This window comes from Pedobacter sp. AW31-3R (assembly GCF_052180285.1).
GTDB lineage: Bacteria > Bacteroidota > Bacteroidia > Sphingobacteriales > Sphingobacteriaceae > Pedobacter.
In genome coordinates, this window is record NZ_CP197475.1 from 346,029 (window position 1) to 576,714 (window position 230,686).

A 230,686-nucleotide genomic window follows, 5' to 3' on the forward strand; every position below is an offset into this window, starting at 1 on the left:
AATCAGGTAGAGCTTACCGAGAAAGGTATTGAGCTGATCACTAAATCGGGTGAAGACGAACATTTCTTCGTATTGCCTGATGTGGGAACTGAAATCGCAGAGATTGAGAAATCTACATTGAGCAGCGAAGAGAAAATTGCACGCAAAGATGAATTGATGCGTGATTATTCGATCAAGGCAGAACGTGTTCACTCTGTGAACCAGTTGCTGAAAGCCTATACCTTGTTTGAGATCGATGTGGAATATATCATCGATGAGGGCAAGATTAAAATTGTAGATGAGCAGACAGGCCGTATCATGGATGGCCGTCGTTATTCTGACGGTTTACACCAGGCGATTGAAGCAAAAGAGAATGTGAAAGTAGAAGATGCTTCACAGACTTATGCTACAGTAACTTTGCAGAATTTCTTCCGTATGTACCATAAACTTTGCGGGATGACAGGTACGGCGACAACTGAAGCAGGAGAGTTCTGGTCTATCTATAAACTGGATGTGGTAGAGATACCGACAAACAGGGTGATGTCGAGAAAAGACCACCAGGATTATGTTTACCGTACAGTTCGTGAAAAATATAATGCTGTTGCCGAGGAGATCGTTAAACTGACCCAGGCAGGCAGACCAGTATTGGTGGGTACTACTTCCGTGGAGATTTCGGAACTATTGAGCCGGATGTTGAAATTGCGCGGGATTAAACACAATGTCCTGAATGCGAAGATGCACCAGAGAGAGGCAGATATTGTTGCTGAAGCTGGTCAGGCAGGAACGGTTACGATTGCAACGAACATGGCTGGTCGTGGTACCGATATCAAGTTAGGCCCAGGCGTGAAAGACGCAGGTGGTCTGGCCATTGTGGGTACAGAGCGTCATGAGTCACGCCGTGTAGACAGGCAGCTTCGCGGTCGTGCAGGTCGTCAGGGTGATCCGGGATCTTCACAGTTTTTCGTTTCACTGGAAGATAACCTGATGCGTTTGTTCGGTTCAGAGCGTATTTCCAATATCATGGTAAAAATGGGTATCGAGGATGGTGAAGTGATCCAGCATTCGATGATTACCAAATCTATTGAGCGCGCACAAAAGAAAGTGGAAGAGAATAACTTCGGTGTTCGTAAACGTTTGCTGGAATATGATGATGTGATGAACTCACAGCGTTCAGTGATCTATGCGAAACGTAGAAACGCCTTGTTTGGTGAACGTCTGGATGTGGACATGAACAATATGGTGTTCGACGTAGCGGAAGATGTGGTTACAGAATATAAAGAAGAAGGAAATTACGAAGGGTTTAAACTGGAAGTGATCAAGAACTTCTCCCTGGATACCGAAATTTCAGAGACAGAGTTCAACTCAAGAAGCATCCATATCTTAACCGATAAGCTGTTTGAAGAGGCTACTTCTTTCTATACCAGAAAATCTGATGCCATTATTCACCAGGCGATGCCGGTATTGACACAGGTGTTTGAAGAACGCGGTGACCATATTGAGCAGATCGTTATTCCGTTTACTGATGGAATCAGAGCAATACAGGTTCCTGTAGATCTGAAAAAATCGATCGCTAACCATGGCAGGGAAGTCACAAAATCATTCGAGAAAACTATCGTTCTGGCTTTAATCGATGAGTCATGGAAAGAGCATTTACGTGAAATGGACGAGTTGAAGCAATCGGTACAGAATGCCGTTTATGAGCAGAAAGATCCATTGATCATCTATAAAATGGAAGCTTTCAACCTGTTCAAAAATATGCTGAATGCCGTAAATAAAGAGGTAGTGAGTTTCTTATATAAAGGTGGGATTCCGATTCAACAGGAAGCAGATGATTTACGTGCACCACAAGCACCGAAACCTGCGCCGAGCAGGCTGAAAATGTCTAAACCAGAGTTTGCGGAGCCGACAAGTACAGGTTCACCTGAGTTTGGTGATACCCGTGAGCCTGCTCCACAGCAGCCTATACGTAAGGAAGTGACGATCGGAAGAAATGATCCTTGTCCTTGCGGAAGTGGTAAGAAATACAAAAACTGCCATGGTGCAGGAATGTAATTTGTAATACACATAAAGAATGCCGATTTTTGTAAAAAGAAATCGGCATTCTTTTTTTTAAGCCTTTTCTATGAAACTATTCCTTACTTGTATCATCTGCTTTTTCACTGTTTCCCTGTTTGCCCAGAACAGGGGTGAGGTTACTGTGCTGAAAAGCGATATTATTGACAGCCTTATTGAGAAAAGGATTGCACTGAGTAAAAGATCAGCCCCCGCTGCAGCAGCAAAAGGGGGGGCAATTGTCTCAAAAATGGGCTACCGCGTCCAGATTTTCTACGGATCGGACAGAAGGGATACCTTTAATCAACAGGCACGCTTTAAAACGGCCTATCCAAAACTGAATACGTACATTACTTATAAAGAACCTAATTATTATTTACGGGTGGGTGATTTCAGGACACGTCTTGAAGCCCAGAACCTGATGAATGAGTTGCGCGCTACTTTTGCCACCTTATTTATCTTCAGGGAAAAAATCAACGCACCTGGTTTAGATACAGACAGATGATAACGAAAGAGCAGATTCAAAATTTAGCAGGTACCATTTTTGAGGATGTTGTAGGCTACCGCCGGCACCTTCATGCCCATCCTGAACTTTCTTTTAAGGAGTTCGAGACCGCCGCTTTTGTGAAGGACAAACTGACGCAATGGGGTATTCCCTTCGAAAGTATGGCCGGTACTGGGGTGGTTGGATTGATTACGGGCGACCTGCCATCAGACAAGGTGATCGCACTGCGCGGTGATATGGATGCACTTCCGATAGTGGAGGCGAATGATACGCCCTATGTGTCTAAGAACCCCGGTGTGATGCATGCCTGTGGACATGATGTGCATACTTCGTCGTTATTGGGTGCCGCTTATATTTTAAATAACCTGAAAGCCGAATTTGGTGGAGTGATTAAGCTTGTCTTCCAGCCCGGTGAAGAAATTCTGCCAGGTGGTGCAAGTATTATGATTGCTGAAGGGGTACTGGAAAATCCTAAACCGCAGCATATGGTTGGACAGCATGTAATGCCTATGATTGAAGCCGGGAAGGTAGGCTTCCGTTCAGGTATTTATATGGCATCCGCGGATGAGCTGTATGTTACCGTGCATGGAAAAGGTGGACATGGTGCACAGCCACAGCAGAATATCGATCCTGTGTTGATTACTTCCCATATCATTGTGGCCTTACAGCAGATTGTGAGCCGCAATGCGGATCCGCGTTTGCCTTCAGTACTGTCGTTTGGAAAGGTCATTGCCAATGGGGCGACCAATATTATTCCGAATGAGGTGAAACTGGAAGGTACCTTCAGGACACTGAATGAAGAATGGCGTGCAGAAGCGAAGCGGTTGATGAAAAAAATGGCTGAAGGAATCGCTGAAAGTATGGGTGGCAGCTGCGATTTTAATATTATGCACGGTTATCCATTTTTAGTGAATGAGGAAAAGATAACGGCCAATGCCAGGGCTTTTGCAGAAGATTATCTGGGTAAGGAGAATGTTGTTGACCTGGATATCTGGATGGCAGCAGAAGATTTTGCCTATTATTCACAGGTGACCGATGCTTGTTTTTACCGTTTGGGTACAGGGAATGCTGCCAAAGGGACGAACTATTCTGTGCATCATCCTAATTTTGATGTGGATGAGGATGCCTTGAAGATATCTACCGGACTGATGGCTTATATTGCCCTGAGACAGCTGGGGAATTAGTCAGTTCGTCATAAAACTGGTCTGAACAGTAATAAAATGAGTCTTAACAGTAACAGGTAGCTAAGGGTTAAAGAGATGAAAAGATTGGTGATGGTTCTTCTTCTGGGCTTTTGGGGCTTGAGCATTTCGGCACAGGAGATTCAACGTTTTAATCCCGATTCGGTAAAGACAATTGAGCTGGATGGCAACATTAATATTGTTGCACAAAAGCTGAGTGTAGAAACTTTTATCAGGGCGATTCTTGCAGATACCAGTTTTTACACGGCTTTTAAGAAGATTAAAAGGTACAATTTTATTGCGGAGAACAGGATCTATACCTATGATAAGAAGAATAAGGTAAATGGTAAAATTTACCAGAAGATCCGCCGCCATAATTCCGGTCCGCTGAAGATGGAATATCTGGTGAAAGAGGAAAGCGGGAAGTTGTTTAAGAAGAATGGCAAGTATCAGCTGTTCACGCTGCAGATGTTCGATTATATCTTTATGAATAATTATAAAGCAGAGGCTAGTGCTCCTGATGATGATACCAAGGGAGATGGAAGTACTATTGCGGCTTATAAAGAAAAACTGAAAACGCTGATTTTTAATCCGGGAAAACCTGTTAAAGGGATCCCTTTTATTGGCGGAAAGACGGAGATCTTTACGGCCAATATGCGTCAGTATTATGATTATTCCTTCCAGAGTGCAACCTATCTGGACTCTATTCCTGTTTACCGTTTTAAGGTGAGCATGAAGAAGGACCTGAGCAACTGGACCAAGAGCGGACTGATGATTAAGGAGCTGACGACTATTTTCGATAAACGTGATTTTGAGATTCTGGGACGCTATGTGGATATGAAGTATAGCAATATGCTGTTCGATTTTGATGAGCAGATGAATATTGAAATGGGGTATTTCGGGGAGGATAAATTACCTACGAAGATGACTTACCAGGGGAACTGGAATATTCCTCTGAAGAAGGAAGAAAGGGCAAGTTTCCTGATTTTGCATAAGGACTATCATCTCGAAAAAGGGAAGTAGTATCGCTTTGTAGGCGAAGATCTTTTTATAAGGTGTCAAATGCCAGTCTCTGTATTTTCACCATAAAATGCCAATTACTATTATATATCATCCTTGCAATTTCAACATTTAATGTTGAAATTGCAAGGATGATAGCTCGTGTAATCAAAGATGAACTTGTAGAATTATTGGAGGAATTTGCTGCTGTGGCAGTTTTGGGGCCTCGCCAGGTAGGCAAAACTACCTTGGCGCAGGAAATAGCTGTTTTAATAGATAAAGATTATATTTATCTGGATCTGGAAAGTCCGGCTGACCATGCTAAATTAAATAATCCTGAAGCTTATTTTGAACTTTACAAAGGAAATCTGATTGTTCTTGACGAAGTTCAGCGTGTTCCGGAGCTCTTCTCTGTTCTTCGTGGAGTCATTGACCGCCGAAGAAGGGAAGGATTTAAAACAGGGCAATTTCTCATTTTAGGTTCAGCGTCACTGGACCTTTTAAAGCAGTCGGCAGAAACTCTTGCGGGACGTATTGCTTACAAAGAATTATCAGGGTTTACGGCTATGGAAATTGGCGACGGGCAGTTAAAGGAGCAGGATCAGCTTTGGTTAAGAGGAGGGTTCCCGGATAGTTTCCTTGCAAGAAGTGATCTGTCGAGTTTAAGATGGAGAATGAACTTCATTACCACTTATCTCGAGAGAGATGTGCCACAACTGGGCCCCCGTATTCCTGCTGTAACCTTAAGACGCATGTGGACTATGCTCGCCTATCAGCAGGGTGCTCAGATTAATATTGTGCAATTGGGTGCGAATCTTGATATCACAGGAACAACAGCAAAGAGATATCTGGAATTGCTGGAAGATCTTTTGCTCATTCGTACACTAAGACCATGGTCTGGCAATATTGGAAAAAGGCTGGTAAAATCGCCAAAAGTATATATCCGGGATAGTGGTCTGGTACATGCCTTACTTAATCTGGAAACATTTGATGATATATTATCACACCCTATTATCGGGGCCAGCTGGGAGGGCTTTGTCATAGAGAATTTACTATCCTGTTTGCCGTTAGGGATAACGCCCTGGTTTTACCGTACTTCCGCTGGTGCAGAGATTGATCTGGTCCTTGAATTGAGTCCGGGTAATTTATATGCTATTGAAATAAAAAGATCTATGGCTCCAGTGTTATCAAAAGGATTTTATCTGGCATGTGACGATATCAAGGCTGTAAAACGATACATTGTCTATCCGGGAAAAGAGAGTTTTCCTGCTGCTAAAGACGTGATGGTTTCCTCTTTAGCAGGGATGATGAAAATCATCTGCGGAATTCAAAAATAGGCAGAGCGAAAGATGAGGGGGTGTCAGCATAGATTGCAGCTTTTAAGGCTTTTTATGGACTTAATCTCTTGATTCTGAACTGATATTTCTTTCACAAGGTCTTTTATAATAATCAAATAAAGGTATAATCGTCGTTATTGTAACGACAATTTTGTGATAATTGTCGTTACAATAACGACGATTTAATAATGGAGCCAGTGCATATCAACTGATAATCCCCCCTCATAAAAATCAGGCTATCTATTAGAACATAGAAATAGTTACCTTTGGATTCCCAAAAGATTTCTGAATGATTCAACAAGATACCATTAACAAAATCATGGACACCGCCCGTATTGAGGAGGTTGTCGGGGATTTTGTTTCTTTAAAAAAGCGTGGGACCAGTTTAATTGGTAACTGCCCTTTTCATAATGAGAAGACGCCCTCTTTTAATGTATCTGTAACCAAAGGGATTTACAAGTGCTTTGGCTGTGGTAAGGGGGGCGACTCGGTACGCTTTATCATGGACCATGAAAAGTATTCCTATCCGGAAGCGTTGAAATACCTGGCACAGAAATACAATATTGAAGTTGAGGAAGAAGAACAGAGTCCTGAGTTTATCCAGGCCAATAATGCAAGGGAGAGTCTCTATATTGTTTCACAATATGCAGCGAATTACTTCAGCAATGAACTGTGGACGGGAGAAGATGGCAGGGCGATAGGCTTAAGCTATTTCAAGGAGCGTGGTTTCCGCGAGGATATTATTAAGAAGTTTGAGCTGGGCTACTCACCGGATCAGTGGGATGCGTTGATACTGAGCGCCCAGGCGGCGGGCCATAAGGAGGAATACCTGGAGCGAACCGGACTTTCGGTGCACAATGATAAAGGGAAAATATACGATCGGTTCCGCGGCCGTGTGATGTTCCCTATCCATAACTTTACCGGCAGGGTCATAGGTTTTGGTGGCCGTACACTGAAAACCGATAAGAATGTACCCAAGTATGTCAACTCTCCGGAGAGTGAGATCTACCATAAATCGAATGTGCTTTACGGCCTCTTTCAGGCCAAAAAAGCCATCAGGGATGCCGATAATTGTTACCTGGTGGAAGGTTATGCCGATGTGCTTTCTGTACACCAGGCAGGGGTAGAAAATGTGGTGGCCTCTTCAGGTACTTCACTGACGATTGAGCAGATCCGTCTGATCGGGCGGTTTACCCAGAATGTGACGATCCTGTATGATGGGGATGCTGCAGGTATAAAGGCCTCATTGCGGGGCTTGGACATGATCCTGGAGGAAGGACTGAATGTCAAGGTGGTCAACTTTCCCGATGGCCATGATCCCGATTCTTATATGCACAAGGTAGGTGCCGGAGCATTTAAGATTTATATTGAGAATAACCGGAAAGACTTTATTCTGTATAAGGCAGATATCCTTTTAAAAGATGCAGGCAATGATCCGATCAAACGTGCGGGGATCATCAGGGATATTGTGGAGAGTATTGCCAAGATTCCGGACGACATCAAAGCTTCTGTATTTATAAGGGAAAGCAGTCGCATTTTACAGGTAGAGGAGCGTATGCTGCTGACAGAGCTGAATAAAATGCGGGTAGCTAAGTTTAAAAAAGCTGGCGACAAACAACAATCCTTTCAGCCCAGGCAGCCATTTTCTTCGGGATCCCCATACGAGCAGGACGGTCCGCCGGATAACCTTTTTGATGACAATCCTGCTGCAGAGCCGGTAACGACGGTAAAGGCTGATGATGATCTGTTGCAGGAGCATGAGATTATACGCTTGTTGCTGGCTTTTGGTCATGAGCTGGTGAGCTGGGATAACATTGATAATATGTATATCGGCTCATTTATCATACAGAATTTGTCGGATGTGACTTTTGAAGATGAGCTTTGCAAAAGTATTATTGAGAATTATAAGGAAGAGATTGAAAATGGACACCTGCCAACGGCAAACCAGTTTATCAAAAATAACGACCGTAAGATTGCTGATCTGGCGATCACTTTGTCTACTTCTCCTTATTCCTTAAGTGAGAACTGGTACAATAAACACAAGATTTACGTTAGAGATGAAACAGTGAACCTGAAAGCGACTATACTCGGGGGCCTTTTCCATTTGAAGAAGCGGAAGGTTGACCGGATGCTGATCGGTTTGCTGAATGAAATTAAAGAAGAAAATAATCCGGTGAACCAGGAGATTCTGATGAGCCGTTACGCACATATCAAGAATGTAGAACGCGAGATTTCGAAGTTTTTGGGTTCAGTGATTATCAAATAATGGCAACGCATCATGAGCTCGGGAAGTACGGAGAGCTGATGGCACAGACTTATCTGATAGAGAAAGGTTATACCATTTTGGAGAAGAACTGGAAGTATGGCAGGGCAGAGATCGATCTGATTGCTTTCCATGACCGTCAGCTGATTTTCGTGGAAGTGAAAACCCGGAGGTCGACCGCTCACGGCGAGCCTGAAGATTTTGTGAACTGGAAAAAAGAGAGCCAGATCGCACTTGCTTCCTCCGTCTATATTGAACGGAAGAACCACCAGGGTGAAGTTCGTTTTGATATTGTTGCAATTGTTTTCGAAAATAAACACCTTTATAAAATTAATCATATTGAAGATGCATTTTGGCCAACGTAATACCCGTTTAAATTTCCATAAAGTCACCGCACTGTTGTATGTCTCCTGTGTGATCTCCTTTCTTTCCGCCTGTACTGATGTGGAAGAGAAGTCGGATGCCATAGGTTTTAAATTTCCGGAACAGGGACAGTCATTCGGTGTCGGAGAAGAAGTGAAGGTGCAGCTTGATGTTCCGGCAGACCAGAAAGTAACAGCAGTGGACTATTTACTGGATGGGAAGGCTGTGGGGACCAAAAACAATGCGGAAGCATTTGCAATTCAGACAGGTGACCTGCCGCTCGGTTTTAAGCTCATTACGGCAGTGGTGGACAATGGCACGAAGAAAGACACCCTGACGATTAATATTGTCCTGAAATCTTCGGTTAAACCGGAAGAATTATCCTATAAAGTATTGAATACCTATCCCCATGATACGACTTCGTATACCCAGGGATTGGAATATCACCAGGGCAGGTTCCTGGAGAGTACAGGGGAGTATGGGGAATCTACTTTAAGGTGGGTAGATTTGCAGACCGGAAAAGCGATCCAGAAGATAGATATTGATAAGAAATACTTTGCGGAGGGTTCTGCAATGGTGGACAACAAGATTATCCTCCTTACCTGGAAGGAAAATGTAGGCTTTGTTTATGAACCTAAAGGCTTGACTTTACAGGATACTTTCCCTTACCAGAACAGCAGGGAGGGATGGGGACTGACGTATGACGGACAGCGCCTGATCAAGTCTGACGGTACAAACCGGATCTGGTTCCTGAACAAAGAGAATTATACGGAGGAAAGTTATGTGGACGTGTATGATAACAATGGCCAGGTAGATCAGCTGAATGAACTGGAGTATATCAACGGTAAGATTTATGCCAACATCTACCAGACCGATAAGATTGCAGTAATTGACCCTAAAAGCGGCGCTGTAGAGCAATATATTGACCTGACGGGAATATTACCTGCAAAGGACAGATTTGAAAACACAGACGTGCTGAATGGCATTGCCTGGGATGCTGCGGGAAAAAGGTTATTTGTTACCGGTAAGAAATTCGACAAGTTGTTCCATATCGCATTGGTACCGGCAACAAAATAAGTTTTATTCTGTTTTGGCCTTCTTCGGTGCTTTGGGTTCTGCCAGGTATCCGCTGAAATTGATGGGCTGCTGGTTATTGCTGGTTACGGTTAAGGAAGCATATCCGGCTGTCGTTACCGTCAGCGTCAGGATATAATTGGAATTGTATTTATCCTTTATGTCTTTGGGCTTCATGGTAATTACCCATCCGCCTTTTTTGCGTGTATCCAGCTTATAGCTGAAGTCTTTTGATTTGAATTTAATTCCACCCTCATTGTCCCCGATGCGGGCTACATAAGAACGGCCATAATAGGGCAGGAAAGTTTCCAGGCTGTCTTTGGTTACACGAAGATCATAATTTGAGCCGGTCAGGATGATGCTTCCCCCTGCGTTGTTTGCACCGGGCATCCTGCTGAGGATCGCATTCATATCGGTGACATTCATGGGATAAGCCGTGGTGGCTACAAACACGTACTGCTGTGCATTAATGATTCTTTCTGTGGTTGCTTTATCTGTCTGCGCCATTACCGGGGCTGCAGCAAATAGAAGGAGGGCAACAAGGCATAAGTTTTTAAGCGTTTTCATCTATTTTTCTTTTAAGGCCAGATGTAAACTCCGATGATTAAAATCAGTATCCACCCCAGGGGGCAATACTGATTTTAACACATCAAAGGTTCATGTGTATATCTTTTAACTATTCAGTGTCTTTAAACAGGCATTACTCACCTTCCAAAATTACTCTTTTCAGGAATGCAGGTTGACCTGCTGTCTATTGAATAGACAATAACTACACGTAAAAGTTTAATATACAAACAAAAACGTTAAAAATATGAGGGACTTATCTCCAGGCTTTATATTGGTTAATCAGGCCGTTTGTAGATCCGTCGTGTGTATGTACCGGAGCGTCATCTTTCAATTCAGGTAAAATACTTTTTGCCAGTTGTTTTCCCAATTCCACACCCCACTGGTCGAAACTGAAGATGTTCCAGATGATACCCTGAACAAAAATCTTGTGTTCATAGATCGCAATCAGGCTTCCCAGGCTGCGGGCGGTAATTTTTTTCAGCAGGATAGAGTTTGTAGGCCTGTTTCCTTCAAATACTTTGAAAGCAGCAATCTTCTGGATTTCTTCCTCAGATTTACCTTCTTTTTTAAGCTCTTCAATAACCTGTTCTTCTGTTTTACCGTTCATCAGGGCTTCCGTTTGTGCGAAGAAGTTGGATAAAAGGATAGGGTGGTGTTCACCGATAGGGTTCAGGCTCTGCGCAGGTGCAATAAAATCACATGGGATTAAACGTGTACCCTGGTGAATCAGCTGGTAGAAGGCATGCTGCCCATTCGTACCCGGCTCACCCCAGATGATCGGCCCTGTTTCGTAAGTTACTTCTTTACCGGTACGGTCTACATGTTTACCGTTACTTTCCATATCTCCCTGTTGGAAATAAGCAGCAAAACGGTGCATATACTGGTCATATGGCAGGATTGCCTGTGTTTCTGCGTCAAAGAAGTTGATGTACCAGATGCCCAGCAGACCCAGGATGACAGGGACATTACTTTCAAACGGTGTGTTTTCAAAATGTTTATCGGCCGCATGCGCACCTTCAAGCAGTTCTTTGAAATTGTCAAAGCCAACACTCAAGGCAATAGGCAAACCGATAGCACTCCATAAAGAGTATCTTCCACCTACCCAGTCCCAGAAACCAAACATGTTGGCCGTGTCAATACCGAAGGCTGCTACATCTTTTGCATTGGTGGACAATGCGGCGAAGTGTTTCGCTACATCTTCCTGTTTTGCCCCTTTACTCAGGAACCAGTCTTTTGCCGTATTGGCATTGGTCATCGTTTCCTGTGTAGTGAAGGTTTTTGAAGCAACAAGGAACAATGTCGTTTCAGGATCTACACTTTTCAGTGCTTCTGCCATATGTGTACCATCAATGTTGGATACAAAGTGCATGGTCAGGTGGTTTTTATAAGCTTTTAAAGCCTCAGTCACCATTACTGGTCCCAGGTCAGAACCACCAATACCAATATTGACTACATCGGTAATTGCTTTGCCTGTATATCCTTTCCAGGATCCAGAGATGATCTGATTGCTGAATACCTCCATCTTGGCCAATACCTCATTGACATCATCCATTATGTTTTTGCCATCGGCATAAACAGGGGTATTGCTCTGGTTGCGCAATGCAGTGTGCAACACAGCTCTGTCTTCTGTCTGGTTGATCTTATCGCCGCTGAACATGGCTTTTATGGCTTCATCCAGCTTGCACTCTTTTGCCAGTTGCTGCAGTAATGCAAATGTAGTATCGTCAATCCTGTTCTTTGAATAATCTACCAGGATGTCTTCAAAGATCACCGAAAACTTGCTGAAACGGTTCTCATCTTCTGCAAACAGTTGTTTTAAGTTCTTCTCATTGATCGAAATGAAGTGGTCAGCCAGGTATTTATAGGCCGCGGTCTCTGTAAAATTTATAGTTGGTAACATAATACTGATGTTTTTATAAATGTAATTTTTATTTGTCTTGGCAAGGGTGATATACAATTTCCACTGTGCAATAAATGTCGTCAGATTCGATGGTATTCCCTATAAAAACGATCCTTTCAGACAAAGATTTTATGCAGAACTGTTAATAAATTCCTCTCTCTTCAGTTGTGGCACAAAATAGGGGTTTAAGCGCATAAATAACAATGAAATTGAAAGGTTTACACAAAAAATGAGTTGGGCTACGGAAATCAGGAGCCAGGGATGAAGGAGCGTGTTGAGCGGAAGCAAGGGAAAGCAACCTGCCGCCTTTTTATTCAGCAGTTAAAATCGGGGTAAACTGATGGGAAAGGGTATGGGGATGAAGAAATAAAAATATATATTTGCGATATGACTAAAGAACATATTCAGGATTTAAGGGACAGATTAGCGTCCCTGAGGAGGCATCTTTGACGTCGAAACACGACTCGAAGCTATTTACGTAGAACAGGAGCTTACCTTACAACCAGGTTTTTGGGATGATCCCAAGAAAGCTGAAAAGCATTTGGCAGAAATGAATGCTAAAAAGGTGTGGACAGACGCCTGGCAGAAAGCATACGCCGAATTTGAAAATACAGAAGTTTTATTTGATTTCCTGCAATCGGGAGATGCGACTCCTGATGAAATGAAGGAGCAGTATGAGAAGTCACTGCAGCTGGTTGAAGACCTCGAGCTCAAGAATATGCTGGGCAGCAAGGAAGATCAGCTGGATGCGGTCATGCAGATCACTGCAGGTGCCGGGGGAACCGAAAGTTGCGACTGGGCAGCCATGCTGATGCGGATGTATATCATGTGGGGTGAAAAGAATGGTTATAAGGTTACGGAACAGGATTTCCAGCCTGGGGATGTGACAGGGGTGAAATCCGTTACCCTTCAGTTTGCCGGGGAATTTTCTTACGGTTACCTGAAAGGGGAAAATGGGGTACACCGTCTGGTACGGATCTCACCGTTTGATTCCAATGCCAGGAGACATACTTCTTTCGCATCGGTATATGTGTATCCCCTGGTGGATGATACCATAGAAATTGAAGTGAAGGATGCCGATATCGAGTTTGAAACTTTCCGCTCTGGTGGTGCCGGCGGACAGAATGTGAATAAAGTGGAAACTGCCGTACGATTGTACCACAAGCCTTCGGGTATTGTGATCAAGAACCAGGAATCACGCTCACAGCTGCAGAACAAGGAGAATGCCATACGTCTCCTGAAATCACAGTTGTATGAAGCGGAAATGCGAAAGCGTATGGAAGCGTCTGCTGCTGTTGAAGGTTCAAAGATGAAGATCGAATGGGGATCACAGATCAGGAACTATGTCTTACATCCCTATAAACTGGTGAAAGACCTGCGGACCAATTATGAAACTTCCAATGCACAGGGGGTACTTGATGGTGAATTGAATGATTTCCTGAAAGCTTACCTGATGGAATTTTAAACGGAGACCTTAGGGCAGCAATAGGATTGCTGCCCTAAGGTTGAATAGCGGTGTCCGTCAGGATATCCTGCAATTCTTTCAGTTCTTCGACTTTTTCTGTAGAACCCAGGTTCTCATAGGCAGAGATCAGGTTGCGCAGAATCCTGCGGATGATCTCCACATTGCTGCATGGAGCATAAAAGCCCGGCTGTGCCTGCAGGTTGAGCTGGCGCAGAAACTGGTCGACATCATGTTTGCCAAAAATGGCTCCTTTGTTAAATGCATTGATATAAAAGAGGACGCCAAACTCATGCTCTTCAATCTTGCTTTCATCGATATAACCCAGGATAAAATGTTGCGGCAGGTTAACGCCATAGACAGGAATATCCAGCTTTTGTGCCAGTGTGGAATAGATAATGGCCAATGAGATCTGGTTTCCTTTTTTACTTTCCAGTACCTGGCTGATATAGGAATTCTGAGGGTCGTGGTGGTTTTTGGTATTCCCGCTGAATCCGTAAACGGTATAGAAGATATGGTTGATGAGTTTTATCTTCTCTACAGAACTCATTTCATATTGAAGGCCCAGCCAGATCTCTCTTTTAATCTCTTCCATCTGGTTGATTACCTTTTGCTCGTCCAGGTCCGGATACTGATAACGGTTAATCACCAGGGCTCCCTGTAAAAGGTCAAATGCACCGCTGTGGTACCACAGCTTCAGGTCTTCCCTGATGGACTTAAACTGGATCTGGTGCACAATATTCTCAATCCTTTCCTGCAATAAAGTGTCGAGTGATTTCTCCCATTCTGTTTCCAGGAAATGGATCACCGACTGTCCATGTTCAAGCAGACGCTGCTCTACATGATGAAAAACTTCCGGATCAGGATCGTCCAGTAATTTCACTAAAGCGTTTATTTCTGTACTATTTTCCATTTAACTACCTTTACAATTTTGTGTTTGCCTATTTTTGTGGTTATGGTATTACAATTTGTCAGCGATTATCTGAAACATCGTTTAACCTCAAAAAGCAGGCACGGTACCCATTCGCCATTTGTGTATAAGCTGGTGGATGAGGTAATTTACGATTTTAGTGCTAAATCTGAATACAATCACATCGAGCAGCAGCGAAAAAAACTTTTGCATGACGATACCCTGGTTACGGTGACAGATCTCGGTGCAGGTTCTCACCTGAACAAGAACAGGAAAAAAAAAGTAAGGCAGATTGCTATAAATGCATTGAAGTCACCACGTTTGGCCCAGTTGATCTTCCGCTTGGCAAAAAATGCACAACCTGGTGTTTTACTGGAGCTGGGTACCTGTCTGGGGATCACCACAGCTTACCTGTCCAAAGCCTGTCCTGATGCTGACATCATTACCATAGAAGGCTGTCCGGAGACGGCGAAAAGGGCCTGGCAGAATTTCCAGGAGCTGGAACTGGAGAATGTGGAGCTGCAGGTGGGTAACTTTGATGAACTACTGCCAGAGCTGATTAACAATGCGCCACAGCTGGATTTCGTTTATATCGACGGCAACCACCGTAAAGATGCTACGCTGAACTACTTCAACTGGTGCCTGCCTAAAGTCCATGAACATTCCCTCTTGATCTTTGATGATATTTACTGGAGTGAGGGAATGAAAGAAGCCTGGGAGGAGATCAAGAACCACCCTGAGGTAACGGTAACGGTGGATCTTTTCTGGATAGGTTTAGTTTACTTTAAAAAGGGGCAGGTGAAGGAACATTTCAAGATCAGGTTTTAATAAAGGTTATAGGCCTTTCTGCTGAAGTTAGAACGCTTCCGCGAGACTCAGGTAAAAGCCCGATTGCCTGGCTTCACCCGGGCGTTTTTCCCCTGCACCATAATCGGCCCTGACGCTTAAACCTTTGGCAGGATCGTAGAAGTAGCGTAATCCTGCTCCATAAGAGGGCTTAAACTGTTTAAAGGAGAAACCGCCATTCTCGTATACACGCCCGCCTCCGGCAAAAGCAACCAGTCCGAAACGGTTACTGAAGCGGTAACGCAGTTCTGTTTGGGCGGCAAGCAGGTTTTCATCCCTGTACCTGCCGGAATAATAACCGCGCATGATTTCATCATTGCCCAGCTGCGGCAACAGGTAAAATGGGGTATGCTTACTTTGAACAGTATAATAAATTCCATTGACACCCAATACCAGCTTTTTAGCCAGGGGCCAGAAATTGCGGATAACTACCCGCACCTGACTTCCGGTGAAATCATTGCCACCAAATAGATCGGGTGCATACTGGTAAGATACCCTGCCGAAAAATCCTTTTGTAGGGTAGTTATTTGAATTTCTGGTATCGTAAGTCTGTGATACTCCCAAATAAACTACGGAACCTCCTGGCTTTCCTTCCACGGCAGGATTGGTGTCATAAATGCCACCGCTCTCCCTGTCTTTGAAGCGGAAGTTTTCGAAACCCAGCGATACGCCGGTATAAGCAAAAGGAAGGATGTTTTTTTCCAGGTCGAACATCGCCCTTACCTGGTTCTGTAAGATCCTGTCTTCATTAGCCTCCAGGGTCTGGTTGCCGATGCCGTAGAAGTCGAACGGCATACTTCTGAACCGGAGTTCAGTGATCAGGTGATAGGCATTGTGTTTGGTCCATATATCACCTTTAATACTGACATTGTATTGCTTTTTGGTAGAAAAGGAAAGGACGGTAGAGAAGTTAGAACTTCTGTTGCTGGTATCGGCCCTATCCATATACATGGAATACAATCCGCCGGCACCGAATTCCAGTCCGACTTCCTGTGCATACCTTAATAAAGGCAGGGGCATAAAACTTGCTTTCCTGGTGGTGTCCAGATCTTCTGATAACATCCGTCGGATCAGTTTCATTTGTGCAGCTGCCTGTGTGGCAGAAATCAGGAACAGGGCAAGGCAGATAAGGGATCTTTTCATGAGTTTAGTAACGCCTGGAGATGAATACCGGACGAAAGTAAACAATTTGCCTGAATTACCTTGTGCCGGGTGCTGTTCCCATCAGCTCATATACTTCTTTCATGTAGATGGCTTCATTGAGCAGTTCCTTAAAGGACTCCAGTTCCGGGTAGGTAAAGGCAAAGCTGATGTCCTCATTGGGCGTGCGCAGTAATATCCTTTCTTCTTTATCAGGAAAAGGGAGGCTTGTCTCGTCAAAGGCAGCATGATCGATGATATGCTTAAAGTTATTGAAATCGTGTTGGGTAAAGTTAAGTACCAGGTTATTATGCCATATGTAATAAACCTTACAGCAGGGGCAATGCGTAATTGCCGTGTGTTTTCCTGTACTTAAAACGAGTGTTTTACACATATCTGTTTTCTCTTCATAAGGAACCAGCATTTGTGCTGGTTCCAGTTGATATTTACTTATTCAGCTATTCGGTTTAAGCTACGTTTACGTCGTCAAATACTTCAGCAAAACGGGTGAAAGTTTCATTTGCAGCTTTTACTGCGATGTTTTCTTCTTCTTCATTTGTGGCCTGTGCATTCATTACACCCACAAAAATGCCCCATTTCTGGCCTGTTGCCTCTCCATAACCGGAGAAGAAGGATACACCTTCTGTGATGCCGCCTTTTTCAAGCATTTTCACGATGATGGAACCACCCATGATCGAACCTTCCATTACGTATAAGGCACCAAGTGCCTGTAACTGGTTGTTGATTTCCGGCAGGTTTACTGTTGGGATGTCATTGACGTTACCTCCCAATGCTTCAATATCATTTTTGAGGTAAGAGGAATTACGGCGGTCGTTGTAATCCGGTAATAACTCAGCAGTAATATACGGAGCTATGGCTTTTTCTACCTGACTGAAATAGGTATAGAAATATTTTAAGAAATCTGCGTAATCAGCATTGCTGCGGATGGCTTTCATCTTCTGAATCACTTGCCTCTCCAGGGAAAGGTGTGCTTCTTTTGTCGCTTCTTTAATGTTTGTACTCAGCATAATGTGTTTTTTGTGTTTGTGTTCGTCGTGTTTGTTTGTGATAAAACTCTGGTTATCCTGCCTTTCAGTAAATGCTGGGTGTGCCAAAGATAGTTAGTTGTTTATAAAGATTCTAAATAAATGTATAATTGTTAGGCTTTCTTCCATTTATACGTGTCTGGATTGGATATATTGTATTTTCCCGGCTTCTTCTGAAGTCGTGTCTTCCGGTAATTCTAATTTTTCAATCTGAACCTGGTTTCTATCATTCCAGGGAATGGCTGTTTGTTGGTTAAGTCCCCTGAGTGAGGTACCTCCTTTACAGATTGACCATTACTTAACAAGCTGCCTGCTGAATTTGTGGCGCGACTAAGTGTTGAAGATATTTTGGTTTCAGTGCCCATGTTGCTGCTGCCGACTGTTGCAGCTGTGTTCCTTCCATTCTGGATATAGCCAAGTACTTTACGCAGACATTCTTCCTGTGGATCACCAAAATCGTGTGTAATATCGTCTGCTGCTGCGATGTCGACCGCGATCCCATCAAAATAATCTGCCGATCCGGCTGCATTTTTAATGAGAAAGCTGGATAGATAGACGGTATACTGGTCAATTGTTATACCGAAGAAACCGACTGGTTTTCCATATGTTCTGGTGCCGGTAATGCTCAGGTTAAAATAAGGTTTTAAGCTATTCATCAGCAATTCACTTGCCGATCCTGTTTGTCCGGAAACAATAAAATGGATATTCTTCAGCGTTTCCAGTCCCCCTTTTTTACTGAAGGTATAGGTATTGCCTGTTACGGAATAATCGACATCGGCCATGGTGGCCATACGTCCCTGGTAGACTACCGGCTGATTGTTTTCATCCAGGTAGGGTTGTTTTTTTAAGATTGTTGCTTTACCGCCTTGCATCAGTTCATTGTAGTGTTCTGAATACATCACCTTTCCATTTAAAGCGGATGGTGCAATCAGGTTGGCAACATACTGGGCCGTTTGTACATATCCACCGGGATTATAACGCAGGTCGATGATCAGGTCGGTAATTGCAGCGCTGGTAAATTCAGCGAAACTTTTATTCAGTACTTCCTGTGAGTTGGAAAGTGCGGAAAATGAATTATAGGCGATATAGCCCGTGTTGATGGAATTAATGGAAATGACTTTGCTGGTCAATACGGGAACAGCAGTATAACCTGCCGGGCTTAATTGTAGTGTCAGGACTGTTCCATCCGGTTTTAGAGCGGTGAGGGAAAGAGTGGAGGTGTTCATTGCGGTGCTGATCAGGTCGGGACTGGCTGCTGCCCCGTTGATCGTCAGTACCTGGCAGCCGCGTCTCAGGCCTGCTTTCCAGGCCAATGCACCGGGGTCGGCATAACTTACCCAGACTTCATTATTGACACTGCTCATGGCAAAGCCATAATCGTTCCCTTGCCCTTCCAGTGTGACTACACTCTGAGTTCCCGAATTGGCTGTTTTATTGGTAATGCTGGAATACTTTGCTGTTCCATAATAAGCTGTGGCTTCGTAGGCTGTTCCGGTGAGCGGATTGCGCTTTAATTGTGTAATGTCAAAAAGCTCTTTTCTGAAATTGGCGAGATCAGCGCTTTCAGTGGTATACGATCTTGGATTAAACTGGTCATATCCTGGCAGGGCATCACTCCAGAGATAAATCTGTTTCGCATACAGGTATATGGAATCCAGTGTGAACTGTGTTCTGCTGCCTGTAGTTGGTGAGATGGGGACTTCCTCGGTGGAAATATTGTCTTTTTTGCAGGCTGAAATGGCCAGCAGGAAGAGGGATATGAGGAAGAATCCGGAGTTTTTGATCATGATGAGGATATGTTATTTAATATCTCTGCAGGAATTAACAGATCCCGGATCAGCTGATTTTATTTTTCAGCTACCGGGATAATTTCCTTTTATTTTGTTTTCACATCAGTGCTGCCAGTTGCGGCTACGAAATAACGGAAGCTTAAGAAACCTTTTTCGGAAGTCGCACTGTTTTCGGCTGCTGGATTTTTGTACATGTTGATATACTGGAACTTTACATACCGGCCATCATGAAGCTTAATAATGAAACAACGGTTAGGATCTGGCTTGATATGAGAAAGGTTTCCGGCTTCAGTGAAAACAGTTTCCCCCCAATATGCCCTTAATTCCGCAAAAGGTGTGGCAATTAGTGAATATGGAATGATAGCGACAGAGAAACCGTCTGTAAAATTTAATTCCGCAGGAACAACAGTATTGACCTCATCAAAGTTCTTGATGATCCCACAAGTTCTGACTGTGGAGCCATTGCCATAATAAGCTGATTCTTCATCGGCTGTGCCATCATTTGTATAGATAAAGGAGTTGGCTCCGGTGAAAACGATATCCCAGTCCAGACTGGCTGCCTTATCTGTGGTAACGAAAGCATTGTCGTCGAAACTGAAATAATCAAGTTTTCTTCCATTGCTCCGTGTCATGTCAATTGGGTAATTGTTCACTTCAATTACGCCATTGCTGTATTTGGTGATATAGTCAGAAAGTTTTTCAGAGGTGATCTCTGGCTCCGGTTCTACCGCCGGGTCATCTTTTTTACAGGCACTGAAGGAAATAATTGCCGTCAGGCAGAGGAGTGTGGTAAGTTTTAAATTCATGTGTTGTTTTTATTATGGTTGAATAAGATTGCATGTGATGAACAAACCCGGTGCAGTATTACTGCACCGGGACTTGCTTGAGCGCTAATATTTAGCTTAACTTTTTGTACTCAAATGTTAAGTAAGAGAAATTACTTGGAAATGGTGTACCAGTTGGTGTATCGTTATTATATACACTGATCATGTGGACGGCATAAATATTACCTGCTGTATCCTCAACCAAAATAGTGAGATCTGTTGTAGCAATTACCTGGTGGTTGCCAAAGTAATAGTTCCACCATCCTTTAATTGTAGTTCCTGATGCAGCAGCTAAATAATCCGGTGCTGCTAGAGGGGTAGTCATAATCGTTCTGTTGTGGCCGAATGTTGCGGTAGCTGCAACAGCGGTACCTGCAGACCATGCGCTAGTGGCAGTACGCGCTGAAGCAGTAGCGAAGTTTTCGTTTAGATACTTAATGGATACACCACCAGCTGAATTTACTTTGATGTCTGCATTTCCTGTACCTGAAAAGGATAAATCCCAGGCAGTGCTTGGTGGAGTTGTTGCTGTTTGTCCCAGTTTATTGTCATTAAGACTAAAGTCAAAATAATACAATCCATTTGCCTGGTGTGGGTTTGCAGGGTCATAAACGCTTTGTGTCACATAGTAATTCGTCACCTTATAAAGTCCTGCTGAAACCTGACTAACTGTTCCCGTAGTGACATTTGAAAGTGGTAGTGATGCGCCAACAGCTGGTGATAAGGCCAGGCCTGAACTTGCTTTCAGTGAAGGAGCGGCGATGTCGTCGCTATCTTTTTTACAAGAAGACAACATGGATACAGCTGTTATCGCTGCGGCTAAACCGAACATTGTGAATTTTTTGCTAAATTTGCCTGCGTTTAACAGAACTGCATTGTTGCGCATAGCGCTTGATTGGTAATTTTTCATTTTGAAAGGATGAATTTTAGGTTATTAATTAAGGTTAAAAGCAATATCAAATCTTTTCTGATATCACGGGCTGGTACCTGGGTTTTGTCAATTCCGCGAAAATTGACTGCCCTGGTGTCTTGGCTCTGCGGCTTATCCAAAGCCTCTAAACTGATCTTCCGTTGACGATCCATCGCTGAATATTCTCCCGGTTTTCCGGGCTTGTACAATGGCTGATTTCCTGTGCTTCATCTGACCGGTTTATTTTTTTTATCATTTTATTGAATTAAGCTGGTTATTTCTTTAATCTGATTATCTGGTTTTAAGGTTTCTGTCTTCCGGAGTCTGCTGAATGAAATACCTGAAATTGTAGAATGGAGCTTCAAATTCATATTTATCATTGACTACTGTCGGATTGGAGCGGTAAAGACTGGCCAGCTGGTATTTTACATAGCGGCCATCACGTAACTGGAAAATAATGGTACGGTCTTTATATGGGCGAAGGATATGATCTGACAGGCGGTAAGATCCCCAGCCATCCACTGTGGTAAATTCTTCCATTTCTATTTGTACATCCGTTCTCACCATCGGGGTACTCAGTGCTTCATCAAGTTCGTCGAATGGTGTACGGTGTACCCTTAATTTACCTTTTCCGGAGACATCCGATGCCGCTGGGCCATCAGTTAACATATAGGCATTATAGATATCGTAATGTTTTAAATGCCATGTGGCAGTTCCCGCTTCTGCGGCGGCTGTAACTACACTGTGACGGGTATCGAAATTGAAATACATCGGAACAAATCCGTATGCACCCCCGGAAGCATTGCCCTGTTGTCCCGGCCAGTCTACCACATAAACAACTTTAAATTTCTCATCGTAATATACATAGCCCTTACCTTCCCTGGTTTGGGAGTTTGCTTTGTCATATACCAGTTTCCCACTGGCATCTGTTACCGGGATGACTTTGCTATAGTTATAGGTGGTATCTCTTATTTTGACTGCTCTTGCAGGTACCCAGTTTGTTCCGGCCATTTTTGCTGTGTCCAGTACCTCTGGTTCTACAGGGCTGTCTGTATCTTTTGAGCAGGAGGTAATGGCCATGCTAATGCCCAGTATCCAGATCCATAGCGTAAAATTTTTCATCGTATTTATTTAATTGGTTTGTCTAATTGGCTGTCAGTTTGCTGAAGTCTTTGCTTCCGTCTTTCAGGATGCTATACTTGAAGGTTAAAAACGGAGCTTCGGAATCCAGGGTCGGACTTGCCGGGCTTCCTTTGTAAAAGCTGTAGATCACCAGTTTCGCATAGTTTCCTTTGGCAGTTTTAATGATCACCGTACGCGGCAGATTGTAAACGATATGTGCTTTTTTAGGATCTCCCGGGAACATCGCTCCGTAGAAGTCGTAGAAAGCATAACCTGAGCTGCTTCCAAGAAAGTAATCCAGGGTAAGGTAACCCCTTGATAACAGCTGTTCATCGGCAACAGGTACGGATTGCACATTGTTGAAGGCTTCGTCCAGCAGTGACTTTGCAATAGGTACCTGTACTGGCTGGTGTTTCACTTCGTCATAATATTTGGCATCTACTGTTTTATCTATTACCAGGTACAATCCCCCGCGGGCAGGACTGCCATATCCCGGAGCCTTGGTGCCATTGTCGAAAATGACGGCTCCGTTGTTAGCCCAGAGACTGCTGTTGTAGATCCCTGTAAAGGCAATATCCCATTTATCTGTATTGGCATATTCTGCCGGAATGGCACGGCCGTCTTCCAGACTGTAATATAAAGGCTTAAAGTCGCCGGTGCTGTTTAGGTCTTGTCCCGACATGGAGGCGGTAAGGTCGCCCGGCACATCCGTAACGGTATACTCACCGCTTGCTGTCACGGTAATGGCTGGCAGTGGGGGTAAGATGACCTCCGGTTCAGGATCTTCACTTTTAGAGCAGGCTGACAGTAAGAGGATGCAGGCCAGCAGCAGACTGGTTATTTTTGAGTAATAGTGTTTCATGGCATCAATAGGTTTAATTGGTGTTCAGGTTCCTGCTGCCGTCTTCCTGCACGAAAAAGCGGAAGTTAAAATAAGGGGCAGGCCAATGGAGGTCGGTTACTACGGCAGGGTTTCCTTTGTAAATATTCAGCATCTCCAGTTTGGCATATTTTCCGTCTGCGGTGAGCAGTACAAAAGTCCTCCCTTTCACTGGGACAGAGATATGTGTTTTCAGGTCATAGAAATACCATCCGCGGTTATCTGGTTGCGGATAGGCATCCCAACCTACGAATGACAGGTTATTGGCTTTCATATAGGCTAAATCAGGTGCTTCGGTCACCTGGCTGTAGGTTTTTTCCAGAGAGACAATCAGTCCCTGTCCCGGACCGCCAAAACCCGGACTCTTCGCGTCTGTTCCGCTGTTGATCACGATCATGGAGTTGTAGATTCCGGTGAAACCAATATCCCAGTTCAGGGTTTGTGCATTGGTTGTGGTGTCCGTAATTTTCTGTCCGGTTTTAAAGTTGTAATAAAAATCAAGGAAGGGTCTTTTCACCTTTCCATCGATACCGTCAGCCATAGAGGCACCGATATCTCCTTCCAGGTCTTTCACTACTGTACTTTTTCCATCCTCCAGCACGGGCTGTTCCACCTTTTTGGTACAGGCGGTAAGCAACAGTACAAAGGCCGACAGGCATAACATTTGCCTGAAGAGGTGTTGGTTCATAGGGATCATCTTTATCTTCATTTTAGTCTTTAAAAAATCTGTAAGTAAGTCCGCCGAGAATTGCCCGTCCCTGTTGTGCAGGCATCAGCTGGTCCCGGTAATCGAATAAGTTATCTGCCGTAAGCTGCAGGGCGAGGTGTTTATTGTAGAAGGTCTTTTGTACAGACAGGTTGAGCAGGAAATGTCCGCTTACAAAAGTGTCATAGTTGTCAAGGAAATTATTTGCCCTGTTTGCCTCCTGGAAGCCGTATTTGCTGCGGTAATTGACACGGAAAGTGCCGCTGAAGCCTGTTTGGTGTTCATAGGAAAATTTGATGTTTGCCATATGGCGGGAACGATTGGACATTCCGAAATAATCTGATCTTTCCGATTTGCGCTGGGCGTTCAGGTTGGTATCGTACACCAGACCATATAAGCCCTGTTCTGCTTTGATGGAATCGATCACCCCACGGTCTATTGCGTATAACAATTGATAGCCTGCATTGATATTCAGGCTTGGGGTAGCCGCCCAGTTTACGCCTATTTCGGCACCTGTGAGGTAAGCTTTCGCAATATTGATATAAGAAAATATTTGCTGACCGCTGGTTTTTGTTGCTACCTGTTCTGAGTTGATGAAATTCTTGATATCATTGTAGAACACATTCAGGTCGAGCTTCAGTGATTTGATGGCCGTTATGGTAAAACCTGTACTGTAGGATACCGAACGTTCCGGTTTGAGTCCCCCGATCCGGCTCGCAATGGGCCATATGCTCTGGATCTGGCCGGCATCCTGCAGGATGTTAATTTCCCGTGCAAATTCTTCCGAACCCAGCACGGTATACCCGGTCTGGATATTGGTAAACACCATATACAGTTGCTGGAAGTTTGGTGTTTTAAATCCGGTTCCTACAGCGGCCTTGAAGATGATATTTTTAAATGGGGTATAACGGAGTCCTGCACTCGGATTGATTTTGCTGCCATATTTATTGTGGTAATCATAGCGGGCACCTCCGGTTAGCTGCACCGTATTGCTCAGCGTCCAGTCGGCCTGACCATAACCGAAAGCATTGGTCATTGACTTGGCCCCGCGGTAGGAGACATCGTTCAGGTACTCATATGCAGCACCGGTTCCACCGGTTAATTTAAAGCGTCTGTTAAACTCATGTGAAGCCTGCAGCTCTCCCCGGTGCAGGTACTGGATGAAATTACTTCCTTCAAGCAGATTGCCCGTGTTGATATCGGTAAAATCCTGACGGTTCTTGAAGCGGGTAAGGTAATACTGGGTTTTCAGCTGGGTTCCATTGCGGAAGTTATTGTTCAGAGATACAGAGCCGTTAACCTCATCTTCAGTCAGGACATCAGTGTTTGGGCCGGTGCCGAAATCTTTGGTATTGACGGATTTCCGTGTAGAAAAGCGGCCGTTGAAGTTCAGTGTACTGATGGTATTCAGGTTATAGCGCCCGCGTCCCTGTAAAGAATAGCTGTCAAATGGAGGGGCCGTTTTGCCTTCCTGCAGGTAAGGATTCGAATTGAAACCATCTGTCCGGTAGTAGTTGGCCGATACAAAAGCAGATCCTTTTTTGCCGGCGAAAGGCGTTTCCCCTTCCAGTGTTGCATCAATCATGTTAAAGCTGCCATAACGCAAAGCCGCCAATCCCTGGGATTGTGTAATATTTTTTCTGGTCACAATATTAACGACTCCCGCCAGGGCTTCACTTCCGTAAAGGCAGGAAGACGCACCTTTTATAATTTCTATACGTTCAATATTGGAAACGGTAATTCGGGATAAATCCAGGTTGCCTGAATTTCTGCCTACCATGGGTTGTCCATCAATCATGATCATGGTATACCCACTGTCAAAACCCTGCATTTGTAATCCTATGGCTCTGCTGCCCGAACCAATATCACTCACCATGGCGAGACCGGTTTGTTCCTTCAGGACTTCATCGAGTCTCCTGCTGCCCATTTGTTCAATCATTTTGCGGGTGATTACACTGCTGGGCATGATGGTGTTGATCATATCGATCAGGTTATCCGGATTCTTGTGGGCACTGTTGATGTTCACCTCCTCCAGGTCCTGACCGTTTTCTGCTTTCTGCAGCCGGATCTGGGACAAAGTATTGCTGCCTTCCTTTACTTCTGTTTCTGAAGTATATGCTGTATACCCCAAAGCCGTTATTTTTAGCTGATAGGTACCGGGATACAATTGTTGGAGCTTAAATTCTCCTTTTTTATCTGCAATTGCGACTTTATGATCGGGCTCAAGTACGATGGTGGCACCTGGAATAGCTTTGTTCTGCTCATCTGTAACCATGCCTTTCAGGCTGCCCCTGGTTTGGGCGTACAGACTGGAGGATAGGAGAACAGAGAGGAATACCATAAGGCAGCATTTAATCATTGTGAAAACCTGTGTTTATCATTTACCCTTATCTTTAATGATTCTAAATAAGTTAATGATGCAAAACTGTGTAATTAATTCCATGTTTGATTTGTTCAAAGCGTATTAAGTTTTATTCAAAGCGTATTATATTTTATTCCATCCGTATTTTTATTTTCCTATTGTCACAGCTGTTGAACCCTGTTTTATGGGGTGTTGTATTTTATTTGGTTGTTAATCAGTGTTTTGTTATTTTTTTAAATTGGTTTTTAGGCAGAAATGACCAGAATACGGATTGCACTAATGGAAATCATAAGTTTGTATTTAGAATGATTAAACACGTTGTTTGTAGCGCTGAAAGCTCATTTATTCCATTTACAGTAGGATTACTGAATGTTTTGGAGGAATAGCACAAAAAACACAATTAATCATGAAGAAAATAGTATGTCTGGTTTTGCTTGTCGCCACCCATTTGTATGTGAATGCTGCGGTGCCAAAAAGGATCATCACATTAGGAGCTGCGCTGACAGAAACGGTTGATGCGATGGGATTCGGGAAAAACATTGTTGCGGTAGACGTGACAAGCATGTACCCTGCCTTTGTGACCAAGCTGCCAAGGGTAAGTAATAACCGCTCTGTATCGGCCGAAGGCCTGATTGCTTTTGCACCCGACCTGGTGCTGGCACCAGAGGGATCTGTTTCAAAAGAAGTCCAATACCAGCTGAAGTCGGCCGGAATCAGATTTGTCAATATCAGGCAGGAATATTCAGTAAACGGAGCATTGGTTTTTATCCGCTCTGTCGCTGAGGCATTGCAGGTTCCACAAAAAGGAGATGCACTGGCCCGGCAGGCAGAACAGAAAATTAAGCAGGCGCTGGCGGCGGTGAAGGCTGATGGTGGAAAACAACCAAAGGTACTTTTCATTTATGCGAGGGGAACGGGGACAATGCTCGTCGCTGGTAAAAAAACAAGCATGGACGCCATCATCACTTTATCTGGTGGCAGGAATGCGGTAACTGAGTTCACTGAATTTAAGCCCTACACGACTGAAGCGCTGATCAGGGCTAATCCGGATGTGATCCTCATGTTCGAATTCGGCTATAATAGTCTGGGGGGGATCAACAGCATCCTCAGGATGCCTGGCATGGGACAGACGACAGCGGGTAAAAACAAGCGAATTGTGCAGCTGGATGCCGACCTGCTGGTTAACTTTAGTGTACGTCTGGATCAGGCAATCACGGCCTTACACCAAAAGCTTTAACAGGCGTTCCGATTTTATGAAACCTACGTTCATTTACCTGGCCTTAGTTGCCGCATTATTTATTTCTGTATCTTTTTCTCTGGGCATGGGGGCCATGGAGATCCCGGTGAAGGAAGTGATGGTCATTTTGCTTAAAAAGGCTGGTTTATTCAGCGGACATGAAGTCTCGCCCCAATTTGAAGCGGTTATTCATATTGTACGCCTGCCAAGGGTAGTGCTGGGTATATTGGTTGGTGCGGGACTGGGGATATCCGGAGCTGCGGTACAGGGTATATTCAGGAATCCGCTGGCAGAACCGGGGCTAATTGGCATCTCTGCCGGTGCCTCCCTGATTGCAGTAGGGATTATTGCGCTGGAGGTTGGAATCATTACAGGGCTGAGTAATCTGTTGGGATACTACCTGCTCGCCTTCGGGGCATTTGCGGGCGCCGGACTCGCGGCTATGGTGGTATACCAGATTTCACGTACCGATGGCAGATCGAATGTGGCCACAATGCTGCTGGCAGGAATTGCGATCAATGCACTTGCCGGGGCACTTACGGGATTAATCACTTATCTGGCCAATGAGCAGCAGCTGCGGGACATTACTTTCTGGATGCTGGGTAGCCTGGGCGGGGCGACCTGGGAAACGGTCACTGCATTGGTTCCGTTTGTGCTGGTTCCGGTTATCCTGCTCCCTCTGATGGGCAAGGCCCTCAACGCTTTTGCACTGGGCGAAGCGCAGGCCGATCACTTGGGACTGAAGATCAACCTGGTCAAGCGTAATGTGGTGGTCTTATCTACTATGGCGGTAGGTGCATCAGTAGCGGTATCGGGGATTATCGGTTTTGTGGGCCTGCTTGTACCGCATACCGTCAGGTTATTTATTGGGGTTGACAACAAATATGTATTGCCGGCATCGGCATTACTGGGGGCGCTGATCCTCACGCTGGCCGATATGATTGCAAGGACGGTAGTCTCTCCGGTAGAGCTGCCCATTGGTGTCATCACTGCCTTGCTGGGGACACCATTGTTCCTCTATATATTAATTAAAGACAAAAAGAAACTTCTTCAATAAAAAAAGCATGTTAACAGTTGAAAATGTAAGCTACGAGATTAATAAGAGAACGCTGCTGAAGAATGTCTCTTTCAGTATACGCTGCGGGGAAGTGGTGGCTGTGCTGGGTGCAAATGGGGCGGGGAAATCCACGCTGCTCAGGATGCTCAGCGGGGAGAAGAAAACTTCGGAAGGCAATATCCTCTTAAACGGAAAATGCATCAGCCGTTATGCGGCCGGGGAACTGGCGCAGAAAAGGGCTGTCATGAGCCAGCATAATGTCGTTACTATAGATTTCCTGGCGCGTGAAATTGTCATGATGGGGCGTTATCCGCATTACAAAAGTAATCCGTCAGCGAAGGACCTGGAGATTGTAGGAAAGATGATGGACATCTGTGGGGTGAGCCATCTCGAAGACAGGTCTATCCTCACCTTATCGGGCGGGGAGCAGCAGCGCGTACAGCTGGCCCGGGTACTGGCGCAGATCTGGGATTGTCCGGGGGCATTGCTATTAATGGATGAGCCGGTATCAGCAATGGATCTCCAGTACCAGCAGCAGACGCTGGCTATCGTTTCGGCACTGGCAAGAAAAAATTTCATGGTGATTGCTGTACTGCATGATATCAACCTGGCCGCGCAGTATGCAGACCGGCTGGTGATGTTAAAGAACGGTCGTAAATGGAATGACGGTACGCCGGCAGAGGTGCTGAACACTAAAAATGTATACAATATATTTTCTATAGTGGCTGATGTAAGCATCAATGCACATACGCTGAAGCCTTATATCCTGCCAAGGGAAATCAGCATAGACAGCCTCCAGTTCCAGGCTATACTTTAACCCCGCTGGGCAGGATACCGAAATACTTTTTAAAGGCCTTGCTGAAGTTCGCCTGGTGTTTGAATCCCGACATACCGGAGACTTCATAAATACTCATTTTGTCATCCAGCAGGAGGCGCCTTGCCTGCTCCATGCGCAACCGTGTAATGTAATCGTACATGGTTACCCCGAAATACTCTTTAAAGCCTGTCCGGAGCTTAAACTCATTGAGCAGGATCTCTTTCGCGAGTTCCTTGTGTGTAGGCGGTGTAACGAAACGTTCGTTTAATATCGTCCTTGCTTTTTCCAGCCTTTCGAAGTCGCCCGACTTAAATATATCCTGTTTAGACATTCCGGTATCATTTCTCAGCTGTTCCAGCTGGTACATCAGCAGTTCCAGGATTTTTGACTCTGTATGCAGGCGTTTCAGTTCTCCCGAATGGCGGCAGTCCCTGATCTCATTGATCACCTTTCTCATTTCCGGGGTAACGGCCATATCCTCATTGGAGAAAGAGGTAAACTGTCCGTTCTCGATATCCTTTACAAAACGTTCGTGCAGGATGGAATGGCGGTCGATCAGTGAAAAATAATACGCTTTGGAAAGGACAACCATAAAGTAAGTATATTCCACCTTGGCACTCAGTTCATGGTTGGCTACCGTGGAGGGGATATACCGGATATTGTGGCGGCTGTTGCCATGGGAAGAAGCGCTGACCTTTTTTCCGGAAGCATTTTTATAAAACATGAAATGGCTGGTAATCGTCTCTCCATTGATGTCCGTATGGATACTCGTGGACTCATCGAACATCATCACCGCATGCATCAGGAACATTCCTCCTGTCGTCAGCTGGTAATTGGCCATCTGTACAGGGGAGCGTTGTATGGTAATCTGTTTTTCAGCGAGCGTGTTATTCGGAGAGTACACATCAGGAACATCTTCAATAAACAACCATTCGTCGAGATCGGAAATTTTAGCTTTTACAACCATCAGGGATATGTTTATTTTCTTGGGTAAGATTACAGTTCAGGCAGTTAATATTATTGATTTCAAATATACTATTATTTATACGGATTCTAAATTAATTAAAAAAACCTGAGGGTGTTCCGCTTTTGGATGATGTGGTGTCCGGAAAGGCTGATCAGGATCCGGCTACAGTACAAAGAGCGTGCTGCAGGGCAGGAGCGATTTAAATTCATTGAGCGAAGGTTAGCAGGAGGTTTCCCTGGCTCGGGCCGCGGGGAAGAGGTCTTTTGTAAGTCTGGGTTATCCGGTCTGATTACCGGTTGTTTGGCTGGCAATGTTTTTTGCCGGGGATATTTAATGATATTATTTACTTATTTTTGCGTTTTACCTCAGACTGAGGGGAATCATTTTTTCTTAAAAAGGGTTCAGGAAAGGATTCAGCCATTACGATAACATATAAACAAGCATAAATTTACAAAAATGAGTGTAACAAGAGGACCAATATCTAAATTCATGGAGGGGCATTACCTTCATTTCAATGCAGCAGCGATGATGGATGCGGCAAAAGGCTATGAGACTCACCTGGATGAAGGCGGTAAAATGATGATTACCCTTGCAGGTGCGATGAGTACAGCAGAGCTGGGGATATCATTGGCAGAGATGATCCGTCAGGATAAAGTTTCTATCATCTCGTGTACGGGTGCGAACCTTGAAGAAGACATCATGAACCTTGTTGCCCATTCACATTACAAGCGTGTACCGAACTACCGTGACCTGAGTCCTCAGGATGAATGGGATTTATTGGAAAACCATTACAACCGTGTAACGGATACCTGTATTCCGGAAGAGGAAGCTTTCAGGCGTTTGCAAAAGCACATCCACAAAATATGGAAAGATGCTGAAGAAGCTGGTGAACGTTTCTTTCCGCATGAATACATGTACAAGATGTTGCTGAGCGGTGACCTGGAGCAATACTATGAAATTGATCCTAAAAACTCGTGGATGCTGGCAGCAGCGGAGAAAAACCTTCCGATTGTAGTTCCGGGATGGGAAGATTCCACCATGGGTAATATTTTCGCTTCCTATGTCATGAAAAGTGAATTAAAGGCGAGCACGATGAAGTCTGGGATTGAATACATGGGTTACCTGGCCGACTGGTATATCCAGAACAGTGGGGGCAAAGGAATTGGTTTCTTCCAGATTGGCGGGGGGATTGCAGGCGATTTCCCAATTTGTGTAGTTCCGATGTTATACCAGGATATGGAAATGGAGAATATTCCTTTCTGGAGTTATTTCTGCCAGATTTCTGATTCCACCACTTCCTACGGATCTTACTCCGGAGCGGTGCCGAATGAGAAGATTACCTGGGGTAAACTGGACATCCACACGCCTAAATTTATTGTGGAATCGGATGCAACAATCGTCGCCCCGTTAATGTTTGCATGGATTTTAAAAATGTAATCATTCTCACAAATATTCTATAACCATTCTCATATTTCTTACCAAATATTGTTGTTATAACCGAAAATGAGCAAAATGTCAATTTTGCTCATTTTCTTTGTTTAAAGGCCAATAAACGCAATGTTTAGAATGATTATAAATTGTATTTACTGTCATTTCTTTGTCATTGGTAACCTAATAAATTTTACTTTTGTGGACGTTATGGTGAAGAACGTAAGTTTAAACATCTAATACGTTCATTAAAGTTTTTTAAAATAAAGTATAAAATACTCATTATGAGGAATATCTCATTGATCATTAGAAGAGTTTGGAAGTCGGCATTTATGGTATCGGCTCTATCTGTTTTAATTGTTTCTGGTACACAAGCACAAGACGCAAAAGAAGGAAGAACCATCTTTAAAGAAAAATGTACTTCATGTCATGCTCTCGACCGCGATCTGATCGGTCCTGCACTGCAGCCGATAGTATCCACCAAAAGCGAAGAGTTTTTGCTGAAATGGATCAACAATGCTCCTGCATTGATCGCTTCGGGTGATAAAGAGGCTGTTGAGGCTTCGAAGTTCAATCCAAGTGCAGAGATGACTGCCTTTCCGACTTTAAAACCTGAGCAGATTAAAAGCATCCTTGCTTACATCAAAGAAGGTGAGCCTAAAAAAGAAGGTGAAGTTGCTGGTGCAGGCGCCGGAGCATCGGATGAGATTTCGAGCTTCTCTATAGCGGGAGTCGTTGCGGTCATCCTGATCTCGATTGTGATCCTGGTGATCCTGGGCAGGGCTATCAAAATGCTAGAACGTTTAATCTTACAAAAACAAGGTGTGGAGATTATCGAGGAAGAATCGGGTTCTGTGCTTGCCGGTGTTAACCAGTTATTCAAGAACAAGAAATTTATCTTCTTCTTTATCCTGTGCTTGGTGGTAAGTTTAGGTTCATGGGGATGGATGGGCATGTGGAACACAGGTGTTCATACCGGTTACCAGCCAACGCAACCGATCAAGTTCTCGCACGAACTGCACGCTGGTACGAACCAGATTGACTGTCAGTATTGTCACGCAGGTGCATTTGAATCTAAAAATGCAACGATCCCTTCTCTGAATGTTTGTATGAACTGTCACAAACAGGTGCAGGCAAGAGAAAGCCATGACGGCAATATTTCTCCTGAGATCCAGAAAATCTATAATGCATTGGGTTATGATGCAGATAAAATGACTTACGACAAGTCGAAAGAAAAACCAGTAGAGTGGGTACGTGTACACAACCTTCCGGATTTCGCTTACTTCAACCACTCACAACACGTTGTTGTAGCTGAAGAAGCTATCCGTAAAGAAAAAGGCCTGAAACCAGAAGAACCTGTTTGTTTCGCCTGTCACGGTCCTGTTAATACCATGGAAGAGATCTATCAGTATTCTCCTCTGACCATGAAATGGTGTATTAACTGTCACAAAGACACCAAACTGGAAGTGAAGGACAATGCATTCTACACCAAAATCATTGAGGCTCATGAGAAAATCAAGAAAGGTGAGAAAATTACACCGGCAGCATTGGGTGGAATGGAATGCGGTAAATGTCACTACTAATAGAGTTTAATAACAAGAACGTTCGATAAACAGTAATATAGCTTAAATGGAAAGCAATAAAAAATACTGGAAAGGCTTAGAGGAATTTAACAAGACCTCCGATTTTGTTGAAAACAACAAAAACGAATTTGCTGAGCCCCTTCCAATAGAAGATGTTTTAAATGAAGCAGGATTAAGTACAGTAACTCCTCGCCGTGACTTTTTAAAAGCCCTGGGCTTTGGTCTTGGTGCGGTTACACTTGCCGCTTGTCAGCCTGCTCCTGTACACAAATCAATCCCTTACCTGATTAAACCAGAAGAAGTAATTCCGGGTATCCCTAATTACTACGTGTCCAGTTTTAATGGTCAGAGTGTTTTAGTGAAAACCAGAGAAGGCCGACCAATTAAGATAGAACCAAATCCTAATGCAGGACAGTTTAACTGCGGTACAGATTCTACAGCCCAGGCTTCAGTGCTTGACCTGTATGATGTGTCTAAGTTAAAAGCACCGGTTCTTAAGAATGATGAGACAACCTGGGCTAAAGTAGATGCTTTTGTAGCTGCAGAGCTGGCGAAAGTTAAAGCTTCAGGAAAGAAAATCGCTATTATTTCTTCTACAGTAAGCAGCCCTTCAGCGAAAGCAGTGGTGGCCGACTTCAGTGTTGCTTTCCCGACGACTAAACATGTTCAGTACGATGCCGTATCTTATACCGGTATCATTAAGGCCAATGAGAATAGTTTTGGTAAAGCAGTTATCCCTAAATATAATTTTGATAAAGCTGACCTGATCGTAAGTTTCGGTGCCGATTTCCTGGGTACCTGGATCAGCGGTGAAGAATTTACTTCACAGTATATCGAAAACAGAAATTATAAAACCCTGGCTAAAGGCAAAATGTCGCGTCACTTCCAGTTCGAAGCTGGCATGAGCTTAACAGGAACAAATGCAGACACCCGTCTTCCGATCAAATTATCTGAGCAGGGTCCTGCGCTGATCACTTTGTACAATGCCATTACCGGTGCTAATTTAGCTGGTGGGGTGTTGCCGAACAATACGACTGCTGAAAAAGCGATCAAATTGGTAGGTAAAGAGCTGGTACAGCAAAAAGGTAAAGCTTTGGTCGTTTGCGGATCCAATGATGTGTCTACACAGATCCTGGTGAATGCAATTAATGCGGCTATCGGAAGTTACGGTACAACGATTGACCTTGATACCCCATACAAACGTTACGCAGGTAATGATGCAGCATTTGCAGAGTTATTAAACGAGATGAACAGGGGAGAAGTTGGTGCGGTGTTCTTCCTGGACAGTAATCCTGCTTATGACGTCGCAAATGTGAAAGCATTTACTGATGCCCTGGCTAAAGTACCTTTCAAAGTTTCTTTCTCTGACAGAAATGATGAAACCGCTTCATTATGTGATGTGATTGCCACTAACCAGAATTACCTGGAATCATGGGGTGATGCTAATACGTATGAAGGAACGTATTCAATTGTACAACCTACAATTAACCCGGTATTTAACTCCCGTCAGGCCGAACAGAGTTTACTGATCTGGTCTAACGCAGCTGTTAAAGATTACTACCAGTATGTGCGTAACAACTGGGAGAAAAATATATTACCTGCATTGGGTAAAACATGGAATGATGTATTGCAGACAGGTGTATTCTCTGCGGCCCCTAAAGCTGCCGGAGCGTATACTTTCAGCTTGTCCCTTTCCGCTGTTGCCCCTTCAGTATTGAACAGCAGCAAAGCGCTGGCAAAAGACATCGAGCTTCAGGTATATGAAAGTGTAGCTTTACGCGATGGTAAATATGCAAACAATGCATTTTTACAGGAATTGCCTGACCCGGTTTCAAAAGTAACCTGGGATAATTATATCGCCCTTGCACCGAAGTTTGCAGAGAAATTAGAAATTAAAGAATTTGATGTTGTTGAGGTAAAAGCAAGCAACGGATATTCAATCACCTTACCTGTACTGGTTCAGCCAGGACAAGCTCAGGGTACTGCTGCAATCGCTTTAGGTTACGGTCGTACGAAAGTGGGTAAAGCAGGTGATAATGTAGGTAAAAATGCGTATCCGTTTGTGACGGTGAGCAATGGTACACTGCAGTATGCCAATACAGTAACGATCACCAAGACAGGTGATACGTACGAACTTGCACAAACACAGACACACCACTCTTTTGAAGGAAGAAATATTATCCGCGAAGCTACTTTCAAGGAATATGTAAAAGATCCTTCGGCAGGAACAGGTAAACATGGTGAAGGCCACAAATCTTACGATTTATGGGATAAATGGGAGAAACCAGGGAACAACTGGGTGATGGCAATCGATCTGAATGCCTGTACAGGTTGTGGTTCTTGTGTGGTTGCCTGTAATGTGGAGAACAATATCCCGGTAGTAGGCCGTGATGAGGTTCGTAAACGCAGGGACATGCACTGGATCCGTATTGACCGCTACTACAGCTTCGAAGAAGGAACAGAAAGCGTTACTGAAGAAAAAGAAATCGCGCACCTGGAAGATCTTGACCGCGTATCAGTGGTTCACCAGCCGATGTTATGTCAGCATTGTGACCATGCTCCTTGTGAAACAGTTTGTCCGGTACTGGCCACAGTACACTCTTCAGACGGTCTGAACCACATGGCTTATAACCGTTGCGTAGGAACCCGTTACTGTGCCAATAACTGTCCATATAAAGTACGTCGTTTCAACTGGTTTAACTACTGGAATGATTCACGTTTCGATAACTACCTGAACAATGAATTTACGCAGCTGGTGCTTAACCCTGATGTAACTACACGTTCAAGAGGGGTAATGGAAAAATGCTCTATGTGTATCCAACGTATCCAGGCTGGTAAATTAACAGCTAAAATGGAGAAACGTCCATTGAAAGACGGAGATATTAAAATGGCTTGCCAGGAAGCTTGTTCAGCCAATGCAATTATATTTGGTGATGGCAACGATCCTAATTCGGAAGTATCGAAAGCCCTGCGTAGTGAGCGTACTTACTATGTATTGGAAGAGATCAATACGCAACCGGGTATAGGTTACATGACTAAAATTAGAAACACAGATTCATTACCAACAGTACAAGCGTAAGCTGATATTAAAGAAAATAAATTATGTCAGGACATAACGAATCAATATTAAGAGAACCATTAATCACCGGCACGGATATCACGTATGGAAAAATTACGAATGATATTTTAATGCCAGTTGAGAATAAGCCGAACAGGGCATGGTGGATAGGTTTTATAGCAGCCCTTTGCGGGGCTAGCTTATGGCTGGTAGCCGTAAGTTATACTTTCTGGTTCGGTATCGGAGCATGGGGACTAAACAAAACAGTAGGATGGGCATGGGATATCACCGGTTTCGTATGGTGGGTTGGTATCGGTCACGCCGGAACGCTGATTTCAGCGGTACTCTTACTCTTCCGTCAGAACTGGAGGAACTCAATTAACAGATCTGCAGAGGCGATGACTATTTTCGCCGTTATCTGCGCCGCAACATATGTGGTTTCCCACATGGGAAGACCATGGTTAGCTTACTGGGTATTGCCATTACCGAATCAGTTCGGTTCCCTTTGGGTAAACTTTAACTCCCCGCTGGTTTGGGATATGTTTGCGATCTCTACTTACTTCTCTGTATCCCTTTTATTCTGGTATACAGGTCTTTTACCGGATATCGCTACCATCCGTGACCGTGCAACTGGTTTACGCCGCAGGATTTATTCTATCTTCTCTTTCGGATGGAATGGTAACGTGAAAACATGGCAGCGTTTTGAGACGGTGTCTCTGATCCTTGCAGGTATCTCTACTCCACTGGTACTTTCCGTACACACGATTGTATCGATGGACTTTGCAACCTCGGTTATCCCGGGATGGCACACTACCATCTTCCCTCCTTATTTCGTTGCCGGTGCGATTTTCTCTGGTTTCGCGATGGTGTTAACCTTATTGCTGGTGGCACGTAAGGTATTGGGACTTGAAAACTACATCACCATGTTCCACATCGAATCGATGAATAAGATCATCATTCTAACGGGATCAATTGTGGGTGTGGCTTATCTGACTGAGTTCTTCATTGCCTGGTATTCGGGTTCTGAATATGAGCAATACGCATTTATCAACAGATCTACCGGTCCATACTGGTGGGCATACTGGATGATGATGACGTGTAACGTAATTTCTCCGCAGTTGTTGTGGTTCAAAAAAATCCGTCTGAGTATTCCTGCAACATGGATCTTATCTATTGTGGTAAACATCGGTATGTGGTTTGAGCGTTTTGTAATTATCGTGACTTCACTGCACCGTGATTACCTTCCTTCAAGCTGGGCGATGTTCTATCCGACATGGGTAGATGTGAGTGTGTTCGTAGGTTCCATCGGCGTGTTCTTTACATTGTTCCTGTTGTTCTTAAGGGTGCTTCCATCTATTGCAATTGCAGAGGTGAAAATGATTCTTAAATCATCAAGTGAGCAGGAAAAACTTAAGCAGATTAAGGGAGGCCACCTGAATAAGGTTTATGTAGATGAATACGTAGAATCTTTAGAGAAATTTGATAGTGTTAAACAAGAAGAATACGCAAAAATATAACAATGAGTAATATCAAATATATTTTAGGCAGTTTTGGCGATCCGGATGATTTAATGCATGGCATTGAAAAGTTACAGGAGAACAACATTAAGATCCATGATGTTTATACGCCTATGCCTATACACGGCATCGAAGCCAAGTTAGGGATTAAAAGGTCTAGATTGGATGTTCTTGCGTTTTTCTGCGGGATTACAGGAACAATGTCAGCTTTTGCGCTGATCTATCTGACATCAGTGGTTGACTGGCAGAATAACATCGGTGGTAAACCTGCCTTTGCATTACCGGATTTTATTCCGATTATGTTTGAGCTGACCATTTTGTTCACTGCATTTGGTCTGGTAGGATCTTACTATGCATCTACTCACCTTTTCCCGGGAAGAGCACCGAGAGTGATGGACTTAAGGGCTACAGATGACAGATTTATTCTCGCTGTAGACGCACAGCAAAATGCGGAACACAGTAAAATTGACGGATTACTAAAAGAAGCTGGTGCTATAGAAGTTAAGCACAATGAAAGGAAGTATATTAGCTATGAATAAGAATAAAATAGTTGCAGCCTCATTTGTTGTTCTTGCCATGGTTGCATCGATATCAGCATGCAGCGATAATAAGAGCACAGGTTTAGAGTATGCAAGGAATATGTATGACCCTCTTGCTTACAATCCTGACCAGCCCAATAAAAACTTTGCAAACGGGCAGACTGCACAAACACCTCCGCCGAACACGACTCCGGTAGGTTTTGTTAAATATGAATACGCAAATACCAAAGAGGGTTATGAAGCAGCAGGACTGGAATTGAAAAATCCGCTGGCGAAGACACCTCAGAATATGTTATCAGGTAAACATTACTTCACTGTTTTCTGTGGCCCTTGCCACGGTGATAAAGGTGATGGTAAGGGACACCTTGTTCAGATTGAGAAGTTCACAGGAGTGCCTTCTTATCATGGAGATGCAGCATCTTCACGTGGTGGTATGATGAAAGATTTATCAGAAGGTAAAATCTATCACACCATTATGTACGGTTTAAATAACATGGGGTCTCATGCTTCACAACTTACTCCTGACCAAAGATGGAAAGTGGTGATGTATGTTCAACAATTACAACAAATACAATAGAAAAGCAGATATAAATGGGAACTCACAATTATAATTTAACTGAGCAGTTTGAGTTTACAGGAAAGGCGAAGACTTTAAGTATTGTAGCTATCGTTATCGGTGTGGCTAGTATTGCTTACGGTTTTACCAATCATGAAAATCATGAGCGGACTTTTGCCAACCTGTTACTAATGGCATACTACTTTGCATGTGTTTGTATGTCGGGCGCATTCTTTTTAGCTGTTCAATTTGTAGCACAGGCCGGATGGTCTGCCTCTATACTTCGCGTACCTCAGGCGATGGCGAAAACACTGCCAATCGCAGTCGTGATCCTGATCGCGGTCATCGGTTTGGGATTATATACGCATAATCTTTACCACCACTGGCATGCCGATGGTTTAACAGATCCGAATTCACCGCATTATGATAAACTGATTGATGGTAAATCAGCCTTCCTTAACGTTCCGTTTTTTATGGGCCGTCAGGTGATTTTCTTAGGTATATATTGCTTCTTTGCTACCTTACTGGCTAAATTATCCAATAATGAAGATTTAGAAGGTGGTTTGAATTCTTACACCAAGAGTTTTAAATATTCCTGTATTTTCCTTGTGATCTATGGTTTCACTACGCCAATCTTTGCGTTTGATACCGTGATGTCACTGGAAGCACACTGGTTCTCTACCATGTTCGGCTGGTACAACTTCGCAGCCATGTGGGTGAGCAGTTTAGCGACTATGGCGATCATCATCATCCTGTTGAGAAAAGCAGGTTACATGCAATGGGTGAACAATAGTCACCTGCATAACCTGGGACAATTCATCTTTGGTTTCTCTATTTTCTGGACTTACGTATGGTTTGCTCAATTTATGTTGATCTATTATGCCAACATGCCGGAAGAAACTGTGTATTTTTATAAAAGATTTGAATACTATAAGTTCTGGTTCTTCCTGAACCTGGTGTTGAACTTCTTGTCACCGGTATTATTGTTAATGGACCGTGATAATAAAAGACAGGAAAATATCCTGTTGGCTGTATCTATCGTTGTATTGTGCGGTCACTGGGTAGATTACTACCAGATGATTATGCCAGGAGCTGTAGAAGAAGGTACGAACGGATTTGGTATTATTGAAATAGGAACAGCTATTGGTTTTGTAGGCTTGTTTACCTTTACCGTATTAACTTCATTAAGTAAGAAACCATTAATTGCAAAGAATCACCCTCTTCTGGAAGAGAGCTTGAATCACCATTTGTAATTCTGGAATAGAGAGTATATAATTATTAGTATAGCAGAAGTACATCGTACTACTTTTTAAGAAAATGAGTTTAAGAAAATATATAAGCAATAAGACGATAGCGGCCCTCGCAGTAATTGTTACTGTGTTTGCAAATACCAGCGCATTTGCACAAGCTGCAGGTGCTGTCGCCGCCGCAAAACCTGTTGATATGTTTCCGATTTATAAGTCGGTTGCATTTTACGCCATGTTATTTTTACTGCTTTGCTTATTTATAGCAATAGTTGGTAAAGCACTTAAGGTGTATGAATTGACACGTGAAGCTCAGGAAAAATCTTCTGGAATTAACTGGAATACTGTAAATGGTGTTCTTTTTGTACTTTTCTTAATCGTTGGATTGTACGGTGTTTATTTCGAATATACAGTTCATGGAAAAATGATCCTGCCTGATGCCGCATCAGAGCATGGAGAGAAAATTGACCAGATGTTTAACATCACGTTGATTTTAACTACTATCGTATTTATCGGTACACACATTGTATTGTTCCTGTTCTCTTATTTTTACAAACATTCAGGAGAGAGAAAAGCATATTATTATCCACATAACAATGCATTGGAGCGTATCTGGACAATTGTTCCTGCTTTGGTGCTGACGATATTGGTTTTAATGGGATTCCTTACCTGGAGATCAATTTTTTACAAAATTGAAGATCCGAACAATAAACCGCTAAGCATTGAGATTACTTCACAGCAGTTTGCATGGACGATCCGTTATCCGGGTGCTGATGGTGTAGTTGGGGTGAAAAATTATAAACTGATTACTGGTATCAACTCATTGGGACAGGATTTCAATGACAAGAATAACCTTGATGACCAGATGGCTGATGAGATGGTTCTTCCTGTTGGAAAACCAGTAAGGCTGATCCTGACCAGTAAAGACGTATTGCACAGTTTTTATATGCCGCATTTCAGGGTACAGTTAAACACTGTTCCGGGTATGACTTCTTATTTTGAATTCACACCTACGATTACTACGGCCGACATGAAGACTAAAGTAAACGATCCGGCATTTAAATTCCTTTTCTATTGTTCAAAAATTTGTGGTTCAGGTCACTATAACATGCAGAAAGTTGTCAGAGTGGTTACTCAGGCTGAGTATGATGCATGGGTAGTTACACAACCTAAGATTATTAATAACGATTTGAGGAAAGCATTTAACTTACCAATCGTACCAGACGCAGCTACTGAAGCGCCTGCATCGGCTCCGGCTGACAGCACCGCTACAGCTGCTAAAGATTCGTCTGCTGTAGCAATGAACACACCGGCTTTAAAAAAATAATTATACTGGAATAGCGCATTATGTCAACTATAACATTACACGATACACATAACAACGATCACCATGACGGTCACGACCATGGTCATCACGAACAATCTTTTATAACGAAGTACATTTTTAGCCAGGATCACAAGATGATCGCTAAACAGTTTTTAATAACTGGTATCGTTATGGCGGTTATCGCCATGGGATTGTCTATCTTATTCCGTCTTCAGCTGGCATGGCCAGATAAAAGCTTTCCTATTCTGGAAACGTTTTTAGGTAAATGGGCAGAAGGAGGAAGGATTAAACCTGATTTTTACCTTGCACTCGTGACCATTCACGGAACGATCATGGTATTCTTTGTACTTACCGCAGGACTGAGTGGTACTTTCAGTAACTTACTGATCCCTCTTCAATTGGGGGTTAGGGATATGGCTTCGCCATTTATGAACATGCTTTCTTACTGGATGTTCTTTTTGGCCTGTATCATCATGATGGCTTCATTCTTTATTGAAACAGGACCTGCAAGTGCCGGATGGACAGTTTATCCTCCGTTATCTGTATTGCCAAAAACTATTCCTGGTTCCGGTCTGGGTATGACTTTGTGGTTGATCAGTATGTTCATCTTTGTAGCTTCACAGCTGATGGGTGGTATCAACTATGTAAGTACGGTATTAAACATGCGTACTAAAGGTATGGACCTTTGGAAAATGCCATTGACGATCTGGTCGTTCTTCCTGACTGCTATTTTGGGAGTTTTATCTTTCCCTGTACTTGTTGCGGGTGTGGTATTATTAATTTTTGACCGTAGTTTTGGTACAAGTTTCTACCTTTCAGATATCGTTATCGGTACTCAGGTATTACCTAATGAAGGTGGTTCTCCAATCTTATGGCAGCATTTATTCTGGTTCCTTGGTCACCCTGAGGTATATATCGTTATCATGCCTGCATTGGGTATTTCCTCAGAAGTTATTTCTGTGAATGCAAGAAAACCAATCTTTGGTTACCATGCGATGGTTTACTCATTGATGGGGATCACGATCTTATCTTTCATTGTATGGGGTCACCATATGTTCGTAACCGGTATGAATCCGTTGTTGGGTGGTGTGTTTATGATCACCACACTGATTATCGCTGTTCCTTCAGCTGTAAAAACTTTCAACTATCTGGCTACTTTATGGCGCGGTAACATCAGGTTTACTCCTGCAATGTTATGTGCTATTGGTATGGTTTCCTTCTTTATCTCTGGTGGTTTAACCGGTATATTCTTAGGTAACGCCTCACTGGATATCAACTTACACGATACTTACTTCGTTGTTGCCCACTTCCACCTGGTAATGGGGTCTGCTGCAATCTTTGGTATGCTTGCGGGTGTTTATCACTGGTATCCTAAGATGTTCGGAAGAATGATGAACAGTAAATTGGGTTACCTGCACTTCTGGACTACTTTTATCTGTGCTTACCTGGTGTTCTTCCCATTACACTTCTTAGGTCTTGATGGTGTACCACGTCGTTATTATGCATTCACTGAGTTTGAATTTATGCAGAAATGGGTGACTGTGAACGTTTTCGTTACCTGGGCTGCAATTGCTGCTGCTCTGGCACAGGTTGCTTTCCTGTATAACTTCTTCTCTTCTATTTTCTTCGGTAAAAAAGCAACCCAGAATCCATGGGAATCTAATACACTGGAGTGGACTACACCGGTTGAACATATCCATGGCAACTGGCCGGGAGAAATTCCAACAGTTCACCGTTGGCCATATGATTACAGTAAACCTGGTGCTGAAGAAGATTATATTCCTCAGACTGTGCCTTATTCTCAGACAATGAATTCAAATATGCCTCATGACTTTGAAGGTAATGCAGAATCTGAGCGTATACAAAGAGAATGGGATGCTAAAAACAATCCCGATAAAGTAAATGCACACTTTCACTAGTATCCTTTTATAACATATTTAAATGAGGTTATCTGCTTGAGTATAATGCTTATTCAGTAACCTCATTTTTTATTAATACACAGCCTAGATGGTTCCTAAATCTGAACGTAGATTTATCCGGTTAAACCTTATTACCATTATTGTTACTTTAGTACTTATCCTTGCGGGAGCAGTAGTGCGGAGTACAGGTTCTGGTATGGGCTGCCCGGACTGGCCTAAATGTTTTGATCAGTATGTACCGCCAACTTCGGCAGATCAGTTACCTGCAAACTATAAAGAGAAGTATGTGGCGGGCAGGCTTGCTAAAAACGAGCGCTTTGCGAAGCTACTGGATAAAATGGGAAAGAAAGACCTGGCAGATAGTATCCGCCATGATCAGACGATTACTGTTCCGGAAACCTTTAATGTATCTAAAACCTGGACGGAGTATATCAACAGGCTTGCCGGAGCTGTTACCGGATTCTTATTGCTGGCATTGACGGTATATTCCTTCACCTATAAAAAGAAAGCCAAAAGGATTATTGTCCTGAGTTTTGTCAATCTTATTGTCGTAGGCTTCCAGGCCTGGCTGGGTTCGATTGTTGTTTCTACTAACCTGCTGGCATGGATTGTTACTGTACATATGCTGCTTGCACTGGTGATCCTGGCGATATTGGTTTATACCTATTACTACAGCAGCGACCTGTACAAGGAACATGTGGCTGTAATTGCCAAGGTGTGGTGGTTGAAACTATTGATACTGCTGGCTTTACTCTGCAGTGTAATTCAGATTACACTTGGAACAGAAGTCAGGGAAGCGATAGATGCCATCTCGAAGAGCCTGCTTTACCAGCACCGTGATACCTGGGTTGGAAAGGTTGGCAGTACTTTTTCCTACCACCGTGATCTTGCCGTCTTTGTACTGGTGGTCAATCTGCTGGTTTACCAGTTCGTGGTGGATAAGTTCGGGGGAAAGGCTACGGAGCTGAGGTTGAGTAATTCTATTGCATTGGTTTTACTGATACAGATTGCAAGTGGATTAATATTGTCTAACTTTGCACTTCCTCCGTTTGCGCAGGTTATACATTTAGTGTTCTCAACAGTTTTATTCACCCTGCAATTCTATTTGTATTTGCTGGTGTACAGGACAAACACTTATACTAACATTAAAACAAATTAGAATTGAAAGTATTTTTCTCAGATTTTTCTAAACTCGTTAAATTCCGCCTTACTTTCCTGGTCGTGTTTTCTGCTTCAATTACCTTTTTAATTGGATCCAGAATGCAGGTTGCCCGTGGTGAAGTTCCCGGAATTGACTGGGGCAACTGGTTTATCCTGATAGCCGGAGGTTTTCTGGTTACTGCAGCCGCCAATTGCTTCAATGAGATTATTGAAGTCGACCTTGATAAACTGATGACGCGTACAAAAGACCGTCCCATGCCTGCCGGCAGAATGACTACCGGACAGGGATTGGTACTGGGACTGATCATGGGCATGCTGGGGACCTGGTTACTGGGCAAGCTCAACCTGGAGACTGGTCTGCTTTCAGTATTTTCGATCCTGTTGTATGCCTTTGCTTACACACCGCTGAAAAGAAAATCTCCGATAGCTGTATTTGTAGGAGCAATACCAGGAGCATTGCCACCATTGATTGGCTATTTGGCTGCGCTGGGACGCACGACTAACTTTCTTCCGGTAGATTATGAGATCGCCGGGATTTTGTTCCTGATACAGTTTGTATGGCAGTTTCCGCATTTCTGGGCTATTGCTTGGGTATTGGATGAAGATTACAGTAAAGCAGGTTTCAGGTTGCTTCCTACCAGGAAAAAGGATAAAGTGAGCGCGGTAATGGTATTTTTAAGCACACTGATTTTAATTCCGGTAAGTTTAATGCCAACGTTTTATGGTTTCGGCGGTTATTATATCGCAGGATTTTCATTGGTTGCCGGATTGCTTTTTGCCTGGTATGGTTATAAATTGCTGCTGAACCTGGATGTTCCTTCCGCGCGTAAGGTCATGTTCTGTTCCTTCTTTTATATCCCGTTGGTGCAATTGATATTATTGTTTGATTTTATAGGTAAATAGATTTTATATATGGTACATACATTAAATCAAGAAGAGATCAGGCCTGAAGCCAATCCTTCGAGTAAAGCTAAGAAATTCATTCTCTGGCTTTTTGTGGTGTCTTCAACAATCATGTTTGGAGGATTTACCAGTTTCTATATCGTGTTTGCTGCCTCTAAGGGCAAGGGACATGGTTTAGTGCTTCCGGATGTGTTCTTATACAGCACAATTATTCTGCTATTGAGCAGTGTTTTCCTGTTTCTGGCCGCGAAAGCGGTACGAAAGCAGCAGGTACAGTCGCAAAAATTATTCTTGTGGCTGACCGTGGCTTTTGGTGCCGGTTTCGGTTACCTGCAATTCGATGCCTGGTCTGCCTTATACCAGACAGGGGCAACGCTGGTCAATAACAATGCGGCCATTTCGCTGATCTACATCATCTCCGGAATGCACCTTTTGCATATTTTCGCAGGGCTTTTGATTATTCTGAACAGCCTTTGGGGCGCTTATCGTAACGTTCCCCAGGCAACTGCAGTATACCGTATAGAAATTGCCTCTATATTCTGGCATTTTATCGATATATTGTGGATATATCTTTATGTTTTTTTACTTTTGAACAGTTAGACTCTTTAACAAACTATTACAATTTTTAAAATGGATTCATTGACACAATTAGATCAGGTAAAATCTACTCCATGGAGTGGTGGTCGTTCACCATGGAATGTAGAATACGGAAAAATAATGATGTGGTTTTTCTTGCTCTCAGATGCATTTACATTCTCCTCATTACTGGTATACTATGGCGCACAGCGTTTCACAAAATTCACCTGGCCTGATCCGGATCTGGTATTCCAGTCTATTCCTGGCGTAGTTGAATCGGGCGCACCGCTTGTATTCGTAGGTATAATGACTTTTATCCTGATCATGAGTTCTGTAACGATGGTATTGGCTGTTGAAGCGGGTCACAGACGTTCCAAGAATGAAGTTGTAGGATGGATGATCGCTACTGTTATTGGTGGTTTTATGTTCCTGGGCTGTCAGGCTATTGAGTGGACACACTTACACCACGAAGGTTTCTGGTGGGGTACTATCCCTCATGCAGAACACTTACAGCAGTTCTTTGATGGCCAGGTTTCAGAAGTGGCAGCACAGCAATTTGCTAACCTGTTCTTCACAATTACTGGTTTCCACGGCTTCCACGTATTCACTGGTGTGATTCTGAATATAATTATCCTGATCATGACCATCAATGGTACTTTTGAAAAACGCGGTCATTACCTGATGGTAGAGAAAGTAGGATTATACTGGCACTTTGTAGATTTAGTTTGGGTATTCGTATTTACCTTCTTCTACCTGGTTTAATTCCCTATTTAACAAGATCCAAGAAATACATTATAAAAAAAAATATTATGTCTGAACATAACACACACAGCACTGAAGAGCATGGGCATGACGAGCATGCGGGCTTAAGCAAAGCAAAAATCTGGCAGGTATTCTTCATCCTATTGGGGATAACCGTGGTAGAATTTGTGATTGCATTGGTGATCTTACCAAAGGGAATGGCTTCACAAACTGCCGGTAACATTGCTTACATCTTATTGACTTTATTGAAAGCCTATTATATTGTAGCTTTCTTTATGCACCTGAAATATGAGAAGGTTGGTCTGCAGCTGACCCTGGGACTCTCTTTTATCTTTATCATTTACTTTATCACGCTGATGTTAATTGAAGGCGGATACCTGCATACACATATGAATATTTAATTCATGAAGTTAGCTTCAATAAAAAAAGTATTAATCCTGGTATCCATTTTAGCGGTGCCGGGATTTTTATATTATGAACTTGTGGAACAGGGTAAGAACAGGTACAAACCCCTTCCTGTTTTCGGCCCTAAAAAAGTGGCTGCTACTTTTCATTTTAAAAAGGGAGTAAAAATCCCTGATACGGTGTATCACCAGATTGGCGACTTTAAATTGGTGAACCAGAAAGGGGATACGGTGAACTGGACCTCCTATAAGGGGAAAATTCTGCTGATGAACCTGTTTTATACCCATGGTAATAATTATGCGGTAGATTTCTCCGGTAAGGCAATGAAAGTATATGCAACAACCTATGGCAGGAACAAGCTGATGCAGTTTGCAGGACTAAGTATTGACCCGGTGAGGGATACGCCTGCAGCACTTCTGCCCTATGCTGAAAAGTTAACTGCTGCTGCCGGAAAATGGGATTTATTGAGCGGTGACAGTACTGCACTGTATCACTGGGTAAACAAGGACCTGTTTATTGATGTACAACAGGAAATTGTTAAGGGGGAGCGTAAATTTACGTATAGTAACCTTTTTGTGCTTATAGACTCTCAGCACCGTATCAGAGGTTATTATGATGCCACCAATCAGGAGGCGCTTTCCAAGCTGGATGATGAGATTAAGGTATTGATTGCTGAAGAACTGAGAAATATGAGGGATGGCCGCTAGGTTATTCCATTGACAAACACAAAAAATGAAACTAAACGACAAATTCTTTTTACGGCTGATCTGGATAGTAAGCGCCGTTGTATTACTGGTAGTCATTATTTTGAAGGTTATTCCACCACCGGAATATAAACCTTCATTCATTTATCTTTTGCCGCATGTGATCGGAGGGATCAATGCCGTATGTTCGGTATTGCTTATCCTGTCCCTGATTTTTATCAAAAGAAAGAATATACAGGCGCATAAGGTAACCAATGTGATTACTTTTATTCTTTCCGCGTTGTTCCTTGTTTTCTATATTTTGTTTCATTTATGGGAGAAGGATACGAAGTATGGGGACATCAATCATGATGGTCTTGTTTCTGCTGCTGAACTGGCTGCTGTCGGGATCACAAGGATCATTTATTTCGTTATCCTGATTACCCATATTCTGCTGGCGATTATTGTGCTGCCATTGATCCTGATCAGCTTTTTACGTGGATTTAGCATGCAGGTTGAACGCCACCGGAAAATTGTCAGGTGGGCCTATCCTGTCTGGTTGTATGTTGCAGTCACCGGGGTAATTGTGTACCTGATGATCTCCCCCTATTATAATTTTTAAGGCTGTACCTTCGGGTGTACCAATTGCGAGTTTTTACCGTTTTATAATTATATTTATTTTATGAAGAAGGTTATTTATCTGATGTTGTTTGTCCTGATGTTATCGTCATCAAATGTCACTGTCGTTTCTGCGCAGTGTGCCATGTGTACGATCAGTGCAGAGCAGGGCGCTAAAAATGGCAACACCCAAACTAAGGGCCTGAATTCAGGGGTTCTTTACCTGCTGGCTATTCCTTATGTGATGATTGCGGCCTTAGGTATCCTGTGGTATAAAAAATACCGTAATCAATCGCGTACTACCCCAACTTCCTGAGTTCTGCAAATTGCTGCAGTGTCTGCAGACTGATCTTATGACATTTGCTTTTCCAGTGTCGAGTTGTAAAAAATTTTCATAGACATGATTAAACCTGAAACACTTGGTTTCTTAACCGAATTAGCTGAAAATAATAACCGGGAATGGTTTGCCCTGAATAAGGAACGTTATGAGACTGCAAAGGCTGATGTGCTTTCTTTCGTAGAAGAACTGATTCCCATTCTTGCTGATGCAGCACCTGAATACCCGATGGAAACCCAGGCGAAGAAATGCCTGATGAGGATTTACAGGGATGTGAGGTTCAGTAAAAATAAAGATCCCTATAAAAATAATTACGGGATTTCCTTTAAGCGTAAGGGAGACAGGGGAGCGGAGTATTACCTGCACCTCCAGCCGGGAAAATCCTTTTTTGCCGCTGGCTTCTGGATGCCGGAGGCGGCAGACCTGAAAAATATCAGGGAAGAGATTGATTACAATACTTCAGAATTTCTGGAGGTCATTGGGCATAAGGATTTCAGCGGTATGTTCGAACTGAGCAGGGAGGATACGTTAAAAAATGCGCCAAAGGGCTACGAGATCACCCATCCGCATATTGACCTGCTGAAGCTTAAAAGTTATATCGCCTCATTCCCGATTAAAGATGAAGAATTATTTAAGCCCTCTATTATAAATCATTTAAAAAAGGCTTTTTCGGGTGTTTATCCGTTCGTTCAGTTTTTGCGAAGAGCCGTAGTACAATAATTATGAAGAAAATTGCTTTATTTTTGGCCATTGGATTATTAGCCAGTGCATTCAGTTCCTGTGTAGTTCTTTCTCCTAAGAAATATAAAGCCTTGCTGGCCAGACAAGATTCCCTGAGTACCGGATGGGGAGAGTCACAGGTTTCCGGAGAGGAACTGAGGAAAACAATTTCCGGACTGCAAAAGGATACCGCTGACTTAAATGGCCGCCTGAACGAATTACAGGGTAAATATGACCAGATTGATGGGAAGTATACAAAATTGAGAAGCAACAGCTCTACCGAGATCAGCAAACTTTCCGCCGATCTTAAAAAACGTGAACAGCGTTTGCAGGAAGTGGAAGAAGTGTTGCGTAAACGTGATGAGGCTTCCAATAAGCTTAAAGAGAAACTACAACAGGCTTTATTGGGCTTCTCTCAGAATGGCTTGACCGTAGAAATGAAAAATGGCAAGGTGTATGTTTCCCTGACTGATAAATTGTTGTTCCCATCAGGGAGTATTGTGATAGATGAGAAAGGTAAACAGGCCCTTACTGAACTGGCGAAAGTATTGAAGCAGCAGTCTGAAATTATTATCGCTGTTGAAGGACATACGGATTCACAAAAAATCAATAACCTGGGTCAGATCAAAGACAACTGGGATTTAAGTGTATTGCGTTCAACATCTGTGGTGAGATACCTTACTGATACGGAAAAGGTTCCCGGAATCAGGTTAACAGCTACAGGTAAAGGAGAATTCCAGCCCCTGGAAGCCAATACTTCGGCTGAAGGACGGAGCCGGAACCGCAGAATAGAGATTGTTTTATCGCCGAAGCTGGATGAACTATACGATTTAATCAAGAAATAGCAATTGCTGAAATCTATAAAAAAGGCAGCCGGGATATTTTTCCCGGCTGCCTTTTTTATTCAGTTTCTTACAGCTTACCGGCCAGGCTAAAGCGTTTAATCTACATATTCCATTAAGGTTCTGAAAGCGACGAACCTGTCCTTAAAGCGTAGGTTTAATTCTTCCTGCAGGGCAGGAGCATGGTTCAGTTGATAAGCTTCATAATCTGCCAGACTTTCCACAACATATTGGGCACAATAGGTTACGCCTTCATTTGGGGAATCTACGACTTTAAGTAATCTGTTGGAAACAAAGAGGCCTGTAGCCAATACTTTAGGAATATGCTCTTCCTGCATCCACTGCAGCCATGCTGCTTCGGTGCTTTCTTCAATTATAAGGGTTACATTGTATAATAACATGGCACAAAGATAGGAACTAAGACCCAATATTGTCCCCGCGAAGTTTTCTGTAATGTTTGCGGGCTTCGGCAATGTACATGCTGCCTGGAAAATCTGTAATCAGCCGCTGATAAAGCTGTTTTGCCTGTTCCGGATCCTGCAGCTGTTCTTCATATATTCCTGCAAGTGTGAACAGGGCATCATCAGTAAGCCTGTTTTTCTGCGGTTTGGCTACAAGTGCGCCAAGTATTGTTGCGGCTTTGTTAAACTCTTTATTTTTAATGTATATGCGTGATTTGCTAAGCAGGATATCGTCGGCCAGTTGATGCCGAGGATATTTCAGGGAAATACTGTCGAGTTGTAATAAGGCTTGTGCGGTCTGGTTTTTAAACAGGAGCAATGCTGCATTGGCATACATTTTCAGTGCCAGGGTATCTGCGGGTGTTTCCAGGTTTTCGGAAAGGAGGAGACTGAGGTCCATGGCATCATTGGAGATCAGTTGTTCTGTAGCGGCCTTCAGCACATCGCACTGGGACTTTGCGTAGCTGAAGTTTCCCTGGTAAAAAGAAAGCCTTGCCGAGCGGTATTTGGCTTCATTTCCGATCGGCTGGTTCTCTAGTCCTTTAGACACCTGTTCATACATGAGAATTGCTTCCCAGGGTTCCTGGTTAAGGACATAAATATCCCCAAGGGCCAGTTTGATTTCTCCGCTTTCCATAGGCGGGATGCCGGGTAGGCTGATTGCTTTTTCTAATGATTCCTGGGCCTTAGCCGGATCAGACAGGTAATAAGCCTGGATATTTGCCATTTTCTGCAGGGCGAAGAGTGTGCCCCTGTTCAAGCCGTACTCATCGAGGATGTCCTGGTATTCATTTGCCAGGGCTTCAATTTCTGGTTTGCTGGTACTTCCCTGAATCAGTAACTGGTAACGTGCATCAATCATGGCCAGTTTTGAGGGAAGATAATATGGATTCTCTTTTCCTTTTGACAATAAATAGGTATAGGCTTTTACAGCAGTGTCGTATGCCTTATTGGCGATAAAGATCTGTGCATTGTAAAACAGGATATTGCCATCATCCTTCGTTCTTTTATCCTGTGCAATCAGTTGTCTTAATGCCATTTCATATTCTTCCTGCTGGATATATTGCCAGCTGAGCAGTTTCGCATAAGATTCGTTCTGCGGGTCTTTCTGAATTCTCTTCAATAAGGCATTTTGCAGCAGCAGGTAATCTGCTTTTGTCTCAAACAGGACAGACAGTACATTTTGTGCCTGCGGCAGGAGTTGTGGCATATTGGCCAGTGCATTGAGGTATTCTTCAATTAACCTGGTTTTATCTTTCTTGAACCTGTATATATTCAGTAGTTCATAGGTAAAGAGCTGTTCATTATGCATCACTTTCCGTCCCTGCAGGAAGGCTTCTATAGCCATATCATATTCCTGTGCCTGGTATAATTCATTGACGATATCCCTGATCAGGAATTCATCTTCGGGGAGGGTGGCAATGATATGGCTGAATACTTTTGCGGCATTCTCCTGCTCTCCGCGTTCTTTGTATGTCCGGCCAAGGGCAAGCTCATATTTTAGTACTCCCGGATATTGCCGGATGAGTTTCTTCAGCATCTTTTCTGCATCCTCATATTGTTTGGCCTTGAAGAGTGATTTAAGATAAAGGTCGAAGTCATCAGGACTATGGCTCTTTAAAAACAATTTTTCCAGCAGTGCTGCTGCCTTTTGATATTCGCCATCCTCATAATACTGCACAGCAATGGCATGTGCGTTAGTGTTCTGGGCAGCTAACGGAACAGCAATGGCAAGGAAGAGGATACTCAGCAGCAGGGCCTTCATGGGATATGCACAAAATTTCGATACTAAATTAATAAATATTTGACTTGCATGTCTTACCGGATTACTGTAGTTTTCGGGTTGGGATTGTAACCGGGCAATTTGTTCCGTATTAATTTTGATAGGTATGGCCAAATGGACTCTTTAAAGTAACAATGTTGGTGTATAATCTGTTTGGAGTGTCCGTGTTATGTATTTTTGCAGACTATCAGTTATCATGACAGGATCTAAAAGATATTTATTGCTTGTTCTTGCCCTTCTGTTTGCTGCCTGTCAGCAAAAGCAGAAAGTGAGGATAATTCCTGTGGCAGATTTTTTCAGGTCGCAGGTAAAAGAGTCTTATGGTATTTCTCCGGACGGAAAGACGCTGTCCTATCTGAGCATGCAGGGCAGGAAGCAGAATCTATTCGTGGAAGACCTTTCCACAGGTAAGTCGACACAGCTGACGCAGCTGAATAAGAAGAATATCTATTTTTATTTCTGGGTAAGCAACGAGAAACTGATTTATTACAAGGAAAGAGAGAATGCAATAAGACAGGCTGATGTTTTTATCATTGATAAAGACGGGAAGAACGAGCGTCTGCTGAATGGGAATGGCAAGATGCGTGTACTCAAAGATCAGCTGATAGATGAGAAGTTCCTGTTGGTTTCGTCCAATAAAAGAGACTCTACTGTTTTTGATGTGTACCGTTTGAATGTCCTTAACGGACAGATGGATATGGCCGTAAGAAATCCGGGGAATATTACGGAATGGATTACCGATGCCACGGGAAGGCTTCGGCTGGCCACATCCAGTGATGGGGTAAATGAAACTTTGCTTTATAGAAATACGGAAAATGAGGCATTTAGGCCCGTAATTACGAATAATTTCAAGACCACCTGTAAGCCTATTGCGATATCTGAACAGCGGCCAAATATTGTTTATGCGATTTCCAATGTAAACAGGGATAAAAATGCGCTGGTGGAACTGAATTGCAGTACCGGAAAAGAAGATAAGGTACTGTTTGGAAATGATACCCTGAATGTGGTTGAAGCCCAGTATTCCCGGACAAAGAAAAAAGTGGCCTTTGTGGTTTGTGAATCATGGAAGAAAGAAATGTATTTTCTGGATCAGCCGACCAGGAAGTTGTACCAGCAACTGGAGAAATTATTGCCGGGGACAGAGTCGAGGATTATTGACAGGGACAAGGCGGAAAATATCTTTATTGTAAGGACATTTACAGACCGGAATCCCGGATCTTATTATATCTATTACGCAGATAAGGGGACGGTCCGGAAGCTGAGTGACTTTAATCCCTCGATTGAGGTCTCGGAGATGTGTGCAATGAAACCTGTGACCTATACTTCAAGGGATGGGTTGAAAATTCACGGCTATCTTACACTTCCATTGAACAGGGAGCCGGAGAATCTGCCTGTGGTTGTTCTGCCACATGGGGGGCCGGGAAACAGGAATTCATGGGGGTATAATGCAGAGGTACAATTCCTGGCCAACAGGGGTTATGCGGTATTTCAGATCAACTACCGTGGTTCATCAGGTTATGGGAAATCTTTCACGGCTGCCGGTTTTGGCGAATGGGGAGGGAAAATAAGGAATGATATCAATGATGGTGTGGAGTGGCTTATCGCTTCAGGTGTTGCGAATCCTAAAAAGATTGCGATCTACGGCACGGGATTTGGTGGTTATATTGCATTAAATAGTTTATATTCGGATAATGGAATGTATACCTGTGGGGGATCGAATTCCGGGGTGATCAATTTATTCAGTTACCTGAAATCCATACCGCCATTTTTAAAGACTAACTTACAGATGTATTACGAGATTATAGGAAATCCAGTGACGGAAGTTGATTATATGCGGCAGGCATCTCCGGTATTCCATGCCGATAAAATCCATGTCCCTGTTTTTATCACCCAAAGTCCTAAAGATCCGCGGAGTAATGCAGGGGAAGCTATTCAGTTTGTTAAAGAATTGAAAAAGAGAAATGTAAGTGTAACCTATCTGGAGAAAGAAAACAATGAGCTTTCTGCACAGGGGGAAGAGGACAGACAAAAACTGTACACAGCCCTGGAACAGTTCCTTGCTACCAATTTGTCTAAGAAATAGCCTGTGCACCTATGATTGCAGAAAGATTTACTGGCTACCGCAAGAATTTTTCCCTGATCCTGATTTTTATTGCACTGATCTCAGCCCTCTTTATACTTTCACTTTTTCTTGCCTATAACTTCAGTAAGAAATTTATTGAAAATGAGTTTGTCTCGGAGAAGGTAAAAGTACTGGAGGAAAGTATCAAACCTTACAATGACTTCTTTCAGAATAAGATCCCGGAGATTTCCTATTATAACGGGTATCTTGACTCGGCTACGACCGCCAAATTTGTTGATACGGTATTAACGGCCTATCCTTTTGTTTCGAAGGTGATCTTTTACGATTGTGAGGTGAAGAACGTCAGGGTAAAGGATGGTTTAAATCTGGGACATTTTTCTTTCGGCCCAAAATATATCTATCAGTTTGGTGATTTTGTGCCCATGGATTCCGTGAAGTTGTTTTCAAAAGATGATCCGCGCAAATTTAGTAAACGGGATGACTTCAACGAATTGGGTATCAAGCTCATTTCATATATTGAAGCACTGGATACCACAAGGACACCCCCTCAGGATGAACTTTTTACAAACTTCAGCAATATCAGGTCCAATAAGATTACTTATCTTAATATACCACGAAAGGAAGATCTGAAGGTTTATAAAGATATGCTGCGCAGGGACCTGTATCCATCACCTGTTTATCAGCAGGATATGTTAACCTTCATGCTCGATCCGTACAAGATCAAGATCCTGAATACACGTCCGCTATTGTACCAGAATATAAGGATAGAGCCTTTAACCTATGATCCCCTGACAACTTCGTCTGATTATATTGCCACTGAGATCACCTTACCCGGACCATTTTCTGATTATAAGCTGTATTTTATCTCTGCGAAGTCCTTTGTTGATAAAGAGATCTTAAGTTATTTCCTGCCTATCGCATTGATCATGCTGCTTTTTTATGGGGTACTGGTATTGGTAGCTTTCCTGATCTACCGGAACCTGAATATCAACCATAAGATGTTTAAACTGCAGTATGATTTCGTAAATAACCTTACCCATGAATTTAAAACCCCGGTAAGTGTGATCAAAATAGCAGGTAACAACATTAAGAGTGCGACTGTGTTAACGGAGCGGGAGCTAAAGCTATATGGCCGGATCCTGGATGAAGAGGCCGATAAACTGAATGGGCTCATGAATAAGCTGCTGGCATTTACGCAGATTGAAAACAATGCCATACAGCTGAACCAGGACGAGATTTATATTGAAGACTTTATTGAAAGTACGGTAGAATCCCATCAGCTGAAACATCCCGATTTTGATTTTACCTATGAGGTTTCGGGATTTACAACTTTTACCACCGATCCGGTATTGCTGGGCAGTCTTTTTGATAACCTTGCTGAGAATGCGTACAAGTATTCGCCACCTGAACATAAAAAACTTCATATTACTGCCCGAATGATTAAGAATAAGGTTATTTTTAGATTCACCGATCAGGGGATTGGTATTCCTGCATCAGAGATTAATAATGTATTCAGGAAATTTTACCGGGTACAGAATCAGTACAACCAGAATGGCAGTGTAGGTCTTGGCCTCGCCTTTTGTAAGGAGCTGGTGAATTTTATGAAAGGTGAAATAACAGTGAGAAGTAAAGTAAACAAGGGAACAGAATTTAAAATTGTGCTTCCTTATAATAATTAATAGATATGTCTAAAGGAATTAAAATACTTATTGTCGAAGACGATGAAAACTTAAGGTTTTTGGTTGTACACCGCTTGAAAGCTGAAGGATATACAGTGCTGGAAATAGGGGACGGAGAGGCGGCCGTAAAAACGATTATGGAGGAAAAGCCGGATATTGTTTTGCTGGACTGGATGTTACCGGGTAAACAGGGTGCGCAGGTATGCGAGGAAGTGCGTAAGCAGGGATTCGAGAACCTGGTGATCATGATGACGGCAAAAGCACAGGATGTGGATAAGATCGATGCCTATAGTTTTGGTGCATCCGATTATGTCACCAAACCTTTTAACATGGATGTTTTGGTCGCCATGCTGGAAAGCAAAGTTAAATTCCTGATCAATAATGAACGTTCGGAGATACACCGCTTTGATGATATGGAACATCATCCGAATGTGCATACGCTATACCGTAGCGGCAGGAAAATCGAATTAACGATACTGGAGAACAGAATTCTTTTATACTTCCTTAGAAACCCTAATAAGGTGATTAATCGTGATGAACTGATGCTGGTGGTATGGGGATATAATTCCGATGTGAATACCCGTACACTGGATATGCACATTGTAAGGCTCAGGAAAAAGATTGAATCGAATCCAGACAATCCGCAATTGCTGCAGACGGTAAGAGGAGTAGGATACCGTTTCAATGCGGGATAAATATAGAGGAGAGAAGGCCATAACGACTTTCTCTCCTTAAATCCTTTTAGCCTCTTTTGAGGGTGAATATCGTGATTTCCGGTAACATACCCACTCTTCCGGGATAGCCCAGGAACCCATAACCTACATTGACATACAGTTGCTGGTGTTGCTCCTGGTACAGACCAGCCCATTCTTTATAGATATACTGGATGGGGCTCCAATCAAAATCTTTTATACGCACACCGAATTGCATACCATGGGTGTGACCGCTGAACATGGCATCAATCTGGGGATACTTTGGTAATACTTCGGCCCGCCAGTGTGAAGGATCGTGTGACAGCAATAATTTAACAGGAAGATCATCTGTATCCTTAGTGGCAAGATCCATGCGCCCGTACTTCGGAAAGCGGCCCAGGCCCCAGTTTTCAATTCCCAGGATACCAATTTCTTCTCCATCAACTTTTAAACGGCGGTGTTCATTGAGCAGCAGGTCCCAGCCCATCAGTTCATGTGTTTTAATCACATCCTGCAGGTTTTTTGTTTTTGCCGCTGAGGGCTCTTTCCCGAAAAGATAGTCCCCATAATCATGGTTCCCTAAGGAAGAATAAACGCCTAAAGGTGCTTTTACCTTACTGAAGATATCCTGGTAGTCCCTCATTTCCGAGGCCATATCATTGACAATATCACCGGTAAAAAAGATGAAGTCGGGTTTCTCTCCCAATAACAGATCGACTCCGCCTTTAACGGCCTTCTGGTTGTAAAAGCTACCGGAATGGATATCGGAGATTTGTCCCATCGTGATGCCCTCAAATGCTGCCGGAAGATTGGGTAAGATCAGGGTTTTTCTCCTCACCTGGTAATCGTATGCTCCTGAAGCAATACCCCAGGTTAAGGAGGTTAATGGAACGGCTGCAGCAACAAGTCCGGCTTTAACAATAAAGGCAGATCTGCTGATCGGCTCTCCATTACCGGTTTGTTTTACTGTTTCGGTATGATCCGTGTGGTTATTTTCAGTATTTTCCGAGGTTCTGGACCGTAATAACTTGATGGTCAGTCTGCGCAGGTCGTCGATGAGAAGGAATGGAAGCATGACAATTTTACATGCAGTAAGCAGGAAAAAAGCCACCATAATCACTGCGCGGAGAGACAGGAAGATATTCAGGAAGAGACCTGCAAAAATCCCGGCAATTAGCAACAGGCTAACTGACCAGTAGATGATGGATAGTCTTTTTTTTGCTTTTTGGCTCCAGTTTTCGAAGACAGCAAGTAAAGCTGTCAGGCAGTAATAGTCAAAAGCAAGGATTAAAGCACATCCTGCGATAAGAAAGGGTAATCGTCCCATTAATTGTTGTTATATGTTATTTGATGACTAGCGGAAACCCATGTTCAGCTCATCTTCATCCTCGTCTTCATCGTCCAGATCCGTATTAAATAAACTGTCAAACATGTCTGAGAAGCCAAAACCGCCATTAAGATATTTTTTATTCAGTTGTGAATACTCTGCAAGTCCGTGTAAGGCAAACTCCATTAACAAAAGAGTTTGATTGGCACTTAATTTAGGATGGAATGTTTTAACAAGCTCATTCAGTCCTTCGACCTGCATCAGTTCTTTTTTATATTGTGCAGCAGTAAGGCTATCAGAGAGATCAAGGGTATGGTCATCTGCGAACCATTCCAGCACTTTCTCATAAGGGCTTGCTGCCTTGCTCTTTTTAGCTTTCTCCGGATCAGGGAAATAACGGCTAAACAGTGTCTTGATAGATTTGCCCAGGAGTGTATTGGCGACTTTAGCGGGGCCTTCCAGTTCTCCTTCATAGACCAGTTCTATTTTTCCGGTGATTGCGGGAATAATTCCGGTGAGGTCTGATAACCGTACAAAAGTATTTTTCTCTCTGTTAATCAGCATTCTGCGTTCAGCTGAGCTGATCAGGTTTTCATAGGCGGAAATAGTTAACCTGGCGGAGACTCCGGATTTCTGGTCAATAAATTCACTTTTACGGGCTTCAAAGGCCACTTGTTCAACGAGGTCTTTTACTAATCCGTCGGCCTCAATATTTACTTTTTGGGATTCCGTAATTTTTGCTTCCTGGAAAGTAATCTTTCTGGATATCGCTATTGTTTTCGGATAATGTGTGAGGATCTGGCTTTCAATCCTGTCTTTCAAAGGGGTAACAATCGAACCCCTGTTGGTATAATCTTCAGGGTTGGCAGTAAATACAAATTGTACATCCAGTGGAAGGCGTAGCTTGAATCCACGGATCTGAATGTCTTTTTCCTGCAACATATTAAAGAGGGCTACCTGGATCCTTGCCTGCAGATCGGGAAGTTCATTGATCACGAATATACTGCGGTGTGCACGAGGGATTAAGCCAAAATGGATCACCCTTTCATCGTTGTAAGTTAATTTTAAAGTTGCTGCTTTAATTGGGTCCACATCACCGATCAGGTCGGCAACGGTTACATCGGGTGTAGCCAGTTTTTCTGTATAGCGATCAGAGCGGTGCTGCCAGCTGATAGGTGTATTATCGCCATGCAGTGCAATTTCCTGCTGTGCATACCAGGAAATCGGATTCAGCGGGTCGTCGAAGATCTCGCTACCGGAAACATAAGGTATATATTCATCCAGCAGATTGACCATAAGGCGTGCTATCCGTGTTTTTGCCTGCCCGCGTAAGCCAAGCAGCAGAATGTTGTGCCTGGATAAGATGGCTGTCTGCAGCTCAGGGATAACCGTATCCTCGTATCCGAGGATTCCTTCAAAACCTGCATCCTTATTTTGAAGCTGCTGGATGAGGTTCTTGCGCAGTTCATCTTTAACAGTAAGTGAGGTATAGTTGGAGGCTTTTAAGTCGCCAAGAGTTTTAATTAGGTTGTGCTCCATAGGATTGATTTGCCCGGCTAGCGGACTATTTTTCGTCTGTTCTTTATATAATCTTCAAATATGTATTCTCCAAGACCTGTCAGGGAGCTGTAAAATGCCCTACCGCCATTTGTTTGGGTAAAATCCCTCACAAACTGTTGCAGATAAGGGTCCTGTGCAATCATAAACGTTGTGATCGGGATATTGAGGCGCTTGCATTGGGCGGCCATGTTCAATGTTTTATTGATGACCTTCCTGTCCAGTCCCATACTGTTTTTATAATACCTCCCGTTTTCTTTCAGGCAGGTTGGTTTCCCGTCAGTAATCATAAAGATCTGCTTGTTATGAGTTTTACGGCGGCGTAATAAATCTGCGGCCAGCTCCAGTCCTGCCAGGGTATTGGTATGGTAAGGGCCTACCTGAAGGTAAGGCAGGTCTTTAACGGTAATTGGAAAGGCATCATTACCAAAGGCAACAATATCCAGCGTATCTTTAGGATACCTCGTATGGATCAGTTCAGCCAATGCCATCGCCACTTTCTTGGCAGGGGTAATACGGTCTTCCCCATAAAGGATCATAGAATGGGAAATGTCAATCATCAGAACTGTAGAAGTCAGTGTTTTGTAGTCTTTTTCTTCCACTTCAAGGTCACGTTCTGTAAGGGTGAAATTACCGATGCCATGATTGATCTGGGCATTCTGTATGGAGGCGGTCATATCAATCTGGTCGAGGCTGTCGCCGAAGGAATATTCCCTCCGGTCGGCATTTTTCTCCTCACCGATTCCCGAAATATTGCTGTTGTGATTGCCTTTACCGGCTTTTTTCAATTTCCCGAATATCTCTTCGAGTGCAGATTTCCGGATAGTCTGTTCCGTTTTTGAGGTGATCTCTACTTCTCCGTTTCCGGTATTCTCTTTAAGATAGCCTTTCTCTTTAAGCTCATCAATAAAGTCGCCCATACCATAAGAACCGGTCGTGAACTTATATTGTTTATCGAGTTCATTCATCCATGCCAGGGTTTCCCCAGCATCTCCAGCAGTATAATTCAGTAACTGCGTAAACATGTTCAGCATTTCATCGAATCCACCCTGGGGGAGATGGTCTGGCTGGTATTTAGAAAAATGGAATCCTCTCATGTTATTCTTCTTAACGTTATACCGAAGATAAAAGTTTATACACTCATTAATGTTACTTACTTGTAAAAATAACTGGAGAAGAGGCGGATCAGTAATTTACGGGGTCCCTATTCGGGGACATTATTTTCCAGTGCTTTATTTGCACGTTTCACGGCGAGCTTTTCTTTCCATGCCATATATTTCCCTCTGAATTTTTTTTTCATGAATCCATCGAGCTTACGCTGGATCGTGAGGTTATACAGACTATTGGCTTTTACTGCCCAGGATTTATCCCATGCACGCAGACTGATAGAAAATGAACCGTCGAGGTATTTCATCCAATGCCAGTAACCTGTTGGCATAAACAGGGTATCTCCATGTTCCAGCCAGGCTTCTACCCCTTTAACTCCTTTCAGGGCCGGGAACTTATTAAAATCCGGGTTTTCCACATCATAATCTTCCATGGCGTAGGTAGAATAGGGGATCTGGTATAAACGGTCTTTCCATTTGTTTTCGAAGAGGATCACATGTTTTCGTCCATTAAAATGGGTATGGAAAATATGTGCCAGGTCGATGTCGTAATGCAAAAATGTAACCGAGCCTTTGCCTCCGAAGAACATGTTGGGGTAACTGTCGAGGAATCCGCCCATTAAATCCTTTGGTGCAATATAATCCTCCAGGAGTTTTGGGGCATGTTTTATAGGATCAAACAGGAAAATGCGCAGGTCTGTAGGTTGGCTTTTGATCAGGTCGATATAGTCTGCAAACTTCATTTCAGCTGCTGAAGCATTGATGGGTTTGGAAGGATCTGCTTTGGAACTATCATAAAGAGGAACAATCTTATCGCCCACCACCATCTTCATGTATTCCAATGACCATTTTTCATAGGCTGGCCAATTTCTTGCCATGTTTTTGATAATTAATGGCTTGCGTTTATTCAGGTAGTTTTTTTCAAAGTCTTCTTTAGAAATTCCGTCCACGCAATCAATTTGAGTTAAATCAAACTTCATGTTATCTTAATATAGTTTTAATACTGTAAAATTATGCAAAATAGATTTGGTCGCTAAACTGCTGATTTAAAAATCTCAAATTCTGACAATATAAACACAGATTTGCTTTCTTGTGTTTTAATGATAACTATGGAATTATTGGTTTTTGCGACTACAAAGATATACGCAGCTATACCCTGCAACGATCTTTATGCCGCAAATAAATGAGTAATATTCGCATGTTCCCTGGAAGGGGGGAGCTTAGGTAACTTTAGCCTTTCTGAGATAGGCTGAGAATCTGGCAGGGAAGAAACGCTTGAACAGTACCGCTTTGGTTTCTTTACCACCGATATATACTTCTTCTTTCTTCTGATCAATTGCTTTGACTATTTCTGCGGCACAGCCGGCAGCAGACATTCCATTTTCCTGGCCTTCATCCATGAGGCCATGGGGATGGCCATTACCTGTCAATGCATTCAGGGAAATATTGGTTTTGATGAATCCGGGACAGATCAGGCTGATATGAATATTTTTATCGAACACTTCTGTCCGCAACGAATCAAAATAGCCATGTAATGCATGTTTGGAAGCTGCATAGGCAGAACGTTGTCGGGTGCCGAATTTCCCCATCAGGCTGCTGATGATGGCAACTGTCCCTCCGCCATTGGCCATCATGTAAGGCAGAATCCCTTTGCTTAGGGCAACGGTACCCCAGAAATTGATGTTCATGATTTCCTGTTCGATGTTAATCGCTGTATCCATTGCCCTGGAGCGCTGACTTACTCCGGCACTGTTAATGAGGAGGTCCACATGGCCAAATATTTTTTGGGCTTCTTTGGCCTTATATTCCAGCTGTTCTGTATCTCTGAGATCCAGCGAAAGTACATGTACATTGATCTGGTTTTTACAATTGTTTTTTACCCTAAACAATTCATCCCTGTTACGGGAGGAAATGATCAGTTTTGCATCCAGCTTATTATAAGCATACACAAGTTCTTCTCCGATTCCGGAAGATGCTCCTGTAATCCATACTACTTTATTTTTCATGTCTGTGTCAATCATTTTCATGTTGATCGTTTATAAGGAATAATTCTGAAGCGATGTAATCTGCAAAAAGTTTACCATCCTGGGTGAGTATCAGTTTATCGTCTTCCTTCCTGAGCCAGTCTCTTTTGATAAACGGTTTCATGTTTTCCAGCGTGTCTTCAAGAAAGCTATTCCCAAATTCCTGTTTAATTCTCTGTAGATCTGTTCCCCACATGGTGCGCAGGGAAGTCATCACATATTCATTGAAGCGGTCATGTTGATCCAGTTCTTCTATCGTTTCAGGCAGCTGTCCGATTGCCAGGTGCTGCATATATTTGGCATTGTTGGCCACATTGAGGTACCTGGTATGGCTGTTGAAGCCATGCGCAGATGGCCCAATTCCTACATAAGGAATACCGCGCCAGTAATTCGTATTGTGGACAGCATGTTTTCCGGGAAAGCTGAAATTGGAGATTTCATAATGGTCAAATCCGGCAACTCCCAGTTTGTCGATTAGTGTGATAAACTGTGCTGCGCTTTGTTCATCATTCAGGGGAATCTGTTTCCCTTTTTTGATGGTATGCGCCAGTGCTGTCCGGGGTTCCACGGTTAAAGAATAGGCTGAAAGGTGGGGTACGCTGAGGCCAATGGCTTTGTGAATATTACTGAGCCACTTCTCATCGGTTAGCAGGGGGTAACCATAAATCAGATCGATGCTCAGGTTTTCAAATCCGGCATCCTGGCTGCGTTTGATACAGGTATCGGCTTCTACAGCGTTATGTGCCCTGTTCATCCATACCAGGTCCTCATTGAAGAACGACTGTACGCCGATACTGAACCGGTTGACCGGCAACTGTCGTAATTCTGCTATTTTTTTTGCGACCAGGTCATCTGGGTTGGTTTCAATGGTAATTTCTGCCCCTGCAGCAATAGAAAAGTGGCTGGTCAGGGTATCGAATATTTTGCCCAATGCTGCTGTGGGCAGAACGGATGGTGTGCCACCACCGAAATAGATGCTGCCGACCTGTCCTGTAATCCGGTCTTTTTTGAGGATGATCTCTTTACAGATTGCATCTGTCATTTCATCTGCATATTTAAGCGAGGTACTAAAGTGGAAGTCGCAATAGTGGCAGGCTTGCTTGCAGAAGGGGATATGGATATATATACCGGACATGTTAAGGTTTTATTTTAGAGGAAGAGGCGGGGAAATGAGCTGGCTGATTTGTGGTATTCATTTACGGTGCTGCGTGTTTATGTGTGTTTGGGTTTACATGGTCAGGCTTATGCCCGATCGTGTAAATCCTAACAGATAATTTACAAAAGTAACAAAGATTGACAGACTGTATCCATGAATAAGGTAACATATCGTCACCATAGGGTTAAACTATCTGACCATTCAATTTATCACGCACCACAATATATTTAAAACTAATAACCTACTTTTGTAAAAAGTTAATCCAGTTATTTGTTGAGCGGATCAGATGTATAAATACCTCCTTATTTTTTTTCTTATTTTTTCTTTGGGAGATGGAAATGTGCATGCACAGGCTATTCCGCTTGCTGCAGATACCGTCACGGTAACGCAACGGGCCTACAGGCCGCGGGTAATCCGGGATTCCGCGTTTCTGGCCAGACAAAAATTTGTAACGGATTCCATCATGACACATACCTGGATTCTTCCGGATTCCCTGATCGACAGGTCAATTCTGATCGACAGTATCATGAAGGCCAATGTATTTGAGAAGCTGGATCTTGAAGCCTGGTTTAAGAAATATGGGAAGCTCAAGAAAGAAAGCCGGTTCAGGGTGGGGACACCGATGTTAAAAGGGAAGGTCTGGGTACTGGCTTTCATTGCCTTTTTATTGGTTGTATTTGCCATCCTAAAAATTTCTTTTACCAAACAACTGCAGGGGATTGTGCAGGCCTTCTATAGCAACAGGGGATTAAATAACCTCAATAAGGAAGATAATGCATTTACTTCCTGGCCATTCTTACTGCTTTTCATCCAGTTTGGTTTCACCATCGGGATGTTCTTTTATCTGGTGGCACAGTACTATCAGCTTTCCTATATTGAACGTGGTTTCAGTTTCTTTGTGAGTATTTCTGTGCTCATCATTGTGTTGTATGCTGCTAAAATTTTCCTGCTTCGCGGAATGGGACATTTGTTCAATATTCAAAAAGCGGTGCATGAATATATTTCAATATTATATTTGAGTTATTTTAACATTTCCTTAATCTTTATTCCGCTGGTGGTTGCTTTTGCCTTATCTCCGCTTAAATATGGTATTTATTATATAGTTATCGCATTTTTATTGCTGGTGTTAATCTTTACGTTTCAATTCATTAGGGCAGGTGTAAATATTTTATCTCATTATCGGTTTTCAAAAGTCTATTTATTTATGTACTTTTGTGCCCTCGAAATATGTCCTATTTTGATATTAATCAAGGCAATAGGATTAGAGTTGTAACAAGGTAAAATGCAAGAAAAAACAGAAGATAGGTTGCGTAAAGTAAAAAGTATACTGATAACTTTACCTAAGCCGGAGACTGAGAAATCTCCTTACTTTGATTTAGCGAAGAAGTATAATGTAAAAGTTGACTTCAGGTCATTTATCCATGTAGAGGGGGTTCCTGCAAGGGACTTTAGGAAAGACAAAATCAGTTTAAATGAATTCACGGCTGTTGTTTTTACAAGTAGAAACGCAGTTGATCATTTTTTCAGGATTGCGGAAGAGATGCGGTATGATGTACCGGCAGATTTGAAATATTTTTGTATTTCAGAATCTACAGCCTTGTACCTGCAGAAATATATTCAGTACAGGAAGCGAAAGATTTTCTTTGGGAAGCAGACTGCGGCGGATCTTTCTGATGTGCTGAAGAAACATGCCGGGGAAAAATTCCTTTATCCTTGTTCTGATGTGGCAACTGAAGACACGATGAATTTTTTGGTCAAGAATGGGTATAATATTACCCCTGCGGTTTTATTTAAAACTGTAGTGAGTGATCTGTCTGATTTGGCTGATGTTACTTATGACGTTATTGGATTTTTCAGCCCTTCCAGTATACAGTCACTGTATACAAATTTCCCCAATTTTCAACAGAACAATACGCGCCTTGCTGCCTTTGGTGTAAATACGACTAAAGCACTGAAAGACGCGGGTTTAATCGTTGATATTGCTGCACCATCGCCTGAATCACCTTCTATGATCATGGCTATAGAGAATTATATTAAAAAGTCTAATAAATAAATTATTCCCGAAAGCATTGTCTTTATCGGTTACGATGCTTTATTGATTATTCTTTTGCGTTTGATAGGCAAGATGTTATGTAAATGTTAACATCTTGCTTTTTTTTGCATTATAGGCAGGTTTTTTAGCTTCAGGTGTTGTTTTTATGACAGATTTTTGATAAAATTGTTGTAAAATTGCTCTGAGGACTTATGAGGAAAATTTACACACTTGGTTTTATACTAATTGCCGCAGTTTTTGCCGGTTGCGGAAAGGGCGGGCAGGGCGAGCTGGTTGGTGTTTACAACAGAAAATTCAATAATAAAAAAATGCCAATGGGGATGGTTTATATCCCACCTGGTAAAACCCTTATAGGGATGTCTGATGAGGATATTAATAATACCCAGAGTTCTCCGGCCAGGATGACTTCATTCAGTGCCTTTTATATGGATGAGACTGAGATTACCAATGCTGAATACAGGCAATTTGTCAATTGGGTAAGAGATTCTGTTGCCCTGACTTCATTAGGCCCTGGTGCTGCCCCTGCCTACTTTATTACCCCTAAAGCTACACAGGGTGGAGCAACACTTTCTTCCCAGCAAAATATTAACTGGAAAAAAGTTGGGAACGGTTCTGAACTGTGGAACAGTAAGGGGAAAAGTGGTCTGGGTACCAAGCTTGACAACATGTACTATAGTGGGGATGATGCACTTCCGGGACGTAAAGAGTTTGATATCAGAAAATTCAGGTATTCTTATAGTTTTGTTAATCTCGATCTGGCAGAAGCAGGGAGAAAGGATCCTTCTAAAAAACGTAAGGATTTCATTGAAAGTTATGTGGACTCTCCGGATGCGAACAATCCTAACCAATTCCCTTCCGTAAGTGTTTATCCGGATACTATGGTATGGAAAGTAGATTATTCGTATTCACAGAATGATCCAATGGTGAAATCTTATTTCAACCATCCTTCTTATGATAATTATCCTGTAGTAGGGGTCTCATGGGAGCAGGCACAGGCTTTTTGGGTATGGCGTACCCGTTTATATGAGCCAGTTGCTGCATCGAGACATATTCCGCTGAGTTCCAGGCCTGAATACAGACTGCCGACAGAGGCTGAATTTGAATATGCAGCCAGGGGTGGTAATGTAAAGACAAAATATCCATGGGGTGGCCCTTACGTGAGAAATACAAAAGGGTGTATGCAGGCTAACTTTAAAGTTGGAAGAGGAAACTATTCCGATGACGGGGGATTGTATACGGTTAATGTAAGGTCATACTTCCCTAATGATTATGGATTGTATAACATGGCTGGAAATGTTTCGGAATGGACAGTGACGGCTTATAACCAATCGGCAGCACCCATGTTGCTTGACTTTAACCCGAACTTTACCTATGTGGCTAAAGGAACGGACAGCAAATACCTCAAACGCAAAGTGGTAAGGGGCGGATCATGGAAAGACATCGGATTTTTCCTTCAAAATTCTGTAGGTACCTATGAATACCAGGACCAGGCCCGTTCTTACATCGGTTTCAGATGTGTTTCTTCTTTCGCAGGAACAGACATTAACTTTAGAAACTAATTACCTTAAAATCATATTAAACTCAAAAAACATCTTTTATCTAAAATTATCTAAGAAAAACACATGGCAGCAAAAAAGAAATTTGACTGGTTACACGTAGCGATTTCGTGGGGCGCGAGTATTGTAATTATCGGGGCTTTATTTAAAATTCTTCACCTTGGTGGAGTTTGGGGGAATTATATGATTGGTCTGGGACTCGGTGTAGAGGCCTTTTTATTCTTCTTAACAGGATTTTTCCCACCTGCTCCTGAACTGTCCTGGGAGAAAGTTTATCCGGAACTGAGTGATGATTTCAGTGGTGAATTGCCTAAAGCATCTGCAAGACCTGTTGCTGCGGCTCCGGCTGCTGGTTTCTCTTCCACTGCTGCATTGGATAAGATGCTGGTTGACGCTAAAATTGGTCCTGAATTAATTGAAAGCCTTGGAAGCGGATTACGCACCTTTGGCGATAAGGTAGCGGCAATATCAACTGTTGCTGATGCATCGGCTGCGACAAATGAATTTACAGGAAAAGTAAAACAGGCTTCAGCAAGTTTTGAAACGCTGAATGGTGCATTTGGTAAAGCAACAGCACAATTGGTAGAGATGGGCGAGAGCAGTGGCGATTCAAAAGCATACCATGAGCAGGTAAATAACCTGGCAAGGAATCTATCGGCACTGAATGCTGTTTATGAATTGGAATTACAGGATTCAAGTGCTCACCTGAAGTCTATGAATAAATTCTACCAGAATTTATCTTTAACGATGCATAATTTTAATGAGTCTATGGAAGATTCTAAACAGTTTAAAGACGAGGTTGGTAAACTGGCTAAGAATCTGTCTTCTCTGAATGCAATTTATGGAAACATGCTCACCGCAATGAACCAGCCACGCATTTAATTGAGGTCATAAATTATTTAATAATTAACCAGAGATACCCATAAAGAATGGCCGGAGGAAAAGAAACAGCGAGGCAGAAGATGATCAACATCATGTATTTGGTGTTGTTAGCTATGCTCGCTCTAAACGTATCTGATACGATATTGAATGCATTTAAGAATATCAATGATAGTCTTGAATCATCAAGGACAAACGTAAATACCAGTATAGACCAGCTGTTTGCAGCTTTTCAGAATACTAAACTTAAAGAAGAACCGGCAAGGGCACAACCTATTTGGGAAAAAGCGAATAAGGCGAAAGCTTATGCCGACGAACTGAATGCTTATGTTCAGAAATTGAAACAACAGTTCAGCACTGCCGGTGGTGGTCTGGATGAAGAAACCGGAGATCTGGTAGAAAGAGGAAACCTTGACATTGCACAGGGAATCATGATCAATCAGAAAGAAGGCGAAAAATTAAAAGCTAAAATCAATGAAACGCGTACAAAGTTAATTGCTTTGTTAGATCCTAAAGATCAGGCAGGTGTGACTTTTACGCTGGAAGCAAAAGATGCACTGAAAAGTACGGATGGTAAAAAGAAATGGGAGGACATCAATTTTGGTGAGGGAACCCCGCTTACTGCTGCGAATACGGTGTTAACAAAAATACAATCGGATACAAAAAATGCGGAAGCAGAAGTTGTGAAAAAATTGTTTGGCAATATGGATAAATCGCTGGTTAACCTTGATCAGTTTGCTGCAGTAGCTGTAGCTCCAACATCTTATGTCATCCAGGGTCAGCCATATACTGCACAGGTATTCCTGACAGCAAGTGATTCTAAATCAAGTCCGGAGATTACTGTTGGTGGTGGCCGTTTGGCGACCAAGGATGGTAAAGGAACATATACAGGCAGCACAGGATCTGTAGGGGTATTTAAATGGGTAGGAACTATCCGGGTAAAACAGACTGACGGACAGATCAAGGAATACAGGACGCAGGAGCAGACTTACCAGGTGGCAAAACCATCTGCGACGGTATCTCCTGATAAAATGAATGTGATCTATGCAGGTATTCCTAATCCATTCTCTGTATCTGCTGCAGGTTTTCCACTGGAGAGCGTGAAAGCGAGTATCTCAGGTGGCTCCATTAAAGGGGGTAACGGTAAATTCATGGTTACTGTAGGCAGTGATCAGGTAGGGAAAGTGGTTAACATCAATGTTTCTGCGAATAATGCCGGTAAAACCGTTAATATGGGGTCGCAACAATTCAGGGTTAAGGCATTGCCAACACCAAAAGCATTTATCAAAGGTAAATCGGGTGGTAGTGTGGACCTGGAATGGTTAGAGCGTTCCAGTGTTATTGATACTGAGCTTGACGATTTTGTATTTGATATCAAATACAGGGTGGTCAGATTTTCCGCTACTTTCATCAACCCGCGCTCGGATGCGGTTACTATGCAAAATAGTGGCGGTTCGTTCACCGGAGCAGTAAAAGGGGCTTTAAATTCAATTAAACCCGGTGCTGTAGTGATCTTTAAAGATATCATCGCTGAAGGGCCGGATGGCAGACAAAAGAGTCTGGATGCAATAACCTTTACAGCTAAATAGTCACCATAAATATTTACACAATGAAAAAAGTTCTGTACCTGCTTATTCTGTTATCTCTTGGAACAGCGTCTTTTGCCCAAAATCGTAAACCTGTCAAGAAGAAGGTGACGACAAAGAATTCGACTGCCAATTCTGTAGCTCCGGCGGCCGTAAATACAGATACGGTAGCTGTGGTGCCTTTAAAAAAGGTAAAGATAAAAACACCTCCAAAAGATGGTTTTTATGCCAGAAAAGATGTGGATAGCAGTGTCATGGTTCCTTTTGTTGATGTGAGAGAAGAGGATGTCTTTTACTCCAAACGTGTTTGGCGGGAGCTGGATTTGCGCGATACCATTAATTCAGTTCTGAAAGCGGAAAACTCAAAGCTTATTGAGGTGCTGATGACTGCAATCGCAAATGAAGAGCTAACGGTGTATTCTCCAAAAGATACTGCCCAGGGCAGACTGCTGGAGGATAATGATTCCTTTAAGATTGCATTAACGGCTGAACAGGCTTTGATGAGTGCAAGAGGTACATCTGAAGGTGATCCTGATGAAAATGGTAAAATCGGAGCTCCGGTATTGAAAAGACTGAGACCAGATGATTTCATGAAATACAGGATTAAGGAAGACTGGATCTTTGATGTGAAAAGATCGGTGTTCGAACCACGTATTGTCGGGATTGCTCCGATGAAAATGGTAGAAGGAAACTGGCAACCTGTTTTCTGGGTGTATTTCGAAGAAGCAAGGCCTCTATTAAGTAAATCACGTTTGGTAAATCCGAGTAATGATGCTTCGGTACTGACCTATGATGATTTCTTCGTGAGACGTCTGTTCGCCAGTAATATTGTGAAAGAGACAAATCCTGCAAATAAAACGATTATTGAAATATTGAACCAGACCGATCCTAAAGATCCCAGGAAGTTATACGAATCTGAAAGGATTAAGAAAAGTATAGCAGACTATGAACAAAGTCTGTGGGAATACTAAAAGAATTGTATGTTCTATAAAAAAGGGTAGTCTGGTTTACAGGCTACCCTTTTTTATGTTGAAATAGTCGAGCAGGGTTTTCAGCTGTGCCTTATTGAGTATCTTTGCCAGTTCCTCTTCGCTGGCTTCTTTAATTCTTTTTACAGATTTAAATTGTCTCAGCAAGTTATCGGCTGATGTTTTTCCAATACCCTTAATGGCTTCAAGTTCGGTCTTCAGGGTGCCCTGATCCCTCTTCTTTCTGTGGAAGGTAATGCCAAAGCGGTGGGCTTCATCCCTCAGTTGCTGGATGATTTTCAAGGTCTCAGATTTCTTATCGAGGTGTAAGGGGTAACTATCGCCCGGATAATACAGTTCCTCCAGTCTTTTTGCTATCCCGATTACGGTGACTTTTTTGTCTATACCTAATTTCTTCAGACTGCTTACAGCAGACGATAGCTGCCCTTTACCGCCATCAATAATGATAAGCTGAGGCAGAGTGCCCTCTTCTTCAAGCATGCGCTTATATCGCCTGTAAACGGCTTCCTCCATTGTGGCAAAATCGTTTGGCCCTTCTACAGTTTTGACATTGAAGTGCCTGTAATCTTTTTTAGAAGGTTTGGCATCTTTAAATACCACAATAGCTGAAACAGGGTATTGTCCCTGGAAGTTGGAGTTATCAAAACATTCGATGTGGACAGGGAGCTGAGTCAGCATCAGGTCTTTCTGCATTTGTGTCAAGATGCGTTCCGACCTTAAATCGGGATTCAGTTTTTCGTATTGATTGAGTTTTTCACGTTTAAAGAAGAGTACGTTTTTATGGGAAAGGTCCAGCAGGTTCTTTTTCTCTCCAAGCTTAGGCACTGTAAACTTTAAATTTTCATCTGCGATAGTAAGGTCAAATGGAACAATAATTTCTTTTGAGGTACTGTTGAACTTCGTCCTGAACTCTGTGATGGCTATCGTCAGCAGTTCTTCGTCAGATTCATCCAATCGTTTTTTGATCTCTATGGTCTGCGTTTGGATAATACTTCCATTCATGATTTTGAGGTAGTTAACAAAAGCATAACGCTCATCAGAAGCAATGCTGACCACGTCAACATTCGTAATCGAACTGTTCACCACGGTAGACTTACTCTGATATTTTTCGAGAACCAGTAATTTGCGCTGGTACTGGTGTGCATATTCAAAATTCAGCTCGGCAACAGCATTTTTTATGATCTGTTTGACCTCACGGATGACATTGCCAATTTTTCCGTTAAGGATATCTTTAATTTCTTCAATACTTTGATCGTAATCTGCAGATGACTGGTAGGCCTGACATGGGCCTTTGCAGTTACCGATCTGGTACTCCAGGCACACTTTAAACTTCCCTTCTGCAATATTAACGGGGCTGAGGGGAAGATTACAGGTGCGTAATGGATAGGTTTCTTTAATCAGGTCAAGAATGGTATGCATCATGCCCACGGAGGCGTATGGCCCAAAATAGGTAGAACCGTCCTTAACCATTTTCCTTGTCCAGTACAGGCGTGGGAATGGTTCCTTCTTGATGATAATCCATGGATAGGTCTTATCATCTTTCAGCATGATATTGTAACGTGGCTGATGTTTTTTGATCAGGCTGTTTTCGAGCAGCCAGGCATCAATTTCCGTATCGACGATGGTAAAAGTGATTTTCCGTATTTTGGAAACCAGCACCCTGGTTTTACCATTCATCTGGTTATCCTGATTAAAATAGGAACCTACACGGTTTCTCAGGTCCTTAGCCTTTCCAATATAAATCAACGTATCTTCCTGGTCCCAGTACTGGTAAACACCAGGCCGGTGCGGAATGTCGGCTAATGCCTTTCTATAATCAAAAATGTTCATTTAAAACCCTAACTTCTCATCCAGTTCTGTCGTATCACTTTGCTGTTGCTGGTATTGATTGCAATCGTATGTAATGGATACTCCATTTTTAGGTACTTCAAAATCGCCTGTACCTATTTTTAATTTGGGGTTCGCGTATACTTTTTTCAGGAATCCGCCAAAAATAGGCAATGCAGTTTTAGCACCTTCTCCCTGGCTGGTATTGATAAAGTGAAAGGCACGGTCCTCGCAACCGGTCCACACTCCGGCAACCAGGTCGGGAGTAATCCCAACAAACCATCCGTCAGAGTTGTTTTGTGTAGTTCCTGTTTTACCACCTACGGGATTTTTGATGCCGAATTTGCTGATCAGACTGTAACCGTAACCGTTTTTAACAACTCCTTCAAGCATACGGGTCATGACATAGGCCACTTCCTCATTCATTGCAGGATGTTTTTGAGGCGTCTGGGAGAACAGCACTACACCATTTTTGTCTTCAATTTTTAAAATATAAGTAGGCTGTGTCCAGATTCCCTTATTGGCAAACACGGAATAGGCACCTACCATGTCAAAAACGGAGGCATCAAAGGTACCCAGTGCAATGGATGGATAGGCAGGTACATTCGAGGTAATTCCCATTTTTTTTGCCAGTGTAGCCACAGCTGTAGCGCCTACCTGTTTCATAAGAAAGGCAGCAATATAATTCTGAGAATAAGCAAGGGCTTTTTGCAGGGTAATATATCCGGGCAGCGTACCACCAGATTTAGGCGTCCATGGAGCACTCCCAGGAATCTCAATAGTGACAGGCTCATTTAACACCTGATAACATGGAGAATAGCCATTTTCAATCGCTACAGAATAGGTAAATGGTTTTGCTGTGGATCCTACCTGCCGGGTACCCATTTTTACCTGGTCATATTTGAAATGCTCAAAGTTGATTCCTCCAACCCATGCCTTTACATAACCAGTTTTAGGATCCATCGCCATCATGGCATTTCTTAACAGCAGTTTATAGTATTTAACGGAATCTATAGGTTTCATCAGGGTGTCGATATCTCCTTTCCAGGTGAAAATACTCATGTTCACCGGTGTATTGAAATCGGTCCTGATCTCTTCTTCGGACTTACCTTCCAGCTGTAAGGCTTTGTACCGGTCGGATCTTTTTATCCCCTGTTCAATCTGCAATTCTTTCCCTTTGAACGGGTTTTTACCTTTCCAGCTTTTAGTGAACTGTGCCTGAAGAATTTTCATTGCTTCTTTTTGCGCTTCTTCAGCATACAGCTGCATATCATAGTTAATGGTGGTCGTGATTCTCAGCCCATCCCTATCGAGGTCATAAGGAGTGCCATCGGCTTTCATAATGGTCCGTTCCTGGAATATTCTTTTGATATCGTTTTTGAGTACAGCCCTGAAATAAGGGGCTATGCCATCATTTACAGTTGCGGCACTGAATTTTAAGTTCAGTGAGGTCTGTTTTTCAGTATCGAAATCTGCCTGGGTAAGCACTCCTTCCTTCACCATGTTGGCCATTACGGTATTCCTTCTGGCGAGTGACCTTTCCGGATTCCGGGTTGGGGAGTAACGTGTAATTCCTTTTTGAAGTCCTACCAGTGTTGCTGCCTGTGGGACAGTTAATTTATCCGGCGTAGTGTTGAAATATACTCTTGCAGCAGATTTGATTCCGTACGCCTGGTTGCCAAAATCGACAGTATTCAGGTACATGGTGATGATTTCTTCTTTGGTGTAATTCCTTTCCAGTTTCACGGCGACAATCCATTCCTGGAATTTCTGCATCAGGCGCTTAAAGAAATTACGCTGACGTGCTTCTTCAGAGAATAGGTTAAGGGCCAATTGCTGTGTAATTGTACTTGCACCCTGTTTTTTTCCGACAAGATTATAGAAGATGATGGTAAAGGTTCTTTTGAAGTCAATACCAGAATGCTCCATATAGCGGGTATCTTCCGTTGAAATCAATGCATTGATCACATTGGGTGATATTTCCGGATAGGTGACATTGGACCTGTTCTGTACAAAATAGGTACCCAATACTTTTTTGTCTTCTGTTAAAATTTCTGTTGCCTGGTTACTTTTTGGGTGTTCTATGTCCCTGAAGGAAGGCAGGGTTCCAAATACGCCGAAACCCAGGGCAACGATAAAAAGAGTGAAGAGAACAAGTGCTCCGATCAATAATTTCCAGAGTGTCAGGTTGTAATTTTTTATCTCTGCAGCTGAAATATTTTTGGTCATTTTGAATAGTTGTTATTGAAGAATTCTAAGTATTGATTGATGACGTCTTTGCTCTGAAGTTTTTCGAAGTTTTCCTTACTGATGATGAAAGTCGTATAAATCCCCGAAGGAACTTTCATAATTTGTTTCAGATAAGGATTTATTCCATCAGCATAACTTTTTGCTTCTGCAAAACTACTAAAGTTCCCAATATATATCATTTGATCATTGTCAAATTCTACTAATCGATGCTTAAGTCCCTGATTTGTATAGTTTCCGCGGTTATATTGCCCGATGCCAAATCTGGATGATGTTAAGGTAAGGCTTGCATCAGCGACATCGATCACAAAATAATACGTTAGTGAGATCGCTGTGGAAAATATTTTTGAAGGATTAGCAGGAGATTCAGGACTGATGGTAGTCTCTGGGGTATTAAGTTTTTCAGGAATCTTTGTTGCGGTAGTCATGCCGATTATTTCTGGTTTTACAATCGTGCTCAACGGGTTGGATATTTTTTTTTCCGGTAAGGTAATAGGTACAAAAAAACGGGGCTCATTGTCATCAAAGTCGGGCAGAGCGATTTTTCTTTTGCTGAATTCATCCATATGAGCCGCAATGTAGCTCAGGTGTTCCTGAACAAGCGGAACAATGAGCCTGTCCCCTTCATACAAGCGGGTAATTTCCCTGAAGGCAGCAATCAGGTTATCTACGGGTTGCATTCTGCCTATAGCAATGGCTTTCAGGTAGGCGGCCTGGGGATTTAATTCATTATCGGGGTATGTCCCGGTCATCATATTTGCCGCTGTGACGACCTCAGGGTACAGCTTTCGCTCATATTTCCCGAACAGGTTATTGTACTGCTGAAGAACAAGTGCCTGAAGTTCGGATTGTTTGGTTGAATAATTGGGGTCTTTGATTATCTTAGCGTAGGTGCTGTTTGGAAACTGGTTAAGCACCAGGTTTTTATACTGATTCTGCTTTGTGGTATCAATATCCTGATAGCCAAGATACAAACTGTAATATATGGAAGCTAGCCTGTTGTTTGCAGGATATCTGGCAAGCATCAGCTGATAAATCCGGATGGCTTCTTCCCTGTCATTCAGTTCCTGCTGATAAAAATTAGCCATCTCATAATAAGCATCAATAATTTTCTGATGAGATGCCATCATGGAATCAGGGCTAAGCGGGACTGCATTTAAATACGCATTCACATCCTCCTGACTTACGTCGGTTCTTAAAGTATCCTTCAGTGATGGGTTGAGGATTGGATCCTGTGCTTTTGCAATATTTTCTTCAGTAGTCTGGGCAGATGATTTTATACTTTGGCGCCAGTTATCTTCTTTCGGCCTGTTTCCCCATTTCTTGATGAAATCTGTATAGCCTCTGCTGATGGCAGTGCTGTTGCTGAAATAGAATGCTCCCTGGTCTGCGGGTTGTGGATCTATATTGTTGAAAGGAACAGTGGGAGCAGCAGTTATTTCCTGCGTACTGATACGATGCTGACTTGCTATGGTAAGGAGGCTATTCACCTTATCACGGCGTTCCTTTTCTGGTAAGGAGGCAAGCATTTGCAGGGTATCCTGAAGCGATATGAGTTCGTATCTTTTGGTCAGGTATTCCAGATTCTGGCTTTTCTTAAGAATTTGGGGATAAGCGGGATAGTTTTTAGGTAAAGTACTGACTGTACTGTCATAGTAAACTTTCGCTTTAAGGAAGTTCCGGAGCTGCTTAAAATTGAGATCTGCAATCCTCAGGTAGGATAGTCCTTTCTGGTACTTATTTCTCGTGCTGTTTTTTACCGATAGCTGGTAATATTTCTCTGCCTGGGTATAATCCCCATCTGCTGCATAGCTTTCTGCCACCTGATAATAAATCTGATCATTATAATCCAGGTTTTTATCGTCTTTCAGCAGAATGAGTAACTGTTTTTTTCTGTTGATCTTCTCGCCATTCAGGAGTCCGTTGATTTTAATCCGGTTAAGATTGGCATTGAAATACAGTTCAAAGGCAGCATTGCTTTTCTGGACTCTGGTATATTTTTCAAGTGCCAGGGGATAGTTTTTTTGCTTTTCATACAGCTGGGCCAGGATATAGGTCCAGCGGATGCGGTTACGCTTAAGGTCAGCCTCTTTCACTGCATTTTCCAGCATGGAGGTGGCTTCAGTTAGCTTATCCTGGTAAATATACATTTGAGCGATTGTTGCCATTGGCTCTGAACGGTGTTTTTTCAGTCGGGACAGGTTCTGGTATACAGTATCCAGAATCAATGCAGCTTCGTCCAGGTTATTCAGCTGCATCAGGCTTCTTGCTTTCCAGTTCAGTGAAGCCATTTGTACGGCCATGTTGCCGGCATATGTTTTTGCGGTATAATCAAAATATTCCTGGGCAATAAAATAATTGGCTTTAAAATAATTCGTCTTGCCAATAAGGAGGTAAGATTCATCGATATAATTGCTGAAGGATTTCTCTCCTATAATGGTACGGGATTTTTCAATGATGGCATCGAGCTCTCCTTCATTCGGAGGGCTTTGGGCGGGAGCCGATGGGTTAAACTTTTCAGGGGTGGTATATACCGGTAAAATATCGGTATAATTATCTTCATAATTCTGATAAAGGGACTCTTCGTAGTTATCGAGGATCACATTGGAGTTGTAGATGTAATTATATCTTGCAGTCAGGTTTTGCATTCCTCGGCTCATTGCCGTGTCCTTCTGGCTTCCGCAGGAAAGCAGCAGGCAATTGGCCAGGCAAAAGAGGAGCAACTTTAAATTCAGGAATCCGGAATTTTTCAAAAGTGTAATCTGGGTCAAAATATAAAAGAATGAAAGGGTACAAAAGTATTTTTAATAACCAATATTTGTAACTAAGATAGCTTAATTATTTATAGAATATACGAGAATGGACAACGGAGAGAAACAGAAAAATGCGACCAATTTCGCAAAGTACACCGGTATTGCGTTTCAGATGCTGGTGACGATAGGTCTATTTACCTATGCAGGGTATCAGATCGATGCTTACCGGGGAAGTAAGAAGCCAATTTTTACGGCATTATTAAGTTTGACGGGAGTAATTATTTCGCTTTATCAGGTGGTGCGGCAGCTGAATCATAAAAAGTAGTAATCCTTCGGGTGTTTTTTCTATTTTTGTGGAAAAAAAAAGCGTTTTGAGTATACTTAAATTCTCGTTATATTATTTGGCTTACAGCCTTTTACTCGCATTAATAGCTTGGTACCTTCCCTCGTTTTTTCCAGGTGTTAACCTGCTGGTGAAAAAGTTTTGGTTGATTTTCGGCTTTCTGGGCGTACTTACCTATGTCGCTTATGTGATGGCTTATATTGGCCTCCGGATGAATCCTGAAGCCGGAGTTATGGCTATAATGGGATCCATAGTTTTGAAAATGATTTTTTCTATGGCTTTTGTGCTGGTTTACAGGCTGAAGACTACTGAAAACGGCTTCGTTTTTACGCTAAATTTTTTTTCTTTATATTTATTGTTCAGCTTCTTTGAAATATACTCTCTGTTACTTAACTTGCGCCACCAAAATAAATAGTAAAAATCTGCGAGTAAATGGATTGTAGCCACGTTTTTGATTTCAAAGTTAATAGGTTAGTTGTTGTTTTTACGCTGTTATTGGCGTTTTTCTCTGTAACACCCTCGTTATATGCGCAGGAAACCGCAGTTGACACAACACACAGTGCTCAGGCCGAACATGAGGTTGAGGCTGAGAAAAAGTTTGACATTGGTAAGTTCGCTTTACACCACATTGCCGATTCCCACAGCTGGCATGTCATCGGTCACACTTACATTAACCTTCCCATCATTTTGTACACTACTGAAGGTGTAGTAAATTTCAGTTCTGCTGACTTTTATTATGACGACGCTGAAGGTCATCACTATGATGATGAGGCGAAAGTTGTAGTGGAAAGAAAAGGTCTTCGTTTTGTTAAAATGCATGAGAAAATCTATTATGCATCTGAGAAAGCCAATGCACATGGACAATATGTTGAGCTGGATGAAAAGCATCATCCGCATAATGCGCGTCCGTTGGATTTGTCCATTACAAAAAATGTATGCACACTGATACTATCTATAGTTATCCTTCTTGTGGTCTTCCTGAATGTTGCTGCCGGTTATAAAAAACGTGCAGGTAAATCTCCTAAAGGATTACAATCATGGATGGAGCCTATTATCTTATTTGTGCGTGATGATATTGCCAAGCCTAATCTGGGTCACAAATATGAGCGTTTCATGCCTTATCTGCTTACTGTATTCTTCTTCATCTGGTTTAACAATATGCTGGGTCTGGTTCCATTCCTGCCGGGTGGTGCGAATTTAACAGGTAATATCGCGGTGACGATGATTTTAGCTATAGCTACATTCTGTCTTACGGTGTTTAACGGTAACAAGTATTACTGGAAACATATCTTTATGCCGGATGTACCGTGGTGGATGTATATCGTGATGGTACCGGTAGAGTTATTTGGTATTTTCACGAAGCCTATTGCCCTGATGATTCGTTTGTTTGCAAACATTACTGCAGGTCACATTCTGGTATTGTCACTGATCTGCCTGGTCTTTGTTTTCAACAGCTTATACATTGCACCGGTTTCCATTGCTTTTGCGGTATTTATCGGAGCGATCGAATTGTTGGTTGCCTTTATCCAGGCATTTATTTTTACAATCCTGTCTGCCTTGTTTATCGGTATGGCGATTGAAGAGCATCATTAATAAGAATTATTTTTTTTAACAACAATAAATATATAAAATCATGATTACAGGAAGTATTGCTGCAATTGGTGCAGGATTAGCTGCGATTGGCGCTGGTCTGGGTATCGGACGCATTGGTGGTTCAGCTATGGACGGTATTGCCCGTCAGCCTGAGGCTGCCTCTAAAATTCAAACTGCAATGTTAATCGCTGCTGCCTTCGTTGAAGCTGTTGCGCTTTTCGCAGTAGTTGTTGCCCTAATGGGTAATGGCTAGAAATTAAATTGTACCAGGTCTTGGCCTGGTACAGTTTATTGTTAAAAAAAAAGAAAAAATTAATATATACTTAGATGGAATTATTATTACCTGAATTTGGATTGGTTATCTTCCAATCCATAGCATTCTTACTACTGATGTTTTTACTGGCTAAATTTGCCTGGAAACCTATTCTTGCATCAATCAAAGAACGTGAGCAATCAATTGATGAAGCTTTAAACCAGGCTGAACTGGCTAAACAGGCAATGGTACGTTTAACAGCGCAGAATGACGAACTGATGAAAACTGCACGTGCTGAACGCGACCTGATTCTTAAGGAAGCTAAAATGCTTAAAGATAATATCGTTAGTGAAGCTAAAACACAAGCTCAGAACGAAGGAAATAAACTGATTGAAAAAGCAAGAATTGAAATTGATAACCAAAAGAAAGCTGCTTTAGCTGAATTGAAAAGTCAGGTTTCAACATTATCAATTGATATCGCGGAACGTGTTCTGCGTAACCAATTAGCTGACAAAACCAAGCAACAGGATTTAGTTGCGAGTCTTTTGAAAGAAGTTGAATTAAACTAATTGCTTTTAGTCAAATAAAATTAAAATGTCACAAAATAAAGCATCAGCCAGATACGCCAAATCATTAATTGATCTTTCTACGGAGCAAAACGCTTTTGAGCCGATCAAAAATGATATGGTATTTATTGAGCAGACTATTGATCAGAACAGTTTACTGGAAGCTATTCTTCAAAATCCTGTAATTCCATTGGATAAGAAGGCTGGTATCCTTGAAGATCTTTTCGGTTCTAAAGTTCATGCCATTACCAGGTCTTTTTTGAAGTTAGTTGTTAGTAAGGGCCGTTCTGCCATTTTATTTGATACAACAAAATCTTTCATTGCTCAGTATAACCAGATCAAAGGGATCGTAACTGCAGAGGTTTCTTCTGCAAGTGCACTTACTGAGGAAAACAGGGCTGAGATCGTTGCTGTGGTTACTAAAGAAACTGGCGCCAATGAAGTGATCATCAGCGAAAAGGTCAATGCAGATCTTATCGGTGGTTTCGTGCTTAAAGTGGGCGATAAACAGTTTGATGCCAGCATAGCGGGCAGCTTGAATAAATTAAAAAAGGAATTGGCACTGGGAACAGTGTAATCCTGATAAACAAATTAAGAATTACAAAAGAAATAACATAAAACTATGGTAGAGGTAAGACCAGACGAAGTATCGGCAATAATCAGGCAACAATTGTCGGGCTTCAAATCAGAAGCTGAACTGGAAGAAGTTGGTACCGTATTACAAGTGGGTGATGGTATTGCCCGTGTATATGGTTTGACTAAAGTTCAATCAGGTGAGTTAGTTGAATTTGAAAACGGCTTGCAGGGTATTGTTTTGAACCTTGAAGAAGATAATGTTGGTGTGGTTTTATTAGGCCCATCCAGCACTATTAAAGAAGGGGATACGATTAAACGTACGAAAAAAATCGCCTCTATCAGAGTTGGTGAAGGTATGTTAGGTCGTGTTGTAAATACTTTGGGTGAGCCAATTGATGGTAAAGGCCCAATTTTAGGCGAGACTTATGAGATGCCTATTGAGCGTAAAGCTCCTGGGGTAATTTACCGTCAGCCAGTAAACGAGCCTCTACAGACAGGTATCAAAGCTATTGATGCGATGATTCCTATTGGACGTGGTCAGCGTGAGTTGGTTATTGGTGACCGTCAGACTGGTAAAAGTGCGGTTTGTATCGATACGATTATCAATCAGAAAGAATTTTATGAAGCAGGTAATCCTGTCTTATGTATATATGTGGCTTGTGGTCAGAAAGCAAGTACAGTTGCAGGTGTTGTTCGTACTTTAGAAGAAAACGGGGCAATGGCTTATACTGTTGTCGTTTCAGCTTCAGCCTCAGACCCTGCTCCTTTACAGTTCTATGCTCCATTCTCTGGTGCTGCAATTGGCGAGTACTTCCGTGATACAGGTCGTCCTGCACTTATTGTGTATGATGATTTGTCTAAACAAGCAGTAGCTTACCGTGAGGTTTCCCTGTTACTTCGTCGTCCACCGGGACGTGAAGCTTATCCGGGTGACGTATTTTATCTGCACAGTCGTTTATTAGAGCGTGCCGCTAAAATCAACTCAAACGATGACATTGCACGTAACATGAATGATTTACCGGATTCATTAAAAGGATTGGTAAAAGGTGGTGGTTCATTAACGGCATTGCCGATTATTGAAACTCAGGCGGGTGACGTTTCTGCTTATATTCCAACGAACGTAATTTCGATTACTGATGGTCAGATCTTCCTTGAGTCTAACTTGTTTAACTCAGGTGTTCGTCCGGCAATCAACGTAGGTATCTCGGTATCACGTGTAGGTGGTAATGCACAAATTAAATCAATGAAAAAAGTAGCAGGTACCTTGAAACTGGATCAGGCTCAATACCGTGAATTAGAGGCTTTCTCTAAATTCGGTTCTGATTTGGATGCCGCTACAAAATCTGTACTGGATAAGGGTGCAAGAAACGTGGAGATCTTGAAGCAAGGACAGTATTCCCCAATGAGTGTGGAGAAACAAGTTGCAATTATCTATGTGGGTACTAAAAACCTGATGCGTTCTGTTCCGGTTAATAAAGTAAAAGAATTTGAAGCAGAATATGTACAGCAATTGGAATTGCGTCACCCACAAACATTAGCTGCTCTTAAAGCAGGTAAACTGGATGATGAAATTACAGGTGTACTGGAAACTGTGGCTAAAGAATTAGCTGGAAAATACTAAGTAAACAGGAGGAAGACTAAAAGAGCATGGCAAATTTAAAAGAAGTAAGAGTTCGTATATCATCGGTGCAGTCTACGCAGCAGATTACCAAAGCCATGAAAATGGTTTCGGCAGCGAAGCTAAAACGTGCAACCAATGCTATTATTCAGTTACGTCCATATGCTACGAAGCTTAAAGAGATCTTAGGGAATCTTTCTGCTAGTCTGGAAGGATCTTCATCTCCTTATGTACAAGAACGCGAGCCCAATAAAGTGCTGGTTGTGGTAATTTCTTCCAATCGTGGTCTTGCTGGCGCATTCAACCTGAATGTGATTAAATCAGCGAATAACCTGATTGCAGAAAAATACACTGACCAGTTAAAAAAGGGAAATGTTAGTATTGTTGCTATTGGTAAAAAGGCTCATGATTTTTACGAGAAGCGCGGTTACAATGTGATCGGGAACAACAATGAAGTGTATGCTGCATTGACATTTGAGAACATCACCAAAATTACTGAGTTGATTATGGAAGGTTTCAAGAATGGTGATTACGATAAAGTTGAGCTGGTTTATAACCGCTTCAAGAATGCAGTGGTTCAGATTTTAACTACAGAACAATTGTTGCCGTTGCCAAAAACGGAAGTTACTGAACCAACCAAAATTCAGGTAGCTAAAGATCACAAGGCTGCAATTGATTATATCATTGAACCTTCAGAAGAAGAAATCGTAACGGAATTGATCCCGAAATCGATTAAGATTCAAATGTATAAAGCAGTATTGGATTCTCATGCTTCTGAGCATGGTGCAAGGATGACTTCGATGGACAAAGCAACAGAAAATGCAGGTGATTTGATTAAGTCATTGAAATTGGCTTACAACCAGGCACGTCAGGCAGCCATTACAACAGAGCTTACAGAGATTGTAAGTGGTGCTGCAGCGCTGAACGGATAAGCAGTTTATTATATTTTTTAAAAGGGTGGCCAGTGGTCACCCTTTTTTTTTACATATGAACTACTTTCCCTACTTCAGGATTTATTTATTTTGATGGAAATATATAGATATGAAGTTTAAATTTATTCCGCTGGTCATTTCCCTTCTTTTTCCAGTAAGCTTATTTGCACAAAACAGTTCCCAGGCTGCAGCCGCAAAAGACTATACAATGGCTATTGCCTGGCAGCAATATTCAGGTGAGTACAGGGCTTTATGTTTTCAGGCCTATAACTTTGCGCGACTTTCCCTAGATGTGCGGTTAAAAACTACAGACCCTTCCAGAAAAAACTGCGTCATTGTTGATATTGATGAGACCGTATTGGATAACTCTCCTTTTCAGGGTTATGAAGTACAGCATGGGATAAGTTATCATCCAAAGGATTGGACGAGGTGGACAGATTTGGCTTCGGCAGATACCATTCCTGGTGCATTGGGTTTTCTCCGTTATGCAAAGTCCGAAAATGTAGAAACTTTTTATGTGAGCAACCGCTCGGAACCCGAATATCAATCGACCTTAAGAAATCTACAGAAATTTGGATTCCCCTTTGCAGATGAAGCCCATTTAATGGTAAAAACGACCAGTTCAGATAAAGAATCCAGGCGGCAAAAAATAATGGAGAAATACAATGTTCTGCTGCTTTGTGGCGATAATTTAAGTGATTTTTCAAATGTATTTTATAGGGAGGGAAAGAATACTTCGGAGCAGGTACAATGGGCGATGCAAGAATTTGGTACCCACTTTATTGTGTTACCTAATCCGATGTATGGTGACTGGGAGAAAAGTTTGTACAAAGAAGGGAAGTTTGATGAAGCTGAAAAGTCCCGACAGAGAATTCAGCACTTAAAAACTTACTAATACACAGGAAATGAAATTATTCTGTGTCCAACTTGCTACTTTTATATAAATAATATTAATTTTGTGCAGCAATTTAAAAACATAACAATGGAACAAAAGCCAAATCACAATACTAAAAGCATGGAAAATGCTAATCAACCTTCGATATATAAACTAATGATCGTTGGTGTAGTTATCTGCATGGTAGGAGTATATTTACGTTTTGCATTTGATTCCAATATGTTATCTCTGGTATCATGGATCATTTTATTCCTTGGTTCATTTATCTGCTGCAAAGCGGTATTTAAAATCTTAGGATCCTAATTTTAAAATATTTGATAAACGCCTGTAAGAGTTTAAACTTTTACAGGCGTTTTATTTTATAGACTATTTTAATCTTTTTTGATTGTCTTTAGCGAAGGCCGCCCAGCCTGAATAAGATTTTCCGCTGCCGCTTGTACTCACCCTTTGAAAAGAGTGGCATACCGCTACTGCAAGTCCATCGGTAGCATCCAGAAATTCTGGAGTTTCTTTGAAGTTCAGTAATCTCTGCAACATGGAAGCCACCTGTTCTTTACCCGCGCTTCCATTCCCTGTAATCGCTTGTTTTATTTTCCTTGGTGCATATTCAACGATGGGTATATCTCTCGACAGTGCTGCTGCCATGGCTATTCCCTGAGCCCTTCCCAGCTTTAGCATAACCTGAATATTTTTTCCGTAGAAAGGAGCTTCGAGTGCAACAACATCAGGTTTATACTGATCAACGAGTCCAACGGTCTTGGCAAAGATACGTTGTAGCTTCAAAAAGTGATCATCGAGATGATCCATACGAACAATCCCCATTGTGATTAATTCTATTTTACTTCCTTTTTCCAATATCACCCCGTACCCCATGATAGAGGTACCGGGATCTATACCCATGATCACCCTTTCCTTTTTTTTAGCCAACATAGAACAATATTAAGCATATTTGTACAGAGTAAAAGCATAAAAGAATTGATCGCTAAGCATAAGGTAGTATTTTCTAATTTTTTGAAATGTGGGATAGTCATCCTTGCATTCTGGTTTATCTACGATAAGCTGTCTGAAAATAACAATCTTAAGGACTTTAATACTATCCTTTCGGCAATTCCCCGGAGAGAAATCATTGCGGTACTGTCACTGGTCGTTTTGCTTATGCTGCTGAATTGGGGACTGGAATCCCTGAAGTGGAAAAGACTATTGCAGCAGATAGAGAAAATCTCTTTTTGGAAAGCCCTGGAATCTGTTTTCTGCGGATTAACATGGGCTGTATTTACGCCGAACAGAATCGGTGAATATGGGGGAAGGGTTTTTTTCCTTTCGCCTAAAAGAAGGATCATCGGGATCGTTGCCATGGCGGTAGGTAATATTGGTCAGATGGTTTTGACCAATATCTTTGGGGCTATTGCACTAAGTTTTTTTATTTACCGCTTTGTTGGACTGGATTATCGATTAAATTATGCACTCATTGCCTTATCGGTAATGTTCTGCCTGTTCTTTCTTATTTTCTTTTTCAATATCCGCTGGTTAAACGGATTGTTGCTGTCCATGCGGTTCACACGCAAATACAAGAAGTTCTACAGCATTTTAGGGAGATATCAGAAGAAAGAATTGCTCAAAATTCTTTTATTCTGCCTGGCCCGTTATCTTGTTTTCAGTACGCAATATTTTATCCTGTTTTTCTGGCTGATTGCAGATATACATTATCTGGATATTCTCATGATGGTGTGCATTCTTTTCTTTGTACAATCTACCCTGCCCTCATTAGACTTATTTGATATTGGGGTGAGGAGTGTAACTGCCTCTTATTTTTTTAGCTTTGTAACAGATCAGGAAGTTGCTGTTATTGCATGTACTGCTGGTATATGGCTGATAAATCTTATTATTCCTGCAATATTGGGTTCATATTTTGTCTTTAAATTAAATTTTTTTGGAAGTCTACAACGTCGTTAGTTACCTGTCTTTATTTTTAACCATTATATACCTGCTTGTTGTGATCTCTTTTATAAGGGGATGGCACCGGCTCATTCCATTTACCTATAAAGACTCCAGGGGAGTCACGCCAGTTTCTATCATAGTGGCTGCACGTAATGAAGCGGCATTAATTCATGAAACGATCGAAGCCCTCCTGGCGCAGGATTACGACAAAGAGCTGACTGAGATTATCTTTATCGACGACCACTCCACAGACGAGACAGCGGAAATTATAAAATCTTATGCTGCTGAAGGGGTAAAGCTGATCATCCTGAAAGAAGACAGGGCTTTAAATTCGTATAAGAAAAAAGCCATTCAGACTGCCATAGCCGGATCATGTGGAAAACTGATTATTACGACAGATGCGGATTGCCGCATGGGAAAAGACTGGTTGAAGACTATTGTTTCTTTTTATGAGGTAAATCATTATAAGATGATTTCTTCACCGGTAGCATATGATCAGGAAAAAAGTTTTTTTGAGCATTCACAATCCCTGGAGTTCCTGTATCTCATCGGTCTGGGTGCTTCAACTATTGGAAATGGAAAGCCTTCGACCTGTAATGGGGCAAACCTCGCCTATGAGAAAGATGCATTTTATGAGGTAGGAGGATTTCAGGGAATTGATGATCTGGCCTCAGGTGATGATGAACTGTTGCTGCATAAAATGGCGGCGCGTTATGACAACCATATCGGATTCTTAAAGAACAGGGATGCAATTGTATATACACATGCCAAGCCCAATTTAACAGAATTTCTTCAGCAGCGTAAACGATGGGCATCAAAAAGTACCCGATATAAAAACAAGTCAATTATTGTGCTGGGTGTGTTCATCTGGTTTTTTAACCTGAGTATCCTGTTAAATCTCGTAGCCGGATTATTTATGCTCAGCTACCTGAAAATTGTACTGGCCCAGCTGGTATTTAAAATAGTAGCTGAATTCATCTTTCTGGTGGATGTAACAGGATTTGCCAAACGAAGAAAACTGCTGATCCTGCTACCTATACTTAATCTTTTCCATGTGCTGTATATTATCTATATTGGCATAGCCGGAAATTCAGGAAAATACAACTGGAAGGGAAGAATGGTCAGGTAATGGAAATAAATAATAGTCCTTCGAAAAAGACCTGGCTCAGGTATAAGCGGAATAAACCTGCTTTGGCGGGACTGATTTTTATTGTTTTATTATTACTTATGGCAGTACTGGGTTATCTGATCACGCCGGACCAGACACCCATGGCCAATACCATGCATCTCCAGCTAAGCAATAAGAAACCAGGAAGGAAATTTACCTTTTTGATCATCAGCACCAATCCTTCCATCAAAAAAGTGGGAATTCCTGAAAAAATGATTTATGGTCAGGAAGCCGTTTTTAAATCTATACCCATCACCTCTTACCGGCTTTCCGGAAAATATCTCCTGGTCAAAGAATATATAGGCGATGACGAGCAGGCTGTGGAGACCCGCTACGATGCAGGGAAAGATCCTCAGGAATTTATCCGTACACATTTATATACGCAAACATTTCTGCTTGGCACTGATGGTTATGGCAGGGATATGTTGAGCCGGCTGATTATCGGAATCAGGGTTTCACTTTCTGTAGGTTTAATGGCGGTTATCATCTCCATCAGTATAGGAATCACATTGGGTGCTGTTGCAGGTTATTATGGTGGAAGAGCAGATGCTGCAATCAGCTGGCTGATGAATGTCATCTGGTCCTTACCTTCCTTATTGCTGGTGATAGCAATCTCATTTGCTTTGGGAAAAGGCTTCTGGCAAATATTTATTGCGGTGGGATTATCCACCTGGGTGGATGTGGCGCGACTGGTTCGGGGACAGGTAATGGCATTAAAAGAAGTAGAGTTTGTAGAGGCGGCAAAGGCGTTGGGTTTTTCCTCTTCCCGTATCATCATTAAACATATCCTGCCAAATATTGCCGGTCCGGTATTGGTAATGGCATCTGCCAATTTTGCCTCTGCCATACTCCTTGAAACGGGCCTTAGTTTTCTGGGATTTGGCGCACAGCCACCGATGCCGAGCTGGGGAGGAATGATCAAAGAACACTATGGGTACATCATCATGGATGCTGCTTATCTTGCTATCCTGCCGGGTATGGCCATTATGCTTACCGTATATGCGTTTAACTTAATCGCTGTTGGCTTACAGGACGTTTTTGATGTGAAATCTCAGAATGCCACTATTTAAAATTGTGCACACATTTCGTAAATTGCCGACATGTTATTAAACTGTTATCAACTTGAATTTTTAGAAGCCGGATGTGATGAGGCAGGCAGGGGCTGTTTAGCAGGACCTGTATATGCTGCTGCAGTAATTTTGCCGCCCGATTTTGTGGCTGGGGAATTGAATGACTCCAAAAAGCTGAGCCATAAACAGCGTGTATCCCTGCGCTCAATCATTGAACGGGAGGCCGTTGCATGGGCAGTGGCGGCTGTGGATAACCATGAAATTGACCAGATTAATATATTAAATGCTTCTTTTCTGGCCATGCACAGGGCTATAGAAAAGTTAAGAATTCAGCCTGGATATTTAAGTATTGATGGCAATAGGTTCAAGCAATACCCTGGAATTCCACATTCATGTATTGTAAAAGGCGATGGTAAATATTTAAATATTGCTGCCGCTTCTATTCTGGCAAAGACACACAGGGATGAGTATATGGACAATCTTTCGGTAGATTATCCGATGTACCAATGGCAACAAAATAAAGGTTATCCAACCAAAGTTCACCGTATTGCGGCTATAGAACATGGTATAACGCCATTTCATCGTAAAACTTTTAATTTGAGTAATCCTGAACTTATTCTGTTTTCTGATACTGAAGTATAATTTGTATTTTGACTCGATTTGAAAGCTTTAATCCTAACTAACAGAGTTCCCTTTCCGCCAAATAGTGGGTATCCAATAGTAGTTTATAACACTATAAATGGATTACTAAAACTGGGGGTGGATATTACTTTGTTCAGTATTAATACGAATAAGCATAGGGTTGATGTCGACGATATTTATGATCCGGTTTATGAGCGTATCAAATTTTATTCTTTTGATATAGATACGGAAGTCAATCTCTGGGGTGCATTCTTTAATATCTTCTCCAATGATTCCTATAATGTGTCGCGATTTTACGATGAAGATGCGGCCAAGTTACTGGAAAATATCTTACGGGAGAGCGAGTTTGATATCATCCAGTTTGAAGGTTTACATGTAGTTCCTTACCTGGATGTGGTTAAAAACCACAGTAAGGCAAAGTTGATTTACCGCGCACATAATGTCCTGTTCGATGTTTGGGAAAGGCTGGCCAATTCGGAACGTTTCACACCAAGGCGCCATTACCTCCATTTTCTTGCACGGCGATTAAAAGTGTATGAAACAGAACAGATTAACCGCTTTCATCAGATATTCGCGATCAGTGAGCAGGACAGGCAGAATATTCTGCATTTTGGTTGTGAAACCTGTCTTGACGTTTTTCCTGTTGCGCTTGACCTGGACAGGTATATCATTGATAGTTCCAAAACCAGCTTTCCCACATTATTTCATCTGGGAGCGATGGATTTCCGGCCCAATAAGGAAGGGCTGGAATGGTTTATCGATGAAATATGGCCTGATATTGAGACCTTGAACTCCGAACTGCGGTTCTATATCGCGGGAAAAAGTATGCCGGAAGATTTTTACCATTATGATTCCGATAATCTTGTAGTGGAAGGGGAGATCTTTGATGCTGTTGAATTTATAAATTCCAAGGCTATTATGATCGTTCCTCTACTCTCAGGCAGTGGCATGCGTGTAAAGATTATTGAGGGAATGGCTATGCAGAAATGTATTATTGCGACCAGTCATGCTGCCGAAGGCATCAACTATAAAAATGGAAGAGACATCATGATCGCGAACACACCGGATGAATTTTACCGTTCTATTCTTCAATGTATCACACACCCGAACCGATGGCGCGAAATAGGAGAAAATGCGAGGAAAACCGCAGAGCGTGACCATAATATATCATCCAGTTCTGAAAGGATGTTAAGTGTATATCAGCGGTTAGTAAATGGATAAAATTTATGTACTTTTGCCCTCAATTTTTAAGCGCAATAGCACATGAATAATACCGCATTAACAGAGAAACATATTTCATTAGGTGCCAAAATGGTGCCATTTGCAGGCTACAACATGCCCGTTCAATACGAAGGTATTAACGCCGAACATGCTACAGTAAGAAAAAGTGTAGGTGTTTTTGATGTCAGTCATATGGGAGAATTTATCCTTAAAGGTGAAGATGCTTTGGATTTAATTCAGCGGGTGATCAGTAATGATGCCTCTAAACTATATGATGGCAAGGTACAGTACGCCTACCTTCCCAATGAAAATGGTGGTATTGTAGACGATTTGCTGGTCTACAGGATTGATGAAAAAAGCTATATGCTTGTTGTCAATGCTTCAAATATAGAGAAAGACTGGAATTGGATCCAGAAATTCAATACAAAAGAGGTGGAGATGCATAACATTTCTGATCAAACATCCCTTTTGGCTATACAGGGGCCTAAGGCTGCTGAAGCCTTGCAAAGTCTGACAGAGATCGACCTGGCTTCTATGGAGTATTATAACTTTAAAAAAGGAACTTTTGCCGGTGTGGATAATGTAGTGATTTCGGCTACAGGATATACTGGTGCAGGGGGATTCGAAATTTATTGTGATAATGCACATGCAGAGCAGATATGGGATGCTGTTTTTGAAGCAGGAAAATCATTTAATATTAAACCTATTGGCTTAGGCGCACGTGATACACTTCGTCTGGAGATGGGTTTCTGTTTATATGGAAATGATATTGATGATACCACTTCACCAATTGAAGCTGGTTTAGGATGGGTAACAAAGTTTACCAAAGCATTTACAAATGCTGAAGCATTGCTCGCGCAAAAGGAGGCCGGTGTTCAACGTAAACTGGTTGGATTTGAAATGATAGACCGTGGTATTCCCCGTCACGATTATGAAATTGCTGATGAGGCTGGAAATGTGATTGGCAAAGTGACTTCAGGAACCCAGTCACCTTCCCTGCAAAAAGCCATCGGAATGGGATATGTTGCTAAAGAATTTGCAAAGGAAGGCACAGAGATTTATATTCTTATCCGCAATAATAAAATTAAAGCAAAAGTAGTAAAGTTCCCTTTTTATAAATAAACAGGATTTAATAATACCCTATCCCCTTATCTAATTAGCGCATCAAGTATACATGTCAGGAAAGAAAATAGAAGTTTGTCTCAGTCCCGCCCTTATTAATTTATATGCTATTGAAGAAAGCATAGTCGTTGTGATAGATATTTTAAGGGCTACTTCGTCCATGGTTTATGGAATAGATAATGGGGCAGAAGCTATCATTCCTGTGGCTCAGGTAGAGGATTGTTTGGGTTATGCAGATAAAGGTTATTTACTGGCTGCGGAAAGAAATGGTGAGGTCGTTGCCGGCTATGATTTCGGCAATTCTCCTTTTTCCTATACACCGGAAAAAGTTTCAGGAAAAACTGTCGTACTGACCACTACAAATGGAACCAAAGCGATAAACCTGGCGAAGAAAGCCCATCAGGTGGTTATTGGATCATTTCTGAACCTGAAACCTTTATGCGAATGGCTGAAAGTCCAGGATCGGGATGTGCTGTTGCTCTGTGCGGGCTGGAAAGATCAGTTTAACCTGGAAGACACCCTATTTGCAGGTGCTGTGGCTCAGGAGCTGCGTTCTTCCTTTGTCTCTTTTGATGATGCCAGCGTTGCAGCGGAAGATTTATATGCCCTGGCAAAGGATAATTTAAGGGCTTATGTCGGAAAATCTTCCCATAGCCACAGAATGGTCGCATTAAATATTGAAGAAGATGTAAAGTTCTGTTTGCAATTAAACATCTGTGAAGCTATTCCTGTCCTTGTAGGAGATAGCTTGGTGGCGCTTAAAAAATAGGTGCCAACATTATTAAAAAAATAGATCTTGTAAAGAGGGAGGGTTTTTTAAATTCTCCCTCTTTTGTGTTTTATTCATTCCTGCAAAGCGGGCCGGCAGTATTTTTCGTGGTGCTTGTCGTTTAGTGCATAAGCTATGTCTTGTTGACAAGATCGCTCAGCAACAAATTATTTTTTATAGTTTTCAGTGTTTCCTCATAGGCGAGCCAGTAAATGGTTTCTGCTTTTTTCATATCAAATGTGCTGATCTCACCCATTCCTTTAGGTTCTATCAGCACATTGCAATACTTCACCTTCTGCTCCATATCCTTATTAATTGACATCAATCCTGCACGTCCTACCAAGGAGCTGAAATTGCTGATCTTTTGTACCGGTTTTAGGTGATTACAGGAAGATCCGATAATAAAATCACAATGTTCCAGTAAAGGTTCAACCGGAAAATTGTTCAGGATACCACCATCTACATACATCTGATCCTCAATCATGATCGGCCTGAAAATACCAGGGATACAACTTGAAGCCTGAATAGCCCTGATTAATGGTCCTTTGGTAAAATAGACAAGTTTTCCTTCGCTAAAATTAGTGGCCGCAATAGTGAGCGGGATTTTGAGATTTTCAATTTTATCCTCCGGAAAATACTCCTTCAATAAATTGGAGGTATTTTCAATATTAATGAGGCCAAGAGCACCTACAGCGGGCCTGATGAAACGCAGCAGCTTGGTTTTGATGAAGATATTAAGACCTTCTTCCGGGTCTATTCCTGCAGCATAAAATGCCCCTGCAATTGCGCCTGCGCTTGTGCCGCTAATGTGGCTGAATTGAATACCTGCATTAATAAATGCTTTTAATACCCCCAGGTGGGCAATACCTCTGATTCCGCCGCCGGACAATACTATACCTACTCTAGCCATCTTTATCCTTCGATTTAATACTCCTCTTATTTTGGTTTGTACTTTGCAGCACCTAATATTTTCTGTGCATCCTGATCGGCCATGAGTTGCTGTAAGGTCACCTCAGGATTTTCTTCCATATACTTTCTTACGATCTGCCATCCCGTCCATATGCCTAGTTTAGGGGCTGATTCATTTTTTTCTCCCAATCCGGGAGTAAAAGGAGCTTCGCTTACATACATCTGAATTTTCTGGAAATCAGTTTCAAAAAGCAAATCATTCTCCATAAAATATGCCCATATGTCTCCTTCATACATTTTACACCAGTCCAATTGCTTTCCGGTATAACCGATTTTAATTGAATCGGCAACTTTTTCATCCAATACCCGATCCATAAAATAAAGTATCTTCCCGTTTTCAATCATTTTTGATAATAGTGAACGGTTTTCATCCTTTTGTTGAAAAAGCTCTTCACGGGCATAGGTCTCCGTCAGCCTGGGGACAATATATTCAGGTGTAAATCTTCTTGAAAGGTAGATGGGGACACTTTTTACAATGGCTCTGTAAAACCTGCTGTCTTTTCCTAAAAACATATCCAGCCCTATTCCCATATAATCATCTCCTATGGGAGTCTGCACCGAAAATCCGGAAATAAAAGAAATAAAACGGGGAACCCTGGCTTTGGGGTAATAGTAAAGGATGTATTTAAATGTTTGGTTTAAAGTCTCTTCAGTAGGTTTAAGGTTTTTAAAAACACTGTCCACATCATGACTCAGATCGGTATAAGCCTGGTCCTTATACAAGGTGCTTAATATTTCTTCATCGGAATAATCACTGTTCCCAACCATCCGGTGAATATAATCATCATAAAAAATCCCATATTTTTTCTGGAGCTGCTGATTGGTCTTCAGGATATCCGACGATTTGCCCTTATACAGTTCCTGATCAAATCTTTCAATCTTTATATTAGGGTTTATGCCCTCAACATCAGGCTTATTGCCGTGTTTACACGAAAAAAAAGTGACTACACACAGAAAAATTAGATAAATTTGTTGATGTTTTACGTTATAAATCATGTAATAGCAAATATAAAAAGTTGAAGATTGAAATTGTCATCAACTTATGTTAAAAGATAAACAAATGTATGTTCTTACAGGCTATTGTGAAAAATGATAAATGCGGGGGACTTCTGAATTTAGTGATCAGATCGATTTGTGTCCTGATCGGCCTAAAGTCCGATGTGGAGAAGAAAAACGTACAAACAACAAAGATGGGCTGCAGAATACTTTTATGGTCAGCAACATCATAACCGTTAATAAATAAACAGATGAAGAAGATTTTTACAGGGTTACTATTATGTATGTTAACAGGAAGTGCTTTTGCACAGTACCGTCCGGAACCTAATTATGGATTCAGGCTTGGGCTGACAGCATCGCCGACAATTGGCTGGGCTAAGCCGGAAACAGGAACGAGCAATGGTATTAATCTTGGATTTTCTTACGGATTACTGGCAGATTTCAACTTCGCAGAGAATTACAGTTTCTCTACAGGTTTAACCATTACAACGATCAATGGGAAGACCACAGAACTCAATCCGAGTCCTTATTATGCCGAAAGCGGTGGTACAGGTACAGCAACTCCATTTGACCTTAAATATATGCTGCAGTATGTAGAGATCCCGTTAACTGTAAAATTAAAAACAGATAAAATAGGTCTTATGCGCTGGTATGGGCAGTTTGGTCTTTCCAATGATTTTAATATTGGTGCGAGACAGGATGTACAGCTCGACGGAAGAAGTTTTAGAAAAGATATTTCCATCAAGAAAGATATTAACTTCTACCGGGCCGGACTCATTATAGGCGGTGGAGTTGAATATGATATAGCCGGAAGTACGAGTTTAATGGCTGGATTAACATTTAATAACGGATTTACAGATATTTCTGATGATAAAAACAGGAGTGTGCGTAACCATTATATAGGAATAAGTTTAGGGGTTTTCTTTTAAAAGATATGAAGATAGCATTAGCGCAACTCAACTACCATATTGGGAATTTTGAAAGCAATACAAAAAAAATCATTGAACACATTGCGTTGGCTAAAGCCGATGGAGCAGATCTGGTTGTCTTTGCAGAGCTGGCTGTTTGCGGATATCCACCACGTGATTTTCTTGAATTTGAAGAGTTTATCTCTTTATGTGAGGCGGCCGCAAAGGAAATTGCCGCACACTGTAGAGGAATTGCCTGTATCATAGGTCTTCCTGTAAAGAATGATCAGTTTGCTGGTAAAGATTTATACAACGCTGCCTATTTTATCGATGAAGGAGAAGTCAAAGCCATTGTAAAAAAAGCATTGCTCCCTAACTATGATGTGTTTGACGAGTACCGTTATTTTGAGCCTGCGACACAATTCAGCTGTATCAATTTCAGAGGGACAAAAATTGCGCTTACCATCTGTGAGGATTTATGGAATATCAATAATAACCCTTTGTATGTTTCGAATCCGATGGATACCTTAATCGCAGAGGAACCGGATGTAATGATCAATATTGCGGCATCCCCATTTTCTTATCAGCATGATGATGAAAGAATGAAAGTTCTGTCAGATAATGCAAAAAAATATAAGTTGCCTTTATTATATGTGAACCAGGTAGGATCACAGACGGAAATCATTTTTGACGGGGGATCGATGGTCTTTGATGCGGAAGGCAATCTGCTGGATGAAATGCCTTATTTTAAGGAGCATTTAAGGTCCTATAAGCTCAGCGATCACAAAATACAGGGATATAGTCCAATCGCCCCTCAAAACGCGCCAGATATTGCCCAGATCCATGATGCACTGATCCTGGGAATAAAAGATTATTTTGTAAAGTCTGGTTTTTCGAAGGCGGTATTGGGGTTGTCAGGTGGTATTGATTCTGCGATTGTCTGTGCATTGGCCTGCCGTGCTTTAGGCCCTGAAAATGTGATGGCAGTTTTGATGCCTTCAAAATATTCTTCCGATCATTCGGTAAAAGATGCACTTGATCTTGTCGAAAACTTTGGCTGTAAACATGAGATTGTTTCCATTGCTCCGGCGGCAGATGCTTTCGATACCATGATGGCAGGGGCATTTGAAGGTCTTGCTTTCAACCTCACTGAAGAGAATATCCAGGCACGTACCAGGGGCATTGTGGTGATGGCGATGTCCAATAAGTTTGGCTATATCCTTTTAAACACCTCCAATAAAAGTGAATGTGCGGTAGGATATGGTACATTATACGGTGATATGTGCGGTGCAATAGGGGTGATAGGAGATGTGTATAAAACCCAGATTTATGAGCTGGCACATTACATTAACAAGGATGGAGAAGTGATCCCGGAGAATACCATCGTAAAACCACCTTCCGCGGAACTGAGGCCGGGACAAAAAGATTCTGATTCCCTGCCTGATTATGATACGCTGGATGCGATTTTGTACCAGTTTATTGAGCTGAAGAAAAGTTCTGCAGCTATTATTGCATTGGGTTATGAGGAAGCTTTGGTCAGGAGAATTATAAAAATGGTGAATGCTGCTGAATTTAAACGTTATCAAACGCCACCGATTTTACGTGTCTCCCCAAAAGCATTTGGAATGGGACGCAGGATGCCTATTGTAGGAAAGTACCTTTCCTAGACGCTGAAGAAGCTTATCAAATCACTGAAAAGGCCTATAAACAAAAGCGTTGGTGTATCATGATCTCAGGATACACCAACGCTTTTGTTGTTTTTACTCCTATTTCCCTGCAGGGATATTTTCAAATATTCAATTCTCAGGGGCAGAGGTTCATTTATGGTAATCCTCTTTTGTTTGGGGACAATAGGCTATTGTACGGACTGAGGTTCAGACACTCTTCTTTTTTCTAAAGAAAGTATGATAAGGAATGAAGAGGGCCAGGATAATACCGGTAATAACCAGTAGCTGTGCAATAATATCACCGCTTTTCGAGTAAAATGTAACCTGGTCATTCAAATTTACATCCATTTTCAGTGCATCACGTGTCCACCATAAAGATTCCTTGATGACATCGCCGCGTTGATTGATAAATCCGGAGATTCCGGTATTTGCTGAACGGACTACCCACCTGCGGTTTTCTATTGCCCTTAATTTGGCGTATAAAAAATGCTGGTCTTTGCCGGAAGTATTTCCCCACCATCCGTCATTGGTAATGATGGCAATAAGCTGGGCACCATCTTTTACAGATTTGCCAATCCAGCTTCCCCAGAGGGATTCATAGCAAATTACCGGCGCTACACCAACGCCATTCTGTGAATAAAATACACCTGGCTCATCCTGCCATCCCCAGCCGGAGACGGTTCCACCCAGTCCTGCAAAGACAGGGGCCAGGAAAGATAAGGTTTTTGGAAAGGGCATTTTCTCCACGCCAGGTACCAGTTTCGATTTATGGTAGAACTGTACATTTGCAGAGTTTTCTACCTGCATGGCAGAGTTAAAATTATCATAAAAAGTGCCGCTGTTGCCATCCTGTTTAGCGGAAAGGGTTTTCTTTTCCTGATAGAACCTGACACTTTCAATTCCAGTAATGAGGGTTCCATTTTTATATTTCTCCAAAAATTCCTGCGCAGCGGTATATTCCCTTGTGCTGCGCACACGCTCTTCATCTGCATAACTTGGAATGGCTGTCTCCGGCCATATGAAATATTCTGTATTCACCTGTGCCACGGAATCGGATAAATGCGTGAGTGTACGGAGCTGGTCTGCCGGGGAAATTCCTCCGTTCTTTTGATAGGGATCGATATTGGGCTGTACGACAACCACATTCACGGGCATTGGTTTTTCTTTATACCCATAATATTTAATCAGGGAAATTCCTGCAGGAATGATAACCAATAACAGCCAGCCTATAGCGGGCCTGATCCTCAGGTAACCGGTAGCATTTGACCTGAAGCTCTTGTAAGCTTCAAAAGCCATGATATTGCTCAGCATAATCCATACGGATCCGCCATATACACCGGTACTCTCATACCATTGGGCCAGCTGGTGCATACCTGCAAAACCATTACCGAGAGTCATCCATGGAAAAGCAAGATCCCAGGTCTGGTGCAGGTATTCCATACTGATCCAAAAACTCAGTAAAGCAAGGTAAGCTACCTTTTTACGGCTGACCACAACGCGGAAACGGTAGTATAACCAGAAGGCGAAAGTCATTAACAATGCACCCAGACCAAAAGGAATAACAGAGATAGGCAGCGCTACAACCGGGCTGTTATACGCACTTATCGCATTATAGACCCAATAAATACAAGCGGTATTCCAGGTGAGGAAAGTCAAGCCTGCGGTAAGAAATACCTTCTTCCCTTTTCTTTTCTCTTCTGAAAGAATAATGCCATCCAGTGCAATGAAAAGAGGAACAAGGCCGATGAATAGGAGAGGAGCGGCAAAATTATGAGGAGGCCATGCCAGCCACATTAAAAAAGCACTTAACAGGGCAGGCAGAAAATGAGATTTAGCTTTCATTGGGGATGATGTAAATATGATTTGAGGTCAGGCTGATGGCTAAAAACTATCCAGAATATCGGCTTTTTTAGCTTCATACTCTTCCTGTGTGATCAGTTGTTTATCATAAAGTGTTTTCAGTTTTCGCAGTCGGAGTGTCGTTTCATCCTCAGGTTCTTCTACAGGAATGGAGGCGGTGTAAAGGGGTATTTCCATTTCCTCCTTTTTAGAAACCTCAGTTTCAATAACCGTTACAGGAGTATCGATAGCAACAGGAGTTCTGCGTTCATTTAGCTCCGCTTGTTTCTGTGCTTCCTTAAAGAGCTCTAACTGTTCGTATGCGGCCTGGTATAATTTGCGCGCCTGTACTTTCGGGATATATTCAGTAATGATATTTTCTCCATGCTGCGGTACGCAGATAAACTTGGATCCAAACAATTCCTCTTTGAAGGAAACCTCCTTGATACTCTTCCAGGAAATATCTTTAAAGTTCATGGTGATGCCAAAATTCGCAGGCTCACAATAGAATATACGTTTATTGCTGACCACAATACAGTCGGGGAGCAGGTTGACAGCAGGTTTTTTCTGGACAGCCAGGTAAATCAGCTCCTCATTTGTAGTCAGCATATCATTTAACTTGCCTAAAACCTTTTCAACTGCTTTCGGGTCTTGTTCGTCACTCAAAAATCTATCGATTAAAATCATATCTTTTTTGGTTTAATGCGCTATTTGAATTTAATATTCTTTTATCAGGTTGTGCCTTTTATGATTGATGATCGGCAGGAATAAAATGCGGATCGAATCAATCTTTATCATAAACACGTTTTTCTTTTTTAACCTCTTCCCGTCCGGCCACACAAATTACGAATTCACCTTTTAAGATATTGTTTTCAAAATGTGATTTTATTTCAGTTAAGGTACCCCTTACTGTCTCTTCGTACATTTTCGTGAGCTCACGGCTCACTGAGGCTTGCCGCTCTTCTCCAAAAAAAACGGCAAATTCTTCCAGTGTTTTCAGCAGGCGGTGCGGACTTTCATATAAAATAATCGTGCGTTCTTCATCGGCAAGCTTCTTCAGGCGTGTCTGCCTTCCTTTTTTAACGGGTAAAAAGCCTTCAAAAACAAAGGCATCCGTAGGCAGGCCTGAATTCACCAGGGCAGGTACAAATGCAGTCGCGCCAGGTAAACACTCCACAGGGAAGTTATGTTTGAGCACTTCCCTCACCAGAAAAAATCCCGGATCAGATATGGCAGGAGTTCCTGCATCAGAAATTAAGGCTACTATTTTCCCCTCGCTGAGGAACCTAATAATCTCTGAGGTTGCCTTATGCTCATTGTGCTGGTGATGGGAATATGCTTTTTTATCAATTCCGAAATGCTTTAATAAAGGAGCACTTGTGCGGGTATCTTCCGCAAGAATTATATCGGCTTCTTTCAGGATGCGGATGGCCCTGAAGGTCATATCTTCAAGATTGCCGATAGGTGTAGGAACCAGAAATAGTTTGCCGCCCATATTATTCTCCAAACTCTTGTTATATTTGTTAAAAAATTAAATAATGTTGCAAGTTAACTATATCCGCGAAAATAGAGAGAAAGTTTTAGAGCGCCTAAACCTCCGTAACTTTAAACAACCTGAGTTGGTTGATGAAATCATTAAATTAGATGAAGAACGCAGACAGACTCAAACCTCGCTGGATAACTTATCCGCTATAGCCAATGCAAGTGCCAAACAAGTTGGCGAGTTGATGCGTAATGGTAAAAAAGAAGAAGCTGAAGCGTTAAAAGCGGAAACTACTTCCAATAAAGATACCATTAAACAGCTTTCTGACCAGTTGGCCTTATCAGAACAGCATTTACACCATGCGCTGGTTCAGATTCCGAATTTACCTGCGGAACAAGTTCCTGCCGGTACGACTGCTGAAGACAATGAAGTGGTGTATCTTCATGGTGAGCCGGCTGTATTACATGATAAAGCTTTGCCGCACTGGGAGCTGACCAGTAAATATGATATTATAGACTTTGAATTGGGTACCAAGATCACAGGGGCTGGTTTCCCGGTATATAAAGGCAAAGGAGCCCGTTTACAGCGCGCCTTAATCAATTTCTTTCTGGACAGGGCCACAGCCCAGGGATATAAAGAAATGCAGGTTCCACACCTGGTAAATGAAGCATCAGGTTTCGGAACGGGACAGCTACCGGATAAAGAGGGACAGATGTACCATTCAACAGTAGATAATCTTTATCTGATCCCTACTGCAGAAGTGCCGGTAACTAACCTTTACCGTGATGTGATTCTTAAAGAAGAAGAGCTTCCTGTTAGAAATACAGCATATACACCTTGTTTTCGTCGTGAGGCGGGATCTTACGGTGCACATGTACGTGGATTAAACAGGCTGCACCAATTTGATAAAGTAGAAGTGGTACAGATTGTTCATCCCGATCAATCATATGAGGTTTTAGAGCAAATGAGCGCCTATGTGCAATCTATACTGCAGGACCTGGGCCTACATTACCGGGTATTGCGTTTATGTGCGGGAGACATGGGATTCACTGCTGCAATGACCTATGATATGGAAGTCTGGAGTGCTGCCCAGCAACGCTGGCTGGAAGTATCTTCCGTATCAAATTTTGAAACGTATCAGGCAAACCGCCTGAAATTGAGATACAGAGGTGCTGGTAAACCGCAGCTAGCCCATACCCTGAATGGTAGTGCATTGGCATTGCCACGTATTGTAGCAGCGATTCTTGAGAACTACCAGACTGTAGATGGAATTCAGATTCCTGAAGTACTGGTCAAATATACTGGTTTCGATAGAATTGACTAATTTAGAGGCTATGCCTTACCCATCATAAAAAAGGGTTGATCATTGATCAACCCTTTTTTATTGCTTTTACCCGCATCTTGCTGCAGGGAATATTGTCAAATAGTCAATTCCCAGGTGCTCAATTTCCACGGTACAGTGTTTTCAGGATTTAGACACGCTCCGGGAAAACCTCATGTTGAGACACCCTCGTTTTGTATATATTATCAATTATAAAATAAGAATCAATAACAGGATAATAATAATGATTGCACCTACGGAAAGATAAACACCACCACCCATTGCGCGGGCCTGTTGTTTCATTTCTTTAAGTTCTTTGCGTAATTCTTTTCTTTCAGACCTTGACAAATCAGATTTGTCCATAGCTTTAATCTCTTCAACACGATTAGTGATCTTCTCTAATTGAACTTTCTGTTCTGCCGTTAATTCTACTTTGTCTTTAACTGTTGCTGCAGATACAGAATTTGAACTAACACCTAATGTGAAGATTAATGCGAGTGTGTAAATTAGTTTTTTCATAATTGTTGATTTGTAGGTTAAAAATTGTTACAACTCCTAAATAACAAAAAACCTACCAACATTGCTGGTAGGTTCATTATGAGGTGATAATGGCTCATTATGGACAATATTTGTAATAAATTTCCGATACGACCGGAGGCATTTCTCAAAAACTGTCCACTCTTTTAGTCATTATTTAATTTCAAATACAGTATTCATGGTATAACTCAGCTTAATTTTCTTAAAATCGATCTCCGGAGAAGAAGCCGATAAATCTGCACTTTCAGCTCTCATCATCATGTTGCGGTAAACAGGCTGAGGAAAGGATTCATTATTCAATTCCTGGATATCAATTACCGACAGCAATTGTGTGCCAATGCTTTCCACAAGATAGGTTGCTTTTTCTTTTGCAGCCTGCAAGGCTTTAATCTTCAGTTCCTTTTTTAAGGCTTCAATTTTAGAATAATCATAGCTATCAATGTTGGTATATGCTACGCCCTTAGGATCAACAGCACCGATAAGTGCATTCCATTTATTCAGGTCTGTTACTTTTAAACGATATTGTTTGCTGACCAGGAAGTCAGGATTTTTCTTTTTCTCCCCAACTGTGTTGTAACTGGACAAGTTATTAATGGTCAGGTTTTCTTTTGTGATCCCGGCACTCTGAACGGCTTTAAACAATTGGTTTTCCAGGTCGTTAATTTCTACCTTTTTCTTGCTATTGCCATCTTTAAGATATTCTTTCAGCGAGATACTGATGTAAATGATATCCGGAGTTACTTCAGTCTCTGCAGTACCGCTAACGGTAATTTTCTTACGGAGGTCAACTTGTTGGGCCATGGCACTTATACTGAATAAGGCAACAAAGGCAAGGGCAAATAATTTTTTCATAATAATTTCTATTTGAGTGTTGTTATGGAATAGATGTAAAAACCATACCGTTTCCACATCATTTTATAAAATTTTTTTTAATGTGCGCTGAAACCAGCAGTGATTTATCATTTATCTGGCTATTACACAAGATATGATATGCCATAAAAAAAGGGTGTCATCAGACACCCTCCATAAAGTTTTTGAACGTTAAGATTAATCTTCTACAACCTCATTGTTAGGTCCTATCTCTTCTTTTACATCTTCCTTAAAATAAGTTTTCTGGAAAATCAGAATCACAATAACGCCAACAGAGATAGCTGCATCGGCTACATTAAATACTGGCCTGAAAAAGACATAATCTTCTCCTCCCCATATAGGTACCCATGAAGGGAATATGCCTTCTAAAATCGGGAAATAGAACATATCTACTACCCGTCCATGGAACAGGCCGGAATAGCCATATATTTTACCGTAAAATACAGAGTCGATAATATTTCCCAGTGCGCCGGCAAAAATCAGGGCTACATTCAGGATCAATCCCCTATGGTATTTGTGTTTGATCAGATGGTGAAGGCCGTAACCAATTCCCGCAACAGCGGCAATTCTAAACAGAGACAAGGCCAGCTTCCCAAATTCACCCCCGAATTCCATTCCAAAAGCCATTCCATTGTTTTCTGTGAAATGTATAATGAACCAGTTACCCATAATTTTAAACTCCTGACCAATATACATATTGGTTTTGATCCAGGTTTTTAAAAGCTGGTCGGCAAGCAATACCAGAAAGACAGCCAGTAAAGGTTTAGTATAGCCTTTCATTATGCCTGCTTCAATTTAGCCTCCATACTCAACGTAGCGTGAGGTACAGCACGTAAACGTTCTTTCTGAATCAGCTTTCCTGTTTCACGGCAAATACCGTAAGTTTTATTTTCGATCCGCACAAGCGCAGCTTCCAGGTTATCAATAAACTTTTTCTGACGGGCAGCCAATTGGTTCAATTGCTCTTTTTCCATTGTTGCTGAACCATCTTCCAGGGTTTTGTAAGCACCAGAGGTATCTTCAGTTCCATTGGAATTAGGGCTGCTTAATGACTTTGTTAAAGAAAGAAATTCCTCTCTGGCCATACGCAGTTTATCCTGGATCAGCTCTTTAAATTCTTGAAGCTCAGCGTCTGAGTAGCGTGTTTTTGTAGGTTTTTCCATAATTAAATTATTGTTTTGTGATCGAAATATGCAGTTCAACATCTTCGATTACTATTTTGTTTCCATTATCAATTTGCGTTAGCAAAGTTATTTGATCAGCTAAAACCTCGGCGCAAATGTAGGCTTTATTCTGTTCTACAGCAGCTGTAATCAAATTATCGTTTTGTAAATTAACTGTGATACGATCCGTTACTTCAAAATTTAATTCTTTTCTTAAATTCTGTATCCTGTTGATCAGCTCACGCGACAGTCCTTCCTGTTTCAGTTCATCAGTAAGGGTAACATCCAGCGCTACAGTCAGATTACCAAGATTGGTGACCTGCCACCCCGGAATATCTTCTGCAATAATCTCTACATCTTCCAAAAGGATAATATAGTCAGTTCCCGGCACATTATATTTACCTTCTGCTTCAAAAAGTGTTAAATCCTCAGGACTCATATTGCTCACTTTTTCCGCTACAGTTTTCATATCTTTTCCTACTTTAGGGCCTAAAGCTTTAAAGTTGGGTTTGATCTTCTTTTTGATGAAGCCTGCGGTATCTGTAATATATTCAATATTTTTGATATTTGTCTCTGATAAAATAATTTCCTTAACCAGTTCAACTCTTTCTTCAAAATTCCTATCCAATACCGGAATCAGGATTTTTGCTAAAGGCTGACGCACATTGATACCAGATTTCTTTCTTAGTGAAAGCACCATAGATGAAATATTCTGCGCCAGTTCCATACGTTCATTCAGTTCTTTATCGATAAGGGAGGTATCGCCCTCTTTCCAAAGACTTAAATGGATGGATTCTTCTGCAACGGAAGATGTTGAAACGGTCAGGTTCTGGTACAGCCAGTCTGCAAAGAAGGGTGCAATGGGCGACATTAACTGAGAAACGCTCATTAAACAAGTATACAGCGTTTCATAAGCAGCTTTTTTATCTGCTGTCATTTCCCCTTTCCAGAAGCGGCGACGGGATAAACGGATATACCAGTTACTTAAATGTTCGTCTACAAAAGTCTGAATAGCCCTTGCCGCCTTGGTGGGCTCATAGGTATTGTAACTTTCATCTACTTCATTAACCAGGTTCTGCAGCAGGGATAAAATCCAGCGGTCAAGTTCCGAACGGTCAGCTACCGGGGTTTCATTGTTCTCATCGATCTCAAACTTATCGATATTCGCATACAAAGCGAAGAAAGCATACGTATTGTACAGCGTACCAAAGAATTTACGGCGAACCTCATCCAGTCCCTCAGTATTGAATTTCAGGTTATCCCATGGGGAAGCATTGCTGATCATGTACCATCTCGTCGCATCAGCACTGTAGGTATCAATGGTATGGAAAGGATCAATACCATTACCCAGTCGCTTAGACATCTTGTTGCCGTTTTTGTCCAGCACCAATCCATTGGAGACTACATTTTTATAGGCCACGCCTTTATTGCCAACGCGTTCATTGATCGCTCTGATCTCCTCGCTTGTCTCATCCAGCATCACTGCGATGGCATGTAAGGTAAAGAACCATCCACGGGTCTGATCCACTCCTTCGGCAATAAAATCTGCCGGATAGGCATTCTCAAACTCCTCCTGATTTTCAAAAGGGAAATGCCATTGCGCATAAGGCATTGCACCACTATCAAACCAAACGTCGATAAGGTCCAGCTCGCGCGTCATCTTTTCTCCATTTACTGAAACTAAGACCACATCATCCACATAGGGGCGGTGCATATCTTTCAACTCGAATGAAGCTTCCATAAAACCGGCCTCAACAGATTTTTTGATCTCTGCATTGAGCTCAGCGATGGAACCGATACATTTTTCTTCTGTACCGTCTGCAGTTCTCCAGATCGGCAGTGGTGTACCCCAGTAACGTGAACGGGATAAATTCCAATCCACCAGATTTTCCAGCCAGTTGCCAAAACGTCCTGTTCCGGTAGCTTCCGGTTTCCAGTTGATGGACTTATTCTGTTCCACCATTTTTTCCTTTACGGCAGTAGTCTTGATAAACCAGCTGTCGAGAGGATAATAAAGAACAGGTTTATCAGTTCTCCAGCAATGTGGATAACTGTGTTCATATTTTTTAACGTCAAACGCTTTATTCTCTTCTTTTAATTTAATAGCGATCAGTACATCTGTAGGCTTAAAATCTGCTGCCTTACGTTCTTCATCGCTATAGTATTCTTCTTTAACGTAGTAGCCTGCAAAGTCGGTCACTTCGTCAACAAATTTACCCTGTTTATTCACCAGTGGTAATTCATTGCCTTGTTCATCCAGTACCATAACCGCAGGAACGCCATTTTCTTTGGCAACCCGGAAATCGTCCGCACCAAATACAGAAGCAATATGTACGATACCGGTACCATCTTCAGTAGTGACATAGTCTGCCGGAATCACACGGAAAGCATTTTCCTGCAGGTTTGTATTTGTCACATAATCCATCAGCTGGTGGTAACGTATGCCTACCAGTTCCTTACCGGTAAACTCAGCAGCGATGGTCCATGGAATTAATTTATCCCCACCTTTATAGCTTTCAAAAGAACCATTCTCTGCTTCAGCTTTGAAATGTTTGCCAATAAGGTCTTTCGCTAAGATCACACTAACCGGCAGGAAGGTATACTGGTTAAAGGTCTTGATTTTTACATAGGTTATTTTCTCGCCTACAGCTAAAGCACCATTGGACGGAAGTGTCCATGGCGTAGTTGTCCAGGCAATGAACGCAGTTTGCTCAGTTTCACTTTCAAAAAGTGTCGCCATCAGTGGATGCTGCTGTTCTTTTTTGATGAAAAACTGACCTGTAACAGACGTATCTTTCAACATTTTATAAGTGCCCGGCTGATTCAGTTCATGGGAACTTAATCCTGTACCTGCAGCAGGGGAGTAGGGTTGTACGGTATATCCTTTATACAATAGCCCTTTATCATAAAATGTTTTCAGGATCCACCACAGGGATTCTATATATTCATTTTCATAGGTGATATAAGGTTTTTCCAGGTCAACCCAGTACCCCATTTTTTCCGTAAGGTCATTCCAGATATCGGTATAACGCATCACCTCTTCACGGCAGGCGGCATTGTATTCTTCAACAGAAATTTTAGTGCCGATGTCTACTTTTGTAATCCCTAATTTCTTCTCAACAGCCAGTTCTATAGGCAATCCATGGGTATCCCATCCACCTTTACGCTTCACCTGGAAGCCCTTAAGTGTTTTGTAACGACAGAAAATGTCCTTGATTGCACGCCCCATGACATGGTGAATGCCGGGCATACCATTGGCAGAAGGCGGGCCTTCATAGAAAGTAAAAGGGTTTGCTTTTGATCTGGTAGAAATACTTTTTTCAAAGATGTTTTCCGCTTTCCAAAATTCTAATATCTCTTCACCTATTTTCGGTAGTTCTAATTGTTTAAATTCCCTATACATCAATCCAGTATCTTAAAAAAATAAGGATGCAAAGTTACGTATTAAGAATGAAAAAAGAGAGATGTACCAAGAAATGATTGTCACCAAAAATATAAAAACATAAGAATGTCCCAAATTATACCTGCATGCCTGTATCACTGGTTTTGGTTTGGTTTTTGTGTATCTTCAAACACAATTCTTAACGCTATTAATGATCAGACCATGATAAAGATATTGAAACTTCAAAAAGCAGTGATTGCTATACTAATGGGTGTATTTGCATTAATCGCTTATCTTATTCTTAATGCAAATGATGTGGAATGGAGTGTATACGTTCTTGAAGCCTGCGGATTGTGTTTTATGTCAGCTGCACTTTTATTTTTCTATCCGATTTTATTCGCCAGGAAAGATAAGGATGGTTGTGTGGAGCTTGATCCTGAGGTGGCCATTGAACAGCCGGCAGATGAAATTGAAAGGAATTAGGAGAACGGATTCTATATAGCTGCTTATCCTAGATTACCATTCCGACTGATCCTCTAATTGCCTTTACGCATAACAAAGCTGTGTAGTGGGCCTAGCGATCATTTAAGTTCTGGAGCAAGATCATGTATATTACTCCAGAACTTTGTTTTTTACAGGTGTTTTGGCATCAATTACTGCGCAGTTTTTTATCTGACTTTCGGGGCAGCTACTTCTTTAGCATTGATATAATACATGAACGCTATGCCCGATTTGGTAAATAATGAACTCTGGTCCTTCGCCAGATCAATTTTTTGCCATTTTCCCGAAGGCTTTAAGCGGATACTTTTCAGTCCCTCTTTCTTTAATACCAATGGCAAATTGAAGCCATCAATACAATTTGTATAACGATAAAATGCTTTTCCATCTTTCAGGTAATATTCGAATGTGGGGATCTGCGTGGTTCTCAGGTACTGATTGAAAACTTTAGCATAGTTGTAACCTGATTTTTGAGATACGTAGTTTTCAACCTGTGCTGTGGTCACTGTCTGATGGTAAAATTCTTTATTCAATCCCCTTAATATAGCTCTGAATAAACTATCATTATCAAGGCTATGCCTGATGGAATGCAGCATATTTCCACCTTTTGGATACATGTCCCCGCTTCCCTGTGCATTTACACCGTATGCCGGAATAATTGGCTTATCGTTATGGATCCCTTTTCTGATCCCGAAGTTGTATTCATTTCCCGCCTGTGTCCCGAAGGTATAATCCACGAAAAGTGTTTCACTGTAATTGGTAAAACCTTCATGGACCCACATGTCTGCCAGGTCATTCGTGGTGATGTTATTTCCAAACCATTCATGGCCACTTTCATGGATAATGATAAAATCCCATTTGATTCCCCAGCCGTTACCCGACATATCTCTTCCCAGATAGCCGAATTTATACCTGTTGCCATAGGAAACTGCCGACTGGTGCTCCATCCCAGTGTGTGAAGCATCGATCAATTGATAACCATCTTCATAAAATGGATAAGGACCAAACCAGTGTTCCATACTTGCCATCATTTTATGTACCTGATCTGGCATGTAGGTTTTCGCTTTAGCCAGATTATAGTCGAGTACCCAGTAGTTGATATCCAACGGACCTTTTTCCCCCTTATAGTTCTCTTTAAAATTTACATACTTACCGATGTAGGGGATAATGCAATAATTACTGATGGCACTCACTACGTTATATGTATAGGTCGCAGTACCGTCATTGTTGTTCTTTTTATAGACCAGTCTGCCATTTCCTACAGCGACCAGGGTATCGGGTACAATCATGGTCAGTGATGCGCCTTTATCCGGCTCATCGCTCTGGTGATCTTTATTCGGATACCAGATAGAGGCACCTAACCCCTGACAGGCTACCGTCATCCAGGGACGAGACAAGGAGTCGGTTGTGAAAATAAAGCCACCATCCCAGGGCGCTTTTTTTGCCTGATGAACATTGCCATGATAAAAGATCTGCACCGCATTTTCCGCTTTAAGACTTTGCGAAGGAACAGTGACATACCATACGCTTCCTTTATGCTCAAATTTCAGTGCAGACTTTTCATTGTAAATGACACTGTCGATGATCAGGGGTTCCTGCAGGTCAATCTGCATGCGTGTACCACCAGTATTGGTTTTTACTACTTTATAAACAATTTTATTCGATCCGGTGATACTTTTGCCATTAAAATCAGGTTTTACCGTCAGCTCATAGCGCTGGACATCCCACCAGGTTCTTTCCGGTGTTAAACTTCCCCTTAAGGTATCGGCCAGTGTAAATTCCTGCGGTTTTGCAGTTTGTCCGAACAGGGTAGTGCTTACTGCGGTGCTAAATACCGCAGTAAGGAGGAGTAATAACGAATTTTTATGGAGTAGCTTCTTCATATTTTAGTAATATCTCTATTTATTGATCAGCACTTCTGTCGTATTTCCAGCTGACAGGGCAACTTTGTAAGCGCCGCGTTCTTCTGTCGTATTATCTTTAATTGAGTATGTTCCAGCACCTGGTATTTTTGCAGGTTGGGATAAACGAATCACTGCCTCAGGGGTATAGGCGCCCGATTTGCTCAGTTTCAATGTTACCGATCCTGTAGTCGTGTCATAGGCTGCTTCCTCAATTGATCCCGCATCCAGACTAATCCAAAGTCCTGCAGGGGCAATATACACCGCAGATTTTGCTGCGGTCGTTAATTTTATCACCACCTTTTTTTCCGATTTGCTGGTATTTCCTCCAAATGCTATCCATCCGAAATCTTTGTGATGAAGCAGGTATGATGATGTATTTACGGCATAACCGAAAAATCCTGAACCATAGTCACCAGTAATCCCATCGTTCTTCAATGTTGATGGGAAGGCATGGAAGGCGGCCGGTGCAAAACCATCTTCAGTGATGTTGGAAATCGCGCCCAGCAGACCACCATATCCTGCACGTAGGAGGTAAAAATCATCCGGATTTTTCCGGTAATCCATGAGTACCGGAATGGCATTTAATGCCGACCCATAATGGTGGATCATCCTTTCTATGCGGGAGAGTTTTCCGCCATACAGAAAATCCCAGTAGCGGCGTGCATTCCCATTGTATGCCCAGTGCGGTACTACTGGCATGTAAGCTAAAATAGCATTTAAGGTTACGTCTGCTTTTTCCTGGTAGCCAAAATAATCAGACCAAACATATACTTCTTCCTGACCTGTAGAATCCCATGGCATTTCACTGCCGAAAGGATACTCCAGTGAACGCCAGTGGTCGGCACGTTTCTTCATTTCTGTTTCCAGCTTGTTGGCTTCAGTGATCAGCCCTTCGTCTTTCAGGTCTTTTAAGATCAGGTAAAATATGGTTCCTTCCATCTGCCCGAACTGTGCATAATAGGGAGCCATAGTGACCATGGCCATACCTGTTTCAGCGGCATCAAGCAGGTGCTGTTTCCAGGTAGCTGCGTCCACTAAACCTTTATAGTTACGTGCAAGTCTGTACATGACCCAGTGTGCGGCAGCAACATGGGGATAGTTATAAGAGCGGCCAATGTTATCGGCTTCTTTTTTCGGCCAGGCCGACCATACTTTAAAATCGATGTCTTTGGCGTATGTTCCCGCAGGTACAGAGTCTGGTTCATAATAAAATAAACTCTTTACCACACCATATTTCTTAGGTCCATCCTTGAATTGTATCCTGTTAAACATTACGCTGTCGATAAATTTCTTCAATTTATCCACTTCAGTTTTTTCAGGATGTACCAACTGTTTCATGATGGCACCGAGCCAGGAACCGGCGCCACCCTCGTCACTTAATCCGGCTATCCAGGCCCTTTTATCCTGAACCACCTGTTGCTTCGTCTCATTATCGTAAGTGATGGATGAAGGACTGCGTTTAAAGATCGCGTCCGGCTGATCGAACCATTGTTTGGTCGTCAGGAAGTTCCCATAACTGGCAATCACATCAGACTCTGCGTTAATGACTTTATAATTTATGGTTTGTTCCAGTCCATCGGCATAGGTAATCGATAACCTTGCCCTGCCCCAGGTGTTCCCTTTTACGGAATAACTCTTCCATCCATTTTTTGTGCTGCCTGTGGCGCTAACCGTTAACGCATTTTCAGGTTCAACTTTGATGCGCTGTATCTTTTTGCTGTAATTGATGAACAGTTTTGCATCAACATCTTTCGGAAGTACATATCCAGGCACTGATACGGCTACAGGACGTTTGTTTTCAATAAGTTTATCTTCAATATTTTTAGGTGTTCCTGAGAGGATAAATTTCACAGCATAGCTGCGTACTGCTCCGGGCTTTAAAATTTCAGCTGTCGGCGTGTTCCATTGTTCAACATTTTTCCATTCCTTTTCGGCATAGGCCTTACTGTGGACCATCCATTCATAGAAGCCTTCGAAAGTGATGCTGCGTGGAGTAGGATCGTCATTGAGGGGATTGTAAGCTTCGAATGGAGTGCGGCCAACAGGGGTCACAATAAGTGATGGGGCATGACCACTTAAGCGGGTTACCTGTAAATATCCGGCATCGTTACCTATGTAAGGATCGTAGAATACATTTTTTGCATGTGTTTGCTCAAGCGACCTGCCCTGCATGATGTTATCGAAAATCATGGGAATCCCCAATGCACCGATCTCCTGTGGCTGGCTACTTGTATTTTTCAGTTCAAAGCGCAATACCAGGCTGCCATTTTGCATTTCCCAGAAACGTTTAATTTCCAGTGGAATATCTGCCGGTAAGGTTGCTGCTAAATTGGCTGCGGCCAGTACAGTTCCACTGGCAGGAATTGCTTTCACAGGATTGCGTTTAGCCGCAGTATTATATGATTTCCATTCCGCACCGGCACCAGACCTGATACGGAGTGTGATGTCTCCAAGGTGATAGAGTCCATCAGAGCTGCGTAACTTCAGGCTGTCGCTGGGAACAAAATCAAAGTCTTTTACTGATTTAGGCTGCAGGCCAGCCACTGTCTGGGATGATTTAACCAATTTAAGGTTAAAAGCACCGGCATCATAAGTTGTAAATCCATTCTCGAGTCCTAATGTAGACTTCTGTTTGGCCAGCCTCTGCCATGGATTTTGTGCATACAGGCTATTCCCGTTTAAAATGAGAAGAGCGGAGTACAACAGCATTTTTAAAGCCGGTGATGCCCGGAAGATTTTGCGGAACTTTTGTTTGATAACCATAACGTGAAAATGAAATTAATGAATAAGCGCTGTAAATTCACATTGCTCATCTGGTGTCGTGTGTATTTCAAAAGTATGTTTTAAAAATTAAAGCCCGCATGGTTCCTTGAAACAAGACAAAATTCGTAAAGTATTGGTGTATTTATAATAACTTCGGTTCAGCAGGCAGCAATTATACAATTTTTAAAAATTGCTATGTTGCTATTGAAAATTAACTATTCCTTTCCTGATCCGGCGGTCAATCAGTTAATATCGGGTCTGTTTTTATCAATATCGTTTAAGAACATCGGCTCTGTATTCACTAGGTTTGATTTTCTTATTATCCCTAAACCACAAACCATGCGCTTGAACCATTATCTGGCATTTCTGTTTTTTATTTTTATCAGCCCTGGAGCCCATTCGCAGGTGCTCAATAAGCAATCCACGCTGAATAAATTTAGCTTCTGGGAAAATAAAGACTGGAGCTGGTATAAAGAAAATATTCCATTTTTAGAGACGCCTGACAGGGATATCGATATGACCTACTATTACCGCTGGGACATGATGACCTTACACCTGGTGTATGGTTCTACCACATCCGGATATACCGTTACGGAATTTATTGACAGGCCATGGTGGGCGGGCAGGTATGGCGCGATCAGCTGCTCGGTGAGTCAGCATATGTATGATATGCGCTGGATGCGCGACCAGTCGTATGTGAAAGATTATGCCCGCTACTGGTTCAACACGCCCGGAGCACAACCACGGAGTTACTCCACCTGGCTGGCAGATGCGATCTGGCAGCTGTATAAAGTAAACTATGACAGGAAACTTGTCCTTGGCTTAAAAGATGATTTGGTAGCCAATTTTGCGGGATGGGAAAAAGAACACTGGATAGAGAAGGAAGGGCTTTTTGCCTGGTCGGGCATGCATGATGGGATGGAAACAAACATCAATAGCCGCCAGACGCCACAATGGTTTGAAGGTGCTTCAGGGTACCGCCCTACGCTAAACAGCTATATGTGGGCAGATGCAAAAGCGATAAGCAGTATTGCCGCCCTGGCTGGAGATAAAAATACAGATGAAGTTTTTACTAAAAAGGCAGAACTCATCAGGACCAACTACCTCAAAAAAGGCTGGAATGAGAAAAAGAACTTCTTCATGCATAAATACGAGAAAGATGAAGAAGGAGGGATTAAGGCCAATACATTTACCTATGAAACGGGTAAATATGCAGGAAATATTCATGGAAGGGAAGAAATAGGTTTTGTGCCCTGGTATTTCAACATGCCCCTGAATAATGAAGGTTATGAAAAAGCATGGCAATACCTGATGGATCCGCATTATTTCTTTAGTCCTTACGGACCTACTACGGTTGAGAAGAATGATCCTTTATACATGGTCGCTAAAAACTGTTGTGCCTGGAGTGGAAATGCCTGGCCTTTTGCTACTGCACAAACGCTTAAAGCAATGGCAAATGTGGTGAGAAATTATAACCAGAATTTTGTCAACAAAGAAGATTACCATAAACAATTGCAGATTTATGCGAGGACCCACCGTAAGGACAACAAACCTTATATCGCTGAGGCGAATGAACCTGAAACAGGCTCCTGGTCGGGGCACGACATCATTGGCCACAGTGAACATTATAACCACTCCTCTTATATCGATCAGATTGTAACCGGACTGATGGGGCTGGAGCCAAAGGATGCAGATTCACTGGAAGTCAATCCGCTGATCCCTGATGAATGGGCGTATGCCTGCCTTGACGATGTCATTTATCACGGAAACAAGGTGACCATTATCTGGGATAAGACCGGAACAAAATATAAAAAGGGAAAAGGCTTGCTGGTATTGGTCAATGGAGAAGTTAGGGCTTCCTCCCCGGTTATCAAAAAATTGGTCATACCGGTAAATGCAAAAGCAATAGCAGAAAAACCTGTACTGGTAAATTATGCGGTGAACAATGAACAGGGTGTTTACTATCCAAGAGCTAAGGCCTCCTTCCCCGGGTCTGCCGGTGATGTGGAAGCAAAGCTGAATGACGGACAATACTGGTATGTCAAATCAACCACCAACCGCTGGTCATCTTTATATGCAAAAGGAAATAAATCATGGGCAGAGATCGATTTCGGTGGCGACCGTCCGTTTAAAAGTGTAAAAATCTATTTTACGGATGACAAGGAGGACAAAATCAAAGCGCCCCTGCAATATACCCTCGAATATTGGAACGGAAAGACATGGGCTGTTATTCCTGGTCAGCAGCGTCAGTACAAACAAGCGATAAGCCGTAAGGCGAATGAAATCAGCTTTCCCTTGCTGAGCGCTTCAAAAATAAGGGTCGTTATGACAGCCTCAGCGGCATCGGCAGTAAGTATTTCCGAGATTGAGGCATGGGGGCCATTAAAAGAGGGATTAACTACGCTTCCGGCTCCGGCGAATACCAATATGGCGTATAAGGACGTGGCCACATTCAGTGCTTCCTATTATTCTAAATTCGATGAACCGGGTGCCATCAATAATGGATTTACTGATCCGAATGCAAGGTGGACAGCTTATCTTTCTCCTGAGCCTACAGACTGGGTGCAGTTCGATTTAAATAAGGTGAAAACAGTGAAAGAAGTGCGCATGTATGTGTTTGATGACCATGGTGGTACGCAGGCTCCATTGGCATATACTGTGGAATACTGGGACGGAAAGAATTGGGCAAAAACAGTGCAAACGGTGAAAATACCGGTTAAACCCGTTGCGCACTTAAACCTGTGTTTGTTTACACCAATAAAAACCGATAAGATCAGGATCACAGTTACCCATAAGGATCCTGCGAAGAAAGTCTTCAGCGGATTTTATGAAGTAGAACTATACTAGAGAAAAAAGGCTGGTCAAGTTCAAAAGAACTTGCTGAAACAGCCATTTATTTGCTAAAACGTTTCCATGTGGTAGATTACAGGGGGACAGAAAAAAATACTAAACTTTAATACCCTTAAATAAGACATACCGTATGCAGTTAAACACCAGATTTCTAAGTTTCCTGATTTGTTTGCTCTTCAGCACACCAGTCTTCGCACAACCAAAAGCTTATAATGCTTTAGGTGCGGGAAATCCTGTTCTTCCCGGTTACTTTGCCGACCCAACGGTAAAGAAATTTGGAGATACTTATTATATCTATGCCACAACAGATGGGAATGGTGGTGGTTTCGGCCCTTCACAGGTATGGAGATCCAAAGACTTCGTGAATTGGAGCCTGCAGGATATGAACTGGCCAACTACACATCATTACTGGGCACCCGATGTGACACAGGCAAAGGATGGGAAATATTACATGTACTACTGCCAGCCCGTAGAGATCTTCGGTGCCTGGGCATCCTCCCCGGTTGGGCCCTGGACACCATTGCTACCTGATCGTGAACCAGTGGTACGTAATTTTTTGGTGCCGAATGTCATTACGCTTGACGGACAGACTTTCAGGGATGACGACGGACAAATGTATATGTTCTGGGGTACCTGGGGTATTTATCCGAACCATGGCTGCGGTGTTGGTCTGTTAAACCCGGATATGAAGTCGTTTGCCAAACTTGCACAAATTCCAAATACGGTGGCGAAGGACTTCTTTGAAGCACCTTTTATGTTCAAGAGAAATGGGATTTATTACCTGACGTATTCTTCGGGAAGATGTGAAGATGATACCTACAGGGTACAGTATGCTACCAGTAAAACGGGACCAATGGGGCCGTTTGTCTATGGAAAAAATAACCCGATATTGGTGACCAATGCCGATGGAACCGTACATGGGCCGGGACATCAGTCGGTATTACAGGAGGGCAATGATTTTTACCTCATCTACCACCGCCATAACAATCCACATTCGGGTGGTGGTTATCACAGGCAGGTGGCTGCAGACAAATTGGTCTTCGATGCAGAGGGAAATATTGAGAAACTGGTTCCTACACATACAGGTGTGGGATACCTGGCAAAGAATGCCAATCCGTCCCTTAACCTCGCCTTAGGAAAAAAAGTAACGGCATCCTCTTCTTACAGTGAGGATTTCAAACCTGAATATGCGGTTGACGATAATAACGGAACCTTATGGAAGCCAAAGAATAACACCAGTGAATCCTGGTTAACAGTAGATCTGGGAGCGGTGAAAAATGTAAAAAGTGTGCTTACCCAGTTTGAGTTTGCCACCTGGTATTATCAATATCTTATAGAGTCATCTACCGATGGACAACAATGGACTACCTATGCGGATCAGACTAAAAATACTGTGCATGGTAGTCCTATGATCAATACGGGGAATGTTAAAGCCCGTTTCATCAGGTTAACTATTACCAATACAGAATATCCTGGTTTGAACAAAGCGGTATGGAATATGAAAGTCTATGCAGATGATAAATACAATCCTGCAATGGGTGTTGCTGCCAAAGATCCTGCAACTATTCCCAACATTAAACCACAGGGCCTGCTGGTAGATCTGGATGCCGGAAAATTTGAACAAGGCGAGGCGGTGTCAGCCTGGCAGAATACAGGGAAAATGGGTGGTTCATTCGTTACTTCATCTGCTGCGGTTCCTTCCGCTGAAATTATAGGCGGTAAAAAAGCAGTTGTTTTTGCTGGCAACTCCTTCTATACCGCCAGTTTTAAGGCACCATTGTCATTGAGTGGCAACAGCAGTTTCTCTGTATCGATGTGGGTAAACAACCCGGTTATTGCAGATGAAGAGCCAATCTTATCATGGACAGCACGTGGAGGTGTAGATATGACGAATGCGACAGTGGGTTATGGAAGCAATAAAAGATGGGGTGCCGCAGCACATTGGGGTTGGGCAGATATGCCTTATACGAAATTGCCTGAAGCAGGGAAATGGCACCATATTGCTTTGGTATTTGACGGTACCAATGAAAGGCTTTACATTGATGGGATCCTCGACAGGATTGAACTAAAAATGCTGTACCTGGCTAATCTCCGCAATTTTGTTCTGGGTACTACGGCAGATGAAAACGCTTTCTTCTCCGGGGCACTGGCATCTTTAAAAGTATATGATACGGCATTAACAGAAGCCGAAGTGATTAAGATGGCTGCAGATGAGCCAAATTCCGATGTAGCCATCTATCTTGACGCAGCGAAGTTACCTTATGGGGACTTGAAAGACTGGAAAAATGAGGGGTATATGGAAGGTAATTTTATTGCAGGATCCGGAGATCCGGTGGTAAAAGATATTTCAGGTAAAATAGCCGTTAGCTTTAAGAACGAACAAACCCTGGCGTTTAGTAAAGAAGCACCGGATTTTATAAAAGAGGGAAAACCCAATACTGTTGTGATGCAGGTAATGGGAAAAGCGTATGGTGCAGGATGGCACCATGTGGTAAACGTAACAGATGGTCAGCAGCAGCAAACTTATGTGGATGGTCAGTTGAAAAAAGTAACCGATGCAACCGCAACATCCATGACTTTGGGAGCAGAAAAAGCTGAAGGGGCTCTTGAAGCTGTTGCCTCGTTTATGTTATATAACCATGGTCTTACTGCTGAAGAAGTCGCAGGATTGTATTCTCAATGGAAAAAGAACAGTATGACAGCAGTAGTGAAAGCATCATTTTTGGAACAGCCAAAAGCACTAAGTACCGATATGGTGAGCATGTCGGCCAATAAAGCCGTGCTTCCCGGTAGTGCTTTCCAATATGAATTTACCGAAACTACGGGCAAAGCCGGGGCTAAAAGCAGTGGATGGCAAAATAACGGCGATTATATCAATTATGGACTGAAAGCCAATCAGCAATATGGTTACAGTGTAAAGATCAGGGATAACTACGGAAATGTAACCTCTGCTGCACCTGTTGTTAAGGTAAAAACCAGCAGCAACCTGTTTACTGAATTTAATGATACGTTTAGTGTACCGAAGAATTATCTGGATGGAACAACCAAGCCATTTTGGGATGGTTTTACAGGAAAAGCAGATACGCTGCAAAGTGCGGATGGGACATTGACACTGGTTTCAACCAATACCAAATGGGATGGAGGAACACCTGCAGGGCCTTTCCTGTACAAAGAAGTTACCGGTGATTTTATTGTTCAGGTAAAGGTTACTGATGTAAGTGGCCTGAAAGAAAAAAAGGCGAACGGTGCAAATGATGCAGGGTTAATGGTTCGTGCATCAGACGGTTCTTTCAAACTCCTGCAGAATAGTATTTTCCCCGGCTGGGGAGTTGGGAATATGGTGACCAACCTGGACAGAAATGGAAGGGCACAAACCAATAATTCTTCTGCCTGGGATTTTTACAGGTATCTGCAAATACAGCGCTCAGGTGATACTTTTTACTTACGGGGGAGCAGTGACGGATTGAATTGGAAAGATCTGCCTGGAAGTCCACTGAAAAGAGCGGATATCGGAAATGCGGTGCAGGTTGGCTTGTTTCATGCCACCTATGGAGAACAGCGTGGATATGGTCAATTTGATGATTTTAAGATCATTCAGCCAAAAGCTAAACAATAAAATTTATCCAATAAAAATGGGGAATTCAATTTCTCAGGAGGTATGATCGTGATTTCAATTTTGAGTGATTTAAACTTGATGAATGCACAACAGAAAATTAATGCAATAAGCTTATGTTAAAAGGGAAATCAATACTGTTTACACTTTTGATGGCTACAACCTGTTCATTGTCGCTGCAGGCAAAAGTCGGGTTGGGAGTTAAAGATACGTTGGTGGCACAAAGAGTGGGTGCCTTATCCTCAATGGGAATAGGACAATCTTTAACATTCAAGGTGACGATGAAGGATCCGGCCTCTCATTATTACCATGTAGAACTTCACTGCGAGGGTTTTGTGAAAGACAAACTCAATTTTAAACTGCCTGCCTGGACTCCGGGGTATTACTGGATTATCGATTTTGCTAAAAACGTAGTCAGGTTTAAAGCGGAAACTGCTGCAGGAAAAAAACTGGAATGGGATAAAGTAGATAAAAACAACTGGGAAGTCCGTTCTGAAGGTGCAGAAAAGGTAGTCATTTCCTATGATGTATTTGCTAACACACATTCTGTAGCCGATCCTTTTATCGATTCCACACATGCCTATATCTCAACGGCAGGATTATTCATGCATGTAGATGGAGAATTGAAACAACCAGTACAGGTACAATTTGAACCGTATCACAAGTGGAAAACCATTTCTACGGGCCTGGATCCTGTTCAGGGACAAGTCAATACCTATCGTGCACCCGATTTTGATGCATTGTATGATAGCCCTGTTTACATCGGCAACCAGAAGACAATGTCTTTTGAGGTAAAGGGAATTAAACATACCATTGCGATGGAAAATCCTGATTCCTTTGATACGTTAAAGTTTGCTGCGGATTTAAAAAAGATTGTCCTTGCGGGAACTGACCTGATGGCTGATATTCCTTATCAGCATTATACTTTTATCATCATGGGGCCGGGGAATGGCGGACTGGAGCACCGTAATTCTACGGCGGTATTTTCTTCTGCAGGATATATGATGGATACTAAAGCCTCCTATAATGGCTGGTTATCCTTCCTTGCCCATGAGTATTTTCATTTATACAACATCAAGGCCATCCGTCCCATAGCATTGGGGCCATTCAACTATGATAAAGAAAACCTGACGCATATGTTATGGGTCTCTGAAGGTTTCACGGTATACTATGAATACATTCTTCTTAACCGTGCAGGATTATTCAATAAGGAGGAATTTTTGAACGCCATGACCTCATCCATCACCAAATATGAAAATATTGCCGGCCATGAGCTGCAGTCTGCTACTGCCTCTAGTTATGACACCTGGATTCAGTTTTTTAATAAAAATGAGAATGCAGCGAATACCACGATTTCTTACTATGATAAGGGCTGTGCGATGGGCTTTCTCCTCGATCTTAAAATCAGGCAGCAGACAAAAAACAGGAAATCGCTCGATGATGTGATGAGGACTTTATACAAAGAATTCTACCAGGAAAAGAAAAGGGGATTTACCGATGCAGAGTTTAAGGAGGTTTGTGAGCGGATAGCGGGAACATCGCTGGAGGAGATTTTTAATTATGCGTCGACAGTACAGGATATAGATTATCAGAAATACCTGGCGTATGCAGGGTTGAAAGCAGATTTGAGTCCTTTGCCTGTTCAGGAGAAAGCAGGTGAAGGGAATGCCCTTATAAAGGACAAGATTATAAAACGCAGTTTCAAGTTGCTTCCGGTTGAGAAACCTACAGCAATGCAACAGAATATTTTAAAGGGTATAATCAGATAGAAGTTTTAAATAGATAGGCGAGGAGTCATGAGATGGATGGGAATAATGAGGCATAATCGTCAGATAAAGGAATTATCTTAAGGTGGATGCTGATAGGTAATAATAGGTAGTTAATAGTAATAAGAGGCCGTATCAAAATTTCAAAAGATACGGTCTCTTTGTGTTTTAATGGGTCAGTTGGCTGAACTCATGTATTTATTTCATATCCATATGGTCATAAAAGCGCCATTTCGTATTAAAATCTTTTTGTAAAGGCTGATTAGTCAATACTGCTCTTATCATTTCCACAGGCATGGCATTCAGTCCCATTACTGCATCATGATATTGTTTGTAGGACATCTTTCCACGCTCTACCAGTTCGTTTTTCAGTGCATAAAATTGCCTTCCTCCTGTTAAATAAGCCACCTGATAAAGTGGGGAATAACGTCCTTCAAATGAACGCCGTACTTCTCCTGCAGCATTCGCCCTTTCATGCCCTACACGGTCAACAAGGAAGTCTATACACTGCTGCGGTGTCCATTTACCCGTATGGTAATTCAGGGAGAAAATGATTCTGGCACAGCGGTGCATGTGCCAGAACAACATTCCTATTCTATCTTCAGGTCCCTGTGGAAACTTCATATCCCAAAGCAGCAGTTCCCAGTACAAGGCCCATCCTTCAGTCCAGAATGGAGTGCCAAAGTTTCTATAGCTGCGGTTGCGTGCATTCATAAATCCCTGTAAATTATGGCCAGCTATCAATTCATGGTGTACAGTCGCCCTGGAGAAATGTGGGTTGTTCCCACGCATACTCATCAGCTTGTCATGCTCGTCCATTGTGTTGGTAGGATAGGAGATGGTAATTTCGGTACCTCCCGTAAAAAATGGATTCACCAATTGTCTTTCCGGGCTCATCATGCCCATCCCCCAGGTCTCTTCTGCCAATGGCGGAATGGTAATCAGATCGTTCTTTTTCAGGAAATCAATCGACTCGGTATACAATTTCAGAATAGCCTCAGGCTGTTTTCCGGCAGGGACGTAAGTTTGTTTTACTTTTTCAAGTGCCGCTTTCCAGTCATTCCCAAAACCCATCTCTTTTGATGCTTTCAACATCTCTGCGTCACACCAGGCAAATTCTTTATTCGCAATGGCAATGAGTTCTTCAGGAGTATAGGGAATCATTTCATACTTAAGCTGGCGCATCAGTTCAGCTTGCCCGATCGGCTGTCCAATAATCCCACTTTTGTCTGCTGCTGCAAAACTATTGGTTTTACTTTTAAATTGTACCGCATAGGCCGTTAGTGCTTCGTCCAGCTTTTGGTAGGACTTTGGCACCCACCATGTAAACATTGGATCGTATCCATTGTAAAATTGAAATACACTTGTCAGCGATTTTTTAAGGTTATCAATTACTTGTCCGGCTTCATAAACAGACTCGATATTTAATCCCTTCTCATCAGCCAGTTTCGTTTGTAATTCCTTAATCTGTATGGACATGGTGTTCCAGTCACCCGCTACCTTTTCTGCTGCAGGCTGAATCCCGCGCCTCCTCGTTTTTTCCAGTGCATAAATCTGATCGGCAAATGGGAACCACTTTTTAATTTTCTCATACTCAGCTGCTTCATCTGCCGCAAGTTTTAACTTCTCATTCAGGTCGCGCTTAAATAACAGGTAATCGACCTTACATTCCTGCGATAGTGCATCAAAGCTGATTTCGCTCAGCTTTTTCAGGTAATCAGTATACAAGGTGTTTAGTCGTGTTCTTTTTTCAGGTGATCCGCCGGCATCGGAACCGCCACCATAACCGCCCCTGAAGTTATTTTCAGAAGCAGGAGTGTAGAATCTGGTAAGTGACCTGGAATCGGCATTGAATCTGGTGATCAGATCGGGCATTTCCTGGCAAGGTACGTATGCTCCTGTAGCTTGTGTCATTGTCCCGGATTGTGTTGTTGTTTTAGATTGGGCGAAGCTTGATATTGATAAAGCGACACTGGAACAACTTAGCATTAATGTGTATTTGATTAAATTTTTCCTCATAATCATACGAATTGGATATCTGATAAAATCTCAATAAATAAGCTATATTTCAATGAATCAATAGACGAATCCATTGGATGCGTTGTTTAATTTGCATTCAGACTATGCTGAACTCAGGTTACTCCGCATTCTGGTCACTTTGCATTCAACAGCAATACCACCAGAACCTGACTTTAGGCGTGGAGGTAACTTTTCTCTCTGATCCTTGGCGAAACAAAGAGATATACTACAATCACAGCAGTCATTAGCGCGATAAAAAACCAATAATAGCTGGCACCGTTAAGTGATGAAAAGAAACCCTGGTTGGAAATACTCCGGTTAATGAAGGCGGTGATGATATTTCCTACGGCAATGGTAAGCAACCATATCGCACCCATGGTACTTTTCATCGAAGCTGGAGCTTGTGTATAAGCATATTCCAGACAGGTAACGGAAACCATTACTTCTGCAGCGGCGAGGAATACATAAGCCAGTACCTGCCACCATATTGTAGGATGAGCGCCCTTATCGATACCCGTTTGTACCAGCGCAATGATAATGAATGAAAAAACAATCAATACCAGTCCGCCACCAATTCTGCGCAGCGGTGTAGTTTTAATACCTATTCTTTCAAAAAAGGGATAGATCCAATAATTGAATACGGGGATAAAAAGCAATAAAAAGAAAGGGTTCACGGTCTGGATTTGTTGCGGGAGGAGTTCATAACCTAAAATGTGGAGATCCATTTTTCCGGCCTGCAATACCCATTCTGAAAGATTCTGGTCCCACATGGCCCAAAAAACAGGAATGAAGCAGAACACACCTATTACGCGGTATGCAGCTTTGATATCTTCTACTTTTTCAGGATTAAATTTCCTTTTGGCGACATCAAGCAATGCCTCTCCTTTTTCCCTTTTATGGAAGTTGAAAAGCGCGTAAAAAGAGATAAATACAAAATTATCTCTTTTTACCCCTGTCGGCGGAACACGCACATAACTTTTACGCCCCATGTAAAAGATGAGGGTGGCTACGGCCATGAGTACACCAGGAATTCCAAAGGCCCATTGCGCCCCGTAGTATTCATATACTATAGGAATAAGAAGGGTCGATAGTGCGGAACCTGCGTTGATGCTAAAGTAAAACCAGCTGTATACCCTGGACAACAAATGTTTGTTTTCCGCATTAAACTGATCGCCAACATTGGCCGATACACATGATTTTATGCCTCCGGCACCAACCGCGATCAGGATCAGTCCGAGGCGGAACATATCAAGATCTGTATCAAACATGGACAGCAGTAAGTGTCCCACACAATACAGTATAGAAATCCAGAGGATCACCCTGTACTTGCCAAAAAACCAATCGGCCATAATCGCTCCCAGAAAGGGCACAGTATAGGCGAGGGAAACAAAAAAATGGGTGGCTTCATTTGCTTTAGCTTCGGCTACACCTTGTAAAGCAGGGTTTAAAGAAGGGTTAAAGAATTGCAGCACAAGAAATGTGGTCAGAATCGAGCGCATGCCATAGAAGCTAAATCGTTCTGCAGCTTCATTAGCGATAATGTAGGGTAAACTTTTAGGATAGGTCATACCGTAAATTTGCCTTTAAAATCTATAAAATGGTGCACCATTTTTAGTTCAAATAAGCTGTATTTTAACTAAATACCAGATAAGTACCGCTCGAATAATACAATAAGATTAAAAAATTATAGAGTTGAGTGGCGTATCAGACCAATCAATTTATGAGGTAGATAGCTGGAAAAAAGTATCCGCAGGAAATATTGGAGCCCCTTAACTGTGAGGAGGATAGATTTTATTTTTACGATCAAAATGGCCTCAGGATAGCTGAAAATCAAGTATTTCTTTTGTATGATGTTAACATGTCAGTTTTTAATTGACATAAATTAACGGGAATGTATTTGATCTTAACCTATATACAGTTGGATAGTATGCATTTACAGTTCAAAATAGCCTTGTTGGTTCGGTAATACTTATGTTTAATTCTGATATAGGTGAAATAGTATAATTTTATTTGGTTTAATAAATTGCTAGTAACAATAAATTATCAAAAAACAGTTGATAAAGGGTAAAATATGAATAATTGGTGGGACAGATGGCACATATATTTAAAATAACCTAAACACCAATTAACCACTCGTTTTATGAAACAAAATTCTACCAAATCCATTCTGAAAACTGTATTCGGAATAATCTTCTATTTATTAATTCCCTGGGATGCCCTTGCCCAGACGAAAGTCACCGGTACTGTAGTAGACAAACTAAATAACCCATTACCAGGTATTTCGGTCTATGAAAAAGGGACAAAAAATGGCGTAACAACTAATAGCGATGGACAGTATAGTATTACTTTAAGTAAGGTAGGTGCTACATTAACCTTTCGTATGGTAGGTTATGTGATGAAGGAAGTCCCCTCCAATGGAAAAAATGTAGTTAATATTACATTATTGGAAGATAACCAGACCCTAAATGAAGTTGTACTTGTCGGTTATCAGAGTATCAGCAGAAAGAAGGCAACCGGAGCGATTGCCACTGTTAAAGGGAAAGCGATTGAAAACACTCCTTATGCATCATTTGACCAGATGTTGCAGGGTAGGGTTGCGGGTTTAACCTCTTTGGGAACCTCAGGGGAACCGGGTGCCAAAAGTGTAGTCAACATACGTGGTAGTAACAGTATCAGTCAGGGCGGGAACAGCTATCCTTTATATGTAATAGATGGGGTAATCTTTGACGTGAATGATATGCCAAATTCCTATGGCAGTAATCCCCTGTCAGCAATCAATCCGAATGATATTGAATCTATTGATGTTCTGAAAGATGCTTCTGCTTCAGCTATTTACGGATCAAGAGGAGCAAACGGGGTAATCATGGTGAAAACCAAACGGGGACAGCCGGGAATGCCGCCACAGTTCAACGTTAACTTTTACCAGGGGATTTCTGATTCTCCAACCTTGAGGAACATCATGACAGGAACAAAAGAACGACAACTGAAAATGGCACTTTTATATGCCTCTAAGAATAAGCAGATCAATGATCTCAGCATGTTTTTAACAGATAGTCTAAATACTGCTTTCAATAACAATACCGATTGGCAGGACTTATTTGTCCGTAGCGCCAGGATTACAAATGCAGATATCAGCATGACTGGTTCTGAAGGGAAAAGTCAGTATCGTTTTTCTACAGGTTTCTACAATGAACAAGGTGTCATGCGTGGATTCTCACTGAGGAGAATTTCCCCAAAGCTTTATTTGTCATTAAATCCGGGAAGGAAAATTAATGTAACTTTTGATATCAGCCCTTCCTTTATTAAACAGAGACATGGGGTCGGTAATGGGAGCTCATTCCCTTTCGGTACCCAGAATTTTCCTTCTTCTTTCTGGAAGGTTTCAGAAGCCCAGAAAAATACTTATCAGGGTAATACAGACAATCTTGATGAAGACCAGACTGTTACTCTGTTGTCGAATGTTAAAGTTACGGATACGATTGCCAAGAATCTGACCATAACAAGTTCATTTTCGTCAACCTATAACCATAACCGCAGGGACTGGCTGATCAGTAAATTAGTCTCAAACGGTCAGGGTGATCGTGCGTACAATTCTGATGTGCTCACCAATGTATGGGAAATTGAGAACTACATTAACTGGAACAAAAACTTTGGTGAACATGCTGTAAGTGTAGTAGCCGGACAGGAAGCACAGGAACAGAGTAATAAAAATACTTATGCGTACGGTCTGAATGTTTCCAGTAATACGATCTCAGGGATAGCTCCCGGGAATAACTTGTACGCCTCCACTTATATGGAGACCCGAAAAAGACTGGGTTGGTTCGGCAGATTGAGTTACGATTACAAAGGCAGATATTTATTCTCGGCAAGTTATCGCCGCGATGCATCGTCAAGATATAATGCAAACCAGCGATGGGCGAATTTTTATTCTGTATCTGGTGGTTGGGTGATATCTGATGAACCCTTCTTTGAAAAGATTAAAAACACGGTCAATTTATTTAAATTTCGTGGAAGTTATGGGGTAACTGGAAATGATCCGGCAAGTTATTATGGACAATACCAAACGTATAGTACTGATGGAACCTATTATAACTCCTCATTTGGAGTGGATAATGCCGCTACAGCTACGACCTATAATGGGGTAACCGTTAACATCCCAAGTTACAACAGTTTCGCAGCATCAAAAAATGTGACCTGGGAGACTTACCCTCAGATCAATATTGGTGCTGATATTGGGTTATTCAAGGACAGAATAAACCTGGCATTCGACTGGTATTCGCGTGATGCGAATGATATGTATTATCAGAACGCACTTGCGCCGGTGACTTCCGGTTACCAATTTTACAGTGGAAACCTTGTTAGTCTCAGAAATACAGGTTTGGAATTTACACTAAACACAAACAACCTTTCCCCATCATCCAAATTCCAATGGCAAACAACTTTTGTATTGGGACTGAATGATAATTACATCACCAAGCTGCCAAACGGTGGAAGGGATTTAATCGTAGGAGCACCTTGGGCACAACAAACACTCACCGTAGGGCAGCCTGTCTTTACTTACAAAGTTTACAAAGTTGACGGTGTTTATCAAACTGATGCGGAGGTGCCAACAGATCCGCTTACCGGAAGAAAGCTTACTTTTAATGGTACTCCATTAAAAGCCGGCGACCAGATTGTTATAGATCAAAATGGAGATTATAATATTGATCTGAATGATAAGATCTCTTATGGGGATCCCAATTCACGTATCACTGGTGGATTGACCAACTCGTTTACCTATAAGGGATTTTCAGTGACTGTCCTGTGTACTTTTGTTAAAGGAAGGAATGTCTGGAATGGTTATACCGCTGACAGGCTACTTGCCGGAGAAGGTAATCCAGCTATCGGCTGGGGTTCCATTGCAGGTCCTGCTGCCCTCGGAAATGTGGGTTACTGGGAGAAGGAAGGAATGGATGCTGTTTTTGGCACATTAACAAATTCAAATAATGGAGAACGTTTTGGACTGCAGAATTCAACCTTTGTGGAAAATGGTAGCTTTTTTAAAGTGAAAAACATTTCACTGGGTTATTCTTTTGCTCAAAAGATCATTCAGCGCCTCAATGTTAAAGCACTTCGAGTATATGGTATGATTGATAATGTGTACATGTATACCAAATCTACTCTGCCTGATCCTGAATTTGTCGATTTCACCGGTTTTTCCGATGGTACCGGATTCCCGCCAGCCAAGAAATTCACACTGGGATTAAATGTTACTTTTTAGAATCTTATTGAACATGAAAATGAAAAGAATAATAAAAGATATTCAGGTTAAGAGGTTGTTGTACGCCTTTTTAATTGGCAGTACACTGATCTCTGTGAGTTCCTGCAAAAAGTTTTTGGAGGAGAAGCCTGTGAGTAATCCTTCTGATGCAAGTTACTGGCTTACAGAAGATCAGGGTAATTCGGCTATTGCCGGAGGTTATGCCTTGTTGCGTAAAGCTTTGAATGATGGTTTAACACACTATGCACATGGTGACTTACCTACTGATGAATTTAATTCAGATCGTACAATCGGAGGAGAGGACTGGCAGCAAATACAAAATATGGAATGGTATTTATCTGTGCCATCTGCTTCTACTTACCGCCCCATGGCAAAAAACAGGAGGTTTGATAATTTCTATAGCGCAATTAACTGGGCCAACCGTTGTATTGCAGGAATCCCAACTATTCCATCCTCGGGTTATACTTCAGAATATATGACAAAGCAGAAGCAGTTCCTGGGTGAAGCTTATTTTATCAGGGCATTTTCTTATTTCTACATGGGACGTATCTGGGGGGCAGTGCCAATCGTGAACGATGAGGCTTCCAATGGAGAAGTAGATTTAGGCAGTTATGCAAGATCTCCGGAATCAGAAGTTTTCGCTAAAGCAATTGCTGACGCAAAAACTGCCCAGTCGTATTTATCCTGGACTTACAGTGCCAGTACAGACCGTGCAGTGCGTGCGAACAGGGGTGCTGTTTTGGCATTACTTGCACATATTTATGCATGGCAGGGCAATTATCCATTGTGTGAATCTTCAGCTGATTCGGTATTAAGTAATGGAATGTATACGTATGTAAACAGATCATCCTATCTTGATATTTTTAAAGGACAAAGTACTGAAGGTATCTTCGAAATTGCACAAAATAATGCAGGTGAAGCTTCAAACACGATCCCTTCAATAGCAGGTTTTCTATTGAAAGCGCCATATCTGACTACCAATACAGGAAATACATCCTGGCCGATGGACTCTCTTACCCTGAAAAGAAACTTCTTTACAGATAGTACTGATTTAAGAAGAAGGGTGGGTTTTGGTCTGTTTAATACCGCAGACCCGGTTTGCCTCAAATATTCAAATATTACTTATACGACCCCTACATCTCCCTTGAGTCTGAATAATATTATCGTATTCAGACTGGCGGATATTCAGTTATTGAAATCTGAAGCTCAGGCAGCTCAGGGTAACAACTCTGGAGCCCGTGTGGGTTTAAATCTGGTTAGAGAGAAAGCTGGTCTGGGAGCTTCATCTGCTACAGATGCGAATCTGTTCGCAGCGGTTATTGAAGAACGAGGTCGTGAACTGTTTATGGAAGGTCACAGGTTTTATGACCTGGTGCGACTGGCGAAAGTTAAAGGCATATACAAATTTGGGAATGGAGATTCTAATAAAATCACAATTGCTGAATTCGCTGCGGGTAAATATTACTGGCCTATTGACCCGGTATTGGTACAGGCAAATTCGATGTTCACGCAGACTTCCTTTTGGGCTCCAAGGATGCGATAATGCAATAAGATGAACCTGTCCTTAGTATACAGCCCTTACAAACAGCGAGGACCCTGGCTTGCGAGTTCTTGAATTCAAATAAAGAACAATAAGAGCTAATGAAAAATGTTTATGATAGCCTCATAACCGATAAAACAGAAGGAATTAAAGTTCTAAACTCCTATAGAAATGAAAAAATATATAAAAAATATAAAAGGATTAAGTTTGATATTATTTGCCTGCGTCCTTTTAATGACTTCTTGTGAAAAGAAGGATTACCTTGATGAGGGGGGATTAAGTGTGGCAGAAACACCTCTCAATACCTATGATTACCTGGCGGCTCACCCGGTCAAGTTGTTTGATACCCTATTGCTCGTAGTAGACCATTACGCGTTAAAAGAGGAAATCAATAACTCCGGAACTTTTTTTGCTCCTACTGATTATTCTATTAAATTATACCTCACCTATAAACAGGACATTTTGAGGCGATTGCCTGACAATCAGGATGCTGTTTATGGCCTTGCAGAGATGTTCAGTGAATTGCCTGCTGATTCGGTCAGGCAATACCTTTTCAATGAAAAGATCACGATGAACAGTTTAACCACAACACCAACGGTATACACTTCAAAAGGGGAAACTGAAGCCCTTTTGAGTAAGACCCTGCAGACGGATCCGCAGTACTACCAGTGGTCATCTGAACCTGTTTACTTCATGTATTATGGAAAGATGTATGGTCAGACACTCACGAGTGTACAATGTCAGACGACAGGAATTCTTACCCAATCGGGAAATGGGACCGTCTTGCATGTCTTGCGAAATACGCACCGGTTTGTGAATTTTAGTTTGTAATCATCAGCTTAATATAAAGAATATGAAAAGATTTTTATCGAATAAAGTCCTGTTGATTATTATTGGGATTTTAATATTAAATAGTTGTAAAAAGCCGGTTGAAGGATTTCTAAGTGAAAACGTCTTTTATCAGATCAGCCCATTTGTGGCAGAACAGGGCATCACGGCCTATTCAGCCGCATTACAGGTAGACGGTTCCACAGCTCCTATTTCTGTAAGTCTAATTGGGGCCAGAAATGCTGAAACCGGAGAGGATGTACTGGATTCCCTGATTAAACCAAGATCAATCCCGATCTTTACCGGAACCATTTTGCCTACCGACACCTTGCTGGCAGATTTAACCAAAAATATCAGTACTGACCTTAAGCCAGCATTGAACATTAACAAAATTGGTGGCAGAATCGAGTTGTCAGCAGCTACCAAATATTTACCATCAGGAGCGTATGATATAGATATTCAGGTGACCAACAGTTCCGGAACAAAGATATTTAAGAATGCCTGTCAGATCATTTTTAATGCAGCAGAAAACCCTTATGCAAATGTGTATAAAAGACTGCGTGTATATACAAGGGCTGATCCTGCTGTTGTAGAAGGAGAGCCGACATCGGAAATGGGAATAGACGTAAGATACACCGCTTCTGCTACCACACAGGTGATTTTAAAATTTGTAGACAAAAATGGAGTTGCTTTTAATCCGCTTACGGGAGACATTAAAAGGTGGTCTTCCACTTTTCCAACCTTAAAAGAATGGAATCCCTATTATCCTGAGGAGGTTACCAGTACAGGGTATACCTACACCCTTCCAAACATTGGTATCCAGTTTCCTTATGTTTCGGTGGTATACCTTCCCGGCGGAGGAACCTGGACTGATACAGGTGGTGCAAATACCTACATCCGTCTCGACGAAAACTCTAATGTTGAAGGGAAGAGAGCACAGATTACCAGTTCCTGGCAGTTCAAGGCATCCGGGACCTATGAAATTACCTATCGCTTAAATGGATTCACCAAAAAGTAAGATGACCAACTTAATAAATACTTAATACTCATTACTAAAACGCTCAATAATGACAAACGTATGTAAAAGATCTCTGATAGGTCTTATCATGTGCTTATGCACGGTTGCAGGCTTTGGCCAGTCGAAGCTGACAGGCACTGTTTTGGGACAACCAGGTGATGGACAATGGGGGCAAAACAAGGCCTTTGATGGTGATTTAACTAATTATTTTGATGTAGCTGGAGATATCGGAGACAACCATGGCTGGGTAGGTCTGGCGCTTCCATCAGCTACTGTAATCGCCAAAGTGAGATTTTATCCACGTGTAGATGGCGAAAATACCTATCCCCTGGAAAAAAATGATGGGGGTATGTTTCAAGGATCACATACAGCAGATTTCGCTGTTCCGGTAACTCTCGCAACGATTAGCATGTCGCAGATGGCTATAGCGAGCTGGACGGATATACCGGTGACCAATACCGAAAGTTTCGAATATGTGCGTTACCTTGCACCAGATCTCTCAGGGAATACTGGAGGCATGACATCTTCAAACTGCACTGTCGGAGAAATCGAGTTTTATGCTGCAGTAGCGCCTCCGGAGAACATTGCACTCAAAGCTACAGTCAGCACTTCATTTGTTTCTGAATGGGAGAGCCTTGATGCCGTAAAAGACGGAATAGAGCCGGCGAACTCGATGGATAGACCTAATGGCGCATATGGAAACTGGAATTCTGCCAATACCATGCGCTGGGTGCAATATGAATGGAGCACACCTGCCACCCTATCGGGAACAGATGTGTACTGGTGGACTGATGGGCAGGGAATCTTAATTCCTACGGAAGCATATGTGGAGTATTATAATGTTACAAATGATACTTGGGTAAAGGTTGGGGATATCGGAAAAACTGCAGACCAATATAACTATCTCGGGCTCGGTGGGATCACTACCACTAAGATTAGAATTCATATGATCAATGATGTGGAGTCAACCGGCATTATTGAATGGAAAGCTTATGGTGAAGTAGCCGATCCTATTCCTACAGGGAAAATAGTTTACATCCCTAATGAATGGAAAAGTGCAGCAGCGAATATTCCTTACGATCTGGCAACACGTTCTGCGCAATCAGATAACTTTATTGTCGTATGGGGACCTCTGGCTGGAACAGATCCAAAAAACAATACGAACCCGGAGCTGAAATTCGATCCGGTGGCAGTTCTGGACAGTATGGAGGTTTTGTACGACTTTTATGTAAAACAGTTGCATGAGGTAGAAGAAAAAGGCAACCTGGCGAAATATAAAATGATCGTTGTTGTAAACAATACCTGGCGCGAAGGTTTATACACGGGCTGGGCTTTTGGTGGAGGCTTCGATAATGTAATCGGAGCCATGTTCGTAGATCCAAGATCAATGAGCGAAAACAGCTGGGTCATATCACATGAAATTACGCACAGTTTCCAGTACATGATCCCTATATTATATCCTGGACATGGTTATACCGATGTGTCACACGCAGGGTTTTTCTGGGAAACACATGCCAACTTTATGGCTATACAAAAACATCCCTCATTTATTACTGCAACTGATTACCCGAGAGCGATGAATTTTACAAACTATTATATTGGTTCACCGCGTAAGCACTACGGCGACTGGTATATTCTGCAATATTTAAAAGATAAAGAGGGAATTGGGTTTATCAACCGGATCTGGCAGGAGTCAAATCAGCCACAGAAGGAACATCCTATGGAAGCTATTAGAAGGCTTCTGGGTAAAACACAACCTGAAATGAATGACATGATGTTGGAGTATGCCATGAAAAGGGTCAAAGGCGATTTCAGTAATAAAGCGTTGATTCAGCAGGCGGAGACGAGTATAGAGCGCCAGTATTTATGGAAGAAAACCACGGTACTTGATTCTTTGGGAGAAGGGCATTATGCAGTGCCGGATCGTCTGGCACCGCAGCAGTATGGCTTCAATATCATCAGGCTTTACGCACAGAGTGAAGACAATTGTCCTGATAAGTATGTATATCTGAATTTTAAAAGCCATGCCGGTGTAAATGGCATAGCAGGTTGGAGGTATGGTTTTGTCAGTGTAGATGCTGGTGGTACAACTACCTTCGGCAACGTATTACAGGGAGATGCAGAGACGGTGTATAAAGTTCCGGGAAACTCTGCTGAATTATATCTTGTTGTTCTTGGTGCACCTACGACTTATCAGGTGCATGATGGCCGCTTTGAGGTCGGCTTTCCTAAACTTCCCCGCTTCCCTTATGAGATCAACATTAAAGGAGCTATTCCTGAAGGGTATCAGCCTGACTTCAGACATGTGGCACTTCCGGCAGGAGCGAGACATGCAAATGGAGGTGGTTTTGTTGCCTCGACAGCGCATGTGGAGGCTTCAGCTTATGTGGGACCAAATGCTGTTGTCCTGGATAGGGCGCAGGTTTCAGGTGCAGCACGGATTGAAGGTAAGGCATGGGTGAGAGATGATGCCCGTGTGTCAGGAAATGCAGTTGTAGGCGATTTTGCTATTGTATCAGGTAATGCTGCCGTGAATACAAATGGTAAAGTTTTTGAGCAGGGACAGATTTACTCAGGTACGGTGATCACTGGTAATGCACAGGTGAAAGGAAATGCCGTGCTATTCAATAATAATCTGAGTGGGGCTGCCCAGGCCTATGGTAATGCCTTGTCAATGAGCGGAACTTTCAGCGGAACTTTTGAGATGGGGGGAGATGCAGAAATAGGAGAGACCTGTGCAGCAGGGAAGTATCTGCAGATGCCCTGGTTAACATCTGCTGCGACTGTAAGTGGAAGACCACCATGTGACGGTGTAATTGATCATGAGCTGAATGTCGATGTGAATCAGGCCTACACGGTTTTTACAGATGAACAGGTAGAGTTTGCCAAAAGTTATGCTTGTGGAGAGGAGGTCAGTAACTTACCCCGTCGTACCATTAATTTTCCTGCTCTAGAAAGAAAAAGATTGGGTGATGCTGCCGTTGACTTATCTGCTGTATCAAGTACCGGCGAAGAGATTCTTTATACCAGTTCTGATCCCCTTGTTGCCGAAGTGATTGCAGGCAAATTGATCATAAAAGGTGTAGGAACGACTACAATTTCAGCTACAGTGCCTTTAAATCAGGAATATGCAAATAAACCGACGGTTCAGCAGGTATTTGTAGTCGGTAAAACGCTGCAGACCATTACTGCAAAATCAATAAATGAACTCAATATAAGTGCGAAGAAAGCATCTCTTGAGGTTTCCAGTACTTCAGGTTTACCAGTTTCACTAAAAGTTGACAATGGATGGGTGGCCTGGTTAAGCGGTACGGATCTGATGCTTAAATCACCGGGTACGGTAACCGTTACGGCTGCTCAACCTGGAAATGAAATGTTTGAAGCCGCTGCTTCAGTAGTGATGACCATAAGGGTCAATAATGAAGGCGGAGATTTGGTGAAGGTGAATAAGGCCGTTTCTCCCAACAATGACGGGATTAATGATATTCTGAATGTTGAGGGGATTGAGAATTATGTTGAGAATACGGTATCAATTCTGTCCAGTAGTGGGAAGCAGGTCTTCAGGAAGAGCAATTATAATAATACTACGGTTTTATTTGACGGACGTGATAACAATGGCTTGAAACTTCCGGCAGGTACTTATTTCTACGTGATCCAGCTGAAGGAAAATGGCAAATGGAACGTGGTGAAAGGATACCTCACCTTAGGATATTAACCAAAGTAAAATAATGATTTACAGCACTCCTAATTGACTGAACTAATGAAGATAAAAATATTAACGCTAATCAATTTAACCATTGCTTTGTTTGCCTGCAAACCTGTATTTAGTCAGCAAAGCATCATATACAGCCAATACGGGAATAATATTACTCCCATTAACCAGGCCGGAAGTTTATTAAAACCAGAAGGGGAAATCAGTGTACTTGGCCTGCGCAAATGGACCGGTATAGAAGGGGCTCCTTCTGTGATCTGGGCAAATGGCTACGCGCCAATTAAAAGTATCAATGCTGCAGCAGGCGTAAATGTAAGATATGAAAGTGTCGGGGATGAGAGAAGCACTGATGTCAGTGCATTTTTTGCCAAAGCTATTCAGGTTGGAACAGCCGATTTCCTGTCGCTCTCTGTGAATGCCGGGGTAAGTATGTACAAGGGAAATTTCGGAGGTTTATATGGGAATGATCCTGTTTTTAATAACAATATCAGCCAGAATACGGCCCTGGTTGGCGCAGGTTTAATGTTATATCATCCCGATCAGTATTATGTAGGTGTTTCTATGCCCAGGTTTATGCTGAATAAGCAGGAACTGGGGGATCGGGAGAACTATAATTATAAGAACCAGTATTATTTAACGGGAGGAATGTTATTTAAACTTGATGAAGATTTTAAGCTAAAACCTGCTGCTATTGTAAGTTTTTCCCGGGGAACGGATTTGCAGGCAGAATTGTCAGCGATGGCTTATGTGAAAGATGTATTTGGTCTGGGACTGAATGTAAGAAGTTATGGCGGTGCTGCGGGTATGGCCCAGTTCTTCTTCAGTAATTTTGGGATAGGATACAGCTATCTGTTTAATACAGGTAGTGAAACAACCTCTGCCCAGATCAACAATTCAAGCCATGAGATTTCCCTAAGTTACCGGTTCGGGAAGGCGAAGCCGGGATTATAAATTTTATTTCTCGAAGAAAAAACTATAGTTATTCTGATCATGTTGGAATGTGTGTTAACTGAAAGGTTATCCATATTTCAACATGATTTTTTGCTATGAGACCAATCTGATATCAGTGAACATCTTCATTTATACCTTATTTTACTCCAACCACCGATTGGGGTCATTTAATGTTCTACCGAATTCTGAAAACTTCTGTCCGTATAGACGTACAGGAGAGTAGCAGGGTAAATGTTTAGTCTATAACCTCCGGTATGGATCTTTTTACAAGCAAGTTTGAAGCCCTGGAAAAGATTATGCCTATGCTGAATTAACAGTAATGGTTTACCAACCGCATCTTAAACTGGCTCACATTGAATTTTGCCATATTTAATTTTACACATGTGATCGTCATCATTGACAATATCCTGTTGTTATTGGTTAAAATGCTACTTATTACGGCTTCATAATCTAATAAATTTGAATCCACCAAACCAATTAATGAACCTTATGATGAAATTTGACAAACTGACGGTTGTATTGTCATTGTTTTCTGTCGCTGTTTATGCGCAGAAAAAGGACTATCCAATTCAGCCTGTAGCCTTCACCCATGTGCATGTGAACGACGGGTTCTGGGCGCCGAAAATGGAAGTGAATGCGAAAGTAACTATACCATATACACTACAACAATGCCGTTTAGACGGCAGGGTTGATAATTTCCTGAGGGCGTCAAAAACGATCCCTGGCGATAAATTAAGTGCCTTTCCATTTGACGATACAGATATTTATAAAGTCATAGAAGGGGCTTCTTATGCCATGCAGATGAAGGCCGATCCGGCAATGGATAAATATGTAGATACACTGATTTCCATTATTGGCGCGGCACAGGAGAAGGATGGTTACCTCTATACTTTCCGTACCGTGAATGCGGCGAAACCACACGACTGGATAGGCGCCAAACGCTGGGAAAAAGAAGAAGATTTAAGTCATGAGTTGTATAATTCCGGACACCTTTTTGAATCTGCTGCCGCACATTATGAAGCTACCGGCAAGAAAACCTTACTGAATATTGCGATTAAAAATGCTGATCTGCTGGTAAAAGATTTTGGTTATGGAAAAGTAGAGGAGTATCCGGGGCACCAGGTTGTGGAAATTGGCCTCGTGAAATTATACAGGATTACCGGGAACAAGAAATACCTTGATCTGGCGAAGTTTTTCCTTGATGTCCGCGGACCAAAAGGAGACCGCTATAACCAGGCCCAGGCAAGAGTAGTTGATCAGCATGAGGCTGTAGGCCATGCGGTACGTGCGACCTATATGTATACCGGTATGGCTGATGTCGCTGCGATTACAGGTGATGAGAAATACCTGAAAGCGATAGATGATATCTGGGAAGATGTGGTGAACAAGAAATTATATATTACGGGTGGTATCGGTGCAACAGGCGCCGGAGAAGCCTTTGGCGACGCTTACCAACTGCCTAACATGTCAGCTTATGCAGAGACTTGTGCGGCTATCGCCAATATCTATTGGAATAGCCGCATGTTCCAGCTCCATGGTGATGCCAAATATATTGACGTGCTGGAACGTACCTTGTACAATGGTTTACTGTCAGGAGTTTCACTCACTGGAAACAGGTTTTTCTATCCTAATCCTTTGGCTTCCATGCACCAGCACCAGCGTAGTGCATGGTTTGCCTGCGCCTGCTGTATTTCTAATATGACACGCTTTTTGCCATCGGTCCCTGGTTATGTTTATGCACAGGATGCAAATAACTTATATGTTAATCTTTTCATGAGCAATAGCAGTGATATAAAATTGCCTGCCGCGAAGCTGAAGATTATACAGACCACGGAGTATCCATGGGAAGGTAAGATAAACATCCAGGTAGACCCTGAGAAAAGCGCTGCCTTCGCCCTTCATGTCCGGATTCCGGGTTGGGCAGGTAATGAACCTGTACCGGGTTCTTTATACAGTTTTAAAGAGGCATCGTCTACTCCCGTATCAATTACTTTAAATGGCAGCCCATTGAAGTATACCATACAGAAAGGATATGCCGTAATTGAGCGTAAATGGAAAAAAGGCGATCAATTGAGCGTAGTATTGCCTATGGAAACCAAGAAGGTTTTTGCCAATGAAAAGGTGAAGGACGATAAAGGCCGCTTTGCTTTTCAGCGCGGACCAGTGGTTTACTGCCTGGAAGGTCCTGATAACAGGGACAGCACAGTGCAGAATATTATGGTTGACAAGGATGCTGTTGCCACAATGAGCTTTAACCCGCAGCTGCTGAATGGTATTGAAGTGTTGAACGTAAAAGGAGTAAGTGCAAACCGCCAGGTGAACAGTGATGAACTGGTCAAAACGGAGCAGGATGTGATGGCTATCCCTTATTATTCCTGGGCAAACCGCGGACCAAGTGAGATGACCGTATGGATTCCTTACGAGGAGTCTGCCTCGCGCCCTAAACCGGCACCAACCATTGCTTCTAAAAGTACGGTGTCCGGCTCATTGAAGAATAAGCAATTGCTTGTCTCTGTAAAAGATCAATATGACCCTATAGATTCTAAAGATACGAATTACCCGTATCTACACTGGTGGCCAAAGAAAGATTCGAAGGAGTACCTCCAATACGATTTTGACCAGGAGTATGAAGTGTCGGAATCTAAAGTGTACTGGTTTGACGATGCTCCATGGGGCGGATGCAGAATTCCAGATCATTACAAAGTGCTTTACCTGAAGAACGGACAATGGCTCCCTGTGGAAAACACAAGTAAATACGTAGTAGAGAAAGATAAATTTAATACGGTGAATTTTAAACCTGTAAAAACTAAAGCACTGAAGCTTGAACTGCAGCTTCCGAAAGATAATGCGTCAGGAGTGCATGAATGGATCGTTAAGTAGTGCGCCAATGTCCGCTACAACCAACCTTAAAAAATCAATACACCCTGAAAATCAACAAACAACCAATAAACAAAACACACCAGAATTATGAAGTTAAAACTTTTACTATTAATGGTTATCGGAGTATTTCTCTTCGATGTCTCATTTGCGCAGACCAGCGTAATTAAAGGAAAGGTCAAAGATGAAACCGGGGCTGGCTTGCCCGGTGTAACTGTGAAGATCATGGGTACAAACCAAGGTACAGCTACCGGCACTGATGGTTCATTCCAGATCAGTGCGCCTAAAGGGGCTACTTTAGTCATCAGTGCATTGGGTTTCAGCTCTAAAAGTGTAATCATCAGAGATGGTAGCGTGCTGGATATTGTACTTGCTATAAATAATAGTCAGCTAAATGAGGTGGTCGTTACCGCTTTGGGCGTTAAAAGGGAGAAACGCTCCCTGACTTACAGTACCCAGCAACTGACGGGAGAAGAGCTTACTCAAACCAAAGAGAATAATATCGTAAATGCAATGGCCGGTAAAGTTGCAGGCGTTCAAGTAACGAGTTCTTCAGGTACACCGGGGGCTTCTTCCCGGATTGTAGTACGGGGAACAATTTCTGCAACAGGAGAGACGCAAGCTCTTTTTGTTGTAGACGGTGTACCTATTGATAATAGTGAGACTGGAAATGTTGGCGGTGGCGCGGCGGGAGCTGGTGTTAACAGAGCTGTGGACATTGATCCTGCAACGATAGAGTCGATGAGTATTTTAAAAGGAGCAGCAGCAACAGCGCTATATGGCTCTCTTGGAGCAAGAGGTGTAGTGTTGATTACGACCAAAAACGGAGGATTCAATAAAAAAGCAAACATATCCGTATCCTCTAACTTTTCTGTGGATAAAGCAATCTTACCCGAGATGCAGCAAAAATATGCACAGGGTACTAACGGTATCTTTTATGACGGGGAGACACAAAAAATTGGACAATCCTGGGGTCCTGCTATGGATGGTTTGATGGTAGATGGAAAACAAGTGCAAAAATATAATCCTTACGACTTTTATCAAACGGGCCGTACGACTAATAATACAGTAAGTGTTGCTGGTGGAGGCCCTGCATCAGATTATTTTATGTCTTATTCCTTCCTGAACCAGACTGGGGTTGTGCCGACGTCTGAATTTGAGAGACATTCTTTTTTCGCAAAACATACCACAAAAGTTAATGATAAACTGACTGCAACTTTTCAATTGACGTATTCGAACTCAGAGCAAAACAGACTACCTGAAGGAGCGAGTAACGGACCGCAATTTGTCGTGTTCTTACAACCTATCTCCTGGAATCCTTACCCGGTCTTAAATCCGGATGGTTCGCAACGTTTATATCGTTTATCTAGAAATGCCCCTTTGTGGACATTGGATAATATCAATAACAGATCGGTCGTAAACCGCTTTTTACCTATCGCAACGATCAACTATAAACCTCTCCCATGGTTGACGATCACAGAAAGATTGGGTGCTGACATTTATACTGAACAAGTGAAGTATTTTGAAGCTCCTAGTCCTGAAATTGGTTTGAAAGGGCAGATCATGGATCAGAATACGCTTTATAGGCAATACAATAATGACTTGATTGTAAATGCCGAAAAACAATATGGTAAGTTTAATCTGAATTTGCTGTTAGGTACGAACTACAGGTCAGATTATTCTCAGACGACTAACCAAAAGGGCGTAGGATTGGTTATTGATGATTTTAAGAATATATCAGCAGGCTCTACGCTGACTACACAGGAAAACCATTATTTATCGAGAAAAATTGGATTTTATGGGCAGGCGAATATAGAATATAATAAATTCTTGATTTTATCCTTAACACAACGTTATGATGGAAGTTCTGTTCTATCTCCTGACAAGCAATTTTATTCTTATGGATCGGCTGCTGCAAGTTTAATCACTTCTGAATTACTACCACAATCGGTTAAGAATGTAATGAATTTTTCTAAGATCCGCCTTTCTTATGCTAAAGTAGGGAATGAAATCCTGGGAGCTTACAATCTGCTTACACCCTATAATTTAGCGAGTAGAAACACAGCTACAGGATCTTTCTCTTATCCATACAATGGTCAGCCTGGTTTCCTGATCAATGAAAGTTATGGAAATAGTCAGCTGAAAAATGAAGATCTAACTGAATATGAAGCGGGACTAGAGCTGAAATTCTTTAACAGCCGAATTGGTTTTGAAGGATCATATTTTAGCAGGAAATCTACAGATGGAATTATTCCGGTTAATATTTCTCAGGCCACAGGATATACCAGTACGAATGTAAATACAGCTAGTGTAAGGAATAGAGGTTTGGAATTATTGTTCACCGGTGCACCAATAAGGAAGGATAATTTCGGCTGGGATATTACTTTTAATTTCACTAAAATAAAAAATAAATTGCTGGCGCTCGCACCAGGTATAGACCGGTTGGGAAGAAGTATTGTTGGTGAGCCGATCAATATTTATTTTGGTACAAGGTACGCACGTGCTGAAGATGGACAGTTGTTAATTAACGATGCAGGTCTGCCGTTTGCAGCTTCCACCCCAGGTATTGTAGGTGATGCCAATCCGGACTGGTTAGCAGGGATCAATAACAGTTTTCGTTACAAGAACTTCACTTTTAATTTCTTCTTTGATATGAAAAAAGGAGGTGATGTCCAGAATGATGTAGAAGCTGCGGCCTTCTTCAACGGTACAGCCAAAGTGACGGAAAATAGAGATGCACGTGTTGTACCCGGAATCAGCCAGTCTACAGGACAGCCAAATACGGTTTCTGTATCGGCACAAAGTTATTACCAGAGCTTGCTATATGAATCAACCATTCAGGATGGAACATACATTAAATTAAGACAGGTAGCTTTAACTTACGCCCTTTCCAGTAAGTTGTTGAAAAAGACACCGTTTAGTGCAGCTTCTTTTTCTGTAACTGGAAGAAATTTATGGATTTACAGTCCTCATTTTACAGGTGCTGACCCGGAAGTGAGTTCTTATGGATCGGGACTAGGTGTACAGGGTGTTTATTCTTTCTCCACACCAACATCACGTTCGGTAGATTTTGCCCTGCGACTTAGTTTTTAAACACATTGTTAACGTATTAAATTAAAGAAATGAAGAAATTCGCCATATTATTCCTGCTTGCTACGGTTAGCCTTGCTGGATGTAAAAAATTACTCGATGTAAATGATGACCCTAACAGGCCTATTGATGTGCAGGAAGCCTTGATTCTTTCACCGGTTGAAGTGGCCATCTCCGATTACCTATATGCAGGAAATGCCAACATCATTGCACAGGACTGGTTACAGGCTACGGCTCCTAATCAGCCAAATCCTGGTTTTTGGAACTATCAAACTTTTAATAATACCTGGGATAGTGACTGGTACAATGCCTATGTAGTGTGTCTCAATAACCTGAATCTGCTTAATAAAAAAGCATTGTCTACAGGAAATACCAACTACCAAGCAATTAGTAAGGTCCTTACTGCTTATTCACTTGCTTATGCTACTGATATTTGGGGCGATGTCCCTTACACTCAGGCATTGAATGGTACAGATATGCTTACCCCTGTATATGATTCCCAGGAGAACATTTACAAAATTATACAGTCTCTTCTGGATGAGGCAATTGTTCTTGTAAATCAAAATTATGCTGCTCTGCCTGGATCAGATGATTTTTACTATAATGGCGATATGGCCAAATGGAAAAAGTTAGCATATACCTTAAAAGCAAGGTATTATTTGCACCTGACTAAGGCGCCAGGCTATACTGCTGCTGCGCAGGCTGACCTTGCTCTCGCTGCCCTTGAAAATGGAATCAGTACCGATGCTGAAGATCTAAAAATGACATACAGCGGTGTTGCAGGAAGTGAAAATCCATGGAACCTTACTTTTGGTCCGGTAACCACAAAAGTATTAAATGAAACGTTTGTGGAAAACCTTCGTTCTACGGGTGATCCAAGGTTAAGTAAAATGGTTGCTCCCGCAACAGCAACCGGTCTATATACAGGTAAGAGAATTGGTGCGATACCAGGAGTCTTAAATACCTATTCCCTTGGTGGAGCTTATTATGCAGGTGAAAATGCAAGTAATTATTTACTTACCTATACTGAAGCACAGTTTATTAAAGCTGAGGCAACCCTGATTAAATCTGGTGCTGCTGCCGCGCAACCTATCTTTACTGCTGCAGTAACTAACCATATGAACAGGCTGGGTATTGCAGGCACGGATATAACTACTTATCTTGCTGCTAAAGGAACATTGACTACAGCAAATGCACTCCGTAGAATTATAGAGGAGAAAAGCACGGCTAACTTTTTAAACCCGGAAAACTATAACGACTGGAGAAGGACAGGTTTTCCTCTTCTTACCAAAGTTGACGGTGCTTTAAGCGATATACCAAGAAGGGCAATGTATCCTGAAACAGAATTGACAACTAATCCGCAACCACAGCAAACAGCAAAGGTTACCGATAGGGTGTGGTGGGATACAAACAATTAACTATGTTTTTAAAAGAAGTTTATCAACAAAGAAGAAATGCATTAAAAGCTGCTTTAGGAGAAGGAATTATCCTTCTCCCAGGCAACGAAGAGAGTGGAATGAATTACAGGGATAATGTATATCCCTTTCGTCAGGACAGTTGTTTCCTTTACTTTACAGGAATCGACCGTCCTGATTTGTGTTTTATCATCGACATCGATAATGATCAGGAAATTCTGTTCGGTGATGATGCTACTATAGATGATATTGTGTGGACCGGTCCCCAGGAAGAACTGGCTTCACAAGCCGATAAATCAGGGATCGCTTTCACACGCGGAAAGGCAGAAATCCAAAATGCATTAAGAGGGAATAGGAAAGTTCATTTCCTGCCCCCTTACCGTGCTGAAGGTGCCTTGAAATTAGCCAACTGGGGCCTTACTGATCAGCCTTCGGTACCCTTAATTAAGGCGATCGTTGCCCAGCGTTCAATAAAAGGCGATGAGGAAATCGTGGAGATAGAAAAGGGAGTGGCTACGAGCGTACTCATGCAAAGGAGGGCCATGGAACTTGCCCGGCCCGGAATTGCTGAAAATGCCATTGCCGGTGAGTTGCAGGCGATTGCTATTGCCGCCGGAGGCAACCTTTCTTTTCCGACAATTCTCACCGTGAACGGTGAGATTTTACATAACCATGCCAGCACTAAGATCCTGCAAAGCGGACAAATGGTGTTATGCGATTGCGGTGCTGAGAACAGTAACCACTATGCGGGGGATTTAACACGGACTTCTCCGGTAGATGATACATTTACTGCTCAGCAGCAGGAAGTGTATAATATTGTGCTTAATGCACACCAAACCGCTGCAAAGGCATTACGTCCAGGGATCTTGTATAAGGATGTCCATTTAATGGCCTGTGAACAGCTGGCTATCGGACTCAAGGATTTGGGTTTGATGAAAGGTGACCCTAAAGAGGCCGTTGCCGAAGGTGCCCACGCTTTATTCTTTCAGTGCGGACTAGGCCATATGATGGGGCTGGATATTCATGATATGGAGAACCTGGGGGAAGAATATGTTGGTTATACAGAAGACCTGAAGAAGAGCACCCAGTTTGGTTTGAAGTCGCTGCGGCTTGCCAGAAATCTGGAATCCGGATTTGTGCTTACTGTAGAACCCGGACTCTATTTTATTCCTGTGCTGATCGATCTATGGTCGGCCGAAAAAAAATTCGAACAGTTTATCAATTATGATAAAGTCTTGCAATACCGGAATTTTGGAGGAATAAGGATCGAGGAAGATTTCCTTATTACCGATCAGGGAAGCCGTTTACTGGGGCCTCCACTCGAAAAAACAATCGACGAAATACATAATTTTTTGAAGTACTAGCTTTTTGTTAAAATAGCGTTGATATGCGGTAATTTTCAGTTAATTTTCGAATACTTCATGCTCTATTTTTGAAATAAAAAACTCAGTTTATGAAGAAAGATTTTTGGGCAGGGGTATTTCCTGCAATCACAACTAAATTTACTCCGGATGAAAAACTTGATCTGGCAGCGTGTAATGAAGGAATAGAAGCTCAGCTTGAAGCCGGTGTAAACGGGATCGTTATCGGTGGTTCACTGGGAGAAGCCAGCACCTTATCTGAAGAGGAGAAATTTATCTTATTGACAGAAACAGTGAAGACAGTTGCGGGAAGAGTACCTGTAATTTTCAGCATTGCTGAACAAGCCACTTATGTAGCTGTTAACCACGCTAAAAAAGCTGAAGAACTGGGTGCCTCAGGATTGATGTTATTGCCACCATTACGTTATTATGCATCGGCAGATGAAACTGTAGCATTTTTTGGAGCTGTTGCAGAAAGTACAGCATTACCAATCATGATCTACAACAACCCGGTAGACTATAAGATCCATGTGACTTTAGATATGTTCGGAGAACTGGATAAATATGAAAATATTGTTGCAGTAAAAGAATCAACACGTGATATTAGCAATGTAACCAGGATGCTAAATCGTTTTGGCAACAGATATAAGGTCTTTACCGGCGTGGATCCTTTAGCACTCGAAAGTATTGTGGCTGGTGCTGATGGTTGGATCGCAGGTCTGGTAGATGCATTTCCAAAGGAAACAGTGGCAATCTTCCGACTGGTGAAAGAAGGAAGAGTGAATGAAGCTGTTGCGATTAACCGCTGGTTCATGCCATTATTGGACCTGGATATCCATCCGAAACTGGTTCAGTATATTAAACTGGCTGAAGTAGCTACCGGTACTGGTACAGAACATGTACGCGCACCACGTCTGAAACTTGTTGGTGAAGAACGTGAGCGTATACAGAAAGTAATTAATGATGCATTGGCTGTAAGACCGGAATTGCCTGCAGGTAGCTGGGGATTATAAGCGGATCATCTCACCTTTTAAAATAGAAAATGAACGGACGGAATTTAATAGGAAATGAGTATGCTGAAGTGAATACTTCAGCATTTCAGGCAATCAACCCACTGACAGGAGTAACCCTGGAAGGTGATTTTTTTCCTGCTCAGCGCAATGATGTAGATGAAGCGTTAAATTATGCTGTTAAGGCATTTACGGTTTATAAGAATATTGATAAAGACAGCAAGGCAGCTTTTTTACGTGCTATTGCCAATGAAATATTAGCCCTTGGAGATGCACTGATCGAACGTGCATGTGCGGAAAGTGGTCTGCCGGTTGGCAGGATCACCGGAGAAAGGGGACGTACCGTTGGTCAGTTGAATATGTTTGCCGACCTGGTTGCGGAAGGTTCCTGGGTGGATGCAATTATTGACAGTGCCTTGCCGGACAGGCAGCCTGCAGCAAGACCTGATATCAGAAGAATGCTGGTGGCTATGGGGCCGGTAGTGGTTTTCGGGGCGAGCAATTTCCCGCTGGCATTTTCTGTGGCTGGTGGTGATACCGCTTCCGCATTGGCTTCTGGCTGTCCTGTGGTGGTTAAGGCGCATGCCGCCCATCCGGGTACCAGCGCGATGGTGGCCTCAGCGATACAGAAAGCAGTGCTTTCTACAGGAATGCCTGAAGGGGTATTTTCTATGCTGTTTGACAACGGGTATTCCATCGGTGAAGAACTGGTGAAACATCCCAAAACCAAGTCTGTTACTTTTACCGGTTCGTTTAAAGGTGGTATGGCATTGAGTAAAATCGCTGCGGAAAGACCAGTACCTATTCCTGTATTTGCTGAAATGGGAAGCATCAATCCTGTATTGTTGTTGCCTGAAGCACTGGACGTCAGGGCAGAACAGATTGCTGAACAATATGCAGGTTCAATTACCATGGGAGCGGGACAGTTTTGTACCAATCCAGGTTTATTGCTGGGCATAAATTCTGCTGCATTGACACGTTTTAAACAGACATTGGTAGAAAAGATTGCAGAAATTTCTTCTGCTACGATGCTTACACCAGGCATTTGTAAAAACTTTCAGGACTTGTCGGCCGGAATGCTGCAGGAGAAGGAAGTTACCCTGCTGGTAAAATCTGAAAAGCAGGTGGAAGGTGCAAACAACCAGGCACTGGCTACTGTCGCTGAGGTTTCAGCGAAAGATTTCCTTGCTAACCCTAAGTTGAAAGAAGAGATTTTTGGTCCATGGTCACTCCTGGTGGTAGCAGATGATGTTGCTGAACTGGAAGAAGTGCTGGAATATGCAGGCGGTCAGCTTACACTATCTGTGATGGCTGAAGGGGCTGAATTGAAAAACTACAAATCCTTACTGGATAAAGCGGAAGACATTACGGGGCGTATCCTTTTAAACGGAGTGCCTACAGGTGTGGAAGTATGTGCTGCAATGCAGCATGGCGGACCTTTCCCTGCAACAAATGATAGCCGCTTTACTTCTGTTGGTACTACTGCTATCCGTCGTTTTGTGCGACCGCTAAGCTGGCAGAACTGGTCTCCTGAATTGTTACCTTCAGCTTTGCAGGATGGAAATCCTTTGAATATCTGGAGACTGGTTGATAACGAAATGACAAAATAAATTAGATATGTCGAGCAAAACATTTTTCTGCATTGATGCACATACCTGTGGTAACCCTGTCAGGTTGGTCGCCGGTGGTGGGCCTCATCTTGTTGGTGATACGATGAGCGAGAAAAGGCAGCATTTCCTGAAAGAATATGACTGGATCAGACAAGGATTGATGTATGAACCGCGTGGTCATGATATGATGTCTGGCAGTATCCTTTATCCACCCCATAACCCTGAAAACGACGTAGCCGTTTTGTTCATCGAAACCAGTGGCTGCCTGCCGATGTGCGGACACGGTACGATAGGTACAATTACTATTGCTATTGAGGAAGGGCTGATCATGCCTAAAGTTCCGGGTGTGGTGAGGATGGAAGCTCCTGCAGGACTGGTAAATATTGAATATAAACAGGAAAATAATAAAGTTTCTTCCGTTAAATTGACCAATGTGGCTTCTTATCTGGACTCAGAAGGATTGACGGTAGAATGCCCTGATTTGGGTACCCTTACCTTTGATGTTGCCTATGGGGGTAACTTCTATGCTATTGTAGACCCCCAGGAAAACTTTAAGGGAATAGACCATTATGCTGCTGACCAGCTGATTTCATGGAGCAGGGTTATCCGCAAGCGGATCAATGAATTGTACAGTTTTGTACACCCGGAGAATCCAACGATAAAAGATTGTACGCATATCCAGTGGACAGGGGATACCAAATCCCCGGAGGCTACTGCCCGTAATGCTGTTTTTTATGGAGATAAGGCGATAGACCGTTCCCCATGTGGAACAGGTACTTCTGCACGTATGGCACAATGGTTTGCCAAAGGCAAACTAAAGAAAGGGGATACTTTTATCCATGAAAGTATCATTGGCAGTACGTTTATTGGCAGAGTGGAAGATGTGGTTGATTTACAGGGGCGCCAGGCAATTATTCCAAGTATCGAAGGTTGGGCAAAGGTGTTTGGCTATAACACCATTAAAATTGATGACGATGATCCTTATGCAAAAGGATTTCAGGTGCTCTAAGCTGGTATAACCGCTAAAAGCAAAGAAAAAGTTTATAATATTAGATTTCTATAAGAAATGGGAAAAGCAATTATCATTGGTGCTGGAATTATTGGGTTAAGTTCGGCATATTATCTCCAACAGGCGGGTTGGGAAGTAACAATACTGGAAAAGGGTGATTTGTCGGACAACTGCTCATTCGGCAATGCCGGGATGATTGTTCCCAGTCACTTTGTGCCCCTTGCGGCACCGGGAATGCTGGAGAAGGGAATCAAATGGATGTTTAACAGTAAAAGTCCATTTTATGTAAGGCCAAGCCTTAATATGGACCTTATTGGCTGGGGACTGAAGTTCATGAAGAGTGCAAATAAACAACAGGCTGATCAGGCAGCAGTGCCGTTGCGTGATATCTCTTTGCTGAGCAAGGATTTATACGGTGACCTGACTACAGCTATCGGTGATTTCGGCTTAACGAATAATGGGATCCTGATGTTGTATAAAAGTGAGAAAGTAGGGGAGGAGGAACTGCATATTGCTGAACAGGCACGCAGCCTGGGACTGGATGTGGCTTCCTTATCTGCCGCTGAAACGCAACAATTACAACCTGACCTTAAACTGAATGTGCTTGGCGGAATTCATTACCGTTGTGACGCACACCTCAATCCCAATCAGTTGCTTTTGCTTTTGCAACAGTACCTGCTGAAAAAAGGAGTGAAAATTATTAAGAATACAGAAGTCACAAAGATTATTCAGGAAAAAGGGAATATCAGTAAACTTATTGCGGGTGGAGAGGAGTATGTGGCTGACCGTTATGTGCTTGCCAGCGGCTCATGGTCGCCGGAAGTAGCGAAGCGTGCTGGCTTCAAAATACCACTGATGCCTGGGAAAGGATATTCATTTATGGTGAACGATGCCCTTAAGAATATGCATATTTCTGCATTGCTGTGTGAAGCGAAAGTGTCTGTTACCCCTATGGGCGGGAAGATCCGCTTTGGTGGTACGATGGAGATTGATGGGATCAATAGTCGCATCAATATGAATAGGGTAAAAGGTATTGTGGAGTCTATCCCTAAATATTTCCCTGATCTGCAGCCGGAAATCCCGGCAATAAAAGACATCTGGTATGGCTTCAGGCCATGCTCCCCTGACGGCCTTCCTTACCTTGGAAACAGCGATGTTTTAAAAAATTTAACGGTAGCAACAGGACATGGCATGATGGGGATAAGCCTCGGACCCGCCACGGGAAAATTAGTTAGCGAACTGGTTAATGGCCAATCACTTTCAATGAATATTACCCCCTTTTCGGCCAATAGATATAGCTAAAGGCATATTTTAACATTTTAAAATAAGCGTCAAATTGATTTTTAACTTGGCGCTTATAGTACTTTTATATATATTTATTAAATGAAGGTACTGCCATTTACTATTCCGGTTTCTCACGATAAAACTATTATTGTTCAGACGGAGGACATGCCGCATTTCTATACCCATCTCCATCGCCACAAAGAAATACAGCTGACCTGGATCCAGGAAGGTGAAGGTACCCTTGTTGCAGGAATGAATATGCACTTATTCCGTGCAGGAGAGATTTATCTCTTCGGCGCCAATATGCCCCATGTATTTAAAAGTGACCCGGAATATTTCTTAAATGACAGTACAAAAAAAATAAGGACGATTACCGTCTTCTTTAATCCACAGGACAAACTCGCCGCACTGTTTGACTTGCCGGAGATGAAAAATGTAAAAGCTTTCCTGGAGTCTTATGACTGCGGTTTTAAAGTTCCGCCGCAGATCTTCTCCGATATATCCGGGAGGCTCCTGGGGCTCCTGAATTCAGACGGTATAGACCAGTTGATGCAATTCCTGCAATTGCTGAAAACATTGAGTGGTGTGAAGGGATTGGAACCCCTTACCGTCAACTCTTTTCCACGCTCCATTAATGATAATGAAGGGATGCGTGTTGCGGCAATCTATAATTATATTATCCAGAATTACAATAAAGCACTGACACTGGAGGAGGTTGCTGAACAAGCCTATATGACTCCCCATGCCTTTTGCCGTTATTTTAAGAAACATACCCGGTATACCCTGGTTAGCTTTCTGAATAAAGTCCGGATCAATGAAGCCTGTAAATTACTCATGAGCGGATCGCACAATGGTATTGCTGCCATAGCCTACAGCTGTGGATTTAACAGTATCACCAATTTCAACAGGGTGTTTAAGTCGATTACAGGTAAAAGCCCAAGAAATTACAAAGATCAGTATTAGGAATAGTAAAAATCAATTCAATTAAATATGATTTTGGTCAACAATGGTAATTTTAGTCAAAGATTGATTAAATAATGATTACTTTTTAAGAAGTATTCCTCTATTTTTGGTTATAAACAACCACAAACCAAAACTATTTCTAATGAATGAACCAAAAACGTCGTTCAGGCCATCCCTTGGTCTGATGGATGCGACCATGCTTGTTGCCGGCAGTATGATCGGATCTGGTATTTTTATTGTCAGTGCAGATATTGTACGGAATGTCGGAAGCTCAGGCTGGCTGATTTTTGTATGGGTGATCACCGGTTTTATGACGCTTGCAGCTGCATTGAGTTATGGTGAGCTCAGCTCTATGTTCCCTAAGGCTGGCGGACAGTATGTTTACCTGAAGGAAGCCTATAACCCATTGGTGAGCTTTCTGTATGGCTGGAGTTTTTTTGCAGTGATCCAGACCGCAACGATTGCTGCCGTAGGGGTAGCCTTCGCCAAATTCACAGCTTATATTTTTCCGGTCTTTAGTGAAGACCTTGTATTGGTTGACCTCGGATTTATTTCCATTTCTCCTGCCCAGGTCTTGTCCGTCTGCATCATTTTCTTTCTGACCTATCTGAATACACGTGGCATAAAGAGCGGAAAGATCATACAGACCTCTTTTACCCTGGTGAAGATCCTTAGCTTAGGTGGTTTGATTGTATTTGGTTTCTGGGCACTGAAGGCAGAAATCTGGAAAGCAAACTGGACCAATACCTGGGATTTACACAAACTGCTCCCTTCCGGTACTACGGAACAATATACTTTTATCCCGGCAATGGGGGCTATCGCAGCAGCAATGGTAGGCTCTATATTTAGCAGCGATTCCTGGAATAATGTGACTTTTATTGCCGGAGAAGTAAAGAATCCCAAACGGAATATCGGACTCAGCCTTTTTCTGGGAACGCTGACAGTGACTATTATTTATGTACTGGCAAATATTATGTATACTGGTGTATTAACCTTACCGGAGATTGCTACGGCAGATAAGGATAGGGTTGCTGTCACCGCCTCCCATGTGATCTTCGGAGACGCAGGGACGAAGATTATCGCCGTGATGATTATGGTTTCCACTTTTGGATGTAACAATGGTTTAATCATGGCAGGTGCAAGGGTATATTATTCGATGGCCAAAGACAGGTTGTTTTTCAAAAAAGCAAGTACATTGAATGCGAATGCTGTTCCTGGATTTGCCCTCTGGGTACAATGTATCTTTGCCTGTTTATGGTGTTTTAGCGGTAAATACGGAGATCTGCTGGATATGATTTCTTTTGTCGTTGTGGCGTTTTATATGCTGACCATTTTCGGTATTTTTATACTCAGGAAGAAACGTCCGGATGCAGAACGTCCCTATAAAGCAATTGGCTATCCGGTATTGCCCATCATTTATATTCTGATGGGACTTGCCTTCTGTTTGTTATTGATCATTTATAAGCCGAGTTATACCTGCTCCGGTTTAATCATTACCCTGGCCGGGATTCCAATCTATTATTTAATCCGGAAGAATGCCGGAACGGAAATGAATGAAGAAGAAAAGATATAAAAGTTTTTACTTTTTATACCATTCCCCTCAAACTTATAGCGGTACTGCATTAATGAAACCAAGCCGCTGAATAGCATGCTATGGTAGGGGGAAAGGATAAAAGAAATGGGCCGGTCATCAACTGACCGGCCCATTTCTTTTATCCTTTCCAGGCAGTGTTTTAAGTGTTCAATGTGGTGTTTTCCATTAACCAGGAAAGTTCCTCCTCACTTAAATAAGGTTTGAATTCAAGAATGAGCTGTTGATGGTAGCTGTTGATCCAGCTAATATGGCGTGGCTCAAGCAGGGACAACTCGATTCCGGCAGTGTCAATGAGTGCAAGAGTGAGTGTTTCTGAAGTCAGGAAATCACCGAAAGGATTACTTTCTGCAGTTACGGTTAATACCAGGTTTTCTATACGCACACCATGTTTCCCGGGTCTGTATATTCCGGGTTCAATTGAAGTTACCATTCCCGGTTGCAGGGCAATCGGCAGGTTATCCGGACTGATGGATTGCGGGCCTTCATGGACATTCAGGAAATAACCGACCCCATGGCCTGTACCGTGCCCGTAGTTCCTGCCATGGTCCCATAAAGGTTTACGGATAATGCTATCCAGCTGGTAACCGCAGGTGCCAACAGGGAAGTGTGCAGAGGAGCCTTCAATGACGCCTTTTAACACCAGTGTGTAATCTGTCTTTTCTTCCTCATTCAAGGGCCCCAGGACAATCATCCTGGTAATGTCCGTCGTACCCAGGAAATATTGTCCCCCAGAGTCTACCAGAAACATTCCCTCGGCTTTCAGTACCACGTCAGTGTCTGTACCAGGGGTATAATGTGGAAGTGCCGCATGTTCTTTGTACCCGGCAATAGAATCGAAACTTACGCCGGCAAAGTCTTCCTGTTCTGCCCTGAAACCCGCGAGTTTGGCTGAGGCCGAGAGTTCAGTAATCACTTCTTTGTCAATATTTTCTTTCAGCCATTTTACAAAACGTGTCATCGCTACCCCATCCCTGACCATGGCCTGTTTGAAATTGGCAATCTCCGTACTGTTTTTAACAGACTTCAGGTGGGTGGTAGGGTTAATGCCCATGATCACCGGTACTGCAGGGGGGATCAATTGATACAAACGTGTACAGGTCCGCTTAGGATCTATGAACAGGGTCTCTGTAGCTGCAAGCGCAGACACATAGGAATCTATGGATGGGTAAGGACAGATCTCGATTCCTGCTGCTGTCAGGCTTTCTTTTGATGGGATATCCAGTTTGTTTCCGTCGATAAAAAGATAGGCCTTTTCCCGAAGTATCATTGCAAAGCCCAATACGACAGGATTACATTTCACATCAGTACCACGGATGTTAAATAACCAGGCAAGGTCATCCAGGGAGGAAATGATATGTGCTGTTGCACCTGATTTTTCCAGGGAGGCACGAACTTCCTTCAGTTTGGTTTCGGTAGACTTCCCTGAATATTTTTCCTCCAGTAGGAAGGCTGCTGCATTTGGCAGTGCCGGTCTGTTTTTCCAGATGGGATCAAGAAAGTCTGCATGGATGCTGTTGACCTGGTTGGCTTTAAACAATAAACAGAGGTTGACAGAGAGCAAGCTGTAGTTACAGGCAACTTTGTACTCCGGATTTAGCCATTGTATGTATTCAGGGGTATGGGGGATTCTTAATTTTACCAGTTCATATCCTGTGCCTTGCAGTTGGCTTTCTGCCTGGGTAAAATATCTTGAATCGGTCCATAATCCTGCAAAATCCTGCGTAATGACTAAGGTGCCGGCACTGCCGGTAAACCCGCATGCATACTCCAGGCATTTATAATGTGCAGGCAGGTATTCGCTTAAATGCGGATCTGCAGAGTGGATAAGGTAAGCATCCACTCCTGATTGTTTCATTTGTTCGCGTATTGCGGTTAACTTTTCTAAATACGTCATGTTAGTTGATCGGTGTTAAAATTGCAGCATACCCTCCACCTGCAGCCATATCTACATTCAGCTTTTCTCCCTTGCCGATTTCCTGCGTTAAGAGCTGGTAATCTGCAGCATGTTTCCCTACATTTATCCCGTCTTTGAGGATTTCAATCTTGTATTTTTTATGGTCAAGGAAGGTCATGTCAATAGAAAAACTCCTGGCATCCCAGTTGGTTAATCCTCCAATATACCAGTGATCTCCATTTTTTCTGGCCACCAGTGCATACTCGCCAATTTTTCCTTCGAGCGCAATGGTCTTATCCCAGGTCGTTGGAAAACGCGACACATATTGCGTATATACAGGCTCTTTGCGATAGTTGGATGGATTGTCGCATAACATCTGCAAAGGACTGTCATAAAGTACATACATGGCGGTTTGGTGTGCCCGGGTTCCCATACTCATGGGTGAACTATGGCTCATCCGGAATTCCCCTTTATTGGTGTTCAGCATTGCACCGGGAGTGTAGTCCATCGGTCCTGCCACCATTCTGGTAAAAGGGAGGGTAGCATTGTGTACAGGGGTGATGGTTTCTTCCCATTTATTGTTTTCCATTCCACGTACACCTTCATAATTGAGCAGGTTTGGATATTCCCGGTTCAGTCCTACAGGTTTATAGGCACCATGCATATCAAGGAGCAGCTTTCTTTCTGCAGTAGCTTTTGCTGTTCTTTCATAAAAATTAACCATGTATTGGTCGGCCCTGGCCATAAAATCTACTTTTATACCTTTTACCCCCCATTTCACATACTCGTCCAGTATGGCATCCATGTTTTTATCCAGTGGCCCCCATAAGGTCCACAGGATAATTCCAACCTTCTTGCCTGCAGCATAGCTGATCAGTTCCTTCAGGTCGAGCTGCGGATTGGAAGCCATAAGATCTGTTGTCGTACGCGACCATCCTTCGTCCAGGATGATGTATTCCAACCCGAATTCAGCAGCGAAATCTACATAATATTTATAGGTGGCTGTGTTTAAACCGGATTTAAAATTCACCCCATAAATGTTATTGTCATTCCACCAGTCCCATGCCACCTTTCCCGGTTTTATCCAGGCCGTTTCTTTCAATGCATTGGGTTTTGCAAGTTTGTATACCAATTCGTTTTCCAGTAATCCTTTATCGCTTCCGCTGATGATCACCGTTCTCCATGGGTAACTTCTTTTGCCCTTAGTCTTTGCGTGGTAATCTGCTTTTTTAACAATAATCTCCTGGCGGTCACCTTTAGGTGTGGCCTCAAGGATTACTTTTGGGAAACTACCTGTCAGGCTGTTGCCGCCGGTACCATACAGGAAGAGGTTCGGATAATCCTGGATATCAGATTCGGTGACTACCATTTTTGTCCCTGCCGGGGTAGAGATATACAAGGGAAGGTAGCCGTATTGTTCAGCTGAAATATCAGCAAGTTTCATGGCTTTGAAATCGCCCTCATAATGCGACTGTAATTCCTTATTGTTTTCTTTGGGCAAATAGATGTCACAGTTTTCATTGAAGTTGAAAGCGACTTCTTCATTCTTTACTTCCACTTGCTCAGTTTCCAGGGACGTTACAAAGCGGTAGGCAACCCCATCATCATATGCACGGAATTCTATAGAATAACCACCTTTCATGATCAGGCTGAGTTCATTGTAAATCTCCGGGATGACTTTATTCTTTACAGGGACCACTGCGGTAATGGTTTGTTTAATGGAATGGGTAGCTGCTTTGATCACCTTTGGAGAGCTACCCAGATGGCTGCCTGCATCCAGCGTCATGCCCATCGCGCTGGGTTTGATCAGTACTTCTTTCCCTCTCCAAACTGACCAGGTAACCTGCTTGTTCACAGCGATCCTGACGCTGATCTTTTTATCCGGTGAGGTAAGCACATAGTCTTTTGCAAATGCAGCTGTATGCAGCAACAGTGCGAGGCATAACATCTTAATGTTTTTGGTTATCATTTTAAAGTATTTTACTTGGTTAAATTCAGTTCATTATTATTTCTGTCCGGTGCGTCTACGCCGAGAAGTGTCTTTACGAAAAAGTCCCTTTTTTTCTTCTTGCCAAATAGACCTCCGTCACTGTGGCCCAGTCCTGGAACGGTAACCAGCTCAAAATTCTTATTTGCTTTAATCAATGCATCAGCAAAACGGTAAGTGGATTCCGGAGGTACGTTGGTGTCTGCTTCCCCCACTACCAGCATGAGGTTACCGGTAAGTTTTGAGGCATTGGTTATATTCGACTGTGCTTCATAATGCGGACCCACAGGGTATCCCATCCATTGTTCATTCCACCATTGTTTGTCTATCCTGTTGTCATGGCAGCCACATGCCGCTACGGCAGATTTATAGAATTCAGGATGGAACAATACCGCAGCTCCTGCATTTTGTCCGCCTGCAGATGTTCCGTATACACCAATACGGGAAGTATCTGCCCAGCCATATTTTCTTCCCAGGGCCTTCATCCATAAGATACGGTCCTCAAATCCGGCATCGCCCAGATTTTTCCAGCAGACATCATGAAAAGCTTTGGACCTGTTTGCAGTACCCATGCCATCCATTTGTACCACGATGAAGCCAAGTTCTGCCAGGCTTTGCATTTCGCTGTAAGGCATGAAGTTTTTAGGGACGAAGGAATCCTGCGGCCCTGCATAGATATTCTCTATAATAGGGTAGCTGAGTGTACTGTCCATATGTGAAGGCTTGCAAACAATACCCCAGATGTCTGTTACGCCATCGCGTCCTTTCGCTTTAAACACTTCCGGAAATTTTATACCAGTGGCAAGAAAATCCGATACCTCCGCCTGTGAAATATCCATCAGTTTCTTTCCATCTGCTGTGCTGTTCAGGGTAATGGTTGGAGGGACGTTTACCTGCGACCAGGTGTCAATAAAAGTACGGCGGTCGGGAGCGTATGCCAGGCTATGGTTCCCGGTTGCCTTGGTGAGGGAAACAAGGTTTTTGCCGTCAAACCCTATCCTGTAATAATGGATATTGTAGGGATCCTCCGCAGGGTTCATCCCACTGGCCCTGAACCATATTTCTCTTTTTTTGCGATCTACGCTGTCAATTTCCCTCACTACCCAGTTCGCCCGGGTAATGCGTTTTTTCTCTTTACCGGTAAGTTCATCTATCAGGTAAATACTTCTCCAGCCATCCTTTTCAGAAACCCAGATGATTTCATGGGTGTCGGGAAGGTAATGTGTATAGATCCGTTGTTCATAGATGAATGTTTTTGTTTGTTCGTCCAGGATATTGCGTGTTTTGGCGGTATGGGTATTGACTTCAATTACCCTGAACCGCTGATGTCCGCGCTCTACCTTCTCAAAGGTAAAAATGTCGGGCTTGCCTTTTTGCCAGTGTAATACCGGGGGACCGAAGAAGTCTATTTTTTCAACCTGTACTTTGGCCGTACTTTTCTGCTGAGGGTTGAACACATACATCTCATAGCTGCTAAAATCCTCACCGGGTTGCATGTAATCGTGTGAACGCAGCTGACCACGCGTGGTGCCAGGTTCGGAACTTAAAACATAGTAGACCTTTTTTTCTTCTTTATAATCGATTCGGTAGCCAATGAGGTAATTGCTGTTAGGTGACCATGACAGTGCGCCGTACGGGCGTTCTTTGTTGCCGTCTGTTGTCAGTTGTATCTCTTCTTTAGTCGCCACGGAGCGGGAAAATACATTGCCGCCTCTGGTAAAAGCGATCCATTTCCTGTCGGGGGAAATGGAATCATTCTCTGGATGTTCCCAGCGACTGTGCCTGCGTTGCAAGGGCTTTTCATCGGTTGCCCATTCCTTGTCTGCCTTGTTTACCGGTAAACAGGTGTTGGCGGCAATATCCCACCTGAACCATTGTTCAGTGGTATGGATGAATATTTCCTTACCCCCATTGGCGGGAACGAAATTATCTACCGGCAGTGCCATTGCTGTTACTTTTTTTCCGGTCGCCCTGCCCAATGCTTCTGCCAGCCGGCCATGGTCGAATGCCCTTGATTTCGTTTTTTTATCGACATCCACCAGGAGGTATTCATGTGTATTGCCCGCAAGGTTATTCCTGTACCAGAAAGCTTTGCTTTGCGGTTCCCATCTCGCCTTTACAGTGGAACTATATATTTTCTTTGAAGCGGTACTATCCAGATGAGCTGCGTTACGGTAAGACTGAAGTAATTCCTGATGATCGGGATGATACGCCTTCCGTTGTGCAGATGCGCTGACAATTCCCAGCGTGTAAAATAAAATGGTTAAATACCGCATTTCGATTTTCATGATTTAGTGTTTTTTAAAATTACAAGGTAATGCGGAATGCTGGTTTTCTTAAATTAGCCTATTATAGTACCTTATTAACCCGTTTTACCGCTAAATAAAGCAGATAGGTTAAATTTAACAAAGGTTTCGTGAATTTTTTAAATAGATTTAGGCAGTTTAATAATTAATATATTCTCCAGCTCCCTTTCCTGTTAATAATGCGAATTTATCCCCTGAAGTTTAATCTCTTTGAAAAAATTTTCTGCTGCTTTCTCCTGACAAACATTATCTTAAATACCCTCATCTATGCACAACATGCCCCGGTAAATAACACTGAAGCCCATAGGAAACTGGCCAATAAAATCGGCAGGATAAAAGATGACAGCCGTGCTGATGCTTATGCTGATTCTTTGACACGCATAGCGAAGGCAGCGGCTGATCAGGAATGGGAAGCACAGATCCTTTTGGCTAAATCTTATAAAGCTTATAAAAGTGGTGATCAGCATAAGGCAGAGCAATTTGCACGGGAAGCCATGGCTTCCGTAAAAGAAAGTGATTCGCTGACTTATGTGAAGGCACCCTTGATGATCGCTTTTATGTTAAACAGGCAGGGAAAAGATGGACAGGCATTAAAATTTGCTTTTCAGACCCTGCGCAAGGCAGATGAAAAGGCCTGGACGAAGCTGGGCATCGCCTGCAGGAATTGCGTGGCAGATATTTACCGCTCCCGGCATGATACCGATAAGGCATTGCCTTATGCTTTGCAGGCTTCCAAAGATGCGCTTCAACTCAAGGATACAGCTGCCTATATCTATTCCTTGAGTACGCTATCGAATATTTATTCTACGCAGGCACGCAACTCTCCTGAGAGACTGTTAAAGGCCTCTGCTTATGCCGAAGAAATCCTCCGTGAACCTCTGTTGAGTTCCTTGTCCAATTTTGATAAAGCAAGTTATTCCAGTAACCTGGGACGCCTCTACGAGATGATGGGTAAATTCAAAGAAGCAGAGCATATGCTCCGGCAATCCATTGTTATATCCCGGAAAGAAGGCTTTACTGACCTCGAAAAACATGCACTGAATGAGTTGATGACAACGAAATCCAGTCAGGGTTTATACCGGGAGGCCATACAATATGGTGAAGAGGCAATCGCGTTACTGTCAGATGGAAAAAGTAACCAGGTGGTTCAGCGGAATATTTACGAGAGACTGGCAGAGGCAACTGTCGCGATAAAGGACTATAAGCAGGCCTATCAGTATACGATAAAAGCGAGGGCCATTAACGATAGCCTGATGACGCTGGAGAAAACACAGGTTTCTGCGGAGATGGATGAAGCGTACCGCGCTGATAAAAGAATTACTGAAGCCAATTCTGCAGCTAAACTGATGGAGCAACAGCGTAATTTTATCATTGTCCTTGCAGTTATTGCTGTGGCTGCATTGTTCGGTTTGTATCGCTGGATAATTTTCCGCAGGAACAAAAAGGCAGAATTATTAATTGCACAACATGAGCAACTGGCGAAGCTGGATGAAATGAAGACCCGGTTCTTTTCCAATATCAGCCATGAGTTGCGTACGCCACTTACCCTCATTGTCGGTCCCATCGATCAGTTGCATCAACAGAAAATACAACCACTCAGCACCACAATGCAGGAAAAATATATTGAAATGGTATGGGCCAATAGTAAAAAGCTACTGAACATGTTCAATGAGCTGCTTGATCTAAGCAAAATTGAAGCAGGCAGCTTACCTGTACAATTGAGGGCTATGGCTGTTGAACCTTTAATGCACCTGCTTTATCAGGGTTTTACCTCCTCGGCTGAGTATAAAAAGATATCTTTCCATCTGTCCTGTTCAATCGGGCCGGATATCACGGCGGAAATTGACAAGGATAAGCTGGAGAAAATTATCAATAACCTGATTGGTAATGCACTTAAATTTACCCCTGCCCAGGGCCGTGTGGATATGCTGGTCTCTGCAAAACCTTCAGGAATGGAGATTATTGTGAAAGATACCGGGGCAGGAATTCCTGAAGACAGTCTGAAACATATCTTTGAAAGATATTATCAGGTAAGTCGTGTTGGGCAAACTGCTGAAGGGGGAACTGGAATAGGATTGGCCATTTCTAAGGAATATACGGAGATGTTAGGAGGAAACATCACGGTGCAGAGTTCAGCTGGGCTGGGGACCTCATTTAACGTGTTTATCCCGATGGTATTTCATACCCTGGTGATAGCGCGGCCTGATCCCTTGTTGGCTGAAGATGGCCAAACGTCAGCAGTTGATCCTGGGAATTATACACATGAAGGGTTCATTCTGTTAGTGGAAGACCAGCAGGAGATGGCGGAGTATATCTCTTCTGTTCTGGCTCCTTTTTACAGAATTGAGACTGCCATCAACGGATTTGATGCTTTGGAGAAACTCGGCACCTATGCGGAGTTACCCGCGCTAATTATTTCAGATGTCATGATGCCGGGAATGAATGGCTTTGAACTATTGTCCCGTTTAAAAGCGCATGAAGTGTACTTCCGTATTCCTGTGGTGATGTTAACGGCACTGGGGGATATGGATAACAGGTTAACTGCACTGAACATAGGGGTAGATGACTATCTCAGCAAACCTTTTATCAGTACAGAACTCATTGCCCGCTCTTCAAACTTAATTCAGCATTCAAGAAACAGATTTCTTCATCCCGGGGAAAGGGCGTTCGCAGCAGCCCTACCGGTAAACGATACGGAGGAGGAAGGACACGTGAGTATTTCCCCCGCAGATCTTCTATGGCTCAATAAACTTGAAAATCTGATCAGGAACAGCAATGGGAAATTCGATCTGGAGTTGTCCTCCGTGAGTTACCATATGGCCATTAGCGAAAGGCAGCTGTTCAGGACAGTCAAAAGTATTACCGGATTAACGCCCAATAAATACATTCGTACCATAAGGCTTCAGATAGCCAGGGAAGCCATAGAAAGCGGCAAATACAGGACAGTAGCAGAGATTGCTAATGTTGCGGGATTTGATACCCCCTCTTATTTCAGCAAACTGTTTAAAGAATCCTACGGAAGGGACGTTACCGATTTATTATAAAAAGACGTTTATTTTGCCTTCAAAGTCATTTTTATTAGATAATTGGCGGTTCTGTCAAGTTAAATGTCAGTTCTGTTGGAATCTGATCTTCCATATTTGCACCAACCATGATCAACCACTAATCCCATGGCCTATAGAAGATGGAAAAAACGCTGAAGCGAAAAGAAGTACTAAAGGAAGTAGCCTTTCAGGTCACTGACAAAAGAATAATATGTCCTGCCTGTAAGAATGATGATTGTTACCGCATACCGCGTGGTATGCTTTTTAAAAAAGTATTTACGTTCGTTCCTGTGAAACGTTATTTCTGTGGGAAATGCGTTAACCGCTTTTATAGGTTTAGCTAGTATTGTAGTGATTTTTCCATGAATCACCGATAATCGGGTTATATGTTATAAAAAAAGACCGGTCTTCCATAGAAGCCGGTCTTTTTTTATTCGTTGGTACTAATGTTTACTTACCAGAACTTCACATAAAGAGAAGTGATGATCAGTAAAGTCAGTACAATTAATGCAAGGGTAGAAGGTTTAACCTTGAACATTTCAGTATCCAGTTCAAATGCCTTAGGATTAATTTTCGGTCCTGCCATACTCATCGCGATCATAATCACCATCGTGAAGGCAAACGATAAGCCCATACAGATATGGAATGGAATTTCAAATGCGCCATTGCCATTTGGATACGCTGTATACATAAATGTTTCATTACCCAATACTGAAGGTGCGAACTCATTAAAGAATACCGAGAATAAGAAACCTGCAATTACACCAACAATGGCGGCACTGCCTGTAGTTCTCTTCCAGAACATCCCTAAGAAGAACATCGCGAATACTCCGGGACTAATGAATCCTGTATATTTCTGGATATAAGTGAAACCACCTACACCACCAATACCCAGTAAATCATTCCAGGTAAATAATACCGCAAGGATCATCGAGATGAATACTGTTGCCCTACCTACAAAAAGAAGGCTATTTTCTTCAGAGCCTTTTTTGAAGTATTTTGCATAAATATCCAGTGTGAAAATTGTGGAGATACTGTTTACCTTACCCGCAAGAGAAGCCACGATAGCTGCAGTAAGTGCGGCAACTGACAAACCTTTAAGTCCTGTAGGAAGGAAAGTCAGCATGGCAGAATATGCACCATCCTTACCACCTACCAGCTGAGGTAGATATCCTCCTTTGTATAATACAAAAGCGGCAATACCTGGTAACATCACAATTAATGGCATCATCAGTTTCAACAAACCTGCAAACAGGATACCTGTTCTTGCGGTATGAAGATCTGCACCCAGCGCTCTCTGTGTAATATATTGGTTACATCCCCAATAGTTCAGGTTAATAATCCAGATACCTGCAACGTAAGAAGCCAGACCAGGGAAAGTAAGGTACTTGCTGATCTCATTTTGTGTTGAGGTTGCAGTAGGTTTCGGAATGATCATTTTGAAGTGTTCCGGAGCCTGCTCCATCAATACATTGAAACCGGCAAGTGCATTGCTGCCCACACCAAATTTCTCACCGACAACAGTTAGCGCGATATATGTAGTCATCAATCCACCCAGAATTAACACCGCCACCTGGATCACATCCGTATAGGCTACTACCTTCATTCCACCTAAAGAGATCAGTAATGCAAAAACAGCCAGTCCAATCATAATCACATGCAGGTACTCTCCGCCGGTTAACCCGTTAATCGCCACCGCACCAAGGTACAGGATAGAGGTAAGGTTAACAAAAACGTAGAGGAATAACCAGAAAATAGCCATAATCAGGGCTGTAGACTCATTATACCTGTTCTGTAAGAACTGGGGCATGGTATAGATCTTGTTTTTCAGGTAAACAGGAATAAACCATACGGCAACGATAATAAGGGCAATGGCGGCAATCCATTCGTAAGCTGCAACAGCTACACCAAGGAAAAAGCCTTCACCACTCATCCCGATAAACTGCTCTGCTGAGATGTTTGAGGCGATAAGCGATGCTCCGATAGCCCACCAGGTAAGTGTGCCTTCGGCAAGAAAGAATGCTTTCGCATCCTGTTCTTCTTGTTTGCGTTTCCGGTATATAGAATACCCGTAAATGGAAACGACTAGGAAATAGATGATAAAAACTACATAGTCGGTAGTCGCTAAACTATTGGTCATAATATGATTAATATTTGGTTAGGTCAAGGAACTAATGTTTATTTATCTGATAATACACTTCGTTCCATTTCAGTTCATTACGGAATTGGTTAAGTTTCGTTTCTTTGTCGATGCCAACATACTCAATTCCGGCGATATCTGCAAAATCTGTGAGATGTTCTGCTGTTAAATTTTGACTATAGCAGGTATGGTGGGCTCCACCAGCATAAATCCATGCTGCACATCCGGTTTTCATGTCTGGTTGTGGTTTCCATAAAACGCGTGCTACAGGCAGTTTAGGCAGCTCTTCTTTAGAATCAACCCCATCAACAACATTCACCAGCATTCTGAACCTGTTACCCATATCTACAATGGATGCATTTAGGGCAGGTCCGTTCTCTGCATCAAAAATTAACCTTACCGGATCAGCTTTACCGCCGATACCCAATGGATGGATTTCACATTTCACAGGTCCTTTTGCCAGGGCAGCATCAACCTCAAGCATATGTGAACCCAATACAAAAGAATTACCAGGAGTGAAGTTATAGGTATAGTCTTCCATAAAAGCATTTGCTCCCGGAAGTCCGGTTCCCATTACTTTCATTGTTCTTACCAGGACAGCCGTTTTCCAGTCGCCTTCACCGGCAAAACCGTAACCATCCGCCATTAAACGCTGAACAGCCAGGCCAGGTAATTGTGCCATGCCATGCAGGTCTTCGAAGGTATCAGAGAAACCTTTGAAGTTTCCGTTTTCAAGGAAGTTACGCAGACCAATTTCAATCTTCGCTGCTTCTCTCAATGAACTGTGCTGGGCACCACCTTTAAGCAGGGTTTGCGCCATTACATAGCTATCTGCATATTCTTTAACAAGGGTATCAATTTCTGAATCTGTAGTCTGGTTGATCACCTGAACAAGGTCGCCGATACCGTAAGTATTCACAGAGAAACCGAATTTAAGTTCTGCTTCCACTTTATCACCTTCAGTTACTGCAACATTACGCATGTTGTCACCAAAACGTGCATATTTAGCACCTTGCATGTCATTCCAGCCAGCTGCTGCCCTTAACCAGGTGTTTACACTTTCGCGTACTTCGCTATCTTCCCAGTGTCCGGCTACCACCTTACGGTTGATACGCATTCTTGACACCATAAAGCCGAATTCACGGTCACCATGTGCACTTTGGTTCAGGTTCATGAAATCCATATCCATAGTACTCCATGGAATATCACGGTTAAATTGGGTGTGCAGGTGCAATAAAGGTTTTTGTAATACTTTTAATCCACCGATCCACATTTTTGCAGGAGAGAAGGTGTGCATCCAGGCGATTACCCCAATACAATTTTCTGCAGTGTTGGCTTCCTGACAGATCGCATAAATTTCTTCGTGCGTTTTTACGGTAGGCTTGAAAACGATTTTTACAGGGATCTGCGGAGAATCATTTAATGCTTTGGCAATCTGTTGCGAGTGTTCTGCAACTTGTCTTAAAGTTTCTTCACCGTACAAATGCTGGCTTCCGGTAATGAACCAGGCTTCGAATTGTTTTAAATTGCTTGTCATAATATTTAGTTATTGGCCGTAGTAGGAACCCACACCGTGTTTCCTCTCGTAATGTTTATTAATAAGTGCATCTTTCATGGGGCGTACATCCCTGTTGATCTGTTCGGTAAGGAAAGCCATTTTAGCCACTTCTTCCACTACAGCACTGTTGTAGACAGCCTTTTCAGCAGTTTTACCCCAGGTGAACGGCGCATGGTTACCTACCAGGATCATCTCTACATCAGCATAGTTCAGTCCAAGTTCCTTCAGGTGATCAATGATCTGGAAGCCTGTTTCGTACTCATAGTTTCCTTTGATCTTGTCATCACTCATCGGCGGCGCACAGGGGATCGATGCCGTGGTATGGTCTGCATGGGTAGTGCCATACACGGGAATTGATTTTAATGATTGTGCCCATGCAGTACCATAGGTAGAGTGCGTATGCACAATACCGCCGATATTTTCCCAGTGTTTGTATAAAACAGCATGGGTCTGTGTATCCGATGAAGGACGTAAATCGCCTTCAACAGTATTGCCGTCGAAGTCAACGATGACCATATTTTCCGGCGATAAATCTTCGTAAGGTACACCGCTTGGTTTAATCGCAAATACCTTTTTTTCCCTGTCGGCAGCACTTGCATTTCCGAATGTGAAAAGCACAAGTCCCAGCTTAGGCAGCTGCATATTGGCTGCATAAGCTTTTTCCCTGATATCCTGATATTGGTTACTCATGATTTGTATTGTTTTCTATGTAATCACCTAATGCTTTATAACGTGGGTAACGGTTCGCATAATAAGCTACATCTTCCTCATTAGGATAGTATTCTGCATCGAAGCCACGTCCCATGCCTACCATTGCTTCTTCCACTGTAGGGTAGATTCCTGCAACTACTGCGGCAAACATGGCTGCTCCCAGTGCACAGGTATGTTTAAACTGGTGGATACGGATTGGCATGTTCAGGATGTCTGACATCATCTGCATGATGTAAGGTGATTTTTTCGCCACACCACCGATACCAATAATTCCTTTCACTGGAATACCTTCAGCGATAAAACGGTCTACAATATTTTTTGCCCCGAAACAGGTCGACTCTGCAATAGCTCTGAATAATCTAGGGGCATCAGTACCAAGGTCAAGGTTGGATAATGCAGCTTTCAGCTCCTGATTGGCATCAGGTGTTCTTCTGCCATTAAACCAGTCTACACCCAGCTCATCGTCATCGTTTTTAGGCAATAAGGCAGCTTGTTTGCTCAACAATGGAATAATGTTGTCCAGCATTTCTTCTTCCAGCGCTTTAGCAGTGGCTTCATCGATTAATGCCGACTCACGAAGGATGTTTTTAACCGGCCAGCTTAAGATGTTTTTTAACCAGGCATAGGTATCACCGAAGGCAGATTGTCCTGCTTCAAGACCCATCATTCCAGGGATAACAGAGCCGTTAACCTGTCCACAAATACCCTTGATCAGCTTGCCTTCCATATCTGTTGCAGGTGCAACAAGGATATCGCAGGTAGAAGTACCCATTACCTTGCTCAGGTGATAAGGTTCAATCTGTCCGCCAACAGCACCCATGTGTGCATCAAAAGCACCTACACCAATAACTACTGAAGTGCTTAAGCCCAATTTATCTGCCCATTCCTGACTTAAAAAGCCGGCCGACTCATCGGAGGTATAGGTTTCTTTGAAAAGCTGGTCGGTATAACCATCCAAAAGAGGATCCAGTGAGCTGAAGAACTCATTTGGTGGCAGTCCGTCAAATTGCTCAGCCCATAATGCTTTATGGCCTGCGGCACAACGGCTGCGTTTCATTTCTTTTACATCCGTTCCGCCGGTAAGCAGGAAAGGAATCCAGTCGCAATGCTCTACCCATGAGTAACATGCTTCCCTAACTTGTTCATCTGTACGTAAGGTTCTCAGCAATTTTGCCCAAAACCATTCAGAAGAATAAATGCCTCCACAATAATCCAGATAGTTGATAGCTGACTTTTGTGCATGCTCATTGATCTGAGCCGCTTCTTTCACCGCGGTATGGTCTTTCCAGAGTACAAACATCGCGTGTGGGTTTTCCTGAAATTCAGGAAGTAACGCCAAGGGCGTTCCCGCTTTGTTTACCGCTACAGGTGTTGATCCTGTAGTGTCCACCGCAATTGCCTTTACTGCTGCGGCAGCAGCTGCGCCACCTGCCTGTGCAATACAATCCTTTATCGTGTACTCCAGTCCTTCAGTATAATCTAAAGGATGCTGTCTGAACTGATTGATGGAAGGATTACAAAATAATCCTTTTTGCCATCTTGGATAGTTAAAAACTGAAGAAGCAATCTCTTCACCATTCTCTGCGTTTACGAGTACCGAACGAACTGAATCTGATCCGTAATCGACCCCAATTACATATATATCTGGTTTCATAAAATAAATAAATGTCTAATTAACGTTTATTTATTTATTAAATGAAATTTTTTAAAACTTTTCAGTCATTTCTTTTGTAAATAGGCCTTTAAGGCCTAACTGATGAGGTTTTCAGGATTGGGTATAAAATTGAGAAATGCCTGGAATTTGGCTTTGTACTTTTTCTTGTCCAGTTTGAAATAAAATGCACCTTTCTTGGAATTTGATTTATCTTTCTCCTCCAGCTTGATCAGCAGACCTGTCGAAGTCAGTTTTCTGATGAAGTTACGGTTGTCTATCTGCGTATTGTAGACTCCCTCATATAAACTCTGCAACTGGGGAATGGTAAACTTTCTCGGCAGCAATTCAAACAATAGCGGGTGAAGTGCAGCTTTATATCTTATCTTCTGTCTGGCAATTTCCACCATTTCCCCATGGTCGAAGACAAGTTTCGGCATTTCATTCATCAGGAACCATTCCGCATGGTAACGATCACTTAACTGGGTTTCATACTTATGAATGTCAATCAGTGCAAAATAAGCTACAGAAACAATACGGTGTTTGGGATCTCTTGAAGGTTCACCAAAAGCATGCAGCTGCTCCAGGTATACCCCGTCAAGCCCAGTTAACTGCAAAAGGATTTTATTGGCCGCTTCGTCAAGACTTTCATTTTCCTGGATAAAGCCGCCCATGAGACTCCATTTTCCCATTTCAGGTTCAAAGCCCCTTTTGATTAAAAGAATTTTTAAGTTCTCTCCGTCAAACCCAAATATAATGCAGTCTACAGCGAGCAGCATTTTAGTTTCATTAGTGTAGTCAGTCATTAAAGCGATAATTAGGTTAAATGCAGATTATTTAATAATATTAGATAAAAGATTTAACATCACAAACTTAATAAGAATTATATTAATCGTTGTTTTGACGTTTAATATTTTTTTCTCTATTTTGGCACCGACTAATATATAAACCGTAAAATAAATTATGAAAACAAATCAAAATCTTTTTTTAGCTGCGCTTTTCGTATCCGGAATACTCGCAGGTTGTAATTCCTCTTCAACACCAAAAGATACGGCTGCAGATAGCACACAGACCACAGTAACAACTTCATTACCAGATTCTACGGCCTTTACTGGTACGACGGATCAAAAAAAGACACATTTATATATTCTTAAGAATAAGGAGGGCAATCAGGCCGCAATCACCAACTTCGGTGGCAGGCTGGTTTCTTTACTGGTTAAAGATAAGGATGACAAGTTTGTGGATGTAGTTTTAGGGCATGACAGTCTGAAATCTTATCAGCGTAAGGAAGAATTTTTCTTCGGTGCCCTGATTGGCCGTTATGGAAACAGAATTGCGAAGGGTAAATTCAGTCTGGAAGGTAAACCTTACCAGGTAGAGGTAAACGATGGTGTGAATACCTTACACGGTGGTTTCAACGGTTTTTATAAAAAAGTATGGGATGCCAAACAAACCGATGACCATACCCTGGAGCTTTCGTATTTTTCTAAAGATGGCGAAGCCGGATATCCTGGAAACCTGACCGTAAAGGTGGTGTATTCTTTGGAAGACGACAATTCCCTGAAAATCACTTACAACGCAACAACGGATAAAGCAACAGTAGTCAACCTGACCAACCATGCCTATTTCAACCTGAATGGTGCCGGTGATAAAACGATTACAGATCATTCCCTGCAATTAGAGGCTGATGAATATACACCAGTGGACAAGACCCTTATCCCAACCGGTAAACTGGTGAAAGTTAAAGGAACACCGTTTGACTTTACCGCAGCGAAACTGATTGGCGCTAACATTGATGATGCAGATGAGCAATTGAAAAATGGTAAAGGATATGATCACAACTGGGTATTAAGGAAAGACAAAGGTTTGCGTCTGGCTGCTACAGTGGGTAGTGCAAAAACAGGTATTGTGATGCAGGTATTCACTGAAGAGCCTGCGATCCAGTTCTACAGTGGTAACTTCCTGACCGATGAGGTAAACTATGGAAAAGGAAATGCGACGTATGGCTTCCGTTCTGCTTTCTGCCTGGAGACGCAACATTCTCCTGATTCACCTAACCAGCCTTCATTCCCTTCTACAGAATTAAAACCAGGAGAAACTTACAAAACGGTCTCCGTTTATAAGTTCACTGTAAAAAAATAAGTTCTTTAAAACAGGAAGGACATTTTGCCCATTGTTAAGCAGGATGTCCTTCGTTAAGATGTCATTAAAATTTAAAACATGGATTCAACGTTAAAAATTGAAGAATTAGCAATTAACACTGTACGTACATTATCAATTGATGGGGTACAGAAAGCAAATTCTGGTCACCCGGGTATGCCAATGGGCGCAGCCCCGATGGGTCACGTACTTTATTCGCATTATATGAAATTTAACCCTAAAAACCCGGAATGGGCAAACAGGGATAGATTTATTTTATCTGCAGGACATGGCTGTATGTTACAATACAGTTTGCTGCACCTTACGGGTTATAACGTCACTATTGACGACCTGAAAAGTTTCCGTCAGCTGCACAGTAAAACTGCAGGACACCCGGAGCATGGCCTGATTGATGGTGTTGATGTTACTACTGGTCCGCTGGGACAGGGTTTTGCCAATGGGGTAGGATTTGCGATCGGTCAGAAAAACCTGGCTGCACGTTACAACAAACCAGGATATGAACTTTTCGATTATAAAATCTATGCGATCTGCAGTGATGGTGATATGATGGAAGGGGTAACTTCAGAAGCCGCTTCTTTGGCTGGTCACCTGGAATTGGGCAACATTATTTATCTGTATGATGATAACCATATCTCTATTGAAGGTTCTACTGATATTGCTTTCAATGAGGATGTAGCCAAACGTTTCGAAGCTTACAACTGGCATGTACAGGTGGTAGAAGATGGAAATGATGTGGCTGCTATTGTGAATGCTGTTCGCAATGCGAAAGCTGAAACACAAAAACCATCCCTGATTAAAGTGCGTACACAAATTGGTTATGGTAGTCCGAATAAGGTAAACACTGCCGGTTCCCATGGTTCACCACTGGGTGCAGATGAAATCAGGTTGGTAAAAGAATTCTTCGGTTTCAATCCTGATGAATCTTTTGCTGTTCCTGCTGAAGTAGCCGAATATTACCAGGCAGCTGGTCACAAAGGTGCTGAGGCCAACAAAGCATGGGATGAGTTATTCGCTAAATACAAGGAAGAATTCCCTGAACTGGCAGCAGAATATGAATTGCTGGCCAATGGAGAATTACCTGCAGGCTGGAAAGATGCCTTACCGGTATTTGCGCCTTCGAAAGATAAAATGGCCACACGCCAGGCTTCAGGAAAAGTATTGAATGCCATTGCTGATGTACTTCCTGGTCTAATTGGTGGTGCTGCCGATCTTGCCCCCTCAACAGAAACGAATTTAAAAAAATACGATTCATTCACCTCAGAAAACAGGGCTGGACGTAATTTCCACTTCGGTATCCGTGAGCATGCCATGGGTTCTGCCTTGGTGGGTATGGCCTTAACCAAAGGTATTATCCCTTTCGGTGCTACTTTCCTGATGTTCTCTGAATATATGCGCCCGCCTATTCGTCTGGCGGCGATCATGAAGATCAACCCTATCTTTGTGTATACCCATGACAGTATTGGCTTAGGGGAAGATGGAACGACTCACCAGCCTGTTGAGCAGCTGATCTCCTTACGCTCTATTCCGAATATCACGGTGATCCGTCCTGCTGATGCGAATGAAACCGCACAGGCATGGCGTGTAGCTGTTGAGCATAAAGACGGCCCGGTCGTATTGGTATTTACCAGACAAGGTTTACCTGTACTGGATCAGGAGAAATATGGTAAAGCTGAATTATTGGAAAAAGGTGCCTATATCCTTTCTGAGCCCGAAACTGCTCCTGAATTGATTCTTGTCGCTACCGGATCTGAAGTCGCCTTGATTATGGATGCCCAGGTTAAACTTAAAGAAGAAGGTATTGCTGCCCGTGTGGTGAGTATGCCATCATGGGAGCTTTTTGAAAAACAGGATGCCGCTTATAAAGAAGAGGTCTTCCCTAAAGCGATCAGAAAACGTCTGGCTGTAGAAACAGGATCTCCATTGGGATGGCATAAATATGTGACCGATGAAGGTGATATTATTGCCATGAATACTTTCGGTGAGTCTGCTCCGGCAGAAGAACTGTATAAGCTTTTCGGATTTACTATTGATAATGTAGTGGCTAAAGCGAAAGCTTTACTGGAAAAATAAACGGTTAAATATTCAAATCGAGGGCCCGTCATGTAAGTTGCGGGCCCTTTTTTATGCTGTTGTCAGCTGAATAGACAGATCCCCGGCTGAAGGATTTTTGTCTCATGGGGGATGGAATCTATTCTTCTTCGGCACCTCCGGTCGATTTGGACTGCAGGTAGAAGGCCCCATTTTTAGCGATCTCTACCCCGGCGTCTAATTTCTGCATGGGCATGATCTGTATATAGCCCAGTTCTGCAACGCCGGTTTTTACTTCAGCCATCCTGAAATATACCTTATCCCCGGCTTTTTTATCCACCACAAAAATGTATTCTTTACCCTCAGAGCGGACAACTGCATCTACGGGTACCGCATCGGAAAGCTGTGCTCCAACACCAATTAATGCGGTTACATACATTCCTGGAATAAGGTTCAGCCTGGCGGGATTTTCAATTACTGCATGTACAATCACGCCTTTGCTCTCGTTTTCAAAGGACTTATTGATTCCATTAATCTTTCCTTTGATCTGTTCATTCTCCTGATTGGTCAGCTGAAAATCTACCTGTTGTCCCAGTTTCACTTTCATCAGGTCTTTCTCAAATACAATGAGGTCACAGTGGATCTTTGAATTGTCTACCACTTCCATAATGGAAGTGCCTGGTTGTACGAAGGCTCCGATATTGGCGGAGATCTGTCCCACAGTACCGCTGATCGGTGAAATCAGCGGAAACCGGGAAACGATATGCCCTTTGGCGATCTTTGCCGGAGCAATGCCCAGCTGCCGCAGCTGACTCTCATACGCATTGATCTTTGAAAGTTCGGCATGATAACTCGCTTCTGCGGCCTGAAAAAATTTACCTGTACCGGCACCGGCTGCTGCCAGTTGCTGCTGGCGCTTGTATTCTGCCTGGACATAGCTGAAGTTATTTTTTGCGCCCAGATAATCCTGCTGTATTTTAATGAGCTCCTGGTTTTCAACTGTGGCCAGTACCTGCCCATGGCTAACACGCTGTCCTTCCAGCACCCTGATGTCCCTGATCATTCCGCCCGACAGGACGCTGACATCGGCCTTATTCTGCGGCGGAACAGCGAGTTGTCCGTTTGCTTTCACAATGCTGTTTAAATTTTTCCTTTCTATTTTACCAATGGTAATCCCGACAGACTGCATCTGTTGCGGAGAAAGTGATAGTTCTTGTGTACCTGTTTCCGTACTGGTTTCTTCCGTTGCCTGTTCCTTTTTCTCTTCCGAGCAGGACGCAATGACCAGAAATGGCAGCAGCAGAAAAACAAGTTTATAGGTAAGTAGTTTCATGGTTTATTCTCCTTTTAAAAATTGTAACTGAATAACAGATTCGTTGAGGCGTTCTATAGCGCTGAGATAGGCAAGTTTTGTTTGTATGGCAGCCGACAGGTGCTGAATGTATTCGATATAGCCGATCTCTCCCAGGTCAAATGAAACCTGGGCTATCCGCAGTTGTTCTTCTGCCTGCTTTAATCCGGAAGACTGGTAATAATTCACTGCCTGCAGCTGGATCTTGTATTGCTCAAGTTCCTGCTGATAACTGAGTACGGTCATTGACCTGCTTTGTTCATAATTCACTCTTGCAATCTGGCTGGCCAGCCGCTCACTTTTAATCCTTGCGCGGTTGGCGCCATTGAAAACAGGTACCGCCAGGCCTACCTGGAATCCTCCGATCCTTGTTCCCGGAAAATAACCACGGTTGATCCCCGCTGGATCGAATGAATTCAGCACCAGCTGCTGACTGTAGCCCAATGTGATATCGGGCATGACCTTAGATTTTTCTACCGCAATACGTGCATCTGCGACCTTGATCTGCTGTTGTTCCTGTTTCAGGAATGCATTCTCCTGAAAGGTATCCGCATGAACGGCCGTGTCGCTGAACAGTACCGGAAGGAGGGATGCCGAAGGCAACACCGGGACACTATCATTTTGCAGCTGAAGCAGCCTGAGCTCATGGTTCCGTAAGTCAGCACGGGCATTTAACTTGAGCAACTGGATTTCCTGATATTTATTCCTTGCACTGAGAAGTTCCAGATTGGAAGTTTCCCCGGTCTTCACCCTGGTTTCTGCTTTTTTGGTAAAATCAAGGTAAATACTATCCTGTTTATTTAGCAGCGTTAATACCTGTTTTCCTAGCAGGTAGCCATAATAGGCGAGTTTCACTTCTTTGATAACCGCTTCGCGGCTACTGTTTCCCGTTTGTTCTGCCAGGACTGAAGACTGGTTCAGCAGTTTTTTCTGGTTTTTATACCATCCCGGCCAGGCGAAACTTTGTGTAATCCCCAAAGCATTATCAATATTTCCCCCACTGGTAGGATCCTGTGTCAACATCAGCTCCGTTTTGGGCAGGTCTACTGCTGATTTGATCAGCGCCTTTGATTGTGCGGTAGACAATCCTGCTGCCTGCAACTGCATATTGCTCTTTAATACCCTGGAAATAATGATGTCCAGTTCTGCAGGTGGTGGAGTCTGGGCGCTGGCCGATAGACCGGTTCCGAAAAACAGGCCAGTGGTAAACAGGATCAGTAGTGCTGGTTTAGAAAGCATAGGATGACTATGTTCGGGATGATTCAATTGATTTCCTTTCCTGTCGTTAAACAGGATATACAGGCAGGGCAGTACAAACAAGGTCAGTAAGGTTGCGGTAATCAGGCCACCAATCACTACAGTGGCGAGTGGACGCTGTACTTCAGCACCTGCGCTTGCCGACAAGGCCATTGGCAAAAAGCCGAAGGTGGCTACGGCAGCTGTCATCAGTACCGGACGCAGGCGTACTTTCGTTCCTTCCATCACACGCTGGTAAATATCATCCATGCCGGTTTCCTTTAGATGGTTAAAATAGCCGATCAGCACAATGCCATTCAGTACGGAAACCCCGAAGAGGGCAATAAAACCCACCCCCGCAGAAATACTGAAAGGCATGTCCCTTAACAATAAGGCTGCAATACCACCTATCGCAGCGAGGGGCACGGCGGTAAATATCAGCAGACTTTGTTTCACTGAACGAAAGGTGATGTACAGTAAAACCAGGATCAGCAACAGTGCTGCGGGTACTGCTACCATTAACCGTTCCTTTGCGGCCAGCAGGTTCTGAAACTGACCTCCATAGGTCATGTAATATCCTGCAGGTAATTTCAGTTTTTCATCCATCAGCTGCTGTATTTCTTCCACTGTACTTTCTACATCCCTGCCGCTGACATTAAAGCCGACAAAAATCCTTCTTTTCCCATCTTCACGTGAGACCTGGGCGGGTGCATCTTTAAAAGAAATTGCAGCAACCTGACTCAAAGGAACTTTATTTCCTGAGGCCAGGGGGATCAGCAGGTTCTGTACATCGGTAATATTATTCCGCAGCTCACTTTGCAGGCGTACGACCATATCAAACCGCTTTTCTCCTTCAAACACTACACCTGCAACATTTCCGGCAAAGGCAGTTCGAAGAATCATGTTGATATCACTGATGTTAAGGCCGTATTGTGCCATTTTATCGCGGTTGTAATTGACCGTCACCTGGGGTAGGCCACTTACTTTTTCCACATAGGGTGTTTCCACACCTTTCAGCGGAGCAATCAGCCGGGCAATTTTTTCGGCTTCACGGCTCAATACCTCCAGGTCATCCCCATAGATCTTGAGCGCCACATCCTGGCGAATACCGGTCATCAGCTCATTAAAGCGCATTTGCATCGGCTGGGTAATTTCTACATGTATTCCGGGGATGGCCGACAGGGTTTCTTCCATTTTCTCCATCATCTCCTCACGGGATGATGCTGATGTCCAGCTGTCCTTCGGCTGCATGGCCAGCATCATGTCCCCGCGTTCCATAGGCATGGGGTCTGTAGGGATCTCGGAGCTGCCGATGCGGGTCACGGCCTGTTTAAGTTCCGGGAATTCTGCTTTCAGCAACTTTTCGGCTTTGCCGAAGGTCTTCACGACTTCAGATAAAGAAGTTCCCTGCATCATGGAGATTTCAACCGTAAGATCACCTTCCTCTAGTGTGGGAATAAACTCTCCGCCCATCCTGTTAAATGCCCATAAAGATAATCCGAACACCAGGAAGGTGATCAATACCGTGAGCCTTTTAAAACGCAAAACCGGGGCCAGTGCCCTGGCATAGGCTTTCTGCAGGTAACTGATGAACTTATCCGATAAGGTAGTTCGGTGGACGGTATTTTTGCTGAGGCATAAGGCACTCATCATCGGTACATAGGTCAGGGAAAGGATAAAGGCACCAAGAATAGCAAAGGTCACTGTTTCGGCCATAGGCCGGAACATTTTCCCTTCAATCCCGGTCAGTGCAAAAAGAGGGAGGTAAACGATAAGAATAATGATCTCACCGAAAGCGGCACTGCTGCGTATTTTCGAGGAGGCGATATAGACTTGTTCGTCCATTTCCTCCTGGTTGAGCCGGGGTTGATCCTTAAAGAGTTTACTCTCGGTAAGCCGGAAAACAATAGCCTCCACAATAATCACGGCACCATCCACAATCAGGCCGAAGTCTATCGCACCCAGGCTCATCAGGTTTCCCGATACCCCAAATAAATACATCATTCCAAAAGCGAAAAGCATGGCCAGGGGAATAACAGAGGCCACGACCAAACCTGCACGCAGGTTCCCAAGCAATAAGGCGAGTACAAGGACCACAATCAGTGCCCCTTCCAACAGGTTGGTTTTTACGGTGCCTATGGCACGTCCTACCAATTCTGTACGGTCTATAAAGGGTTCTATGACTACGCCTTCAGGCAATGATTTCTGGATCTGAACGATCCGTTCTTTTACATTTTTGATGACCTGGTTAAAGTTTTCCCCTTTTAACATCAGGGTGACGCCGGCCACGACTTCGCCTTCGCCATTTCTTGTCACCGCTCCGTATCTTGTGGCGCTTCCGAACTGGACTTTAGCAATATCCCTGATCAGGATCGGCGAGCCCCCGGTATTGGTGACCACAATATTGCCGATGTCATCCAGTGATTTTACCTGTCCCAGTCCGCGGATAAAATAGACATTGCTCTGCTGCTCAATATAGGAACCCCCGGTATTTTCATTGTTTTTCTCCAGGGCTTCATATACATGGGGAATGGTTAAGCCCAGTGAATTCAGCTGGTCATTATCGAGGGCAATTTCGTATTGTTTCACATATCCGCCCCAGCCGCTCACTTCAGCTACGCCAGGGGTACCGGCCAGCTGCGTACGGACCAGCCAGTCCTGTAGGGTACGGAGGTCTGTGGCAGAATATTTCTGTTCATATCCTTTTTTGGTATGCAGCACATATTGGTAGATCTCACCCAGTCCGGTTGTAATAGGGGCCAGCAGTGGTTCTGTCAATCCTTTCGGAATACTTTGTTCAGCTTCTTTCAGCTGCTCATTCACCTGTTGCCTGGCCCAGTAAATATCGGTATCGTCTTTAAATACGAGGGTGATCACGGAAATTCCGGATCGTGAAATAGACCTTTTCTCCAGGATTTGGGGAATATTGGCCATGGCAAGCTCAATGGGGGCAGTAATAAACTGCTCTACTTCCTGGGCACCCAGACTGGGTGCCTGGGAAATCACCTGCACCTGGTTATTGGTAATATCAGGTTGTGCATCCAGTGGCAAATGGTAGGCAGAATAAATCCCCCATACCACCAAGCCTAGCGTCATCAACCCAATAGTTACTTTGTTCTTTATAGAGAACGCTATAATCTTATCAAACATACATGTTGGTAAAAACGATCATTCCTGCGGTACTAAACAACAACGCAGCAATGGTCTTGATGAATAAATATAATTTCAGGCCCTGAAACGGGACTTAATCAGATTAACACCATTGCGGAGGTTGCCATATAGGCAGGGCTACTGCAGTATCGCGTCCGGGAGTATAAGGAATAAGGGTACTGTTGATTTCCGGAAGAGGAACTACCGTTAAATAGAAAAGCTGGGCAACTGAAGAGGCTGCGCAGCAGGAACAATGGCAGAATGGAGTACAATTGTCTGTCAGACCATGGGAATGGTTAGTTTCCGGATGCTGAGCGGAAACACTGGAATGCTGGTAAATAGTTTCCTGCGCATCTGCACAGGGTACAAAATTAAGTACCAAAACTATAACTACGCAAATCAGTGAAAAGAGTTTCATTCGCAATCGGTTGATGCAAATATATTTCTTTTATTAAAAAAAATACCAGCACCGGGAGGATAAATTCGCAAACCTCCTTGTTGTGCTGGTATAAATCGAGAAACGTAATTGTTATTTAGCCTTGATATCTATTTTTTTTGTTTGTTAAGGTCAGTAAATTCTGCAGCCTTATCTTTTGATGTCTTTTTAAGTTTAAAAGAATCAAATACCTCACCCGAAGCTTTATAAGCAGTATAGGTCAGGACACCATGGTCAACAGAGATGATCTGGAAAAGCTGTGTGTTTTCTGCAAATACATCCATCCACCTTGGGGTCACATCCATCTTGTACATTTTCGGGCCTGCTACAGAGACCACATACATAGGTCCGCCCACCCTGCCCGATAAACCGGTAGGCAGGTTTTGTCCCCGGCTGTAGGTATGGTCGTGGCCTTGCATTAAGATATCCACATGGTATTTATCAAACAGCGGTTTGAATAACTCACGGAACTCTTTGTTATCCCTGCCTTTGGCCGTAGAATAAATAGGGTGGTGGTAAGTAATCATGGTCCATTGTTTAGGATTGTTTTTCAGCACTTCCTCCAGCCATTTCGCCTGTATCTTCATCGAGTTGGAATCCAGTACAATCATCTGTGTATTCAGGGAGATGAGGCGTACATTGGCATAATCGATATAATATACCGATTCTTTCAATCCTTCAGGACCATTTTCCGGCAGTGTGTATTGCGCTCTCCAATGTGGGTCGAGGGTAAGTACCTTCTGTTCATCACGGAAATATTCATGGTTTCCTGAAGAAGGGATACTGGGGATCATTCCATTGATAAAGCCAGCACCATAATGCCATTCTCCCCATTCACTGTCATTGTTCGAGCGGTTAATCAGGTCACCTGCATGCACAATAAAGCGGGCATCCCCATGTGTGGCAAAGGCTCTCCTGATCACGCGCGACCATTTCGACCTGATATCAGTCTGTGCATCGCCCAGGTAAATAAAAGAGAAGGGTTTAGTCTGGGCCGGACCAGTTTTAAACTGGAACCATTCGCTCCAGTTGATGCCGTCACCTACACGATACGTGTAAATCTTGTCGGGCTGCAGGCCGGTGAAGGTGACGCTGTGGTAATTGGCTGTTTCATAAGCTACTCCTTTCAGTGGGGTAGTTATGGCATCATATTCCTTACTTTCCGGTTTTTCCAGTTTCGGTGAACTTCCTTCCACCACGATCTGTGCATAACTTTTCAATACGGTACTGTCTGTTCTCCAGGTCACGGACTGTGTGGTTGCCGGGTCGGCCGACCAGGTCAGGATCACCCTGTCTGGCATGGCCGAAGCATTAAAGGATTGTGCTTTACTGAACTGGATGGTACATAAAGCAATCAGGGTAAGAACAATTTTTTTACTGTTATTCATGTGTGAACTTAATTAAATGGAGTGAATTTGAAACCGATGTTGGCCCATGTAGAGAAATATTTATGGTCATTAGGTCTTCCATCACCATAATCAAGAATGGTTTGCGCATTGTTGATATTGCTGATTCCCATAAATAAAGAGAAGCTTTTGCTGATCTTTTGTGAAGCCGAGAAATCCAGTTGCGCCCTGCCTTTTTCCATCAGGTCGTCTTTTTGTTCTTCTGCAAGCTCGCTGATAAATGTACCATAGAAATTCAGGGAAATACGGCCTGAGAAACCATATTTTTCATACGATAAAGAGGCATTTCCTACTTTCGGACGCATGGAAGGAAGACGTACTGTACGCACATCGTTCACTCCTGGAACTTTAAATTTCGACTGGATCTGGGTGAAGTTCCCATAGATACCAAATCCATTCAGGAATCCAGGAAGGAAGGTCAGCTGTTGCTGCCATGCAATTTCATAACCATACACATGTGCATTTGCACCGTTTACGGTCTGTGTTACCCGGTATTGATCAAACTGGCCACCTTGTTGGGTATAGATACTTTCGTAAATGTAGTTGTCAATATTTTTATAGAACACCCCACCGGAAATTAAACCTAAGGATTTCAGGTAATGTTCAAAAAGGAAATCAACATTGGTAGAAGTCGACTGATCTAAATTCGGGTTTCCGATTTTCATCCTTTTCCTATTCGTTTCCACTTCCTGCCATGGCACAAGGTCATAATAACCCGGACGTGATAAAGATCTGGTTACTGCAGCCCTCAGGTTGGTACGCTCATCAATTGAATATTTCAGGTTTAAACTAGGGAAGAAACCATCAAAAGCAGATTTTGTATTTACTTTAGTGGTACTTACATAGGTACCTGTATTGTCAATTGATACGACATTACCATTGTAATTGAAACCTGTTCTTTCATACCTTAACCCGGTAATGATATCCAATTTATCCAGTGTCAGCTTACCCATTACATAGGCAGCACCCATTGTTTCCTTGCCATTGTAAGAATCAGGGTCTGTATTCTGACGGATATACGTTTCATTTTCCTGGAACAGGGAGCGGTTGGCCTGGTAATATTCTTCCATCAGGTAACCATTGGAAATGGCACCGGAAAGGTCATAGTTACCATCGAAGTAGTTTTTTCTCGAGTAGCCGGACTGGAAATTAGATAAGGCCAGTTCACCTGTTTTCAACTTATACTGGTAATAACTTCTGGTGTGGTCATCTTCCTTGTAACGGTATCTTCCACCGAACTTCAGCATGAACTTATTTTTGGTACTCAGGTCGAATGTACGCTGCAGGTTGAGGGAAGCCTGGACATCCTTGTCATGTGCAATCTGATGTCTGTTGGTATAGGCGTTGGTCTTGTAATTGGCGGCATTGTTTACATCCACGCCTTTAAAGTCAAACTGAGGAGCACGTGGATTACTGATATCCAGACCTGCAGAAAGGTCGCCATAAGTAAAATACCCATCATAATAAATCGGCTGGTCGTACAATCCGCTGGAGGCAGTGATATCTGCATTACCTTTCCAGTTGTTAAAATCGGTTTTAACGCCGATAGAGACACTGGCTAAATCCCTGTGGTAATCTCTCGGAGAGCCGCTGGAGCCAATGGTTACATCAGCAACATTGTTGAGGTCAGTATATTCACCGATGTTAAAGCTCTTGGTACCACGGGTCTGAAGTTCATAGAATTTATTGTAGGAACCTCTCAGATAAAGCTGTGTCCTTTCGTTCGGGAAATAGCTGAGCTCACCTTGCAGACCAATGTTTTCGCGTTTCAGGTCAGAACCTTCCAGTTCCAGGTTGGACAACAGGACTCTTTCTTCCCCATTCACTTCGTACGTATCATAGTCTTTCTGTACGCGGTCTTCTCCACGGTAAGTTTTACTATAGTTTACACCGCCCAGGAAACCCCATTTGTTAAGCCTTTTGCTGTAAGTGACAGATCCATCAAAGTTTTGTTTGTCTACCAGCCAGTTATTTCCAAATGAGCCTTTAACCTGCATTTGTTGCGCTCCTGGTTTTGGTGTTTTGGACACGATATTTACTGAACCTGACGTACCGTCGGCATCCAGATCAGGCGTTAATGTTTTATTGACCTCAATGGCTTCTACCGTAGAAGACAGGATACCATTTAAGTCGATGTCCCTGGAATTGGTTTGTGTAGAAGGTAACCTGTTACCATTCATCGTAACCGAACCCATACTCTGGTCCAGTCCCCTGATGATGATGTTGCGGGGAAGGCCATAACTGTAATCCATCGCAATACCCGGAACACGTTGCATGGCTTCACCTACCGTTGCATCAGGAAAACGTTCTATCTGTTCTTCTGATAGTACATATTTAATATTATCCGCATTGCGCATGTTACTTAAGGCCACCGCTTCACCTCTTCTGATTCCATTAATGGTAATCCCTTTCATGTCGTTATTCTGACTTTCCAGTCGGAGGTCTGCATTCGAAACTTTTCCATCTTCTACCTTAACCGTAAATTCTGCGGCCTTATAGCCGATATAATTGACCAGCAGGGTGACATTCCCCGATTTGATGTTATCGATAATGAAATATCCGTTCACATCGGTAATCACCTTGCGGTTGGTACTTTTAAGGACCACTGTGGCATAAGGAAGGGTCTTGCCATTTTCCTTGTCTTTTACATAACCCACAACGGAACCGGGTTTAGCGGTTTCTATAACCTTTTTTTCCTTTTTTAAGACCACGACGAAACCATCTTCGATAAGGATAAGGTGGTTATTCTTCAGGAAAGGAGCAAGGATTGTCCTGGCTGTCTTGGCTTTGTCATTTACGGAAATCCTGTTTGCGCTCAGTTCATTGTTGGTGTACACAAAGCTTACCCCAGTTTTTTTCTCAATTTCTTTCAGGAAGTCTGAAAAGGGGGCATTTTGCAGACGGATGTCGATTCTTTTATCCAGTCCGGTCTGGCCTTTAACGGCTGAAGCCTGAACAAAGTTCAAAGAGGCAATGGTAATGATGCTGAATATAAAGCTTGTACGCATAATTATTTTCATAAGGCGGGTGGCCCCATAGAATTTTTTCATAAATTTGGGTGTGTTTAAATTTTTTCTGGATTTAAATATTAAGTATTCGTAACCGATGGTTGGCGCCATCAGTTAAAGATGAATTGTCGTTCCCGGAGCAAACGGGAACGACTTTTTTTTAGTCATTGTTGCTACATGCGTCTCCTCCTTCTAGGTAAATAATCTGATCAGTTTGTTTGGAATGTATATTCATCGCTGTTTTTAATGTCTTCAGGATAGCGTCGAGGGATTTATTTTGAAACCTTGCTGTCAGTTTACATCCTTCATAAGCGGAAGGGGCAGTTTTGATCTGTATCCCAAACCTGCGTTCCAGGGTTGCGAATACTGTTGTGAGTGGTGTCTGTTCAAAGATCAGGTCGCCATTGATCCAGGCATCCACATCCTGCTTGTGTATGGTTGACTTGCTGAAACTTTTTTTCTGGTGGTTATAGACGAGCTTGTCTTCTGCCAACAGGAAAATAGGGCTGCTTTTAGTTAGGGTATCTGTACTGTTCACCCCTACTTTACCGGAATTTACCGATACGGAAGAAGAGCCTTCATTGGCATAAGCACTCACCGTAAAACTTGTGCCATATACGGTGGTCAGCAATTGTGTACTTTGTACGACAAAAGGGTGTGCCTGGTCGTGGGTAACATCGAAGTAAGCTTCACCGTCCAGTTTAACCTTTCTTAATTTCGACGTGCTGTATTTGCTGGAATACCATAACCTGCTTCCACCATTCAGCCAGATTTTCGTGCTGTCGGGTAAGGTAAATTGTAGCATCTTTCCGGCAGCAGCGGTTTTTAACAGCCATGTTTCGGCTGTATGCTGTTTGGTATATTGCTGGTAGCCATAAAATGCCGTGACCAGGAGCGCGCCTATTAAACTTGCGGCAATGGCATACCTTGTAAAACCTGAGCGCGTAGTGATGGGCAATGCTTCGGGAATATCCCCGTTAATTTTATCTTTAATCGTATCGAATGAAAGATTGTCCTCCTCCGGGGGGATGGCCGCACTTAATTCCCATAAATATTTTACTTCTTCGTATTTTTTACTGTGTGCAGCATCTTCATTTAACCATTGATCAAGCCAGCTGCGGGAGTCTTCAGTCTCATTACCCGCCAGTCTCTTCATCATACAGTCCCATATTTTATCTTCCATCTCTGAATCTGTTTTCAAAGTAAAAGACAAAAAAAGGAGGAGGAAATACGGGCTGGCTATGGTTAAGCTTCTGTTAACTTTTGATGAACTAAATGTTTGGAGCGGGCATGTATAAACTGCATACTTTTGGAGAGGTGGTCCTCCACCGTGCGTACGGAAATCTGCATCAGCTCGGCTATTTCGGCATAGCTGAAGCCTTCCAGGCGGTACATCCTGAAGACCAGCTGTCTTCTTTCAGGTAGCTGCTGGATAACGTTTTGAAGAAACCTGACTTTCTCTGACTCGTATTTCGTTTCTTCTGCGGGTGTAGAAAGGTCGGAGATATGCCTGAGGTCTTCCTCTTCAATATAGGACAGCGGATTGTTTTTCTGCTGACTCAAATAATTGATGGAGGCATTTTTTATCGCACGGAATAAATATCCTTTTAAATTTTCCGGCTGCCTGTTTCGGAACCATAACTGCAGGAACAAATCATTGACGATGCTCCTGGCGGCTTCATCATCTTTTACATAATAATATGCGTATTTTTCAAGAATACTGCCCCATCGTTTGTAAAGCAACTCAAATTGTTCCAGACTGCTCTGGCTGTTTACGATTTCTGAAAAACCTAGTGTTGCATTCAAATCCATGATATTGATTACAAAACTGAACATAGCATGTAAACAGGGCATTAATTGAATATTATCTTATGGTCCCCGGTTGGGTGTTTATATTTTCCTATCCAGGCAATAACTATTCGCTTCTATAAACTGAAGCAATATTGCGAAAAATGCAGCGTGAATTAACTGGGAGGGGATGGCATTAAAGTTTTCTACCATACAGGAACCGAAGATCAGCATGACCATCACCACCGCTCCGGCGATAAGCGATATTCTGGTGAATAAACCGATGAACAAAAATAAACCGATAATAAACTCTGCAACAGGAAGGGCATAACTAAAGGGCACGACAAGGATTTGGGGAATCATTGACTTGGCAAAATCGCCGACCATCCATGCACTGAATCCGGCAAGTTTGGGCAGCCTGACCAATCCATGTCCAAACATGCTTGCTGCAACGGCAAGGCGAAGTAAGAGAAATACTGTTTTGTTCATCTAGCTAATTTAATAAAAAATAGCGGATCTGGATAGAGACAATGGTGTTGGAATGGCTATAACTCGTTTAAATCTTCTGCTGGGCTTTAATTGCCAGGTACCTGTTCACCACATTGACAGTCAGCTTTTCCGGGGGAGTAAGGATACTGAGTATACCATGTTTTGCCAGTTCCCTGACCATGAGTTTCTTTTCATATACAAATTTTGCGGCTATAGTTTTGATATAAATTCCTTCCACATTCGTGGCAGCATCTTCACTCATGGCTTTAAGCTCCGTATTCTCAAAGAAAACAATCAGCAACAAATGGAATTTTGCCATCTCTTTTAAAAATGGCAATTGTCGCTGCAGGGCAGACATGCTCTCAAAATTGCTGAAATAAATCAGCAGACTGCGCTGTTTCAATACTTTGCGTATCGTGAGCGTTAAAGCCTCAATATTGGTCTCGAGATATCTCGTTTTTTCTTTATACAGCACTTCCATGATCTTGCCCATCTGCACAGGCCGGCGGTCGGCAGGTACCACACTGCCAATTTCTTCTGAAATGGTGATCAGTCCTGCTTTATCATCCTTTACCAGTGCCACATTTGCAAGGACCAGACTGGCATTAATGGCGTAATCCAACAGGCTCAGTCCGTTAAAAGGCATTTTCATGACCCTGGATTTATCAATGATGGCATACACATGCTGCGCTTTTTCATCTACATAGGAATTGACCATCAGTTCGCCTTTCCTTGCTGTAGCTTTCCAGTTCAGCCTGCGGTAATCATCGCCCTGCACATAATTCTTTACCTGGTCGAACTCCATACTCTGGCCGATACGCCTGACTTTCTTGATCCCCATTTCATTTAGCCTGTTCGATATTGCCATGAGCTCATATTTGCGCAACTGGAGGAAGGAGGGATATACCGGAATGGTCACTTCATTTTCGAAGTTAAACCTTCTCATGATCAGTCTGAGCGGGGATTGTACGTACAACCTCACCTGACCGAAAATATATTCCCCTCTTTTAGTCGGCCGCAAGGTATAGGAGATCGTTTTTTTGCCTCCGGCATTTAAATCACTGTTAAACAACAGGTCCCTTTTCTGGAACTGGAAGGGGATTTCATCGATTATCCCGAGGTGGATACCAAAGGAATAAAAATTTTCCAGATCAATACTCAACTGGTTCTCATCTCCATTACTCAGTCTGTCGGGTAGGTTCCTTCGTAAAAACACCTGTTTTTTTCCGCTGTATAACAGGATGAAATCGAGGAGGACAAGAACGATGAAGACCAGGAAGCATAGGTAAGGGACAGCACTGAGTGCAGGAAGAAAAAAAGAAAAGAGAAATAAAACAGCACAGGTACCTATCCCCACAAACAATAGCTTGCCTGGAAAGAGATCTGTGTAATATTTTTTGAATAACTTTTTCAATGGAGGGACTGCTTATCGTGGGATCTCTATTTTCTGAATAATTTGTGCAACCAGGTCGGTCGTGGTCAGCCCTTCCATCTCTTTGTCGGGGGTCAGCATGATCCGGTGTGCCAGTACGGGGGGAGCCACTTTGATGATATCTTCAGGGGTGACAAAATCGCGTCCCGACATTGCGGCAATGGCTTTTGCACTATTGATGAGGGCTAAAGATGCACGGGGGGAAGCACCAAGGTATAAAGATTTATTATTTCTTGTTTCCTGAGTGATCTTGGCTGCATATTCAATCAGCTTAGGCTCCACATGTAGTGCTTTAATGATCCCGCGGCAAGTTTTAATCTGTGCTACACTCAGGATAGCCCTGATTTCCTTCAATCCATGATCTGATTTCTGCTGGTGCTGATTGGTAAGAATCTGGATTTCCTCTTCCAGTGTAGGGTATTGGATCTCAATTTTAAACAGGAAACGATCCAGCTGCGCTTCGGGCAGGCGGTAGGTACCTTCATGCTCTACCGGGTTTTGTGTGGCAAGTACCATAAAAGGTTCATCCATTGGATAAGTATGTCCATCTACCGTTAGCTGGCGTTCTTCCATCACCTCGAATAAGGCCGACTGGGTTTTTGCCGGAGCCCTGTTAATCTCATCAACAAGGATGATATGACCGAATATTGGTCCTTTACGGTATTCAAAATTGGAAGAGCGCGGATCGAATACAGAAGTACCCAGTACATCGGAGGGCATCAGGTCTGGTGTAAACTGGATCCTTGAAAAAGAAGCGTCAATACTCTTGGCCAGCAGCTTGGCACTTAAGGTTTTTGCTACGCCCGGTACTCCTTCCAGCAGGACATGCCCGTCAGCCAGCAGGGCGGCAATCAGGAAAGTGATGGTTTCGTGCTGACCAACAATGATCTGGCCTAAGGATGTTCTTATTTGCGCTACAGCCTCATTCAGCTGTGTAAGGTCGGTTCTTTGGGAAGAGATTTCGGATTCCATATTTATTGGGCTTGCTGATGAAATTTTTCAATGAGTTTATTCAGTTCAATGAGCTGTTGGTCATTGACGCGGGTGCTATTATTGATATCGGTAATGAGTTTGATCAGGGGAAGAATGGTTCCTTCACTGACATCAGATTTCAACAGGAGTGAATTGCTGAACTCCCCGTCAATCTTTGTGGTTTTAAGTTGGTAAGTCGTCCGGACATACTCCAGGAAATACCTGATCTTCTTACCGGCAATATCGTTATTATTCCGTTGCTGATAATAGACTTTACCCACAACGGTCACAAAATCTGCTGTGGAATTCTTTAAAGGTTCAATGACAGGGATGATCCGCTGACGGCGTTTGATTTCAAAAATCACAAAGATCAGCAGGCCTGATAAGGCGAGGTAATAGGCCCAGCGCAGGGGCGGATGTTTAAAGATCACCTGTAGGGGTGACCTGTCCGCTATACTGCTCATGGTATTGCTCTCGTCCCAGACCAGCGTCTCTGCGGGAGGGAGGTAAGACAATGCTTTGGCCGCATATTCAGCCCCTTTCGGTTGAAGCAGGGCATAATTGGTCAGCAGCTGGGGATTGGGGAGGAGGTAAAGCGCTCCCTTACCGAAAGTATATTTTATAAAATCAGGGGTTCCGAATTCCATACCCCCATATTCCATTTCACCTAAAACAGTAATTGCCGAAGTATCCGATTGAATGAAGTACTGGTCGCCCAGGCCCCTGTCAAAACTGTAATGTTCCGCGGATCTTATCGCCGGATTGACGAAGTTGATCGGTGTAGGCTCATTCTTTCCACTATTGAAAGAAGAACTGATCCTGATTTTCAGGGTATCATTCAATACCTCTCCAAGGTCGAAGGCGGCTATAAAAACATTATTCCCCTGTTCCATAAAAGTAACCAGTTCCTTATAGTCCAGTTCATCAAAATCCATTTTTCCGCCAATGAACAGGTAATTGGTATGCTTACGGTGCTTATTCTTTAAGGTATTATAGGCCCGTTGCTTCGATATTTCCAGGGTAGTACCGGGAAATATCGTCTTTATTTCCTGGTGCAAAATGTAGAGTCCAAACGGAATCTTATCCTCCTTTACATAGGTAGGCGTCCAATCAGTCTCCTGAGGTTGGTTAATCTGACTGAGGATAAAGATGATCAACAAAAGGGCACTGCCGAAAAGATATATTCTGATGCCTTTCATTGTATTCCCCGGTTAAATGTGTGGTAGGCTTCCTGTACGCTCGTAAAATTTTCCCTGTCAATAAAAAATTCACCGTACCAGATGTATTCAAACTGTCGGGTCAGCAAGCTAAACTCCTGTTTTTTACCGGTGTCCGTAATTTCATCGATATACGTCTGGTTGGTCTTCTCCGGCTGCCAGTGGATCATGCTGTTGTCATTTAGCTTTTTCAGCGCATGGAGATACAGCAGCCTTACGGCAAGTCGGTAATTGCCTGCGTTCACTGCACTTTCAATTTCATGGTTAAAATCTATTTCATGAATATTATCATCCGAAGCTGAATAGGGCACCTTCACTGACTTTGATTTGCGGCTGAAAATCACCATGTCCAGTCCCATGAGTTTAAGAATGGCAAAAACGACAACGGCTGCGGAGACAATCATGAGCAGGTAATTGATGATATACCCGGAATACTGACCATCAAACAGGCTTTTCAGTATGTTTTTTATCCATGACCAAAACCAGTTCCAGTAATTTGTCTGGAGGGGAATGGTATCATATTTAAAGGCTGACTGCTCGTGGTAGGCATTGAGTTTCTGCTGGTCAAAGTTTCTGATCGCTACGGTACTGCTGTCTTTTCTAAAGGGATTCTTTTTCGGCACATCAATCTCCTTTTTTGCGCCTATCGTAACTTCTGCAGCGATGGTGGTATCTATGCGTTGTGTAGCAAAAACAGGGTTATTGCTGAAGGAGAAGTAAATCAGTAAAACGAAGAGCAGCAACTTGTTCATGTTAATATTGTTCGTCGCCCTCAAATGCTTTTTTAGTTTCACCAAGTTGGTTGATCCGGTCCATAAGCCCCGTATTGTCCACCCGTTCTGAAAGATTGAAATAACACAGGGAAATGCCAATGATAGGGATGATCAGTAATAACTGGGCGAAATGCTGAATAATGCTGGAAATGATCAATCCGGCGGCAGTAAATTCTTTGGCAGCCGGGAGGAAACTAACTGCCATCGTGAGCCCGATTGCAGGAAGTGATATAATGGACATAGACGCATAAGTAATAAACCAGATCATGAATATTGTTCCGGAAGTTATCCACCATTGATCCTTTAATAACCTGAAAGCCCGGCCAAAACTATAGGCGAAAGTTCCATTTTCAAAGATCATTACCGGGAAAAAGAGGACCATTGCCGGAAAGACATAGATCCCAGGTATGCCGCAGCAGAGAAAACAAACAGAGAGGAAAAGACTCACTACGATGGAAGAACCAAGAACACGCATGAAATAATACCTGAAATAGGACCATACTTCCTCTATCTCCGGAACTACTTTTCCTTTTTCAACATATAAACTGATAAAACTCAAAATAGAGACATTGAGTGCCGTATAATTTAACAGGGAAAATATCAACACCATGGCGTAACTGAACGACAGGTACTGATTAATTTGCGCATAAGGATCATTGCGGACATCTGTGAGTGCTTTTATGGAGGTCATACTTTGTATCGCGGTTGCAATGATGCCCCCAAGGATAAAGAACCCGCAGAAGTATAAAAGGACTTTCATCAATGGCCTGAAATTCTGCTTAATGAATTGGAAGGTATCGTTGATGATCTCTCCAAATTCCCTTCTTTTTTTGAACTCTGTAGTCGTATTCATGCGTGATTAATTGGTTTTGTAGCTTATTGGGAACAGCGGTTGCTTCATTAGTTTTGCCGGATAAAGTATGACGTACCAGACCATAAAAAACAGGGATCCGCAGAGTATACTGATACTAAGCCATAGGGGCATTCCGGTATGGCGGGTGATAAAACCCTCGAAAAATGCGGCCAGGATAATGATGGGTATAATTCCGGCAATGATTTTAGTCCCATCCTTCGCACTCTTCCTGAAGGCCTGCATCCGGGTATATGTTTTCGGGAAGAGGATACCATGGCCAAGGACAAGGCCTGCACCACCAGCAATAATGATGGCGGATATTTCCAGGGTACCATGAATCCAGATCACCAGAATGGATGCTGTGCCAAGGCCTTTACTGAAAAAATAATACTCAAATGCCCCGATCATAATCCCGTTTCTCAGGAGATTGAAAACAGGTCCGATACTGAGGAATATACCGCTCAGAAAAGTTAAAATGGCTACATATGAATTATTTGCGGCAATCTGGAAAAACATGCTGAATTCATCCTGTTGTTTGTATACCCCAAAAGGGTCTCCCTTGGCAATGTTTTCATTGGTCATGTTCACATAGCTATCGCCCAGGATCACCCTTAAAAAAGTATCCTCATATTTGGCTGATAAAACACCTATTGCAGCAGATACCATAAAAAATACCATGGCATAAAACAACTGTCTCCGATAACTATAAAATAGTTCGGGAAGCTCAAATTTCCAGAACCTGCTGAACCTGTTTGTTTCCTCTTTTTTATTCTTATAGATGGAACGGTGTAACTGGGAGGCGATGCCGTTTAAATAAGCAGTTGTTTTGGAGCCTGGATAAAAGGTTTTTGCGTAGGCGAGGTCATTTGTAATGTCAATGAAACGGTCGGCCAGCTCATCAGGGATGGTGGTGTGCAGGTGTTCGTAAGTCCTCCATTTTTCTGAATTTTGTTTAACAAATAAGGCCTCCCTCATACACCTGTTTAAAATTTCTGTTAAAATAATGAAAAAAACTATTTTACAGCAATTAATTAAATATCAATATTATATTTGAACTTGATGGAAACAATAAAAGTAAATACGAGTCAGCACGTGGCTATTGATTACCCTGTTGCCGGTGTTGGAGACCGGATTGTAGCACGGTTAATAGACCTGGGTATCTTTTTCTGTGTGTTTATGCTGTTGATGGTGTTTGGGGTAACATTCGCTTCGGGCAAATCAGGGATTGCTTATGTTATTCTGATCATAATTTGCCTTGCGGCCTTTGTTTTCTACAATCTGCTGACCGAGATTTTTCTCGACGGGCAAAGCGTTGGCAAGAAAGCCATGAAGATTAAGGTCATCAGTCTGGACGGGAGCCAGGCCAGTATAGGCCAGTACTTCATCCGCTGGTTGTTCCGACTGGTTGATTTTTATTTAACCGCCCAGCTGGCTGGTTTTTTCTGTATCATTTTATCTGATAAGAAGCAGCGGATCGGGGATATGGTGGCGGGTACCGTTATGATCAAGACCGTATTGAAAACAACATTTGATCATATCGCTTTCCATCCTGTGACGGCAGAAGATTATATTCCTGTTTTCGGAAATGTCCACCTGTTGGGAGATAAAGATGTAGAGCTGATCCATGAGGTATTGGATACCTATTATAAAACCGGTAATGAAGAGCTCGTAAAGGCCATTACTGCTAAGGTCAGCACACATTTATCCAGCCCTATCCCAGAGGACATGCACGAGTCGGTTTTCCTGAATACGGTAATTAAAGATTATAACCACATCACTTCAAGGCAGTAGACACCTTATAGTGGATTCTTTCAATTATGGCAATTGTTGACGGAAGTGCCATAAGTATTCCTTTGTCATTTTCTCCCAGCTAAAACAGGTACTGGTAAAATCTATAGCTGCCTGGGCATCGTAAGAAGAATGCTGCCGTGGTTCCAGTTCGTTATTGATCACCTGGATCCAGGCCTGCGGATCTCCGGGCCTTAACAACGTACCATTTTTTCCCGGCCGTATGGCATCTGTGATCCCTCCGGAAGAGGCTGCATATACATTTGCTCCACACATCACCGCTTCCAGGCAAACCAGTCCGAAACCTTCCATATCTCCCTTAATGGGAATATTGGGCATCAGGAAAGCATCGGCAACGCTGAGAATATCCGTAATTTCCTCAAATGGCAGTTTGCCCATGCGCATTACCTTCGGACTGATTTCAGGAGATACAATCAACTTCTCCATTGCTGCTTCATCTGAGGGGGCACCAAGGAAAAGTTCTATAGGTGTCCTGATCAATTGCGGCAACAACCGGAATAAACGTTTGCTTTTATTCTTTTTACTCAGTGGCCCGATGATGAGCAGGATGAAGTCATCATGTAAGTCTGGCAACACATTCTTTATGAACCAGGAGAAGCCCTTTCGTTTCACAGGCCTGCCCATGACCACGAGCAAACGCCGGTCTTTAACATCAGTATGGTACTTCTCCAGGATAGACGCATTCACCTGCTCCCTGCTTGCGGATGATCCTATCCGGGGATCAACACCATTGTTGACCACCACTACTTTCTCCTTTTTTATTTTACGTTGGATACAGGCTTCTGCCGTCGCTTCACTGACGGCAAAAATTAAATCCATCCGGTTAAATGCGGGCAGGATAAAACGCTGATAGATAAAGTTCGGATAAACCACATCCAGGCCATGCAGGGTAACTGTTTTTTTGAGCTGTCCGTATCCTTTATGCAGCAGGCACCATGCTGCCATGAGGCCATCATTAAAATGGATGACAGAGATTCCGGGATGCGCTTTACAGTACTGCCTGATGCTGCGGTTCAGCCTTAGGAAAAACCTGATCCTGCTCCCTTTACCTTCATAAACAATACGGTGTACGGGCAGGTGCCCGGCAATGCCGTTGATCAGTTCAAAGCTCTGTTTTTCCATCCCTCCGATGGAAGGGGGGTACTTATGGCTTATAAATAATATCTCCATTCAATTTTTTGTATGGCTTTTCACGTTTTTTAAAGAGTAACATATAGGTGCCAACACCGGCGGCAATCCACACCAGTTGTCTGGCCCGGCGCAGGATAGAGGCTGTAATCCAGATCTCTGTGCCTGGGATACCAACCGCCAACAGCATCATCTTGTTGCCGTATTCTTCTATCCCGATCTGCCCCGGAATAAAGGCGCCTGCAGCTTTAAAGAAGATCACCCCCATATCCACCAGAAGGGCTTCTGCAATCCCGGTTTTTACCCCCAGGAATTTCAGGATCAAATAAAATTCCATTGCCCCGGCTATCCAGTGGAGGATGGCGAAAATACAGGCCATCAACAGCATCTTTTTATGGTGCCGGAACAGGTGCCTTAATTCGGCGAGTACATTGCCGGTTTTTAACTGCAGTGTCCTGGTTTTTTGTTTCAGCAACCTCCCTTGTTTTGTACGTGTACCTAATTTCTTTAGGGGATACCAGCATAAACGGATGGCAACTGCGATAAGCAGGATGGTGACCAGGGCGTACAGCAAGGCATGGGTGTCCACATGGATCATGTCCCGGTCTCCCTGCTGGAAAATCAGGATTGCCAGGGCCATCACAAATAACAGGAGCTGGGTGACAATCATGATTACCCGGGAACCCAGTATAGAGGCGATAACGGTGTCTTTGCCAATATTGTCATCTTTTAATAACAGGGCTTTAACCGCTTCACCTCCTGCTAAACTTGCGGGGTTGATCAGGCTTACGGTTTCTCCGGTATGGCGGATGAGGAAAAGCCTGATGCTGGAGAGGGAACCGGAATCTTTCCCCAGGCAATATTTCCAGCTCAGGGCACCCAGGTAGTAAGCGATAAAGGTAACCAGTAACAACAGTACAAACCGGTAACCCACCTGCCGGATGGAGCTGAACACTTTCTCAAAATCTGTGGTTCCGATAAAGATGAGCAGACAGCATAAGATACAAAGGGCAATAATGATGTTGATTTTTTTACCCATACCTGTTAAGCCGTTGCAAGAACAGTGTGGAAGGCCATTTCTTTCAGGTCATTGAAATAGACAGCAGCCAGCTGTTCCCAGTCCATTTTCTGGCTCTCCCTTAGTCCCTGTGCCGAGATGTTCGCACTTAAAGAAGGGTCATTCAGCAGCAACCTGATTTTATCGACATAATCCTGCGGTTCATAGGGCTGACATTTAAACCCGTTTTCTCCCTGATGGATAAAGTCTTTGGAGCCACCTCCATCTGCAATTACACAAGGTAATCCCGAAGCCATCGCTTCAATGACCACATTGCCGTAGGTTTCCGATACGGAAGGAAACAGGAACAGTGTGGAACTTGCATACAGTACGGAAAGTGTCTGGTGGTCTACCTTACCGGTAAAGATGGCATTTTTCATTCTTGACTCGCAGGCCACTTTTGCGGTACCATCCCCTGCAATTAAGAAGTTCACTTTTGGCCCCTCACTTTCCATGAGGTCATAAATAGCAAACAGGGTTTCCAGGTTTTTTTCCCATACCAGGCGACTGGCGAAAAGGATCGTAGGCAGGTCATTGCCCGTTAAATTTCTTAACATGGAAGGGTCCTTATGCTGGGGAGAGAACAATTGGGTATCCATACCGCGTTTCCAGATTTTCATACGGTCGGTCTCAATGCCCATTAAAGTAAGTTCGCTTTTCATACTCTCAGAGGGTACGTAGATCTGGTTACACTGGTTATAAAAAGCTTTGTGATTTTCGGCAATCATGTGTTTCACCTTGTTGATTAAAAAAGGCATGTGCTTTAGATAATAATCGATGTAGGAGATGAAATGGGTATGGTAGATGGTCAGTACAGGGATTTCTCGCCTTTGTGCATATTTCAGGGCGAATGCGCCAAGCAGGGAAGGGGTGGCAATATGAATCACATCAGGAGAAAAGGTATTGAGTTTTTCTTTGATCTGTGTTTTTACCAGTACCGGCAGAGCCATGGTGTAATTGGTATTGATGGGGAGGGCTACCGCTGGAATCTTAACACATTCAAAACCGGCAATATCATCGGGGCCGGTACCACAAATGAACAGGAATTCAAACTGTTCAGGCTGAATCCGTTTGATCAGTTGAAACATGGTGCGTGAGGCCCCATCGAATTCTTCAATAAGTATTTCTGCAAAAAATGCAATTCTAGTCTTTTCCATAGAAATATTGTCTGATTCAGGGTTTGTGTTCTTTGTTTTGTTCGTTTTTGGCAAATACCAATTGCTGGGCCATGAGGAAGTTTCGCAAAGCGACCAACTGATCGGTATTGATCAAATCGACCCCACATTCCAGGAGTGCAGCCCATACCGCTTTATTTTCCGGGGAAGCCCAGAGCCTTACTTTTTTGCCGTATTGGTGTGCCATTGCCACATATTTACGTAACCTTTCTTTTTCCGCTGCAGGTATCTCCCCTTCTCCCTGCCAGCTGATCAGGCGGGAATATTTGCAGCTTGCAGTTTTATAGATGTTGTCCGACTGGTTATCCTGTCCGATTTTCATCAGGTCTTCGTCTATAAAGGCGAGTCTGTAATTTTGTTCTTTCAGCATCTGGTAAGGCTTGTGCCCTGTGATGACAATAGTGACCTGACGGTGTATGATCTGTCCGTTTTCAAAGCTGGAAAGGATGGAGCTGTATTTTTGTAGTAAACGATTTAATTCTGCATAGGTTTTGTCGGCATCAGATTTTATATCGATCATCAGGGTGATCGGGACAAGAGGCGCAGCGAAGTGTTTGTTCTTTCCCTGTACACATTGCAGGAGTGGTTTGAAGTAGAGCTGCTCCAGTGTTTTCTTCTTTTTTAAACGGGGGAGGATGTGGGCGACAATGAGTTCTCCATTTCTTAGGTAGATGTCGGCTTCAAGGTGTGAGTACCCATTTTCGAGGGCGTCGAATAATGGGCGTCGGTGCCAGTAGTCATTGTGTGCAAAGCCGTGGGAAAGTATCGTTTGAGATTGGCTGGTGGAGAAGGAGAGCGCCAATAAAACAACAAGGATTAATTTCAGGTGCGTTTGACTTATAGCTACTTGCATCGTAAATTTTATTTGTTACTGCAAGGTACAAGTGTAATATTTACAAGGCGTTAACAATTCATAAAGGAATGGGTGCGTGATGGGGTTGATCAGGTGGTGTAGATGATATGGATGTTTTTTAGGATAGAATAGTTTTTGAGGTTGAATTTATGGTTAAATAAAATAGAGGTGACAACTTTGCAGCTGGCACCTCTATTTGAATTCTCAAAAAAAGGATTAAATGGTTTAGAAGTTGAATTTGGTCCAGTTTGCCGTCCATAATGTTGCTACAGATCCGGCACCTGGTGCAAATGCACCATTATAAGCAGTGCCACCTGGAGCACCACCGGTAGCTGCAGGGGATGACAAAAGAGGTTTTAAAGGAACAGGATTAAATGATCCATTAACATAAAATGCATTTGGGGTTGTAAGTCTAATATAATTATTGGCATTACTCATAACAGATCCTGAGCCACCAAGATTATTTGTAAACAAAGCGGGTCTTCCTCCTGTAGATGGATTGTAAAGTGTAGTGAATGCTTGTACCGTATTGTAACTGAATGTTGAGCCCGCTTGTTTAATGTTTTCAAAATGCACGGCATTGTTATATCCGGAAATAATTGAATTCTGCATATTTATTCCAGATTTTCTTCTGATATGAATACCCTTTTCTAATTCGTCAGATTCAGTTCCTGCACCACCAGTTAAATAACCTAATATAGTGAAGTTTTTTAAGGTTGGTCTGGTTATGACGAAAGGAACTGATGAGGTGTCGGATAAATAATTATTATCAGATTCAATTCCATTAGCATCACTTAAACCGTTTACAATACTATGGTTACCGACACGGTTTTTTAAAGCAATAGCATATTGAATAGTTCCCGAATAACCAGAATCAAAGTCGAAATCATCATCGGTTCCAGCTAAGGCAATTAGGTGATCGGCATTGATAGTTCCTCCGAAGAACTCAAAAGAATCGTCAACGCTATAAGAAACCTGAACATGATTTAATATAGTTCCAGATCCGACTCCTCCGAGAGTTAATCCATTAACTTCATTATCAGTGGATAATATGAATCCTGCATATTCAATGCGCGCGTAACGAAGTACACCAGAGGTATCTGTTGGTAAACTTCCACCGTAGGTTACATCTGCAGGAGAAGGATATGGTATACCTTCGATAAGAGTATTGGACATTTGATTTGTGGGTGCATTTCCTAGAATAATTACACCGCCAAAATCTCCTGGTTGGGGGGTAGTGATAGCCGGATCCGGGCCAAAAACAATTGTACTGTCAGGATGATAATCTGCTTCGGCAACATTTGATTTGTTACCATCAGCATAGATTTTTGCATTTTTTCCAATCACCAGGATTCCTTTCATCGGCCTTCCGTTGTAATTAACAGCATTACCAGCTACCAAATGTGTTCCTGCTTTGATATGTAACCTTGCATTCGCTCCAGAGAAGAAAACTATGCCATCCAAATAATAAAGAGTATCCGGACTCAATACGCGTTTTGTTGTAAAAACGCCGCTAAGATGTACTTTAGGAAGAGCGTTATAATTAATAGGAGCTTTAGATGATTTATTGAAATCACCATTAGTCCCTGATTCTTTCTTGCAGCTTGTAAGCCCAAGTGCAACAATCAACAGAGTGATTGCTGTTGTTTTTAAGTTTGTAAACTTTTTCATAATTGGGAATTTAATAAAGGGTTTTTTAACTTATAAAGCACAGTTTACGATTAGTTTATGCTCAGTTTCAAGAAAATAAATCTGATAAGTCATTGTGAATTATTTCTATGTCCGATGCTTTTTCTAATTAGATAAGCGCTGTGTCAATAATCTTCTGTTGAAAAGGGAGTATATGGAAGTAGCAAATCTGAGATAGATACTGCTTGTGAATGAAAATACTAAGATTTCAGGAGTTACTTTAGTATTATTGGTGACGGCAAAAGTAATTTGTGCTATAATATTATCTTTATTGTAACAGCTTTTAAGAACTCCCTAATATGTTGATAAGTTAGAATTGACGAACAATTTATCAAGTTCCGTAAATGATATGTATATTTTCTATTAAACGAACAAACGATGGCTCTTGCTCAGGTATTTCTTTTTTTAGTTTTTTTAACTTTTTACCCAGATATTGGGTTTTTACTTTGATATACAGATTTTCATAGTCCTCAATCTGATGAGAGATTTCTGTTAGTAAACGATGGTAATTTTCATACATTTTTTCCAGCTCTTTCCGATATTCTTCAGTTTGATGCAGGTCTGCAGCATTTTGCTCTTTTTTTGAGAGCAAACGTTCCAATTGAAACATGGCTTCAGTTAGATGGGTATGTTTCGACTTGTTAATTCCCTGCATAATGTTGATGATTTTGAACAGCCAGCGGAATGAATTGACTTTTACGTTTCATAGGTATAGGTAGTTAATATTTGGTAGCAATAATAGATGTAAACATTATTTAAAAGGAAGCCCGTTCAAGTAGGCTTCCTTGGTATGATGAGGTAGTTAACCAGATCTTATCTGTTAGTTAGTCGTGAACAATTCAACGGGATATATATCATAATACTTATTGTTTCTAAATATATAACCATCATATTCGTCGTATTCAGGTTCTGTGAAATAAAAGGTAAAAACGTCTTTCGAAGGGTCAATATAAATTCCTAATTGCGCAATATATGTATTACCCGCTTTGTCTAAGACAGGTTGTTGAGTTTCGTGATCTAAAAATGAAAGTGGAAAGAATCCGTCGGCTGATTCTTTTACAAGGTAATAACCTGCTGTATCCAGTTGAGAACCTACTGATTTCAAGGTATCATAGGGTGCAATCATCCCATTTTCATCATAGTAATTCAACACAACATCTAATGCTGTGTATGGGAGCGCATTTTTTGATAGATTTGCAAACTTTATTTTAAAATATCCTGCTTCGGGAGCTGGTTCATTGGCTTGCGTGTTTTTAATCAACTGAGGCTCAATTGTTGGATCTGGCTGAAAAAAATACCAGGGCTCAGTTTCATTTGCTTTTATGTCAAGTTTTTTTTCTAATAAAATTTCTCCGGTTGTTTTATTATAAAACGTGAAAGTACCCGGTCCTGCTAGAACAAGTCTACCCATAGGTTCGCCATTGTATTTAATTCCGAAATCGAGCGTACTAATATTACTGTTGTTAATAAATTGTACTGTGGCGTAATTTCCGGAATTAGGTAAATATGGTTCCTGTTTTTTGCAGGCAGAAATAAATAAAGTAATGAAGCTTAAGCTTATTAGGTAATAGGTAATTGTTTTGAACATCTTTTTTCTATTAATAGATAGAAGTAACAGTGTTACAGCTGTTACTTCTATCATTAGTTTTTAAAACAAACAAATAATTAGGTTTAGAAATTGAATTTAGTCCAGTTTGCAGTCCATAATGCTCCTGTTCCAGGGGCGAATGCACCATTGAAACTACCAGTTGAACTACCAGTGGCAGCAGGTGAGCTAGCTAATGGTCTTAAGTTAGCCGGATTATACGATCCATTCACATAAAATGCTGTTGGAGCCGTAAGTCTAAGGTAGCTATTCGCGTTAGCACCAACAGATCCTGTACCACCAAGGTTGTTAGTGAATACAGCTGGTGTACCTCCAGTTGCCGGAGTATACAAGGTAGTGAATGCTTGGATAGTATTGTAGCTGAAAGTTGAGCCAGCTGCTGTAATGTTCTCAAAACGTACTGCATTGTTGTAACCACCGATAATTGAGTTTTGAAGGTTTACACCAGAAGCTCTTCTGAAATGTACGCCATTTTCCAATTCATCAGATTCAGTTCCTGCACCACCTGTAGAATAACCAATGATGGTGAAGTTACTTAATGTTGGTCTTGTAGTAGGTGTACTTGCAATACCACCTCCATTATTATCAGACTCAATACCGTTAGCATCACTTACACCACCTGAAACTGTATGATTACCAGCACGGTTTTTTAAAGAGATTGCATATTGAATGGTTCCTGAGTAACCAAAGTCAAAGTCAAAGTCATCATCAATACCAGCTAGAGCAACAAGGTGATCTGCATTCACAGTTCCTCCGAAGAATTCGAATGAATCATCATCGCTATATGCTACCTGGATATGACTTAAAGTAGTTCCTGAACCCACACCACCAAGAGTTAAACCATTAATTTCATTATCAGTAGATAATAAAAATCCTGCATACTCAATACGTGCATAACGTAATACACCTGAGTTGTCAGCTGTAACAGTTCCACCATAAGTAACATCTGCAGGAGGAGTAGTAGGAATACCTTCAATAACAGTTGTTGCTGGTTGATTTGTAGGGGCATTACCTAAAATGATTACACCACCAAAATCACCTGGTACCGGTGCTGTAATAGCTGGGTCAGCACCAAAAACGATCGTACTATCTGCATTATAACTTGCTTCTGAAACATTAGATTTGTTACCATCAGCATAGATTTTTGCATTCCTTCCGATTACTAAAACTCCTTTAAGTGCTCTTCCAGCATAAGTAACCGGATCTCCTGTTACTACGTGTGTTCCTGCTTTAATATGTAGTTTTGCATTTACTCCTGAGAAGTAAACTACACCATCCAAATAATAAAGTGTATCTGGACTAAGTACGCGGCTTCCAGTAAATACACCACTAAGGTGTTTTTTTGGAAGTGCATTGTAATCAATTGCAGCTTTAGATGATTTACTGAAATCACCGTCAGTGCCTAGTTCTTTTTTGCAGCTCGACAGCCCCAAAGCAATAGCAACCAGTGCTATTGCAGTTGTTTTTACGTTTGTAATCTTTTTCATAATTGGGAATTTAATAAAGGGTTTGTTGTTTGTTTTAAGAACATCTTTAGGCTCATGTATATATTTATATGAAGCATCTGGGTTAAAATCTATGATTTGTTTTGCCATTGGTCTCTTTTTTATTATGAAATCAGTTTGCTGAATTAGGTTTCATATTTTATGGTTCGTTTAGAATTTATAGGTTAGTGTAAGGCTGGCTGTAGTTCCATTTTTTACACGGTAGGAAATCTTGTCTCCCTTATCTTTCTCAAATTTATCAGTACCATTAATCAACTCAATTTGTGCACCTGAAGATCCAACTTGTGAATAGGCAGTAGGGTTGGTGTAAAAGAAGGTTCTCTCGTCAAGAAGGTTACCGACATTTAGTTTAATCTCCATTTTCTGTTTCATCAGACGAGTGCTTAATTGAAGATCGATTAGATTGCGGCCGTTTTCATACTCAATTTCACCCGGTAATGTTGCAACTACATAAGAGCGGTAAGCGGAACGGTTATAGCTAATGTTCGCACCGATGAATTTAGACTCATAATTTATTCCAGCATTAACTATCCATGGAGATTGTCCATACATTGGACGGTCAATGCTATTTATAGGGCGGGCTACCAATTCATAAGATGCACCTCCATCATTTGCGACAACAAAATAGTCTACCGCTTCTACTTTCGATTTCATCCATGTACCGTTACCAAATACTGTTATACCCCGCAACCATTCTTTATCTGCAATAAACCCTAACGATTTACGGATTTCTACTTCAAAACCTTTATTTGTTGCTCTCTTTTGATTTTGAAAACGCAGATAACGTATTGCTCCACTTCCGCCTGTCACATTCTCAGCTACTAATTCCAGTGGTTTATCAAAGTCTTTATAGAATGCAGATACTGAAATAATTTCTCCTGCCCCAGGATACCATTCGTAACGTAAATCGTAGTTTTTAATCTTGGTACTCACCACATTCCATCCGCTGATATAGGATTCCAGAAAAGGATCATACAATTGAAAGTAAGAAGTTTCGCGGAAATCGGGACGTACCATGGTGGTAGAGTAAGCAGCACGGATATTCATCTGCTCTGTTAAACTATAGGTCGCATTTATGGAAGGCAAAAAGCGCCAGTTTTTCTCTCCTGTAATAAATGGATCTACCTTTGAATTGGCAGAAAAACCATTGTTAGGATTGCGCAGGAATTGATCCTGACTATTGGCCAGATTGAAGTTTTCTGCGCGAATACCATACACTACTCTTAGTTTCTGGAAAAATCGCTGATCCATCATCAGGTAGGCTGAATGGTATTTTGAAGAGCCTGTATACTGTGAACCATTCCTGCCCTGATCCGCGTAATAGAATGCCGAGTCTGCAGTTGAACCAATACGGTCTGGTGCCAGAATATCCTCATATCTTCCTGTTAACTGGGTGCTGGTTGACTGTTTGATGATTTGTACCTGTGCTGCATTTAATGACCGGCTTTTATACCAGCCTGCATATCCAACTTTGGCTACACTTTTATCACCTAGAAAGTCAAAGGGCTGACTCAGGCTGCCTGTCCAGTTATAATCTTCTTCTTCCAGATGAGTGGAGAGCCGATAGTCATAAGCTCCAGAGGCATCACCAAAACCATTGGCAAAAGGAGTATCATAGTAATCCACCCCTCCGAAAGTTGCAGTTTTACGGTAACGCAGCCTGCGCATATCTTTAATGTCCTGACTAATGTTTGTCAAGGCTCCGCTCCAGTTAAATTTCAGGCCTTTATTGCCGATGAGGTTCTCTCCTTCCAGTTTATTCTGATAAACTGTGGTGTATTCCGGTACGGTAAACAATTCTTTGTACATCCGGTCTTCAGTCTGGTCATAACGTATGGCATCCTGCATGGTTTCATTGAAGACATGGGAATAGTAATTCTTAGAGGCAATTTTAAATCTCTCCCCCTGAATTCCTAAATTCAGCACTGCACCCAGGGTGGTGTTAAATTTGTGTAAGTTTCCTGATCCACGTAAGGCGGCATTGTCAATTGGCTGATCCACATTTTCTAAGTTAGCTACACCAGTACCGCGGATCGTTTCAAAAGGATTGGTCTCCTGCGTATTCCTGTAAGTTACACCTCCTGAAAAACCAAACTTCAGGTCTTTATTCAACTGGTAAAGACGACCTAAAGAAAAACGATAGTTTTGATTCAGAATAGCGGGACTTGTGTATGCTTTCAGCTGTTCATTGTTAAAACGTTTGCTTTGTGCAATGGCATAAGAAGGCAGGTCGCCCGGGCTATTTTGCACCCAGCTCTGTAAATCCATCGGTGTTTTTCTTCTGCCATCATCAAATCCCAGGAAATCATGTTTCCCACGTTTGCCCAATTGCACAAAGTCCTTACCTGTAGTACGTGTATTGTAACCGGTACCCAACGTTAAAGAGTTAAAGTTCGCTTCAGGGATATCCAGTGTATTGATCATGATCTGTCCACCGGAAAACTCTGATGATAAATCGGCACTGGCCGTTTTGTTGACCACAACATTGCTGACCAATTCCTGAGGAACCACATCAAAAGAGAAGTTTCTGCGGTTCATATCCGTACTGGGGATAATCACCCCATCCAGCATGGCCTGGTTATAACGTTCAGTCATCCCGCGCACCACTACATAGCGAGTATCAATGGTACTTACACCACTGATACGTTTGAGAACCTGGCCTAAGTTGTTGTCAGGCGTACGTGCAATCTGTTCTGATGATATCCCATCTGTAATAGAAGCATTGTTTTTCTGCTGCGCATATAATCCGTTCACCGATTCTTTCTTATAAGAAGACTGTATCACAACTTCTTTCAGGGAACTGGAAGCCACCTTAAGTACCACATCAAGTTTTGTTACTGCACCAGCTTTAATGATCACCTCAGCAATACGTTTGGTCTGAAAGGAGATATAACTCACTTCCAGTGTGTAAGTGCCCGGTACTAAGGTCAGCTGATAGGTACCATCAACACTGCTCTGTACGGCCTGTCCGGTTTGGATCACCTTAATTCCTGCACCCGGCATCGCTTCACCTTTGTCATCTACAATCTTTCCTGTAACACGTCCGGGTTCCTGCTTTTTAACAGGTACTGGTTTTATATATTTGACATAGATAGAATTGCCCGACAGGGAGAAATTCATTCCTGAAGTGGTGAGTTTATCCAGTACTTTTCCCAGGGCTTCCTGTTTAAAACTGATTTTTTTCAGTTCAACCTTTTCCAGTTCATCAGGATTGTAAATAAAATTATAACGGCTTTGTGTTTTCAGTTCTTCAATGATCTGTATAGCGCCTGCTTGTGCATATTCAAGCGTTACAGGCTTTTTTATGTTCTTATAGGTGGGGTTGTCAGTGCTTCTTCCCTGTGCAAAAAGTGGGGTATAAAGTAATATACTGAAGAGGATAAAGAGGGTAGAAGTCTGTCGTAATCGTAATTTTAGTATAAGGGGTAAATTAAAAATCATAATTTTGATTTGCTGTATTGCTTTTTTAGTAATATGGTTGCTATAAAATGCCGGAGTCATCCGGCTCATCTGGAGAGTGACGCCTGGCCGCGTCGCTCTCTTTCTATATAATATTATTTTCTTTTTTCTATATGAATAAGGTTATAAGTGGAAGAATCTGTTTTATTAATTTTGAAAGGATAGATAAATGTTAAAGATTTAAGAATCTCTTCTACAGAAGTGCTGTTGAAATTACCACTGATACTCAGGTTTTTAAATTCTGCTTCCTTGAACTTAATTTTTACCCCATAAAACGAAGCCATACTGTACATGGCATCACGGAAGGGAATTCTTTTGAAGTCAAGCGTTCCTGTTCCTATCGGGTCTTTTGCATTGTTAAAGCCCATCACTTCACTCAGTGTACCGTTGTGGTAATTAAATTCCTGTCCGGGATGCAGAATAACAGGTTTACTGTTTGTTCCGTTACGGTCTATCTGAACTTTACCGGTATATAAGCTTACTTTCTCATAAGCATATTCCGTATAATGTCTGATGACAAAAGATGTCCCCAGTGCTGTGGTGGAAAGCTTCCCTGAATTGACACGGAAAGGCTTGGTCTTGTCATGTGCCACCTGGAAAAAACCCTGGCCTTCCAGCAGGTATACTTTTCTTTCTGTTTTGGTAAAGGCTTGTGGATATTTAAATACAGAACCTGAGGTCAGCGTCACTATAGTGCTGTCTTCCAGTGTGATTTCTGTCATCCTTCCAAAAGGAACCCTAACTATGGCAAATGTTCTTGTTTTTTGAATAAACCTGTAGTAATTGATACCCTGGTAACCACCGAAAAGCATCATGATGGTAATTGCTGCGGCAACTGACCGCTGAATAAACTGCTGACGTGTTTTTTTTGCTTGTGTGTTGTTTATTATTTTTCTTGCGATGTTCTCTGTAGGCTCCAATGTTGTTGGAAATTCTTTCGCCACCTCGTCAAAATCTGCCAGCTCATCTGCATTCTCCAGCGCAATCATCGAAAAGAACTCTTGTAGTTCTTCTTCAGAAAGCTCCCTGGTCAGATAGCGGCGGTGTAAATCTTTTTTTCTATTCGTGTTCATATAAATAATCGCCTGATATCCGGGCTTACTATTTATATATACAACCTGAGTAGGGGTGTTAGGGTAGCTCTGTAAAAAATAAATTTATTTTTTTCTAGAGCGTGTGGATATAGGGGTAGATCAGTAGATAAAAGATACTTACATAATCCAGGTAGGTTTTATTCTTTTTCATCGATTCAATAACCTTATTGGCTTTCACCATATGGTCTTTTACCGCATCACGGCTAATCGAAAGTTGGTCGGCCACCTCATTATAGGTCATTTCCCTGAAACGGATCATTTCAAATACCAGCTTCCTTTTTGGGGGTAGACAGTTGAGGTGATTGCGCATGACATTCAGGTCATGAGTGGCTTCCATCTGTTTTTCAGGAAGAAATTCAGATTGTTCATTCGTAAAATACGATTGTATTTCTGCCCGCATTTTTTTGCTCCTGCCTGCATTCCTTAACCAGGTAAACACAATGTTTTTGGAGAGCGTAATCAGGTATCCTTTAATACCTGTCTCCGGATCTACAAAATCCCGCGTATTCCATAAACGGAGAAAAATGTCATGTGTCAGCTCTTCCGCACTTTCCCTGGAAAGTGTGTAACGGTAACAGTATGAGAATATTTGCTTGTAAAATAGAGCATAGATGCGTTCAAATGCCTCAGGATCTCCTTGCTTAAAATTCTGGATAATTGTTTGACAAAGCATATAGCAGATGTTTAAGTGCATAACAAATTAAGCGTATCCATATTAAGTTGAAAGGAGTGTAATGTTAAATATTTGTTAATAACCACTGTAATTTAAACCGTTATTAAAATATATTCCTTACTGTTTCTTTTTTGTTTTGAGGGGAGGCTTTTTGTTAAACTAAGCAGAATATTGTAGTATTAATAATTATTTTGTTACCCTGATAGGGGCTGTCTGTAGATCTCCTTTATTCCTCGAATCGAATGTTTTTTTGTTGTATGCAGGTATAGCAGCGATCCGTGCTGACCTTGCCGCCCCTGTAATGCGGGAGATGGCCAGACTGTTCAGCGTTTCTTCGGGATCATCAAATGCTTTCAATGGAAGTATACTTAACTCATCAGCTTCAATATCGGGTTGGAGTCCGGTACTATAGTCGCCTTTTCCTGTAGAATTATACACTTTAAATACCAGGGGCCAGAGTACCCAGTTTCCTGCCAGCTTAGGATTTCTATGGTCAGCAAGTTCAAATTCGGCCATGTCTTTTCCAAGGGTATGCTCACCTATGCGGATCGTTTGGATATATGGAGGAAGATTATTGATCAGCAATTCTGCCGCTGACGCAGTGTGTGTTCCTGTGAGCAGGAATATGCGGTTGATATTCAATCGCAGGCCGGTATACTGGCTATAATTCAGCGGAAGAAAAACTTTTGTGATTTCATCGCCGAAAGTATGCCGCCGTGTACCTGCATTGTTGTTGCCCCGGTATTCAAGAAAAATGTCCTGTTCACTGGCCTGGGTGATCATGGCAGCCAGGGCTGCGGCTACAGATACCTCACCTCCGGTATTGTAACGCATGTCGAGGATCAGCTCGTTTACGCCCTGTGACTGGAAATCCGAAAAGACTTCTTTCAGGCGCGGCAAAGCCCTGGTTTCAAAATTATTAAGGAAGATGTATCCTATTTTCTTTCCCCCCTTGTCCCATATTTTTGTGGTGTATACCGGATTGGGTCTCAGGTAACCATTGATGATAAATGGAGTTTCATATCCTTCTACTTCCAGTGTAATACTGCTATTTTTTAAACTTGTTTCAGTCAGGCTACTCATGTTTGATGCATTTACTGCGGTGCCATCAATGGTCAGTACGCGGTCGCCACGTTTCAGCCCGGCCTGGAAGCCATCGGATCCCGGTACCACCAGCCGTAGTAGGGTTTGTGCTGTATTGTTGGTTTCAAGAGTGACCAGGTCTATCCCGAAACTGGAATATAAGGTTTTCGGATAGCTTTCAGGTACGTCTTCATTCAGGAGTTGAGAGAAGCGGTCGTTGCTGTTTTTTATACTGGCAAAAAACTGCAGGGGATTTAGGTTATAGTTCGGTTTGTTGGGTAGTGTATTGTTCCAGTAGTAATATACTTTCATACTGTCCAGTACCCAGTCATTGATGTACTGGTCGGTTCCCGGATCGAAGACAGGATCCTTATCCTTTTTACAACCATTTACGAGGAGGAGCAGTAGTAAGGGAAGAATGGCAGGATTGGCTCTAAAAATGGGGGTCTGGCCAATGATTTTTATGTATTTCCGTAAACGTCTCATTATCATGCTTGTGTAGGACAGCAAGGTAGGCCGGTGAGATGAAGTTAATGTTATATTTTGATTACGTTTGGGGGAGGAATATTTTTCAAAAAAAAGAAGCCGGCTTCCCAACCGGCTTCTGAATCCCTTTATTGATATTAAATTCCTTGAAAAATAAATTTCTTAGACGAGTCAAAGTTAAATAATTTTTAACAAAACAAAAATTTAATGTTTTATTTCTTGCCGTTCTGATCAGACTAAAATTTGTTCAAGCTCTTTAGAATAGACTGACGCCTATTTGTTCGGTATGAGAGGAGTTTGAATCCGCCACAATGTTAGATAGATTCTGCTGCTTCAGTAATAGGGAGGAGGTATGAAAATGTGGGATGGCAAGGATCAAGATCAAAAGTTGTGGGCAGAGACAAGATGTTCAGCTTTAAAGTGTTGAACTTTCCCGATGTAATCAGGAGATGAAGACCTGTTGTGTTTTATACTTAATGATCCTGTCTCAAATAAACTGAATCAAAGTCCGTCCAGAAAGAGGAAAATATACAAATTTTGATCCTGAAGATACGACATCTCTTTTTTAACTATTGATTAATGCTGAATCAGCGGATGACAGCTGTATAAAAAAATACAACTCAGACTGAAATTTTCACGATCCCTGACCATGGAGATATGGAGGGTAAACGGATTTGTAATTGCTCAGAAACCACCTCAATCCGGTGATAGATGTCGACTATTGTGCCGGGCTCTGTATAAGAATTGATGATTTTACGTTTTTAGGCTATTTAAAGCTTTGGTGTGCACTTAAATGCTATCATTTATATCCTTATATGTTTTGAATTATTAATTTGCTCACAGGTCATTATATGAAGTATTTTTATTTTGTGCAAAACTAGCAATAGTTATGATTTGGGTATATTTAGAAGCTGGTAATTGTTTTAGAATTTTTCTATACGTCCTCGGGCAAGCTGCGTGTCAGCTGCGAGTTGAGTCCGACTTTTGAGGGGGTAAAAAACACTAGTGATTTTTACACGGACTTTTCACGGAAATAATATGCACCTGAGTCGCTCTCTGACCGAGGACGTACCGAACAGATATCGATGACAATCACTTAAAATCTGTATACATATAATTTGAATTATGATCATCATATGATATTAAAATAATTAATAGTATGCTGTATGTTAATTTTTTCAAATTATGATAAGCATGAAAAATCTATACCGGTTCCCGATTTAAAATCAATCTGCTTTTTTGGAGGTTTCGTATTTGCTTCCCGGTACTGTGGGAGCACCATTGATATTTCTGAGCAAGATGAATGTGGAAGCGTAAAAAATGCTGATCAATTGCAATGGATTGGATGGGGTATTTTTTGATCCTTGTTTTACGCAGAGGCCATGATAGCGTAATAGTATATACAAAAAAAGACTATCTGAAACAGATAGTCTTTCGTGGGAGATACTGGGTTCGAACCAGTGACCCCCTGCTTGTAAGGCAGGTGCTCTGAACCAGCTGAGCTAATCTCCCTAAGGTTCTTTTATTGATTTCAATATATTCCCGATCAAGTACATCTGAAAGGTTATTGGTGGGAGATACTGGGTTCGAACCAGTGACCCCCTGCTTGTAAGGCAGGTGCTCTGAACCAGCTGAGCTAATCTCCCCAAGGTTCTACTCTTTTACAATTAAGTCAGCTGAGTAAGCTGTTCCCCGTTGTTGGGAGTGCAAATATACACCTCTAATTTAAAACTCCAAAACTTTTTTAATCTTTTTAAGATAAGACTTCTTCAAGTACCTGATGGGATTTTATTTCTCCAAAAGATGCCGTGTGTAAGGTGTAGTATATCAATATTTTATCTAAAATCAGTCTCCGCGTCGTATTATCCATTTTTATTTCATTTAATTTTTCAAAAGGAGTTATAAAAAGGGAAATGAAGAGTGCAGCCTCGTTTTTCTGAATAAAATAAGGGTGTACCGGGGGCAATGATTTAAATTCACCTTCCTGTAAATCGAAGTAACTCTGGTCGCTTTTGGTTTGGGTACTTGGTGCAAAACCCAGAAAACGGGAAAGTTTCAGCAGAAAGGCGAGATGAAAACTGGGATTTACCTCTCCGGTTTCGTCAAACCAGGAAATCGCATTGAAAATGTAATCAAAGATATTCTCATCGGTATGTTGCTGACGTATACTTTTATACAATACCTCGTTCAGGAAAAGAACAATGGTGCTCTTAAGGATATCATAAGGGATACTCCTGAAGACAGGAGAGGGACGCAATTCAGAAATCCGCTGAATGCTGGTATTGGTTTTATGGTAAACCACCATATCCACCAGGTGAAGCGCCTGCAGCATATTCATTTTTATCTTCGCCTTCGGCTTTTTCACCCCGTTGATCATATAGGACTGAATACCGAACTTCTCTGTAAAGATTTGCACCACTACACTGCTTTCGCTGTATAAGGTTGTCTTTAAAACAATACCACGTGTTTTATGGAGCATAATCAGATAAATTTCGGAATAAATATGATAGCGCCAACTATTACTGCAATAAATGCCGTAAGCATAACCGCAGCGGCAGCAATGTCTTTTATTCTTCCTGCATCCAGGTTGAAGTCAGGCGACACCAGGTCTACCAGCAGCTCTATGGAAGTATTGATCATTTCTGTGGCCAGCACCAGGCCGATGACAATGACAATCGACAGCCATTCCCCTGCTGAAAGGCTGAAATACCAGCCTGCAAGACATACAAACAGGGTCAACACCAAATGAATTTTAAAATTATTCTGTGTTTTTATCACATAAGTGATCCCCGACACGGCATATCCAAAACTTTTTATTAATCTTCGCATCTGATTAGTTGGATAATCAAATCTATACATAAAAATAGAAATCTGCATTATCCTTCTTTTTTACTTAACCAACACAATTATTAGTCCATTAAACAGTTAATTTGTTTGTTCGACTTACAGTTGTAATTAATTTATTCAGATTCAAATAATCAATATGGAAACCAGCACTCCTGTTAAATCCCAAAATTTCGTAATCCCTCTTGTCACCATGACTTTCCTTTTCTTTATGTGGGGTTTTATCACTTGTATGAATGATATTCTTATTCCGCATTTAAAGGAAATGTTCAGTCTTACCTTCATGCAGTCTATGTTAGTTCAGTTTGCATTTTTTGGTGCCTATTTTATTGGTTCCCTTATCTATTTCCTGGTGTCCTATTATACAGGTGACCCGGTGAATAAGGTAGGCTATAAAAAGGGAATGATTTCAGGCATATTGCTTTCCGCAGTAGGCTGCTGCCTGTTTTATCCCGCAGCAACATTAGGCGTATACAGCGTATTCCTTGGCGCCTTGTTCGTACTGGGTTTAGGTTTTACGATTCTGCAGATTACCGCGAATGCATATGTGACCCTGCTGGGTGATGAAAAAGGGGCCTCAAGCCGCTTAAACCTGACACAGGCGTTCAATTCATTCGGTACGACCATTGCCCCTGTACTTGGAGGACACCTGATTTTTACCTTATTCGTTCAGGATGGTAAAGTAACGGCAGATTCTACCCGTATCCCTTACCTTATTTTTGCAGGTATCCTGGTAGTCCTTGCGCTAATCATCAGCAGGGTAAAACTTCCATCCTTCAGTTCTGAAGAAGGAGAAAAAGGTGGCTTGGGTGCATTGAAGTTTCCACAGTTAAAAATGGGTATTTTCGGTATTTTCGCCTACGTTGGTGCTGAAGTAGGTATCGGTAGTTTACTGATTGCTTTCATGGCACAGGAAGATATCATGAATATGCCGGAAGTGGTCAGTAAAAATTACCTGGCGCTGTACTGGGGTGGTGCGATGATCGGCAGGTTTTTAGGGTCGATCTCACTGAGCAGCCTGGAACAATCAAAAAAATTAATCTATATGGTACTGACTGCCGCTGCAGTATATGTACTGGTATTCAGTATTGTTGACCTTACTTTTGCGCAGACCAGCTTTTTTATCGTATTTATCATCTTAAATATTATTGCCTTCGTTATCGGTAAATCTGCCCCTGCACGCACACTGGTGATCTTTGCAGGCGTGAATATTGTATTGCTGCTGATCTCGATCTTCAGTAAAGGCAGTATGGCTGTTTACCCGATTTTAGGTATTGGTTTATTCAACTCGATCATGTTCTCTAACGTGTATACGCTGGCAATTTCAGGATTGGGTAAATATGTGAGCCAGGGTTCATCTTTATTGGTGATGGCGATTTTAGGAGGTGCCCTGGTGCCCGTGATCCAGGGTGGATTAGCGGATTCAGTGGGTATCCAGAATTCGTTCCTGATTCCTGTGGCCTGTTATGTGTATATCCTTGTTTTCGGGTTGTATTGCATGAAACGTGTGGTGGTAGACCTGGATCAGCCAGTGAAGTCTAACCACTAGTTCTTCTGGTTCAGGTTAAACGAACGTAGCCGAACTTTCCAAAATTTTTCCGGCACCTGCCGTTGAATATGAAGGGTAATTCTGTTTTACCTGAATAAATACATAAATTAACGCTTACCTTTGGGCAAGCGTTAATTTATGTCTGTTGAAAAACAAATCCTCCATCCAAGAAATCTGCACCGCTCAAGGTATGATTTTCCACAGCTCATTGCGGGCTGTCCCGCACTTCAGCCTTTTGTGTCTGTTAATCCTTATGGTGATGAATCGATAGATTTTTCCAACCCTGAAGCGGTAAAAATGCTAAACAGGGCATTACTGATCCATTTTTATGGCATTGCCACCTGGGATATTCCCGAAGGGTACCTTTGTCCACCGATTCCGGGAAGGGCAGATTATATTCACTATCTGGCAGATTTACTGGCTGAAGGCAATGAAAATACCGTGCCCCGGGGCCAAAAGGTGAAAGTGCTTGATATTGGCGTGGGTGCCAACAGCATTTATCCGATTATAGGGCATCAGGAATATGGATGGCAGTTTGTGGGATCTGATATCGATAAACGCGCACTGAGTGCCGCAACAAATATTGCGGCAGCGAACCCTGCATTAACTGGGCACCTTACTTTCCGCTTACAGCATGCTGCACACCATATTTTCAAAGGGATAGTCAAACCGGGAGAGTTTTTCGATGTGACGATGTGCAACCCGCCATTCCATTCATCTGCGGAAGAGGCCAGGATGGGCTCACAACGCAAAGTAAGAAACCTGGGTAAGCAAAAAGGAAGGGAACCGGTATTGAATTTCGGGGGACAACATGCCGAGTTATGGTGTAAAGGCGGGGAGCTGGAGTTTATCAGGAAAATGGTGGAAGAAAGTACTGCCCTGGCTGCAAATTGTTGCTGGTTCACCACGCTGGTGTCAAAAAGTGCACATCTTTCCATGATTTATTATGCGCTGGATAAAGCTGGTGCGGCGAAAGTAAACACGGTTGAAATGGCACAGGGACAGAAACAGAGCCGTTTTGTCGCATGGACATTTCTTTCTGCTGAAGAGCGGGCGGCATGGAGTAAAAAGCGCTGGCGATAAGGTTGATTTCAAATATTTTGCAGGACAAAATGAATAACTTAACTTTAAAGCATGATCTATAAAACCACGTATCAGGCGGCAAAAATTATTGCACCAAAGGTAGAAGCCATTTTTGCCCAGCATCTTGCTACTGCTGCTGAAAGTGGGGAAGAAGATCTGGCACCATTGCCTTCTGCATCTATTGTAGAAGCCATCATTGACGCTACATTCTGGGCAAGCCTGAGAAAAGAAGAAGGGCATTCCCCAAAAATATCACTCGCCTTTTTGCCTCCGCAACAGGCGGGAAATCCTTTATTATTCAAACAACACCTGCCGCTGAATCCCGCTGTACTGACGAAACTGGCACCGGGAGTGGAACGTGCCGGGATCCATATCGGGGTTTGGTATGAAGAGGAAGAGCTGTATATCTGGGGCACAACGACGAGTATCCCTAATTTCTGTTTTGTACTGGATGTGTCTGAACCTGCACTGCTGGTGATTAAACACCGGCGCATTTATGGTTTTGGTAAGTTCACCAATATTGCGGTTTTAAAAGGCGACCAGATTAAAATCGTGGATGTGAATACAGCACGGCTTCCGGATTGTCCACCCATGCTGCTTTCCCTGCTGGACCTCACTGCCCCTTCTTATTGGAATGATGCCGTGAACGTCCTGATTCAGCTTGCTGTATCCATGCGTTCCCACCAACGTGGAGGAACATTGCTTGTGGTGCCCAATGGTACAAGAAATTGGTTACAATCTATGATTAAGCCTATCCAGTATGGTATTCAGCCAGCCTTTTGTGGCTTGTCCAATTTATTGCGTCAGGACAGGAAGGAAGCAAGCCAGATTTTCTGGCAGACAGCCCTGAAAAGGGAAGTTGAACACTTGGCTGGTTTAACAGCGGTGGATGGAGCGACCGTAATCAGCAACGAGTATGAATTGTTGGCTTTTGGTGCAAAAATCGGACGCGCTAAGGGGAAAGATCCTATTGAAGAACTCTCATTTGTAGAACCCATTGCAGGAGGGGATGCGGTAGTGATGCACCCTGCGAAGGTAGGCGGTACACGGCACCTTTCAGCGGCACAGTTTGTACACGACCAGAAGGATGCAATAGCACTTGTAGCCTCGCAGGATGGCCATTTTACCATATACAGCTGGTCACCCACACAAAGCAGGGTTCAGGCACACCGTATTGATACATTACTCTTGTAATTTGTACCACTGCAGATTAATATTTATGAGGAATGAATTTTTAGCAATGACATCTTCATTAGCCTTAAATCAGTGGTGCTTTAGGAAATTAATACTACTCCTGTAATTGCGGCTATAAATAACATCATCATAACAATACGGTCGATTACAATCCACTGTTGTCTGCTCAGTACAATATCTTTTCGTACGGTACGCTCCTGCCTGGCAAGAGTTGGTAAGGTGAGATTCATTTTAATTAGCATAATCATGTTTTTTATAGGTGAGGTATTTCAGTAGCACAAAGCCTGCGCCAAATGTGGAGTCATTTGTGGAAATGTTTATAACTCCTGTTTTTTTCTGTCGATTTTTATTTTATTTTCAATTTATGGGTTCATATTGAGCTGATTACGTATGTGTTTTTTTACAGAATGTACTATTTTGCCGACGATTTCTGAGGCTTACTGTTCAGTTTTTTATCAGCCGGATCAACCCTATAAATTTAATGATATGATTAAGTTAAAATGGGGGACAGCAGGCCGAAACCTAGACTCGAATACCTACAGCAAGGAAAAATTGGGTAATGATTTAAAGATAAAGGCATAAAAAAGCGGGTGTCCCTTTATTTGGAGACACCCGCTTCAGGCAGCGTATACTGAATTCAGGAAAATACCTATTTTACGGTATAGCGGTATACGTAACGTCCAACATTTCCATTTTCGTCTATTCCTTCAATGACGGCTCTGTAGGTACCTTTACCATCTGCGTTATAGAATTCAAGTACAGTATCTCCTGTGGTATTGGTTACAATCTTTGGATTCCAGTAAATGGTGGTCCTTAAATCATTTCCGGTATAGGAGCTGGTCTGCGTGACATATTTTGGAGAATAGAAATCTCTGACCTTGGTATATCCCTTCGGACTGAATTTTACCACATTGTTTTGTGGCATCATCTTTTTCAGGTCGGCCAGGGTCATGTTCGATTTTTCTACTTTCTTGGTATTGATGACCATTACTCCTTTACAGTTATAAGTCCTGAATACCGTTCCCAGTTGATCCTGCAGGAATATCTCTACCGATTCTACATCCCGTGGATTGACACTGTTTACCGATATGGCATCAACAGCATTTCCATTGATGAATATTTGTACAGGGGTAGATTTATTTCCCTGCATGTAGTCCCTGGTAATATAGAAGTTATTGTCTTCAAATGTCAGTCCCATGGCCATTGTTTTAAGACAGGTAAGGAGGTCATTACAATCCTGAAGTCTTGATCCGTCAACCTGGTGGTCGGCCATCATGCTTAATCCTGTCAGTGCAGGGTGATCGGCATGACTTGGTTTCTTTACTGGGGCACCGGTAATCTTTACTTCTTTCAGGGTACGCAGATTGCTGTATTGCTTTTTACTGTTATCCAGGTAGGCAGATAAGGTGCTGTCTATATTTGCATTTTCATTGGCAATATTGGGATTTCCGGTGATCTCAGGTGAGGGGGCATCGTCGATCATGATCATCATATTGTTTGCTGCGCCATAGAACTTCGCATTCAGGACGAGTTCGGCACCATCATCAAATACCAGCTTAGGGAAAGAAAATAGTCCCATGTTGGTGGTAATGGCCTCAGCAGAGAAAATCCGTCCCGGACTGGTCAGGCGTAGTGCCCCTTTTTTTACCGGCATGCCTGTTCTGTCTCTCAGAGTTCCTGTGATGGTGATGCCTTGCTCTGGCATGAAGTTAACCGCAGGCATTTTGTTGGCCAGGATATTTGCATAAGAAAAACGGCGGTAGCCCTGGGTAAGCATCAGAATGTCCAGTTCCGATAGTTTCTTTTCATCTGTTTTTACAAAATAGTAGTTCGGACGTTCAATAAATCCCTGCAGGTCTGATGTAAGTAGCAGTGAGCTTAAAATGGTTGTTTCTGTATTTTCGTCTACCGGTACTTTTTGTAAGTCTGTTACGCTTACCGAAAAGTTACCTGCCACACGTTGTGTGGAATCTTTGGCAGATATGGTGAGTTTAACTTTCTGTCTTGCTTTATAGGTGGGTAAGTCCGACTTTAAGCTGAGGTTCATTGCATCTTTATGCAATACAAAAAACAGCCTTTCGCTGACAGGTTCCCCGGTACTGGAGAATAAGGTCATTTGTATAATTCCGGAAGGGAATTTGTCTGTCGATACTTTTGCCATGGTCATCTGGGTGCTCAGCTTTGACTGGGCTGCATAATATACGCGTCCACCATTCTGCGCAACAATGGATAATCCTTTGCCCTGGTTTTGCTGGAAATAGGCATCATTGGCAACAATTTTAAAGTTGATCATGCCTGCAGTGGAGGGCGCAGCCTGGATAGATATCCCCGATTCTACAGCTTTTGGTAAATCGAAGCTCTTTTTTGTCCCGTCTTTGAAGGTAATGTTCGCTTTATAGGTCTTCGCGCCTTCCGTGTTCAGGTAGAAGGAACCCATTCCAAGATGGGTAGAATTGAAGGTGGCAATCTGATTTCCATCGTTGTCGGTCACCGTACCCGTAAGGTCTATCCCCAGTCCGTTGGGCTTGATGGCTTTGAACGCAACTTGTGTAGGAAGCCCTTTGATCAGGTCGCCTCCTTCAGGAAAAAACTGGACATCATTGTTGCCTGATTTTGGTTTGAGGACGAAGGATGCCGGTATGACTTCAGTACCTGCGGTAAGCTCTGTGCTGAGGTTTCCCTTGGTGATGGGTTCATTTTTTTTGGCATTGATACTGATTTTCAGGATCCCGTTTTTATCGGTTACCCCTTTACCCTTACTCACCACGGCATAGTTGGAAGTGACACTCCAGGTTACACTTCGGTTCATGTATGGAATCTTGTCCATGTTTTTAAACTGGATCTGTGCTTCAATTGTCTGCCCTTTCTCGTTTTCTATATTATCGTAGCTCAAATGGGTGATGAGCTTCTTGTCGATCGCTTCCCCGATAGGGATCGTTTTGGTGAAGAAATAATCAGGACTGGAGTTAAACATCCATACCGTATAGGCACGTACATAATAGTTCCCCTGTTTGAAATTTACCATGTCAAGCGGAATGCTGCCATAAGCCACGCTTTGGGTGACCGGTAATTTCAGGGACTGAACGAGTGAATCCTGACTGTCCATTAAATCTACATAGACAACTTTACTCAGCTGTGAAGGTAAGTTCTGTTCAAAAGTGAGGTAAGCTTTGAAGAAAATCGTGTCTGCTACACTATAGTAGGGCTTATCGAAATGGAGATAAACTTTTTCCGCCGGGTATTGTTCGGCAATGATCTTCGATTTATTGAGGATGTTGCTTAAAATCGTAGTATCCTGTTGTGCAGAGACATGAAGATTTAAAGACAGGGAGAGTATAAAAAATGCAAATGATAATTTTAAATAGTTCATGAATATCTAATAAAACGCAATTAATCTCGCTAATATATTCATTTATGAACTGAGCTTCCCTATTTCTCCAAGTGCTTTAACACTTTTTGACATTTGCTTGCCGGAGGGCAACAACATTTTTACAGGAATAGGGGCTGGAGGGAATTGAATACTATTGCCCAGGAATAAAAAAAGGGAAGTGGATCAGTCCACTTCCCTTTCCTTTTTAATGATAACCGGTTGCCGGTCATCATTATTGCTTAGTTAAACTCGATAATGAATTCTTTTGAAGGTTTACGTACCTTTTTAAGGTTAACTAACCAGTCATTTGCTTCATCCCTGTAACCCAATGGCAATAGGGTCACGCTACGCAGGCCACGTTCGCCGAGGCCTAACAGGGCATCAAGCTCAGCAGGGTTAAAGCCTTCCATCGGTGTAGCATCTACTTTCAGCAATGCTGCTTCAGCGATAGCGATACCGAAAGCGATATAGGCTTGTCTGGCGGCATGGGCATAATTTTCTTCAGCAGATTTTGTGGTATAGTTACCTGTTAACTGGACTTCATAATCAGAGATCGTTTCTGCAGGAATTCCGCGTTCAGTATTTGTATTGGCAAATACAGACCTGATCCTTTCTTCGGTGTATTTGTCCCATGCCGCAAAAACCAACAGGTGTGAAGCATCTGCTACCTGCGATTGTCCAAAGGCAATGGTCTGTATTTTAGCTTTCAATTCCGGATTGGTGACCACAATTACATTAAATGGCTGTAAACCCGAAGAAGTTGGGGCAAGACGTGCTGCCTCAATGATCTGATCTACTTTTTCCTGCTGAACTTTTTCTCCGTTCATTTTTTTTGCTGCGTACCGCCACTTTAGGGCATCCAATAAACTCATGTCTTATTTTTTATGTTTTAAAATCTTGTGTTGCTGTTATAACAGTTAATTAATAACAGTGTTAGCAAATGTATGCTTGTTAAGGATATCTTTTGGACCATGATTCTATTTTTACTTTAAAATGATAAGCAAACGCAATCTGTTGGTGGTAACTCCATCTATTGATGACAGGTGAATTTGGTTGTTGCCTTTTCTTGTTTAGCCGCAAAATAAATATCGGCTAATATTTGGATTAGGTGTTTTTATTGGTTAAACTCGTTATCTTGTTATGCAAGCATAAGATGTCTGAACCAAACTACTTTAACTTTCGTTTGTTAGTAGAAATGAGCACATGGGGAAGACGCTTTTTTTAACTATACCACGAACACCATTAATTCTAACCAAGTATGAAAAAGATTTTACTAAGTATTTTACTGGGCTTGCCCATTCTGGGCTATTCCCAATCTTTCCAGGTAAACCTTCAGGGACAAAAACAAATCGGTATGGCCGGTGCAGGAACAGGAGTTGCACTGGATGAAGCCGCTGTATTTTTTAATCCCGGTGCAGTGTCATTTTTAAAACAAAATGGAGTACAAGCCGGTGTCAGTCCCCTTTACCTGAAAACAGCTTTTCGCGAAGCAGGATCAAATATTACAGAATACAATAAAGACAAGATTGCTACGCCAGCAATGGCCTATGGGGTATTCGGATCTCCTGAAGGACGTTTAAGGTTCGGACTGGGGGTTTATACGCCATTCGGGGGCGCCATGCACTGGGAAGAAAACTGGACCGGCAAATATACGGTCACCTCACTCGACCTGCAGGCTATTTATGTGCAGCCGACGCTGAGTTATAAAATTACGGACAATATCGGTATTGGTGCAGGTTTTGTGTATGCTCATGGCAAGGTAGACCTGCGCAGGGCAGTGCCGCTGACATTGGCGAATGGACAGAGTGGGACAGCTAAACTGGAAGGTACGACAAGTAACTTCGGCTGGAATGCAGGTATTTATGTAGAAACAATTTCGGGTGTTTCCATCGGGGTTACCCACCGTTCGCAGGTGACTGCAAAGGTGAAAGACGGCGATGCCATATTTGATGTTCCCGAAGCCCTGATCAGCTCGTTCCCTTCGAAATTTAATGCAGAACTGCCTTTGCCTGCAACGACTACTATAGGATTTGGATTCTACCCATCGGAAAAGACTACCATAGCACTGGATGTGAACTGGGTACATTGGAACAAATACAAGGAGCTTGCTTTTGATTATGACAACAATGCGAGGATCCCGGATACGGAGTCGCCAAGGAATTACCATGATGCGGCTGCTTTACGTCTGGGTGTGCAACACCAGACGACCTCGCGACTGGCATTGCGTGCAGGGGTGGGGTATGCCTTCACGCCTGTTGGAAAGGGATATGTGACACCGGAAGTACCTGATGCGGACCGTCTGTTGTTAAGTGCGGGCCTGGGATACCGGGCGTCTGACAGGTTGAGTATCGATTTGTCTTTCCTGTATGAAAATGTAAAAGCAAGGAGTGAAACCAATATTGAAACGGGCCTGAACGGAGAGTTTAAAACCGTAGCCTATATTCCCGGTATTTCCTTTTCTTACCGATGGTAAGCTGCTACCTGCCAATGAACCTATCCCTGCAATAAAATATTATTGCACATCCACATTTAATCCTCAAATCTGATGAAATCACAAATCATAGTTAAAAGTATTCTTGCAGTTGCTGTTTTTGCAATGGCTTCCTGCAAACCAGAATTAAAAGAGGTCACTCCTTCAAAAGGAACGGCCGATTTTACACGTTACATTGCTGTCGGAAATTCACTTACCTCCGGATTTGCAGACGGTGGGCTGTACCTGGAAGGACAGCAGAATTCCTTTCCTGAGATGATCGCCACACAAATGAAGACCGTTGGCGGCGGCGCGTTCCATACCCCATTTTTTAATGCCGACCAGGCTGATGGAAGCGGTTATAAAAAGCTGACAGGATTTAGTGCAACAGGCTTACCCATCCTGGGAGATGTAGCAGCCCAGGCTGTCAGGGGGCAGGTGACTATCCCTGGTTTCGGTAATGTGGTTTTGTTGACGAAATATACAGGTGAATTAAATAACTATGGTGTTCCTGGCATTAAACTGGGATTGGTCACCTTTCAGGGCTATGGAAACCTGAACCCCTATTATGAACGCCTGCTGCCTAATGATGCTCCGGCGAATACTACAGCCTACCTGGATTTTGTAACGTCCAAACCTTTTACTTTTTTCAGTATGTGGTTAGGGAACAACGATGTATTGGGGTATGCGACCACTGGAGGGGCATCTGCTGCTGATGCACCTACGCCTAAGGCAACTTTTACCGCTTTGTATAATGCTGCTGCAACAAAGCTGGTCGCCGGAGGTGCTGCTTCAGGAACACAGGCAAAAGGAGTTGTGGCAACAATACCTGATGTATTGAGTACCCCGTTTTTCAGGACAGTGACACTGGCCAGTCTGCTCACAGCGGTACAGGCTTCTGCACCAACGGTGACGCAATTGTTTATCCGTACAGGCACTGCGGCAGTAAGGCCAGCTACGGCACAGGATTATTTCCTGCTGACGCTAAGTTCAGCCAATGTGATTGGTGTGCCTAACGCAGGTGGTATCCCTTATGGTCTGCATCCCTTGAACCCTATTGAAAGCAAATGGGTACTGGATGCAGATGAAGCAGCCACCGTTGTGGATTATACCAATGCGTATAATGAAACGATTAAGTCGGTTGCCAATGCCAAGGGGCTGGCCATAGTGGATGCCAATGCTTTATTAAAAGAATATGGGGCAGGGAAAATGGTGAATGGTGCTGCAGTGAGTGCGGCGTTTATTACCGGTAACCTTTTCTCCCTTGACGGCATTCACCTGACCCCGCTGGGCTATTCTATTATTGCCAACGAGTTTATCAAATCGATTAATTCGAAATACGGCTCAACTATCCCTATTGTTGATGTGACCAAATACAGGGGCGTAAAATTCCCTTAATCCAGCTCATGATTTTTAATGGAAGCTGCTTTCAGGCAGTCTTTTTTACAGGAAAGGCCCGCATTAGTTGTTAAAATGCGGGCCTTTCCTGTAAAATAGGAATCGGTTTATCTTCAAATCTTCCGGAGTGGCTAGTGTTTCAGCTTAGCCTTGAATACTTTCTCCAGTTTTTCCATTTTAGGAAGGATCACAAGCCGGCAATAAGGCTGGTTTGAATTTTTATTGAAGTAATCCTGGTGATAACTTTCCGCCACATAAAAAGGGCTTGCCTTGGTGATTTCTGTAACTACCGGTTTACCGAATGCATTGGTTTTGTTCAGCTCTGCTTTGTATTGTTCAGCAAGCGCTTTCTGTTCGGCATTACTGTAGAAGATCACCGAGCGGTATTGTGTGCCAACATCTGCTCCCTGACGGTTAAGTGTAGTGGCATCATGACTTTTCCAGAATACTTCCAGCAATTCGTCATATGATATTTTTGAGGGTTCATAACTGACTTCAACCACTTCCGCGTGGCCTGTGGTGCCAGTGCAGACATCTTCGTACGAAGGATTGGCGATTTTTCCGCCTTCATATCCGGACTTTACGCTCACTACGCCATCAAGGCGGTCAAAGAGTGCTTCTGAACACCAGAAACATCCCATGCCAAAGGTTGCTTTCTGTATTTTTTTGGATTGTGCTGTGGCACTGGTCACGGATAAGAGGACTAATGCCATAATTGATAGGTATTTCATAAGGTGTGGATGTTAAAAAGGTGAGGTCTTTTGTCCATCACCGGAAGTTTTTTATGTTCCTCCTGTGCTGGATGAATGGTAGTGCCTTTCTTTCAGGTAAAATTACGCAATGCACTGCAGTATAGTTTTCGATCGGCTTCCAGTGTTCCTAATATTACAATATGCTGATATTGTTTGCTGGAGATAATGCTGTTGTTAATAACTTAAATATCTGCTGATGAATGTATTATTTGTTTTTAGACTGCTTTTTTAAGGTTTATCCACAATTGTTTTATAATTTAGGTTACAATTGCAAACTAATTAATTTACTATGTCTACACCTTATATCCCTACATTGGACCTTGGTTCTTATATCAATGGAACAGAAGAACAACGTAAAAAGTTTTCTGATGCGCTGGGCAGGGCTTTCAATGATTCAGGTTTTGTAACCATTACCAATCACGGACTGAGCCAGGAGCTGATTGACAAGTTGTACGAGAATATTCAGGGCGTATTTGGTTTGCCGGCAGACCAGAAGGCGAAATATGAAAAACCTGAACTTGCCGGCCAGCGCGGTTATACCAGTCCGGGTAAAGAAACAGCAAAGGGCGCAAAGACGGCCGACCTGAAAGAATTCTGGCAGATAGGGCAGACCGTTACCGACGGGGATCCTATAAAATTCCAGTACCCTGATAATGAATACCTGGAAGAGATTCCTGGTTTCAATGAAGTGACCAATGAAATTTATCAGAAACTGGAAAGTAATGGTAAACATTTGCTGCGCGCCATTGCAACTTATCTGGAACTGCCGGTGGATTATTTTGACGGACATGTCCATAATGGGAATTCTATACTAAGGGGCATTCACTATTTTCCTATTGAAAATCCGGATGCTATTCCTGACGATGCCGTGAGGGCAGGGGCGCATGAGGATATCAACCTGATTACTTTACTGATTGGCGCAAGTGCCGATGGACTTGAAGTGCTGACCAGAAGCAATGAATGGTTGCCGATAAAAGCACACCATTCGGATATTGTGGTGAATGTAGGGGATATGTTGCAGCGCCTGACGAATAATAAACTGCGTTCTACAACACACCGGGTGGTGAATCCGCCAAGAGAACTGATGAAGACCTCACGTTTCTCTGTGCCTTTTTTCCTCCATCCACGTTCGGATATGGATTTGACAAGCCTGGATTCCTGTATTGATGAAGCACACCCAAAAGTGTATTCGGATATGACCGCAGGGGAGTATCTTGATGAACGCCTGAGAGAAATCGGATTAAAGAAATAGATTCTAAGGAAGAGGCCGACCGGCCTCTTTTTGTATATTTTCATCTCTACATCCTCCAGGATCAATATGGGCCACCCGGGTAAGGGAGGAACGGCCGTTTTTAATGGAATGGCTGTAAAAGCAAAAAAGAGGTAAACATTTCTGTTTCCTCTTTTTTTTGAGCCTTCTATCGGGATCGAACCAATGACCTACTGATTACAAGTCAGTTGCTCTACCAGCTGAGCTAAGAAGGCCTCTGGTTAGCTATATGGCTAACCGGGCTGCAATTATAGAAATTTTGGTTCTTATTACAAAATCTTCTTTTCACTTTTTTTATCCCTCAGGTATATCTTGCTGTTTCAGAGGCGGAAAAAATAGAAGCCCCGGGGCTATAGTCCTCTGTAATTGTATCCGGTATGCTGATGCTGCACAGGATGGCGTAAATGATAAATGACGCAGGAAACCACCATTATTTAGTTGGGGATACGCCTTTATCAATAGCTTTATTGATCACATCCTGGATCCTTGAACGGATTCCCATTTTTACCAGCTTGTCGGTCACGCCCGGATTTACCCGGTTAGACAAAAAGATATAGATCAATCCCCGTGACGGGTCTACCCAAACTGCCGTTCCGGTATAGCCCGTATGTCCGTAAGTTTGCGGGGAGGCTGTTGCTGAAGGATATTTCTTCGTCAGGTCCGGATCCCAGCGGTCGAATCCCAAACCTCTGCGGCTGACAGTGGACTGGCGTGCTGTAAAAGTCTCCACCGTTTGCGGTTTGAAATATTGTTCTCCCCCATAAGTTCCTTTATTCAATAACATCTGGTACATGATCGCCATGTCATTTGAACTGGCGAACAGGCCAGCATGTCCTGATACTCCCCCGACAAGGGCTGCACCCTGGTCATGTACATATCCCACCAGCAAGGTCTTCCTGAAATAGGTATCATTTTCCGTAGGGATAATCTGTTCCCTGCTGAACCTGTTCCTGGGCAGGAACCCTGCGGTCTGCATCCCCAGGGGAGTGTAAAAGTTTTCGGCTACATATTCATTCAGTGGTTCTGAGCTGATATGTTCCACAATATCTTTCATCACATACATACTGATATCGCTGTATACATATTTACCACGTGTCCTGATCGGGGCATTCAGCATTTTGGGCCACATGACGTCCTTGAAATAATCCTTCCTGATATAATAACCATCGGCTACTTTGGTTGGGAAAGCTGCGGAAGAATCGGAACTGTGGTCAGTTTCCCTGACCCCATCATGAAATGGGATATAGGGTATAAATCCCGCCTGGTGCAGCATCACCTCTTTCACGCTGATATTGTTCATTGCTGTGCTCCTGGCCATTGCGATATAGGCACCGATATTGGTATCCAGGTTTAATTTTTTTTCTTCTACCAGGCGCATCACCATGGGCGTAGTGGCCGTAATTTTGGTGATGGAAGCCAGGTCGAAAATATCGGTAATTTTATCTGCCGCACCATCGTAAGTATGGTTGCCATAGGCCTTATTGAAAATCACCTTGCCATCCTTCGCCACCAATACCACCATCCCCGGGGCAGCTTTCGCCCTGATCGCTTCAGCAGTGATGTCATCAATCGCTTTGAGATCGCTGGCATTTACCCCTGCATCTTCAGGAAGCGTATATTTTAGCCGCGTAACGGCCGTATGGAAACCGGATCCTTTAAGGTATTTTCCGGAATAGCTGGTGGTCAACAGGTTTCCGGCAGGAATACCACCAAAAATCAGCTGCGGAACAAGCAATGCCGCAGCGGCGGATTTATCTTCAGACCATACAATCGGAGCGGTCAGGTGATCGAATTTTGGGAGACTGCTTCCGTCGCCAAACAGGGCAATGATTACTTCCTTGTTTTTGGCTACCGCATGGATGAAATTCATATACCGGGGGTTATTCACTTCGTTGTCCGGTATAGCGATAATCAGGGTATTGAAATATTTCAGGTCGTCTTCCAGCTTGTACAGTTCTGCCGTGGCAGGGTAGGTTTCAGCACTGAAGGACGTGATTTTTGCATACTTGTTCAGCAGGCTGTCAAATTCGGTTTTATAGGCATAACCGAGACTCACCGCAGCAATATTTTTTTTGCCAAGGGAGTCTACAGGAACCTCCGCCTTCTGATTGTTTAACAGCACCGTATGCAGCAGTATACTGTGGTTGACTTGCAGTAAATCTTCGTTTTTTTTATGTTCCTGGGCACATGCACTGAATGAACAGAGGGCAATGATGCCAATGGTGATATTTTTAATCAGGTGATGCTTTATCATAAATAATTCTTGTTCAATCAAAACGTTAAAGATAATAAAAAGGATATGGGGGCTCAGTCATTTGTCCGTATTTATAATCAAAAGATTGAAGTATAAGGCTTATTTTCGTTAAATTAGCGACCTTTACCAAGGAAATAAATGTCAGATATAATACAACTTTTACCCGAAAGTGTTGCGAATCAAATTGCTGCCGGAGAGGTAGTTCAGCGACCTGCATCGGCCATAAAGGAATTGATGGAGAATGCGATAGACGCGGGGGCGAATAAAATACAGCTGATTCTTAAAGATGCTGGTAAGGCCTTGATTCAGGTGATCGATAATGGCTGCGGGATGAGTATTACTGATGCCAGGATGTGTTTCGAGCGCCATGCGACCTCAAAGGTCAGGAAAGCTGAAGATCTCTTTGCGATCCGCACCATGGGCTTCCGCGGGGAAGCGATGGCTTCCATTGCTGCCATTGCGCAGGTGGAGTTAAAAACCCGTCGTTATGAAGATGAACTGGGTACACTGATCGAGATTGAAGGATCTACCGTAATTAAACAGGAACCTGTGGCTACGCCGGAAGGAACCAGTATTTGTATAAAAAACTTATTTTATAATACACCTGCAAGAAGGAATTTCCTGAAAAGCAACCCCGCAGAAATGCGCCATATCATCGATGAATTTCAGCGCGTTTCGCTGGCACACCCGAATATTGCCTTTAGTCTGCACCATGATGGAATGGAGATTTTCAGGCTGCCTGTATCTCCCCTGAAACAGCGGATAGTGCACCTTTTCGGAAACAATTACAATGAACGCCTGATCCCGGTGGAGGAAGATACGACGATTATTAACCTCAAAGGCTTTATCGGCAAACCTGCCTTTGCAAAAAAAACCAGGGGCGAACAGTTTTTCTTTGTCAATAACCGTTTTATAAAGGATGCCTATCTTAATCACGCGGTGAATAAGGCGTATGAAGACCTGCTCGCTGAAGAGAATTTTCCCTTGTATGTGTTGTTTATTGATATCGACCCCTCGAAGATCGACGTGAATGTCCACCCGACGAAGACAGAGATCAAATACCTGGATGAAAAGTCCATTTATGCGATCATCCATTCGGCCGTAAAACGTTCCCTGGGACGCTATAATATCAGTCCAACGATCGATTTTGACCAGGAAACTGCCTTTAGCGGCATGATCAGCCATAAGGCTCCGGATGAGATTATTCCGCCCAGCATCAGCTTCAATCCGGATTTTAATCCTTTTAGTGACAATAGCAATGCTAAAGCCGAAGAGGAGAAAAATTATCCTTCCTTCCGTAACCATGAAACAAAGGACCAGTCTACAAAAAACTGGGGCTCCCTATATGAGATTGCTGCCCATAAACCGGTAGAACAGGTGTCTATGGAACTGCCTGGCAATGGGCCGGAAGCGAAATATGCCCCGGTGCAAAAGCAGCTGATGCAACTGCACAACAGGTATATCATCTCGCAAATTAAATCGGGCCTGATGTTAATTGACCAGCAGGCTGCGCATGAGCGTATTTTATACGAACGCTTCAGTGCGAACCTGGAGGATAGGAAGGGTGCTTCACAGCAGAGTTTGTTTCCGCAGACCGTTACGTTGAGTCCCAATGACTATGAACTGGCGAAGAGTTTGCTGGATGACATCAAGAGCCTGGGCTTCGAAGTGCGGGAATTTGGCAGGAATACCCTGGTGATTGAGGGAATTCCGGTCGACCTGGGAAGTAACCAGGTGAATGAAACACAGCTTTTTGAACATTTGATTGAGGGGTTTAAAAACTCCCAGCAGGAACTGAAGCTTGATAAAAGAGATGCACTGGCCAGAAGTATGGCGAGGAACAGTGCCATAAAAAGCGGTGCCGTTTTAGGGCAGGAAGAGATGAATATGTTGATTGAACAACTTTTTGCTTGTAAAATGCCTAATTTTAGTATCAGTGGCAAACCTGTGATCCAAACGATGACGATGATGGAAGTAGATAAGAAATTTGATAAATAGAAAAGATGAATAACATTTATATACCACCTATTGTAAAGAACCTGCTGATTATAAATGTGCTCTTTTTCGTAGCGAAGTATGTGCTGCGATCGAAAGGTATAGATCTGGACCAGTATCTGGGGGCCTATTATTTCGATTCTCCGAATTTTAGCATCTGGCAGCCGATTACCTATATGTTTATGCACAATGATTTTATGCATATCCTGTTTAACATGTTTGCCCTGTATTCCTTCGGGTCAATTCTGGAATCCAGATGGGGATCCAAGCGCTTTATCAATTTTTACCTGATTACCGGCTTGGGTGCCCTGGCCTTGCAATGGGGAGTACAGGCCTTCGAAGTGTACCACATTACCGGAACACCGATAGCGCATGATATTATTCCGCTGGAGTTGCTCAAACAGGGACAGTATAATCCTGCGGTCTACAATGAAAGTCAGGCCTCTACTTTGGCCGGGACTTATTTTGGAGGGATGATCGGTGCCTCAGGTGCTGTATTCGGATTGCTTGTTGCTTTTGGGATGCTGTATCCCAATGCCGAGCTGATGATCATGTTCATCCCGGTACCGGTGAAAGCAAAATATATCATTCCTGTTTACATTCTCATTGAGCTATTCCTGGGGGCGGCACAGTTCAAGGGGGATTCTGTAGCCCACTTTGCACACCTCGGCGGTGCCCTGATCGGATTTATCCTGGTGAAAATATGGAACGATAAGAATAAAAATACTTTTTACGATTATTATGAGTAGGAAAAATGTTTTTGAAGACCTGAAGTATAAGGTTTTCCGTTCAGGGGATCCTGTATTTCTTTATATTGGAATTAATACCATTGTATTTGTTGCGGTGGCTTTATTTGGGGTGACCTATTTCCTTGCAGGGAATACCAGTGTCAGGTTCCTGGATTATGTGCGGGAGTATTTCGCTTTTCCGGCTGCCATTCCGAGATTACCGGAACGCTTTTACACTATTCTCACGTATCAATTTTTTCATGAGGGACTTTTCCATGTGCTGTTTAATATGTTGTGGCTGTTCTGGATTGGCAGAATCTTTATGGATTTCCTCAAACCGCGGCAGTTTCATTTCGTATATATCAGTGGAGGAATAGTTGGGGCCTTGTTTTTCCTGCTGGCTTACAACGTGATTCCAGTATTTGCTTCCAGTGTTCCTTTTGCCAATGTGATCGGTTCATCGGCTTCTGTAATGGCTATTGCGGTGGCGACCACAACCCTGGTGCCAGACTATTCGATGCGCTTGTTGCTGATCGGAAATATTAAACTCAGGTACCTCATTATTGCCTATGTGGTGCTGGATGTGATTAGCCTGGCTTCTACCAATGCAGGGGGAAGTTTTGCACATCTTGGTGGTGCTTTGCTGGGATTTGTCTATATTAAACTGTTGCAGAACGGAAAGGACTGGAGCAGCTGGCTGAAGAAAAAGCCGAAGCTGAAAGTGGTGAAGAATGATACGGGAAGGCCGTCGACAAAGGCTAAGGCTGATGCGGTGAACCAGAAGGAGGTGGATATTATCCTGGATAAGATTTCAAAATCAGGATACAATAAGTTAAGCAAAGCAGAAAAGGAGACTTTGTTCAAAGCGAGTAAAAATTAGTAGCCTGCAGTATATTGTTCAGGGAACTACAGGTTTAGTTTGGGATGTTTAGCGGGTAGATTTAATGAAGAAACGGAAACTGACTTTTTTGGGTAAATTACAATTGTTTATTGCGGTAGTGCTGGCCATTTGTTTGGTATTGGGCATTCTTGCCGGAAAACTGGATCCCAGAGATTATATCCTGATTGCTTTTTTTGGATTGGCCTATCCGTTTTTCCTGCTGTTGAATGCGGTCATGATTGTTTTATGGCTGTTGGGCAAACGCTGGATATTCGCATTGCTGACTGCAGGAATTATTGTAAGCGGATGGCATGCCTTAATTGCTACAGTAGGTTTTGTGGGGGAAAGGGGTGAGGGGCCAAAGGCTGATCCCAGTCTGGTGAGAATGATGACCTATAATGTACACAGCTTTAAACCTTACGGAGAAGAAAATAATGAATCGGTAAAACAGCAGATGCTGGCCCTGGTGGGCAATGAAAATCCGGATATCATCTGCTTTCAGGAATATTACAGCAGGCGTAAAGGTTCTTTTGATACGATAGACAGCCTGAAGAAAATTCTGAAAACTAAAAATTACTATTTCCAGCCTACAGGAGAGAATAACTATGAAGCACACGGACTGGCCATTTTTTCCCGGTACCCGATTGTGGATAAAGGCCATATCTCTTTTGAGAATAACACTAC

General features: G+C 42.6%; 174 protein-coding genes and 3 tRNA genes (2 of these 177 only partly in view). 93 read left to right on the forward strand and 84 right to left on the reverse strand.

Annotated elements, in window-relative coordinates:
• From secA to ACSBL2_RS01500, 8 genes are all read left to right on the forward strand, one after another.
• Positions 1-2,031, forward strand: the 3' portion of a protein-coding gene (gene secA / locus ACSBL2_RS01465) for a preprotein translocase subunit SecA (protein WP_442589906.1). It extends 1,281 nt beyond the left edge of the window; 2,031 of the gene's 3,312 nt are visible here — the last part of the coding sequence; its start codon lies off the left edge, out of view; it ends in the stop codon at positions 2,029-2,031.
• A gap of 70 nt (positions 2,032-2,101) precedes the next feature.
• On the forward strand, positions 2,102-2,536 hold the full coding sequence (locus ACSBL2_RS01470; RefSeq protein ID WP_442589907.1) for an SPOR domain-containing protein: 435 nt from the start codon (positions 2,102-2,104) through the stop codon (positions 2,534-2,536).
• Positions 2,533-3,720: a M20 metallopeptidase family protein gene (locus tag ACSBL2_RS01475; RefSeq protein WP_442589908.1), complete on the forward strand. Its 1,188-nt coding sequence runs from the start codon at positions 2,533-2,535 to the stop codon at positions 3,718-3,720. Before ACSBL2_RS01470 ends, ACSBL2_RS01475 begins: the two co-directional genes overlap by 4 nt.
• A 75-nt stretch (positions 3,721-3,795) precedes the next feature.
• Positions 3,796-4,740, forward strand: a complete 945-nt coding sequence (locus ACSBL2_RS01480; RefSeq protein ID WP_442589909.1) for a hypothetical protein — start codon at positions 3,796-3,798, stop codon at positions 4,738-4,740.
• Between the two features lie 128 nt (positions 4,741-4,868).
• Positions 4,869-6,053: an ATP-binding protein gene (locus ACSBL2_RS01485; RefSeq protein WP_442589910.1), complete on the forward strand. Its 1,185-nt coding sequence runs from the start codon at positions 4,869-4,871 to the stop codon at positions 6,051-6,053.
• 289 nt (positions 6,054-6,342) lie between these two features.
• Complete coding sequence (dnaG, locus tag ACSBL2_RS01490) at positions 6,343-8,319, forward strand: DNA primase (protein WP_442589911.1); 1,977 nt, start codon at positions 6,343-6,345, stop codon at positions 8,317-8,319.
• Positions 8,319-8,681, forward strand: a complete 363-nt coding sequence (locus tag ACSBL2_RS01495) for a YraN family protein (protein ID WP_442589912.1) — start codon at positions 8,319-8,321, stop codon at positions 8,679-8,681. The genes dnaG and ACSBL2_RS01495 overlap by 1 nt, the downstream gene beginning before the upstream one ends.
• On the forward strand, positions 8,662-9,756 hold the full coding sequence (locus ACSBL2_RS01500) for a glutaminyl-peptide cyclotransferase (RefSeq protein ID WP_442589913.1): 1,095 nt from the start codon (positions 8,662-8,664) through the stop codon (positions 9,754-9,756). Before ACSBL2_RS01495 ends, ACSBL2_RS01500 begins: the two co-directional genes overlap by 20 nt.
• 3 nt (positions 9,757-9,759) lie before the next feature.
• Here ACSBL2_RS01500 and ACSBL2_RS01505 read toward each other — a convergent pair whose 3' ends face one another.
• On the reverse strand, positions 9,760-10,320 hold the full coding sequence (locus ACSBL2_RS01505) for a DUF4251 domain-containing protein (RefSeq protein WP_442589914.1): 561 nt from the start codon (positions 10,318-10,320) through the stop codon (positions 9,760-9,762).
• A 253-nt stretch (positions 10,321-10,573) separates the two neighbouring features.
• Positions 10,574-12,220: a glucose-6-phosphate isomerase gene (gene pgi / locus ACSBL2_RS01510; protein ID WP_442589915.1), complete on the reverse strand. Its 1,647-nt coding sequence runs from the start codon at positions 12,218-12,220 to the stop codon at positions 10,574-10,576.
• A 387-nt stretch (positions 12,221-12,607) separates the two neighbouring features.
• Here pgi and prfB point away from each other — a divergent pair.
• Positions 12,608-13,685 (forward strand): peptide chain release factor 2 gene (gene prfB / locus ACSBL2_RS01515; RefSeq protein WP_442589916.1). Its coding sequence is split into 2 segments (ribosomal slippage): positions 12,608-12,667 and positions 12,669-13,685, totalling 1,077 coding nucleotides; the frame shifts between segments, so codons are not numbered across the junction.
• A gap of 34 nt (positions 13,686-13,719) precedes the next feature.
• Here prfB and ACSBL2_RS01520 read toward each other — a convergent pair.
• Positions 13,720-14,595: a transglutaminase-like domain-containing protein gene (locus ACSBL2_RS01520; RefSeq protein WP_442589917.1), complete on the reverse strand. Its 876-nt coding sequence runs from the start codon at positions 14,593-14,595 to the stop codon at positions 13,720-13,722.
• A 42-nt stretch (positions 14,596-14,637) separates the two neighbouring features.
• Between ACSBL2_RS01520 and ACSBL2_RS01525 the strand changes: the two genes are divergently transcribed.
• Positions 14,638-15,420 carry an O-methyltransferase gene (locus tag ACSBL2_RS01525; RefSeq protein WP_442589918.1) on the forward strand — a complete coding sequence of 261 codons (783 nt, stop codon included), beginning with the start codon at positions 14,638-14,640 and terminating at the stop codon, positions 15,418-15,420.
• Between the two features lie 27 nt (positions 15,421-15,447).
• On the opposite strand, the gene ACSBL2_RS01530 is transcribed toward ACSBL2_RS01525, so the two are convergent.
• The 10 genes from ACSBL2_RS01530 to ACSBL2_RS01575 all read right to left on the reverse strand — a co-directional run bounded on the left by ACSBL2_RS01530 (position 15,448) and on the right by ACSBL2_RS01575 (position 26,197).
• Entirely contained in the window at positions 15,448-16,581 is a 1,134-nt protein-coding gene (locus tag ACSBL2_RS01530) for a BamA/TamA family outer membrane protein (protein WP_442589919.1), read from the reverse strand.
• 55 nt (positions 16,582-16,636) lie between these two features.
• On the reverse strand, positions 16,637-17,002 hold the full coding sequence (locus tag ACSBL2_RS01535; RefSeq protein ID WP_442589920.1) for a DUF6686 family protein: 366 nt from the start codon (positions 17,000-17,002) through the stop codon (positions 16,637-16,639).
• Between the two features lie 43 nt (positions 17,003-17,045).
• Positions 17,046-17,606: a biliverdin-producing heme oxygenase gene (locus ACSBL2_RS01540; protein WP_442589921.1), complete on the reverse strand. Its 561-nt coding sequence runs from the start codon at positions 17,604-17,606 to the stop codon at positions 17,046-17,048.
• A 215-nt stretch (positions 17,607-17,821) separates the two neighbouring features.
• The gene (locus tag ACSBL2_RS01545) at positions 17,822-19,411 is read right to left on the reverse strand and encodes a S41 family peptidase (RefSeq protein ID WP_442589922.1); all 1,590 of its coding nucleotides are present in this window, start codon (positions 19,409-19,411) and stop codon (positions 17,822-17,824) included.
• An 89-nt stretch (positions 19,412-19,500) separates the two neighbouring features.
• Positions 19,501-20,220, reverse strand: coding sequence for an HmuY family protein (locus ACSBL2_RS01550; RefSeq protein WP_442589923.1), 720 nt, complete (start codon positions 20,218-20,220; stop codon positions 19,501-19,503).
• 91 nt (positions 20,221-20,311) lie between these two features.
• Positions 20,312-21,070 carry an HmuY family protein gene (locus ACSBL2_RS01555; protein ID WP_442589924.1) on the reverse strand — a complete coding sequence of 253 codons (759 nt, stop codon included), beginning with the start codon at positions 21,068-21,070 and terminating at the stop codon, positions 20,312-20,314.
• A gap of 369 nt (positions 21,071-21,439) precedes the next feature.
• Positions 21,440-22,270, reverse strand: a complete 831-nt coding sequence (locus ACSBL2_RS01560) for a hypothetical protein (protein ID WP_442589925.1) — start codon at positions 22,268-22,270, stop codon at positions 21,440-21,442.
• Positions 22,271-22,292: 22 nt separating this feature from the next.
• A complete protein-coding gene (locus ACSBL2_RS01565) occupies positions 22,293-23,132 on the reverse strand; it encodes an HmuY family protein (RefSeq protein WP_442589926.1) in 840 nt (279 codons plus the stop codon).
• Positions 23,133-23,145: 13 nt separating this feature from the next.
• Positions 23,146-23,859 (reverse strand): HmuY family protein, encoded by a 714-nt coding sequence (locus ACSBL2_RS01570; RefSeq protein ID WP_442589927.1) that lies wholly within the window; start codon positions 23,857-23,859, stop codon positions 23,146-23,148.
• 1 nt (position 23,860) lies between these two features.
• On the reverse strand, positions 23,861-26,197 hold the full coding sequence (locus tag ACSBL2_RS01575; RefSeq protein ID WP_442589928.1) for a TonB-dependent receptor: 2,337 nt from the start codon (positions 26,195-26,197) through the stop codon (positions 23,861-23,863).
• A gap of 427 nt (positions 26,198-26,624) precedes the next feature.
• On the opposite strand from ACSBL2_RS01575, the gene ACSBL2_RS01580 reads away from it, so the two are divergent.
• From ACSBL2_RS01580 to ACSBL2_RS01590, 3 genes are read left to right on the forward strand one after another with little or no spacing between them, the layout of a single operon-like run.
• A complete protein-coding gene (locus ACSBL2_RS01580; RefSeq protein WP_442589929.1) occupies positions 26,625-27,455 on the forward strand; it encodes a heme/hemin ABC transporter substrate-binding protein in 831 nt (276 codons plus the stop codon).
• A gap of 16 nt (positions 27,456-27,471) precedes the next feature.
• A complete protein-coding gene (locus ACSBL2_RS01585; protein ID WP_442589930.1) occupies positions 27,472-28,512 on the forward strand; it encodes a FecCD family ABC transporter permease in 1,041 nt (346 codons plus the stop codon).
• 7 nt (positions 28,513-28,519) lie between these two features.
• Positions 28,520-29,329 carry a heme ABC transporter ATP-binding protein gene (locus tag ACSBL2_RS01590; protein ID WP_442589931.1) on the forward strand — a complete coding sequence of 270 codons (810 nt, stop codon included), beginning with the start codon at positions 28,520-28,522 and terminating at the stop codon, positions 29,327-29,329.
• On the opposite strand, the gene ACSBL2_RS01595 is transcribed toward ACSBL2_RS01590, so the two are convergent.
• Positions 29,319-30,296: a helix-turn-helix transcriptional regulator gene (locus tag ACSBL2_RS01595; protein ID WP_442589932.1), complete on the reverse strand. Its 978-nt coding sequence runs from the start codon at positions 30,294-30,296 to the stop codon at positions 29,319-29,321. The genes ACSBL2_RS01590 and ACSBL2_RS01595 overlap by 11 nt on opposite strands.
• Positions 30,297-30,752: 456 nt before the next feature.
• Here ACSBL2_RS01595 and ACSBL2_RS01600 point away from each other — a divergent pair, with 456 nt between their 5' ends.
• The 19 genes from ACSBL2_RS01600 (at position 30,753) to ACSBL2_RS01690 (ending at position 50,477) form a co-directional block, all read left to right on the forward strand.
• Positions 30,753-31,733 (forward strand): deoxyhypusine synthase family protein, encoded by a 981-nt coding sequence (locus tag ACSBL2_RS01600; RefSeq protein ID WP_442589933.1) that lies wholly within the window; start codon positions 30,753-30,755, stop codon positions 31,731-31,733.
• A 275-nt stretch (positions 31,734-32,008) separates the two neighbouring features.
• On the forward strand, positions 32,009-33,307 hold the full coding sequence (locus ACSBL2_RS01605) for a c-type cytochrome (protein WP_442589934.1): 1,299 nt from the start codon (positions 32,009-32,011) through the stop codon (positions 33,305-33,307).
• A gap of 46 nt (positions 33,308-33,353) precedes the next feature.
• Entirely contained in the window at positions 33,354-36,386 is a 3,033-nt protein-coding gene (locus ACSBL2_RS01610; protein WP_442589935.1) for a TAT-variant-translocated molybdopterin oxidoreductase, read from the forward strand.
• 23 nt (positions 36,387-36,409) lie between these two features.
• Complete coding sequence (gene nrfD / locus ACSBL2_RS01615; RefSeq protein WP_442589936.1) at positions 36,410-37,882, forward strand: NrfD/PsrC family molybdoenzyme membrane anchor subunit; 1,473 nt, start codon at positions 36,410-36,412, stop codon at positions 37,880-37,882.
• A 2-nt stretch (positions 37,883-37,884) separates the two neighbouring features.
• Positions 37,885-38,421, forward strand: a complete 537-nt coding sequence (locus ACSBL2_RS01620) for a DUF3341 domain-containing protein (protein WP_442589937.1) — start codon at positions 37,885-37,887, stop codon at positions 38,419-38,421.
• A complete protein-coding gene (locus tag ACSBL2_RS01625; protein ID WP_442589938.1) occupies positions 38,393-38,998 on the forward strand; it encodes a c-type cytochrome in 606 nt (201 codons plus the stop codon). Before ACSBL2_RS01620 ends, ACSBL2_RS01625 begins: the two co-directional genes overlap by 29 nt.
• Positions 38,999-39,012: 14 nt before the next feature.
• The gene (locus ACSBL2_RS01630) at positions 39,013-40,230 is read left to right on the forward strand and encodes a quinol:cytochrome C oxidoreductase (protein ID WP_442589939.1); all 1,218 of its coding nucleotides are present in this window, start codon (positions 39,013-39,015) and stop codon (positions 40,228-40,230) included.
• Between the two features lie 64 nt (positions 40,231-40,294).
• Entirely contained in the window at positions 40,295-41,548 is a 1,254-nt protein-coding gene (locus ACSBL2_RS01635; protein WP_442589940.1) for a cytochrome c oxidase subunit II, read from the forward strand.
• 20 nt (positions 41,549-41,568) lie between these two features.
• Positions 41,569-43,467 (forward strand): cytochrome c oxidase subunit I, encoded by a 1,899-nt coding sequence (locus ACSBL2_RS01640; protein ID WP_442589941.1) that lies wholly within the window; start codon positions 41,569-41,571, stop codon positions 43,465-43,467.
• An 88-nt stretch (positions 43,468-43,555) separates the two neighbouring features.
• Complete coding sequence (locus tag ACSBL2_RS01645) at positions 43,556-44,626, forward strand: COX15/CtaA family protein (protein WP_442589942.1); 1,071 nt, start codon at positions 43,556-43,558, stop codon at positions 44,624-44,626.
• 2 nt (positions 44,627-44,628) lie between these two features.
• Positions 44,629-45,531 (forward strand): heme o synthase, encoded by a 903-nt coding sequence (gene cyoE / locus ACSBL2_RS01650; protein ID WP_442589943.1) that lies wholly within the window; start codon positions 44,629-44,631, stop codon positions 45,529-45,531.
• Between the two features lie 9 nt (positions 45,532-45,540).
• Complete coding sequence (locus ACSBL2_RS01655) at positions 45,541-46,131, forward strand: cytochrome c oxidase subunit 3 (protein ID WP_442589944.1); 591 nt, start codon at positions 45,541-45,543, stop codon at positions 46,129-46,131.
• Positions 46,132-46,161: 30 nt separating this feature from the next.
• Positions 46,162-46,869: a cytochrome c oxidase subunit 3 gene (locus ACSBL2_RS01660; RefSeq protein ID WP_442589945.1), complete on the forward strand. Its 708-nt coding sequence runs from the start codon at positions 46,162-46,164 to the stop codon at positions 46,867-46,869.
• Between the two features lie 47 nt (positions 46,870-46,916).
• Entirely contained in the window at positions 46,917-47,270 is a 354-nt protein-coding gene (locus ACSBL2_RS01665; protein ID WP_442589946.1) for a cytochrome C oxidase subunit IV family protein, read from the forward strand.
• Between the two features lie 3 nt (positions 47,271-47,273).
• Positions 47,274-47,981: an SCO family protein gene (locus ACSBL2_RS01670; protein ID WP_442589947.1), complete on the forward strand. Its 708-nt coding sequence runs from the start codon at positions 47,274-47,276 to the stop codon at positions 47,979-47,981.
• A 25-nt stretch (positions 47,982-48,006) separates the two neighbouring features.
• Complete coding sequence (locus tag ACSBL2_RS01675; RefSeq protein WP_442589948.1) at positions 48,007-48,579, forward strand: DUF420 domain-containing protein; 573 nt, start codon at positions 48,007-48,009, stop codon at positions 48,577-48,579.
• Positions 48,580-48,639: 60 nt separating this feature from the next.
• Complete coding sequence (locus ACSBL2_RS01680; RefSeq protein WP_442589949.1) at positions 48,640-48,891, forward strand: hypothetical protein; 252 nt, start codon at positions 48,640-48,642, stop codon at positions 48,889-48,891.
• Positions 48,892-48,975: 84 nt separating this feature from the next.
• Positions 48,976-49,632: a DUF2461 domain-containing protein gene (locus ACSBL2_RS01685; RefSeq protein ID WP_442589950.1), complete on the forward strand. Its 657-nt coding sequence runs from the start codon at positions 48,976-48,978 to the stop codon at positions 49,630-49,632.
• Between the two features lie 2 nt (positions 49,633-49,634).
• Positions 49,635-50,477 (forward strand): OmpA family protein, encoded by an 843-nt coding sequence (locus tag ACSBL2_RS01690; RefSeq protein WP_442589951.1) that lies wholly within the window; start codon positions 49,635-49,637, stop codon positions 50,475-50,477.
• A gap of 95 nt (positions 50,478-50,572) precedes the next feature.
• Here the strand turns inward: ACSBL2_RS01690 and ACSBL2_RS01695 are convergent, their stop codons facing one another.
• On the reverse strand, positions 50,573-50,875 hold the full coding sequence (locus tag ACSBL2_RS01695) for a DUF4286 family protein (protein ID WP_442589952.1): 303 nt from the start codon (positions 50,873-50,875) through the stop codon (positions 50,573-50,575).
• A gap of 16 nt (positions 50,876-50,891) precedes the next feature.
• Entirely contained in the window at positions 50,892-52,700 is a 1,809-nt protein-coding gene (locus ACSBL2_RS01700) for a tetratricopeptide repeat protein (protein WP_442589953.1), read from the reverse strand.
• Between the two features lie 214 nt (positions 52,701-52,914).
• On the opposite strand from ACSBL2_RS01700, the gene ACSBL2_RS01705 reads away from it, so the two are divergent.
• The 3 genes from ACSBL2_RS01705 to ACSBL2_RS01715 are packed head-to-tail and all read left to right on the forward strand — an operon-like array spanning position 52,915 to position 57,175.
• Complete coding sequence (locus ACSBL2_RS01705; protein WP_442589954.1) at positions 52,915-54,801, forward strand: S9 family peptidase; 1,887 nt, start codon at positions 52,915-52,917, stop codon at positions 54,799-54,801.
• Positions 54,802-54,812: 11 nt separating this feature from the next.
• Entirely contained in the window at positions 54,813-56,480 is a 1,668-nt protein-coding gene (locus ACSBL2_RS01710) for a sensor histidine kinase (protein ID WP_442589955.1), read from the forward strand.
• Positions 56,481-56,485: 5 nt separating this feature from the next.
• Positions 56,486-57,175: a response regulator transcription factor gene (locus tag ACSBL2_RS01715; protein ID WP_442589956.1), complete on the forward strand. Its 690-nt coding sequence runs from the start codon at positions 56,486-56,488 to the stop codon at positions 57,173-57,175.
• Between the two features lie 46 nt (positions 57,176-57,221).
• Here ACSBL2_RS01715 and ACSBL2_RS01720 read toward each other — a convergent pair whose 3' ends face one another.
• From ACSBL2_RS01720 to hemW, 6 genes are all read right to left on the reverse strand, one after another.
• A complete protein-coding gene (locus ACSBL2_RS01720; protein WP_442589957.1) occupies positions 57,222-58,499 on the reverse strand; it encodes a metallophosphoesterase in 1,278 nt (425 codons plus the stop codon).
• A gap of 27 nt (positions 58,500-58,526) precedes the next feature.
• Positions 58,527-60,038, reverse strand: a complete 1,512-nt coding sequence (locus tag ACSBL2_RS01725) for a sigma 54-interacting transcriptional regulator (RefSeq protein ID WP_442589958.1) — start codon at positions 60,036-60,038, stop codon at positions 58,527-58,529.
• 17 nt (positions 60,039-60,055) lie between these two features.
• A complete protein-coding gene (locus ACSBL2_RS01730; protein ID WP_442589959.1) occupies positions 60,056-61,153 on the reverse strand; it encodes a vWA domain-containing protein in 1,098 nt (365 codons plus the stop codon).
• Positions 61,154-61,260: 107 nt separating this feature from the next.
• On the reverse strand, positions 61,261-62,142 hold the full coding sequence (locus ACSBL2_RS01735; RefSeq protein WP_442589960.1) for a cupin-like domain-containing protein: 882 nt from the start codon (positions 62,140-62,142) through the stop codon (positions 61,261-61,263).
• Positions 62,143-62,382: 240 nt separating this feature from the next.
• On the reverse strand, positions 62,383-63,189 hold the full coding sequence (locus tag ACSBL2_RS01740; RefSeq protein WP_442589961.1) for an SDR family oxidoreductase: 807 nt from the start codon (positions 63,187-63,189) through the stop codon (positions 62,383-62,385).
• Positions 63,176-64,321, reverse strand: a complete 1,146-nt coding sequence (gene hemW / locus ACSBL2_RS01745) for a radical SAM family heme chaperone HemW (protein ID WP_442589962.1) — start codon at positions 64,319-64,321, stop codon at positions 63,176-63,178. The genes ACSBL2_RS01740 and hemW overlap by 14 nt, the downstream gene beginning before the upstream one ends.
• A 307-nt stretch (positions 64,322-64,628) precedes the next feature.
• On the opposite strand from hemW, the gene ACSBL2_RS01750 reads away from it, so the two are divergent.
• From ACSBL2_RS01750 to gldN, 6 genes are all read left to right on the forward strand, one after another.
• Positions 64,629-65,615, forward strand: a complete 987-nt coding sequence (locus tag ACSBL2_RS01750) for a DUF4271 domain-containing protein (protein WP_442589963.1) — start codon at positions 64,629-64,631, stop codon at positions 65,613-65,615.
• Positions 65,616-65,624: 9 nt separating this feature from the next.
• Positions 65,625-66,395, forward strand: a complete 771-nt coding sequence (locus ACSBL2_RS01755; protein ID WP_442589964.1) for a uroporphyrinogen-III synthase — start codon at positions 65,625-65,627, stop codon at positions 66,393-66,395.
• A gap of 191 nt (positions 66,396-66,586) precedes the next feature.
• Positions 66,587-67,954: an SUMF1/EgtB/PvdO family nonheme iron enzyme gene (locus tag ACSBL2_RS01760; protein ID WP_442589965.1), complete on the forward strand. Its 1,368-nt coding sequence runs from the start codon at positions 66,587-66,589 to the stop codon at positions 67,952-67,954.
• Positions 67,955-68,017: 63 nt separating this feature from the next.
• A complete protein-coding gene (gene gldL / locus ACSBL2_RS01765) occupies positions 68,018-68,833 on the forward strand; it encodes a gliding motility protein GldL (RefSeq protein WP_442589966.1) in 816 nt (271 codons plus the stop codon).
• Positions 68,834-68,880: 47 nt separating this feature from the next.
• A complete protein-coding gene (gene gldM, locus ACSBL2_RS01770) occupies positions 68,881-70,419 on the forward strand; it encodes a gliding motility protein GldM (protein ID WP_442589967.1) in 1,539 nt (512 codons plus the stop codon).
• A gap of 20 nt (positions 70,420-70,439) precedes the next feature.
• Entirely contained in the window at positions 70,440-71,387 is a 948-nt protein-coding gene (gene gldN, locus ACSBL2_RS01775; protein ID WP_442589968.1) for a gliding motility protein GldN, read from the forward strand.
• A 36-nt stretch (positions 71,388-71,423) separates the two neighbouring features.
• Here the strand turns inward: gldN and uvrC are convergent, their stop codons facing one another.
• Genes uvrC through porW form a run of 3 tightly spaced genes read right to left on the reverse strand, consistent with a single transcriptional unit; the run spans position 71,424 to position 78,232 of the window.
• On the reverse strand, positions 71,424-73,235 hold the full coding sequence (uvrC, locus tag ACSBL2_RS01780) for an excinuclease ABC subunit UvrC (RefSeq protein WP_442589969.1): 1,812 nt from the start codon (positions 73,233-73,235) through the stop codon (positions 71,424-71,426).
• A complete protein-coding gene (locus ACSBL2_RS01785; protein ID WP_442589970.1) occupies positions 73,236-75,461 on the reverse strand; it encodes a transglycosylase domain-containing protein in 2,226 nt (741 codons plus the stop codon).
• Positions 75,458-78,232, reverse strand: a complete 2,775-nt coding sequence (porW, locus tag ACSBL2_RS01790) for a type IX secretion system periplasmic lipoprotein PorW/SprE (protein ID WP_442589971.1) — start codon at positions 78,230-78,232, stop codon at positions 75,458-75,460. Before porW ends, ACSBL2_RS01785 begins: the two co-directional genes overlap by 4 nt.
• Before the next feature lie 106 nt (positions 78,233-78,338).
• Between porW and ACSBL2_RS01795 the strand changes: the two genes are divergently transcribed.
• The 8 genes from ACSBL2_RS01795 to ACSBL2_RS01830 all read left to right on the forward strand — a co-directional run bounded on the left by ACSBL2_RS01795 (position 78,339) and on the right by ACSBL2_RS01830 (position 85,008).
• A complete protein-coding gene (locus ACSBL2_RS01795; protein ID WP_442589972.1) occupies positions 78,339-78,557 on the forward strand; it encodes an AtpZ/AtpI family protein in 219 nt (72 codons plus the stop codon).
• Between the two features lie 450 nt (positions 78,558-79,007).
• Positions 79,008-80,168 (forward strand): F0F1 ATP synthase subunit A, encoded by a 1,161-nt coding sequence (gene atpB, locus ACSBL2_RS01800; RefSeq protein WP_442589973.1) that lies wholly within the window; start codon positions 79,008-79,010, stop codon positions 80,166-80,168.
• Between the two features lie 43 nt (positions 80,169-80,211).
• The gene (atpE, locus tag ACSBL2_RS01805) at positions 80,212-80,421 is read left to right on the forward strand and encodes an ATP synthase F0 subunit C (RefSeq protein WP_062551197.1); all 210 of its coding nucleotides are present in this window, start codon (positions 80,212-80,214) and stop codon (positions 80,419-80,421) included.
• A gap of 74 nt (positions 80,422-80,495) precedes the next feature.
• Positions 80,496-80,990 carry a F0F1 ATP synthase subunit B gene (atpF, locus tag ACSBL2_RS01810; RefSeq protein ID WP_442589974.1) on the forward strand — a complete coding sequence of 165 codons (495 nt, stop codon included), beginning with the start codon at positions 80,496-80,498 and terminating at the stop codon, positions 80,988-80,990.
• Between the two features lie 25 nt (positions 80,991-81,015).
• A complete protein-coding gene (atpH, locus tag ACSBL2_RS01815; RefSeq protein ID WP_442589975.1) occupies positions 81,016-81,564 on the forward strand; it encodes an ATP synthase F1 subunit delta in 549 nt (182 codons plus the stop codon).
• 45 nt (positions 81,565-81,609) lie between these two features.
• Positions 81,610-83,184: a F0F1 ATP synthase subunit alpha gene (gene atpA, locus ACSBL2_RS01820; RefSeq protein WP_442589976.1), complete on the forward strand. Its 1,575-nt coding sequence runs from the start codon at positions 81,610-81,612 to the stop codon at positions 83,182-83,184.
• Between the two features lie 26 nt (positions 83,185-83,210).
• Positions 83,211-84,113, forward strand: a complete 903-nt coding sequence (gene atpG, locus ACSBL2_RS01825; RefSeq protein WP_442589977.1) for an ATP synthase F1 subunit gamma — start codon at positions 83,211-83,213, stop codon at positions 84,111-84,113.
• A gap of 109 nt (positions 84,114-84,222) precedes the next feature.
• On the forward strand, positions 84,223-85,008 hold the full coding sequence (locus tag ACSBL2_RS01830) for a 5'-nucleotidase, lipoprotein e(P4) family (protein ID WP_442589978.1): 786 nt from the start codon (positions 84,223-84,225) through the stop codon (positions 85,006-85,008).
• A gap of 366 nt (positions 85,009-85,374) precedes the next feature.
• Here ACSBL2_RS01830 and ruvC read toward each other — a convergent pair whose 3' ends face one another.
• The gene (ruvC, locus tag ACSBL2_RS01835; protein ID WP_442589979.1) at positions 85,375-85,938 is read right to left on the reverse strand and encodes a crossover junction endodeoxyribonuclease RuvC; all 564 of its coding nucleotides are present in this window, start codon (positions 85,936-85,938) and stop codon (positions 85,375-85,377) included.
• A gap of 45 nt (positions 85,939-85,983) precedes the next feature.
• Between ruvC and ACSBL2_RS01840 the strand changes: the two genes are divergently transcribed.
• From ACSBL2_RS01840 to ACSBL2_RS01870, 7 genes are all read left to right on the forward strand, one after another.
• A complete protein-coding gene (locus ACSBL2_RS01840; RefSeq protein WP_442589980.1) occupies positions 85,984-86,961 on the forward strand; it encodes a hypothetical protein in 978 nt (325 codons plus the stop codon).
• The gene (locus tag ACSBL2_RS01845) at positions 86,939-88,075 is read left to right on the forward strand and encodes a glycosyltransferase family 2 protein (protein WP_442589981.1); all 1,137 of its coding nucleotides are present in this window, start codon (positions 86,939-86,941) and stop codon (positions 88,073-88,075) included. Before ACSBL2_RS01840 ends, ACSBL2_RS01845 begins: the two co-directional genes overlap by 23 nt.
• Complete coding sequence (locus ACSBL2_RS01850) at positions 88,075-89,184, forward strand: ABC transporter permease (protein ID WP_442589982.1); 1,110 nt, start codon at positions 88,075-88,077, stop codon at positions 89,182-89,184. The genes ACSBL2_RS01845 and ACSBL2_RS01850 overlap by 1 nt, the downstream gene beginning before the upstream one ends.
• A gap of 30 nt (positions 89,185-89,214) precedes the next feature.
• Positions 89,215-89,826, forward strand: a complete 612-nt coding sequence (locus ACSBL2_RS01855) for a ribonuclease HII (RefSeq protein ID WP_442589983.1) — start codon at positions 89,215-89,217, stop codon at positions 89,824-89,826.
• 117 nt (positions 89,827-89,943) lie between these two features.
• Positions 89,944-91,047 carry a glycosyltransferase family 4 protein gene (locus ACSBL2_RS01860; RefSeq protein WP_442589984.1) on the forward strand — a complete coding sequence of 368 codons (1,104 nt, stop codon included), beginning with the start codon at positions 89,944-89,946 and terminating at the stop codon, positions 91,045-91,047.
• A 42-nt stretch (positions 91,048-91,089) separates the two neighbouring features.
• Positions 91,090-92,169 carry a glycine cleavage system aminomethyltransferase GcvT gene (gene gcvT / locus ACSBL2_RS01865; RefSeq protein WP_442589985.1) on the forward strand — a complete coding sequence of 360 codons (1,080 nt, stop codon included), beginning with the start codon at positions 91,090-91,092 and terminating at the stop codon, positions 92,167-92,169.
• A 52-nt stretch (positions 92,170-92,221) separates the two neighbouring features.
• Positions 92,222-92,938: a 2-phosphosulfolactate phosphatase gene (locus tag ACSBL2_RS01870; protein ID WP_442589986.1), complete on the forward strand. Its 717-nt coding sequence runs from the start codon at positions 92,222-92,224 to the stop codon at positions 92,936-92,938.
• A 133-nt stretch (positions 92,939-93,071) separates the two neighbouring features.
• Here the strand turns inward: ACSBL2_RS01870 and ACSBL2_RS01875 are convergent, their stop codons facing one another.
• Both ACSBL2_RS01875 and gldB read right to left on the reverse strand, forming a co-directional pair.
• Positions 93,072-93,848, reverse strand: coding sequence for a patatin-like phospholipase family protein (locus tag ACSBL2_RS01875; protein WP_442589987.1), 777 nt, complete (start codon positions 93,846-93,848; stop codon positions 93,072-93,074).
• A 26-nt stretch (positions 93,849-93,874) separates the two neighbouring features.
• Positions 93,875-94,903, reverse strand: coding sequence for a gliding motility lipoprotein GldB (gene gldB / locus ACSBL2_RS01880; protein WP_442589988.1), 1,029 nt, complete (start codon positions 94,901-94,903; stop codon positions 93,875-93,877).
• Between the two features lie 251 nt (positions 94,904-95,154).
• On the opposite strand from gldB, the gene ACSBL2_RS01885 reads away from it, so the two are divergent.
• Both ACSBL2_RS01885 and ACSBL2_RS01890 read left to right on the forward strand, forming a co-directional pair.
• Positions 95,155-95,832 (forward strand): porin family protein, encoded by a 678-nt coding sequence (locus ACSBL2_RS01885; RefSeq protein ID WP_442589989.1) that lies wholly within the window; start codon positions 95,155-95,157, stop codon positions 95,830-95,832.
• A gap of 5 nt (positions 95,833-95,837) precedes the next feature.
• Positions 95,838-97,478 (forward strand): NAD+ synthase, encoded by a 1,641-nt coding sequence (locus tag ACSBL2_RS01890; protein WP_442589990.1) that lies wholly within the window; start codon positions 95,838-95,840, stop codon positions 97,476-97,478.
• 207 nt (positions 97,479-97,685) lie between these two features.
• On the opposite strand, the gene lnt is transcribed toward ACSBL2_RS01890, so the two are convergent.
• From lnt to rsmI, 3 genes are all read right to left on the reverse strand, one after another.
• Positions 97,686-99,320 (reverse strand): apolipoprotein N-acyltransferase, encoded by a 1,635-nt coding sequence (lnt, locus tag ACSBL2_RS01895; protein WP_442589991.1) that lies wholly within the window; start codon positions 99,318-99,320, stop codon positions 97,686-97,688.
• Positions 99,321-99,359: 39 nt separating this feature from the next.
• Entirely contained in the window at positions 99,360-100,004 is a 645-nt protein-coding gene (locus ACSBL2_RS01900; protein ID WP_442589992.1) for a PH domain-containing protein, read from the reverse strand.
• 97 nt (positions 100,005-100,101) lie between these two features.
• Positions 100,102-100,812, reverse strand: a complete 711-nt coding sequence (rsmI, locus tag ACSBL2_RS01905) for a 16S rRNA (cytidine(1402)-2'-O)-methyltransferase (RefSeq protein ID WP_442592263.1) — start codon at positions 100,810-100,812, stop codon at positions 100,102-100,104.
• A gap of 43 nt (positions 100,813-100,855) precedes the next feature.
• On the opposite strand from rsmI, the gene serS reads away from it, so the two are divergent.
• A complete protein-coding gene (gene serS / locus ACSBL2_RS01910) occupies positions 100,856-102,124 on the forward strand; it encodes a serine--tRNA ligase (protein ID WP_442589993.1) in 1,269 nt (422 codons plus the stop codon).
• Between the two features lie 207 nt (positions 102,125-102,331).
• Here serS and ACSBL2_RS01915 read toward each other — a convergent pair whose 3' ends face one another.
• The 5 genes from ACSBL2_RS01915 to ileS all read right to left on the reverse strand — a co-directional run bounded on the left by ACSBL2_RS01915 (position 102,332) and on the right by ileS (position 108,094).
• A complete protein-coding gene (locus ACSBL2_RS01915; RefSeq protein WP_442589994.1) occupies positions 102,332-102,640 on the reverse strand; it encodes a hypothetical protein in 309 nt (102 codons plus the stop codon).
• Between the two features lie 171 nt (positions 102,641-102,811).
• Positions 102,812-103,510, reverse strand: coding sequence for an SIMPL domain-containing protein (locus ACSBL2_RS01920; RefSeq protein ID WP_442589995.1), 699 nt, complete (start codon positions 103,508-103,510; stop codon positions 102,812-102,814).
• A 195-nt stretch (positions 103,511-103,705) separates the two neighbouring features.
• Positions 103,706-104,308, reverse strand: coding sequence for a lipoprotein signal peptidase (locus ACSBL2_RS01925; protein ID WP_442589996.1), 603 nt, complete (start codon positions 104,306-104,308; stop codon positions 103,706-103,708).
• Complete coding sequence (locus ACSBL2_RS01930) at positions 104,308-104,691, reverse strand: TraR/DksA family transcriptional regulator (protein WP_442589997.1); 384 nt, start codon at positions 104,689-104,691, stop codon at positions 104,308-104,310. The genes ACSBL2_RS01925 and ACSBL2_RS01930 overlap by 1 nt, the downstream gene beginning before the upstream one ends.
• 7 nt (positions 104,692-104,698) lie before the next feature.
• On the reverse strand, positions 104,699-108,094 hold the full coding sequence (gene ileS / locus ACSBL2_RS01935; RefSeq protein WP_442589998.1) for an isoleucine--tRNA ligase: 3,396 nt from the start codon (positions 108,092-108,094) through the stop codon (positions 104,699-104,701).
• Positions 108,095-108,295: 201 nt separating this feature from the next.
• Between ileS and ACSBL2_RS01940 the strand changes: the two genes are divergently transcribed.
• A complete protein-coding gene (locus tag ACSBL2_RS01940; RefSeq protein WP_442589999.1) occupies positions 108,296-108,556 on the forward strand; it encodes an isoleucyl-tRNA synthetase in 261 nt (86 codons plus the stop codon).
• Between the two features lie 185 nt (positions 108,557-108,741).
• Here the strand turns inward: ACSBL2_RS01940 and ACSBL2_RS01945 are convergent, their stop codons facing one another.
• Positions 108,742-110,454 carry a M1 family metallopeptidase gene (locus tag ACSBL2_RS01945; protein WP_442590000.1) on the reverse strand — a complete coding sequence of 571 codons (1,713 nt, stop codon included), beginning with the start codon at positions 110,452-110,454 and terminating at the stop codon, positions 108,742-108,744.
• Between the two features lie 15 nt (positions 110,455-110,469).
• Positions 110,470-113,238, reverse strand: coding sequence for a DUF5695 domain-containing protein (locus ACSBL2_RS01950; protein WP_442590001.1), 2,769 nt, complete (start codon positions 113,236-113,238; stop codon positions 110,470-110,472).
• A 339-nt stretch (positions 113,239-113,577) separates the two neighbouring features.
• Between ACSBL2_RS01950 and ACSBL2_RS01955 the strand changes: the two genes are divergently transcribed.
• The 3 genes from ACSBL2_RS01955 (at position 113,578) to ACSBL2_RS01965 (ending at position 121,470) form a co-directional block, all read left to right on the forward strand.
• The gene (locus ACSBL2_RS01955) at positions 113,578-116,085 is read left to right on the forward strand and encodes a discoidin domain-containing protein (RefSeq protein WP_442590002.1); all 2,508 of its coding nucleotides are present in this window, start codon (positions 113,578-113,580) and stop codon (positions 116,083-116,085) included.
• Positions 116,086-116,218: 133 nt separating this feature from the next.
• Positions 116,219-119,704: a family 43 glycosylhydrolase gene (locus ACSBL2_RS01960; protein ID WP_442590003.1), complete on the forward strand. Its 3,486-nt coding sequence runs from the start codon at positions 116,219-116,221 to the stop codon at positions 119,702-119,704.
• A gap of 149 nt (positions 119,705-119,853) precedes the next feature.
• Positions 119,854-121,470 carry a M61 family metallopeptidase gene (locus ACSBL2_RS01965; protein WP_442590004.1) on the forward strand — a complete coding sequence of 539 codons (1,617 nt, stop codon included), beginning with the start codon at positions 119,854-119,856 and terminating at the stop codon, positions 121,468-121,470.
• A gap of 195 nt (positions 121,471-121,665) precedes the next feature.
• Here ACSBL2_RS01965 and ACSBL2_RS01970 read toward each other — a convergent pair whose 3' ends face one another.
• Positions 121,666-123,381, reverse strand: coding sequence for a DUF885 family protein (locus ACSBL2_RS01970; protein ID WP_442590005.1), 1,716 nt, complete (start codon positions 123,379-123,381; stop codon positions 121,666-121,668).
• A gap of 278 nt (positions 123,382-123,659) precedes the next feature.
• Positions 123,660-125,054 (reverse strand): POT family MFS transporter, encoded by a 1,395-nt coding sequence (locus ACSBL2_RS01975; protein WP_442590006.1) that lies wholly within the window; start codon positions 125,052-125,054, stop codon positions 123,660-123,662.
• A gap of 572 nt (positions 125,055-125,626) precedes the next feature.
• Between ACSBL2_RS01975 and ACSBL2_RS01980 the strand changes: the two genes are divergently transcribed.
• The 16 genes from ACSBL2_RS01980 (at position 125,627) to ACSBL2_RS02055 (ending at position 152,987) form a co-directional block, all read left to right on the forward strand.
• On the forward strand, positions 125,627-128,746 hold the full coding sequence (locus tag ACSBL2_RS01980; protein ID WP_442590007.1) for a SusC/RagA family TonB-linked outer membrane protein: 3,120 nt from the start codon (positions 125,627-125,629) through the stop codon (positions 128,744-128,746).
• A gap of 19 nt (positions 128,747-128,765) precedes the next feature.
• On the forward strand, positions 128,766-130,289 hold the full coding sequence (locus ACSBL2_RS01985) for a RagB/SusD family nutrient uptake outer membrane protein (protein ID WP_442590008.1): 1,524 nt from the start codon (positions 128,766-128,768) through the stop codon (positions 130,287-130,289).
• Positions 130,290-130,457: 168 nt separating this feature from the next.
• Positions 130,458-131,117 (forward strand): hypothetical protein, encoded by a 660-nt coding sequence (locus tag ACSBL2_RS01990; protein ID WP_442590009.1) that lies wholly within the window; start codon positions 130,458-130,460, stop codon positions 131,115-131,117.
• Between the two features lie 22 nt (positions 131,118-131,139).
• Positions 131,140-132,132 (forward strand): hypothetical protein, encoded by a 993-nt coding sequence (locus ACSBL2_RS01995; protein ID WP_442590010.1) that lies wholly within the window; start codon positions 131,140-131,142, stop codon positions 132,130-132,132.
• A gap of 88 nt (positions 132,133-132,220) precedes the next feature.
• On the forward strand, positions 132,221-135,847 hold the full coding sequence (locus ACSBL2_RS02000) for a DUF6055 domain-containing protein (RefSeq protein ID WP_442590011.1): 3,627 nt from the start codon (positions 132,221-132,223) through the stop codon (positions 135,845-135,847).
• Between the two features lie 45 nt (positions 135,848-135,892).
• A complete protein-coding gene (locus ACSBL2_RS02005; protein WP_442590012.1) occupies positions 135,893-136,795 on the forward strand; it encodes a PorP/SprF family type IX secretion system membrane protein in 903 nt (300 codons plus the stop codon).
• A 489-nt stretch (positions 136,796-137,284) separates the two neighbouring features.
• Complete coding sequence (locus ACSBL2_RS02010; protein WP_442590013.1) at positions 137,285-139,675, forward strand: glycoside hydrolase family 127 protein; 2,391 nt, start codon at positions 137,285-137,287, stop codon at positions 139,673-139,675.
• 87 nt (positions 139,676-139,762) lie between these two features.
• Positions 139,763-142,765: a SusC/RagA family TonB-linked outer membrane protein gene (locus ACSBL2_RS02015; protein WP_442590014.1), complete on the forward strand. Its 3,003-nt coding sequence runs from the start codon at positions 139,763-139,765 to the stop codon at positions 142,763-142,765.
• 29 nt (positions 142,766-142,794) lie between these two features.
• Positions 142,795-144,180 carry a SusD/RagB family nutrient-binding outer membrane lipoprotein gene (locus ACSBL2_RS02020; RefSeq protein WP_442590015.1) on the forward strand — a complete coding sequence of 462 codons (1,386 nt, stop codon included), beginning with the start codon at positions 142,795-142,797 and terminating at the stop codon, positions 144,178-144,180.
• A 2-nt stretch (positions 144,181-144,182) separates the two neighbouring features.
• Complete coding sequence (locus ACSBL2_RS02025; protein WP_442590016.1) at positions 144,183-145,541, forward strand: aminopeptidase P family protein; 1,359 nt, start codon at positions 144,183-144,185, stop codon at positions 145,539-145,541.
• Positions 145,542-145,630: 89 nt separating this feature from the next.
• Positions 145,631-146,551 (forward strand): dihydrodipicolinate synthase family protein, encoded by a 921-nt coding sequence (locus ACSBL2_RS02030; RefSeq protein WP_442590017.1) that lies wholly within the window; start codon positions 145,631-145,633, stop codon positions 146,549-146,551.
• Between the two features lie 29 nt (positions 146,552-146,580).
• Positions 146,581-148,158, forward strand: coding sequence for an aldehyde dehydrogenase (NADP(+)) (locus ACSBL2_RS02035; protein WP_442590018.1), 1,578 nt, complete (start codon positions 146,581-146,583; stop codon positions 148,156-148,158).
• A gap of 7 nt (positions 148,159-148,165) precedes the next feature.
• A complete protein-coding gene (locus tag ACSBL2_RS02040; protein WP_442590019.1) occupies positions 148,166-149,167 on the forward strand; it encodes a 4-hydroxyproline epimerase in 1,002 nt (333 codons plus the stop codon).
• A gap of 57 nt (positions 149,168-149,224) precedes the next feature.
• Positions 149,225-150,469, forward strand: a complete 1,245-nt coding sequence (locus ACSBL2_RS02045; protein ID WP_442590020.1) for an NAD(P)/FAD-dependent oxidoreductase — start codon at positions 149,225-149,227, stop codon at positions 150,467-150,469.
• A gap of 81 nt (positions 150,470-150,550) precedes the next feature.
• A complete protein-coding gene (locus ACSBL2_RS02050) occupies positions 150,551-151,414 on the forward strand; it encodes an AraC family transcriptional regulator (RefSeq protein WP_442590021.1) in 864 nt (287 codons plus the stop codon).
• 142 nt (positions 151,415-151,556) lie between these two features.
• The gene (locus ACSBL2_RS02055; RefSeq protein ID WP_442590022.1) at positions 151,557-152,987 is read left to right on the forward strand and encodes an APC family permease; all 1,431 of its coding nucleotides are present in this window, start codon (positions 151,557-151,559) and stop codon (positions 152,985-152,987) included.
• A gap of 160 nt (positions 152,988-153,147) precedes the next feature.
• Here the strand turns inward: ACSBL2_RS02055 and ACSBL2_RS02060 are convergent, their stop codons facing one another.
• From ACSBL2_RS02060 to ACSBL2_RS02070, 3 genes are read right to left on the reverse strand one after another with little or no spacing between them, the layout of a single operon-like run.
• A complete protein-coding gene (locus ACSBL2_RS02060) occupies positions 153,148-154,902 on the reverse strand; it encodes an aminopeptidase P family N-terminal domain-containing protein (RefSeq protein ID WP_442590023.1) in 1,755 nt (584 codons plus the stop codon).
• Between the two features lies 1 nt (position 154,903).
• Entirely contained in the window at positions 154,904-156,871 is a 1,968-nt protein-coding gene (locus tag ACSBL2_RS02065; protein WP_442590024.1) for a glycoside hydrolase family 97 protein, read from the reverse strand.
• 11 nt (positions 156,872-156,882) lie between these two features.
• On the reverse strand, positions 156,883-159,177 hold the full coding sequence (locus ACSBL2_RS02070; protein ID WP_442590025.1) for a prolyl oligopeptidase family serine peptidase: 2,295 nt from the start codon (positions 159,175-159,177) through the stop codon (positions 156,883-156,885).
• Between the two features lie 197 nt (positions 159,178-159,374).
• On the opposite strand from ACSBL2_RS02070, the gene ACSBL2_RS02075 reads away from it, so the two are divergent.
• Complete coding sequence (locus ACSBL2_RS02075; protein ID WP_442590026.1) at positions 159,375-162,239, forward strand: ATP-binding protein; 2,865 nt, start codon at positions 159,375-159,377, stop codon at positions 162,237-162,239.
• Between the two features lie 454 nt (positions 162,240-162,693).
• Here ACSBL2_RS02075 and ACSBL2_RS02080 read toward each other — a convergent pair whose 3' ends face one another.
• The 5 genes from ACSBL2_RS02080 to ACSBL2_RS02100 all read right to left on the reverse strand — a co-directional run bounded on the left by ACSBL2_RS02080 (position 162,694) and on the right by ACSBL2_RS02100 (position 169,105).
• The gene (locus tag ACSBL2_RS02080; protein WP_442590027.1) at positions 162,694-164,379 is read right to left on the reverse strand and encodes a sodium:solute symporter family transporter; all 1,686 of its coding nucleotides are present in this window, start codon (positions 164,377-164,379) and stop codon (positions 162,694-162,696) included.
• 31 nt (positions 164,380-164,410) lie between these two features.
• Entirely contained in the window at positions 164,411-165,916 is a 1,506-nt protein-coding gene (gene araA, locus ACSBL2_RS02085; RefSeq protein WP_442590028.1) for an L-arabinose isomerase, read from the reverse strand.
• A 9-nt stretch (positions 165,917-165,925) separates the two neighbouring features.
• Positions 165,926-166,627 carry an L-ribulose-5-phosphate 4-epimerase gene (locus ACSBL2_RS02090; protein ID WP_442590029.1) on the reverse strand — a complete coding sequence of 234 codons (702 nt, stop codon included), beginning with the start codon at positions 166,625-166,627 and terminating at the stop codon, positions 165,926-165,928.
• On the reverse strand, positions 166,620-168,302 hold the full coding sequence (locus ACSBL2_RS02095; RefSeq protein ID WP_442590030.1) for a ribulokinase: 1,683 nt from the start codon (positions 168,300-168,302) through the stop codon (positions 166,620-166,622). Before ACSBL2_RS02095 ends, ACSBL2_RS02090 begins: the two co-directional genes overlap by 8 nt.
• 95 nt (positions 168,303-168,397) lie before the next feature.
• Positions 168,398-169,105 carry an NUDIX hydrolase gene (locus tag ACSBL2_RS02100; RefSeq protein WP_442590031.1) on the reverse strand — a complete coding sequence of 236 codons (708 nt, stop codon included), beginning with the start codon at positions 169,103-169,105 and terminating at the stop codon, positions 168,398-168,400.
• Between the two features lie 157 nt (positions 169,106-169,262).
• Between ACSBL2_RS02100 and ACSBL2_RS02105 the strand changes: the two genes are divergently transcribed.
• Both ACSBL2_RS02105 and tkt read left to right on the forward strand, forming a co-directional pair.
• On the forward strand, positions 169,263-170,441 hold the full coding sequence (locus tag ACSBL2_RS02105) for an aldose epimerase family protein (RefSeq protein ID WP_442590032.1): 1,179 nt from the start codon (positions 169,263-169,265) through the stop codon (positions 170,439-170,441).
• A 78-nt stretch (positions 170,442-170,519) separates the two neighbouring features.
• Positions 170,520-172,529, forward strand: coding sequence for a transketolase (gene tkt, locus ACSBL2_RS02110; RefSeq protein WP_442590033.1), 2,010 nt, complete (start codon positions 170,520-170,522; stop codon positions 172,527-172,529).
• A 118-nt stretch (positions 172,530-172,647) separates the two neighbouring features.
• Here the strand turns inward: tkt and ACSBL2_RS02115 are convergent, their stop codons facing one another.
• The 14 genes from ACSBL2_RS02115 to ACSBL2_RS02180 all read right to left on the reverse strand — a co-directional run bounded on the left by ACSBL2_RS02115 (position 172,648) and on the right by ACSBL2_RS02180 (position 191,573).
• The gene (locus ACSBL2_RS02115; protein ID WP_442590034.1) at positions 172,648-173,820 is read right to left on the reverse strand and encodes an efflux RND transporter periplasmic adaptor subunit; all 1,173 of its coding nucleotides are present in this window, start codon (positions 173,818-173,820) and stop codon (positions 172,648-172,650) included.
• Between the two features lie 3 nt (positions 173,821-173,823).
• Positions 173,824-178,224, reverse strand: coding sequence for a CusA/CzcA family heavy metal efflux RND transporter (locus tag ACSBL2_RS02120; RefSeq protein WP_442590035.1), 4,401 nt, complete (start codon positions 178,222-178,224; stop codon positions 173,824-173,826).
• 103 nt (positions 178,225-178,327) lie between these two features.
• Positions 178,328-178,642: a DUF6660 family protein gene (locus ACSBL2_RS02125; protein WP_442590036.1), complete on the reverse strand. Its 315-nt coding sequence runs from the start codon at positions 178,640-178,642 to the stop codon at positions 178,328-178,330.
• 128 nt (positions 178,643-178,770) lie between these two features.
• Entirely contained in the window at positions 178,771-180,048 is a 1,278-nt protein-coding gene (locus tag ACSBL2_RS02130) for a fibronectin type III domain-containing protein (protein WP_442590037.1), read from the reverse strand.
• 8 nt (positions 180,049-180,056) lie between these two features.
• Positions 180,057-183,116, reverse strand: coding sequence for a TonB-dependent receptor (locus ACSBL2_RS02135; protein ID WP_442590038.1), 3,060 nt, complete (start codon positions 183,114-183,116; stop codon positions 180,057-180,059).
• A gap of 118 nt (positions 183,117-183,234) precedes the next feature.
• Positions 183,235-184,257 carry a FecR family protein gene (locus tag ACSBL2_RS02140; RefSeq protein ID WP_442590039.1) on the reverse strand — a complete coding sequence of 341 codons (1,023 nt, stop codon included), beginning with the start codon at positions 184,255-184,257 and terminating at the stop codon, positions 183,235-183,237.
• 62 nt (positions 184,258-184,319) lie between these two features.
• Positions 184,320-184,928, reverse strand: coding sequence for an RNA polymerase sigma-70 factor (locus tag ACSBL2_RS02145; protein ID WP_442590040.1), 609 nt, complete (start codon positions 184,926-184,928; stop codon positions 184,320-184,322).
• 36 nt (positions 184,929-184,964) lie between these two features.
• On the reverse strand, positions 184,965-185,351 hold the full coding sequence (locus tag ACSBL2_RS02150) for a DoxX family protein (RefSeq protein ID WP_442590041.1): 387 nt from the start codon (positions 185,349-185,351) through the stop codon (positions 184,965-184,967).
• A 67-nt stretch (positions 185,352-185,418) separates the two neighbouring features.
• A complete protein-coding gene (locus ACSBL2_RS02155; RefSeq protein WP_442590042.1) occupies positions 185,419-186,765 on the reverse strand; it encodes a DUF58 domain-containing protein in 1,347 nt (448 codons plus the stop codon).
• Between the two features lie 12 nt (positions 186,766-186,777).
• Complete coding sequence (locus ACSBL2_RS02160; protein ID WP_442590043.1) at positions 186,778-187,755, reverse strand: AAA family ATPase; 978 nt, start codon at positions 187,753-187,755, stop codon at positions 186,778-186,780.
• Between the two features lie 2 nt (positions 187,756-187,757).
• Positions 187,758-188,954, reverse strand: a complete 1,197-nt coding sequence (locus ACSBL2_RS02165; RefSeq protein WP_442590044.1) for a DUF4350 domain-containing protein — start codon at positions 188,952-188,954, stop codon at positions 187,758-187,760.
• On the reverse strand, positions 188,951-189,724 hold the full coding sequence (locus tag ACSBL2_RS02170; RefSeq protein ID WP_442590045.1) for a DUF4129 domain-containing protein: 774 nt from the start codon (positions 189,722-189,724) through the stop codon (positions 188,951-188,953). The genes ACSBL2_RS02165 and ACSBL2_RS02170 overlap by 4 nt, the downstream gene beginning before the upstream one ends.
• Position 189,725: 1 nt before the next feature.
• Positions 189,726-190,598 carry a hypothetical protein gene (locus tag ACSBL2_RS02175; RefSeq protein ID WP_442590046.1) on the reverse strand — a complete coding sequence of 291 codons (873 nt, stop codon included), beginning with the start codon at positions 190,596-190,598 and terminating at the stop codon, positions 189,726-189,728.
• A 6-nt stretch (positions 190,599-190,604) separates the two neighbouring features.
• Entirely contained in the window at positions 190,605-191,573 is a 969-nt protein-coding gene (locus tag ACSBL2_RS02180) for a stage II sporulation protein M (protein WP_442590047.1), read from the reverse strand.
• Between the two features lie 84 nt (positions 191,574-191,657).
• Here ACSBL2_RS02180 and ACSBL2_RS02185 point away from each other — a divergent pair, with 84 nt between their 5' ends.
• On the forward strand, positions 191,658-192,389 hold the full coding sequence (locus ACSBL2_RS02185) for an RDD family protein (RefSeq protein WP_442590048.1): 732 nt from the start codon (positions 191,658-191,660) through the stop codon (positions 192,387-192,389).
• A gap of 24 nt (positions 192,390-192,413) precedes the next feature.
• Here the strand turns inward: ACSBL2_RS02185 and ACSBL2_RS02190 are convergent, their stop codons facing one another.
• The 16 genes from ACSBL2_RS02190 to ACSBL2_RS02265 all read right to left on the reverse strand — a co-directional run bounded on the left by ACSBL2_RS02190 (position 192,414) and on the right by ACSBL2_RS02265 (position 211,044).
• Positions 192,414-193,577, reverse strand: coding sequence for a glycosyltransferase family 4 protein (locus tag ACSBL2_RS02190; RefSeq protein WP_442590049.1), 1,164 nt, complete (start codon positions 193,575-193,577; stop codon positions 192,414-192,416).
• Positions 193,552-194,574 (reverse strand): lysylphosphatidylglycerol synthase transmembrane domain-containing protein, encoded by a 1,023-nt coding sequence (locus tag ACSBL2_RS02195; RefSeq protein ID WP_442590050.1) that lies wholly within the window; start codon positions 194,572-194,574, stop codon positions 193,552-193,554. The genes ACSBL2_RS02190 and ACSBL2_RS02195 overlap by 26 nt, the downstream gene beginning before the upstream one ends.
• A gap of 5 nt (positions 194,575-194,579) precedes the next feature.
• Positions 194,580-195,749, reverse strand: coding sequence for a glycosyltransferase family 4 protein (locus ACSBL2_RS02200; RefSeq protein ID WP_442590051.1), 1,170 nt, complete (start codon positions 195,747-195,749; stop codon positions 194,580-194,582).
• A 16-nt stretch (positions 195,750-195,765) separates the two neighbouring features.
• Complete coding sequence (locus ACSBL2_RS02205; protein WP_442590052.1) at positions 195,766-196,620, reverse strand: phosphatidylinositol-specific phospholipase C/glycerophosphodiester phosphodiesterase family protein; 855 nt, start codon at positions 196,618-196,620, stop codon at positions 195,766-195,768.
• Positions 196,621-196,845: 225 nt separating this feature from the next.
• A complete protein-coding gene (locus ACSBL2_RS02210; protein WP_442590053.1) occupies positions 196,846-198,291 on the reverse strand; it encodes a hypothetical protein in 1,446 nt (481 codons plus the stop codon).
• 349 nt (positions 198,292-198,640) lie between these two features.
• On the reverse strand, positions 198,641-198,964 hold the full coding sequence (locus tag ACSBL2_RS02215; RefSeq protein ID WP_442590054.1) for a hypothetical protein: 324 nt from the start codon (positions 198,962-198,964) through the stop codon (positions 198,641-198,643).
• A gap of 165 nt (positions 198,965-199,129) precedes the next feature.
• Positions 199,130-199,951, reverse strand: coding sequence for a hypothetical protein (locus ACSBL2_RS02220; RefSeq protein ID WP_442590055.1), 822 nt, complete (start codon positions 199,949-199,951; stop codon positions 199,130-199,132).
• Between the two features lie 29 nt (positions 199,952-199,980).
• Complete coding sequence (locus ACSBL2_RS02225) at positions 199,981-201,510, reverse strand: hypothetical protein (protein WP_442590056.1); 1,530 nt, start codon at positions 201,508-201,510, stop codon at positions 199,981-199,983.
• Positions 201,511-201,570: 60 nt separating this feature from the next.
• Positions 201,571-204,861, reverse strand: coding sequence for a TonB-dependent receptor domain-containing protein (locus ACSBL2_RS02230; RefSeq protein WP_442590057.1), 3,291 nt, complete (start codon positions 204,859-204,861; stop codon positions 201,571-201,573).
• Between the two features lie 113 nt (positions 204,862-204,974).
• The gene (locus ACSBL2_RS02235) at positions 204,975-205,952 is read right to left on the reverse strand and encodes a FecR family protein (protein WP_442590058.1); all 978 of its coding nucleotides are present in this window, start codon (positions 205,950-205,952) and stop codon (positions 204,975-204,977) included.
• Between the two features lie 94 nt (positions 205,953-206,046).
• The gene (locus ACSBL2_RS02240) at positions 206,047-206,646 is read right to left on the reverse strand and encodes an RNA polymerase sigma factor (RefSeq protein WP_442590059.1); all 600 of its coding nucleotides are present in this window, start codon (positions 206,644-206,646) and stop codon (positions 206,047-206,049) included.
• A 186-nt stretch (positions 206,647-206,832) separates the two neighbouring features.
• Positions 206,833-208,215: a S41 family peptidase gene (locus ACSBL2_RS02245; protein WP_442590060.1), complete on the reverse strand. Its 1,383-nt coding sequence runs from the start codon at positions 208,213-208,215 to the stop codon at positions 206,833-206,835.
• A gap of 1,437 nt (positions 208,216-209,652) precedes the next feature.
• Positions 209,653-209,727: transfer RNA gene (locus tag ACSBL2_RS02250), tRNA-Val, on the reverse strand.
• 56 nt (positions 209,728-209,783) lie between these two features.
• A tRNA-Val gene (locus tag ACSBL2_RS02255) sits at positions 209,784-209,861 on the reverse strand.
• A gap of 107 nt (positions 209,862-209,968) precedes the next feature.
• Complete coding sequence (gene recO, locus ACSBL2_RS02260) at positions 209,969-210,694, reverse strand: DNA repair protein RecO (protein WP_442590061.1); 726 nt, start codon at positions 210,692-210,694, stop codon at positions 209,969-209,971.
• Positions 210,695-210,696: 2 nt separating this feature from the next.
• Complete coding sequence (locus ACSBL2_RS02265; RefSeq protein WP_442590062.1) at positions 210,697-211,044, reverse strand: diacylglycerol kinase family protein; 348 nt, start codon at positions 211,042-211,044, stop codon at positions 210,697-210,699.
• A 247-nt stretch (positions 211,045-211,291) separates the two neighbouring features.
• Here ACSBL2_RS02265 and ACSBL2_RS02270 point away from each other — a divergent pair, with 247 nt between their 5' ends.
• The 3 genes from ACSBL2_RS02270 to ACSBL2_RS02280 all read left to right on the forward strand — a co-directional run bounded on the left by ACSBL2_RS02270 (position 211,292) and on the right by ACSBL2_RS02280 (position 214,885).
• Positions 211,292-212,608, forward strand: coding sequence for a sugar MFS transporter (locus ACSBL2_RS02270; RefSeq protein ID WP_442590063.1), 1,317 nt, complete (start codon positions 211,292-211,294; stop codon positions 212,606-212,608).
• Between the two features lie 138 nt (positions 212,609-212,746).
• A complete protein-coding gene (rlmF, locus tag ACSBL2_RS02275) occupies positions 212,747-213,691 on the forward strand; it encodes a 23S rRNA (adenine(1618)-N(6))-methyltransferase RlmF (RefSeq protein ID WP_442590064.1) in 945 nt (314 codons plus the stop codon).
• 51 nt (positions 213,692-213,742) lie between these two features.
• Positions 213,743-214,885 (forward strand): putative sensor domain DACNV-containing protein, encoded by a 1,143-nt coding sequence (locus ACSBL2_RS02280; RefSeq protein WP_442590065.1) that lies wholly within the window; start codon positions 213,743-213,745, stop codon positions 214,883-214,885.
• A gap of 80 nt (positions 214,886-214,965) precedes the next feature.
• Here ACSBL2_RS02280 and ACSBL2_RS02285 read toward each other — a convergent pair whose 3' ends face one another.
• The 3 genes from ACSBL2_RS02285 to ACSBL2_RS02295 all read right to left on the reverse strand — a co-directional run bounded on the left by ACSBL2_RS02285 (position 214,966) and on the right by ACSBL2_RS02295 (position 219,127).
• Positions 214,966-215,127 (reverse strand): hypothetical protein, encoded by a 162-nt coding sequence (locus tag ACSBL2_RS02285; RefSeq protein ID WP_442590066.1) that lies wholly within the window; start codon positions 215,125-215,127, stop codon positions 214,966-214,968.
• 407 nt (positions 215,128-215,534) lie between these two features.
• Positions 215,535-218,255 carry a carboxypeptidase regulatory-like domain-containing protein gene (locus ACSBL2_RS02290; protein ID WP_442590067.1) on the reverse strand — a complete coding sequence of 907 codons (2,721 nt, stop codon included), beginning with the start codon at positions 218,253-218,255 and terminating at the stop codon, positions 215,535-215,537.
• A 239-nt stretch (positions 218,256-218,494) separates the two neighbouring features.
• A complete protein-coding gene (locus ACSBL2_RS02295) occupies positions 218,495-219,127 on the reverse strand; it encodes an NAD(P)H-dependent oxidoreductase (protein WP_442590068.1) in 633 nt (210 codons plus the stop codon).
• Positions 219,128-219,513: 386 nt separating this feature from the next.
• Here ACSBL2_RS02295 and ACSBL2_RS02300 point away from each other — a divergent pair, with 386 nt between their 5' ends.
• Both ACSBL2_RS02300 and ACSBL2_RS02305 read left to right on the forward strand, forming a co-directional pair.
• A complete protein-coding gene (locus tag ACSBL2_RS02300) occupies positions 219,514-220,728 on the forward strand; it encodes an OmpP1/FadL family transporter (protein ID WP_442590069.1) in 1,215 nt (404 codons plus the stop codon).
• Between the two features lie 72 nt (positions 220,729-220,800).
• Positions 220,801-222,123, forward strand: coding sequence for an SGNH/GDSL hydrolase family protein (locus ACSBL2_RS02305; RefSeq protein ID WP_442590070.1), 1,323 nt, complete (start codon positions 220,801-220,803; stop codon positions 222,121-222,123).
• A gap of 131 nt (positions 222,124-222,254) precedes the next feature.
• Here the strand turns inward: ACSBL2_RS02305 and msrA are convergent, their stop codons facing one another.
• On the reverse strand, positions 222,255-222,854 hold the full coding sequence (gene msrA / locus ACSBL2_RS02310; RefSeq protein WP_442590071.1) for a peptide-methionine (S)-S-oxide reductase MsrA: 600 nt from the start codon (positions 222,852-222,854) through the stop codon (positions 222,255-222,257).
• Between the two features lie 310 nt (positions 222,855-223,164).
• Here msrA and ACSBL2_RS02315 point away from each other — a divergent pair, with 310 nt between their 5' ends.
• Positions 223,165-224,127 carry an isopenicillin N synthase family dioxygenase gene (locus ACSBL2_RS02315; RefSeq protein WP_442590072.1) on the forward strand — a complete coding sequence of 321 codons (963 nt, stop codon included), beginning with the start codon at positions 223,165-223,167 and terminating at the stop codon, positions 224,125-224,127.
• A gap of 160 nt (positions 224,128-224,287) precedes the next feature.
• Here the strand turns inward: ACSBL2_RS02315 and ACSBL2_RS02320 are convergent.
• Together ACSBL2_RS02320 and ACSBL2_RS02325 are read right to left on the reverse strand one after the other, a co-directional pair.
• A tRNA-Thr gene (locus ACSBL2_RS02320) sits at positions 224,288-224,360 on the reverse strand.
• A gap of 215 nt (positions 224,361-224,575) precedes the next feature.
• Positions 224,576-226,399, reverse strand: coding sequence for a serine hydrolase domain-containing protein (locus ACSBL2_RS02325; RefSeq protein WP_442590073.1), 1,824 nt, complete (start codon positions 226,397-226,399; stop codon positions 224,576-224,578).
• 138 nt (positions 226,400-226,537) lie between these two features.
• On the opposite strand from ACSBL2_RS02325, the gene mutL reads away from it, so the two are divergent.
• The 4 genes from mutL to ACSBL2_RS02345 all read left to right on the forward strand — a co-directional run.
• On the forward strand, positions 226,538-228,397 hold the full coding sequence (mutL, locus tag ACSBL2_RS02330; RefSeq protein ID WP_442590074.1) for a DNA mismatch repair endonuclease MutL: 1,860 nt from the start codon (positions 226,538-226,540) through the stop codon (positions 228,395-228,397).
• A gap of 5 nt (positions 228,398-228,402) precedes the next feature.
• Complete coding sequence (locus tag ACSBL2_RS02335; protein ID WP_442590075.1) at positions 228,403-229,143, forward strand: rhomboid family intramembrane serine protease; 741 nt, start codon at positions 228,403-228,405, stop codon at positions 229,141-229,143.
• A complete protein-coding gene (locus ACSBL2_RS02340) occupies positions 229,136-230,002 on the forward strand; it encodes a rhomboid family intramembrane serine protease (RefSeq protein ID WP_442590076.1) in 867 nt (288 codons plus the stop codon). The genes ACSBL2_RS02335 and ACSBL2_RS02340 overlap by 8 nt, the downstream gene beginning before the upstream one ends.
• A 64-nt stretch (positions 230,003-230,066) precedes the next feature.
• A protein-coding gene (locus tag ACSBL2_RS02345; protein WP_442590077.1) for an endonuclease/exonuclease/phosphatase family protein crosses the window boundary here: on the forward strand, positions 230,067-230,686 show its 5' portion. It continues 490 nt past the right edge of the window; only the first 620 of its 1,110 coding nucleotides appear in the window; the start codon lies at positions 230,067-230,069; the stop codon falls past the right edge of the window.

Excerpts from the sequence above, each read along its gene's own strand:
- ACSBL2_RS01495 (WP_442589912.1), top strand. The coding sequence starts at position 8,319 with ATGGCAACGCATCATGAGCTCGGGAAGTACGGAGAGCTGATGGCACAG.
- atpF (WP_442589974.1), top strand. The coding sequence starts at position 80,496 with ATGGAATTATTATTACCTGAATTTGGATTGGTTATCTTCCAATCCATA.
- ACSBL2_RS01550 (WP_442589923.1), bottom strand. The coding sequence starts at position 20,220 with ATGAATTTAAAACTTACCACACTCCTCTGCCTGACGGCAATTATTTCC.
- hemW (WP_442589962.1), bottom strand. The coding sequence starts at position 64,321 with ATGTCCGGTATATATATCCATATCCCCTTCTGCAAGCAAGCCTGCCAC.
- ACSBL2_RS02075 (WP_442590026.1), top strand. The coding sequence starts at position 159,375 with ATGCGAATTTATCCCCTGAAGTTTAATCTCTTTGAAAAAATTTTCTGC.
- ACSBL2_RS01955 (WP_442590002.1), top strand. The coding sequence starts at position 113,578 with ATGCGCTTGAACCATTATCTGGCATTTCTGTTTTTTATTTTTATCAGC.
- mutL (WP_442590074.1), top strand. The coding sequence starts at position 226,538 with ATGTCAGATATAATACAACTTTTACCCGAAAGTGTTGCGAATCAAATT.
- ACSBL2_RS01720 (WP_442589957.1), bottom strand. The coding sequence starts at position 58,499 with ATGGGACGATTACCCTTTCTTATCGCAGGATGTGCTTTAATCCTTGCT.
- gldB (WP_442589988.1), bottom strand. The coding sequence starts at position 94,903 with ATGATTTATAACGTAAAACATCAACAAATTTATCTAATTTTTCTGTGT.
- ACSBL2_RS01875 (WP_442589987.1), bottom strand. The coding sequence starts at position 93,848 with ATGGCTAGAGTAGGTATAGTATTGTCCGGCGGCGGAATCAGAGGTATT.
- ACSBL2_RS01750 (WP_442589963.1), top strand. The coding sequence starts at position 64,629 with ATGTATAAATACCTCCTTATTTTTTTTCTTATTTTTTCTTTGGGAGAT.
- ACSBL2_RS01505 (WP_442589914.1), bottom strand. The coding sequence starts at position 10,320 with ATGAAAACGCTTAAAAACTTATGCCTTGTTGCCCTCCTTCTATTTGCT.
- ACSBL2_RS02185 (WP_442590048.1), top strand. The coding sequence starts at position 191,658 with ATGGAAACAATAAAAGTAAATACGAGTCAGCACGTGGCTATTGATTAC.
- ACSBL2_RS02040 (WP_442590019.1), top strand. The coding sequence starts at position 148,166 with ATGTCGAGCAAAACATTTTTCTGCATTGATGCACATACCTGTGGTAAC.
- ACSBL2_RS01890 (WP_442589990.1), top strand. The coding sequence starts at position 95,838 with ATGAAGATAGCATTAGCGCAACTCAACTACCATATTGGGAATTTTGAA.
- ACSBL2_RS02210 (WP_442590053.1), bottom strand. The coding sequence starts at position 198,291 with ATGAAAAAGTTTACAAACTTAAAAACAACAGCAATCACTCTGTTGATT.
- ACSBL2_RS02130 (WP_442590037.1), bottom strand. The coding sequence starts at position 180,048 with ATGAATAACAGTAAAAAAATTGTTCTTACCCTGATTGCTTTATGTACC.
- ACSBL2_RS02220 (WP_442590055.1), bottom strand. The coding sequence starts at position 199,951 with ATGATAGAAGTAACAGCTGTAACACTGTTACTTCTATCTATTAATAGA.
- ACSBL2_RS02065 (WP_442590024.1), bottom strand. The coding sequence starts at position 156,871 with ATGATAACCAAAAACATTAAGATGTTATGCCTCGCACTGTTGCTGCAT.
- ACSBL2_RS02120 (WP_442590035.1), bottom strand. The coding sequence starts at position 178,224 with ATGTTTGATAAGATTATAGCGTTCTCTATAAAGAACAAAGTAACTATT.
- ACSBL2_RS01545 (WP_442589922.1), bottom strand. The coding sequence starts at position 19,411 with ATGATCAAAAACTCCGGATTCTTCCTCATATCCCTCTTCCTGCTGGCC.
- ACSBL2_RS02030 (WP_442590017.1), top strand. The coding sequence starts at position 145,631 with ATGAAGAAAGATTTTTGGGCAGGGGTATTTCCTGCAATCACAACTAAA.
- ACSBL2_RS01725 (WP_442589958.1), bottom strand. The coding sequence starts at position 60,038 with ATGGAGCACAACCTAATTAAAACTCTTGGCGACTTAAAAGCCTCCAAC.
- tkt (WP_442590033.1), top strand. The coding sequence starts at position 170,520 with ATGGATTCAACGTTAAAAATTGAAGAATTAGCAATTAACACTGTACGT.
- ACSBL2_RS02125 (WP_442590036.1), bottom strand. The coding sequence starts at position 178,642 with ATGAAACTCTTTTCACTGATTTGCGTAGTTATAGTTTTGGTACTTAAT.
- ACSBL2_RS02060 (WP_442590023.1), bottom strand. The coding sequence starts at position 154,902 with ATGACGTATTTAGAAAAGTTAACCGCAATACGCGAACAAATGAAACAA.
- ACSBL2_RS02015 (WP_442590014.1), top strand. The coding sequence starts at position 139,763 with ATGAAGTTAAAACTTTTACTATTAATGGTTATCGGAGTATTTCTCTTC.
- ACSBL2_RS01735 (WP_442589960.1), bottom strand. The coding sequence starts at position 62,142 with ATGAAGTTTGATTTAACTCAAATTGATTGCGTGGACGGAATTTCTAAA.
- ACSBL2_RS01555 (WP_442589924.1), bottom strand. The coding sequence starts at position 21,070 with ATGTTCGGTTTAGCCGCAGCGATAACAGCTGTATCCATGTTGTCTTCT.
- ACSBL2_RS01665 (WP_442589946.1), top strand. The coding sequence starts at position 46,917 with ATGTCTGAACATAACACACACAGCACTGAAGAGCATGGGCATGACGAG.
- ACSBL2_RS01560 (WP_442589925.1), bottom strand. The coding sequence starts at position 22,270 with ATGAAAAATTTTACGCTATGGATCTGGATACTGGGCATTAGCATGGCC.
- ACSBL2_RS02280 (WP_442590065.1), top strand. The coding sequence starts at position 213,743 with ATGATCTATAAAACCACGTATCAGGCGGCAAAAATTATTGCACCAAAG.
- araA (WP_442590028.1), bottom strand. The coding sequence starts at position 165,916 with ATGACAAGCAATTTAAAACAATTCGAAGCCTGGTTCATTACCGGAAGC.
- ACSBL2_RS01975 (WP_442590006.1), bottom strand. The coding sequence starts at position 125,054 with ATGACCTATCCTAAAAGTTTACCCTACATTATCGCTAATGAAGCTGCA.
- gldN (WP_442589968.1), top strand. The coding sequence starts at position 70,440 with ATGAAAAAAGTTCTGTACCTGCTTATTCTGTTATCTCTTGGAACAGCG.
- ACSBL2_RS02295 (WP_442590068.1), bottom strand. The coding sequence starts at position 219,127 with ATGAGTTTATTGGATGCCCTAAAGTGGCGGTACGCAGCAAAAAAAATG.
- ACSBL2_RS01500 (WP_442589913.1), top strand. The coding sequence starts at position 8,662 with ATGCATTTTGGCCAACGTAATACCCGTTTAAATTTCCATAAAGTCACC.
- ACSBL2_RS01580 (WP_442589929.1), top strand. The coding sequence starts at position 26,625 with ATGAAGAAAATAGTATGTCTGGTTTTGCTTGTCGCCACCCATTTGTAT.
- ACSBL2_RS02045 (WP_442590020.1), top strand. The coding sequence starts at position 149,225 with ATGGGAAAAGCAATTATCATTGGTGCTGGAATTATTGGGTTAAGTTCG.
- ACSBL2_RS01870 (WP_442589986.1), top strand. The coding sequence starts at position 92,222 with ATGTCAGGAAAGAAAATAGAAGTTTGTCTCAGTCCCGCCCTTATTAAT.
- ACSBL2_RS01685 (WP_442589950.1), top strand. The coding sequence starts at position 48,976 with ATGATTAAACCTGAAACACTTGGTTTCTTAACCGAATTAGCTGAAAAT.
- ACSBL2_RS02105 (WP_442590032.1), top strand. The coding sequence starts at position 169,263 with ATGAAAACAAATCAAAATCTTTTTTTAGCTGCGCTTTTCGTATCCGGA.
- ACSBL2_RS01540 (WP_442589921.1), bottom strand. The coding sequence starts at position 17,606 with ATGCTGAGTACAAACATTAAAGAAGCGACAAAAGAAGCACACCTTTCC.
- ACSBL2_RS02005 (WP_442590012.1), top strand. The coding sequence starts at position 135,893 with ATGAAGATAAAAATATTAACGCTAATCAATTTAACCATTGCTTTGTTT.
- ACSBL2_RS02135 (WP_442590038.1), bottom strand. The coding sequence starts at position 183,116 with ATGAAAAAATTCTATGGGGCCACCCGCCTTATGAAAATAATTATGCGT.
- ACSBL2_RS02035 (WP_442590018.1), top strand. The coding sequence starts at position 146,581 with ATGAACGGACGGAATTTAATAGGAAATGAGTATGCTGAAGTGAATACT.
- ACSBL2_RS02300 (WP_442590069.1), top strand. The coding sequence starts at position 219,514 with ATGAAAAAGATTTTACTAAGTATTTTACTGGGCTTGCCCATTCTGGGC.
- ACSBL2_RS02095 (WP_442590030.1), bottom strand. The coding sequence starts at position 168,302 with ATGAAACCAGATATATATGTAATTGGGGTCGATTACGGATCAGATTCA.
- rsmI (WP_442592263.1), bottom strand. The coding sequence starts at position 100,812 with ATGGGCGGCAAACTATTTCTGGTTCCTACACCTATCGGCAATCTTGAA.
- ACSBL2_RS01755 (WP_442589964.1), top strand. The coding sequence starts at position 65,625 with ATGCAAGAAAAAACAGAAGATAGGTTGCGTAAAGTAAAAAGTATACTG.
- ACSBL2_RS01710 (WP_442589955.1), top strand. The coding sequence starts at position 54,813 with ATGATTGCAGAAAGATTTACTGGCTACCGCAAGAATTTTTCCCTGATC.
- ACSBL2_RS01585 (WP_442589930.1), top strand. The coding sequence starts at position 27,472 with ATGAAACCTACGTTCATTTACCTGGCCTTAGTTGCCGCATTATTTATT.
- ACSBL2_RS01760 (WP_442589965.1), top strand. The coding sequence starts at position 66,587 with ATGAGGAAAATTTACACACTTGGTTTTATACTAATTGCCGCAGTTTTT.
- ACSBL2_RS02070 (WP_442590025.1), bottom strand. The coding sequence starts at position 159,177 with ATGAAAATCGAAATGCGGTATTTAACCATTTTATTTTACACGCTGGGA.
- ACSBL2_RS01595 (WP_442589932.1), bottom strand. The coding sequence starts at position 30,296 with ATGGTTGTAAAAGCTAAAATTTCCGATCTCGACGAATGGTTGTTTATT.
- ACSBL2_RS01600 (WP_442589933.1), top strand. The coding sequence starts at position 30,753 with ATGAGTGTAACAAGAGGACCAATATCTAAATTCATGGAGGGGCATTAC.
- ACSBL2_RS02225 (WP_442590056.1), bottom strand. The coding sequence starts at position 201,510 with ATGGCAAAACAAATCATAGATTTTAACCCAGATGCTTCATATAAATAT.
- recO (WP_442590061.1), bottom strand. The coding sequence starts at position 210,694 with ATGCTCCATAAAACACGTGGTATTGTTTTAAAGACAACCTTATACAGC.
- ACSBL2_RS02025 (WP_442590016.1), top strand. The coding sequence starts at position 144,183 with ATGTTTTTAAAAGAAGTTTATCAACAAAGAAGAAATGCATTAAAAGCT.
- atpB (WP_442589973.1), top strand. The coding sequence starts at position 79,008 with ATGGATTGTAGCCACGTTTTTGATTTCAAAGTTAATAGGTTAGTTGTT.
- ACSBL2_RS01980 (WP_442590007.1), top strand. The coding sequence starts at position 125,627 with ATGAAACAAAATTCTACCAAATCCATTCTGAAAACTGTATTCGGAATA.
- ACSBL2_RS01475 (WP_442589908.1), top strand. The coding sequence starts at position 2,533 with ATGATAACGAAAGAGCAGATTCAAAATTTAGCAGGTACCATTTTTGAG.
- serS (WP_442589993.1), top strand. The coding sequence starts at position 100,856 with ATGTTGCAAGTTAACTATATCCGCGAAAATAGAGAGAAAGTTTTAGAG.
- ACSBL2_RS01635 (WP_442589940.1), top strand. The coding sequence starts at position 40,295 with ATGAGTTTAAGAAAATATATAAGCAATAAGACGATAGCGGCCCTCGCA.
- ACSBL2_RS02145 (WP_442590040.1), bottom strand. The coding sequence starts at position 184,928 with ATGCCCTGTTTACATGCTATGTTCAGTTTTGTAATCAATATCATGGAT.
- lnt (WP_442589991.1), bottom strand. The coding sequence starts at position 99,320 with ATGAAAGCTAAATCTCATTTTCTGCCTGCCCTGTTAAGTGCTTTTTTA.
- rlmF (WP_442590064.1), top strand. The coding sequence starts at position 212,747 with ATGTCTGTTGAAAAACAAATCCTCCATCCAAGAAATCTGCACCGCTCA.
- ACSBL2_RS01925 (WP_442589996.1), bottom strand. The coding sequence starts at position 104,308 with ATGAAAGGCTATACTAAACCTTTACTGGCTGTCTTTCTGGTATTGCTT.
- ACSBL2_RS02010 (WP_442590013.1), top strand. The coding sequence starts at position 137,285 with ATGATGAAATTTGACAAACTGACGGTTGTATTGTCATTGTTTTCTGTC.
- msrA (WP_442590071.1), bottom strand. The coding sequence starts at position 222,854 with ATGAAATACCTATCAATTATGGCATTAGTCCTCTTATCCGTGACCAGT.
- ACSBL2_RS01985 (WP_442590008.1), top strand. The coding sequence starts at position 128,766 with ATGAAAAGAATAATAAAAGATATTCAGGTTAAGAGGTTGTTGTACGCC.
- ACSBL2_RS02325 (WP_442590073.1), bottom strand. The coding sequence starts at position 226,399 with ATGATAAAGCATCACCTGATTAAAAATATCACCATTGGCATCATTGCC.
- uvrC (WP_442589969.1), bottom strand. The coding sequence starts at position 73,235 with ATGAACATTTTTGATTATAGAAAGGCATTAGCCGACATTCCGCACCGG.
- ACSBL2_RS02100 (WP_442590031.1), bottom strand. The coding sequence starts at position 169,105 with ATGACTGACTACACTAATGAAACTAAAATGCTGCTCGCTGTAGACTGC.
- ACSBL2_RS01965 (WP_442590004.1), top strand. The coding sequence starts at position 119,854 with ATGGCTACAACCTGTTCATTGTCGCTGCAGGCAAAAGTCGGGTTGGGA.
- ACSBL2_RS01960 (WP_442590003.1), top strand. The coding sequence starts at position 116,219 with ATGCAGTTAAACACCAGATTTCTAAGTTTCCTGATTTGTTTGCTCTTC.
- ACSBL2_RS02285 (WP_442590066.1), bottom strand. The coding sequence starts at position 215,127 with ATGCTAATTAAAATGAATCTCACCTTACCAACTCTTGCCAGGCAGGAG.
- ACSBL2_RS01655 (WP_442589944.1), top strand. The coding sequence starts at position 45,541 with ATGGTACATACATTAAATCAAGAAGAGATCAGGCCTGAAGCCAATCCT.
- atpG (WP_442589977.1), top strand. The coding sequence starts at position 83,211 with ATGGCAAATTTAAAAGAAGTAAGAGTTCGTATATCATCGGTGCAGTCT.
- ACSBL2_RS01680 (WP_442589949.1), top strand. The coding sequence starts at position 48,640 with ATGAAGAAGGTTATTTATCTGATGTTGTTTGTCCTGATGTTATCGTCA.
- atpA (WP_442589976.1), top strand. The coding sequence starts at position 81,610 with ATGGTAGAGGTAAGACCAGACGAAGTATCGGCAATAATCAGGCAACAA.
- ACSBL2_RS01920 (WP_442589995.1), bottom strand. The coding sequence starts at position 103,510 with ATGAAAAAATTATTTGCCCTTGCCTTTGTTGCCTTATTCAGTATAAGT.
- ACSBL2_RS01830 (WP_442589978.1), top strand. The coding sequence starts at position 84,223 with ATGAAGTTTAAATTTATTCCGCTGGTCATTTCCCTTCTTTTTCCAGTA.
- ACSBL2_RS02165 (WP_442590044.1), bottom strand. The coding sequence starts at position 188,954 with ATGAAAGGCATCAGAATATATCTTTTCGGCAGTGCCCTTTTGTTGATC.
- gldL (WP_442589966.1), top strand. The coding sequence starts at position 68,018 with ATGGCAGCAAAAAAGAAATTTGACTGGTTACACGTAGCGATTTCGTGG.
- ACSBL2_RS01990 (WP_442590009.1), top strand. The coding sequence starts at position 130,458 with ATGAAAAAATATATAAAAAATATAAAAGGATTAAGTTTGATATTATTT.
- ACSBL2_RS01950 (WP_442590001.1), bottom strand. The coding sequence starts at position 113,238 with ATGGTTATCAAACAAAAGTTCCGCAAAATCTTCCGGGCATCACCGGCT.
- ACSBL2_RS01590 (WP_442589931.1), top strand. The coding sequence starts at position 28,520 with ATGTTAACAGTTGAAAATGTAAGCTACGAGATTAATAAGAGAACGCTG.
- ACSBL2_RS01660 (WP_442589945.1), top strand. The coding sequence starts at position 46,162 with ATGGATTCATTGACACAATTAGATCAGGTAAAATCTACTCCATGGAGT.
- ACSBL2_RS02200 (WP_442590051.1), bottom strand. The coding sequence starts at position 195,749 with ATGGAAAAGACTAGAATTGCATTTTTTGCAGAAATACTTATTGAAGAA.
- ACSBL2_RS01995 (WP_442590010.1), top strand. The coding sequence starts at position 131,140 with ATGAAAAGATTTTTATCGAATAAAGTCCTGTTGATTATTATTGGGATT.
- gcvT (WP_442589985.1), top strand. The coding sequence starts at position 91,090 with ATGAATAATACCGCATTAACAGAGAAACATATTTCATTAGGTGCCAAA.
- ACSBL2_RS02215 (WP_442590054.1), bottom strand. The coding sequence starts at position 198,964 with ATGCAGGGAATTAACAAGTCGAAACATACCCATCTAACTGAAGCCATG.
- ACSBL2_RS01705 (WP_442589954.1), top strand. The coding sequence starts at position 52,915 with ATGACAGGATCTAAAAGATATTTATTGCTTGTTCTTGCCCTTCTGTTT.
- ACSBL2_RS02080 (WP_442590027.1), bottom strand. The coding sequence starts at position 164,379 with ATGACCAATAGTTTAGCGACTACCGACTATGTAGTTTTTATCATCTAT.
- ACSBL2_RS01620 (WP_442589937.1), top strand. The coding sequence starts at position 37,885 with ATGAGTAATATCAAATATATTTTAGGCAGTTTTGGCGATCCGGATGAT.
- ACSBL2_RS01850 (WP_442589982.1), top strand. The coding sequence starts at position 88,075 with ATGGAAATAAATAATAGTCCTTCGAAAAAGACCTGGCTCAGGTATAAG.
- ACSBL2_RS02240 (WP_442590059.1), bottom strand. The coding sequence starts at position 206,646 with ATGCTTTGTCAAACAATTATCCAGAATTTTAAGCAAGGAGATCCTGAG.
- ACSBL2_RS01855 (WP_442589983.1), top strand. The coding sequence starts at position 89,215 with ATGTTATTAAACTGTTATCAACTTGAATTTTTAGAAGCCGGATGTGAT.
- ACSBL2_RS01565 (WP_442589926.1), bottom strand. The coding sequence starts at position 23,132 with ATGAAACACTATTACTCAAAAATAACCAGTCTGCTGCTGGCCTGCATC.
- ACSBL2_RS01930 (WP_442589997.1), bottom strand. The coding sequence starts at position 104,691 with ATGGAAAAACCTACAAAAACACGCTACTCAGACGCTGAGCTTCAAGAA.
- ACSBL2_RS02055 (WP_442590022.1), top strand. The coding sequence starts at position 151,557 with ATGAATGAACCAAAAACGTCGTTCAGGCCATCCCTTGGTCTGATGGAT.
- ACSBL2_RS02160 (WP_442590043.1), bottom strand. The coding sequence starts at position 187,755 with ATGGAATCCGAAATCTCTTCCCAAAGAACCGACCTTACACAGCTGAAT.
- ACSBL2_RS01795 (WP_442589972.1), top strand. The coding sequence starts at position 78,339 with ATGGACAACGGAGAGAAACAGAAAAATGCGACCAATTTCGCAAAGTAC.
- ACSBL2_RS01675 (WP_442589948.1), top strand. The coding sequence starts at position 48,007 with ATGAAACTAAACGACAAATTCTTTTTACGGCTGATCTGGATAGTAAGC.
- ACSBL2_RS01610 (WP_442589935.1), top strand. The coding sequence starts at position 33,354 with ATGGAAAGCAATAAAAAATACTGGAAAGGCTTAGAGGAATTTAACAAG.
- ACSBL2_RS01945 (WP_442590000.1), bottom strand. The coding sequence starts at position 110,454 with ATGAAGAAGCTACTCCATAAAAATTCGTTATTACTCCTCCTTACTGCG.
- ACSBL2_RS01630 (WP_442589939.1), top strand. The coding sequence starts at position 39,013 with ATGGGAACTCACAATTATAATTTAACTGAGCAGTTTGAGTTTACAGGA.
- ACSBL2_RS02180 (WP_442590047.1), bottom strand. The coding sequence starts at position 191,573 with ATGAGGGAGGCCTTATTTGTTAAACAAAATTCAGAAAAATGGAGGACT.
- ACSBL2_RS02050 (WP_442590021.1), top strand. The coding sequence starts at position 150,551 with ATGAAGGTACTGCCATTTACTATTCCGGTTTCTCACGATAAAACTATT.
- ACSBL2_RS01575 (WP_442589928.1), bottom strand. The coding sequence starts at position 26,197 with ATGGTATTCCTCTCTGTTCTCCTATCCTCCAGTCTGTACGCCCAAACC.
- ACSBL2_RS02290 (WP_442590067.1), bottom strand. The coding sequence starts at position 218,255 with ATGAACTATTTAAAATTATCATTTGCATTTTTTATACTCTCCCTGTCT.
- ACSBL2_RS02245 (WP_442590060.1), bottom strand. The coding sequence starts at position 208,215 with ATGAGACGTTTACGGAAATACATAAAAATCATTGGCCAGACCCCCATT.
- ACSBL2_RS01715 (WP_442589956.1), top strand. The coding sequence starts at position 56,486 with ATGTCTAAAGGAATTAAAATACTTATTGTCGAAGACGATGAAAACTTA.
- ACSBL2_RS01900 (WP_442589992.1), bottom strand. The coding sequence starts at position 100,004 with ATGATTTTAATCGATAGATTTTTGAGTGACGAACAAGACCCGAAAGCA.
- ACSBL2_RS02140 (WP_442590039.1), bottom strand. The coding sequence starts at position 184,257 with ATGGAAGATAAAATATGGGACTGTATGATGAAGAGACTGGCGGGTAAT.
- ACSBL2_RS01625 (WP_442589938.1), top strand. The coding sequence starts at position 38,393 with ATGAAAGGAAGTATATTAGCTATGAATAAGAATAAAATAGTTGCAGCC.
- ACSBL2_RS01470 (WP_442589907.1), top strand. The coding sequence starts at position 2,102 with ATGAAACTATTCCTTACTTGTATCATCTGCTTTTTCACTGTTTCCCTG.
- ACSBL2_RS01485 (WP_442589910.1), top strand. The coding sequence starts at position 4,869 with ATGATAGCTCGTGTAATCAAAGATGAACTTGTAGAATTATTGGAGGAA.
- ruvC (WP_442589979.1), bottom strand. The coding sequence starts at position 85,938 with ATGTTGGCTAAAAAAAAGGAAAGGGTGATCATGGGTATAGATCCCGGT.
- ACSBL2_RS02340 (WP_442590076.1), top strand. The coding sequence starts at position 229,136 with ATGAGTAGGAAAAATGTTTTTGAAGACCTGAAGTATAAGGTTTTCCGT.
- ACSBL2_RS02150 (WP_442590041.1), bottom strand. The coding sequence starts at position 185,351 with ATGAACAAAACAGTATTTCTCTTACTTCGCCTTGCCGTTGCAGCAAGC.
- ACSBL2_RS01970 (WP_442590005.1), bottom strand. The coding sequence starts at position 123,381 with ATGACACAAGCTACAGGAGCATACGTACCTTGCCAGGAAATGCCCGAT.
- ACSBL2_RS02265 (WP_442590062.1), bottom strand. The coding sequence starts at position 211,044 with ATGCGAAGATTAATAAAAAGTTTTGGATATGCCGTGTCGGGGATCACT.
- ACSBL2_RS01570 (WP_442589927.1), bottom strand. The coding sequence starts at position 23,859 with ATGAAGATAAAGATGATCCCTATGAACCAACACCTCTTCAGGCAAATG.
- ACSBL2_RS01640 (WP_442589941.1), top strand. The coding sequence starts at position 41,569 with ATGTCAACTATAACATTACACGATACACATAACAACGATCACCATGAC.
- ACSBL2_RS01480 (WP_442589909.1), top strand. The coding sequence starts at position 3,796 with ATGAAAAGATTGGTGATGGTTCTTCTTCTGGGCTTTTGGGGCTTGAGC.
- ACSBL2_RS01690 (WP_442589951.1), top strand. The coding sequence starts at position 49,635 with ATGAAGAAAATTGCTTTATTTTTGGCCATTGGATTATTAGCCAGTGCA.
- dnaG (WP_442589911.1), top strand. The coding sequence starts at position 6,343 with ATGATTCAACAAGATACCATTAACAAAATCATGGACACCGCCCGTATT.
- ACSBL2_RS01535 (WP_442589920.1), bottom strand. The coding sequence starts at position 17,002 with ATGCTGGTTCCTTATGAAGAGAAAACAGATATGTGTAAAACACTCGTT.
- ACSBL2_RS01940 (WP_442589999.1), top strand. The coding sequence starts at position 108,296 with ATGATAAAGATATTGAAACTTCAAAAAGCAGTGATTGCTATACTAATG.
- ACSBL2_RS02175 (WP_442590046.1), bottom strand. The coding sequence starts at position 190,598 with ATGAATACGACTACAGAGTTCAAAAAAAGAAGGGAATTTGGAGAGATC.
- ACSBL2_RS01645 (WP_442589942.1), top strand. The coding sequence starts at position 43,556 with ATGGTTCCTAAATCTGAACGTAGATTTATCCGGTTAAACCTTATTACC.
- ACSBL2_RS01695 (WP_442589952.1), bottom strand. The coding sequence starts at position 50,875 with ATGTTATTATACAATGTAACCCTTATAATTGAAGAAAGCACCGAAGCA.
- ACSBL2_RS01605 (WP_442589934.1), top strand. The coding sequence starts at position 32,009 with ATGAGGAATATCTCATTGATCATTAGAAGAGTTTGGAAGTCGGCATTT.
- ACSBL2_RS01670 (WP_442589947.1), top strand. The coding sequence starts at position 47,274 with ATGAAGTTAGCTTCAATAAAAAAAGTATTAATCCTGGTATCCATTTTA.
- ACSBL2_RS02115 (WP_442590034.1), bottom strand. The coding sequence starts at position 173,820 with ATGAAACTACTTACCTATAAACTTGTTTTTCTGCTGCTGCCATTTCTG.
- atpH (WP_442589975.1), top strand. The coding sequence starts at position 81,016 with ATGTCACAAAATAAAGCATCAGCCAGATACGCCAAATCATTAATTGAT.
- ACSBL2_RS02335 (WP_442590075.1), top strand. The coding sequence starts at position 228,403 with ATGAATAACATTTATATACCACCTATTGTAAAGAACCTGCTGATTATA.
- ileS (WP_442589998.1), bottom strand. The coding sequence starts at position 108,094 with ATGTATAGGGAATTTAAACAATTAGAACTACCGAAAATAGGTGAAGAG.
- ACSBL2_RS01740 (WP_442589961.1), bottom strand. The coding sequence starts at position 63,189 with ATGAAAATGATTGACACAGACATGAAAAATAAAGTAGTATGGATTACA.
- nrfD (WP_442589936.1), top strand. The coding sequence starts at position 36,410 with ATGTCAGGACATAACGAATCAATATTAAGAGAACCATTAATCACCGGC.
- ACSBL2_RS02190 (WP_442590049.1), bottom strand. The coding sequence starts at position 193,577 with ATGGAGATATTATTTATAAGCCATAAGTACCCCCCTTCCATCGGAGGG.
- ACSBL2_RS02305 (WP_442590070.1), top strand. The coding sequence starts at position 220,801 with ATGAAATCACAAATCATAGTTAAAAGTATTCTTGCAGTTGCTGTTTTT.
- ACSBL2_RS01915 (WP_442589994.1), bottom strand. The coding sequence starts at position 102,640 with ATGAAAAAACTAATTTACACACTCGCATTAATCTTCACATTAGGTGTT.
- ACSBL2_RS02020 (WP_442590015.1), top strand. The coding sequence starts at position 142,795 with ATGAAGAAATTCGCCATATTATTCCTGCTTGCTACGGTTAGCCTTGCT.
- pgi (WP_442589915.1), bottom strand. The coding sequence starts at position 12,220 with ATGTTACCAACTATAAATTTTACAGAGACCGCGGCCTATAAATACCTG.
- ACSBL2_RS02315 (WP_442590072.1), top strand. The coding sequence starts at position 223,165 with ATGTCTACACCTTATATCCCTACATTGGACCTTGGTTCTTATATCAAT.
- ACSBL2_RS02235 (WP_442590058.1), bottom strand. The coding sequence starts at position 205,952 with ATGAACACGAATAGAAAAAAAGATTTACACCGCCGCTATCTGACCAGG.
- ACSBL2_RS01885 (WP_442589989.1), top strand. The coding sequence starts at position 95,155 with ATGAAGAAGATTTTTACAGGGTTACTATTATGTATGTTAACAGGAAGT.
- ACSBL2_RS02230 (WP_442590057.1), bottom strand. The coding sequence starts at position 204,861 with ATGATTTTTAATTTACCCCTTATACTAAAATTACGATTACGACAGACT.
- ACSBL2_RS02090 (WP_442590029.1), bottom strand. The coding sequence starts at position 166,627 with ATGAGTAACCAATATCAGGATATCAGGGAAAAAGCTTATGCAGCCAAT.
- ACSBL2_RS01730 (WP_442589959.1), bottom strand. The coding sequence starts at position 61,153 with ATGAGAGGATTCCATTTTTCTAAATACCAGCCAGACCATCTCCCCCAG.
- ACSBL2_RS02170 (WP_442590045.1), bottom strand. The coding sequence starts at position 189,724 with ATGAACAAGTTGCTGCTCTTCGTTTTACTGATTTACTTCTCCTTCAGC.
- ACSBL2_RS02000 (WP_442590011.1), top strand. The coding sequence starts at position 132,221 with ATGTGCTTATGCACGGTTGCAGGCTTTGGCCAGTCGAAGCTGACAGGC.
- ACSBL2_RS01530 (WP_442589919.1), bottom strand. The coding sequence starts at position 16,581 with ATGAAAAGATCCCTTATCTGCCTTGCCCTGTTCCTGATTTCTGCCACA.
- ACSBL2_RS02270 (WP_442590063.1), top strand. The coding sequence starts at position 211,292 with ATGAATGATATTCTTATTCCGCATTTAAAGGAAATGTTCAGTCTTACC.
- ACSBL2_RS01525 (WP_442589918.1), top strand. The coding sequence starts at position 14,638 with ATGGTATTACAATTTGTCAGCGATTATCTGAAACATCGTTTAACCTCA.
- ACSBL2_RS02205 (WP_442590052.1), bottom strand. The coding sequence starts at position 196,620 with ATGCAAGTAGCTATAAGTCAAACGCACCTGAAATTAATCCTTGTTGTT.
- ACSBL2_RS01700 (WP_442589953.1), bottom strand. The coding sequence starts at position 52,700 with ATGAAGGCCCTGCTGCTGAGTATCCTCTTCCTTGCCATTGCTGTTCCG.
- ACSBL2_RS02195 (WP_442590050.1), bottom strand. The coding sequence starts at position 194,574 with ATGGGTAAAAAAATCAACATCATTATTGCCCTTTGTATCTTATGCTGT.
- gldM (WP_442589967.1), top strand. The coding sequence starts at position 68,881 with ATGGCCGGAGGAAAAGAAACAGCGAGGCAGAAGATGATCAACATCATG.
- ACSBL2_RS01520 (WP_442589917.1), bottom strand. The coding sequence starts at position 14,595 with ATGGAAAATAGTACAGAAATAAACGCTTTAGTGAAATTACTGGACGAT.
- ACSBL2_RS01785 (WP_442589970.1), bottom strand. The coding sequence starts at position 75,461 with ATGACCAAAAATATTTCAGCTGCAGAGATAAAAAATTACAACCTGACA.